Origin of the sequence: Flavobacterium sp. 2755 (genome assembly GCF_031455715.1) — a bacterium.
Classification (GTDB): domain Bacteria; phylum Bacteroidota; class Bacteroidia; order Flavobacteriales; family Flavobacteriaceae; genus Flavobacterium.
In genome coordinates, this window is record NZ_JAVDTG010000004.1 from 57,672 (window position 1) to 288,357 (window position 230,686).

General features: G+C 34.5%; 162 protein-coding genes (2 of these 162 only partly in view). 81 read left to right on the plus strand and 81 right to left on the minus strand.

Annotated features, from left to right (window positions below):
- The 3 genes from J2Y38_RS10700 to J2Y38_RS10710 form a co-directional block, all read right to left on the minus strand.
- Window positions 1–2,398: the 5' portion of a WG repeat-containing protein gene (locus J2Y38_RS10700; RefSeq protein ID WP_309842169.1), read on the minus strand. The gene continues 1,574 nt to the left of window position 1, outside the view; 2,398 of the gene's 3,972 nt are visible here — the first part of the coding sequence; its start codon is at window positions 2,396–2,398; its stop codon lies beyond the left edge, outside the window.
- 38 nt (window positions 2,399–2,436) lie between these two features.
- Entirely contained in the window at window positions 2,437–3,666 is a 1,230-nt protein-coding gene (locus tag J2Y38_RS10705) for a hypothetical protein (RefSeq protein WP_309842170.1), read from the minus strand.
- A gap of 264 nt (window positions 3,667–3,930) precedes the next feature.
- Entirely contained in the window at window positions 3,931–6,306 is a 2,376-nt protein-coding gene (locus J2Y38_RS10710) for an outer membrane beta-barrel protein (RefSeq protein ID WP_309842173.1), read from the minus strand.
- A gap of 58 nt (window positions 6,307–6,364) precedes the next feature.
- Here J2Y38_RS10710 and J2Y38_RS10715 point away from each other — a divergent pair, with 58 nt between their 5' ends.
- Complete coding sequence (locus J2Y38_RS10715) at window positions 6,365–8,080, plus strand: histidine kinase (RefSeq protein WP_309842175.1); 1,716 nt, start codon at window positions 6,365–6,367, stop codon at window positions 8,078–8,080.
- Window positions 8,077–8,772 carry a LytTR family DNA-binding domain-containing protein gene (locus J2Y38_RS10720; RefSeq protein WP_309842177.1) on the plus strand — a complete coding sequence of 232 codons (696 nt, stop codon included), beginning with the start codon at window positions 8,077–8,079 and terminating at the stop codon, window positions 8,770–8,772. The genes J2Y38_RS10715 and J2Y38_RS10720 overlap by 4 nt, the downstream gene beginning before the upstream one ends.
- A 40-nt stretch (window positions 8,773–8,812) precedes the next feature.
- Here J2Y38_RS10720 and J2Y38_RS10725 read toward each other — a convergent pair whose 3' ends face one another.
- The 4 genes from J2Y38_RS10725 to J2Y38_RS10740 all read right to left on the minus strand — a co-directional run bounded on the left by J2Y38_RS10725 (window position 8,813) and on the right by J2Y38_RS10740 (window position 10,921).
- Window positions 8,813–9,511, minus strand: coding sequence for a DUF1826 domain-containing protein (locus J2Y38_RS10725; protein WP_309842180.1), 699 nt, complete (start codon window positions 9,509–9,511; stop codon window positions 8,813–8,815).
- Between the two features lie 188 nt (window positions 9,512–9,699).
- Window positions 9,700–10,077: a DUF4440 domain-containing protein gene (locus tag J2Y38_RS10730; RefSeq protein WP_309842182.1), complete on the minus strand. Its 378-nt coding sequence runs from the start codon at window positions 10,075–10,077 to the stop codon at window positions 9,700–9,702.
- A gap of 53 nt (window positions 10,078–10,130) precedes the next feature.
- Window positions 10,131–10,643, minus strand: coding sequence for a PRC-barrel domain-containing protein (locus tag J2Y38_RS10735; protein ID WP_309842185.1), 513 nt, complete (start codon window positions 10,641–10,643; stop codon window positions 10,131–10,133).
- 122 nt (window positions 10,644–10,765) lie between these two features.
- Window positions 10,766–10,921 carry a hypothetical protein gene (locus tag J2Y38_RS10740; protein ID WP_309842187.1) on the minus strand — a complete coding sequence of 52 codons (156 nt, stop codon included), beginning with the start codon at window positions 10,919–10,921 and terminating at the stop codon, window positions 10,766–10,768.
- A 395-nt stretch (window positions 10,922–11,316) separates the two neighbouring features.
- Here J2Y38_RS10740 and J2Y38_RS10745 point away from each other — a divergent pair, with 395 nt between their 5' ends.
- From J2Y38_RS10745 to J2Y38_RS10760, 4 genes are all read left to right on the plus strand, one after another.
- Window positions 11,317–13,698: an arylsulfatase gene (locus J2Y38_RS10745; RefSeq protein WP_309842189.1), complete on the plus strand. Its 2,382-nt coding sequence runs from the start codon at window positions 11,317–11,319 to the stop codon at window positions 13,696–13,698.
- A 351-nt stretch (window positions 13,699–14,049) separates the two neighbouring features.
- A complete protein-coding gene (locus tag J2Y38_RS10750) occupies window positions 14,050–27,204 on the plus strand; it encodes a PKD domain-containing protein (protein ID WP_309842190.1) in 13,155 nt (4,384 codons plus the stop codon).
- A gap of 29 nt (window positions 27,205–27,233) precedes the next feature.
- Entirely contained in the window at window positions 27,234–28,157 is a 924-nt protein-coding gene (locus J2Y38_RS10755) for a type IX secretion system membrane protein PorP/SprF (RefSeq protein ID WP_309842193.1), read from the plus strand.
- A gap of 11 nt (window positions 28,158–28,168) precedes the next feature.
- Complete coding sequence (locus tag J2Y38_RS10760) at window positions 28,169–30,097, plus strand: OmpA family protein (RefSeq protein ID WP_309842196.1); 1,929 nt, start codon at window positions 28,169–28,171, stop codon at window positions 30,095–30,097.
- Window positions 30,098–30,201: 104 nt separating this feature from the next.
- On the opposite strand, the gene J2Y38_RS10765 is transcribed toward J2Y38_RS10760, so the two are convergent.
- From J2Y38_RS10765 to J2Y38_RS10775, 3 genes are all read right to left on the minus strand, one after another.
- A complete protein-coding gene (locus tag J2Y38_RS10765) occupies window positions 30,202–32,415 on the minus strand; it encodes a hypothetical protein (RefSeq protein WP_309842197.1) in 2,214 nt (737 codons plus the stop codon).
- A 20-nt stretch (window positions 32,416–32,435) separates the two neighbouring features.
- A complete protein-coding gene (locus tag J2Y38_RS10770; protein WP_309842199.1) occupies window positions 32,436–32,843 on the minus strand; it encodes an aegerolysin family protein in 408 nt (135 codons plus the stop codon).
- A gap of 377 nt (window positions 32,844–33,220) precedes the next feature.
- On the minus strand, window positions 33,221–34,162 hold the full coding sequence (locus J2Y38_RS10775; protein WP_309842201.1) for an aldo/keto reductase: 942 nt from the start codon (window positions 34,160–34,162) through the stop codon (window positions 33,221–33,223).
- A 173-nt stretch (window positions 34,163–34,335) separates the two neighbouring features.
- On the opposite strand from J2Y38_RS10775, the gene J2Y38_RS10780 reads away from it, so the two are divergent.
- Window positions 34,336–35,073, plus strand: a complete 738-nt coding sequence (locus J2Y38_RS10780) for a DUF3667 domain-containing protein (RefSeq protein WP_309842202.1) — start codon at window positions 34,336–34,338, stop codon at window positions 35,071–35,073.
- 192 nt (window positions 35,074–35,265) lie between these two features.
- On the opposite strand, the gene J2Y38_RS10785 is transcribed toward J2Y38_RS10780, so the two are convergent.
- Window positions 35,266–35,889, minus strand: a complete 624-nt coding sequence (locus tag J2Y38_RS10785; RefSeq protein ID WP_309842204.1) for a hypothetical protein — start codon at window positions 35,887–35,889, stop codon at window positions 35,266–35,268.
- Window positions 35,890–36,364: 475 nt separating this feature from the next.
- Between J2Y38_RS10785 and J2Y38_RS10790 the strand changes: the two genes are divergently transcribed.
- Window positions 36,365–37,090: a carbonic anhydrase family protein gene (locus J2Y38_RS10790; protein WP_309842206.1), complete on the plus strand. Its 726-nt coding sequence runs from the start codon at window positions 36,365–36,367 to the stop codon at window positions 37,088–37,090.
- Window positions 37,091–37,168: 78 nt separating this feature from the next.
- On the opposite strand, the gene J2Y38_RS10795 is transcribed toward J2Y38_RS10790, so the two are convergent.
- The 4 genes from J2Y38_RS10795 to J2Y38_RS10810 form a co-directional block, all read right to left on the minus strand.
- A complete protein-coding gene (locus J2Y38_RS10795) occupies window positions 37,169–38,191 on the minus strand; it encodes an LLM class flavin-dependent oxidoreductase (RefSeq protein WP_309842207.1) in 1,023 nt (340 codons plus the stop codon).
- 101 nt (window positions 38,192–38,292) lie between these two features.
- Window positions 38,293–38,907, minus strand: coding sequence for a pyridoxamine 5'-phosphate oxidase family protein (locus tag J2Y38_RS10800; protein ID WP_309842210.1), 615 nt, complete (start codon window positions 38,905–38,907; stop codon window positions 38,293–38,295).
- A gap of 312 nt (window positions 38,908–39,219) precedes the next feature.
- On the minus strand, window positions 39,220–39,786 hold the full coding sequence (locus tag J2Y38_RS10805; RefSeq protein ID WP_309842213.1) for a porin family protein: 567 nt from the start codon (window positions 39,784–39,786) through the stop codon (window positions 39,220–39,222).
- 41 nt (window positions 39,787–39,827) lie between these two features.
- Window positions 39,828–40,574 (minus strand): hypothetical protein, encoded by a 747-nt coding sequence (locus J2Y38_RS10810; protein ID WP_309842217.1) that lies wholly within the window; start codon window positions 40,572–40,574, stop codon window positions 39,828–39,830.
- A 279-nt stretch (window positions 40,575–40,853) separates the two neighbouring features.
- Here J2Y38_RS10810 and J2Y38_RS10815 point away from each other — a divergent pair, with 279 nt between their 5' ends.
- The 3 genes from J2Y38_RS10815 (at window position 40,854) to ilvN (ending at window position 43,619) form a co-directional block, all read left to right on the plus strand.
- On the plus strand, window positions 40,854–41,957 hold the full coding sequence (locus tag J2Y38_RS10815; RefSeq protein WP_309842220.1) for a histidine kinase: 1,104 nt from the start codon (window positions 40,854–40,856) through the stop codon (window positions 41,955–41,957).
- On the plus strand, window positions 41,954–42,721 hold the full coding sequence (locus J2Y38_RS10820; RefSeq protein ID WP_309842223.1) for a LytTR family DNA-binding domain-containing protein: 768 nt from the start codon (window positions 41,954–41,956) through the stop codon (window positions 42,719–42,721). The genes J2Y38_RS10815 and J2Y38_RS10820 overlap by 4 nt, the downstream gene beginning before the upstream one ends.
- Before the next feature lie 400 nt (window positions 42,722–43,121).
- Window positions 43,122–43,619, plus strand: a complete 498-nt coding sequence (ilvN, locus tag J2Y38_RS10825) for an acetolactate synthase small subunit (protein ID WP_309842226.1) — start codon at window positions 43,122–43,124, stop codon at window positions 43,617–43,619.
- Between the two features lie 18 nt (window positions 43,620–43,637).
- On the opposite strand, the gene J2Y38_RS10830 is transcribed toward ilvN, so the two are convergent.
- From J2Y38_RS10830 to J2Y38_RS10860, 7 genes are all read right to left on the minus strand, one after another.
- Window positions 43,638–44,477 (minus strand): DNA-binding domain-containing protein, encoded by an 840-nt coding sequence (locus J2Y38_RS10830; RefSeq protein WP_309842229.1) that lies wholly within the window; start codon window positions 44,475–44,477, stop codon window positions 43,638–43,640.
- Between the two features lie 9 nt (window positions 44,478–44,486).
- Window positions 44,487–45,401 (minus strand): DUF692 domain-containing protein, encoded by a 915-nt coding sequence (locus tag J2Y38_RS10835; protein ID WP_309842233.1) that lies wholly within the window; start codon window positions 45,399–45,401, stop codon window positions 44,487–44,489.
- On the minus strand, window positions 45,391–45,978 hold the full coding sequence (locus tag J2Y38_RS10840; protein WP_309842236.1) for a hypothetical protein: 588 nt from the start codon (window positions 45,976–45,978) through the stop codon (window positions 45,391–45,393). Before J2Y38_RS10840 ends, J2Y38_RS10835 begins: the two co-directional genes overlap by 11 nt.
- Window positions 45,979–45,994: 16 nt before the next feature.
- Window positions 45,995–47,509, minus strand: a complete 1,515-nt coding sequence (locus J2Y38_RS10845) for a ferritin-like domain-containing protein (protein ID WP_309842238.1) — start codon at window positions 47,507–47,509, stop codon at window positions 45,995–45,997.
- A 20-nt stretch (window positions 47,510–47,529) separates the two neighbouring features.
- Window positions 47,530–49,524: a hypothetical protein gene (locus J2Y38_RS10850; protein WP_309842241.1), complete on the minus strand. Its 1,995-nt coding sequence runs from the start codon at window positions 49,522–49,524 to the stop codon at window positions 47,530–47,532.
- Window positions 49,525–49,567: 43 nt separating this feature from the next.
- Window positions 49,568–51,286, minus strand: a complete 1,719-nt coding sequence (locus J2Y38_RS10855) for a thiamine pyrophosphate-binding protein (protein ID WP_309842244.1) — start codon at window positions 51,284–51,286, stop codon at window positions 49,568–49,570.
- A 375-nt stretch (window positions 51,287–51,661) separates the two neighbouring features.
- Entirely contained in the window at window positions 51,662–52,639 is a 978-nt protein-coding gene (locus tag J2Y38_RS10860) for a Gfo/Idh/MocA family oxidoreductase (protein WP_309842246.1), read from the minus strand.
- Window positions 52,640–52,781: 142 nt separating this feature from the next.
- Between J2Y38_RS10860 and J2Y38_RS10865 the strand changes: the two genes are divergently transcribed.
- Window positions 52,782–53,150, plus strand: coding sequence for a helix-turn-helix domain-containing protein (locus tag J2Y38_RS10865; protein WP_309842247.1), 369 nt, complete (start codon window positions 52,782–52,784; stop codon window positions 53,148–53,150).
- Window positions 53,151–53,179: 29 nt separating this feature from the next.
- Here the strand turns inward: J2Y38_RS10865 and J2Y38_RS10870 are convergent, their stop codons facing one another.
- From J2Y38_RS10870 to J2Y38_RS10920, 11 genes are all read right to left on the minus strand, one after another.
- Window positions 53,180–53,650 carry an energy transducer TonB gene (locus tag J2Y38_RS10870; RefSeq protein ID WP_309842248.1) on the minus strand — a complete coding sequence of 157 codons (471 nt, stop codon included), beginning with the start codon at window positions 53,648–53,650 and terminating at the stop codon, window positions 53,180–53,182.
- A 15-nt stretch (window positions 53,651–53,665) separates the two neighbouring features.
- Complete coding sequence (locus J2Y38_RS10875; protein WP_309842250.1) at window positions 53,666–54,346, minus strand: DUF1080 domain-containing protein; 681 nt, start codon at window positions 54,344–54,346, stop codon at window positions 53,666–53,668.
- 172 nt (window positions 54,347–54,518) lie between these two features.
- Window positions 54,519–57,764, minus strand: coding sequence for a TIM-barrel domain-containing protein (locus J2Y38_RS10880; RefSeq protein ID WP_309842251.1), 3,246 nt, complete (start codon window positions 57,762–57,764; stop codon window positions 54,519–54,521).
- Between the two features lie 100 nt (window positions 57,765–57,864).
- The gene (locus J2Y38_RS10885; protein WP_309842253.1) at window positions 57,865–59,955 is read right to left on the minus strand and encodes an RICIN domain-containing protein; all 2,091 of its coding nucleotides are present in this window, start codon (window positions 59,953–59,955) and stop codon (window positions 57,865–57,867) included.
- 216 nt (window positions 59,956–60,171) lie between these two features.
- Entirely contained in the window at window positions 60,172–61,335 is a 1,164-nt protein-coding gene (locus J2Y38_RS10890) for a SusF/SusE family outer membrane protein (protein WP_309842255.1), read from the minus strand.
- 16 nt (window positions 61,336–61,351) lie between these two features.
- A complete protein-coding gene (locus tag J2Y38_RS10895) occupies window positions 61,352–63,244 on the minus strand; it encodes a RagB/SusD family nutrient uptake outer membrane protein (RefSeq protein WP_309842257.1) in 1,893 nt (630 codons plus the stop codon).
- Between the two features lie 17 nt (window positions 63,245–63,261).
- The gene (locus J2Y38_RS10900; protein WP_309842259.1) at window positions 63,262–66,402 is read right to left on the minus strand and encodes a TonB-dependent receptor; all 3,141 of its coding nucleotides are present in this window, start codon (window positions 66,400–66,402) and stop codon (window positions 63,262–63,264) included.
- Between the two features lie 595 nt (window positions 66,403–66,997).
- A complete protein-coding gene (locus tag J2Y38_RS10905; RefSeq protein WP_309842261.1) occupies window positions 66,998–67,981 on the minus strand; it encodes a glycoside hydrolase family 43 protein in 984 nt (327 codons plus the stop codon).
- A gap of 51 nt (window positions 67,982–68,032) precedes the next feature.
- Complete coding sequence (locus tag J2Y38_RS10910; protein ID WP_309842264.1) at window positions 68,033–70,387, minus strand: GH92 family glycosyl hydrolase; 2,355 nt, start codon at window positions 70,385–70,387, stop codon at window positions 68,033–68,035.
- Between the two features lie 45 nt (window positions 70,388–70,432).
- Window positions 70,433–72,598: a TIM-barrel domain-containing protein gene (locus J2Y38_RS10915; RefSeq protein ID WP_309842266.1), complete on the minus strand. Its 2,166-nt coding sequence runs from the start codon at window positions 72,596–72,598 to the stop codon at window positions 70,433–70,435.
- A 187-nt stretch (window positions 72,599–72,785) separates the two neighbouring features.
- Window positions 72,786–73,835, minus strand: coding sequence for a glycoside hydrolase family 43 protein (locus J2Y38_RS10920; protein ID WP_309842268.1), 1,050 nt, complete (start codon window positions 73,833–73,835; stop codon window positions 72,786–72,788).
- Between the two features lie 408 nt (window positions 73,836–74,243).
- Here J2Y38_RS10920 and J2Y38_RS10925 point away from each other — a divergent pair, with 408 nt between their 5' ends.
- Window positions 74,244–78,194 (plus strand): two-component regulator propeller domain-containing protein, encoded by a 3,951-nt coding sequence (locus J2Y38_RS10925; protein WP_309842269.1) that lies wholly within the window; start codon window positions 74,244–74,246, stop codon window positions 78,192–78,194.
- Between the two features lie 70 nt (window positions 78,195–78,264).
- Here the strand turns inward: J2Y38_RS10925 and J2Y38_RS10930 are convergent, their stop codons facing one another.
- Window positions 78,265–79,581 carry a sugar porter family MFS transporter gene (locus J2Y38_RS10930; RefSeq protein ID WP_309842271.1) on the minus strand — a complete coding sequence of 439 codons (1,317 nt, stop codon included), beginning with the start codon at window positions 79,579–79,581 and terminating at the stop codon, window positions 78,265–78,267.
- Window positions 79,582–79,793: 212 nt separating this feature from the next.
- Here J2Y38_RS10930 and J2Y38_RS10935 point away from each other — a divergent pair, with 212 nt between their 5' ends.
- Window positions 79,794–82,280, plus strand: coding sequence for a glycoside hydrolase family 3 C-terminal domain-containing protein (locus J2Y38_RS10935; RefSeq protein ID WP_309842272.1), 2,487 nt, complete (start codon window positions 79,794–79,796; stop codon window positions 82,278–82,280).
- A 41-nt stretch (window positions 82,281–82,321) separates the two neighbouring features.
- Window positions 82,322–85,516 (plus strand): glycoside hydrolase family 2 TIM barrel-domain containing protein, encoded by a 3,195-nt coding sequence (locus J2Y38_RS10940; protein WP_309842275.1) that lies wholly within the window; start codon window positions 82,322–82,324, stop codon window positions 85,514–85,516.
- 83 nt (window positions 85,517–85,599) lie between these two features.
- On the opposite strand, the gene J2Y38_RS10945 is transcribed toward J2Y38_RS10940, so the two are convergent.
- The 12 genes from J2Y38_RS10945 to J2Y38_RS11000 form a co-directional block, all read right to left on the minus strand.
- Entirely contained in the window at window positions 85,600–88,299 is a 2,700-nt protein-coding gene (locus J2Y38_RS10945) for a family 78 glycoside hydrolase catalytic domain (protein WP_309842276.1), read from the minus strand.
- Window positions 88,300–88,308: 9 nt separating this feature from the next.
- Window positions 88,309–90,267, minus strand: a complete 1,959-nt coding sequence (locus J2Y38_RS10950) for a glycoside hydrolase family 97 protein (protein WP_309842278.1) — start codon at window positions 90,265–90,267, stop codon at window positions 88,309–88,311.
- A gap of 67 nt (window positions 90,268–90,334) precedes the next feature.
- Complete coding sequence (locus J2Y38_RS10955; protein ID WP_309842280.1) at window positions 90,335–92,515, minus strand: GH92 family glycosyl hydrolase; 2,181 nt, start codon at window positions 92,513–92,515, stop codon at window positions 90,335–90,337.
- Window positions 92,516–92,547: 32 nt separating this feature from the next.
- On the minus strand, window positions 92,548–93,978 hold the full coding sequence (locus J2Y38_RS10960) for a glycoside hydrolase family 125 protein (RefSeq protein WP_309842283.1): 1,431 nt from the start codon (window positions 93,976–93,978) through the stop codon (window positions 92,548–92,550).
- 40 nt (window positions 93,979–94,018) lie between these two features.
- Window positions 94,019–96,316, minus strand: a complete 2,298-nt coding sequence (locus J2Y38_RS10965) for a GH92 family glycosyl hydrolase (protein WP_409025142.1) — start codon at window positions 96,314–96,316, stop codon at window positions 94,019–94,021.
- 6 nt (window positions 96,317–96,322) lie between these two features.
- Window positions 96,323–98,131 carry a sugar-binding domain-containing protein gene (locus J2Y38_RS10970; RefSeq protein WP_309842289.1) on the minus strand — a complete coding sequence of 603 codons (1,809 nt, stop codon included), beginning with the start codon at window positions 98,129–98,131 and terminating at the stop codon, window positions 96,323–96,325.
- A 127-nt stretch (window positions 98,132–98,258) separates the two neighbouring features.
- Complete coding sequence (locus J2Y38_RS10975; protein ID WP_309842291.1) at window positions 98,259–99,443, minus strand: glycoside hydrolase family 76 protein; 1,185 nt, start codon at window positions 99,441–99,443, stop codon at window positions 98,259–98,261.
- A gap of 61 nt (window positions 99,444–99,504) precedes the next feature.
- Entirely contained in the window at window positions 99,505–100,626 is a 1,122-nt protein-coding gene (locus J2Y38_RS10980; protein WP_309842293.1) for a SusE domain-containing protein, read from the minus strand.
- Between the two features lie 29 nt (window positions 100,627–100,655).
- Window positions 100,656–102,281, minus strand: a complete 1,626-nt coding sequence (locus J2Y38_RS10985; RefSeq protein ID WP_309842295.1) for a RagB/SusD family nutrient uptake outer membrane protein — start codon at window positions 102,279–102,281, stop codon at window positions 100,656–100,658.
- Between the two features lie 11 nt (window positions 102,282–102,292).
- On the minus strand, window positions 102,293–105,361 hold the full coding sequence (locus J2Y38_RS10990) for a TonB-dependent receptor (protein WP_309842297.1): 3,069 nt from the start codon (window positions 105,359–105,361) through the stop codon (window positions 102,293–102,295).
- A 518-nt stretch (window positions 105,362–105,879) separates the two neighbouring features.
- On the minus strand, window positions 105,880–106,905 hold the full coding sequence (locus J2Y38_RS10995; protein WP_309842299.1) for a LacI family DNA-binding transcriptional regulator: 1,026 nt from the start codon (window positions 106,903–106,905) through the stop codon (window positions 105,880–105,882).
- 160 nt (window positions 106,906–107,065) lie between these two features.
- On the minus strand, window positions 107,066–108,010 hold the full coding sequence (locus tag J2Y38_RS11000) for an ROK family protein (protein ID WP_309842301.1): 945 nt from the start codon (window positions 108,008–108,010) through the stop codon (window positions 107,066–107,068).
- Window positions 108,011–108,641: 631 nt separating this feature from the next.
- Between J2Y38_RS11000 and J2Y38_RS11005 the strand changes: the two genes are divergently transcribed.
- Complete coding sequence (locus J2Y38_RS11005) at window positions 108,642–109,085, plus strand: DoxX family protein (protein ID WP_309842303.1); 444 nt, start codon at window positions 108,642–108,644, stop codon at window positions 109,083–109,085.
- A gap of 5 nt (window positions 109,086–109,090) precedes the next feature.
- Window positions 109,091–109,540: a carboxymuconolactone decarboxylase family protein gene (locus tag J2Y38_RS11010; protein WP_309842305.1), complete on the plus strand. Its 450-nt coding sequence runs from the start codon at window positions 109,091–109,093 to the stop codon at window positions 109,538–109,540.
- 91 nt (window positions 109,541–109,631) lie between these two features.
- Here J2Y38_RS11010 and J2Y38_RS11015 read toward each other — a convergent pair whose 3' ends face one another.
- A complete protein-coding gene (locus J2Y38_RS11015) occupies window positions 109,632–110,075 on the minus strand; it encodes a carboxymuconolactone decarboxylase family protein (protein WP_309842306.1) in 444 nt (147 codons plus the stop codon).
- Window positions 110,076–110,224: 149 nt separating this feature from the next.
- Between J2Y38_RS11015 and J2Y38_RS11020 the strand changes: the two genes are divergently transcribed.
- A complete protein-coding gene (locus J2Y38_RS11020; RefSeq protein ID WP_309842308.1) occupies window positions 110,225–110,806 on the plus strand; it encodes a Crp/Fnr family transcriptional regulator in 582 nt (193 codons plus the stop codon).
- Here the strand turns inward: J2Y38_RS11020 and J2Y38_RS11025 are convergent.
- The 3 genes from J2Y38_RS11025 to J2Y38_RS11035 all read right to left on the minus strand — a co-directional run bounded on the left by J2Y38_RS11025 (window position 110,801) and on the right by J2Y38_RS11035 (window position 113,560).
- Window positions 110,801–111,442 (minus strand): NAD(P)H-dependent oxidoreductase, encoded by a 642-nt coding sequence (locus tag J2Y38_RS11025; RefSeq protein WP_309842311.1) that lies wholly within the window; start codon window positions 111,440–111,442, stop codon window positions 110,801–110,803. The genes J2Y38_RS11020 and J2Y38_RS11025 overlap by 6 nt on opposite strands.
- A gap of 92 nt (window positions 111,443–111,534) precedes the next feature.
- Window positions 111,535–111,969, minus strand: coding sequence for a GNAT family N-acetyltransferase (locus J2Y38_RS11030; RefSeq protein WP_309842313.1), 435 nt, complete (start codon window positions 111,967–111,969; stop codon window positions 111,535–111,537).
- 118 nt (window positions 111,970–112,087) lie between these two features.
- On the minus strand, window positions 112,088–113,560 hold the full coding sequence (locus J2Y38_RS11035; RefSeq protein ID WP_309842316.1) for a PLP-dependent aminotransferase family protein: 1,473 nt from the start codon (window positions 113,558–113,560) through the stop codon (window positions 112,088–112,090).
- A 143-nt stretch (window positions 113,561–113,703) separates the two neighbouring features.
- On the opposite strand from J2Y38_RS11035, the gene J2Y38_RS11040 reads away from it, so the two are divergent.
- From J2Y38_RS11040 to J2Y38_RS11065, 6 genes are all read left to right on the plus strand, one after another.
- Window positions 113,704–114,144 (plus strand): carboxymuconolactone decarboxylase family protein, encoded by a 441-nt coding sequence (locus J2Y38_RS11040; RefSeq protein WP_309842320.1) that lies wholly within the window; start codon window positions 113,704–113,706, stop codon window positions 114,142–114,144.
- Window positions 114,145–114,178: 34 nt separating this feature from the next.
- The gene (locus J2Y38_RS11045; protein WP_309842323.1) at window positions 114,179–114,595 is read left to right on the plus strand and encodes a DUF4345 domain-containing protein; all 417 of its coding nucleotides are present in this window, start codon (window positions 114,179–114,181) and stop codon (window positions 114,593–114,595) included.
- 268 nt (window positions 114,596–114,863) lie between these two features.
- Window positions 114,864–115,694 carry a helix-turn-helix transcriptional regulator gene (locus tag J2Y38_RS11050; protein ID WP_309842325.1) on the plus strand — a complete coding sequence of 277 codons (831 nt, stop codon included), beginning with the start codon at window positions 114,864–114,866 and terminating at the stop codon, window positions 115,692–115,694.
- 80 nt (window positions 115,695–115,774) lie between these two features.
- The gene (locus J2Y38_RS11055; RefSeq protein ID WP_291143849.1) at window positions 115,775–116,335 is read left to right on the plus strand and encodes an ester cyclase; all 561 of its coding nucleotides are present in this window, start codon (window positions 115,775–115,777) and stop codon (window positions 116,333–116,335) included.
- 9 nt (window positions 116,336–116,344) lie between these two features.
- Window positions 116,345–117,235 carry a 4,5-DOPA dioxygenase extradiol gene (ygiD, locus tag J2Y38_RS11060; RefSeq protein ID WP_309842329.1) on the plus strand — a complete coding sequence of 297 codons (891 nt, stop codon included), beginning with the start codon at window positions 116,345–116,347 and terminating at the stop codon, window positions 117,233–117,235.
- A gap of 68 nt (window positions 117,236–117,303) precedes the next feature.
- Window positions 117,304–117,960 carry an alpha/beta fold hydrolase gene (locus tag J2Y38_RS11065; RefSeq protein ID WP_309842332.1) on the plus strand — a complete coding sequence of 219 codons (657 nt, stop codon included), beginning with the start codon at window positions 117,304–117,306 and terminating at the stop codon, window positions 117,958–117,960.
- A gap of 214 nt (window positions 117,961–118,174) precedes the next feature.
- Here J2Y38_RS11065 and J2Y38_RS11070 read toward each other — a convergent pair whose 3' ends face one another.
- Entirely contained in the window at window positions 118,175–119,365 is a 1,191-nt protein-coding gene (locus J2Y38_RS11070; protein WP_309842334.1) for a hypothetical protein, read from the minus strand.
- A gap of 177 nt (window positions 119,366–119,542) precedes the next feature.
- Window positions 119,543–122,056 (minus strand): T9SS type A sorting domain-containing protein, encoded by a 2,514-nt coding sequence (locus tag J2Y38_RS11075; protein ID WP_309842337.1) that lies wholly within the window; start codon window positions 122,054–122,056, stop codon window positions 119,543–119,545.
- 309 nt (window positions 122,057–122,365) lie between these two features.
- Between J2Y38_RS11075 and J2Y38_RS11080 the strand changes: the two genes are divergently transcribed.
- The gene (locus tag J2Y38_RS11080; protein ID WP_309842339.1) at window positions 122,366–122,803 is read left to right on the plus strand and encodes a GNAT family N-acetyltransferase; all 438 of its coding nucleotides are present in this window, start codon (window positions 122,366–122,368) and stop codon (window positions 122,801–122,803) included.
- A 29-nt stretch (window positions 122,804–122,832) separates the two neighbouring features.
- Complete coding sequence (locus J2Y38_RS11085) at window positions 122,833–123,123, plus strand: DUF1272 domain-containing protein (RefSeq protein ID WP_309842342.1); 291 nt, start codon at window positions 122,833–122,835, stop codon at window positions 123,121–123,123.
- A 70-nt stretch (window positions 123,124–123,193) separates the two neighbouring features.
- On the opposite strand, the gene J2Y38_RS11090 is transcribed toward J2Y38_RS11085, so the two are convergent.
- Complete coding sequence (locus J2Y38_RS11090) at window positions 123,194–123,505, minus strand: helix-turn-helix domain-containing protein (RefSeq protein WP_309842345.1); 312 nt, start codon at window positions 123,503–123,505, stop codon at window positions 123,194–123,196.
- Between the two features lie 138 nt (window positions 123,506–123,643).
- Between J2Y38_RS11090 and J2Y38_RS11095 the strand changes: the two genes are divergently transcribed.
- The 15 genes from J2Y38_RS11095 to J2Y38_RS11165 all read left to right on the plus strand — a co-directional run bounded on the left by J2Y38_RS11095 (window position 123,644) and on the right by J2Y38_RS11165 (window position 136,066).
- Window positions 123,644–123,817: a hypothetical protein gene (locus tag J2Y38_RS11095; RefSeq protein WP_309843013.1), complete on the plus strand. Its 174-nt coding sequence runs from the start codon at window positions 123,644–123,646 to the stop codon at window positions 123,815–123,817.
- Window positions 123,786–124,649 (plus strand): alkene reductase, encoded by an 864-nt coding sequence (locus J2Y38_RS11100; RefSeq protein WP_309843014.1) that lies wholly within the window; start codon window positions 123,786–123,788, stop codon window positions 124,647–124,649. The genes J2Y38_RS11095 and J2Y38_RS11100 overlap by 32 nt, the downstream gene beginning before the upstream one ends.
- A gap of 55 nt (window positions 124,650–124,704) precedes the next feature.
- A complete protein-coding gene (locus J2Y38_RS11105) occupies window positions 124,705–125,631 on the plus strand; it encodes a ClpXP adapter SpxH family protein (protein WP_309842347.1) in 927 nt (308 codons plus the stop codon).
- Window positions 125,632–125,758: 127 nt separating this feature from the next.
- Window positions 125,759–126,319 (plus strand): Crp/Fnr family transcriptional regulator, encoded by a 561-nt coding sequence (locus J2Y38_RS11110; RefSeq protein WP_309842351.1) that lies wholly within the window; start codon window positions 125,759–125,761, stop codon window positions 126,317–126,319.
- Window positions 126,320–126,402: 83 nt separating this feature from the next.
- Complete coding sequence (locus J2Y38_RS11115) at window positions 126,403–127,080, plus strand: hypothetical protein (RefSeq protein ID WP_053470448.1); 678 nt, start codon at window positions 126,403–126,405, stop codon at window positions 127,078–127,080.
- Window positions 127,080–127,403, plus strand: coding sequence for a hypothetical protein (locus J2Y38_RS11120; RefSeq protein WP_309842354.1), 324 nt, complete (start codon window positions 127,080–127,082; stop codon window positions 127,401–127,403). Before J2Y38_RS11115 ends, J2Y38_RS11120 begins: the two co-directional genes overlap by 1 nt.
- Window positions 127,404–127,411: 8 nt before the next feature.
- On the plus strand, window positions 127,412–128,215 hold the full coding sequence (locus J2Y38_RS11125) for a hypothetical protein (RefSeq protein WP_309842356.1): 804 nt from the start codon (window positions 127,412–127,414) through the stop codon (window positions 128,213–128,215).
- 15 nt (window positions 128,216–128,230) lie between these two features.
- Window positions 128,231–129,178 carry an NADP-dependent oxidoreductase gene (locus J2Y38_RS11130; protein WP_309842357.1) on the plus strand — a complete coding sequence of 316 codons (948 nt, stop codon included), beginning with the start codon at window positions 128,231–128,233 and terminating at the stop codon, window positions 129,176–129,178.
- A gap of 17 nt (window positions 129,179–129,195) precedes the next feature.
- Complete coding sequence (locus J2Y38_RS11135) at window positions 129,196–130,065, plus strand: PhzF family phenazine biosynthesis protein (RefSeq protein ID WP_309842360.1); 870 nt, start codon at window positions 129,196–129,198, stop codon at window positions 130,063–130,065.
- 54 nt (window positions 130,066–130,119) lie between these two features.
- Window positions 130,120–130,938 (plus strand): LytTR family DNA-binding domain-containing protein, encoded by an 819-nt coding sequence (locus J2Y38_RS11140; RefSeq protein ID WP_309842362.1) that lies wholly within the window; start codon window positions 130,120–130,122, stop codon window positions 130,936–130,938.
- Window positions 130,939–131,261: 323 nt separating this feature from the next.
- Window positions 131,262–133,646, plus strand: a complete 2,385-nt coding sequence (locus tag J2Y38_RS11145) for a TonB-dependent receptor (protein ID WP_309842365.1) — start codon at window positions 131,262–131,264, stop codon at window positions 133,644–133,646.
- 11 nt (window positions 133,647–133,657) lie between these two features.
- Window positions 133,658–134,476, plus strand: a complete 819-nt coding sequence (locus J2Y38_RS11150) for a DUF4249 family protein (RefSeq protein ID WP_309842368.1) — start codon at window positions 133,658–133,660, stop codon at window positions 134,474–134,476.
- Between the two features lie 62 nt (window positions 134,477–134,538).
- Entirely contained in the window at window positions 134,539–134,949 is a 411-nt protein-coding gene (locus J2Y38_RS11155) for a hypothetical protein (RefSeq protein WP_309842371.1), read from the plus strand.
- A gap of 15 nt (window positions 134,950–134,964) precedes the next feature.
- A complete protein-coding gene (locus J2Y38_RS11160) occupies window positions 134,965–135,375 on the plus strand; it encodes a DUF4345 family protein (protein ID WP_309842373.1) in 411 nt (136 codons plus the stop codon).
- A gap of 304 nt (window positions 135,376–135,679) precedes the next feature.
- The gene (locus J2Y38_RS11165; RefSeq protein WP_309842376.1) at window positions 135,680–136,066 is read left to right on the plus strand and encodes a secretion protein; all 387 of its coding nucleotides are present in this window, start codon (window positions 135,680–135,682) and stop codon (window positions 136,064–136,066) included.
- A 73-nt stretch (window positions 136,067–136,139) separates the two neighbouring features.
- Here J2Y38_RS11165 and J2Y38_RS11170 read toward each other — a convergent pair whose 3' ends face one another.
- From J2Y38_RS11170 to ppk1, 5 genes are all read right to left on the minus strand, one after another.
- Window positions 136,140–136,328 (minus strand): hypothetical protein, encoded by a 189-nt coding sequence (locus J2Y38_RS11170; RefSeq protein ID WP_309842377.1) that lies wholly within the window; start codon window positions 136,326–136,328, stop codon window positions 136,140–136,142.
- A gap of 429 nt (window positions 136,329–136,757) precedes the next feature.
- Complete coding sequence (locus J2Y38_RS11175) at window positions 136,758–136,943, minus strand: hypothetical protein (RefSeq protein ID WP_309842378.1); 186 nt, start codon at window positions 136,941–136,943, stop codon at window positions 136,758–136,760.
- A 100-nt stretch (window positions 136,944–137,043) separates the two neighbouring features.
- Window positions 137,044–138,591, minus strand: coding sequence for a vitamin K epoxide reductase family protein (locus J2Y38_RS11180; RefSeq protein WP_309842380.1), 1,548 nt, complete (start codon window positions 138,589–138,591; stop codon window positions 137,044–137,046).
- A 466-nt stretch (window positions 138,592–139,057) separates the two neighbouring features.
- The gene (locus J2Y38_RS11185; protein ID WP_309842382.1) at window positions 139,058–139,468 is read right to left on the minus strand and encodes a hypothetical protein; all 411 of its coding nucleotides are present in this window, start codon (window positions 139,466–139,468) and stop codon (window positions 139,058–139,060) included.
- A gap of 204 nt (window positions 139,469–139,672) precedes the next feature.
- On the minus strand, window positions 139,673–141,691 hold the full coding sequence (ppk1, locus tag J2Y38_RS11190) for a polyphosphate kinase 1 (RefSeq protein ID WP_309842385.1): 2,019 nt from the start codon (window positions 141,689–141,691) through the stop codon (window positions 139,673–139,675).
- A 455-nt stretch (window positions 141,692–142,146) separates the two neighbouring features.
- Here ppk1 and J2Y38_RS11195 point away from each other — a divergent pair, with 455 nt between their 5' ends.
- The 5 genes from J2Y38_RS11195 (at window position 142,147) to J2Y38_RS11215 (ending at window position 149,962) form a co-directional block, all read left to right on the plus strand.
- A complete protein-coding gene (locus J2Y38_RS11195) occupies window positions 142,147–143,448 on the plus strand; it encodes a hypothetical protein (RefSeq protein WP_309842387.1) in 1,302 nt (433 codons plus the stop codon).
- A 211-nt stretch (window positions 143,449–143,659) separates the two neighbouring features.
- Window positions 143,660–144,529: a formate dehydrogenase accessory sulfurtransferase FdhD gene (gene fdhD, locus J2Y38_RS11200; RefSeq protein ID WP_309842390.1), complete on the plus strand. Its 870-nt coding sequence runs from the start codon at window positions 143,660–143,662 to the stop codon at window positions 144,527–144,529.
- Between the two features lie 301 nt (window positions 144,530–144,830).
- Window positions 144,831–147,200, plus strand: a complete 2,370-nt coding sequence (locus J2Y38_RS11205; RefSeq protein ID WP_309842392.1) for an FdhF/YdeP family oxidoreductase — start codon at window positions 144,831–144,833, stop codon at window positions 147,198–147,200.
- Window positions 147,201–147,356: 156 nt separating this feature from the next.
- Window positions 147,357–149,249 (plus strand): M1 family metallopeptidase, encoded by a 1,893-nt coding sequence (locus tag J2Y38_RS11210; protein ID WP_309842393.1) that lies wholly within the window; start codon window positions 147,357–147,359, stop codon window positions 149,247–149,249.
- 92 nt (window positions 149,250–149,341) lie between these two features.
- Window positions 149,342–149,962, plus strand: coding sequence for a DUF4442 domain-containing protein (locus tag J2Y38_RS11215; protein WP_309842396.1), 621 nt, complete (start codon window positions 149,342–149,344; stop codon window positions 149,960–149,962).
- Here J2Y38_RS11215 and J2Y38_RS11220 read toward each other — a convergent pair.
- Window positions 149,879–151,003: a LytTR family transcriptional regulator DNA-binding domain-containing protein gene (locus J2Y38_RS11220; RefSeq protein ID WP_309842397.1), complete on the minus strand. Its 1,125-nt coding sequence runs from the start codon at window positions 151,001–151,003 to the stop codon at window positions 149,879–149,881. The two genes, J2Y38_RS11215 and J2Y38_RS11220, sit on opposite strands and share 84 nt — an antisense overlap.
- A gap of 190 nt (window positions 151,004–151,193) precedes the next feature.
- Between J2Y38_RS11220 and J2Y38_RS11225 the strand changes: the two genes are divergently transcribed.
- Together J2Y38_RS11225 and J2Y38_RS11230 are read left to right on the plus strand one after the other, a co-directional pair.
- Window positions 151,194–152,174 carry a cytochrome P460 family protein gene (locus tag J2Y38_RS11225; protein ID WP_309842400.1) on the plus strand — a complete coding sequence of 327 codons (981 nt, stop codon included), beginning with the start codon at window positions 151,194–151,196 and terminating at the stop codon, window positions 152,172–152,174.
- 2 nt (window positions 152,175–152,176) lie between these two features.
- Window positions 152,177–152,647, plus strand: coding sequence for a hypothetical protein (locus J2Y38_RS11230; RefSeq protein ID WP_309842403.1), 471 nt, complete (start codon window positions 152,177–152,179; stop codon window positions 152,645–152,647).
- A gap of 33 nt (window positions 152,648–152,680) precedes the next feature.
- Here J2Y38_RS11230 and J2Y38_RS11235 read toward each other — a convergent pair whose 3' ends face one another.
- Window positions 152,681–153,061 carry a helix-turn-helix domain-containing protein gene (locus J2Y38_RS11235; RefSeq protein ID WP_309842406.1) on the minus strand — a complete coding sequence of 127 codons (381 nt, stop codon included), beginning with the start codon at window positions 153,059–153,061 and terminating at the stop codon, window positions 152,681–152,683.
- A gap of 123 nt (window positions 153,062–153,184) precedes the next feature.
- On the opposite strand from J2Y38_RS11235, the gene J2Y38_RS11240 reads away from it, so the two are divergent.
- Window positions 153,185–153,979, plus strand: a complete 795-nt coding sequence (locus J2Y38_RS11240) for an SDR family oxidoreductase (protein ID WP_309842408.1) — start codon at window positions 153,185–153,187, stop codon at window positions 153,977–153,979.
- 39 nt (window positions 153,980–154,018) lie between these two features.
- Window positions 154,019–154,339 carry a nuclear transport factor 2 family protein gene (locus J2Y38_RS11245; RefSeq protein ID WP_309842409.1) on the plus strand — a complete coding sequence of 107 codons (321 nt, stop codon included), beginning with the start codon at window positions 154,019–154,021 and terminating at the stop codon, window positions 154,337–154,339.
- A gap of 219 nt (window positions 154,340–154,558) precedes the next feature.
- On the opposite strand, the gene J2Y38_RS11250 is transcribed toward J2Y38_RS11245, so the two are convergent.
- From J2Y38_RS11250 to J2Y38_RS11280, 7 genes are all read right to left on the minus strand, one after another.
- The gene (locus J2Y38_RS11250; RefSeq protein WP_309842410.1) at window positions 154,559–154,837 is read right to left on the minus strand and encodes a hypothetical protein; all 279 of its coding nucleotides are present in this window, start codon (window positions 154,835–154,837) and stop codon (window positions 154,559–154,561) included.
- The gene (locus J2Y38_RS11255; RefSeq protein WP_309842412.1) at window positions 154,830–166,583 is read right to left on the minus strand and encodes an RHS repeat-associated core domain-containing protein; all 11,754 of its coding nucleotides are present in this window, start codon (window positions 166,581–166,583) and stop codon (window positions 154,830–154,832) included. Before J2Y38_RS11255 ends, J2Y38_RS11250 begins: the two co-directional genes overlap by 8 nt.
- A gap of 104 nt (window positions 166,584–166,687) precedes the next feature.
- On the minus strand, window positions 166,688–167,917 hold the full coding sequence (locus tag J2Y38_RS11260; protein WP_309842414.1) for a hypothetical protein: 1,230 nt from the start codon (window positions 167,915–167,917) through the stop codon (window positions 166,688–166,690).
- 203 nt (window positions 167,918–168,120) lie between these two features.
- Window positions 168,121–174,246 (minus strand): hypothetical protein, encoded by a 6,126-nt coding sequence (locus tag J2Y38_RS11265; RefSeq protein ID WP_309842416.1) that lies wholly within the window; start codon window positions 174,244–174,246, stop codon window positions 168,121–168,123.
- Window positions 174,247–175,240: 994 nt separating this feature from the next.
- Window positions 175,241–175,909, minus strand: a complete 669-nt coding sequence (locus J2Y38_RS11270) for a DsbA family protein (protein WP_309842419.1) — start codon at window positions 175,907–175,909, stop codon at window positions 175,241–175,243.
- 191 nt (window positions 175,910–176,100) lie between these two features.
- Entirely contained in the window at window positions 176,101–176,982 is an 882-nt protein-coding gene (locus J2Y38_RS11275) for an AraC family transcriptional regulator (protein ID WP_309842421.1), read from the minus strand.
- Window positions 176,983–177,124: 142 nt separating this feature from the next.
- Complete coding sequence (locus J2Y38_RS11280) at window positions 177,125–178,213, minus strand: NADH:flavin oxidoreductase (RefSeq protein ID WP_309842423.1); 1,089 nt, start codon at window positions 178,211–178,213, stop codon at window positions 177,125–177,127.
- Window positions 178,214–178,439: 226 nt separating this feature from the next.
- On the opposite strand from J2Y38_RS11280, the gene J2Y38_RS11285 reads away from it, so the two are divergent.
- The 7 genes from J2Y38_RS11285 (at window position 178,440) to J2Y38_RS11315 (ending at window position 183,157) form a co-directional block, all read left to right on the plus strand.
- Window positions 178,440–178,805 (plus strand): DsrE family protein, encoded by a 366-nt coding sequence (locus tag J2Y38_RS11285; protein ID WP_053470424.1) that lies wholly within the window; start codon window positions 178,440–178,442, stop codon window positions 178,803–178,805.
- A gap of 147 nt (window positions 178,806–178,952) precedes the next feature.
- The gene (locus J2Y38_RS11290) at window positions 178,953–179,420 is read left to right on the plus strand and encodes a nucleoside deaminase (protein WP_309842428.1); all 468 of its coding nucleotides are present in this window, start codon (window positions 178,953–178,955) and stop codon (window positions 179,418–179,420) included.
- Between the two features lie 6 nt (window positions 179,421–179,426).
- The gene (locus J2Y38_RS11295) at window positions 179,427–180,305 is read left to right on the plus strand and encodes a helix-turn-helix transcriptional regulator (protein ID WP_309842429.1); all 879 of its coding nucleotides are present in this window, start codon (window positions 179,427–179,429) and stop codon (window positions 180,303–180,305) included.
- A 151-nt stretch (window positions 180,306–180,456) separates the two neighbouring features.
- The gene (msrA, locus tag J2Y38_RS11300) at window positions 180,457–180,948 is read left to right on the plus strand and encodes a peptide-methionine (S)-S-oxide reductase MsrA (protein ID WP_309842431.1); all 492 of its coding nucleotides are present in this window, start codon (window positions 180,457–180,459) and stop codon (window positions 180,946–180,948) included.
- Between the two features lie 89 nt (window positions 180,949–181,037).
- Window positions 181,038–181,895 carry a helix-turn-helix transcriptional regulator gene (locus tag J2Y38_RS11305; RefSeq protein ID WP_309842433.1) on the plus strand — a complete coding sequence of 286 codons (858 nt, stop codon included), beginning with the start codon at window positions 181,038–181,040 and terminating at the stop codon, window positions 181,893–181,895.
- A gap of 71 nt (window positions 181,896–181,966) precedes the next feature.
- A complete protein-coding gene (locus J2Y38_RS11310; protein ID WP_309842434.1) occupies window positions 181,967–182,548 on the plus strand; it encodes a DUF417 family protein in 582 nt (193 codons plus the stop codon).
- Between the two features lie 72 nt (window positions 182,549–182,620).
- Window positions 182,621–183,157: a carboxymuconolactone decarboxylase family protein gene (locus J2Y38_RS11315; RefSeq protein WP_309842435.1), complete on the plus strand. Its 537-nt coding sequence runs from the start codon at window positions 182,621–182,623 to the stop codon at window positions 183,155–183,157.
- 91 nt (window positions 183,158–183,248) lie between these two features.
- On the opposite strand, the gene J2Y38_RS11320 is transcribed toward J2Y38_RS11315, so the two are convergent.
- From J2Y38_RS11320 to J2Y38_RS11330, 3 genes are all read right to left on the minus strand, one after another.
- Complete coding sequence (locus tag J2Y38_RS11320; protein ID WP_309842436.1) at window positions 183,249–183,851, minus strand: murein L,D-transpeptidase catalytic domain-containing protein; 603 nt, start codon at window positions 183,849–183,851, stop codon at window positions 183,249–183,251.
- 385 nt (window positions 183,852–184,236) lie between these two features.
- Window positions 184,237–185,661 (minus strand): SusD/RagB family nutrient-binding outer membrane lipoprotein, encoded by a 1,425-nt coding sequence (locus J2Y38_RS11325; RefSeq protein ID WP_309842438.1) that lies wholly within the window; start codon window positions 185,659–185,661, stop codon window positions 184,237–184,239.
- 12 nt (window positions 185,662–185,673) lie between these two features.
- Window positions 185,674–188,856 carry a SusC/RagA family TonB-linked outer membrane protein gene (locus J2Y38_RS11330; RefSeq protein WP_309842441.1) on the minus strand — a complete coding sequence of 1,061 codons (3,183 nt, stop codon included), beginning with the start codon at window positions 188,854–188,856 and terminating at the stop codon, window positions 185,674–185,676.
- Between the two features lie 607 nt (window positions 188,857–189,463).
- Here J2Y38_RS11330 and J2Y38_RS11335 point away from each other — a divergent pair.
- The 5 genes from J2Y38_RS11335 (at window position 189,464) to J2Y38_RS11355 (ending at window position 197,715) form a co-directional block, all read left to right on the plus strand.
- Entirely contained in the window at window positions 189,464–190,147 is a 684-nt protein-coding gene (locus tag J2Y38_RS11335) for a response regulator transcription factor (protein WP_309842443.1), read from the plus strand.
- Between the two features lie 19 nt (window positions 190,148–190,166).
- Entirely contained in the window at window positions 190,167–190,769 is a 603-nt protein-coding gene (locus J2Y38_RS11340; protein WP_309842445.1) for a hypothetical protein, read from the plus strand.
- A gap of 208 nt (window positions 190,770–190,977) precedes the next feature.
- Window positions 190,978–192,246: a HAMP domain-containing sensor histidine kinase gene (locus J2Y38_RS11345; protein ID WP_309842447.1), complete on the plus strand. Its 1,269-nt coding sequence runs from the start codon at window positions 190,978–190,980 to the stop codon at window positions 192,244–192,246.
- 503 nt (window positions 192,247–192,749) lie between these two features.
- Window positions 192,750–195,965, plus strand: a complete 3,216-nt coding sequence (locus J2Y38_RS11350) for a TonB-dependent receptor domain-containing protein (protein ID WP_309842451.1) — start codon at window positions 192,750–192,752, stop codon at window positions 195,963–195,965.
- A 139-nt stretch (window positions 195,966–196,104) separates the two neighbouring features.
- Entirely contained in the window at window positions 196,105–197,715 is a 1,611-nt protein-coding gene (locus tag J2Y38_RS11355) for a class I SAM-dependent methyltransferase (RefSeq protein WP_309842454.1), read from the plus strand.
- 109 nt (window positions 197,716–197,824) lie between these two features.
- Here the strand turns inward: J2Y38_RS11355 and J2Y38_RS11360 are convergent, their stop codons facing one another.
- Window positions 197,825–199,210, minus strand: a complete 1,386-nt coding sequence (locus tag J2Y38_RS11360; RefSeq protein ID WP_309842456.1) for a leucine-rich repeat protein — start codon at window positions 199,208–199,210, stop codon at window positions 197,825–197,827.
- A gap of 152 nt (window positions 199,211–199,362) precedes the next feature.
- On the opposite strand from J2Y38_RS11360, the gene J2Y38_RS11365 reads away from it, so the two are divergent.
- The 6 genes from J2Y38_RS11365 to J2Y38_RS11390 all read left to right on the plus strand — a co-directional run bounded on the left by J2Y38_RS11365 (window position 199,363) and on the right by J2Y38_RS11390 (window position 207,508).
- Window positions 199,363–200,124, plus strand: a complete 762-nt coding sequence (locus J2Y38_RS11365) for a phosphatase PAP2 family protein (protein ID WP_309842458.1) — start codon at window positions 199,363–199,365, stop codon at window positions 200,122–200,124.
- A 55-nt stretch (window positions 200,125–200,179) separates the two neighbouring features.
- Window positions 200,180–200,857, plus strand: a complete 678-nt coding sequence (locus J2Y38_RS11370) for a response regulator transcription factor (protein WP_057119489.1) — start codon at window positions 200,180–200,182, stop codon at window positions 200,855–200,857.
- Window positions 200,850–202,115 (plus strand): HAMP domain-containing sensor histidine kinase, encoded by a 1,266-nt coding sequence (locus J2Y38_RS11375; RefSeq protein ID WP_309842463.1) that lies wholly within the window; start codon window positions 200,850–200,852, stop codon window positions 202,113–202,115. Before J2Y38_RS11370 ends, J2Y38_RS11375 begins: the two co-directional genes overlap by 8 nt.
- Window positions 202,116–202,178: 63 nt before the next feature.
- Window positions 202,179–204,590 (plus strand): TonB-dependent receptor domain-containing protein, encoded by a 2,412-nt coding sequence (locus J2Y38_RS11380; RefSeq protein ID WP_309842466.1) that lies wholly within the window; start codon window positions 202,179–202,181, stop codon window positions 204,588–204,590.
- A gap of 75 nt (window positions 204,591–204,665) precedes the next feature.
- Complete coding sequence (locus tag J2Y38_RS11385) at window positions 204,666–206,624, plus strand: sulfatase-like hydrolase/transferase (protein WP_309842468.1); 1,959 nt, start codon at window positions 204,666–204,668, stop codon at window positions 206,622–206,624.
- A complete protein-coding gene (locus J2Y38_RS11390; RefSeq protein WP_309842470.1) occupies window positions 206,624–207,508 on the plus strand; it encodes a diacylglycerol kinase family lipid kinase in 885 nt (294 codons plus the stop codon). The genes J2Y38_RS11385 and J2Y38_RS11390 overlap by 1 nt, the downstream gene beginning before the upstream one ends.
- A gap of 69 nt (window positions 207,509–207,577) precedes the next feature.
- Here J2Y38_RS11390 and J2Y38_RS11395 read toward each other — a convergent pair whose 3' ends face one another.
- Together J2Y38_RS11395 and J2Y38_RS11400 are read right to left on the minus strand one after the other, a co-directional pair.
- Window positions 207,578–208,336: a phosphatase PAP2 family protein gene (locus J2Y38_RS11395; RefSeq protein ID WP_309842473.1), complete on the minus strand. Its 759-nt coding sequence runs from the start codon at window positions 208,334–208,336 to the stop codon at window positions 207,578–207,580.
- 249 nt (window positions 208,337–208,585) lie between these two features.
- Window positions 208,586–211,525 carry an Ig-like domain-containing protein gene (locus tag J2Y38_RS11400; RefSeq protein WP_309842475.1) on the minus strand — a complete coding sequence of 980 codons (2,940 nt, stop codon included), beginning with the start codon at window positions 211,523–211,525 and terminating at the stop codon, window positions 208,586–208,588.
- A 399-nt stretch (window positions 211,526–211,924) separates the two neighbouring features.
- Between J2Y38_RS11400 and J2Y38_RS11405 the strand changes: the two genes are divergently transcribed.
- Together J2Y38_RS11405 and J2Y38_RS11410 are read left to right on the plus strand one after the other, a co-directional pair.
- A complete protein-coding gene (locus tag J2Y38_RS11405; protein WP_309842478.1) occupies window positions 211,925–212,482 on the plus strand; it encodes a GNAT family protein in 558 nt (185 codons plus the stop codon).
- Between the two features lie 71 nt (window positions 212,483–212,553).
- On the plus strand, window positions 212,554–213,774 hold the full coding sequence (locus tag J2Y38_RS11410; RefSeq protein WP_309842480.1) for a DUF763 domain-containing protein: 1,221 nt from the start codon (window positions 212,554–212,556) through the stop codon (window positions 213,772–213,774).
- Window positions 213,775–213,857: 83 nt separating this feature from the next.
- On the opposite strand, the gene J2Y38_RS11415 is transcribed toward J2Y38_RS11410, so the two are convergent.
- The 4 genes from J2Y38_RS11415 to J2Y38_RS11430 form a co-directional block, all read right to left on the minus strand.
- A complete protein-coding gene (locus J2Y38_RS11415; RefSeq protein ID WP_053470390.1) occupies window positions 213,858–214,310 on the minus strand; it encodes a hypothetical protein in 453 nt (150 codons plus the stop codon).
- A 107-nt stretch (window positions 214,311–214,417) separates the two neighbouring features.
- Complete coding sequence (locus tag J2Y38_RS11420) at window positions 214,418–215,128, minus strand: hypothetical protein (protein ID WP_309842484.1); 711 nt, start codon at window positions 215,126–215,128, stop codon at window positions 214,418–214,420.
- Between the two features lie 226 nt (window positions 215,129–215,354).
- The gene (locus tag J2Y38_RS11425; RefSeq protein ID WP_309842487.1) at window positions 215,355–215,549 is read right to left on the minus strand and encodes a hypothetical protein; all 195 of its coding nucleotides are present in this window, start codon (window positions 215,547–215,549) and stop codon (window positions 215,355–215,357) included.
- A 72-nt stretch (window positions 215,550–215,621) separates the two neighbouring features.
- A complete protein-coding gene (locus J2Y38_RS11430; RefSeq protein ID WP_309842488.1) occupies window positions 215,622–216,275 on the minus strand; it encodes a GNAT family N-acetyltransferase in 654 nt (217 codons plus the stop codon).
- A 315-nt stretch (window positions 216,276–216,590) separates the two neighbouring features.
- Here J2Y38_RS11430 and J2Y38_RS11435 point away from each other — a divergent pair, with 315 nt between their 5' ends.
- Entirely contained in the window at window positions 216,591–218,582 is a 1,992-nt protein-coding gene (locus J2Y38_RS11435) for an ATP-binding protein (protein WP_309842491.1), read from the plus strand.
- A 91-nt stretch (window positions 218,583–218,673) separates the two neighbouring features.
- Here the strand turns inward: J2Y38_RS11435 and J2Y38_RS11440 are convergent, their stop codons facing one another.
- The gene (locus J2Y38_RS11440; protein ID WP_309842493.1) at window positions 218,674–219,486 is read right to left on the minus strand and encodes an oxidoreductase; all 813 of its coding nucleotides are present in this window, start codon (window positions 219,484–219,486) and stop codon (window positions 218,674–218,676) included.
- A gap of 222 nt (window positions 219,487–219,708) precedes the next feature.
- Between J2Y38_RS11440 and J2Y38_RS11445 the strand changes: the two genes are divergently transcribed.
- The 7 genes from J2Y38_RS11445 to J2Y38_RS11475 all read left to right on the plus strand — a co-directional run bounded on the left by J2Y38_RS11445 (window position 219,709) and on the right by J2Y38_RS11475 (window position 224,198).
- Window positions 219,709–220,170 carry a VOC family protein gene (locus J2Y38_RS11445; protein WP_309842495.1) on the plus strand — a complete coding sequence of 154 codons (462 nt, stop codon included), beginning with the start codon at window positions 219,709–219,711 and terminating at the stop codon, window positions 220,168–220,170.
- A gap of 93 nt (window positions 220,171–220,263) precedes the next feature.
- A complete protein-coding gene (locus J2Y38_RS11450; RefSeq protein ID WP_309842497.1) occupies window positions 220,264–220,842 on the plus strand; it encodes a Crp/Fnr family transcriptional regulator in 579 nt (192 codons plus the stop codon).
- A gap of 130 nt (window positions 220,843–220,972) precedes the next feature.
- The gene (locus J2Y38_RS11455; RefSeq protein ID WP_309842498.1) at window positions 220,973–221,665 is read left to right on the plus strand and encodes an SDR family oxidoreductase; all 693 of its coding nucleotides are present in this window, start codon (window positions 220,973–220,975) and stop codon (window positions 221,663–221,665) included.
- Window positions 221,647–221,829: a hypothetical protein gene (locus tag J2Y38_RS11460; protein ID WP_309842500.1), complete on the plus strand. Its 183-nt coding sequence runs from the start codon at window positions 221,647–221,649 to the stop codon at window positions 221,827–221,829. Before J2Y38_RS11455 ends, J2Y38_RS11460 begins: the two co-directional genes overlap by 19 nt.
- Before the next feature lie 65 nt (window positions 221,830–221,894).
- Complete coding sequence (locus J2Y38_RS11465; RefSeq protein ID WP_309842502.1) at window positions 221,895–222,530, plus strand: nitroreductase family protein; 636 nt, start codon at window positions 221,895–221,897, stop codon at window positions 222,528–222,530.
- An 8-nt stretch (window positions 222,531–222,538) separates the two neighbouring features.
- Complete coding sequence (locus J2Y38_RS11470) at window positions 222,539–223,525, plus strand: VOC family protein (RefSeq protein WP_309842505.1); 987 nt, start codon at window positions 222,539–222,541, stop codon at window positions 223,523–223,525.
- Window positions 223,526–223,619: 94 nt separating this feature from the next.
- Window positions 223,620–224,198 (plus strand): Crp/Fnr family transcriptional regulator, encoded by a 579-nt coding sequence (locus J2Y38_RS11475; protein WP_309842508.1) that lies wholly within the window; start codon window positions 223,620–223,622, stop codon window positions 224,196–224,198.
- A 183-nt stretch (window positions 224,199–224,381) separates the two neighbouring features.
- Here the strand turns inward: J2Y38_RS11475 and J2Y38_RS11480 are convergent, their stop codons facing one another.
- The 3 genes from J2Y38_RS11480 to J2Y38_RS11490 form a co-directional block, all read right to left on the minus strand.
- Complete coding sequence (locus J2Y38_RS11480) at window positions 224,382–224,879, minus strand: DinB family protein (protein WP_309842510.1); 498 nt, start codon at window positions 224,877–224,879, stop codon at window positions 224,382–224,384.
- A gap of 196 nt (window positions 224,880–225,075) precedes the next feature.
- Window positions 225,076–225,654, minus strand: coding sequence for a Crp/Fnr family transcriptional regulator (locus tag J2Y38_RS11485; RefSeq protein ID WP_309842511.1), 579 nt, complete (start codon window positions 225,652–225,654; stop codon window positions 225,076–225,078).
- A 72-nt stretch (window positions 225,655–225,726) separates the two neighbouring features.
- Window positions 225,727–227,361 carry an NADP-dependent glyceraldehyde-3-phosphate dehydrogenase gene (locus J2Y38_RS11490; RefSeq protein ID WP_309842514.1) on the minus strand — a complete coding sequence of 545 codons (1,635 nt, stop codon included), beginning with the start codon at window positions 227,359–227,361 and terminating at the stop codon, window positions 225,727–225,729.
- 355 nt (window positions 227,362–227,716) lie between these two features.
- Here J2Y38_RS11490 and J2Y38_RS11495 point away from each other — a divergent pair, with 355 nt between their 5' ends.
- The 3 genes from J2Y38_RS11495 to J2Y38_RS11505 all read left to right on the plus strand — a co-directional run.
- Window positions 227,717–229,147, plus strand: a complete 1,431-nt coding sequence (locus J2Y38_RS11495; RefSeq protein ID WP_309842516.1) for an NAD(P)/FAD-dependent oxidoreductase — start codon at window positions 227,717–227,719, stop codon at window positions 229,145–229,147.
- 123 nt (window positions 229,148–229,270) lie between these two features.
- The gene (locus J2Y38_RS11500; protein ID WP_309842517.1) at window positions 229,271–230,050 is read left to right on the plus strand and encodes a hypothetical protein; all 780 of its coding nucleotides are present in this window, start codon (window positions 229,271–229,273) and stop codon (window positions 230,048–230,050) included.
- Between the two features lie 130 nt (window positions 230,051–230,180).
- Window positions 230,181–230,686 carry the 5' end (the start) of an acyltransferase gene (locus J2Y38_RS11505; protein ID WP_309842520.1) on the plus strand. Its footprint extends 589 nt past the window's final position, so the window shows 506 of its 1,095 coding nt (coding positions 1–506); the start codon lies at window positions 230,181–230,183; the stop codon falls past the right edge of the window.

Sequence of the window (230,686 nt, forward strand, 5' to 3'; positions counted from 1 at the left end):
TTGTGCTTAAATAATATTTAAACAACGTTTTGGGTTGTGGAACATAATTTAAAAACAAAACTTTTGGAAAAGCTGCTTTTGATTTTTCTCCCATTTTATTGATAATTCCCATTTTATTATTCTCCTCATACAACGAGTATCCGTTCCATTGAGCAACGACAGGAGTTGTTCTTTTGATTAAATCTTTTGAACTACAAATTTGATATTCAAAAAGTTCGTCTTTTTTTAATAAATAGCAATCTGATTCTTTTACATAAATACTTTCCTTGAATTGCTGATCTAAAAATTCACCTTTTGATAAATCATAAAAACGAATTGTATTATTTTCTTTCAATAATATTCTTTTGGAGTAACCTAAAAAGCAATTAGAAAGTATTTCTTTATCAAATACATCTGTAGCTTTTCCGTTGGTTACTCTAATTAACGAAGCAACTGAAAACTCTAAATCTTTAAATCTTGACACAACCAAAAAATCATTAGAAGATAATCTCCAATTACTCAGGCTATAAGGCTGTATTACGAATGGGTAAATTATTTTGTTTTCCTTGTTAAGAATACCATATAATTCCTGATCATTCATGACTAAAAACAGCTCATCATTAATGGCTTGTACATCCTTATATAAGGGAGGGATTATTTCTTTTTTGGCAACAATATCATATATGCCGGTTTTGAGCCCATCATAAACTTTGTACAAATTATTTCTCAAACGATTTGTTCCTCTATAGACAAACGGAATAAGTTCTTTTCCATCAAGATCCAGCAAACCTCCACATTCATCATTAGTTTGTATAAGGAATTTATCTCCATCCAGATAAATAACTTTATAAATTGGCGGAATAATTACTTTATTCTTTAAATCGGCAATACCATACAGATTGCCTTTTTTGATCATTTTTCTTTTAATTTCTCTATCATCATCACCGTCATAATCTAAATCTGAGTATTCAATAAAATTAGGATCCTTTCTTTTTCGATCTAATTCACGTTCTGCTTTGCGTTCAGGATCATCCTCTTCTTCTTTTTTAGGTTTGGTGATATAATATTTTTTCTTAGTATAATTATATTGATAGATATACTGTTTTCCGTCAAGAAAAACTTTGGCGTTATTACCATCTCCTTCAACATAATCAAATTTCGGCTTGATTAATTCATTGTCTCGGCCTAAGAAACCCCATTTTTTTCCTTTTCTAAAAATTAAAATTCTTGAAGAAAGATCAACTTCATCATATTCAGATTCTAATCGTTTATCACCATAAATGTTTTTTACGCCATACTTGCCATTTTTAGAAAATACAAAAAAGGCCAGATTATTTCTTAGCCCTTCAATATTATATGCTAAAGCTTTTGTTACAGGTTCGTTATAAATAAGATTTTTCCATTCATTTTCATTGAGACAATTCAATAAAGGTGAAATCGAATCGTAAACAGCCGTAAACAAAAATTTTCTTTGTTTCAGATTATAAATTCCTGTTTTATTATTCTTCTTTACAAAAAAATATTTTTCGTATTCTGATTCTTCTTTAATCCCATTTTTTAGATTAAGAATATAAGTGGCTAGTCGCAAATCTTCCGATTCAATATCTATTACAGTTTCAAAATCAGGATTTGGTTCAAGCACATTGGTTTTTACATTGAAAAAGAAACTCTGATTGTCCTTTCGAACCAAAACAAAATCAAAATCTTTGCTGTAATCAAACGGAACGCCCTTAATTTCAGAACAATTGTCTAAAACGATTTTATTTTTCTCTATATCATACAACTCAAACTGGTTTTTATTGTTTTTTATGATAATAAAAGGATTAATATAATCATAAATGATCTCAGCATTTTCAAGTAATAATTTCCCATTCAAATCATAAATAGCATATTGCGGTTCGTTAGACAACTCGCTGTTGTCAAATTGCTTAATATTAATGAGTCTGCTGTATGCTCGAAATAGTATAGTATGATTCCCCAACGGAATAATTAATTTTCCCTCAGCATTACATAATCCTGTTTTATTTGCTTTATGAACCAGAAAACCATTTTCATAACTATAGCCGTTCATAAAATAAATTTTATCATAAACTGGCGGGATTACAAATTGCTTTTCAGTGGCATTATAAACTCCATAATGTTCTAATAAACCTGTTTTTACGCTAACAATTCCAGAATTTTTATAGTTTTGGTTTGGTACAAACTTCAGGTTTTGAATGTCTAAAATATGCTCTTTCCATATATTTACATTAGTGTTTTCAAGTGTTTCTTTGTCTTGTATTTTTTCAAAACTTGCTAGTGATTCCTTAAGTTTTCCTTCATTGAAAAATTGTATAGCTTGTTCTCTCAATGCTTCGCTATTTTGAGAAAAACCAATTAAAGGCATTAAGACAAATATGGCTAGTAGTATTTTTTTCATGCTGTTTTAATAAAATAGTATTGTTTTTTTTGAAATTTTTACTTGGTATTTTGTTGTTCAATTTCATCCATGATTTGATCTATTTTTGTTTTAATCCATTCAATAGAAACATAATATCCATCTCCATTAATTACTTTTACACCTACTTTATTATTTTCCCAGTCCAAAATATAAAGTCCTGTTTTATCCATTCTTTTATTTTCAATTCCAATAAAAGCATTTTGAAAATCAATATATAACGGTACCGAATTTTGATAATAAACCGTTAAAGTAAAAACACCTATATGTTCAGTGTCTTTAGGATAATTTTCATATATAACTTTATAAATTTCATTTCCCTTTTTTGATACAGTTATGGTTTCTTTATCAGAGAGAGTTCTTCCTAACTTATTTTTCGGCTTGAAACTTTTAATTTGTAAAGATTTGTCAGTATCAATTTTCTCAATAAACTGATCTGTTTGCTGAATTTCAGCATCATTGTATAAACTAACCATTGGGTCGCCCCAAGTATCATATATTACATAACGAAATTTACCATCTACTTTTACCAATGCAATAGCCATTGTAGAATATCTGTCTCCTTTATCATAATACAGCAGTTCGTAATTTTTGATTTTGTTCTCGGCCATACAAAATGCAACGATTGGTGTTTCATCTGTATAATTTGTTCGTTTCCAATCAAACATAAAATGATTTAAACTGCCATGATTTTTATAAAACTTTTCAATTTCGGCTCTTTTGGCAATAATCAGGTCACGATAGATTACATTATTTTTATCTTGTGTTAAGTTACCGCTGCTTTTTAACAGGCAGAACATTTTATCTTTTTTATAATAATAGTATAACCCTAGATCTCTATTAGGTGTAGAACTTCCTGAACAATCGCCGCTTTTGGTAATTTTTTCGAGATAAAAACAAATGTAATTTTTGTCTATAATTTTGTATTTACCTTTACTATTAGTAAAACAATCATTTCCACATTCTGCACTATAAAAACTTGTAAAAGTTTGATCCGGATTTAATGTAATATGGTTTCCAATATTATACCCATCCGGGGCTTGAGGGAACAAAAAATATTCTTTTGTTTCATCACTTAATATTAATTCATTTGCATTCCAATTCCCTCTTAAATCTGTTATTGACGAATCATGTTTAACCTCATTAAAACCCTTATAAAAGGATTTATAACCTAAGCTTTCAGGAATATTTTGCTTTTGTGTACAGCTAATAATCAAACCTGTAAGAAGTAGTAACAGAATATTTTTCATGAAATTTATTTAATAATCATTTATAGTAAAAATGAGGTACTGAAGATTTGCCTTAGACAATTTAAAGTGTGAAAACCTTTTTATGTTATAAGAAGTAAAAAAACAATAATTATTCCATTCCATTAACAACGAAATAAAAATCTTTAAAGAAAATTTCTTCTTATAAATATATAGATGCACGAAATTGAAAAAAGGTTGGGAAGGATATAAAAATAATGTCTTTATCTGATTGTTCAAACTTTGCTCATGAATTAAATTAGTCTATTAATTACGATTAGCACTACTCGCCTGCCTGATTGCTTTTGGATCTGTTAAATTAAAACGATACACAAAACTAAGTCGGTAACGGGCTGCATTTGGAATACTGTTTTCGGTAATATAATAATCTGTACCAGTTGTTGTACTTTTATTTTGGCGTAAGTCAAAAGCATTTGTTACATCAAATACGATAGTGGCTTTATCCTTTAATAAAATTTTGCTTAAGCCAAAATCAAGCGATTGTAGTGCATCATTTCTTGTTTGCGCATTTTGCTGTGCGCCACGAAAATTATATCGCCCCTGAAAACTGAACTTTGACGGAAGTTTAACCTGAGTACTTAAACGTCCCGTAAAAGTTTTTCCGCTATAATCAAGGTTTTCTTCCTGATAACTTCCTTTTTGAGTGAAATGATAAAAATTCATTTCTAAATTTACCTGAAGCCATTTTAACGGATTATATAATGTCGAAAGTTCTATACCACTTCGTATTTCATGCTGAATATTAATAGGCGTTGTAAAAAATATATCATTTTCACGATAAGTAAAATCCTGAATGTAACCACTCTCCCATTGATAATAAACAGAAGGATTGAGCGTAAACTTTTTCCAAGCTTTAAGGAAACCCAATTCAAACACATCAGAATAAGAAGGATTTAAATCTGGATTACCAATATATTGCGCATTCAAATCGGTCAACTCATTAAATGGATACAAAGCATATAAGGACGGACGATTAATTCGCTTGCTGTAATTTAACTGCAAAGTAGAACCTTCAAACTTATAACTCAAATTAACGGTGGGAAATAATTTGTTGTATTTTTTATCATCATTATAGGTGTTTTTAATATCTGTAATAGAAATTTTAGTGAATTCTGTACGAAGCCCGAACATATAATTAAATCTCCTAAATTTGTTGCTGTATTGCGCATAAGCACTTGAAATCGTCTCGGTATAATTTAAGTCATTGTCAATATTTTGATAAATCGTCCAAATATTTCCCTCTTGCTGTTCTGCCAAAAACTGACTGGAAACTTTACGGATTTCTGTTTTAACACCCATTTCAAGTACAGAAACAGAATCAATTGGCTGAACAAAATCACCCTGCATAAGTAAATCTTTACTGCTTCCTATTGAATTGGTTCTAATGCCGGGATAAGCCAGCGTTTCTGGATAAATACGCTGTGTTGAAAGATCCCATTTTTTATCACTGTTCCACCAATCGTACTGAACATCGATAGTCCATTTTTTTGATGGTTTTTTAAAAGTCTGCGTATAATTAAACTCGAATTGATTGTAATCTCTTTTTTCTAATGATTTTCCTTCTCTTGTTAAAGTACTGTCTTGTGTATGATTTGCATTGCTGTAATCATATAACAAACGGGTTTTGTCATCATCTTTTGTAGCATTTTTTAAGAAAGCTGCGGTAATGGTGCGATGTTCATCAATATAATAATCAGCACCCAGATAAATCAATTTTCCATCGTCGTGGCGGTCTTCGTTCTGCACGTGATTAAGATAATTTGGATTACCGTTATTCATAGTCGACTGATTTGTAGTATATAATCCAACATAATCTGAAGAACGTATACCAAAATTGGAAAAAATATTGATTTTATCTGATTTAAAATTAATGCTTGGATTAAGGCGGCTGTCATTTGGTGATCCGGCAACCAATCGAACCTGACCGCTGAAACCGCTTTTTTTGTTTTTCTTTAATATAATATTGATAATTCCTGCCGAACCCGAAGCATCATATCGGGATGAAGGATTCGTTATTACCTCTACACGTTCAATTTGGTCGGCTGCAATTTGATCGAGTGAATTGCTTTGCGTTAAACCAGACTGACGTCCGTTAATTAATACCAATACACTGCTGTTGCCACGAAGGCTTATTCCTCCTGTTGGACTAACTGCTACCGAAGGAACTCCGTTTAAAACATCATGTGCAGATCCATTCTGCGAAAGCACATCTTTGCCCACTTCAAAAACTTTTTTATCCAGCTTTAAACTAATATTGGATTTTTGTCCTGTAACTTCTACTGCATTTAATTGTACAGCATCGGCATTTAAAAGAATCGTTCCTAATTCTGTTTTTGGTTTTCCCGAAATGATTTCGAATGTTTGGATATAATTTTGATATCCGATATAACTAAAAGAAATGGTCATTTTACCGTTTGGCAGTTCTTCGAGATTAAACATACCTTGGTCGTCTGTTACGCCAACTGCTACTGTTTTTGAGTTATTATCTTGTATGGATACGGTCACATACGGAATTGCTTCTTTAGTTGTATTATCCTGAACTTTACCGGAAACAGCTGCTTTCTGTGCAAAGCTAAACATCGGAATAAATAAAATTAAAATACTGGTTATAAAGGTTTTCATGTTTATTGTTTTGATGATACAAGATTACTTTATAAAATAAAATCTTACCTTTTAAAACATGCAAACGGCTCTAAGAGCTTTTGAAATGCATTTCGGTATTCGATATTTATTTTATCTTTATCTCATGTATCGATCGCCTTTTTTTATAGTTTTAGTACTGCTATTGTTTTCATCCTGTAAACAATATACCGAATACGTGAAATCTGATGTAACGTATTATGTTGATGATGAAAATCGTCCTCATGATTATTTAGGCAAATCCGACAACTCTGTTTTTAAAGTTCCAATAGATATCGAAATTCTTAAACGAGAAAATAAATCTACCCCGTTAGGTTTACAGGTAACTGCTTTTGGTTCTTTTGATGTTTATTGGGATAGCGTTTTTGTGGGAAGCAACGGTAAAATGGCAAAATCAGGTCAGCCTGAAATTCCGGGAACTGAACTGACTTATTATCAAATACCCGAAAAATTGGCAAATACTGGCAAACACATTGTCACGGTAATTGGAACACAATCTAAAATTCGGGATGCAAATCGCAGCATCGGCTTAAAATTGGAGAGCTTTTTAAGACTTCATCGTGCTCCGCTTGTTGTCATGTCTTTTATGAACCTTATGGCAGGGGCTTTTCTTATTGCCTTTATTTATTATTTTTTTCTCTACATAAACAGTACCCGTAAAGAAGCAACCGTTTTACTTTTTGGGATAATCTGTCTGCTCTTTTTCTGTCTGCTAATTATAGAATACGTGAAATTTTATATCGATATTCCGTATACCCACTTTTATACCCGATTACAAATTGTTGGTTTGCTCACATTTGTAATTTCGATATTGGTTCCGTGGTATTTTATGTTGCAGTTTAGCTTTAAAAGAAAGCGGTTATTTTTATTTCTTTTGGTTTTAACTCTTCTCACAATTTATATTGTCTACTATGGTCATTACGATTATACGGCTATCTATTTTAGTTATGCAATGTGTGCTCTCTCCTTAATTATTGCCATCGATGCAGCATTCCGAAAAATTAAAGGCGGCTTAATAGTCGTGATTGGTTTACTGGCAAGTGTAATTGTAAATAAATATATATTTTATGATTTTGGATTGTTTATAGCATTTACGATTATTGTCCTTTCAATGCTTTATCTGCATACTATTCGGGCAAAAGCTCTCGAAGAGGCTCATAATGCATCCTTATTACTTTCATCGAGATTGCAGTTAGAACTGGTTAAGAAAAATATTCAGCCGCATTTTCTTCGTAATACACTGACTTCGTTGATAGACTGGATAGAAGAATCTCCTCAGCAGGGCGTTGTATTTATTCGGGCGCTGGCAGATGAATTTGATATTATGAACTCTATTTCCGAAGACACGTTGATTCCTATTCAGCAGGAAATCGAATTATGCCGAAAACATTTAGAAGTAATGTCTTTTCGAAAAGAAGTTTGTTATAACTGGGAAGAAAAAAATATTGATGTCAATGAAAAAATTCCGCCTGCGGTTATTCATACTATTATAGAAAACGGAATCACACACAGTTTGCCTCCAAAACAAGGCTGCATTACTTTCCTTTTAAGTTTTACCAGAGAAAAAAAATACAAACAATATACCTTGTTAACTGTGGCAAAAAACCGAAACAGAAAAAAAGAAAACAGCAACGGAACAGGTTTTAAATACATTAAAGCCAGATTAAATGAAAGTTATGGCAGCAATTGGGAATTTGATTCTTTTGCTGTAGAAGAAGGATGGTGTACAACGATTAAAATTTTTGATAAAAAATGAAAATTCTAATTATTGAAGACGAAGCCCGAATTGCCAAACGAATCGAAAGAATGACTCGTGATTTTTTTGATAAAGAGGTTCAGATTTTACTTAGTGATTCTGTTGAAAACGGGCTAAACACAATTGAAAAGCAATCAATCGATTTACTGCTACTCGATTTAAATTTGAATGGCGAAGACGGATTTGAAGTGCTGCAGACTGTTGTTGCTAAATCTTTTCAAACCATTATTATTTCTGCTTATACAGATAAAGCGATTATGGCATTTCATTATGGTGTTTTAGATTTTGTTCCTAAACCATTTGATGCAAACAGATTGGCTCAAGCCTTTACACGTTTTACAACACCAGAAAAAACAAATGGTCAGGATATTCAGTTTTTAGCTGTAAAAAAAGCAAAAACTATCAAACTTATCACAATTAAAGATATAAGATACATAAAAGGTGCAGGAATTTATACTGAATTACATTTAGTAAACAGCCGTGTAGAACTGCATGATAAGTCTATGGAATCATTAGAAAAACTATTGCCTGCAGATTTCGAGCGAATTCATAAATCTTATATTCTTTGCTGGCAGGAAGCAGATAAACTGATTGTAGAAGCCGGAGGAAAATACAATATGCTGCTTAAAAATGGGGAATTATTGCCTGTCGGGCGTTCAAAATATAAGGAAATCAGGCATAAGTTGATTTAGTCAAAGCGATGTTTGAAAACTATTCTCGTTTACATTCCATCTAACAAATCAACAACAACCGATATTCCCCTTCATTTTCTATTGGTGCTCTATGAATACAAGGCAAAACTTGTTGTTTTGGATGATCTACAGCCAGTCGCCAAAGATGTCCTAAGCCTAAATTAATTGGTTTTGCATCTGCATGTACCTGATAATGCAAATCAAAATAATTTTCCTTCAAAAAGTTTTCGAATTCTTCCTCTGGTCCATCATGAAGTTCTTTAAGCTTTTCCCGAATTTCCGGAATCAGATTTTTTTGCTCTGCATCTGAATTAGAAACAATATCACTTGCCGCTCCGTGATAGGTACATAAAAAAGTATCTGTTGCAATAGGCGAACGATCAACATGAAACGAATAAACATCTGTCGATATGAAATCAAATTCATTATCTCGTTCATAACACTTCAGCAAATTAAGCGAAGGCGAAGCTCCAAAATCTGCTAATAATTGTAAATCACTTAAAATTATTTTCCTTGCTATATTTCCTTTTTCTGATAGTTTAAGGGCGTTCAAATCTTCAGGAGAAACTTCTGTTATATTTTCTTTTAAAGATAACTTGGTTACAATCTCATTAAAATCACCATCCAAATCCCTATACCAGCATAACGCATTCATTTCTCCTTTAAAATCGGTATTTAAAAGCTCAGAAAAAGTAGAAACCAATCCAATTTGGCGGCTGTCAGAAAATGAATTACTCATAGTATATTATTAAGAAGCTGGTTACTTCATACTTTGCAAAATTATGTAATAGCAGTCAGTTAAGAGATATTTATAGTTATAAACTTTTAAAGCTAATGTTTTTTTTGGCACAAAAAGCCAGAAGTTTGACAAATAAAAAAACTCTAAATCAATGATTTAGAGTTTTTTTATTCCCTTATGTTTAAAATCTAGTGCTGGGATAATTCTGCCTCTGTATGCAATGCACAAACCCAATTATTATTTTCTTTAATCCAGGTAGAAGTGCAGGCACATTTCGTTGGAGGTTTTTGTTTATCATCCGTAATTCCCAGTTCTATTATGTATCCTATAATCGCCGTATTTTCGGCAATTAACTTTGTTTCTACATTAGAAATATTTAATACTTTGATTTTGTCTCCATCTCCAGATTCAAACATCTTTTTAAATTGAGATTCATCAACACTTTGTACACCATTTTTACTGGCAATTATACAAGGAAACAGAGTTAGGTTTTTAACCGTTTCATACTCATGGTTTTCCATTCCATTCCAATATTTTTTTTCTAGTTCAATAATTTGCGTTTCCATAATCATTCATCATTTATTAATTCACAAGTTTATAGGAAGTCTGATGAACAGCATTATTTATTATCAAATTCCCTGCGGTTGTAAAAGCCATCATCATCACTATAATATACAGAGTCGGGGTCATTTTCAGGATAATAAGACTTCATTACTTTTCTTTCATATTCCCTGTCAAAATTGTTGACACTGTTATATCTGTTTGTATTTCTAAATGTATTGTACCCTATGCTGTTAGCCATGACAATTTTGGTGTCTTTATTTATACTTACAGATCCAATTGGTATAATAATATGGCTGTCTCCATCTTTATAAATAAGCTCTCTGTTATGGTCGCCGGCTATAACATCATGCACTTCATTTCGGCTGTCTTCTATGAGTTCTTTATCCACTTTAACATCAAGGTAAACAACGCGTTCCATGTCCTTATTTACCCAAAGATTATCAATTTTACCAATAGTGCGGTTGTCAGCATCTACTATTTTCCATCCTCTTACATCAGAATAATTAGATGCAATTTTATAATCGGATAATTCGTCGAGTCTATATAAATTTCTATGTTTATTTTCCATAATTTCTTTTTTAATTAAATGTATATTTTTCAGATTTCTGCCAAATTTAACCGCGTGACAATAAAGCTGGTAAATACCTGCTTATTCTGTGGAGTTAAATTTTCGAAAATTAATTAATTGTCTTACTGTGCACTTGTAGTATTTTCGATTTCTACGTTGTTTTCACTTTTAACCTGATGATCTACAAAATAGATGTAGTATATAATTGCACCGATTACTAATACTACTGCAATCCAAGGCCATACTCGTTTCTTTCTTTCTATTTTTATCTCTGCCATAACTTTTCTTTTTTTGATTTTATAATAGTTTTATTACACTATTAAAGGTACAAATGACAATAGACTAAGAAGTATTAAATTTCAACAGGATGTTACAGAATTTCCAGTAGAGTTATTTTTATTAAAGAAGTATTTCTGGGATTTTGCATTTCATATCAAATAATTAAAAATCTTCTTTTTACCATATTTTAATTAAAATTTGGTTGCAAATTATAACTTGCAACATGTTATAATATAAATATATGAGTAAAAATATTACAACTTATTACCTTTAAAGAAACATTTCTTTTTGATTTAGGCCGCTAAGCCCTTCTTTTTCAATTGCATTAAATTGTAAGAAAATAATAGTCAAGATTCCTACTAATAAAGTTTTTAAATTATTAAAAAATATAATTATGAAAAGTAAATTACTCTTTAGAATATGGTTATCTGGTGCAATACTATTACTCACACAAGAAAAAACAGCTGCACAAAACTGGCCGGACAGAACAGTTTTACCAATTGAAGCATATCAAAAAACGGGTAAAATTGAACCTAACATTAAAGATTCAGATCCTATTGAATGGCCTAAAGAAATTAGTGCTCCGGAAGGAGCTCCAAATGTATTACTTATCCTGATTGACGACGTAGGTTTTGGTGCTACATCTACTTTTGGAGGCCCAGTTCCTACTCCTAATTTCGATGCATTAGCAAAAAACGGACTGCAATACAATCGTTTTCATACTACAGCAGTTTGTTCTCCATCGAGAGCAGCACTTATTACGGGCAGAAATCACCATACTGCCGCAACCGGTATTATTATGGAATTCTCTACACCCTATCCCGGGTATAATAGTTTAGTTCCTAAAAGTGTAGCCACTATCGGAAAAATATTGACTGATAATGGTTACGGAACATCGTGGTTTGGTAAAAACCATAATGTACCCGACTGGCAGTCTACTCCTGCCGGGCCATTTTATTTATGGCCGACTGGTTTAGGTTTTGAATATTTCTACGGTTTTCTTGGTGCCGATGCGCATCAATTTAGACCTTCTTTAATTGAGGGTACAAAACCTATTGATCCGTATTTGGTTGATGGCAAAGTAGATCCAAATTATATTTTAGATAAAGATTTAGCAAATCATGCAATTAAATGGATTCAGACACAAAAAGCAGTTTCTCCTAATAAACCTTTTTTTGCTTATTATACACCTGGAACTGCACACGCACCTCATCAGGCACCTAAAGAGTGGATCGCAAAATTTAAAGGAAAATTTGATCAGGGTTTTGACAAACAGCGTATTGCAACCTATGAAAACCAAAAGAAATTAGGTATTATCCCTCCAGATGCAAAGCTGGCTCCAACTCCCCCTGATTATCAAAAATGGGATGCATTAAGCCCAAATATGAAAAAAATTGTAGCCCGAGAAATGGAAGTTTATGCAGCACAATTAGCTTTTTGTGATGATCAGATTGGAAGAGTGATTCAATCCATTAAAGATTTGGGAGAACTTGATAATACGCTCATCATTTATATTATGGGAGATAACGGAGCAAGTGCCGAAGACCCTACAGGACAAGGATTAACCAGCGAAATTGGTATTATGGTTAATGGTGAAAAAGATACTGAAGAATTCATGCTGAAAAACCTCGATGAATTTGGAGGCCCATGGACTCAGGAACATTACTCACACAGCTGGGCGCATGCCATGAATACACCTTATCAATGGGATAAAAAAATAGCTTCACATTTGGGAGGCACAAGAACCGGAATGGTTATTTCATGGCCTAAAAGAATAAAACAAACAGGACAAATAAGAAGTCAATATGCTCATATTACAGATATTGTTCCCACTATTTTAGAAGCTGCAAATATTCCAGCTCCTGTAAGTGTAGATGGTTTTAAACAAACACCAATAGCAGGAAAAAGTTTGGTGTACAGTTTTGATAACGCGACAGCTCCAGAAACACATACTACTCAATATTACGAAATCATTGCAAACAGAGGTATTTATAAAGATGGCTGGTTAGCTAATACTACGCCTCGTAACTTGCCTTGGCAAGGACATCCTATACCGTCACAAGATCCAATGAAAGATTATAAATGGGAATTATACGATCTCAAAAAAGATTTTAGTCAGACTGATAATGTTGCCGCGAAAAATCCGGAAAAATTAAAAGAACTTCAAAAAGCCTTTTTAGAGGAAGGAAGAAAATTCAATGTATTTCCGTTGGATGATCGTTATATTGACAGGGTAAATCCGGAAAATCGTCCGAACTTAAATAAAGGCAGAACAAGTTTTGTCTATCATGAAGGAAACTCCAGAATTACAGAAGGAATGGCGCCAAATATGAAAAATACCTCATTTAGCATTACGGCAGATATAGAAGTAAAAGCCGGAGATGAAGGAATGATTATTACGCAAGGCGGCTATTTTGCTGGTTTGGCATTAATGCTTCAAAAAGGAAAACCAACTTTTGCTTATGCTTTTTCTCATTATCCGCAATCAAAATGGACAATACAGTCTCCTACAGCTTTAACAGCTGGTAAACATAATGTGACTGTTAATTTTGATTATGCAGGCAGCGGCGTTGGTAAAGCTGCAAAAGTTACTTTATTAGTTGACGGAAAAGAAGCAGCAAAAGGTGATATTCCTAAAACGGTGCCAAGCAGATTCTCTGCAGATGAAACACTGGATGTTGGAGAAGATTTTGGAACTCCCGTAACGAGAGACTATGATGTTCCGTTTTTCTTTCAGGGAGAAATTGACAAAGTAACCGTTAATTTAAAACCATAAGTATTTAAAAAAGAACTATTGACTTATTCATTATTAGCAATAGTTTTTTTTATAAATACGTTCAAATTGCAACGACTGTTATTTATTTTTTTTAGAAAAAAATTAATTAAGCAATAACAGAAAAGATATTATTACTAAACACCTGCTTTTTCGAATCTTTCTGATTTAAAAAAGCAGGTCTGTAGTATACTCTCATAATTTTCCTGTTTAGCTTAAAATTTTAAATAAAAACATAGAGATATTAACTATATAACCCTATGAAAGCCCTGTTATTTATCTCTGCTTAGATATTATTTACTAATTAACGTGGTCCTATAAATTGTTCGTACCCACAAAGCAATCCCGCAGCCTATGGAACGATCTATACAAATTAAGAATTATTTCAAAAAATTATTTTGTACTGTATTTATAATATCTTTTTACTCTATAAATACATTTGGGCAAAATTGTACTGTAAATGCAGGTGTCCTAAATATTACGATATGCGAAACAGATCCCGTAGTTCTGGAAGGAAATACGCCATCTCCTATTATTGGGAATGTTTTGTGGACACAAATATCAGGCCCCGCAGTAGTTATTAATACTCCCAATAATCCTACTACTACCGTTTCTGGCTATACTGGGGGAAACACCTATATTTTTAGGTACAGCGCAACCTGTGGGGATGGAATTTTCACTTATCAGGATAAAGTGGTTAATGTTCAGCCTATTACTATTGCCAATGCGGGAGGTAATATTGCAAGCTGTCCAAATAACTCCGGAACCTTAACAATTTCTGCCAATACGCCGCAAAATACAGGAGAAACCGCTTACTGGGAAATAGTAGGCGCTAATAATGCCGGAGTAGTTATTAATTTTCCAAATCTGCCAACCTCAACCATAACACTGCCGGAAACAAGCTGCGGAACAACAACACTTCAATGGGTTATAGAAGGCCCTGAATATTCAGCAGGACAGCGATGCAGAACCACATCACAAATTACCGTTAACAATTATGGAGGAGTTAAACCGGTTTCTGCCGGAGCCGACCAAACTTTAAGTAATTGTTATACTACTACACAAAGCACAAATCTTAACGGAACTTATGGCGGCTGTGGTCTTAACGGGCAAAACGGACAATGGACATTTGTAAGCGGCCCTAATACACCGGTCATTGGCAGTCCAAATGCAAACAATACTCAAATTTCTAACCTTGTTCAGGGTACTTATACTTTTAGATGGACAGTTACAGGCCCATGCGCTTCTGGTAATGATCTTGTAACAATAACAGTTCCTGCAGCAACACAAGATGTAACAACGCTGCCGGGCGGAGATGAAAATATATTCTTTTGCGATACCACAATTAATCAGGTAACACTTGTAGCCCAAACTCCATTATATGCTGGTGAAACCGTACAATGGACACAAATTCAAGGAGACACTGGAGCCGTAATTGTTTCACCAACTAATCCTACTACTTTGGTAACGAATATATCTGATGCAGGAGATCCTTATAGATTTAGATATACACTTACCAACAGTAATACGGGTTGTGTTTTTACTAAAGATTATATTGTTCAGTTTAATAGTTCAACAAGAACCATTACAGCAAATAATGGAGATGATCTTATAGGAAGCTGTAATGCAACTGTATTTACAATTCCGCTTACGGTAACAGGAACGGGTTACAATCAATATAGAATTGTGAGCGGGCCGGCAAGCTCTCCTTTAGCCCCTTTTCCTACTCCATTAACAAATGTTGGAAATTCATTAACCTTAACCCTTACTACTTCCGGAGAATATATTGTTGAATTTATAAGAAGACAAGATGGATCTCTTCCTATTGGCTGTGATTATGGTTTCGATTCCTTGAATATTTTAGTTTCAGGCGAACCAACTCCGTCAAATGCTGGTTCTGACGTAAGTCTGCCTTGCGGAGATACCTCTACACTTTTATCGGGAGTTTCCACAGATGAAGGAATGCATTTTTGGAGTCAGCTCAGCGGGCCAAATGATGCTTCAATTGTTGATCCTTTTGCTGTAGATACTCAAGTAACCGGATTAATACCCGGAACTTATGTTTTTGAATACATAACTAAAGGAGGTGGAGCAAAATGTGGTTTTTCAGTCGCAACCGTAACCATAAATGTATCAGGAAGCACAATTGGTGCAGTTGATGCAGGTCCAAATCAAATAGTATGTTCCAATTCTCAAGTACCGCTTGCCGCAAGCCCTGCCCTAAATGGCGAGATTGGTACATGGAGTCAGGTTTCCGGCCCAGGTACAATTACATTTTCTAATGTAAATGATCCCAACGCAGTCGCAACAGGTTTTACAGCAGCTTCTTCTACATACGAATTACAATGGACAGTATCGTATCTTCATCCTGGCCCGTCGTGCAGCGCAGCCCTCTCTGATACAGTAACCATTTCCACCAATAATGCAACTGCTTCATCTAGTTCTGATGCAGGTCCGGATGCTTGTTATCCTTCCGGAACAAGCTCTTTTAACCTTAGCGGTAATACTCCCGGATTAACAGAAACTGGAATATGGACTGTGGTACCTTCTGCAGGAGTCATTATTGCTGATGAAAATGATCCAAATACAACGGTAACTGTTCCTGGAAATGGAACTTATGTGTTTACCTGGGCAATTGAAACCATAACCCGATTATGCGAACCTAACAGAAGCTCTGTTTCAATTACTATTGCCAATACGCCTCCCATAGCAAACGCAGGGCCAGATCAGGAAATATGCGGTAATACCATTACTATGGCAGCAACGCCAAGCAGCGGCGGAATTGGTACCTGGACAAGAATTTCAGGTGTTGGAGGTTATACAATAAGTGATGAACATGATCCAAATGCAGTTTTTACTTTTACCTACAGCGGTTTTTATATTTTTAGATGGACCATAAATGCCGAAGTTTGCGGTGTTGCTTTTGATGATATTAATTTAACTATAGGAATCCCGCCAATTACAGCCAATGCCGGTCCTGATCAAAATATTTGCAACAGCACCACTGTTACAATGGCCGGAAGTACCTATGATAGTTTTTTTGAAAGCGGACAATGGTCTGTTTTAACCGGAGCACCAAATCAGCCTAATATTGTGAATCCTTCAAGTTCAAATACAGTAATCAACGGACTTGTAGCCGGAACTTATACTTTTAGGTGGACAATTACGGCAAAAAGCATTTTTCTTTGTCAGGGAACTTTTGATGATGTAGTTGTTGTAGTTGCACCAGCTGCCAATGCTGGCACCGATCAAAACTATTGTGATGTTACCAGTATTCAGCTTAAGGGAAATGAAAATTCAACAGGAACATGGACACTTACCAGTACCACAGGAAATGTTAACGATGTTATTATTACCCAATCTCCGCCAAACAGTTATGTAGCAAATGCAACTGTTGTTCCCGGAAACAGCTATGTTTTTACTTACACAACCAGTCCGGTAAATTTTCCTGGCGGAGGTACTTGCTCAGGATCTTCAGATTCTGTAGATATTACTATTTATAGTGGTGCCAGTATTGATCCAAATGCGGGACCAGATCAAATTTTATGTATTTCTGATGTTGGAGGAACTGCTTCTTTGGCAGGAAATACACCACCGCCTGATGTCACTACAGCCGAATGGCGTTTTGTTTATCAGCCCGCAGGAAGTGTTGCCGTAATTACCACTCCTTCTGCTCCATTAACTACAGTTACAGGTTTAACAGTACCGGGACTTTATATTTTGGAATGGGTCTTTGAAAGCAATTCCTGCCGAGCATTATCAGATATCGTAAGAATTGAAATGAATGCTGCACCAAGTACAGCAGATGCAGGCCCAGATGATACAGCGGCGTGTCAAACAACATATCAAACCGCCGCAGTTCCGCCAGCAGTAGGGATTGGAACATGGACTTTTGCCAGTCCGGGAGATGATCCTTCTGGAGGTGCCGTTGTTATCAATAATCCTAACAGTCCTGTAACAACGCTATCGAATATTACAACTTTAGGAACCTATCGATTAACATGGACAGTTACAAACGGGCCTTTTACAAGTCCATCATTATGTCAGCCTTCTTCAGATATTGTTGAAATAACATTCAACGACGTTCCGCCATCCATTGCAAATGCGGGACCGGATCAGGAATTGTGTGATGTTGATACAGCCACGATGGCAGCTCAGGCAGTTACTTCTGGTTTAGGAACGTGGACTCAGACTTCAGGGCCAAATACAGCTAATATTGCTTCGCCAAATAATGAAAGTTCTTTAATGTTAGGTTTAGTTCCGGGAACTTACGAATTTCTTTGGACAGTTACTACTTTAAATCTAAACGGATGTATCTCACAGGATTCTGTAATTGTTACTATCAATGATTTACCATCAACCGCCAATGCGGGGCCAGATCAAACGATTCCACAGTTTTCACCTGTAAATTTAAATGCGGCTCCGCCAACTGTAGGAACCGGAGAATGGACTCAGGTTTCTGGGCCTAGTGTGGTAGGATTTACTGATGAAACTTCTCCAACAACAGCAGTTACAGGTACTATTTACGGAACGTATATTTTACGCTGGACTGTAAGTAACGGAAACTGTACTGTTTCTACAGATACTGTAACACTTACTATTTTATCTGTTGCTGATCTTGAACTAACCAAATCGATCACTCCCGTAACAGGAAGTGCGGGCGATATCGTAACATTTAATATTCAGATATTCAATAATAATTCTTTAGGAGGAACTGTTGATGCTACCGGAGTATCTGTTCGGGACTATATTCCGTCTGGTTACACGTTAGTTCCGGGATCAGCCAATTTTGCGGGACAATATAATCTTGGCGATAATACGATTACTTGGAACAATCTTACCGTTCCTGTTGGAAACAGAATAACTTTAACTTTTCAGGCTGTAATAAAAGCAACAGGATCCTATTTAAATATAGCCGAAATCATTGCATCAAATCAGTTTGATCCAGATAGTACGCCAAACAATAATATCTTAGCAGAAGATGATCAGGATGATGCCAATTTAATATTAGATACAGCAGATTTATCTCTTCAAAAATCGGTTTCGCCTACAAGTGTAAGCATCAATGATAATGTAATATTCACCATAACAGTAACCAACAGCGGACCAAATAATGCTTCGGGAATTACAGTCTCAGATAATCTTCCTACCGGATATACTTATGTAAGCGATAATGGAGCGGGTAAATATAACAATGCAACAGGTATTTGGAATGTTGGTAATCTAAACAATGGAAACTCCCTTACTTTACAAATTACAGCAAAAGTAAATGTTGCCACAATTGCCAATTATGTTAATACTGCCGAAATACAAACAGCAGATCAAGCCGATCCTGACAGTACACCCGGAAATAGTCTTCCTGAAGATGATATGGCAAGTGCCAATGTTACCCTAAAAGAAGCTGATTTAGAATTAACCAAATCCGTTACTCCAACTTCTGCAGCAGCAGGCCAACAAGTAGATTTTACTATTAATGTAGTAAACAATGGCCCCGGAAATGCCACAGGAGTAAATGTTCAGGATATTATTCCCGTGGGTTATACTTTAGTTCCGGGATCAGTATCTAATGGCGGATTGTATCAGGTAGCCAATGCCTCCATTAACTGGCAAAATTTAGTATTGGTCAGCGGGTCAAATATAAACTTAACTTTTAGTGCATTTGTAAATTCATTAGGAAGTTATGTAAATACAGCTCAGGTAACGGCAAGTGATTTACCGGATCCAGACAGTACACCAAATAATAATGTCACAACAGAAGACGATCAGGATACTGCCGAAATTACTTTTATAGGCCCATCTGCAGATTTATCTTTGGTGAAAAACGTAGTAGCCGGAAATACAAGTCCCGTAGTTGGAAGTCAAGTTTCATTTGAACTTGTCATTACTAATAGCGGACCAAATAATACAGCTGGAGTTCAGGTAACAGATTTACTTCCGTCAGGTTTTGAATTTGTCAACTACAGCTCATCAGCAGGAATTTATAATGATGCTACTGGTTTATGGAATGTTGGTACGGTTGATGTTGGAGTTTCTGAATCTCTTATCATAGATGCCAAAGTACTTCCAACAGGAATTTACACTAATATCGCTCAGGTTACAGCAAGTAACCTTCCTGATCCTGATTCGACTCCAAATAACGACGACGGTGATCAAAGCGAAGATGATGAAGATAATGCCATTATCACACCTATTCAGCCTTCTGCAGATTTATCTGTAACAAAATCAGTAAATAACCCGACACCTTTAGTCGGTTCACAAGTTACTTTTGAAATTATCGTAACCAATAATGGGCCTCAGGACAATACAGGAGTACAAGTAACCGATTTACTGCCTTCCGGATATACTTTTAATAGTTTTACTGTATCAACTGGAATATATAATCAGGGAACAGGCGTTTGGACAGTTGGGAATTTAGTAAATGGGAAATTTGAAACGCTTCAAATTACAGCAACTGTAAACGCAGCTGGAGATTATCTTAATAAAGCCGAAGTAACCGCAAGTGATCTTCCAGACCCTGATTCGACTCCTAATAACGGAATTACTACAGAAGATGATTACGCAGAAGTTCCAACGGTTCCAGTTCCAGTATCATCAGATTTATCAATTACAAAAACAGTAACCAATCCTACACCTTTAGTAGGTTCTCAGATAACTTTTGCAATTACAGTAACCAATAATGGCCCTCAGGAAAATACAGGAATTCAGGTAACAGATATACTGCCTTCCGGATATACTTATAATAGTTTTACCGTTTCAACTGGAGGCTTTGATTCAGCAACAGGAGTCTGGACTGTAGGGAATTTAGTAAATGGAAAAATTGAAACCCTGCAGGTTACTGCAACCGTAAATGGTTCTGGCAATTTTTTAAACAGTGCCGAAATTACTGCAGCCGATATCGCAGATCCAGATTCTACTCCAAACAATGGAATTACTACAGAAGATGATTATGCTGAAGTTAATACAACACCAATAACGTTATCTTCTGATTTATCACTAACTAAAACAGTCAATAATCCAACTCCTCTTGTAGGTTCTCAGGTTATTTTTGAAGTAGTTGTAACCAATAACGGACCTCAAAATAACACCGGAGTTCAGGTAACGGATATATTACCAAACGGTTATAGTTTTATTGGATTTACGGTTTCTACAGGAACATATAACACAACAACAGGAATTTGGACAGTTGGAAATTTAGCTAATGGAGATTCTGAAACACTGCAAATTGTTGCTGTTGTTAATAATACAGGAGTTTATACAAATACTGCGGAAGTTACAGCAAGTGCTCTTCCCGATCCTGATTCGACACCAAATAATGGTATAATTACAGAGGATGATTATGCAGAAGTTTCTACAGTTCCTGTTCCGCCGTCTGCAGATTTATCTTTAACAAAAACTGTAAATAACAGTACACCGTTAATTGGTTCTCAGGTAACTTTCAGTATTGAAATAAACAATGCAGGACCACAAGAAACAAATGGTATAACAGTAACCGATTTACTTCCTTCGGGATATACGTATGTTTCATACAATACCACCATCGGAACTTATAATTCAACAACTGGATTATGGAATGTGGGCACACTTCCGGTTACAGCATCACATACTTTACAAATAACAGCAACTGTAAATCAAATCGGAGATTATACAAATACTGCTGAAATTACAGCAAGTGCAGTTCTTGATCCGGATTCAACGCCTAATAATGGTGTTACGACAGAAGATGATTATGCAACAGCTACAACAAATCCCGTTTCTCAATTCGCTGATTTGGCTTTATTGAAAACGGTAAATAATCCGACTCCATTTATTGGATCTCAGGTAATATTTGAAGTTTTGATAGCAAATGACGGCCCTCAAAATACAACCGGTGTTATTGTAACCGACTTATTACCTTCGGGTTATACTTTTAATAGTTTTTCTTCCACAACAGGAACTTATATTGCAGCAGCAGGCTTATGGTATATTGGCAATTTAGCAGTTGGACAGGTAGAGTCAATGCAGATAACCGCAACAGTTAATAGTACGGGCGATTATTTAAATACTGCCGAAATTGCTTCCAGTAATGTTCCTGATCCTGACTCTACTCCAGGAAATGGAATAACCACGGAAGATGATTATGCAGAAATAGCTACTAATCCTGTACCAGTAGATGTTTCGGCAGATTTGGCAATAGCAAAAATCGTGGATAACCTCACTCCGCTAGTAGGTTCACAAGTTACTTTTACAATTGCCCTTAAAAACGATGGCCCAAACGAAGCTCGTGATGTAGTTGTTACTGATTTGCTTCCATCCGGATATAATTATATATGGTATAGTACAACTTCTGGACTGTATGATCCTTTTACCGGACAATGGTTGATTAGTTCAATACAGCCAAACGATCTGCTTTCTTTACAAATAACAGCAGTTGTAAATCCATCTGGTATTTATACTAATACCACAGAAATAATAGCAAGCAGTCAGCCTGATCCCGACTCTACTCCGGGGAATGGAATAACCACGGAAGACGATTATGCAGAAATAAATACTATTCCTGTATTACAATCTTCAGATTTATCTTTAACCAAAACAGTCAATAATTCAACACCGTTAGTAGGTTCACAAGTCACTTTCGAAGTTATAGTAACCAATAATGGGCCTCAAAATAATACCGGAATTCAGGTCACAGATTTACTTCCTTCAGGATATACATTTGTCTCATACAGTTCTACTGCCGGAAATTATGATACTGCAACAGGACTTTGGAATCTTGGAAATTTAGCTGTTTCCGCTTCTCATAATTTACAAATTACTGCCGTAGTAAATCCAACAGGAAATTATACTAATAGTGCCGAAGTAACAGCCAGTACACTTCCCGATCCAGATTCAACGCCAAATAATGGCGTTACAACAGAAGATGACTATGCTGAAGTTACAACAACTCCAATAACTCAATCTTCGGATTTATCTTTAACTAAAACAGTTAATAATTCAACTCCACTTGTGGGGTCTCAAGTCACTTTTGAAGTTATCCTAACCAATAATGGCCCACAAGATAACAGTGGCGTACAAGTTACCGATTTACTTCCTAACGGATATGTCTATAACAGCTTTACAGTTTCTACCGGAACTTATAATCCAACAACAGGATTATGGAATATTGGAAATTTAATTAATGGAAAATCAGAAACGTTGCAAATTACGGCAACTGTAAACCTTACCGGAAATTATTTAAATATAGCAGAGATTACATCGGCTTCTCTTCCCGATCCGGATTCATCTCCAAATAATGGCGTTACAACAGAAGATGATTATGCAGAAATAACTATTGTTCCTGTATTACAATCTTCTGATTTATCTCTAACCAAAACAGTAAATAATTTAACACCGCTTGTAGGTTCTCAGGTTATTTTTGAAATTGCAGTAACCAATAACGGGCCTCAAAATAATACTGGAGTTCAAGTAACAGATCTGCTCCCTTCAGGATATACATTTGTTTCATACAGTTCTACTGCCGGAAATTATGATGCTGCAACAGGACTTTGGAATCTTGGAAATTTAGCTGTTTCCGCTTCTCATAATTTACAAATTACTGCCGTAGTAAATCCAACAGGAAATTATACTAATAGTGCCGAAGTAACAGCCAGCACGCTTCCTGATCCAGATTCAACTCCAAATAATGGTGTTACAACAGAAGATGATTATGCTGAAGTTTCTACTGTTCCTGTATTACAATCTTCGGATTTATCCTTAACTAAAACAGTTAATAATTCGACACCTTTAGTAGGTTCACAAGTCACTTTTGAAGTAATAGTAACCAATAATGGCCCGCAAGATAATACAGGAGTTCAAATAACTGATTTACTTCCTAACGGTTATACTTACAGCAGCTTTACAGTTTCAACCGGAACTTATAATTCAACTACGGGAATATGGAATATTGGTAATTTAATCAACGGAAAATCTGAAACTTTACAACTAACAGCTATTGTAAATCCAATCGGAAATTATCTGAATATAGCTGAGATTACAGCGGCTTCTCTTCCAGATCCTGATTCAACGCCAAATAATAGCGTTACAACTGAAGATGACTATGCTGAAGTTACAACAACTCCAATAACTCAATCTTCGGATTTATCTTTAACTAAAACGGTCAATAATTCAACTCCGCTTGTGGGTTCCCAAGTTACTTTTGAAATTATCTTAACCAATAATGGCCCGCAAGATAACAGTGGCGTACAAGTTACCGATTTACTTCCTAACGGTTATGCCTATAACAGCTTTACAGTTTCTACAGGAACTTATAATCCAATAACAGGATTATGGAATGTTGGTAATTTAATTAATGGAAAATCAGAAACGCTGCAAATTACGACAACTGTAAACCTTACCGGAAGTTATTTAAATATAGCTGAGATTACAGCGGCATCTCTTCCTGATCCTGATTCAACTCCAAATAATGGTGTAACAGCAGAAGATGACTATGCTGAAGTTGCAACAACTCCAATAACTCAATCTTCGGATTTATCTTTAACTAAAACTGTAAATAATTCAACACCATTAGTGGGTTCTCAAGTTACTTTTGAAGTTATCCTAACCAATAATGGCCCACAAGATAATACAGGAGTTCAAATAACCGATTTACTTCCTAACGGTTATGCCTATAATGGCTTTACAGTTTCTACCGGAACTTATAATCCAATAACAGGATTATGGAATGTGGGTAATTTAATTAATGGAAAATCAGAAACGCTGCAAATTACGGCAACTGTAAACCTTACCGGAAATTATTTAAATATAGCTGAGATTACAGCGGCTTCTCTTCCCGATCCTGATTCATCTCCAAATAACAGTGCGACGAATGAAGACGATTATGCTTCTGTGGTTACAATTCCAATTAATCAGGCTGCGAATTTATCTTTAACTAAAACGGTAAATAATCCAACGCCGTTAGTGGGTTCTTTGGTTACTTTTGAAATTATAATAACAAACAGTGGCCCACAAAATGTTACAAATGCTGAAGTAACTGATTTACTTCCTTCAGGATATACTTATAACAGTTTTACGGCAACTAAAGGAACATTTAATAATATTACAGGTAAATGGAATATTGGTTCTCTGCTAAACGGTGATTCTCAAACATTGCAAATAACAGCAGCTGTAAATGCGACAGGGAATTATACTAATATTGCTGAGGTTACAGCAAGCAGTCTGCCAGATCCAAATTCAACACCAAATAACGGAATTCCAACCGAAGACGATTACGCAGAAGCAACTGTAACACCATCACAGGCTTTAGCCGATTTATCTCTTGTAAAAGCAGTAGTTGGAGGCAATTTAAGTCCAATATTTGGTGCAACCATAACCTTTGAAATAACAGTAAAAAACAGCGGTCCGCAAAATGCAACCGGAGTAAAAGTTACCGATTTACTGCCAAGTGGTTATGAATATATTGTTTACAGCTCTACAGCCGGACAATATTTTGATACAACCGGAATTTGGGATATTGGAACAATTCCAAACGGCGGGTCAGAATCACTTTTAATATCTACGAAAGTTAATACTTCTGGAAACTATCAAAATATAGCCGAAGTTTATGCTTCAAACGAATTAGATCCTGACAGTACACCAAATAACAATGTTTCTGGAGAAGATGATATTTCATCCGTATTACTTTCCCCTGTTCCCGCTGTTACAGATCTTTCGATAGAGAAAAATGTAATCAACAACAATCTCACGCCCGATGTTGGTTCGCAGATTTCATTTTCAATAACAGTAACAAATTCAGGACCGAGTATTTCAACCGGAGTAACTGTAAAAGATATTCTTCCATCTGGTTATGAATACATTTTTTACAACTCTACTTCGGGAAGTTACAATCAAAATACCGGAATATGGACACCAGGAACTATCTTACCGGGCAACAGCCATACTTTATTGATTAATGTTTTTGTAAAAAGCCCAACCGGAACCGCAGGTGAATATTTAAACACTGCCGAAATTATGACCGCTGACCAATTTGATCCTGACAGTACACCAGGAAATGGCATTACGACAGAAGACGATTACGACAGCATTTCGGTAACACCAGTAATTGTTACGGCCGATTTATCTATCAGCAAAACAGCATTAAACCAAGATGCCGTACACGATGTTGGTTCAACCGTTATTTTTACGGTTACGGTTACTAATAATGGTCCGGCAGATGCAAGCGGTGTAGTTGTTAAAGATTTACTGCCGACGGGATTCACGTATGTAACCAGCAGTCCTACAAGCGGTCTTTATAATTATATAACCGGAATTTGGAATACAGGAGCTATCGTAGCCGGAACAGATCAGTCTTTGGATATTTATACGACGGTAAATCCGCCGTCTGGAGCTGCAAATCAATACACCAACACGACCGAAGTTATTGCGAGTAATCTTTCGGATCCAGATTCAACACCAAATAACGGAGTGACAACAGAAGACGATTATGACAGTTTACAAATTAATGTGGCTGTTGCCGATTTAAGTTTAGATAAAACCGTCAGCAATAAAAATCCAAATGTAAACGAGGTCGTAACGTATACGCTGCAAATCAACAACGAAGGCCCAAGTACTGCGACAGGTGTTGCAGTTGAAGATCTGGTTCCTTTAGGATTATCTAATATTAACAATATAAATAACGGCGGAATATTCAGTAAAAACATTATAAAATGGATTGATTTAACCGTTCCTGTTGGCGGTATTACCTTAACCTATCAGGCGACCGTTACTAGTCCGCATGGATTGGATGCAAACGATTATTTAAATATCGCTCAAGTAACGGCAAGCAATCAATTTGATCCCGACAGTAAACCGAATAATGATAACGGCGATCAAAGTGAAGACGATGAAGACGTTGAATTTATAAATATACCTTCAACAGATATTGCCATAAATAAAGAAGTCGATCAAACCGATGTTCCTATGGGAAGTGAAGTAATCTTTACCATTACCGCTGAAAATCTTGGAAGCCTGACGGCTACAAATGTTGAGGTTCAGGACATTCTGCCAAAAGGATATTCGTTAAACAGTTTCACAGCATCATCTGGAACCTATAACAGCGCAACAGGTGTTTGGGCAATTCCGAGTGTAAATGCAGGAAACTCTCAAACCTTAACCATTAATGCCAAAGTACAAGATTTTAATGATTATGTAAATACAGCTCATCTTGTAAAAATGGATCAAATTGATACCAATTCATCCAACAATCAGGATAATGCAACTGTTTCTCCAAACTGTCTGAAAATTTACAATGAGTTTTCTCCAAATGACGACGGGCAAAATGATACTTTCTATATCGATTGTATTACTCAATATCCGGATAATCAATTAGAAATATTCAATCGTTGGGGTAATTTAGTCTATTATAAAAAAGGATATAACAATACTTGGGATGGAAAAGAAGACGGATCTGCTAAAACACTTCCTGAAGGTACATATTTCTATGTTCTCGATCTCGGAAACGGTTCGGCTAAAAAATCCGGATGGGTTTATTTAAAATAAAATTAGGATAACCAAAATAACAATTGGCTATGATTAAAAATATAAAAAAGATTTTCACAATCATTACGATGCTTTCTGTATTTGGTGTTGCCGCACAGCAAGATCCGCAATACACGCAGTATATGTATAATACGCTTAGTGTAAACTCTGCGTATGCCGGCTCTTTGGGACATTTAACCATAACCGGAATATACAGAACACAATGGGTTGGTCTGGAAGGCTCACCAAATACACAGTCCTTTACTTTAGATACTCCAATCGCAAAAAAGGTTGGATTGGGATTATCTGTAGTAAGTGAAGAAATAGGCCCGTCTGAAGAACAATATATCGATGCGAATTTATCTTATACCATACAATCCGGGCAGACTCATAAATTGTCTTTTGGGATTAAAGGCGGCGGAAGAGTCATCAATATCGACTGGACAAAAGGAAGCCACAGAGATCCTGACGTTGAGTTTCGTGAAAACATTACAAATAAATTCCTTCCGGTTGTGGGTGCAGGATTATACTGGCATGGAGAAAGAGATTATATCGGAATAGCAGTTCCAAATTTTATGACCCGCGAAAGATATAATTACGATGATATTGCTGATGATTTGGTAAACGAAAGAATGCACGTTTACCTTATTGGAGGAATTGTTTTTGACCTTTCGGCGCATACTAAATTTAAACCTGCCGCATTGGTTAAATATGTAGCTGGTGCTCCCCTGATTGCTGATTTTTCAGCCAATTTCATGTTCAATAATGCTTTTACGCTTGGTGCATCCTATCGCACAGGAGATTCTGTAAGTGCAATGGCTTCTTTGCAAATTACACCGCAATTTCTTGTGGGTTACGCATATGATTACACCACAACCGAACTGCAAACGTACAACAGCGGTACGCATGAAATAATGCTTCGATTTGAATTAGTGTCTCGTAAAAAGGGATTAAAATCTCCTAGATTCTTTTAAAACTATGATTTATGGAAAGAAGAATTACTATACTCCTACTCTTGGCAATGCAAATCCTGTATTCGCAGACCAAAAACAAATCGGCAGATGCTTTGTTTGATAAAATGTATTATATCGAAGCGGCAAAATCATATGAATTGTCTATAAAAGGCGGCGATGTTTCTAAAGAAATTCTGCAGCGTGTCGGAGATGCACATTATTTTAATACTCAAATGACCAGCGCCAGCAAATGGTACGGAAAACTGATTGCCGATTATCCAAACGAAGTTTCGCCAGAATATTATTTTAGATACGCACAATCTTTACAGGGAATTCAGAATCATGATCTGGCAAAAAAGATGATGAAAAGTTTTTCTGAAAAACAAAAAACAACAGATTCTAAAGCGCAGAATTTTTCACTTAAAACCGTAACACTCGAAGATATTAAAAAAATAAAACCGCAGTTTATACTCGAAAATCTTGAAATCAATTCGGCTTATTCCGATTTTGGACCAATGTTTTACAAAGGCGATTTGGTGTATTCTACAACGGTAGATTCATCATATCTAAAAACAGCAAAATACGGCTGGAACGATCAACCTTATTTAAACCTGCAATTAGGAAAAATAAGTCCAACGCAAACCAATGTTACTTTTAAAGAACGTTTTGGAAAAGAAATTACAACTCAATTTCATGAAGCCTGCGTCGCTTTTTCTCCAGATGAAAAAACAATTTATTTTACCCGAAATAATTACAACGGAAAACTAAAAAGAGACAGCAAAGGCATTAACAACCTCAAAATATATTCGGCGAAAGCCATAGAAAATAGCAATGGAACCGTACGATGGGAAAATGTAAAAGAACTTCCGTTTAACAGTGACAACTATTCTGTTGGACAGCCTTCTGTAAGCAAAGACGGAAAAAAATTATATTTCGTTTCAGACATGCCCGGAACAATTGGTGCTTCAGATATTTTTGTAGTAGATATTTTAGGCGAAGACCAATATTCAAACCCGAAGAATTTAGGCGAAAAAATAAATACCAGTGGACGCGAAATGTTTCCGTTTATAACCGATAAAGCGTTGTATTTTTCTTCGGATGGATTTTTAGGTCTTGGCGGTCTTGATGTTTTTGAAAGCCGATTAAACGACGGAATTTTCGATGCTCCAAACAACCTCGGCGATCCGCTAAATAGTAACCGAGACGATTTTGGATATATCGTAAACGAAGAAACCAACAAAGGTTTTGTATGTTCGAACAGAAAAACCGGAAAAGGCGACGACGATATTTATTCTTTTGAAAGAAGCTGTACACAAGCTATTGAAGGGTATGTTTTTGATGCGATATCCAATAATAAAATTGCCGGAGCTATTGTAACACTTAAAAACAATGAAAACCAAAAAGTCGGAGAAACTGTTTCTAAAATGGATGGAAAATTTGAATTCGACGAAAACATCAATTGCAACACACTTTATACAATTGAAGCCGTAAAAGATAATTTTAGTACAAATTCTAAAGCGATTGTTACTCCCGAAAATTCAGGAATAACCCAAGTTCCTATTGGTCTTGATCCTGCACTTATAGAACGAAAAGATGGTTTGCTGAAAATCAAAATCGGTATTATTTTCTTTGATTTGGATAAATCAGAGGTTCGTTATGACGCTGCAATTGAATTAAATAAAGTCGTTTTATTAATGAGCCAATATCCAAGTATAGTCATAAAAATTGAATCTCATACGGATTCCAGAGCCAACGATCAATACAATCTCGAACTTTCTGACCGACGAGCCAAAGCAACCCGCGATTATATCATTTCGCAGGGAATTGCTCCTGAAAGAATCGAAAGTGCCATTGGCTACGGAGAAACAAAGCTTATCAATAACTGCTCAAACGGAGTTCCCTGCACCGAAGCGCAACATCAAATAAACAGACGAAGCGAGTTTATTATTACTAAGATGTAATAACAATACAAAATAGTTATAGTTAATCATCACAAACTTAAAAGCCCATTTCTTACGAAACGGGCTTTTATCCTGTATTAGTTCTGTATTATTAATTCAAGTACTTACCTTCCAAAAACAGTACGTATTTCATCTACAAGTCCTATATATTGACTTTTAATAGATTTGATACTATAGCTTTCTGATGGTTTCCATTTTGGATACCAATTGCTGCTGCTAAAACTATAAACTTTTAAATCCTTCATAGCTTTTATAGTATTAGCAATATGGCTATCAATGTTTTTAATAGATGCAACATTAGTACTAATACTTTGCCCTTTCCATGACGAATCCAGAAGATTTTTAGCAGCTTCAAATGGAATAGGATAAAATACTATATCCCCACTTTTTAATACACGTTTGGCTTTATCGACTTCGAGTTTAAGAGCTGTTAATGAGTTTTTTGAAAATATGGCACCTTCATTATTAATTTGATTTAGGATCATTTGTGAAGGACCAAAAGCGTAAATGTCTCCTGCAGGTGTAACAAAAGGAACTACTTTTAAAAAGGAACTAAATGCACTATAATTTCTGGGTAAAAAAGAACATTTTCCCATCTTATACCAAACCTTTGTAAAACCATCGACATGGTCAATTTTATCAATTTTATCTGTAATTGAATCTTTACCTTTATACAATACTCCTAATCCTAACTCTGCGCTACGCAAAAATTTAATATCATTCCATTTTGTATAAATTTCCTGAGCTTCAAAACTCAAATCACCATATGCGGTTTGTATAATATTAGGTTCATCAAATCTATCTCTGATCTCTCCTGCCTGCTTACCAAATACAATTGCAAGTTGTTTGAAATCAGTTATTTGAAATTTTTCACTTGAAATACCGGATGCCTCGAGCATAAAATACGTTTTTGCTAAAGCCAGAAAATCTTGTATCATACACTGCTTTTTAATGATTTCCAATGTAGATTTTATATTATCTATTTGATTTAAATAACCGATAGCCATCCACGGAAATAAATCTGACCAGTTAGCAATCCAGACACCTAGCACGGTAAAATTACTATTTGCCGCTTCTGCTATTTCAACAGCGCTGGTTTCCAACTGTTCATTTTTTTCAACACTAGCCATAGGCTCAATATCAACTGCCAGCACATCTAAATCATTGATAGCAATTCCATCCTGAAGCGCCATAACATTTTCAGCATTTACATCATCTCTTGAACGTTTTAAGAAAGCATCTAATGTTAAGTTTGGCTCTGTTTCTTTTGCTTTTTCATAAGCAGCTGCCTTAGCAAATGCTTCTAAACCACTTAAATCTGTTATTTCATTTATTTTATCCGTAACCTTTGGGTCTTTTTTACGCGTTGCGAAATCTGGTACAGCCGGAGGTGGTTTAATGTCACCCAGCTTAGGTGCTTTTTCTAATAAATTGATTGAACTAATTGCACTAAAAGCTTTATCTTTTACTTGCTCACTCCATTTAGCAACTTGTGCCGCCACGCAGTCTCCTATATACCATGTATCCGTTTTTACACTAACATCTGATTCTCTGTTTGTATTGCTTCCATCATAGGCTGCTTCTATCGTTATGGCTTTAGTAAGTCCAGCGTATGTAAAATTACCTTTACTGCCATATTTCCAACTATTTTCTGTTGATTTATTATTCATCGTCAAAGAAACCGTTCCAATCCCGCCCCACGCTACACCTACTACAATTCCATCTCCATACTCGTTAAAAAAACGCTGAACAGAACTTATCCATTCTTTAACCAGCTTAACAATTTCAGAATCTGGTGCCGCATCTTTTAGAATAGTTAAAAGATCTGCTGTTCCTATTTTTGCCATTATTTTATTGTAATTTTCCAATGAATTCATTGCCCTATCCCTTGGTCCACTCTTCAAAGAATTAATTAAATCTTCTACTTTTAATTCGTCAAAATTGATGTGCTCAATACCAGATATCATTTGTACATTATAATTAATCTTTACTTCCTTGGTAAGCTGAGCAATTGAATTGCCTATATGTGCTGACAATCCAGAATTAATCCTTGCCAATCCTGAAAGCCCATATGAACCGGAAACTCCAGCAAAACCCTGATTTAAAGAATCGTTGTAAACATAAGAACTGGCTCCCTTCATACTTAGTTGTACATCTTTATCAGCAATCATCTTTGTAATACCTTTCTTTACCTTTTTTTCTATATGTTCCGCTATTACTGATGTTTGAAAAAGTCCTGTAGCACCTCTTATAACACTTCCAATCCTTACTGCGTAAAAAGGATTGTTTACACCATTATTACTTATAGTATTTTTCATAATATTAATTTGTATTACGTTTATTTATTGCTGACTAATATAAGGGTAACCTCTCTTATAGGTCCAAAACCTCTGTTACCACCTTTTAATCCTTTATGATAAATTTCATCACTAGCAACTAGCCGTAAATCAAAACTATTCCTTCTTATTCCCCATGGACAATTCCAATTAAATACAGCCACGAGAGTCTCTTCATGATATAAGTCAATACTTCCTTTTGTACCTGTAGGAGAATCTTGTCTGCCAGATGAATGAATCCAGCCAATCTCACCTGACTTTATTGTTATTCCATTTATTTCAGATGGTTTAATCTCTGCATCTTTATTACCTGCTCTGTGAAACTTACCTGGGTCTAATTTTGCATTTCTTACAGTTAAGGTCATGTTTTCTGATACAATTTTAATTGCGATCCATTGTGCATATGCCATGATAATTTGAATTTTAGTTTTCCTACTTCTTGGCCTTTCGGATATTGCCACGTTTTTTTAAGTGGGGTCTGCTCCACTGTATTAAATTATAATTATCAATACTTTATCTTAAAAAAGTAAAAATTTGATATTAAAAGTAATTAGTATTGAAAGAATCAATAATTAAATTGTTATAAACAGGATTTTTTCAGGTATGGCTAATCTATTTAGTGTCATAAGCACACCAATTCCTAAAATGAATATTATCATTCATTTTAATTAATAATTTAGAAATGAATAGTCGGTATATTTCAGATCAAAAAAAGGCAAAAAAAAGCCTCTAATTAAAGAGGCTTTTTTTATATAAGATCAAAGCAATATAGTTGTCATATCATGCTTTAGCTCCATTCAGGAAACTGGGTTTTATTTAAGTCCAGCTTTTCAATTGCACTTATATCTCCTTGATCGAGTTTGAAATCAAATATTCCCAGATTTTCTACAATGTGTGCTTTTTGAGAAGATCTTGGAATGGCAACAATACCACGCTGATAATGCCATCTCAAATTTACCTGAGCAACAGTTTTGTTATGCTTTTTGGCAATCTGAGTGAAGACTTCATTTGTAAAAAGTCCATTGCGTCCTTCTGCAAAAGGCGCCCACGCCTCCATCTCGATATTATGTTTCTTTAGCAAATTATAGGCATCTCCCTGCTGAAAATAAGCATGTGTTTCAATTTGGTTTATAACTGGTTTTACCTGAGCATAAGACAAAAGATCAGCTAATTGGTTTGAATCGAAGTTGCTTATTCCTATAGCCCTGATTTTTCCAGCCTTGTAAAGTTCTTCCATTGCTTTCCAGGATCCTTTTACATCACCTCTTGGGCGATGAATAAGATATAGATCCAAATAATCAAGTTGCAATTTTGCCAGTGTTTCTTCAAAGCCTTTTTTAGCATTTTCATATCCGGCATCATCAACCCATAGTTTTGAGGTAACAAAAAGTTCTTTTCTGTTAATTCCACTCTGTTTTATTCCTTTGCCTACTGCTTCTTCATTTCCATATACTTTTGCGGTGTCAATAAGTCGGTAGCCAACTGATAAAGCATCGGCTACAGATTGCTGGCATACTTCGCCTTTAAGTCCGTAGGTTCCAAATCCAAGCATCGGCATTTTTACACCGTTATTCAGCTTAACATTTGTAATTCCTGCTGCAGAATTATCCATTATTTCATTCGCAAATAAATTAGGCATTCCAAACAGACCCAGATAAATTCCTGCAGCTGTAGTGCTTTGCAAAAATCTGCGTCGGTTTATTTCATTTTTTTTGTTTTGGTTATTCATAATAGTTAGTGTATTAATCAATTTAAATCAGCTAATAAAAGTATATATTATATTTTAATTACGCTATTCATATTATTTGGAATTACCTAAATTTATTATACTGTTCACCAATATTTAATTTATTAAATGTTAAAAAATAATTACATTCGCGATCAAAATATTAGAACCAACCCATGACGAGTAATTGTTTAAATTGTAATCAAGAAATTACAGGAAAATTTTGCAGCAATTGCAGCCAGGCAGCAGCAACACATAGATTTTCCTTATCTCACGTTATTAAGCACGATTTTATTCACGGAATATTTCACTTTGACAAAGGATTTTTCTACACCATAAAAGAATTATTTACAAGACCCGGGCACAGTATTAGAGAATATGTACAAGGAAAAAGGGCAAAACATTATAATTATTTTGCAACCATAATCCTTTTGCTGGCAATAGGTTATTTTCTAAAAAAATGGACAAAAATTGAGGCATTAGATTTATATGGTAAAACAGAGGTTTCCGGGCTTTTTAAGGTTCTAAAACACTATTCAAAAATTACTATTTTTTTACACGTTCCCATTATTGCTTTTGCCAGTTATTTACTCTTCAAAAAAAGCAGACAAAACTATACTGAGAACTTAGTCCTTAATATGTATTTGTTATGCGGAGTCCTAACAATCAGCTTTATTTTACCAATTTTCATGATTTTTACTGAAAACAAAGAGTTTCTTCTTGCAGTAAATCAATTCCTTACGGTGTTGACCTTTTTGTATGTAATACTTTTCTATTATCAATATTTTTCTACTTTTGACTGGAAAAAGTATCAGCTAATCATTCTGGTTATTGTTATTGCGGTTTTGTATTTATTAACCAAACAAGTAACAAACAATCTTTTGAATATTATCGGGCTTAAATATTTAAAGTAATTATAAATAAAAGTTAAGGTTTATTACATGAAAAACTCTAAATCGTTGATCTAGAGTTTTTTTTATAGCTTATTTTCTTTGATTATCAATATTTTAACTAATAAACAGGGCATTTGAAGCCGTTAAAAGAAAGAAATTGATCAGGTAAAGTAATACGAAAGGTTTACAGCAAATAATTTTAAAGAACCGCTTTTAAATTAAAGACAAAAGATGTTCTAATTTAGTTTTTAATATATCCTCATGGATATGACCGAAATGATGTCCTAAGATATTATACTTATCATCGAAAATGATAAATGAAGGAGTCCCTTGCAGTTGATTAAGTGTAAAGGTTTCTGCTATTAAAGGGATTTGAGAGTAATATGACTTTATTTTCATCATTAAGATCTCTTTTTCTTTTTCTGAAAAATTTAAAAAATTTGGAATGGCATTACAAATCAATTCAATCTTATTGGAACTTATTAACTGCTCAGAAGGTATAATACTATCAAAAGCTGTTGGAAATTTTGGAATCTCAGAATACTGAGAAAGCCCATAATTTGCATTATAATACTTCTTGGTTTCTCCGACTAATGTACCATCATTTAATAACAGCTTTAAATTTGCTTCGTTATTGTATTCAAAGTCTTCAAAAGCAGTAGCAACTCCAATAAAGCCAACCTTATCACTAAATGATTTGTAAAGATTATTCATAATGGGAATGCCATATATAAAACAACCTGGACAGTTTACCTGAAATACAAAAGCTATATTTATTTTATTTATTATAAATTCCCCTTGAACTAATTCCTGAGTATTGAGATGAAATTTTGACATTGATGAAATAATTAATTTAATTTTTTCCCTTGAATTAACCCATTTATTTCCTAAGATTATTTAAAATCTTGATGGGTAATTTTGTAACGCTAAATTACAGTTCAAAAGTAGTTAGGATTACTAACTTATTAATAGTCCAGTTTTTACAATAATTCATGTTTTCTGGTTTTGAAAATTATCAAATAACGACCATAAAAAAAACTCTAAACCAATGATTTAGAGTTTTTTTTTATTTCTATCTATATAAATTCAAACACATCAATAAAAGGCTTTCATGACAAAAAAAAGCCGTTTTGAAACGTTTTTTCTTATCATTTTAAATGAGTTTTTAATTTTAAACCAGATTTCTCGAAACGCTATGCCAAATACAATCTAATTGAAAATATCCCCTCCATTGTAAAGCCTTTTTTAAAATTACAGTCATCTAACAGAAAAAACAATTCACCTAATTAATTTAACCTTAAACCTCAAAAAAATGAAAACAAAAATTCTTGCAATCTGCGGAACCGTAGTAATGTTAATACTTTTTTCCTGTAATGATAAAGGAAAAGACTGTCCGGAAACTCCGCCTTTAAGAGAACGAATTATAACTGCAGAAGAGCAGGCTGCTTTGACGCCAGATGCCGTTATTAAAAGCCTTAAAGAAGGCAACGCACTGTTTGTTGCTAACAATATTACAGCCAGAGATCATTCTGCAATGGTCAGAAATGCTGTTCAGGGTCAATTTCCAAAAGCGGTAATTCTTTCCTGTCTTGACAGCAGAATACCTGTAGAAGATGTTTTTAACAAAGGCATTGGTGATCTTTTTGTTGGACGTGTAGCAGGTAATTTTGCCAACACCGACTTATTGGGAAGCATGGAGTTTGGTTGTAAACTTATGGGCGCAAAAGTGGTTATTGTTTTAGGACACGAATCGTGTGGTGCCATAACATCTGCTATAAATAATAATGTAACATTAGGTAATCTTCCTGCAATGCTTGAAAACATAAGACCTGCGGTAACAAATTCACAAGACTTTTCTGGAGATAAAACTTCAGCAAATAAAGAATTCGTAGCCTATGTTTCAAAAAATAACGTACTCAATACTATAAAAGTTATTAGAGAAAAAAGTCCAACCTTAAAAGAAATGGAAGACAAAGGCCAAATTAAGATAGTTGGAGCCTATTATAATATGAGCACCGGAAAGGTAGATTTTTTATAAAGGCAAATCTTTATATTAAACGAAATAATATGATAAACAAAAGCTCCCTTTTTGAGGGAGCTTTTATATTTTCAAAAATTAACGCCAACCCAGTTCTGGGGCGATATATTTTAGGATAGAAGATAATATATGTGCATTATACTCAACGCCCAAAGTGTTGGGTATTGTTAGTAGTACTGTATCTGCTTCCTGAATCGCTTCATCCTGAGCAAGCTCTGCGATAAGCTTTTCCGGCTCGGCTGCATAACTTTTTCCGAAAATGGCACGTTTATCACTTTCTATATAACCAAAACTATCTGCAGCTTTACCTTGATTTCCAAAGTAAAGTTTATCCTGATCATTAACCAATGCAAAAATGGATCGGCTTACCGAAACTCTTGGTTCGCGATCATGTCCAGCTTTTTTCCAGGCTTCTTTATATATCCTGATTTGTTCTGCTTGCTGGATATGGAAAGGTTTTCCGTTTTCGTCAAATTTCAGCGTTGAACTTTGCAGATGCATTCCGTTTTCGGCTGCCCAAACAGCAGTAGCATTAGAGGCAGCGCCCCACCAAATTCGATCACGTAATCCTTCAGAATGCGGTTCCAGACGCAATAATCCGGGCGGATTTGGAAACATGGGATACGGATTTGGTTCAGCAAATCCTACACCGTCTAACCTCTCTAAAAATTCCAACGCTTTTTTGCGTCCCATATCAGCATCTGTTTCCCCTTCTAAAGGTTCATAACCAAAAGAGCGCCAGCCGTCAATAACTTGTTCCGGCGATCCTCTGCTGATTCCTAATTGTAAACGTCCTTCTGAAATTAAGTCTGCGGCACCGGCATCTTCAACCATATACAAAGGATTTTCATATCGCATATCGATAACGCCTGTCCCTATTTCTATTTTGCTTGTTTTAGCACCAATGGCCGAAAGCAAAGGAAAAGGAGACGCAAGCTGCTGCGCGAAATGATGTACTCTGAAATAAGCTCCGTCTATGCCTATTTCTTCTGCAGCAACAGCTAAATCAATAGATTGAAGAAGTGTATCGCTTGCTGTACGTGCTTTATATGATGGATGATTGGCCCAATGCCCAAACGATAAAAATCCTATTTTTTTCATAGATAGCATTGTTATTATTTATAATTCCAAATATACGCATCATTTATAATCTTTGCATTAGAAAGACTTTATCATTTACAGCAGTTTTTTATAGTGAAGCTTTATTTTTTGGATAATTCCAATTCAAGCTCTTTTACCCTATTTTCCAAATCAGAAATATATTTTTTCTGCGGCAATAAGGCCTGTTCAATTTCTTCAGTTGTGTAACGAGGAGTTATATGCTGCGGACAATTCCAATCGTAAGCCTGAATTTCAAAAACCATCATTCGCTCTGGACGGAACTTATAATCTTCTGGTTTTAAGAGATCATATAGATCTTTGTTCTCTTCTAAATTAACAATTTTCGCTTTTGCATAAAGTTTTAATCTCGCCCTTTGCGGATATGAAACCATAATTAAAGCTACTTTTTCATTTTTGGAAATATTACCAGTAGAAATATATTGTCGGTTACCCGAAAAGTCAACAATCCCAATTGTTTTATCATCAATTACTTTAATAAATCCGGCCGGTCCGCCGCGGTGCTGAATATATGGATATTCATTTTCTCCAAAACTGGCCATATAAAAACTATCTCTGTCGTTTATAAAGTTAATTTCGTTTTCTGTCAATCCGTCAACAACCGACATTTTTTCCATGCGATCATAAGCACTTCTGCTCCCCGCTTCTTCCTGCATTTTTTTAATAGTATCTGTAAAAGCTAATTGTCCGTAATTCATAATAGAAAATTTAAATTGTTCTTACTTTATTCTGTAATGAATTGTAAAGTTCAACTATTCGATGTTAATATGAAATGGACAATTTTTACATTATGATGGATAATTATTATAGATTCAGAAAAAAAGGTTCGCTATTGCTAGCGAACCAAATCATCTTTTTTAACACCTAAGCTGCTGTCTATTTTTTCGTTTAGTTCTATTCTGACTTTCAATATATAAGTGATCGCTGTACTAATTAGAAAAAATAAGGAAATAATCAGTATTACTAATGTAACCAGAAGTCCTTTTATTATTTTCCAGGAGTTCATCATCTTAAAACAAACGAACAGACAATCCTGCCTGAATTTGCTGGCTGTTTGCTTTTTCGCCAAAGTTACTCACATCAGAAAATCCCCAGATATATCTTCCATAAATAGTAATGGGTCTTATATTGATTTCGGCTCCTGCAACAACGGCAAAATCGGTTTTTTTGAAAAGTTTTTTACTATTATCTAAAAAACTTTGATTACCGCTGGCCAAAAAACTGAACTGAGGACCAGCCGTAAAAGTGATCAATCCTTCACTGTTTAAACGTAGTAATACCGGCACGCTTACATAATTAAGCGTTTTATCTTTTTTGAATGCATCTTTAAAAATGTCTTTATAACTATCTGTGATTTTGGTATTTGTTTGGTTGAATACTACTTCTCCCTGAATACCTACAAAATCAGTGAAATTGTAATATACAAAACCACCCAGCTGATAACCCAGCTCAAAATCACTGTCAAAATTTTTGCCATCTAATTTATTCATATTTACCCCGCCCTTAACACCAAGATGAACCTGACTGTAACTAAATACAGACATGAATAAAGCTGTGGCTGCAATAATTTTTTTCATTTCTTAATCTTTTAAATTTGAAATAATGATATTTCGTAATACTATTTTTTCGTGTAATTAGAGTATTCCGTAATGGTTTGTATGTTAGTTGCCTGCCCAATAAATTTAGCTTCCATAGTAAGGTTTTCATTTACAGGAACAAATTGTTTTGCCTGATCATTCCACTTGTATTTCAAGACAATATCAAATTTATCAGCAGTAAGAATGTTCACTTTTACCGGCTTTTCGTTAAGCGTTTGTACTTGTTCCAGTTTTTTAGTTTTAAGATTGATCGTCATATAAAATCGGCAGTCTTTTACGAAAGCATTTTCTTTGGTAAGAGAACTTGGATCGACTTTGTAACTAATCACCAATTGATCTGGCGTTTCCTTTTCAATTTTATACGTTGCATCATCTGTAGAAGTTGGTGCAGAAGCTTTTCTTTGATTTTTTCTAAAAGAATTTACCTCTGATTTTGATGGCGATTTTCCATCAATTGAAACAACATTCCATGGCTCTGTCCCTGAATTAGAAGGATCAAATTTGGCGATTGTTTCAGTTTCCTTCGCGCTTGTTATAATGGTTTGTTTAAAATCAAAAGCAAAGTTGTCAGGTTTTTTTATTTTTTCGGGATTAAGAATACTAGAGTCAATTCCGTATTTAAAAAAGGTATCCAATATTTTTGATTTTTGTGCCGAAACTGCAGAAGTAAACAGTACAAGAAAAAAAAGAATTAATGCATTTTGCAATTGGGAATTCGATTTTGTAGTATTGAAATCTTCCTTTGTCATTACCATTGTTTTTTTCATTTTTGTGATATTAATTGTTATAATTATGGCGCAAAAATATTGTTGGTAAATCTCTTTCTGGGAATTTTTAAAGTGAAACGGCAAATCTGTACGGTGAATCGTCAATTTGGGATATTGAACTGAAATGGGATTGTTTGTGTTTTTCGAAACCCTTTATATACAGTACATTTACAGATGATTAATAAATAAAAAGTACTGCTGTTTTATTTTAAAATCCTTTTATTTGCACTCTCAAAAAGGAATCTAACAGACATCTGATTCTCTTTAAAAACAAATTTTGTGAACCACTCCGACGAAATAACTGATCCTGTAAAAAAGAGCCACTTAAAAAGTCTGCTCTTAATTACTTTTCTATTTTTAGGCTCTTACTCTACCCTTTTTATCATATTTCCATTTGCTTACTGGAGGGAATATTTTAATCTGCCAGCTCATTTGATGCTGATAGATATAGCAACTAATGTCCTTTTTTGTATTACAATATTGGTTACTAGTCTTTTTATTGACAGGGTTTTAAATAAGAAAATCTCCTGGATGGTTCGCCCTATAACACGACTGATTATTCAAATTGTATGTCAAACCTTTGGAGCTTTGCTTGTAACTATTGTTTTAAGCACCATTTATTATATTTATGGAGAGTATTTAATTGTGATACAGCCAATTAATGTAGGCGTACGAGAAGCAGTGTATACCATAATTTCAATCGTATTATGGGCTTTAATGGTAAGTGCTCTAAATACGGGTGATTTTTTATTAAAAAATTGGAAGAATGCCACTTTAAAAGCGGCAGAATATAAAGTAAAAGCAGCCGAAAGCAAGCAAATCGCAGCCGAAATAGAATTGCAGGCACTTAAATTACAGCTCGATCCGCATTTTGTTTTTAATAACCTCAGTGTACTTTCGGAGTTAATTCTCAAAGATCAGCAGTTAGGATATGATTTCACCGAAAATTTTGCTAAAGTCTATCGTTATTTGCTTCTTAATTCTAAAAAGAAATTGATTCCGTTACAAGAAGAATTAGATTTTCTTGATGCTTATCTTTTTCTTATCCAGAATCGTATGGGTGATAGCTGTACTTTTCAAATTGACATTGACAAATCGAAATTAAGTATGCAGATTCCGCCTATTACGCTTCAGCTTTTTATTGAAAATGCTTTGAAACATAATCGTACCGAAGAAGAAAATCCATTGCTTGTTAAGATATATTCTAATGACAATGATGAATTAGTAATATCGAATACGATTTTACCGCTCATAAAAAAAGCTTATTCTACCGGAATTGGATTGAAAAATATTGTAAATCGTTATGCTTTATTAAGTGATAGAAAAGTTTCTATAGAAGAAAATACAGAAACTTTTACAATAAAAGTACCACTCATCAAATGAATACTATAAAAAAAATATTGATCCTTGAGGATGAAAAACTGAATTCGGAAAGAATTAAACGTTTGATAGTCAAAATAAAACCCGATGCAGAAATTGTGGGTGTTTTGTCGAGCGTTAAAAATACCGTTTCATGGCTGTCTGAAAACCAAACTCCAGATCTTATCCTTATGGATATTCAATTAGCAGACGGATTGAGTTTTGAAATTTTCAATCTCACCAATCTCACCTGCCCAATTATATTTACAACGGCTTATGATGAATATGCTATTAAAGCTTTTAAGTATAATAGTGTGGATTATCTTTTGAAACCAATTGAAAAAAACGAACTTGAAGCGGCTATACTAAAATTAGAAAATTCTTTACAACAGCCTGTCAATCCTAGTTCACAGATTGAAGAATTGCTTGCTTATATGCAGCCGAAAGAATACAGAAACCGCTTTCTTATTCCTTACAGGGATGGTTACAGAAAAATTGATGTGGAGGATATTGCTTGTTTTTATTCTAATCTGAATATTAATTATGCTTATTTGTTTAATGGTGAAGAAGTTGTTGTACCGCATACGCTGGAAACGCTGGAACAGGAATTAAACCCAAAAAGCTTTTTCAGGGCAAACAGGCAGTATATCATTCATATCAATTCAATTGAAAAAGTGAATAATTATTTTAACGGAAAATTACAGCTTAAAATAAAACACAGCAAAGACGAGGCTGTAATTGTGAGCAGAACAAAAGCTTCGTTATTAAAATTGTGGCTGGATTATTAAAACCTCATCTTTCTTTAAAGCAAATCGTTTCATTGCAAAAAAACTTTTTGTAATCTTATAAAAATCAATACATTTGTCGCTCATCCAGAACAGAAAATGAAAAACTTAATTAACATCACTATTATTAGCAGCATTATTATCATTCGATAATGATCAGGGATGTTATATAAATAAGTACACGATACAATTTAAAACCTCCCTTTTTGGGAGGTTTTTTTATTTAAAATATACATGAAAAATTCAGTACAAATTATTAGCGCAATTATCATTATTCGTCTACCGTGACGAGACAGGATTCTATTGCATAATAAAAGCCTTTCTCTGTCAAACGAGAAAGGCTTTTTTATTTCTAAAAAACACTAATCACAAATAATTCAAATCATTAATTACATCTTTCAAAATGAAACAAGAATATACTTTAACTGCCTATACAGAAGATCAAATGGGGTTACTGAATAAAATAACCGTTATACTTTCCCGACGAAAAATCAGTTTGGAAAGTCTCAATATCTCTACTTGTGAAATCGACAAAATGTACCGATGTACGCTCGTTATCAATGATACTTTTGAAGTAGTTAGAAACATAGCGCTTCAAATCGAAAAAATTATAGAGGTTTTTAAATGTTACTGCAGCACAAACGACGAAATCGTATGGAAACAAATGGGTTTATTTAAAGTAAAAACTTCGAGCATTATGAAAGAAGAAATGAATTTTTTACTTAGAAAATATAATACTCAATTTATAACTATCGAAAAAGATTTTACGGTTTTTGAAGCAACGGGACATGAAGACGAAATCAATAATCTCGCTGCTGAATTAAAGGAATTTGAATTAATCGAATTTATAAAAAGTGCCCGAATTGCTGTTACTTTAAATAGTGGCACTTTTGAGATATAGTATAATTTTTGAATTCCATTAAAACCTAAAAAAATTAGCACCAACCCAACGCTCCTTCCAACTGTTCCAAACTTCTTCAAACTGAACATCATTTTCTTTATAATCAATTTTAAACAATTCTTTTGCTAAAGCAATATCGTTATGCTCTTTCAAAAAACATAGAAAATCATATTGTTCTTTGTGCAGATCGTAAATTGCTAATTTGAATTTGTGTCGTAAAACCACGCAATAACTTTCGTTTTGAAGAGGCAAATCAGGATTCTTGTCATTTTTGAATTCAGAATAGTATTTCCGAACAGGAAACTGGAACTTAAATAAGGCACATACAGGTACCAATTTTAGTTCATTTTCGGGTGTATCGATTGTGGCTAATTGGTAATTTTCGTCTGCTTTTTCATCAAAAAGAACACCAATGGCGTATTCAAATTTAGCGAGTTCAATCATAAAATCAATCCAATCTTCTTTTACATCCTCATTGGCATCGGGTCTGTTATTTTCCAAATATTCTGCAAAATGAGCTCCCAAAAAAGATAAATTGTAATTATAAGAAGGTTTTAAAGCCAGATAATCATCGGCGAAAGCGCAAAAAATTGCTTCGCCTAAAGCATATTCTAAAGCACTAAACTGCTGCGACATGCAATTTCGCAGTCGTGCAATGTAACTCCTTTGGTAAATAGCTAAGTGTTCCTGAGCAGTAAGTTTTTCCGAATGACAAATTACGTCTTCAATTGAAGCTGCATTTTCTGCATTCGAAAGCAAATCATTAGGGTTTATTCCTGTTTGCTGATAAGGATCAAGCAAAAGCTGCTGCATCCATTGCTGAAAGTCTTTTAATGGTATTTTTACCGTTTTCTGCATCTTTGGAGTTTATAAAAATTTGTCTACAGCGAATAAATTCAATGGGTTTGAAACTTGCTCTTTATCCATAGAAAAAATTTCTTTTTCAACTCCAACAAATGCTGCATCCATATATTGCTTTGATTTCAGTAATTCAGAATGGTACACATCAAAAGCCGGAATGTTTCCATCCCATTCTAGTAAAATTGATGCCTGATCTGCCAATTGATAAGCTTGCTGAAACAACTTCCAGACCTGACTGTTTACTTCTCTATCGTGTGTATCAATAATATAATTGCCGCAATTTTGATGACCTGCCAAATGCATTTGAACTATTTTATCATGCGGAATTCCGTTGATGTATTCTACAGGATCAAAATCATTATTAAAAGAAGAAACATATACATTGTTTACATCCAAGAGTAATCCACAGCCTGTTTCTTCGGTCATGATTCGTAAAAACTCCCATTCCGGAAGTGTCGAATTATTGAAGGCTGCGTAGGTACTTGGATTTTCTACAATAAGCGGTCTTTCTAAATAATCCTGAACTTGTCTGATTCGGTTACAAACATGTTTTAATGAATCTTCATTTAGCGGAAGCGGCAATAAATCGTGCGAGTTGGTTGTTAAAACTCCTGTCCAGCACAAATGATCGCTAATCCAGGCTGGCTGTACCTCAGCTGCCAGTTGTTTTAAACTCTTGAGGTAATCAAAATTTAAGGGATCAGTGCTTCCTATAGAAAGCGATACCCCGTGCATTACCACGGGATATTTTTCTGCTATTTGTTGTAAAATATATCTCGGACGTCCATGTGAATCCATGAAATTTTCAGAAATTACCTCAAACCAATCTACGGCAGGGTTCTTTTCCAGAATATGTTCAAAATGCTGGCTTCTGAGTCCTAATCCCAATCCTAAATTGGGTAATCTAAGTCTAGTGTCCATTATTTTTGGGTTGACAATTTGAAAGACTATCCGGTAATTTTTTAGCGCTTTCTTCTTCCATTTTCAAAACTCTTTCTGCTGCTGCAATTTTTCTTTTAGCAGGATCGTTGATGTACGAACAAGATCTTGAACCGCTTTGTCCGCAAGAAGAATAATCTACACCCGAAGTACCGCGAATTGAGTTTACGTATTCATCGCTTGGTCCGTATTGCTGCGGAGCTTCGCCAAAGGATTTTCCACTTTCTTTTCTTTTTTCTTCAAAGCGTATTCTGGCCAATTGCCAAACACTAAGTCCTTTATTAGGACCTTGTGCCATAAAACGGGAAGATAAAATAGGTACACCGCAGCTGCCTTGATAACGACAATCATTTTCGCCCGGATGACAAAGTTCTTCTGTTGTACCAAAAATTCCGCAGCCTCCCTGCCCTTTACAAGCGTTTAAGGTATGGCAAGGATGACCAACTGCTGTTGAGCAATCGCCTTGGCCTGCACAATCATTATTTCCTGAATATCCCGCATTTTTGCATGAATTAAGCCCCATGCATACATGAAGTTCTTTTGTTACTAATTCTGACATGTTGTATATTTTTATATTAATGATTGTGTCTATAAGGTGTACCTGGTACTTTAGGAATATCGGCTTCAATGCTGTAATCCAATCCTACGTCTGGTAAAGACGGGAAATAGTTTTCGCTTTTTATAGCCCAACCCCAATTTACAGGATCGGCTTTCGCCAATTGATCCACCAAACTCATGATTTGTGCTTTTGGTCTTAAGAAACTTTGTTCAAATGAAAAAGGTTCAAATGTTAAAGCCCCTTTATAAGCCTGATTGCCTTTAGTATAAGTGTACTGATTAATTTGGTTACCAACTCCACTCAAAAGCCAGATCATTGATTTATGAATACCAAAAATGAATAAATCATATTGTGTACTTTCATCTTTATAATAACAAGCTTCAATCATTAAAAGAATATAAGCAAAAACTGCATTACCTAATTGTGAACATAATGCAAGTGCCTGATTGTTTGAAGCTATATAATCAGCTGTTTTAGGATTAGCATCGGTATCATATACAAAATAGCTGAAAAAATCATCTAGTCCCTGAATTTTACGGAACTTTTCCTGATAATGTCCTCCGAAAGTATAGACTTCTAGAAATTTGGCAAAATGAGCGGGTTCTTTTCCAGAATCATCATAATCACCTTCCCAAAAAACTACTTTGCCATCCACAATATCCATTGGAACCGGCATTTTATTTTCACCCCAAATTAAGGTATGCTGCTTGTATTTACTTTTTCCTTCTCCCTGATCAATGATACGCTCTATAGCTTCAATTGCCGAGTGAGCATCGTATACGCCAACAAGTCCTTCACTATCATCTGTATTGGCAAATTGAGGATTGTGCTCTCTGTCATAATGCACCGTATTCATTGAATTTTGAGAATAATACGGTCTCGGACGATCGGGGTTATCGGGAGGAAGCAATTGTGGCCTTTGATTATAAGGTCCCGGAAAATCCTCTTTTATACATTTGATAATCATTTCATACAAACGTCCTATGGTTTGATATTCAACCGTATTCAGCAATTGTTCATTTGCATAAGGATCTTTAAACGGCTCAGGGCTTTCAATTTGTAAAAATGTAGTCAATTGCTTCAATGACAATTTTGCTGCATTAATTTGAAATTCAGGAATATGTCCATCTAATTGTGTTGGAAATGTTAATACTTTTCCAATACCCATTAAATCAGGCGCCTTTTGACAAACTGCTTGTTTTACATTGCATGAAAGTGCCAGGTGCAGCATTTCTTCGATAACGACGCTCATAATTAAGGCAGCCGATTTATTCGAATAAACTAATATATCGAGTTTTAGTTCTTGTGCCAATTCGTCAATTTCGGCAGCAGTACGCACACCCGATTGTGAAAGCTGCGCATGAAGTTTAGCGTACAGTTTATCCTGATCCTGCGCTCTGTTTATAGAATAATAGGTCGATAAATACGTTGGAATAGTAGCAAGCTCCAACGCAATTGCCTGTTGCATTACTTCTTCGATATTATCTGGTGTTACCGAAGTAGAATAGGTAAATAGTTTTTTGTTTTTCATTTGTTTTTGGTTAAAATAGATTACTCCGGACTGATAAATGGATAGTATTTTTCGTCAATAATAGGTTCAATTCCAAAGAAATCATTCAGCACAGATTCGGCAGTACAAAATGCACCTTCTACCCAAGCCTGATCGTTTGAATATGTTTCTCCTACAATAAAAATTTCGCAGTCTGTATTTGGAACAAGTTGTGACGGTTTTCTAATTTTTCTTTGCACATCGCCTAAATTATAGTGCGATTTATAGGCATGATATCCTGCATTAAATGGAGGAAGCGACCAGTCCATATATTTCGTTTCTAAAGGTTCCGGCACATACGAATAATCAGCCTGTGGTCCAAAATGCAATGACGCTAATTGTGAACGAAGCATTTTTACCATTACCGGAGTGGCATCTCTTGGCCCTTCAAGCGGCTGTAAATCTCTTGATTCAGGAATTTCACGAGTTGCATCTGGTCCAAGTTCTAAAGCCTTCCAGAATGTTGCGTATAGAATATCATCATAACTGGCTAGAATACCGTATACTTTTTTCCCTTTTCCGTCTCTGGCATTATCTCCAAAATAAACTACTTGACGGATAGGCATATCTGTAATACTTGGGCCAATAGTATCTAATTCGGCCACAGTCGAAATTTGTTTTTCTTGTTTAAAAGTTAAACGTTCTTCGATTGCATTTTCTACAGCAGCTATAAAGCTTACTTTATCGTTAAACGAATTAACAATTATAGCCGGATTTTTAGCCGATTCTATTTTTTTAAGATAGTTAGAAGGAAAACCCTCTTTTCTTAATTTCTCAATTCCTTCTTGTGTCAGGAAATAACTTGTAAGTTTTGCAGGGTACGTTGGGCTTCCGGCCTCGGTAGTTCTCCACCAAGGTGTATCGAAAAACATCCCTATTTTGTATGAAGGTTCCATCAATACAGACTCTAAATACAACTGTACTTTTTCATGATTTAATACATCTGTTCCTTCATCATCACTGTATCTGCTTGCCTGCGCTACCAAGTCAATTGCTGCTCTTGGCATAGCCAGAAATGCGGCATCACATTTTTTTCTTTCTGCAAGTGCATCTGGATCTTTGCGTGTTGCAGTTGTAAAATTCACTCCAGATTTTGTGTGTATAATAGAACGCAGCCTCACATTTGGATAATAATTTAGTGTGATTCCTTTTTGCTTTGCCAATTTTTCAACTTCTTCAAATAAGCTGTCAAATAAACTCGAATATCCTTTTATTAAAGTTTTGTATTCTGTTCCCGGAAGAAACTCATCATTAACATTAAATGACTGAGCGCTATTACTGTTAACTACGTTTGAACTATAGCCATTACCATCAGATAAATAACCAAATCCTTCTTGTCCAAGCATATCATAACCTAAGTTCCAATATCCAATTTCCTTTAGTAAATCTCCTTTTTGGTAGATAGAACTATCAGGCATATCAACATTGATTCTTCCTTCTTCATAAAATTTGCACCATTCTCTACGGGTAGTTGGCCCTGATGTTTGCGTGATCGCTACAGATTGTATCGTTGTAAAACCATCATCTGGCGGAGCATCCTGAGCGTAATTGTTTGCGAAATATGGAGCTGGCTGATTAGAATTGATATCAGAGATATACATGTTTTTAGAACGCAAAGACATTAAAGGATCTGCTGATTCATTAAACGGAACTGAATCTTTCTTTAAATCCAATTCTTCTATGGTTTTAGTCACTAAACGATGTCCAGGACCTTTAGGAGTGCCATCCCAATATAAATATCTCATACCTCCTAATTCAAGGTACGAATTGTCTTTGTCATCTTTATAATGCCATGTACAAACACGTGCACCCGGTTCTCTCGTTCCTGGATTTTTTTTAGAAAAATCGTATTTTCCCCAGTCGTAAAGTTCTAATACATCGCCCTTAACGAGCATTTTTTCGTTTTTGTTGAGTTTAGATTTCCCATCAAGTAATCTCCACGCAGTATAGAGTCCTGCTGCACCTGCTCCAAAAATAGAGTATGTTTTTTTGCTCATGATAGTATGTTTTTAGATTTTTTAGTAGTTATAGATAGTGGTTTTATTCATTTCCCAATCTTGCCATTTGCTGTGCCAAATCTTTTTGAGGAATTACAATTTCTACCAGAGTTGGAAGATTTGTTTTTTTCTTAAGTTTCAGTAGTACTTCGTCTAATTCTGAAACAGTTTCAGCACGGTAGCTGTTTGCTCCAAATGCTTTGGCAAGTGCCTGATAATCCCATTTTGGAAGAATATCAAATTCGTCAAACTTATGATCCGGACCTGCTTTAAACGAGTCCATGTCAACATATACTTGCTCAATGGCATATACTCCATTGCTCATTACAAAAATTACGGAGTTGATGTTGTATTTTACAAGAGTTGAAAGTGATTGTGCAATCATCATAAAACCACCGTCACCCGCTACAGTCCAAGCCTGTTTGCCGCTTCCAAGCTGAGCTCCTGAAGCTGCACCGGTTTCGAAACCAATACACTGCCACGCAGCTGAAGAAATATAAGCGTTTTGAGATAATCCGTAAATATTGGTAGCCACGTACATGGACGAACTTACACCAAAAGTCATGACAATATCGTCCAGCATTTTTTCTTTTTTCAGAAAAGATGTTGCATGCTCAAAAAAGCGGTTAAAGGTTATTACTTGTGGAGTTAAATCGTATTTGGGATCAGAGTTAGATCGCCATGGTTCCGGGAATTTTGGCTGAGCCGGAGCGATTGCTTTTAAAGGATATCCTGAAGCTTTTTTAAAGCGTTCTGTTAAGGCTTCGATAAAGTCTTTTAAAGTTACTCCCGAATAGGTAAAATAACCAACTCTTGTTTCCTGAGTAGTTACCTGAATCATATCCGAAAATTTATTTTCTACCAGCCATAAATAATCATCGGTAATAATAGTTCCTAAAGACAAAATACAGTCAGAAGCTTCGACTACTTTTATAACTTCGGGTATTGAAGCCTGATCAGAATAAGTACCAATAAATTTATCGCCTTTTTCATCCAGAACCGTTTTTCCAAGTGAAGTTGTAGTATACAACATTCCGCTTGCTTTAATAAGTTCTTCTAATTGTTTGGTTAGTTTATGTCGCAAAAGCTCTACACCTGCAAAAATTATTGGTGTTTTGGCCTGACTAATTTGTGACCAAGCTTGAGAAACAGCATTTTCAAGTGCTGCTGGTTCGCTTTTTATGATTTCAGGTTCTAGTTTTTTATTAGACGGTTTAGGACAAGGTTCGCCCCAAACTTCTTTATAACATGCTATGTATACTGGTCTTTGGTGTGTAAGTGCTGCGATAAGTAATTTATCGATTTTTTCAGGCGCACCTGCAGAAGTGCTCAGGGTTTCAGCAGCAACAGTTACTCTTTCATAAACTTCCTGATCTGCATTAAGATTACCTGTAGAGTGATGATAAAGTACATTGTACATACTTCCTATTTGTCGGGCATCGGCTCCGGGTGTGGCACTAATTACAACAACAGGACTGCGTTCTACATAAGCTCCTGCAATAGCATTTAATGCGCTAAAAGTACTTACTCCATATTGTAGAGATACGGCGGCTAAACCTCTGGTACGTGCGTAAGCATCTGCCGCATAAGAAGCGTCTAATTCGTTTGAAGTTCCAATGGTTTCAATTCCATCAAAGTATTCCAGAGCTTGTGTAAAATGTTTTACATAGTCGCCCGGAATTTGAAAAACCTCGGTAACATTTAATTGTTTGAGGCGGGTAAGCAGATAATCTGCGACCGTAAATTCTTTTGTAGGTTTCATTTTGTTATGTGTTTTGGTTCTTTTCAGTTTAGTTATGTCTGGTTTAGAAAAGTGATTTTGAGGTACATTGGCGTGTGCATATTATCTCATTTCTGTAATAAAATTAATGTGTCGCCATAGTTCAAATTAAAAAAAAGGCACGAGTACGGGATTTTTATCCATGAGAGGTCGAAATAAAAGCATAAGATTATTTCGATGCATTTTGGGATATTACTTTTATTTAAACATGCTTTATTTAAGTAATAATTCAGCGCGGTAGTCAACAAGCAAAACAGAAATCTTTTTAAAATGATATAAAATATAAAACCCGCTATAGCAGCGGGTTTTTATGGAAAAGTTTAGTATTTATTTTTGATTCATGGATTAGAAAAATTATCACTTTTTAATAATCTTCAAAATATCCAAAATAGTTGATATGTTATCTACAGATTCATTCATCATTAAAATCTGTTCCTTTTTGTTATAGTTTTTAATGTGATCTGCAAAAGCTTCTGCTTCAAAACGAAAACCGCTTCCAAAATCAACTTCAATCTTTTCTAATTCATAATTCCAGTCTAAACCTTTTTTTATTTCTATAAAAGCTGTATTGGGTTTCGTAACATTGTTGTATCCGCAGGTAATTATACCTTTTGAACCTATCACACGGATATAACGATGTGGTGCAGCACTGAAATTACAGTTTAACTGTGCCGTTATTTTGCTTTTAAATCGCAGCATTGCCGAAACTGAAATATCAAGCTGTTGGTCATTTAACTTACCCAAAGCCATTATTTCAGTAGCTTTTTCGCCCGTAATAGCACGAATCATACTTACAGGATAAGCGCCTGCATCCCACATTACACCTCCGCCAAGCTCTGGTTTTAAGCGTATATTATTTTCAGCATCATCAACTGTAAATCCAAAATCGGCATAGATTTGTGATACTTCTCCAATCTCGCCTTCCTGAATCATTTTCAAAAGTAAAATAGTTTGAGGCTGAAATTTATACGGATACCCTTCCATCAGGAATACATTATTGAGCATTGCCGCTTCGTACATTTCCTTTACATCTTCGACAGTTAAGGCGATTGGTTTTTCACATAAAATATGTTTTTTTGCCTTTGCAGCTTTGATGACCCATTCTGCATGCATTGAATTTGGAAGCGGAATATAAACAGCATCTAAATCGGGATCATCTAAAAGATCCTGATAAGACGAATATGATTTTTCGATATCAAATTCTTTTGCAAATGCTGCAGCACTTTCTAAAGTTCGGCTGGCAATTGCAGTAACTTTAATTTCCGAAGAATCTTTTATGGCTTCTGTAAATGAGCGTGCAATATTAGCCGTACTCATGATTCCTATTTTTAGCATATTTTCTAAATTTTATCGGCTTTTTTAAAGAATTAAACCGGATTATTTAGACAAATGTAAGTGCTGATTTTCACCCAGAAAAGTACTAACCATTTGGTTAGCTATGAACATATTGGTTAGATTTGTAGAAAATTAGATCGTTATGGATGAAAAAAAATTAGAAAAAAATACAAGTCCGGAAAATTATACCGATGGTGACAGCTTTTTTTCCTGTCATGTTGAACTTGCGAACAAAAGTATTAGCGGTAAATGGAAAATACTTATTCTGTACCGATTGTCGTTACAGCCTATTAAACGTTATACTGAATTGAGAAAAGAATTGGGATCTATTTCAGAAAAAGTGCTTAGCAATCAGCTAAAAGATCTTGAAAATGATGGATTAGTCCACAGAACTGTATATCCTGTAGTACCACCAAAAGTGGAATACAGCCTCACCGAAAACGGTAAAGGCATTATTCCTGTTATTATTGCTTTGAGAAATTTTGGCTGTTTTTTAAAACACCGCAGTTAAATAGGCAATTTTGCTTATTAAAAATTTACCTACTGAACATAAAAGGGAAAATTGTACGAACACCTTACTCGTTTTCCTCCCTTTAATGCAGGCGTCCACTTAGGAGATAATTTCATAACCCTTAGCATCTCTTTGCCTGATCCATAGCCAAAATCACGAAGAACTTCTATATTAGATAATGTTCCATCTTTTTCAATTACAATAGTTGTAAAAACTGGTCCCATCGCTTCTTCTTCAACTGCTTTTTTCGGCATAACATAAGTCTTTGTCAGGAAAATATTAAACCTATCCATGCCTTCCGGATATTCAGGCCGAGAATCCACTGATGATGCATTATAAATTTCATTGTCATTTTCATCAATACCATATTCTAATACAGCTTTTTTTGGAGCTTCCTTTTTAACTTTTAAAGGAGGATTAACAATTGCAGGTTTACTGCTCTCTTTTTGACAGCTTATAATAAAAACTAAACTAAAAAGTAAAAAAACCTTTTTCATCATTTTGTTCATCTTTATTTATAATTGTTTTAGTTCAATATTGCGGTACCATACATTGTTTCCGTGATCCTGCAACGCTATTTTTCCTTTTTTGAATGTTCCAAATCCTGCCCAGTCGGCAAATTTACTTCCTGCTATTAATTTTTTAAAGTTCTCGTCCCAAAGTACCGTTTCTACTACAACAACGCCATTTAAAATAAGCGTTAGTTTTCCTTTATTACTGATAACTTCGGCTTTATTCCATTCCCCTACTGGTTTTACCGGTTCTGATTTACTTTCAATTAAATCGTATAAATTTCCCGCGCGGTGTTTCGTGATTTTTCCGTCAGGATGACCGTCGTTATCCAGAACCTGCGTTTCTAAACCTGTACTAAAGGTGTTTGGATATTTTTGAGGATCTTCATTTACATAAAAAATAATTCCGCTGTTTCCATTTGGAGATATTTTCCATTCTAATTTTAAATGGAAATTTTCAAATTCAGCATTGGTTACTAAATCTCCTCCCTGCCCGTCTTTTGCCGCATCCGGATTGAAATGCAATAATCCATCTTCTACATTCCATCCGGCAAGAGCCGAATCTTTACCGTAAGTATGCCAACCTTTTGTAGTTTTTCCATCAAAAAGAGGTTTAAAGCCCTTCTGTGCCTGAATTACTTGTGTAAAAGATAAAATCAAAACTGCTGCGATAAATTTTTTCATGTGGTTTATTTTTTTTGATAAACTGAATTTTATTTCAGCCTTTTCAGTTAGTAAATTCTTAAAGATTGGATTTTGGATTCCCAACCTTAGTAAAAATAGTAAAAAAGGATGAACATTTTTTGCTCATCCTTTTTTAATAGTATTATGTGTTTTTACTTCTAAAAAATTCTCTTTAAATAGAAGGAAAAAGGCTTGTTTTAGCGATTTTGTCTGATGAAAAGTCAACTGATAATCCTGCGCCATAACTTTCCTGAAAATATTCTAATCGAATTGGAACTAATCCTTTTTTTAAGATTATTTCCGATTTCTTTTCGTCAAAGCCATGAAGTCCATCATTATCAATAAGCAATTGATCGTTGATGTAGAATTTACTTCCGTCATCAGACGAAACATAAAAAGTATATTTTCCGTCTTCGGGAACGTTTATAAATCCATTATACACCAAGCCGTAATTATTATCGTCATGATTAATTTTGTTTAAATCAAAATCTGGTGCGAATCCTTTCTCAACCGGAGTAAGTTTACTGAAATCAGGTATTTTGCTCCATTTTCCTTTGTATAAATTATAATTTAAGCCTGTTTTTTTATTGTAAAATATCTTCGAAATAACAGAACTCGTTGAACCTTCAACTGGAACTGCAATTGCATTTACACGCGCTGGAACTGAAACTTCAAATGCTTTGGTATAAAGCTGCGAATTGCGTGTTGGAACAGAACCATCAGTCGTATAATATATTTTATCCGTTCCTTTTTGAATAAACTCCACTTTTGCTTTTGTATCCGATTCTAACTCTGTTTCGTTGCTTTTAAATTCTGGTCTTTCGGCAATTTTTCCGTAGATTTTTAATAATTCATAATAAGGTTTGTACACTTTATTGGTTTCACTGATAGACTGAATAGTCAACAAAGCACTATTCCAACGATTATTAAATCCATCAATTTCCTTTTTAATATCTGCAATATTATATTCGATATTTTGACCAAATTGTGAAAGTGACATTATTTCGAATGGACTGTATAATCCATCATTCCAATTGTTTAACAAACGAAATGTTTCGAAATTTTTCATGTATTTAATCTGCCCTTTTTTACCTGATAAAAGCTGCTGATCGTAATCTGGAAATTGTACCTCAACAGAAACTTTTGTATTCGTTGAAGATTCTGGTACATAAATACGGGTTTCAAAATCATCTCCAACATAAGACCAGGTTCCTGCTTTAGGTTCTTCGCTGTACGGAATATTTTGTCCGTTTACTGATACCACTGTTGGAGGAAATGAACATGGAAAACGAAGTTCATAACTTCTTGAAGTCAGCATTCCGGGAAATGAACCTTCTACAGGTGCGATCACAATATTGGTTTTATTTCCGGTTTGTCCCGAAGTTATTGGCGTATACGTAAAAGCATTTTTCTTGAAGTTGTTGTTATTGCCTTCGTCTTCATACAGTTTTAAATTTCCTTTTTTACCTGGATAAAAAGCAAGAATTAAAGGATTTAGAGGTTTTTCATCTGTTCTTTCGACTTTTGACTGCATCGGAATAATAGCCCCTTCTTTTACAAAAACCGGAATATCTCCTAAAGTAAAAGGCATCGCAACTTTTTTACCGCCTTTTATAATGTTTCCTGTACTCAATTCGTACCATTTACCTTCTGGAAGCCATGTTTCGTGCGTCAGGAAAACACTTCCTTTTTCGATAGGTTTTGTTATGGGATGTACGATCATATCACGCCCAAACATATACTCATTTGGAGTTGCATAAGCGGTTTCTTCTTTCGGATAATCGTAATACATTGGATGCACGGTAGAAACTCCTGTTTCGTATGTATTGCGTGCTTCGTTGTATAAATATGGAACAAGAGAATATCTCATTTGATAGGCTTGTCTCATAATAAGAAAATTATCAAGCGGATAAGCCCAAATACGTCTTTCGTGCTGTGGTGCAGCCGTTGCATGGGTTCTAAATATCGGACTAAAAACACCCCACTGAATCCATCTTGTATACAGTTCTGCAGTTCCCGCATCGCCTTGATGTCCGCCGATATCATGGCTCCAATATCCAAATCCTACGTTGGCAGCCGTAGCGGTAAAATAAGGCTGATAATTTAATGATTCCCAAGATACATGTGTATCGCCAGAGAATCCGATTTGATATCTGTGGTTTCCAAGTCCACCCCAGCGATGAAAAATAAGCGGACGCACTTTGTTCTGGCGTTCCATATCGCTGTAATGCACATAATTTAAATAGATTGTAGGATTTACTCCGGGAATATTGGTACTTCCCCATTGCTGCCAGTCTAGCCACCAAAAATCAACACCCGCTTTTTCAATTGGATGTAAAACCAAATTCATGTAATTGGTTGCAAATTTTTTATCGGTAATATCAAAAGGCACGTATTTTTTGGTAGAAGGATCAATTCCCATTGCTTTTGCCATTTCGGGATATACTTCTTCAAAAGGCTGAATTCCTGATGCGGGATGCAGATTTAAACAGGTTTTAAGATGTTGCTCATTTGTCCATTTTAAGAATTTTTCAGGAGACGGAAATAAATTTTTATTCCATGTAAAACCAGTCCAGCCTGAATCTTCTCCGGCCTGATCTCTTTGTCTTTGTCCGTTTTTAAAGAATTCAGGTAATGATTTTACATGCCAGTCCATATCGATTACAAATACATCAAGCGGAACGTCATGCATTTTGAATTCCCCAACTAAATCACGAAATTCAGTGTCAGAGTATTCTCTGTATCGTGACCACCACGCACCAAAAGCAAATCTTGGCGGCATGGCTATTTTTCCGGCAATATCAGTGAAGTCTTTTAAGGCCGCTTTATAATCAGAATCATAAGCAAAAAGGTATAAATCCTGTGGTTTATCTCCCGGACGCGCCATAACCCACGGCCACTCTGAATTATCAAAAAGCGGGCGTTCGCTGTCGTCTATTAAATACCATCCATCACGAGAAATTATACCTTTTTCCAGTTCCTTAGCCGGCCCGTCAACTCCATCCAGCGTGCGGGTTGTTCCTAACAGGTTTTTAGTATTGGCCAAACCTGGTTTCCATGAAACAGGTTTACCGTTTACTATAAAATCTACACTTAAATTTTTGTCGTTAAAATTGCCTGAACCTGTTTTGTATTTAAGTTTTACGACATCGGTTACAATTTGTAGTACACCATTACTTTCCTTTTTGGTAAACGACGGTACGGGAAGGTTTCGGTTTACAAAGGTCAGCGAAGCATTGTCTGTAAACTTTCCGTCTGAACTCCATTCCATACGAATTACTCGCGGCGAAAGTACTGTAAATCTGGCATTGCCTGAAACTACCATTGCTTTAGGATTGGCTTCGGGTTTGTATTCCTGAGCGGATAAAGCTGCGGAAGCAAGACAAATAATTGTAACTAAAAATTGTTTTGTTTTCATATTTTATTTTAAAATTAATCTTAAATAAATACTTCAAATCGTTTCGTTAAAATAATGATTTTAATGATCTTATTTGAAGTATTTACTTTTCATTCTCCGTTTATTTTTTAATAAATCGTTTTGTAACTTTTGTTCCGTCTTTTTCAAAAACAGCAAAATAAATTCCTGTCGCTAAACCCGAAACATCGATACTGTTTTCTTTTATTATTTGCTGCGAAACCTGACTTCCGGTTTCTGAATAAACCTGAACTTTTATTCCTGCCATTTCACCCGTAAAAAAGAGCGTATTTTTTACCGGATTTGGATATACATTTAAAGTTTCTGCAGCATTTGGTAAAGGCTTCGAAATTTTGGCAGTTCCTAAAGTTGGGGTGAATTTTAGTAATTGAAGTTTCCATCGTTGTGCATCGTTGTTGTTATCGGTCCACTGATGTACGTTTGTTCCCGGTTCTGCAAGGTTATTTACTACGTCCAGACACAAATTCGTGTTTTTATGGGTTAGTTTAAAATAACCGTCACTCATTAATTCTATTTTCCAACGCTGTGCATCGGTTCCCAAATCAGACCATTGCTGTACATTGGCTCCCGGCTGACTGCTGTTGTTATCTACATCTAAAACCTGATTTGTACCTCGATGCGTTAATTTATAAAAACCATCTGATTCTTTTGTAATTACCCAACGCTGCGCATCAGTTTCATTACTGGTGTATTGCTGCACATTTGCGCCTTGCTGTGTACTGCCATCGCTTACATCGAGACTTTGGTTTGTTCCTTTATGAATTAGTCTGTAAACGCCGCCGGAAACAATTGGCACTTCAATTAAATCTAATTTCCATCTTTGGGCATCATTATTCGCGTTCAGGTTATCTGTCCATTGTTGCACATTGGCACCGGACTGGCTGCTGTTGTTATCTACATCCAGACATTGATTTGTTCCTTTGTGGGTTAACTTTGCATAACCATCAGACATTATTTCAATTTTCCAACGCTGTGCATTATTGTTGCTGTCCAGCCATTGCTGTACGTTTGCGCCTTGTGCATTACTGTTATTATCAACATCCAGACACTGGTTTGTTCCTTTGTGGGTTAGTTTATAAAATCCGTCTGCTTCGAGTGTAACAATCCAGCGTTGTGCATCATTACCATTGTCTGTACTTTGCTGCACGTTTGCTCCCGACTGACTGCTGTTATTAACAACATCAAGACATTGATTAGTCCCTTTGTGGGTTAATTTATAAATTCCTCCCGAAACAATGCTTTGTGTTGGGCACGATTGATCTGGAATTCTTGGTGCTACACCGTAATTGGTCATGTTTACGGGTTCAATCAAATCATTAGAATTGAAATACATTCTGTCAATGGCAATTTTTCTGTCCCCCGATGTGCCATTTTCGTAACGATGGTAAACCATATAATATTCATCACAGTTTCCTATTTTGATTACACCATGATGACCCGGACCTTTATCTTCTACATTAGAACTTAATACTTTCCCTCTATAAGTCCAGGGTCCCATTGGTGTATTTGAAGTGGAATACTGCACATTGTAAGTATCATTAAACCAGGATCCATTGGAATACATCATATAATAAATTCCTTTTCGTTTTACCATATACGGGCCTTCGGTATAATTTTGTGGTGTTATATCGGTTGGACCTGTGGCTAATGAAACCATATCTGGATTTAATTTACGAACGACCATTCGGCTTTTGCCTGACCCTCCGTAATAAATATAAGCCTGACCATCATCATCAACAAAAACATTGGCATCGATAATATCATCGGTATATGGATCTGTTGCGATAAGCGGTGCGCCAATATCTGTAAAAGGCCCAATGGGTGTATTTCCTACTGCAAGACCAATTTTGGTTTCGGCAGTATAATAGAAATAATATTTGTTGTTGCGAAAAACTACTGCCGGAGCCCAGCCGTTGTATTGCGCCCACGGACTATCCGGAAAGAGATCGAAAATAAGACCTTCGTCATGCCAGTTGGTCAAATCAGTTGAGGAATAGGCATGAAATTGTGTGCCGTAAATGGCTGTTGTATAGATATAATATTTATTGTTGAAGTAATGAATTTCGGGATCGGCTCCTGTAAACAAGGGATTGCCGCTTGTTTGTGCCTGAACGGTATTGGCTAAACTTATAAACATTAAAAATAATGTAAAACGCAGTCTTAAAGAATTCATAAGACAGAAACTATTTATTTTAAATTGTATCATAACTTGTTTTTTTTATAAGAATTACTAATAACTTCTTCGTTTTCCGTTTAACGGAAATCTAAAAAGAATGCCTGATTTAGTTCTTGAAAAAAGTTAAAAAAAGAATCCAAAACTCTCCAGTCCAATATGGACTGAAAAGTCTTGTCTTCTCCAACTTAACTATCTAATTTTTATGCCATCGTATTATAGTTTTTTCAATAGAATAGTCATTTTCGCCGGATTAATGGTAAGTTCATATTGTCCTGCGGTTTCAATAATCCATTTATTATCCGGTGATCCGTTTGGCATCAACATTACTGTTGGATTATCAGATGGTTCTCCTTTTATAACAGTTCCATTTGCAGGAGGCATTAAAAATCTGCCGCCCCAGTTGCCCAAGTCTAAAGCAAGTTTAAATTCTCCGGCATCAAATTGTCCTTTATACGTAAATACTTCAGGATTTTGAGGATCCCAATTCATTGGTTTTGCTTTTCCAATATCCCAGCCTATACCGGTTATGGCGTTTCCAACCATATAAACATTTTCATAAGGTACATATCCAAAAGCATAAATTCCCTGATCAATATCGAGATAGAAAGAATGACGGCCCGCCTGAGTTACTTTAAAGACGTTATCATTGTTTCTTGGCTCGGTTTCGTTATACACAATTTTGTTTCCTGTGATAGGATCATAAGATGGTAATTCGCTGCCCGGTTTTTCAATCACTTTGAATGAACCTACTGAAAAATCTCCTATGAAATTGTAAATAGTTCTTTCTGTTTTTTCCGGTAAAATTTTCCCTGCACTGTAATCCCAGCCGCCGCTTATGGCATCTCCAACCATAAACAATGGTAATGGCCCCGGACTGTAACTGGTTACGGCAAAACTTGATGTAGAAACTTCTGGCAGCTGATATTGTGCTGAATTATCGACTCTCGCAATAATCTGCACTTCAAGATTGGTAATAACTCCACCCGGACGTTTAAAGTTTTTCAGCAATAAAGCATTTAATTGCCCTACGGTATACGATTTTGTAAAAACACCTGCCGGAATTTCTTCGGTAATTGTCGTGCTGATTCCGGGTGCTGCGCCTTCTCCAAAATTATTTCCTGCAATATCCATACGAAAAAAATACGTAAGGCTGGTTCCGACTCCTCTGTCATTTCCTTGTGTCCATGTAAATGTTATGGCGTTTGCCGCTTCATTATCTTTCGTTAATACGATTTCTTTACTCGAAAGTGTCATAGTCAAAGGATTGGCAAAATTAGGCTGCTTAAGCCAATCCTGATTTTCAAGTCCGCTGTCTTCACAGGAGACAAAAACCAAACTCATTATTATAAATGAGATAATATTTTTTATATTTTTCATTTGCTTTGATTTTTAGTTATTTGTCCCAGAAAGGAGCCTGAATTAAATTAGGGTTCTTTTCGATCTCTGCTAAGTATATCGGGAACCAATAGAAAGATTTTCTGTATACTCTTGTTTGATACGCCGTTCTTTTATAGAATTCATCAGCATTTTTACCATTGAAGTTCATTCCATAGAATTGCCCATTCAAAACTGTTTCTGCCAGTTTCCATCTTCTTAAATCATCATAGCGAATTCCTTCGGTACAAAGCTCTACTCTGCGTTCCATTCTGATAATTTTTCTAATACTTTCCTGATCGCTGTTTACATGAATATTGTCAACATCTGTTCCGCCTGTTGTATAGGTTCTTACTCCGGCTCTTGTTCTAATTTTATTTAGATAAAGAAGGATTTCAGGATTTCCGGGATCAGACTCGTTAAGAGCTTCTGCATAATTTAGATAAGCTTCGCCTAATCGGTATAAAATTCCGTGACGCGGGGCAAAATAACCAATAGTAGGATTTCTTGTTGGATCTGTTCTTTTTCTGGCTAAATATCCATTTTGTGGGGCATCATGCGTATTGTTGTTGTCTTTTTTACCGTTAAAAAATTCCAGTTTTCTTCCTTTATCTTTTCCGGCATTATCACCATCTGTATACCATGCACCATCAAAATTTACTGCCAGATAAAATCTTGGTTCACGATTGCAATACATATTGTAAGTACCTGCAAGCGTTACAAGTCCCGGGCTTTTTACTTCATTAAATTTGGTTACTCCGTTTGGCCAATATCCATCCTGAGAAGAAAAACCATTTTCAACATATCCCGAATTAGAATCTGTTATAGGCAATCCATTTGCGGTAAAGAAAGCATCTACTAATGATTGAGTTACGCCATAACCTCCGGCTCCACCTGCTCCGCCCGGAGCGGTATGTCTGTCATATTCTTTAGAATCAACATTTACACGGGCAAAAAGTACTTCTCCATTTCCTTTGCTTGCTTCTATAAGATGAAGGTTTTGACAAGATAAAAAGGGATCAATTTTTCCGGCTGAGTTAGTTTCTGTATATAACTTATGTCCAGCTGCTTCTGCACTTAAAATTAAATCTTTACTCGCATCTGCAGCAACTTTCCATTTGTTGGCATCATAAGTCGAATTAAATAATGCTTTTCCGTCTTTAGTAACATGATTTGCGTATTCTGAATTTCCATTAACAAGCGGACTTGCAGCAAAAAGCAGCATTCTGGCTCTTACGGCTTTACACATAATTGATGTAGCACGTCCAAATTTTCTTCCGTCTGAATAATTTGCAGGTAAAATTGTTTCAACCTCTTTTAATTCGTTATTAATCCAGGCTACAATATCATCATACGGGGTTTGTCCTACTTGTAAATCTGAAAGGTTATAATTTACAGGTGTAATTTCATCCGGGCTAAAAGGAATTGGGCCATACGTATTGATCAATAACGAATAATAATAGGCTTTTAAAAAACGACATTCAGCAATCATTAAACGAACTTCATCTTCATTTAGATTTTGTTCCGGTAATGGTTTAATGTTTTGTATAAGAATGTTACATTCTCTAATTCTTTGCGGAAGGTTGTTCCAATATCCCGGACTCCATTGTGAACCCACTGACCAGTCTCCTAAAATGAAAGGAATTACCTGCCAGTCGTATTGACGCCATCTTTCTGACGGGGTCATATCATCTCCTAAAATCTCCCATCCCAAACTGCGGGTATATCCCCACGTAGGGTCCGGAATTCTGGAATAACAGCCTGCAAGCCAATTCTCTGTTTTTGTTTTACTCTCAAAAACACCATCCAAAGTAAGTTCGGTATCGCTTTCTTTGTCCAGATAATCAGAACAGGATGACGATAATAATAATCCTAGAAAAAGGAAAATCGATCTAATGTATATATTTTTCATTTTAATTTCTTTTTAAATTATAGTCCGATTGATAATCCGAAAAGGACTGATTTTGTTGATGGATATTTCAAACCATTTCCTGTATCCAATTCGGGATCCCATAGTTTAAAATTGGAAGCGTACCATAAATTATTTCCGCTGATGTAAATTCTTAATCCCTGCAGATAGAATTTTTCAATTAGTTTTTTATCTAATGTATATCCAACTTCCATCGTTTTTAAACGGCCAAAACTCATGTCTTTTTTCCACCATGTTGAAGCAACTGAATTGTTTACGTTAGGGCCGTAACTTAATCTTGGCCAAAACACATCCTGACGTGGATTTTCTTCTGTCCAGCGATCGTTGTAATTAGAATAAATATTCCCTAAAGTTCCTGTTCCGCTTCCCGGAATAAAATTTGCTCCGCCAATGATTCGTTCTGATTTGGCTACACCCTGAAAGAAAAAACTAAAATCGAATTGTTTGTATTTTAAATTGTTTCCAAAACCATACACAATCTGAGGATCTGTTGTTCCGCCAATGAAACCTTCGTCTAAACCGCTGATAATTCCGTCACCGTTTCTGTCTTCATATTTAATATCTCCCGGACGTAACGCTGTACCAAAAGTTGGAATTGGCAGTCCCGGTGCTAAAACTCCCGGCGATGTAAAATCTTCATTGGTATATAATCCGGTTGCAGTATAACCGTATAAAGTATTGTTTTGAATTCCTGTTCCAGAACGGTAAGTTCCTTTTACGGCTTCGGCTTCATCTCTTTCTGTGACTTTGTTTTCCACAAAAGTGAAGTTCGCACGCCAGCTCATAAAGAAATCAGGAGTTACCTGCTTATTGATATTAAGTCCAACCTCAATTCCTTTATTTTCCATTTTTCCGAAATTGGCCCACGGCGCATTGATAAATCCTGCCTGAGTAGGAACCGTATTTCGTTCTACAAAAATGTCTTTTCTTTTCTCCTGAAATATATCTACTGTTAAGTCCATCATATTCAATATTCCTAACTCGATACCAATATCAGCTTTTGCCACTTTCTCCCAAGTCAAATCGTTAACTCCAATCTGACCTTCTTCAATTCCTTCAAATTTTACTCCTTGTCCTGTACCGAACCAGTAATCAGAATTGTTATTATCGCTGATTGTGGTTAAGTAAGCGAACCTTCTGTTGGCTCCAATGTTGTCATTTCCAACTAATCCATAAGAACCACGAAGTTTGATTTTATTAAAAATATCTTTCACAGGTTCCATAAATTTTTCTTCAGATGCAATCCATCCCAAGGCTACAGAAGGGAAAAATCCGTATCTGTTTCCTTTTGCGAAATTTTCTGATCCGTTGTAACCAAAGTTAAATTCCCCAATATATTTTCTATCAAATGTATACGAAGTTCTTCCCGCTAATCCCTGATGTTTAAAAGCTTGCGGCGCTGTTCCATCATTATAACTATCCTGATTGTATAATAAAAGTCCACTTAAATCATGTTTCCCAAAAGTGCGGTTGTACGTTGTATTAGCTTCCAGATAAACACGTCTGTTACCAAACTCAGCAGTTTTATCATATCCAAGATATTCTTGTCCATACGCCTGAACCGTTCCGTGAATCAAACTTCCGTCAAGATCTCTTTGAGTCGCTACGTTATAATAATCCGGTGATTTACCGCGTGTAATTCTGTTTTCTGAATAAGAGTCAAACGAATAGGTAAATTTTGCTTTTAAACCCGGCGTAATTGCTTTAAAATCTTGTTCTAATGAAACTAAACTTTCGATCTTGCTGCCGCCTTGTTTATAATATCCTTGCTGCGTACTCATAGCCCAAGGATTTTCGCGTGCAAAAACTCTCGGAATAGTTCCGTCTGAGTAAATCGCTGGATGAACAAACGGAGTTGTTTCAAATGCTGTATTGAATAAGGCATCGGTACTGCTATTTCCTTTTTGAAGATTTTGAAGGAAACCTCCAATATTAATTCTTAATAAAGTCGTCTTTGAAACATTAACATCGACATTCGTACGAACGTTTGCTCTGTTTAAGTTTGTTTCTGAATCGTAGGTTTGTTTAGGATCTGCGGCAAGTATTCCTTTTTCGCTGTAATAAGAAGCGGTTAAGGCATATCTTAAAATTTCTGATCCTCCGGCAACATTCAAATTTGATCTTGATGTAAAAGCGTAATCTTTAGTTATGGCATCAACCCAGTTTACATCTGGATATAAATCCGGATCGTATTTGTTTTCCGTTTTTGAAATACGGTCTTCTGTAAACAAAAGCGGTTTGCCCTGCTCTGCTGCCAGTTCATTTAAAAGTCTCATATAAGGACCTGCTTTAATGAACTCTGGTAATTTTGTAGGTTCCTGAATCGAATATTCTGTTCTTACCTGAATTCTTGGTGCTCCGACAAAACCTCTTTTGGTATTGATCAAAATAACTCCGTTTGCTCCTCTTACTCCGTATACAGCACTTGCCGCCGCATCTTTTAAAACAGAGAAAGATTCTATTTCTGATGGATCAAGATCGTTGAGGTTTCGCTCGATTCCGTCTACCAATACAAGCGGATTAGTTCCTCCTTTAAAAGTAGAGATTCCACGAATTTTAATATCGGACTGATCATAGCCCGGTTCTCCTGAACGCTGTACGGCCATAATTCCCGTAATCTGACCTGCAAGGTTGTTTCCTAATGTACGTGCCGTTCCTACTTGTAATAACGAAGGCTTTATAGTTCCAATCGCTCCTACAACTGATGCTTTTTTCTGAGTACCGTAACCTACCACAACAACGGCCTGAAGATCGCTGGTTTCGTCTACCATTGTTACGGTTATTGTTTTGGCATTATTTAAAGGTTTTTCGACCTCTTTCATTCCAATAAATCTAAATACAAGTATCGCTTGCGGAGATGATACTGTAATGGTAAAAGTTCCGTCAAAATCTGCCGTGACTGCATTCTTAGTACCTTTTTCAATCACGGTAGCGCTGGGTAATGATAATCCCTTTGAATCAATTACTTTTCCGGTAATTTTTACGGGGTTTTGAGAATTACCATTTTGTGCATAACTGGTCTCTGCAAAGAGCGCCAGGAACAATAAAAAAATCAATCCGGCACTGTTAAACTTTATTTTACTCTGGGTAATAAAGCTTAAAAGATTGGATGACATTTTCCAAGTCGTTTTAATTTCCATTTGGTTAATTTTTTGGTTGGTTAAAAGTTAGTTTTATCGAATTAAAAATTGATTCTAAAGATTTTTTTGAAGTACTCTTGAAAAAAAATAAGATTAATCTTGTAAATACAAATAATAGATTATACCCTCTTATTTTTTAATAGATGATAAAATATCACATACTTTTTTATTGATACTTCAAATTATCTCTTAAAAATTTCATTTTAATTTTTGACCAAATTAGCGCATTGGTAACATTATTTTAATCCCATTTCGTGTCATAATTGTGTTCAAATGATTCACGAGGCCTTGAAAACACTGAAATGTAAGTTTTGGAGTGGTAATTTTTAGTTATGAGTTTGGAGTTATGAATTATGAGTTGGAAATAGAGCTAAAAATGATGAATTGTGAATTAGAAATTATGAGTTGTGAGTTGTAAAATGTGAAATATGGAATGTGGAATGGATAATCTTTTTGAAAATACTAATTATCGATATTGAATAAATACAACCCAAACTCATAACCTATAACTCATAACCTATAACTCAAAACTCATAATTCAAAAAAAATAACGCATCACTGCGTTATTTTTACGTTCTACAACTATCACTAAAAATTATTTAATCACACTAGCTTTTACGCCTTCGTTGGTGATAACAACGGGTTTAATAAAACCATTTTCATCAAAATGCATTTCTTCAATGCAGGTTTCTCTGGAGTTTCCATCAGTTTCTGTGAGTGGTCTTCGGTGGTAAACTATAAAATACTGATCAGAATCAGGTTTTTTAATAACGGAATTATGTCCGGCGCCATTTGCAATTTTAAAATCTTGTTCCAAAATTTTTCCAATTCTTTTAAATGGACCCATTGGCGAATCAGCTATGGCGTAGGCTACGCAGTAATCAGGTCCTGTCCAGCCGCCTTCTGACCACATAAAGTAATATTTGTTATTTCTGATAAACATGAAAGGGCCTTCAACATAATTCTCAGGCGTAATTTCTTTAAAAACCGTTTTATCTTCAAAAGGAATAAAACCGGTAAAATCAGGTTTTAGTTTCGCAATATTACAATGTCTCCATCCGCCATAGATCAAATAATGCTGTCCGTCTTTATCCCTAAATACAAACTGATCAATAGGCTGAGCGCCATTGTAAAATTTATCAACGAGCGGTTTTCCTAAATAATCTTTAAAAGGACCTTCTGGTTTTGAAGAAACGGCAACACCAATTCCGCCAATTTCATTGTCGCTCTGGATATCATTTGCTCCAAAAAACAAAAAATATTTATTTTTATTTTTAATGATAGATGGCGCCCACATTGCTTTTTTTGCCCATTTTACTGCCGAAGTATCTATAATTCTGGGATGTTTTGTCCAATGCGTTAAATCTTTTGACGAAAAAGCATCCATAAAAACCTGATCTTCATAACGGGCAGAAAATGTGGGATAAACCCAATACGTTTTATCAAAAATAATTCCCTCAGGATCTGCATACCAGCCTTTAAATATGGGATTATTATTTTTTTTCTGATTTGAAACTGTTTCTTGTGCGATTGTTTTTGTGCACGAAATAAGCAGCAGAAAATATAATACTTGTTTCATAACATTTAGTTTGGTTTAAGGTTAGTTACAGCAATTTACGAAGTTTAACGATTAATTAGACCACGTATCTGCCGGATTTGCATCTACTTTCATATTTAAAGTTCCTCCTTTTTTAATGGATTCTAAGTCAATTGAAAGCTGCTTTAAATCAGTATTATTCAGTTTTACTTCTTGTAAATAAATATTCGTTTTAGAATTGTTTTTTACATCAATAACAAAATTAGTATTGCGTGTTTTTCCTAATTTCTTAATCGTAATTTTATCAAACAAAGGGCTTCCAATTTGAAATGACGGATTAATATTGGTTAATCCTTTCACATCAAATAAACCAATCGAAGACATAACATACCACGCTCCCAATTGTCCCTGATCTTCGTCCTGACCGTAGCCGTAACCATGAATTCCTTCGGTTCCGTAAAATTCATCACAGATAGCGTGAACCCATTTTTGTGTGAGATAAGGTTTTCCGGAGAAATTAAAAAGCCACGAAATATGCAGATTCGGTTGATTTCCATGATTGTAAAAACCAGATAATCCGGCAAATGCATCGATAGTCGTTCCGCCGCCAAAAACATTTTTTTGAGATTTTGTAAAAATAGTATTCAAACGTTCGTTGAAAGTATCTTTTCCTAAAACTGAAACCAATTCCGGAACATTATGCGGAACATAAAAAGTATACTGCCACGCATTTCCTTCCTGAAAACCTCTCCACGGCTGCGACGGATCAAAATCTTTTATAAATTCTCCGTTTGCATATTTAGGCCTGATAAATGTTGTTTCCTTATCGTAAATTAGTTTCCAGCCGTCGGCTAATTTTATAAGTTTTTCATAGTCTTGTGTTTTGCCCAAAGCTTTAGCAAATTGCGCTACGGCATAAGCACTATAAGAATATTCTAAAGTATGCGATGCTGAAAATCCTGAACCTTGGGTATTCGTTTGATAATCCATATTATCCAAATACGGCGAATAACCGAGTTCTACAAACTGTTTTACATCCATTTTTCCTGCGCCTTCAATTCTGTCTTTCCATTCTAATTCGTTTTTTAGAGCGGCTTCATATCCTTTTTCTACATCAAAATTTCGAATACCTGAATTATAGGCAGAAGCTATCGCAAGTCCGGTAAAATTTGTTCCTACGCCAGATACATATTTACTATTTGCAATACCGTCACCAAGCCAGCCTGCATCTTTGTATACGAGAATTTGTCCCTGAACCCAGTCTGCATAATATTCAGGATATGCAAGTGCCCATAATTGCGTTAAGTTCCAAAATCCTCCCCAAATGGCATCGGTATTGTAATAATTATGCTGCGGTTTTCCTTTTGCATCCAAAGGAATCTGACCTATTTTACCATTGTTCATCGGATACGCGCCGTTGACATCGCTGCCCAGTCCGCGTCCTAATAAAGCGTGGTATAACCCTGTGTAGAATTTAATTTTATCATTTTCATTTTTACCTTCTACGGCTATCCTTCCTAAATAATCATTCCAAGTTGCAAGGCTTTGTTTTTTCGCTGCTGCGAAATTTAAACTCTTAGCTTCAGTTTCAAGATTAAGTCTGGCATTGGCTACAGATGTATACGACAAACCTATTTTTACGGTAATCATTTCATTTTCTTTAGTGTCAAAAGTGAGATAAACTCCCGCGCCTTCTCCGGCAATTTCTTTTATATTGGCCTGAATTCCCTGTTTATTGAATGTGCCAAAACCAATTGGCTTTTTATCTAAAACTGCCGAGAAATACATCGACACCTCGGCTCCAGCCTGATATTTTTTCACATATTCTGGTATGGTAATTACATAACCTTCAATTCTTCCGTCTTCAGTAATCGTAACTTTTGATTCTTTAACGGCTCCGCTTTCGCCTTGTCTGTTTCCAATATCAAAAATTATATTCGATTGTGAAGATTTTGGAAAGGTATATCGCTGAAAACCTACCCGTTTTGTTGCTGTCAATTCGGCTTTAATTTTATAATCTTTCAACAAAACCGAATAATATCCTGATGTTGCATATTCATCTTTTCGGTCAAATCTAGATCTGTAACCTTCTTCGGGATTTTCAAGGCTTCCCGGTATTGTCTGAAGTTTACCAACAGACGGTGCAAGCACAATACCGCCAACCTGAAATTCGTGCAGGCAAGCAAAACCTTCGATAGAAGTATCTCTGTCATCATAACCTGTAGCTTCCCAACCTTGTACATTTCCAAGATGCCCATTTGTAGAAGGTCCCAGTTTTGCAAGTCCAAACGGCATTGCGCCAGGCGTATAAAAAAACCAGCGGCTGTGTGCGGTTCCTATATTTGGATTTACATAATCTGACCACTTTTTTGTTGACTGCCCAAAAGTGGTATTACTGACTAAAGAAAGAACAGTTATAATGCAGCATTTTATCAGAATGTTTTTCATATCTAAAATCTTATTATTCAATTTGCTTTTTTATTCTAATGAAATTTACTTTAAAGTAATTGTAATTCCATCTTTAAGAGTTCCTTTTCCTGTATACGTTTTACCGTCAAGCAGCACATTTACAATGATATCTTTTACATCCTTGCTGCTATTTCTTTTCCCAATTTGGTCAGAAACCTTAACCACAACAGAATTGTCCTTTCTTTGAGCACTAAAAGTTACTAAAGCGTAATCTTGTTTTTGAAACCCAAAACCATCTCCTTCATCCAGATACAAATCTCCATTTGCTTTTCCGTCTTTGTCAAGACATACAAAAAGACTCAATGGATCGAATGAATTTTCTCCTACGTTTTGAATAATTTTTCCGGCCGGAATAATACTTCCGCCTTTTATACTCAATTTAGCCTGATATTTATCCTGTTTGTCTCCATCAACCAGACTTAATTCTTCCCAAATTCCTGAAGGAAGTATCGGGTCTTTGGCGAAAGCCGGAACAACCAAAAGATTTTCTCCAAGTAAAAAAGCCTGTTCTTCGGCTCTCAAACGTGAATCCTGAGAATCTGCAAAAAATACCGGAGCCATTACAGGTAATCCCGTTTGTGAAGATTCATAAAAAAGCGTGTATAAATACGGTAATAAACGATAACGTCTTTCTAAAGCAATACGAGATGTTTTTTCGATTTCTATGCCATAAGCCCAAGGTTCTTTATTGTTTGTTCCTGCGCAGGCATGTCCGCGTGCAAAAGGCATAAAAGCACCAAAACCAAGCCAGTTCGCCCATAAATCGCCATCTGTATTTCCAAGAAAACCTCCAATATCCGGTCCGTTAAACGGCTGTCCTGATAAGCCCAAAGTAAGGGACATTGGAACCGATAATTTTAAATGATCCCAGCCCGCAAAGTTATCTCCTGTCCAGGTTGCAGCATAACGCTGCCCTCCCAATAAATTAGATCTTGTAAGCAGAAAAGGACGTTTCTCTGGATTTGTTTTTAAAATTCCGTTATAAGATGCTTCTACCATTAATCGCCCGTAAGCATTGTGATAAAGCAAATGCGAACCTTTCGGTAAATTTCCGCCTCCTTTATGCGGTGTGTCGTAGGGCATTGTTCCCAAACGTTTGTCTTCCGGAAAATCATTATCATTTACGGCAGGTTCGTTCATATCATTCCAAACACCGTCAATTCCTGTCGCTAAGAAATCTTTGTAAAGTCCACCCCACCAATTTCTTGTTTTCGGACTTGTAAAATCAGGAAAAGCACAATCTCCCGGCCATACTTTACCGTGATATTCTTCTCCGTTGTTTTGCTTCACCCAGACATCATTTTGAGTTCCGGTATTGTAAACAGCATAATCTTTGTCTACTTTCACTCCCGGATCAATCATATAAACAGCACGAAATCCTTTTTTATGCAAATTGTCGTTCAACACTTTCGGATTACGAAATCTAATGCTGTCAAAAGTAAAAACTCTGTAACCCTGCATATAATCAATATCCATCCAGATTACGTCGCACGGAATTTTCTTTTCTCTAAAAGTATCCGCGATTTCCATAACACGTTTTTCGCTGTCATAAGAAAATCGACATTGATGATATCCCAACGCCCAGCGAGGCGGTAATTTTATAGTTCCCGTTAATTCAGAAAGCCCTTTTATAACTTCCTGAGGTGATTTTCTATCAATGATATAAACTCTAAACAAAGCACCTTCAGAATTATAGATAATCTGATTTGAATTGGTAATTAATTCCGCTTTCCAGGTACTGTCAAAGATAATTCCGAAAGCAGAACCATCTGCACGAACTCCCATAACCCACGGATGTGTTTGATACAATCTTTTTCCGCCTTCAACGCTGTAAGCTCCGGTATCAGTATTCCATAATTTTATCGATTGTCCGTTACGCAATAACGGACCGGTAACTTCGCCTCCGCCGTAAAGGCTTATATCGCCTTTAAGATTAAGAACGGCACTTGCTTTTTCATTTTTGAAAGTAAATTCAGGAACCAGCGACCAGTCTGATGGCAGTTTTCCTTTTGCTTTTGGTTCAGAAGCAAGAATTAACGATGGCGTTTTGTTTTTATCAAATCCTTTAGGAATAAATTCTGCAATTCTGTTCCCGACTAATGAAGATTTTAATACTGAAATTTCCTGAGCAGTTGTTGTGGTTATTCCTGCTGCAATTAAAAAGGAAAATAAGATAGGTTTTAAATTCATGTTAGAAAGTTAAATATTATAAACGGTTATGAATCAACATATGCGAATATACTAAAACGTTTTAGTATATTTATAAAAATATTGACAAATTTTGTGTTTTTCAGTTATAAGCTATGAACTGCCTTTTGTCCCGTCAATAAAATGACAAGCCAAAAGACAGTTTTATTTTGTTTTAAAAATAGTACTCTTACATAGCAGGAATAGCCAATACAGCTTCTTCCGACATTGGATCTCCAATTACAGGATTTCCGCTTTTATCCCATTTAATGGGCTGCATTCTTGGCGATCTTTTTTCACCGCAGCCTTCTCCCGGATTAGAGTTGGCATGGTATAAAATCCAGTCTTCTTTGCCATTTGGCGATTTAAAAAACGAATTATGTCCCGGCGCATATACTTTATTTTTATCGGATTGACCTAGAATTGGCTTATCCGATTTTACCCATGCCGAAGCATCCAGTAAATTATCTTTTCCTGTAAAGGTTAAAAGTCCTAAACTATAATTGTCTGTCCAGCAGCCGCTTGCAGAGAAAACAATAAACACTTTATTTTTATGAGACAAAAATTGAGGGCCTTCGTTTACATTTACCTGCGGCGGATTTACATCGTCATGCAATGCACCAAATAATTCCCACGGATTCGAAGGGCTTGAAATTCGCACTCTGTCCCCGTCAATTTGCGTTGGAGATTTCATTTTAGCGATGTAAATATTCTGCTGTCCGTTGGCGTCTCCTTCCCATCCTGACCAAATCATGTACAATTGTTTTTTGTAGGTGAACACATTTCCGTCAATAGCCCATTTATCTGTTGCTGCGGCAACTTTTCCTTTAAAAACCCATTCTCCTTCCATCGGATTTTTTGAATCATTTTCTAAAACATACATCCGGTGTGTATTGTTAGAACCGTTGTCTGCAGCAAAATACACATACCATTTGTTGTTGATAAAATGAAATTCCGGTGCCCAGATTTCGGCAGAATAATCGGTGTTTTTAGGCGCAATCCAAATGGTTTTCTTTTCGGCATTTTTTAAATCTGCCAGATTTTTAGATTTTAAAAGCACCAAACGATCCTGCATGGTATGTGTGTAGTAATAATAGCCATCCTGATAAGTGCTGTAAGGGTCTGGCCCGTAATCTAAAATTGGATTTGAAAAGGTTTGCTGCGCCGATGCAATATGGCCGGCGATACCAAACAGCATTAACAACAGAGTTTGTTTTAATATGGATTTTTTTCTTTTCATAAATAACTTTTGGTGTTTTTTGATCCATTGCTGGTCGTTTTTGTTTTTGGTTTTTAGGTTAGATTATTCGATATGATTTTAAAAAATAACTTTTAAGAATTTCATTTGTTTTATTAAAAATATAAGTAATATTGCAATCGCTCTATTGCTGTTTATTTTGAGTCCTTTCAAAATATTTTGCTTATTTTTCAACAATTCCATAATTTATATATTAAAAAAATATCAATTTAATTTTTGACCAAAGTAGCACACAGCTCACTTTATTTTTATCTCATTTTGTTTCACAATTGTGTTCAAATGGTTCAAATGTCCTTTTAAAACAAGGCAAAAGCGAGATAAAAATCAAAATGAATGCTTGTGACACAAAAGGGGAAACTATTTTTATAAAAAATTAATAAAGACATTTACATGCAGCGCTTTTTAAAACTTGGGACATTAACTTACTTTTTCTTTTTGTCTACTACCATTTTTAGTCAGGAATATTATTTTAAACATTATAAGGTCGAAAACGGAATGTCTAACAATACCGTTTTGGCTTCTATTCAGGACAAAGACGGATTTTTATGGTTTGGTACCAAAGATGGTTTGAACCGTTTTGATGGTTATCATTTTAAAACATTCCGAAGCGGCGCCGATCCTAAAACTTCCTTAGGAATAAATTACATTCAGTCGCTGCATGAATTCAAAAATTATATCTGGGTAGGAACTGATAAAGGATTGTATTCTTATGATAAAAAACTGGAGAAATTTACTTTTATAAACGAAGCGATCAATAACCGTATTAATGATATTGATAATGATTTAAAAAATAATTTGTGGTTTATTTCTATTGGAACATTGATTAAATATAATGTTGATACCAAAGAAACCCGAATGTTCGACGGCAGAAATTCCTTTTATGCCACTTCTATAACCTGCGATAAAAATGGTGTGATCTGGGTTTCTTCTTACGATGATTTATACCGCTATTCTGAAGCTACTCAGAGTTTTGACAAGATTAAGGTGCAAATGCCCAACAGTACTTTTTCAATCTCTGTAATTTATGCTTTAGATGCCAATTCGATTTTAATAGGAACGCGTGATCACGGTATTTACAAATATGATGTGGCAACGGGAAAAACTGCACCTTTTATTAATGATGTCGAAAAACCGGTTTTTGTTCGTCAGTTTAAAAGAAATAAAAATGAATTGTGGATTGCCAGCGAATCTGGCGTTTATATTTATAATTTAAAAGATAAAACAACCCGAAATCTACGCAAAAGTCCGAGTGATCCTTATGCGATTTCAGACAATGCGGCGTATTGCATTACGATTGATAAAGAAAACGGTGTCTGGATTGGGACTTATTTTGGCGGCGTCAATTATCATCAAAAACAATACGATCAGTTTAAGAAATATTTCCCTCGAAAAAGTGAAAATGCAATTGTTGGAAGTGCCGTTCGGGAAATTCACAAAGACGATCAGGGCAATCTCTGGATTGGTACTGAAGATGCCGGAATCAACAAGTTTAATTTACAGACCAAGAAATTTGTAAATTTTAAACCCGACGGAACAAAATCGGGACTTTCGTTTTACAATATACACGGCGTTTTACCCAGAGGAAATAAAATCTGGATTGGAACTTTTGAGCACGGACTGGACGTTATGGATGCTGCAACCGGAAGGGTTATCAAACATTATGACCATACGACAAGCAGTTTTAAAAGTGATTTTATAGTTACGTTTTATGAAACTCCCGATAAGAAATTATACGTAGTAACGTCTGTTGGAATTTATTTGTATGATGAGAAAAATGACAGCTTTAAAATCTGTGATTATTTTTCAGAAAGCACACATTTTACCTGTATGTTCAATGACAAAGACGGGAATTTATGGGCAGGATCTTATCGCGACGGATTGTTTTATTATAATCCAAAAACGAAAGAAAAGGTGGTTTACAGACACGATTTTAAAGAGGATAAAAGTATCAGCAATGACTTTATTACTTCGATTTTTCAGGATAAACAAAATAACCTTTGGATTGCAACCGAAAATGGTTTGAATTTATTTGATTTTAAAACGAAAGTATTCAAAAAATTCACGACTAAAGATGGTTTTTCGAGCAATGTAATATATTCTATTTTACAAGATGAAAATCAGAATTTATGCATTACAACTTCAAAAGGTTTAGTCAAATTTATTTATAAAACAAAAGCGGTTAAAATTTTTACGACGGCAAACGGTTTACTGAGCGATCAGTTTAATTACAGTTCTGCTTTTAGGGATTCAAATGGCGATATGTATTTTGGGAATCTGAACGGGATGATTAGTTTTAATCCTAAAAATTTCAGCACTTACAAATACAATCCTCCTATTTTTATTACCGGACTTCAAATTAATAATCAGGATGTTATTGTAAATGATAAAGATTCTCCGCTTGATGAATCTGTTTCGTATATCAAGAAAATTACTTTAAAAAGTGATCAGTCCAATTTTAATATCGATTTTGCTTCGCTGAGTTATACAGCTCCCGAACTTACGCAATATTGGTATAAACTGGACGGAATCAGCGATGACTGGGTTTATCTGAATAAAAACAATAAAGTGTTTTTTACAGAACTTCCTTCCGGCAGTTATAAATTCAGGGTAAAATCGTTAAGCGCGGGCGGAATCTGGAGTAAAGAAGCTGTCGTAGAGATTACCATTTTACCGCCTTTTTGGGCAAGCGGTTATGCTTTTTTCTTGTATTTTTTAATTATTTCGGGATGTCTTTACTGGCTTTTACGTAGATATCATCATATGAATATCAAGGAAAATAACCAGAAAATTGCCAACCTGAATAACGAGAAAGAGAAAGAAATTTATCACGCTAAAATTGAATTCTTTACGAATGTAGCACATGAGATACGAACGCCTTTAACACTGATTAAAAGTCCGTTAGAAAGTTTATTAAAAAGAACTTACGAGTCTCCGGAAATTATCCCGAATTTATCCATAATGGAGAAAAATACTTCTCGTTTATTGAATTTGGTGAATGAACTTCTGGACTTTAGAAAGACCGAAATGGAAGGTTTGGGATTGACTTTTGTGGAAACAAATATTTCATTATTAGTCAAACAATTACATTCGCAGTTTACACCTTTAATTGAAGAAAGAAATATTCATTTAGAATTAGAACTGGGAGAAAAAAACATCTACGCTTTTGTTGATGAAGAAGCGATTCGAAAAATCCTGACCAATTTAATTAGCAATGCCATTAAGTATGCTAAAAAAGAAGTGATTATTACTTTGTTCAGAGATGAGGATTCACTGGAATTTATCGTTAAGAATGATGGTAATTTAATTCCGAAAAGTCTTAAAAGTAAAATTTTCGAACCTTTCTTTAGAATTTTAGGTTCTGAAACACAAACCGGAACCGGAATTGGATTATCTCTAGCTCACTCTTTAACAGAACTGCATAACGGAACTTTAAAACTGCAGTTTGTAGACGATTCCATGAATACGTTTGTTTTACGACTGCCGCTGCGTCAGCAAAGTGAATTTCATTTGTATAAAGATTCGGCTGATACGATAAAAGATAATGATGAAGAATTTGAAAATGAGATTACGGCAAAAAATGTAAAAACCCAAATCCTGATTGTGGAAGATAATCTGGAACTGCTCAATTTTATGAGTAAAGAATTGGGCAAAGAATATAAAATTTATAAAGCTGCAAACGGTGAAGAAGCTTTAAAGATTATTCACAATCAATCGATTCATATTGTAATCAGTGATATTACAATGCCTATAATGGACGGAATTGAATTGTGCAGCCGTATTAAATCTAATATTGAAACCAGTCATATTCCGGTTATTTTACTGACTGCCTTAAGTGCTATACAAACCCGTATTAAAGGTCTGGAATCCGGAGCGGATGCTTATATTCCGAAACCATTTTCAATGGATTTTATTCTGGCACAAATTGATAATTTATTATCTAACAGACGCCACGTTATGGAGTATTATGCCAGTTCTCCGTTGTCACATTTAAAATCTATTGCCCATAATACTATCGACGAGGAATTCATTAAAAAGCTGGACGATATTATCGATCAAAATATGGCAGATACCAACTTAAGCGTTGAATCTCTAGCCGATATTCTGCACATGAGCCGTTCGACTTTATACCGAAAAATTAAAGATATTTCCAACCTAAGTCCGAACGAACTGATTAATAACGCCCGTTTGAAAAAAGCCGCCGAATTACTGCTTTCCGGCAAATACAAAGTATATGAAATCGCCGAAATTGTAGGCTATAATTCACAGTCCAGCTTCAGCAGAAATTTCCAAAAAAGCTTCTCGATGTCGCCATCGGAGTTTATTAACGCCAATGAAAAATAATTATTAATGGTTAATTGTGAATGATTAATGGTTTCTCATAATTAACAATTAACCATTCACAATTAACCCTTTATTTTAGAATTGTTTCCTGAAGTTCTTCCAGCGTTTTTCCTTTGGTTTCCGGCATCATGAAAATGACAAAAAACAACTGAAATACCATCATAATGGCGAAAATCAAAAACACGGCGGCTGCTCCAATTGTAGAGAATAAAAACGGAATCATGGATGGAATAATGGCAGCCAAAACCCAGTGTGTAGAAGATCCAAATGCCTGACCGCTGGCTCTTAAATGATTTGGAAAAATTTCTGAAATAAAAACCCAAATCACCGCGCCTTGTCCTATTGCGTGTGAAGCTATAAACAGAAACAGAAAAATTGGAACCTGCAGACCTTCCCACTTAAAGAAAAATGCCGCTGCAACCAATCCTAAGGAAATTATATAGCCTATTGATCCTATGTACATCAATATTTTTCTTCCTAAAACATCAATTAAAAAAACACCGAAAAGTGTAAATATTAAATTGGTTATTCCGATGCCTACGCTGCTCATTAAAGCGGCACTTTCGCCCAATCCTGCTTCTGCAAAAATTCTTGGAGCATAATACAAAAAGGCATTAATCCCAGAAAATTGATTGAATACAGCAATCAGAAACGCTAATAACAGCGGAAATCGGTATTTCTTTAGAAATATGGTTTCGCCTTTTTTATCGTCACTGTCGTTTCCCAAATGCATTTCGTGCAGTAAATCTTCAATTTTGGCTGTAGGATCTATTTTTTCTAAAACTGCTTTTGCCTCGGTTATTTTTGATTTTGATAAAAGCCAACGTGGACTTTCGGGAATTGTAAATACTACAATCGTATAAAAAAATGCCGGAAAAGCCATTATTCCAATCATCCATCTCCAGGCATTTTCGCCCGCATCACGCAATAAATAATTAGATAAAAACGCCATTAAAATTCCCAAAACAATATTAAACTGATACAGCGAAACTAACCTTCCTCTGTCTTTTGCCGGAGCAATTTCAGAAACATAAGCCGGAGCCGCAATAGTTGATGCGCCAATTCCTAATCCGCCTAAAAATCTAAAGAAAGCAAAAGTCCACGGATCATTTGCCAATGAAGAACCTATCGCCGAAACCAAAAATAAAATACCAATCCAGATCAGTGTTTTTTTACGTCCTAATTTGTTCGTTGGAATTCCGCCAAATATTGCACCCACAACCGTTCCCCAAAGTGCCATTGCCATAACAACAGAACCATGAAAAACATCTGATGTATGCCATAATTCCTGCAGTTTCGTATCTGCACCAGAAATTACAACGGTATCAAAACCAAATAAAAACCCGGCCAATGCGGCCGTAACAGACCATAATAGTATTTTATTCATAATAAGTATTTGTTAGTATCATCCATATAAAAACTCACAAAAAACTATAGTAACTAAAAAAAATCACATAATTTTTTATCAAATGTAAAAAAAATATTTTCAAATACTAAAACGTTTTAGTATTTTTATTGAATTATTAAATGTTTAATTTTTCAAAAACAAAAAATTGCTATTCAACAAAACTTAAAAACTACTACCGCAAAATAAACCACATGAAAAAAACAATTATCCTAGGCTTGTTAACCACAACATTTGCCTTGAATGCACAAGTCTACAAAGACCCCAAAGCGCCTGTTGAAGAACGGGTCAAAGATTTACTGGGACGCATGACGCTGGAGGAAAAAGTAAATTACATAAACGGTACCAACTGGATGTATACCAAAGAAATCAAACGGTTAGGAATTTCACAATTTAAAATGAGTGACGGGCCTGTAGGAACCAAGTCGTACGGAAAAAGCACCGCCTACCCTGCCAGCGTAATGAATGCCGCCACATGGAATACCAGTTTAGTTTACGATCTGGGCGTTGCATTAGGAAGGGATTCACGTTCCAGAGGCATCAATTTTCTTTTAGGGCCGGGCGTAAATATTGCACGCGCGCCTATGACGGGACGTAACTTTGAATATTTGGGAGAAGATCCGTTTCTGTCAGCAGCGTTAGCCGTTAATTATATAAAAGGAGTTCAAAGTCAGCGCGTGGTGGCAACTGTAAAACATTTTGCCGCTAACAATCAGGAATACGATCGAAATTTTGTTTCTTCGGATATTGATGAACGAACCCTTCAGGAAATTTATCTGCCTGCTTTTAAAGCCGCGGTTCAAAAAGCAAAAGTCGGCGCGGTTATGAACAGTTATAACTTGTTAAACGGCGAACACACTTCGCAAAATGCCCATTTGAATTTAGATATTCTAAAAAAAGACTGGAAATTCGAAGGCATTTTAATGTCTGACTGGGGCGGCGTTCATAACGGAATTGCAGCATTTAAAAACGGAACAGACCTCGAAATGCCGGGCGATGAACATATGCTTCCAACATTACTTCTGCCTGCTTTAAAAAGTGGTGAACTTCAGGAAACAACTTTAAATGATAAGGTTTCACGAATTTTAAGAGTTTGTTTTAGCTATGGTTTTTTTGACCGAAAACAAACCGATGAAAGTATTCCGAAAGATGATCCTAAAAGTGCCAAAGCTGTCTTAAAAATAGCTCAGGAAGGAATTGTTCTTCTAAAAAATGAGAATAACATTCTTCCTATAAATCCCGAAAAAACTAAAAAAATTGCTTTTATCGGGCCAAATGCCAATTCATTTAATGCAGGCGGCGGAAGTTCTCAAACAGAACCTTTTCATTTTAGTACGTATTATGACGGATTTAAAACTGCTGCAAAAAACAGCACTGTAACGTATGCAATGGGAATTCCGAGTTTGAATGCCTTGTCTGAACAATCTGTTTTTTATTTAGAACCGGGTTCTCAAACTGTTGGTTTGAAAGCAGAATATTTCAACAACAAAGAGTTATCGGGAATTCCGTTGGAAGTTAGAAATGATAAAATTGTCGATTTCTCGTGGGTTCAGACTCCAAATGTTATCGGAATGGGTCAGGATAATTTTTCTGTAAGATGGACGGGTGTTATCAAACCAACAAAAACTGCTGTTTATAAATTTGCTGTTCGAGGCGATGATGGCTACAGACTGTTTATCAACGACAAAATTGTGCTGGATTACTGGAGCGATCACGGCCCTATTGAAAAAAATGCTGAACTTACTTTAAATGCTGATAAAGAATACAAAGTAAGACTTGAATATTATGAAAATAGCGGAGACGCTTCCATAACATTTGCCTGGTTTGAACCAAAAGAAGAAAATTTCAACGAAGCTATAAAACTAGCTTCCGAAGCCGATATTGCTATTCTTTGCGTAGGTTTTAATCAGCAGATTGAACATGAAGGAGATGAAAGACCTTTTGAACTTCCGGAAGCTCAGGAAGAATTGATAAAAGTGGTTACAAAAGCAAATCCCAATACTATTGTGGTTTTAAATGCCGGAGGAAATGTGTATATGCAAAACTGGCTTCCAAACATTAAAGGCCTTGTTCATACTTTTTATGCCGGACAGGAAGGCGGTACCGCATTGGCAGATATTCTACTGGGAAAAGTAAATCCGAGTGGAAAACTTCCGGTAAGTTTCGAAAAAAACTGGAAAGACAATGCCACTTACAACAATTATTATGATACCGATAATGATAAAAGAGTACAATACAAAGAAGGTTTGTTTGTAGGTTACAGGCATTATGATAAAAATAATATTGAACCGCAGTTTGCTTTTGGTTTTGGATTATCTTACACGAGTTTTCAATACAGCGACCTTAAAGTTTCCATACAGCAAAAGAATGGTAAAACAACTGCTAATGTTACTTTTAAGGTAAAAAATACAGGAAATACAGATGGCGCAGAAGCGGCACAATTATATGTTCGCGATATCGTTTCTCCAGTCGAAAGACCCGTGAAAGAATTAAAAGGATTTAGCAAAATGTTTCTGAAAAAAGGCGAAACCAAAGAATTCAAAATAACGCTGGACGAAAGTGCTTTTTCCTATTACAAAACAGCGCTAAAAGATTTTGGTTATGATGCAGGAGAGTTTGAAATTTTAATTGGTGCTTCATCAAAAGACATTCGATTAAAAGAAACCATTTCTTTAAATTAATAAACAGCATAATGATAACTAATGACCGAAATTTTAAATTTATGATGCCACCATTATTAAAAAATCAAGCTTCCAAAATTTTATTATTTTTAATTCTGATCCTGAACCAAAATTCAATTTTTGCCTTTCAAAAATTAGAACAAAACCTTACGGCTCAGGATACTGCCAAAGTTCCAAAAGAGATTGAAGATCCGGAAAACATTGGCATAAATAAAGAAGCTGCTCATGCAACCTTAATGCCTTATGCTTCACTTAAAGAAGCACTTACCGCTAACCGATACGCTTCTACTTATAGTAAAAGTTTAAAAGGAATGTGGAAATTCAACTGGGTCGACTGGCCGCAAAAACGTCCGGTAAACTTTTACAAAACAGATTATGATGTATCAAAATGGAAGGAAATAAAAGTCCCTTCTAACTGGCAGATTGAAGGTTACGGAACGCCTTATTACAGCAATTACAATTATATTTTCCAGAAAGACTTTCCAAAAGTAATGAGTACGCCGCCCGAAAAATTTACGGCGTTTCACGAAAGAAATCCTGTAGGAAGTTACCGCCGTGATTTTACCGTTCCCGAAAACTGGAAAGGAAGACGCATTTTAATCACTTTTGATGGTGTTGATGCCGGTTTCTTTATTTGGGTAAATGGTAAAAAAGTAGGTTATGGCGTAAACAGCCGAAATGCCGCAGAGTTTGATTTGACTAAATATCTTGTTGCCGGAAAAAACACGCTTGCTGTTGAAGTATATCGTTTTACAACCGGAAGTTATTTAGAAGATCAGGATATGTGGCGATTGAGCGGAATTTTTAGAAATGTAACGCTTTGGAGTACACCGCAGCAGCATATTAGAGATTATTTCATCAAAACAAATCTGGATAAAAATTATAAAGATGCCGAAATTATTGTTACTTCTAAAATTAAAAACTACGGAAATACAGCTACAAAACCCCGCTTAATTGAAGCTGTTCTTTATGATGGAGAAAACCCGGTGAATAAAGCTGTTGGAAAGAAAAATATTCCTGCTTTGAAACCGGGTCAGGAAATTACGGTTGATATAGCTTTTCATGTCAGCAATCCTAAAAAATGGACTGCCGAAACGCCTTCTCTTTACACAACCGTTATCAATTTAAAAGAAGGAAAAAATACAATCGAAACCTTATCATCAAAAACAGGTTTTAGAAAAATTGAAATTAAAGGCAGATTGTTTACTGTAAATGGCACTGCTATAAAACTAAAAGGTGTTAATCGCCATGAAAACTGGCCGGACGACGGTCACTCCGTTACAGAAGAACAAATGATAAAAGATATTCTTTTAATCAAACAGGCCAACTGTAACCATGTGAGAACGAGCCATTATTCTAATGATCCGCGATGGTATGAATTATGCGATCAATATGGTCTTTATTTAGTTGCCGAAGCCAATGTTGAATGTCACGGCGCAATGAATGAATTCAATGATGAACCGCGAATGAAAGCTGCAATTGCTGATCGAAATGTGGCGAACACGGAAAATTTTAAAAATCATCCTTCGGTATTAATTTGGTCTTTGGGGAATGAAAACGGAACGGGCGGCGTAAATTTTAGAACGGCTTTAAAAACAATTAAGGAAATTGATCCAACCAGACCAACTCATTATGAAGGTTTTGGTATTGCTTTGAATAATCCGGCGGATATTGACAGCCAAATGTATACAGATGTTTTTAATTTAGAAAAACATGCTAACGATGCCTCTTTAACCAAACCATTTTATTTATGTGAATATGCGCATGCGATGTTTAATTCGATGGGATCTGTAGATATCTACAATGATTTATTTGATAAATATCCGGCTTTGCTTGGCGGTGCGATCTGGGAATGGCAAGATCAGGGAATTTATAATAATCGTGATCCTAAACATCCTATAACGGCTTTTGGTGGTGGTTTTGGCGAATATCCAAACGATCAGTATTTTATTCATAAAGGTGTTGTGTTTTCTGACCGCTCTTTAAAACCACATTATCCGGAATTAAAACATGCTTATCAATGGATTTCAATTGCAGATAAAGACAGTAAAAATGGTCTTTTTACGATTAAAAACCGTTATGAAACCAAAAACTTAAACAGTCTTACTGCCAAATGGGAATTGACAGAAAACGGAACATCGATAGCCACAGGTGATATTGTTGCAGGTTCTGTTAATCCGGGAGAACAAAAAGATATTCAGATTCCTTTAAATATTTCCCGAAAACCGGGCGCCGAATATTTCCTGCGTATTTCATTTGCTCTTGCTGAAGATGAATTGTGGGCAAATAAAGGTTACGAAGTAGCTTCGCAGCAATTTGAACTTCCTATAACTATTCCTGTAATTTCAGAACATATTGCAGAAGCAGATTTATCTGTAAAAAACAGTAAAAACTTTATTCAGCTTATTGGTACTAATTTCAAAATTGAGTTTGATAAAAACAAAGGAACGTTTTCTAAAATTGAAAAAAACGGTAAAAATATTTTACAGGAAAACGGAGGGCCGCTTTTGCATTTATGGCGCGCACCGCACAGAAAAGATGATATGTGGGCTTATGAAAATTGGGACAAATATGGTTTACAAAACATTAAGTGGACAGCAAGTAATATAAAAACGCAAAAAATATCGAGCGGCAGTTTTGAAATTAAAGCAACTTTAACCGGAACGGGCAAAGAAAACTTTAAAGTAATACACAACGTTTTTTATACCATTAGTAGAAACGGTTCTATTAAAATCACGAATGATGTGAGTTTTAATGATCCCAATTTGATTTTAGGCCGAATTGGTGTTCGTTTATTTTTAGATAAAGATTTAAACCAATTTGATTATTTAGGACGCGGACCAATGGAAAATTATCCTGATCGAAAAAGCGGTTTTGATGTTGGTCATTATTCCAGTTCTGTAAACGAACAATTAACGCCTTATGAAAAACCTATGGAAGCCGGAAATCATGAAGATGTACGCTGGGCAAATGTAAAATCTCAAAACGGTTTAGGTTTAACGATCAAACAAGGCGATGATTTACTGCAGGTTGCTGCGCTGCCTTACAGCGATGAAGAAATGGAAAATGTTGAATACAAAATAGATTTACCTAAAAGCAAGGGAACTGTTTTGTGTATTTCGCATAAAACCTTAGGCGTTGGTTCGTGGGGATGCGGGCCAAAACCTTTAGAACAATATTTGGTGTATGCAAAAGCAACTTCTTTTAATTATGAAATTGATTTGAATTCGAAATAAGAATTTAATCCGTTAACCAGAAATAAAAAAAGCATTAGTAAATCGTTACTAATGCTTTTTTTATTTTAATAGAATCTAAAGTTTTATTCTTCGGTAATTTTAAAAGAATAAGAACCAGATTTAAGCTGAATCACTTTATATAATCCTTCATTTGTAACATTAATATCTTTTGAATTACAAGTAAAAATGCTGTTCTTATCTAAATAAAAACTCGCATTGGAGTTTGGCGGAACAATTACTTTATAAAGGATATTTTTATTTTCTCTTTTCCAGTTTGATACAATTTTGCCGTAAGGAGATATATGTTCTGATTCAAAAAAATCAAGTCCGCTGACGAAATTTGGCTTTAATAGAATGTGCTTAAAACCCGGTGTATTTTCATCTGGAAAAATTCCGCCCAATCCTTTGTACATCCACGCTCCTATTTCTCCAAACATAATATGATTTAAAGATGCGTCGTTTTTTTCAACATGCAGCGGCCAGTTTTCATACAAAGTTGTAGCTCCGTTTTTTATCCAATAACCCCACGAAGGAAAATCTTCCTGCGAAGCAATTTTATATGCAGCATCGGCATAACCGTTTTCGCTTAATGCATTTAGTAAAGACTTCGTTCCTAATAAACCAACATCCAGATGAAAGTTTGTTTCCTGTACTTTTTTATACAAATTATCGACTACTTTTTGTTTCAATTCATCAGGAACTAATCCCCAATAAAGCGGCCCGGATAATTCAGTTTGTGTTCCGCTGGCATACAAGTTTGTTGATGGATTAAAAAACTCCTGATTGAATGCCGTTTTAATTTTTTCTGCTAATTTAAAATAATGTTCAGCATCGCTTGCTTTCCCTAAGAGTTTAGCCGTTTTGGCTAAAATCAAAGCATCTGCATAATAATACATTGTCGAAGTCAGCGGTTTAGAACTTTGACTTTTAACAGGAACCCAATCGCCTAATCCCCAATCTGTAATACCTGTTGGATATTTTTTATCAATTAAATCTACATATTTTTTGATGTTGGGATACATCTTATTCAGCAAACTGGAATCTCCGTAAAACTCATATATTTTCCACGGAATAATCGCAATCGAACTCGTCCAGTCCGGACCTGTTGCAAATTCATATCCAAATGCTCCCGGATTTGGAACAATATTAGAAATTCCGCCATCAGGCTGCTGCTCGTCCTGATGATCAGCGAGCCATTTTTCGTAAATCGTAATACCGTCAAAATTATATAATCCGGTTTCTACATTGGTTTGTGCATCTCCTGTCCATCCGTTTTTTTCGCGCTGCGGACAATCGGTTGGATAACCAAATAAATTGGCCAGATAACTGCTGTTTGTGGCTTCCCAAATTTTATTAAACACTTCATTTGAAGTTTCTATTTTTCCGACAGAAGGAACGTCACTGTGCATTTCCAGAGCCAAAAGACAATCGTCATTTAATTTAAAAGGTTTACTTGATGTTACTTCTACAAATTGAAATCCTTTGTAATTAAATTTTGGAGAAAAGCTTTCATTAGAATTTCCTTTTGTAATAAAAATATCAGTTTGAAAAGGATCTGAATTGTCTGTAGGTCGATAATGCAAGTCGATATTAGAAAGATCAACCATTCCGTTTTGATACAAACGTTCAGCATGTTTTATCCTGAAAATAGTTCCAGAAGCTGCATTTTTTATCGAAAAACGAACGGTTCCTGCAATATTTCTCGGAAATGAAAATACTGTTAAAGTATCATTTACCCGATTAATTTTTGTTGGTTTTAACTGAGCGGTAACCCGAATAGGATGCAATTGCTGCGATACCAAGTTTGATGATGGTGCTTTTACAACTATTGCTTTATTCCAATTGCTATCGTCAAAATCAGGTTTGTTCCAATTGCTGATTTCTTTATTGGCATCATAATGTTCGCCTGTGTAAATGCTGTTAAAAATTACGGGGCTGTCTATTGTTTTCCATGTTTCATCGGTTACAATTGTTTCGGTTGTGTTATCAGAATAGGTAATTCTGATGTTTACCAAACAACGTGGACGATTTCTCCAAATTGTTTTGTCAAAATGCCAAACAGCGGTCGATTGATGGTTGTACCAGCCATTTCCTAACAAAATTCCAAAAGCGTTTTTTCCTTTTTGTAAATGTGATGTAATGTCTAAAGTGGCATATAAATTTCGGCTGTCAAATTTTGTAAACATTGGGTCGAGCATTCGGTTTCCCACTTTTTTTCCGTTTACATAAAATTCATATAATCCTCCGGCTGTAACATAAACACGAGCTGTTTTTATAATTTTTGCTGTAGAAATTTCTTTTCTGAAATATGGCGCGGGCTTGTAATTTATATCATGTAAATCTGAAATCCAGCTTCCTTTCCAATCGCTGGATTGCATCATGGCGGTTTCAAAACGTTGAATTTTTGAAATTTGCGTTTTGTCATTCTGATCCCAAACTTTTACTCTCCAGAAATAGGTTGTAAAAGATTTTAGAGATTCTCCTTTATAAGAAATTAAAATATCTGATGAAATTACTTTTCCGGTATTCCAAACTGTTGCTTTTCCTTTGCTTAAAGCGATTGAATCTGTTGCGATTTCTATTTGATATGCGGTTTGATGTACATTATTCTTGTTACCGCTTAATTGCCAGGAAAGTCTTGGTTCCTGAACATCAATTCCTAATGGATTTACCAAATGTTCACACTTGAGATTTACAGGCATTTGTGAATGGCCTGCAAAACTCATTAACAGAAAAAGGAAAAACAGATATATTGTTTTGTTATTTTTTTGATTCAGTATCATTTTTAGTTTTTAAATTTCTTCTAAAACTGCAGCCCAGCCTCCATTTCTAACCATTTTGATTTTCAGGATATCATTTTTGCTGACTTCGGTACTTTTTTTCCTGTAATCCATTGCTTGATATCCGGCATTAATTCCATCTTCAAATGAGGTTATTTTGTATTTTTTTGACGTTAGAAAATCTAATTTTATTTCAAAAGAACGCTCTTTTTCGGGGCTGTTTGTGATTCCGCCAATGAACCATTTTGTTCCTTTTCTTTTGGCTACAATGGCGTACTGTCCGGCATTAGCTTCTAATGCTTTGGTTTCATCCCAGGTTGTTGGGACAGAAGTGATAAAATCGGTACATTCTTTTTCGCGATAATAAAGAGTTGGATTATCTGCCAGCATTTGCAAACCACTTTCAAACACTACAAATAAAGCCAGCTGATACGCTCTTGTTCCAATACTAGCAGAATTTGGTCTTTCAGATCGGTATACTTCCGGCTGCATGCTGATCATTGCACCCGGCGTATAATCCATTGGACCGACAGCATTTCGCATAAAAGGAAAATACAAACTGTTGTCTGGTTTACAGCCGTCCATTTGTTCCATTCCTCTTACGCCTTCGTAGGAAATTAAATTTGGGTATTTGTATTCTAAACCAGATGGTTTAAACGCGCCGTGAAAGTCTACAAATATTTGATATTTAGCGGCTTCTTTTACTACTTTTTCATAATAATTTACCATTACCTGATCACTTCGATCCATAAAATCAATTTTTACGCCCGCAATTCCCCATTCTTTAAAAGTTTTAAAAAGCTCCATGTTTTTTTCAACTGTAAGCCACGTAAGCCATAATACGATACCTACTTTCTTTTCTTTTCCGTAGCGAATAAGTTCCTGAACATTTACATTTGGATTTGGCGAATAGGGATCTTCTGTGCTATTTGCCCAGCCTTCATCCATAATGATATATTTTATGCCAAATTTTGATGCAAAATCAATGTAATATTTATACGTATCTAAATTATATCCTGAAACAAAATTCACGTCCGGGCCATACGGAGTTGCGCCGTTCCACCATTCCCAGCTCGCTTGTCCGGGTTTTATCCATGACACATCTTTTAATTCGCTTTTTGGAGCTAATTTCAAGGTCATAGTATTTTCTATCAGCTGTTTGTCATTTTTTGTAATGACAAAATAACGCCATGGAAAATTTCTTGTTCCTGAAGTTTTTGCAATATAATTGGCTTCTTTAAGGATTTTAAGGCTTCGGTCACCGTCTGGGCCAAATTCTAAAGGTGTTTTTGGGAAAGTCGATACAACACCATTTCCTGTTCCTTTTAAAAACATTCCTGCGTAATCAGAAAGGTCAGATTCGCTTATTAGGATTTTGTATTGTTTTTTAGAATCAACTAAAATTGGAAGCGTTGACATTTTATCTGAAGGTTTCCAATCTTTGACCGTCGTTTGTGAATAGGTTTCTTCATAAGAAGTTTTAAAATTTCCTGTCTGCTGTAAATGCAGTACATAATCGTCTGGGAAATTAACTGCAAAATCCTCGTTTACTACTTCAATTTCTCCTTTTTTTGCGGTTATAAACCGATACGCAATTCCTTCATCAAAAGCCCTGAATTCTACTGAATAGTTTCCTTTAAAATTCAGCAATAAGTAATTATAATTATTAGAAACAGATGAAAATTTCAGCGGAACTACGGGTTTAATTTCTTCTTTTATTTTTCCTGTTTTGCTTCCGCTTAATTTTGGATTTATGCCTAAAGTTTCATCTTTGAGGATTAAAGCCAAATGATTTTTTGTGGTTAAAACTTCGTTTCCTGCTGCAATTGAATAATAAATTTTATCACTCAAATTAATCGAAACTTTTAGTTCGCCATTTGGCGACGCAACTTCAAAATTAGTTTGCTGCGAATGCACATTTGAAATTCCCAAAAGCAATAATAAGCACGTAAATAATTTTATATTTTTCATAAAAAACGTTTTTATATGAATAACGTCCCACAAAAATGGGACGTTATCTCTTATTTATAAAATGCTGTTATTTTGTTATAAGTTGTATTTCACCACCATTTTTAAACAAATCGTGAGAGATAAAATAACCGTCGATTTTAGAACTGTTTACTTTAATCGTTTCCAGATTTCTTTTTCCATTCGGATTTTTAATGGTTACTTTTTTGCCTGCCGGCGTTGTCCACGAAACTTCTTTAAAAATAGGAACGGTTACAATATATTCAGGATCGGCGGGAGATAACGGGTAAAGTCCCAGTGCTCCAAACACATACCACGAAGACATTTCGCCCGCATCATCCATACCGCTCATCGCTAGTTTTTCAGGACCAATTCCGTACATCGTTTCTAATATTTCGTCTATTCTTTGCTGTGATTTTTCTGGCTTGTTTACAAAATAATACGAAAACGGAGCTTCGTGGTCCGGCTGATTTCCGTGACAATACTGCCCAATAAAACCAGAAATGTTCCAAGCGATATAATTTGGATTCCAAGGTTTTGTAAACAATTCGTCGAGTTTTGCTTCAAAAGGTTTTGCGCCTCCGTAAAGCTTTACTAATCCCGGCATATCATGTGGCGTAAAAAAGGAAACCTGCCATGCATTTGCTTCTCTGTACATGTATTCATAATATGGAAACTCCGGATTAAATGGCGTAACCCAAGAACCATCTGCCAGTTTTCCTCTCATAAAAGTGGTCGACTTGTCAAAAACGTTTGCATAATTTTTAGAACGTTTTACCAAATCATTGTAATGTTCTGTATCGTTTAGTTCTTTGGCTAATAAGGAAAGCGCGTGATCGTCATAAGCATATTCTAACGTTTTTGTAACGCCGGCATTTGCTACGGTTTCTATCTTTGGATCTTTAATATCTTGTTCCGGCACATAACCTTTTGCAATATATTCTGCAATATGAGGTCTTGTTCCGCCTTCTTTATAAGCGTTATTCAGCAATAATTCGTATGCTTTTTTAACATCGTAATTTCTGATTCCTCTCATGTATGAACCTGCAATAAAGGATGCTGCGTGATCTCCGTGAAAGAATGTTGGAATAAATCCTTTAATTTCTCCTTCGTTGATAATTGAACTGATTACATCGCTGGTAACTTCCGGAGAAAAAATACTTAATAAAACGAGTTTATTTCTGTAATCATCCCATAAAGAAGGAAGTGTGTAATAATGGTAGTTTTCTTTTCTTACTTTTCCGGCTTCATCTGTAAATTGTCCGTTTACGTCGCTGCGTAAGGCAGGCCATAAAAAGGACCTGTACAACATACTGTAAAACATTACATTTTGCTGTTCTGTTCCGCCTTTTACCTGAATTTTAGAAAGCAGGTTTTCCCATTGTATACTTCCTTCTTCAAATACTTTAGTCAGGGTTTTATCTCCTACTTCGGCTTTTAAATTTTCTTTTGCATTTTCTACACTCACAAATGATAAAGCGATTTTAACCGTTACGGGTTTTGTATCTCCGTCTTTAATATTTACCAATGCATAACCGTTGCTTTTAGCGATATCTTTGATATCTACTTTGTCAATTGGACTGCTTAAAGCGGCGTAGAAATATATTTTTTCGCCTCCGGTTCTTTGAAAACCGCTTACTGCATTTGAACCTTCCTGCTTAATATGCCAGTCGTCTACGTGATTATTGGCTCTCCCTAAATCAAAAAGTACTTTTCGCCCTTTGTTATTTTTAAAAGCGTATTCGTGAATACCACAACGCAATGTCGAAGTTAATTTTACCTGTACATTATAATCTTTTAAATAGACTTCATAATACGCCGGACTTCCTTTTTCCTGATCGTGACTAAACGATGATTTATACGGAAATGACGCTCCTTCTGAAACAGGTAAAAGCGGAATATGGCATAAATTCCAATGTCCTTTATTGGTATGTGTAAATCCTAAAATTTCGGTGTCTTCGTATTCATATCCTGCACCAGATCTGTATTTTGTCATTGGACTTAACTGAACCATTGCATTGGGAACAGAAGAACCCGGGAAAACTAATCCTGCCCATACACGCATGTCTGCGGGAGGTGTATACCCAATTATTTTGGTATCTAATAAAGGTGCAGTACCAATAAACGGATTTACCAAAGCTGTATATTTTCCTTTTGCAAGTCCGCCGCCCGGTTTTTGTGCCGCCGCATTATAGCCAAAAAATGACATGGAAAGGGCTGCAAGAACGATATTCTTGTTGAATTTTATCATTTTATATAAAATTAAAACGTTTTACAAATAAGTTATAGCTCCAGTAATTTTGGATTTTTTTGATACGTGTCCCATAATAATTCACCAAATAAGGTATTTGTCCAGGCAAACCATGATCTGGTGAAATTTTTAGCGTCGTCTTTATGAAAAGATTCGTGCATAAATCCGGTATCGCCATGTGATGCTTTCAACATTTTGATACATTCTTTGATTTCATTTTGGTCTGATGTTGTATAAGCTCTCATAACCAATGACATTGGCCAGATCATATCCATACCTACGTGTGGGCCTCCAATTCCTTCGGCTACTTTTCCTTTAAAGAAAAACGGATTATCTTCTGAAAGGACAAATTTTCTGGTGTTTTGATAAATTGGATCATTCACATCAATGGCATCTAAGTACGGAAGGCTTAATAAACTTGGCACATTGGAGTCATCCATCAATAAATGACCGCCAAAACCGTCTACTTCAAAAGCAAAAATATCACCGTATTTTGGGTGTTTTACTATTCCATATTCTTTAATAGCTTTGTCTACTTCTTGTGCTAAGGCTCTTAATTCCTGTGCAGAAGCGGTATCTTTTTTAATGGATTCCAACATTTCTGCAGCTTGTTTCATACTTGCTACAATAAAGAAATTGGAAGGAATCAGGAAAGAAAAAACAGTTGCATCATCACTTGGTCTAAAGGCAGAACAAACTAAACCAACTGGTTTCACCGGATATCCGTATCCTTTTAAAGGTCTTGTATCGGTAGCAAATTGTGTTGTTCTTTGAAACGTGTATGGATTTTTACCGTTTTTTTGCTGTTGTTCTTTAAATACTTTTAATGTTGTTTTAATGGCTTTTACCCAATTTTCATCAAATGGAGAGGTGTCTCCGGTATTTTTCCAATAATTATAAGCCAATCTAATTGGGTAGCAAAGTGAATCAATTTCGTATTTTCTTTCGTGAACGCCCGGTTTCATATCGGTGTGATCTGTTGTCCACTCCCCTTTTTTGTTTGGATCGTTGTAAAATGCGTTTGCATACGGATCTTTCAGGATATATTCTGTTTGTCTGTTTATGACACCTGCAATCAGGTTTTTTAGTTTTATATCTTTTCCTGCAAAAGCCATATATGGCCAAACTTGCGCAGAGCTGTCTCTAAGCCACATTGCATCGATATCTCCGGTAATTACATAGGTATCTGGTCTTCCGTTTTTTTGCGAAAAGGTTACTGTCGTGTCAAGTGTATTTGGAAAACAGTTATTAAATAACCATCCCAGTTCTTTGTCTTTTACATTCTTTTGAAATTCTGCGATTGTTTTTTCTATAAAATCACTTTCAAAATTCCTTTTTCCTTTTGCAACCCTCACAATAGGGAAATCTTTGACCATTTTAGTTCCTGCAATAATTTCCATTGGATCAATAAGGGCTAAACTGCCAAATAATGCAGCGTTTTGGATAAATTTTCTTCTTTGCATTTGTTGTATATTTTAAAATTATAAAGGCTTAGACCTTTTATTATTCGTTTGTTAATGAGTAGGGAACGTCTTCTTTACTTGTTCCTCTGTTTAAATTTGGCGATGTGGACATATCAAAATCTAGTGTTGCTCCATTCATCAATTCAGAATGGCTCAACCAGTTTTTTGTGTATGATTTTCCATTGAATTTCATCTCCTTGATATACCTGTTTTGATCGTTGTTTTCCGGTGCATTGATTTCTACCTTCTTTCCGTTCTCCAATTCGATTGTTACTTTTTTGAACAATGGAGCTCCTACAACATATTGATCTGAAGCCGGAGTAACAGGATAAAAACCTAATGCAGAAAATACATACCAAGCCGAAGTTTGTCCGTTATCTTCGTCTCCGCAATACCCATCTGGCGCTGCATGGTACATTCTGTTCATTGTTTCTCTTACCCAATATTGTGCTTTCCACGGTTCTGCTGCATAATTGTAAAGATAAATCATATGTTGAATTGGCTGATTTCCATGTGCATATTGTCCCATATTTACAATCTGCATTTCTCGCATTTCATGAATTACTCCGCCAGTGAAGTTTGATGTTGCAAAAACAGGCGGCGACGAAAATACTTTGTCTAATTGTGAAACAAATACCTGATTTCCGCCCATTAAATTAATTAAACCTTGTACGTCGTGAAAAACAGACCATGAATAATGCCAGCTGTTTCCTTCGGTAAATCCGTTAAACCATTGAAAAGGATCAAAAGGTTCCATGAATTTTCCGTCGCTGTTTTTTGGGTGCATTAAATTGTATTTCGTATCAAAAAGGTTTTTATAATTTAAACTTCTCTTTTTATATAAATCAATTTCTGACTGCGGTTTGTTTAGGGCTTTCGCCAATTGGTAAATCGCAAAATCATCGTATGCATATTCTAATGTTCTGGCAGCGCTTTCGTTTACAACATCCTGCGGTACATAACCTAAAGTATTGTACGCATCTACTCCTGCACGCCCAACTGCTTTTAGCGGCCCGGCATTATTAGCGCCATGAATTACGGCTTTGTATAAATTTTCGATGTCGTATTTATTTCCTTTTCCACTTTTCAAATAAGCTTCGGATACGATTGATGCGGAGTTATTTCCCACCATAATATCACGTAATCCGGGACTTGACCATTCTGGCAGCCATCCGCTTTCGTTGTATGCGTTTGAAAGTCCTTCCTGCATTTGGGCATTCAATTCCGGATACATTAAATTTAAGAAAGGATATAAGGCTCTAAAAGTATCCCAGAAACCAGTATCGACAAACATATAACCGGGCAAAACTTTTCCGTTGTAAGGGCTGTAATGCACTGGTTTTTTGTTTTTATCAAATTCGAAAAACTTTCTCGGAAACAAAAGTGATCTGTACAAGCAGGAATAAAAAGTTCCCATTTGGTCTTGTGTTCCACCTTCGACTTTTATTCGGCTTAATTCTTTATTCCAGGTTTGTTTTCCTTTTTCTTTAAGCTCGTCAAAATCGTCTTTTCCAATTTCTTTCAGGTTTCGTTCTGCTTGTTCATAACTTATAAATGATGAAGCGACCTGCGCGTTTACTTTTTCTCCGGCTTTTGTTTTAAAACCAATTACGGCTCCGGCGTGATCGGCCTGCATTTCTAAAGCGCTTCCTAAAATATCTCCGTTAAAGGTAGAATGTACTTCAAAATCTTTATCAAAAATAATGACAAAGTAGTTTTTGAAATTTAACGGAACTCCACCGCTATTTTTAGTGGTAAAACCGATAATTTTTCTTTCTGACGGAATTATTTTTACATACGATCCTTTATCAAAAGCATCAACAACAACATACGATTTATCTGTTTCGGGAAATGTAAACCTAAATCTGGCTGCTCTTTCTGTTGGCGTGATTTCGGTTGTTACATTATGATCTGCCAGATAAACGCTGTAATAATAAGGCGTTACGATTTCTGCTTTATGCGAAAACCAGCTTTGTCTTTCTTCTTCCTTAAATTTTAGGGTTCCGGTTACTGGCATTATCGAAAACTGACCGTAATCATTCATCCACGGCGAAGGCTGGTGCGTTTGTTTGAAACCTTTTATTCTGCTTGATTTATAGGTATACGCCCATCCATCGCCCATTCCGGCAGTTTGTGGTGTCCAGAAATTCATTCCCCACGGCATTGCAATGGCAGGATAAGTATTTCCGTTTGAAACTCCGTAATCAGAATCTGTTCCTATTAATGGATTTACCCAATCTACAGGAGGTTTAGATTCGTATACTGTTACATTTTGTGCCTTTATCTGGGCAAAGGCAAATAATGCTAGTAAGCTAAAAAGTTTATGCTTATTTTGTATCAAAACTTAATTATTAATAGCGTTAATGACTTCTTTGTTTATTTTGCTTACTTCAGAAAAATTCATTTTATCGACTTTACGATCGTAGGTCATAAAACCGTTTACTTCGCCTTCAACATCTGTTGTCTGCGTGTAAACTGCTGCCGAAAAACCAACTTTTGCTAATGTTTTTAATTGTTCTGCGTATTCTCTGTATTTGGCTGTTGTTTCGTCATTATTCTTGAACTGAGTGTAGCCCCAATTTTTATCTGTCTGCCATAAATGTCCGGTAACCGGAAGTCCAATTCCGCCGTATTCGCCTAAAACTGTGATTCTGCGTGCGTCATACAATTTTAAGTTTGGTTCTGGATAATGGTGAATGTCTAACATATCTCCGGTTTGAAAATGGTTTCCGCCGCTTGATGAATTTACTAATCTGCTTGGATCATGATTTTTTGTCCATTCTGTAATTTCAACGGTTTTAAATTGTCCCCACGCTTCGTTAAACGGAACCCAGACTACAATACTTGGATAGGAATAAAGATGATCCATTATTTCTTTCCATTCTTTTTTGTATGTTTCTTCAGATTGTGCAGTTCTTTTTAATTCTGTGCCTTCAAAGTATTTGTGCATTTGCCAAATTGGACCGTCATCCCCGTTTGGCATATCCTGCCATACTAAAAATCCCATTCTGTCGCAATGTGTATACCATCTTGCCGGTTCTACTTTTACGTGTTTACGAATCATATTAAAACCTAATTCTTTAGTTCTGACAAGATCGTATTTTAAAGCTTCGTCTGTTGGTGCGGTATATAATCCGTCAGGCCACCATCCCTGATCAAGAGGGCCAAATTGAAAACAGTCTTTGTTATTTAACTGAATTCTCACGATACCTTTATCATCTCTTTTTGAAGAAATTTTACGCATTGCAAAATAGCTTTTCACTTCGTCGGTTATTTTGCTTCCGCTGATTAGTTTTACTTTAATATCGTATAAAAATGGTGAATCCGGTGACCATAATTTTGGATTATTTACTACAATATCTAAAGGCTGTCCTGCAACTACTTTTTCTACTGCAATTGTTTTTGTTCCGTCGAATACGGTAATTTCAACAATATCCCCTGCTGAAGTTCCTTCTACTTCTGCATTAATATTGATGGTATTGCGTTCAATATCTGGTGTTGTTCTTAAATTGATAATGTGTTTTTTGCTAACTGGTTCCAACCAAACGGTCTGCCAAATTCCGGTTACAGGCGTGTACCAGATACTTTCGGGATTTTTAACTTGTTTTCCTCTTGGCTGTGTTCCGTCGCTTGTTGGGTCCCAAACTTTTACAACCAGTTTTTGAGATTTTCCATTTAAGAAAGGTGTGATATTAAAACTAAAAGGAACATATCCGCCGGTATGGCTTCCAATTTTTACATCGTTAATCCAAACTTCTGTTTTCCAGTCTACAGCTCCAAAATGCAGTAAAATGTCTTTACTTTTCCAGTTGCTGTCTATTGTAAAATTGTTTTCATACCATAATTCGTTTTCTGAACCTACTTTTTTCATTACGCCCGAAAGGCTTGATTCAACAGCAAAAGGAACGAGTATTTTTCCTTCGTAGCCTTTTGGCGCTGTTTGTCCTGCGGGTTGTATGGCGTAGTTCCATAAACCATTAAGATTTTTCCATTGGTTCCTTTCCATTATAGGACGGGGATATTCAGGAAGCGGATTGTTTGGGTCTACCTGCTCTGCCCATTTTGTTTTGATTTTATCTCCTTGTGGTTTCCATTGTGCAAAGGATGCGAGGCTTACCAAAAGAAAACATATAATTGTGATTTTATTCTTCATTATAATATTTTATTTTTTTGAAATTGCAGAACTGCTTTTCTGTTGAATGGTTAAATAGTATAAAACCTGAAGGCTGTTTATTTCCTTCAGGTGTTACAAAAATTACTAACAAATACTAACTTACTAATTAATCAAAAAAGCCATCTTTATCCAGCTTGGCAGCTGCTTCTATTAACATTACACCGCTCAACTGAGTCGTTAAATCAACGCTTCCTCCTGCTGCCGGAGCTACTTTCCAGTTGTTTCCTGAAAGCATTGTAGGTCTTAAGATTCCTTTTTTATAGAATGTCTCTGCATTAAATTTCAGAAATGAGGCAAATTTTTCTGTATCTGTAGAGTTGATGGTTGGCTGTTCTATAAGTTCTGTAAAATAGCGTACTAAAATACCTTTAAACAATCCACCGTCGCCTTGTCCTTCGTCTCTCAAAAGTCCTTCCGAAAGTAATTTTGGATTGGTTAAAACATTTCTTCCTGATTTTACGGCATCGTCAAGATAAGTCTGTTCATTTGTAGCTTTGTACAATCTTAAACCAGCACCAATCCATGTTCCCATATTATAGGTAAAAACCCAGTCTTTGTTGGTTACAACTGCTCCGTTTACTTCTGAAATATTATCCCAAACGGCTCCCGAAACCGGATCAACTAAATTGCTTTTCTGCCATGCGTAAATTTTCTTTGCCCAAACTAAATCATCCGGATCATTATCTATTTCATATAATCTTAGGGCAAGAATTACGGCCGGACCATTTGATACGGCATTCTTTTGTTTTGGTGTATCTTGTTTCCAGGTAATTCCTCCTCCAAAAACATCACTCCAGCTTAGTTTTATTCTTTCCCATAAAAAGTCTGCTACGTCTTTGTATTCCTGATCGTTTGTTGCATTGTAAGCGCGAACGCAAGCATTAGCAAGCCAAAGCATATCATCATTAAAAACATTGTTGTAGGTATTATTTCCGTTTTTAATTTTGATTCCTTGTACCAAAGCTTTCATTTTGGTTTTATAATTGTCATTCCCGGTTCTTAAATAACCGTCTACCAAAACATCCAAAACGTGTGCATTTGGCCAATAATTAAATGTACTATTTCCGGCATTGTTTTGTACAAATGTTCCGTTTGATCCCAGGTAATTATTGTAAGTTGAAAGCTGTAAAGAGTCGGCTGTCTGAGCCCATGTATATTTAAATTCAGGGCCTGTTTGTCCGTTTGGGTCACGCAGCGGAATTGCTTCATCATCACAAGAGACAGACAATAACCCAAATCCTACTACGCAAAGCAATAAGACCGTATAACGTGTTGAAAATAATTTTTTCATGATATATTTCATTTAATAAAAACGTCTCTTAAAAAACATCTTTAAGAGACGTTTGGGTTATTTATAGAATTGTGAAACTGTGTGTGTAAGCTGGTGAAGCTGCACTGAAATTAATTTCTGCATTTACATTAGCATTGTCTACTGCTGTAGCAAATTTGAAACAGTTATTCCAGAAATCACTTGTTACCGGAACCATGTACCAGAATGATGCTGCTGTATTTGCATCTGGTCTGTTGTTGTCCCCGTTTATACTTCCGTACCATTCTTCGGTTGTAGCAGCACCGTTTACCACTGTAAATTTGAATTTGTAACGCTCGTCTCTACCCCAAGATTCTTGTTTGAAAGAAATGTGTTTGTTAGCTGCTTTCCAGATTCCGCCGCCTGCGTAAGTATATTCAAAAAGATATTGGCTAAGTGGAGGGAACCATAATTCGATTTTCTTAATTTCTGTCATAGTTGTTACTCCCGTACTAAAGTCAAGTACAATTTTATACACTTTTGCATCTCCAGTAACAGTGGTTTCACCATTTTCTTTTAATTTTCCGTTATCAACATAGTAAACTACCGGAGTACCATTTTTTGTTGTAATGAATTTATAAGTACCTGCACTTAACTTCGTGTAAATTTCAAATTTGGTTGTTCCTACTTTTTTGAAAGCCTGAGCATTAGCAACTGTTGTTCCGTTTTCAGAACTTGTTCCTGTAATAAACAACTGATCTGGAGTTGGGAATCCGCTTGCTGTAAGTACTTCAAAAATACCAGATGCTGCTGATTTTTGAACATTAATTCCTTTAGACGAATGAACTGTCCATTTTAATTTCCCGACAGCTTCAGTTGGAATACCTGCTAATCCTGCAATTTTATTCAAATCTGAAAAAGAAAGTGTCAGTGTTTTTTGAAATCCGTTACCATCAGATGGCATTGTGTAAACTGGTTTAGAAAAATCCCCGTTTTCTTTGTCAAAAACTACATCATAAAGTACCACTCCGTTATCTTCTGCTTTAGCTGCTTCCCATTCAAAAACCGCAGAACTCTGTGCGTTAAGATCAAAGAACTTATTATTTGCTGGTGAATAAAGAGTATTCACTGCGCTTACATTGGTATGACTCATTTCGTCACTATCGCAGCTTACAAGAAATACTGTACACAGTATTAATACTAATTTTGAATATATATTTTTCATGTTTTTTATTTTAGGTTGTTAGTTAGTTTTTACCAGTTTGGGTTTTGAGATAAATTGGTGTTAATCAAACGTTCGTCTCTTGGTATTGGCCATAAATAATGTTTTCCGGGATCAAAAGTTCTTAAGTTCACTCTTAAGTAACCATTGTCTACAGACGATACTCCAAATTTGGCTCCGTGTGCATATCCGTTTAAAACATTTTCAGCAATTTTCCATCTTCTGATATCAAAGATTCTTAAGCCTTCCATTCCAAATTCGGTACGACGCTCGTTTCTTATTACTTCTTTAAGTCCGGCTTGTCCTAATGCACCATTATAATTTAAAGCTGCTGCATCTGTAAAACCTGCACGAGATCGAATTGGTTTAATAGTCTGATCCCAAACTGTGCTCGTCATTTGGCTTAACTCATTTTTAGCTTCTGCATACATCAATAATACGTCTGCATATCTAAACAACATTAAGTTGATTCCTGATTTTAAATCAGTTCCGTGTTGTACATCGTAATATTTACGTGTAAAATAACCCGTTGGTGTTGAAGATGAACCTTGCGCAAATTCATCCGGATGTTCATTAGTTGGAGAAGATCCCGGTTTAATGTAAATAACATGCGAACTTCCATCAGCTTCTTTCCAGTTGTATTGATCATAAACTACTGTATAAGTAAGTCTTGGATCTCTGTTTACATAAGGATCACTTTCATTGTATCCTGAACCTGTTTCGTTGATTTTTTTTCCGTTAAGCATTAAATAACTGTCTACTAATTCCTGTGTTGGAGCAAGGGCATTTAATCTTGAACCTGCAGAAATTGGCGCCATATCAAAAAACTCACCCCACGTTCTGTCTATTGGTACATATTGTAAGCTCAAAATATCTTCGCTGTTGTACTCATTTTGCTGTTGAAAAAGACCTTCATAAGAAGGGAACAAACTGTACGTTCCGTAAGTATTTGTTAAAAATGGTTCTAATGTCTGAACTACTTCCTGCCATTTTCCTTCGTATAAAAGTACTCTTGCTTTTAAGGCTACAGCAGCTCCCATTGTGATTTTTCCTCTGTCTGCAGTGGCTAGCTGTGTGTTTTTTGGCAATGCCGGAATGACAGCATTCAATTCATCTAATACAAACTGAATCACTTCTGCATGCGACGTTCTCGAAATTGTAGTTGCTTCAGAAAGAGATGGATCTTTTTGTAAAAGAGGAATATCCCCAAACCAAGTTGTTAATTGAAAATGCTGAAACGCTCTTATGAAACGAGCTTCTGCTTTCATTCTTGTAATTACTCCCGGATCTGCATTTGGAACTCTGTCAATATTTTCTAATAAAAGATTGCAGGATTTAATTCCGCCGTATCTGTCGTTCCATTCTTCTTTTATTCTTCCTAAAGAAGGATCGTAAAGTCCTGCTCCAATAGATGCTGCACCTGCATTATCGCCTCTTCCGTTGTAGGCATTATCAGAAAGTGCTTCGTTATAAAAGAAATACTGGCTTTTTTGCATTTGCGAATAAGCTGTATTCAACATCAATTGTGCTTTTTCTACGCTTGTCCAGTAATTAGAATCTGTAAATCGATCTTCTGGTGCAAGATCAAGATCTTCGCAGCTTACCAGTAGTAAGAATACTAATGGTATGAATTTTATGTGTTTAAATATATTTTTCATTTTGATTTTTTTTAAAAACTGATATCAATACCCATTCCGTAATACACCTGCGTTGGATAAGCTCTTCCGCTGTTAGCTCCTGAAGTCGACATGCTGTTGTTGAATTCTGAAAGTTCAGGATCAACAAATTTTACTTTAGATAAGGTAAGCAGGTTTTGTCCTGAAACGTACACACGGAATGCACTCATTCCTAAACTGCTTGCAACATCATTTGATAATGAATATCCTATCTGTACATTTTTCAGCCTTGCATATGCACCGTCATACAAATACATATCAGAACCTCTTCTGAAATTGTTTGTATTAGACTGCGTACCGTTGTTTGCCAGTCTTGGATATCTTGCATCCGGGTTTTGCGGAGTCCAGTAATCTAATTGGTGTGTGTACATTGTCATACCATAATTGTAGTGAAATGGCTCTACAAGCTCACCTCTAATCATCATAGTTCTTTTTCCAACACCTTGTATAAAAATGCTTAAATCAAAATTCTTGTAATCTATATTATATGTAGCTCCATATGTGTATCTTGGAAAAGGATTACCAAAGATAAATTTATCATTGTCATCGATTTTTCCATCTTTATTTAAATCTACATAACGGTTGTCTCCTGGCTGTACCGTAATTCCGGCCGGAACTGCTGCTCCCTGAATTTCTTCAACATTTTGGAAATAGCCGTCTCTTTTTAAACCAACGTATGAATTGAAAGGAAGTCCTTCACGAAGAATAACCTGAAGTTCCTCAACCCCTGTTAGTTTTTCTTGTCCGTTATTATAATCCAGTACTTTATTTTTCGAGTCTCCAATATTTACAGTCAAACTTTGATTTACTTGTTTTCCTTTATGTCTGTAAGTAGCGCTGAATTCCCATCCTCTGTTTCCTACTTTGGCAGCATTAAAGTCTGGAAGCGATGTTCCGTAAACTCCTGGTACCTGCGGCGGAACAAGAATATCTGATGTTACTTTATCAAAGAAATCGAATGAAACAGATAAAGCTCCTTTAAAGAAATCTGCATCAAGTCCGGCATTGAAAGTTGCCGCTTTTTCCCATTGAAGATCAGCGTTTGCAAAGTTAAATCCTGCACCGCTTACAGGTTTGTTATCAAATCCATAACCGTTTTGGAAAGAAAAATACGTTGTTTGATATTGGTAATTGTTTACGTTTTGATTTCCTACAAGTCCATAAGAAGATCTCAATTTAATATTACCAACTTTATTGCTGTAGTTTTCCATGAAACCTTCTTTAGTTAAAGCATAACCAATTGTGGCAGATGGAAAGAATCCCCAGCGAATTTCTTTTCTAAATTTTGATGAACCATCATATCTAAAACTGAATTCAGCAAAATATTTATCGTTGTAATCATAAGAAGCACGTCCGAAAAGAGAATTAAGGCTGTTTTTAGGAGAAGCCGGATTCTTGTTTGGGTCACTACCGTTTGAGTTATAAGAATCCTGTCCAATAACAGTTTCACTCGTTGGCGTTCCTAAATCAGGATCTGTAAATTTCTTGTAAATACCAATTCGTCTTTCTGAATGATTTTCGTTAGAAACCCCAACTAAAGCACCTACATTATGATTTCCAAATGCTTTGTTGTACTCTACCATAAACTGCGTATTCAGGTCAAGCGCTTTTGTAGTTTCATCTCTGGTATCGCGATCTGCACCATAAACTCCCTGCGGAGAAAACTGCACTTTTTTCACTCGGCTGAACATACTTCCGTTCCATAAACGTCCTCCGAAAACTCCTTTAATTTTGAACGATTTTGTTAACTTAAGTTCAGCATTTAAAGCTCCGAAAAGATCATCATTATCGTATTTTCTAAAACCTCCCTGCTCTAAAATACCTAATGAATTAAACTGTTGTAAAACGTCGTTTGTTAAGTAATTTCCATTCGCATCTTTTTGAGTATAATATAAAGGAACCCTGAAGGCATCAACCATTAAGGTACTTGTGTTTGATGAATGGTCATTAATTAATTGTTTCGAATACGCTAAAGTAGATGTTAACTTAAATTTGCCATACTCATTAGTAAGGTTCATTCTAAAATTATAACGTTCCATACCTTTCGTAGGCCCAACAAAGTTGCTTCCCTGATTTAAATATCCTAAGGAAACTAAATAAGTTGAGTTTTCACTTCCGCCTGAGATCGAAAGACTTTGGTTTAACTGCGCTGCCGGTTTTACAATTTCTTCTGCAAACCATTCTGTGTCGCCTTTTGCTTTTAAATCTGCAATTTGGGCAGCAGTAAATACGGCAGTTGTTTCACCAGAGTTAAATGCGGCTTCGTTTCTAAGCATTGCATTTTCATATCCGTGAACCGGTTTAGTAAAGAATTTTGGTGTATTAAATCCGGTTAAACTGTTGTACTGAATTGACATTGGTTTGCTTTTACTTCCTTTTTTGGTCGTAATTAAAACAACACCATTACTTGCTCTTGATCCGTAGATAGCCGCGCTACCCGCATCTTTTAACACTGATACACTTTCGATATCGGCAGGATTCAGCGAATTAATATCGCCTCCTACTATACCGTCAATAACAATCAGCGGACTATTGTTTCCTAATGTACTAATACCACGAATGTTTAGGTTTATACCCGCACCCGGTTCAGAATTAGTCTGCTGAATAGTTAAACTAGGCGCTTTACCCTGTAAGGCCAGTGTTGCATTTACATTTGGTCGCCCATTAAATGCATCTTTATTTACCTGATCGATGGCGCTGACCACTTTTCTCTTTTTCTGCGTTCCGTAACCTACTACTACAACTTCATCTAAAGCTGATACATCTAAGTCCATCTCTACATTTATAACACTTCTGTTATTTACTTTTACTTCTACTGGTTTGTAACCAATCATTGTAAAGCGCAAAGAACCAGTTCCGTTTTTTAATGATATACTATAGTGTCCGTCAAAATCTGCATTAACAGCATTTCTTGGATCACTTACATCACTAATTGAAACTCCCGGAAGAGACAAGTGATCTGAAAGAGAAGTAACAACTCCCGTAACTTGAGTTTTTTGGGTCTGGGCAGCAAGATTATTAAGGCCCCCACAAATGAGAATAATTGTGAGAAAAAAATGCATACAGAGCATCTTTTTCTTTCTGCAATTTGATTGTTTCATCATGTAAAAAATTTGGTTAGTTAGTTTTTATCGAATTAATCCCGAAGTTTAAAAAGGCTTCTCTCACCAGCCTGATTATTTAAAAAAATCAACGTAGAAAATTCTTTGCGCATCGATTAAAAGTCCGGTAATTTTTAATCGTTAAATTTTATCTAGTTAGATTAACATATTAATTCTTTAACAAACATACTAAAACGTTTTAGTATAAAAAAATATTTTTTGTTAAATATAATTTTAATGTTAATTTTATAAGATATGTGTTTATTTCAGGTTATTCATTGAGTATTATTCAATAAAAATCTACGAAAACGTTATAAATGAATAGTAAAAAGAAGAATCTTAAAATTTTCAAAAAATGGATATTTGCAGAAAATTAAAATTTAAGTAAGAAATGACATAAAAAAAATCTGACTATCAACAGAAGTATTGATAATCAGATTTATTAGGTAAAATTTTCAGGAAGATGTTTAGTTATTAAACTACTTCTGCAATGATGATTCCCGAATTATTAATTCTGTTTTTAAAATCACTTTATGGCTTGTTTCGGTTACATCTTTTTTCTTTAAAAGAGGCAGCATCACTTCCATTAATTTTGTACTTATTTCCAGTAAAGGCTGGGAAACTGATGTAATGGCAGGATCGTAAATCTTAAACATATCATTATCATCAAAAGCAATAATCCCTAAATCCTTAATTAATCTTGGATTGTTTTCTTTTAAAACCTCAAGTCCGCTTTGTGCAAGGTAATTGGTGGCAAAAAACATAGCGTCTAAATCAGCATGCTGGTCTATGAACTCCTTAATATACTGCTTCCCTTTTCCTTTGATAATCTCATTAAACGGAATTTGAAGTGTATTGGGTTTTAAACCATTTTCTTCTGCCGCTCTTTCATATCCAACTAAGCGTCCGTGCATCTGGCTTTGATCTGAAGCTGTAGTAACAAATCCGATATTTTTAAATTTATTCTGAATCAAATGCTGAGTTGCATCAAAAGAAGCCTGCTCATTATCAATAACAACACTATTACAATCTAATCCTTCAAAAAATCTATCCAGTAAAATAACCGGAATATTATCCTTTATTAAATTTTCGATTGTGTCTTTTATTCCCGGAGACGGTACAATAATGAATCCGTCAACCTGACGAAAATTAAATAATGTAATTAGTTCATTTGATTTTTCATCATCGTTCTCGTTACTGCAAAAAATAACTTTATATCCTTTTTCGTAAGCGATGTCTTCAAAAATTCGGGCCAGTTTTGAGAAGAAGTTATTCGAAATATCTTCAACCATAAAAACAAGCAGTTTCGACTTTCCTGTTCTAAGGCTTTGTGCAATTTGGTTAGGTCTGTAATTTATAAGTTTTGCATAATCTAAAACCTTTTTTGTAAGCTCCTTAGAGATGTGCTTTTCTTTTGCTTTTCCATTTAGGACAAATGATACAGTGGTAACAGATATTTTCAGCTCTTCTGCGATATTCCTAATAGAAACAGGTTTTTTTTTCATGTGTGAATTATTTTTACTTTAAAACCTATAATTTTTCGTCAAATATAGTAAAGTTTATTGTTTCCTAAATAGCAGGAACTTAAATTAGTGTGATGCAAACGCTTTCAAAAACAGAACCTTCAAAATACATTTTCTAACTTCTCAATTGCTTACTGCCAGATTAAAAAAGCGGCAGTTCTTCTTTTATCTTTTCCCAAAACGACTCATTAAAAAGATAACTCGAACCCAGAATACTGGTCTGCTCCGTATTATCAACAATGCTGACCGCTAATTTTATGTTTCTATTTTTTAGGCTTTCTTCAAAAGGAGCTAAAAACAAGCGATGTGATTTTGCTATATTTCCTCCAATAACCAGTAATCCGGCATTAAAGTCAATAACATAAGGCGCTAAAAATTCGGCCAGGTTAAAAGCAAAATTTTTGAAGATTTTTACTGCGTGCTCATTTTCAATATCTGCTATTTCCTTCACGCCGTCCGTTAGCTTTTCACCAGTACTTTGTTCATATTGATTTAAAAACCATCTGGTTGAGAAACAATTATCTGCAAGATCCCCATTGTATTTTTTATCCCAAAGACAGCCATTATCCGGCACATTATCGCCTTGTGTTATAGGCAGTTTATTATCTAAAAAAGCGGCTCCGAAACCTGTTCCTAAAGTTATGGCAATAACCTTTTTATTTTCAGGTTCCTGTTCTTGTTTCAAAACTCCTCCAACTCCAAAACAGCTGGCATCATTGAGAAATCTAAAACTTACATTTTGCGTTTTTAAATATTTTAAAAGTTCATCCGGCACAGAAACATTATATAATGATTCGTATTTATCATTTCCTTCAAACATCGCAATTCCGCTTTGATACTGAAAAGGGCCAGGCATAGAAAAAGCTATTCCTATTTTTTCATCAGCATCAAATTCCGGGATATTGTGAACTACATCGATGGTATGGTTAATTATTTCTGCCCATTTTTCTAAAATAACTTCTTTGGAAGCTTTGCTGTTTACTGCTCCGCTGAAATACGTTCCGTCAATTATTGTAAAAACATTGCTTTGTATTGCTGCACTGCTTATATGACTTCCTCCAATATCTACTCCTATTATTATCGACATCTATTCATTATTTTTAGTAGTTATTTTTAATACTAATTAGACTTTGTTAACTAAAGTTTTTTTGTAATGGTGTAAGGTTCAAACCTAAAAGGAAAGAATTACAAAATCCAATACTTTATTATCAAAAAGCAATACTATTTACCTCGTACATCGGAATTTTATCTCACAGCTATTCCGATATTATATACTTTGGGTTAAAACATTAAAAAGTGATTATACGCATTTTGTCACCGGACAGAAAAAACAACATACTCCACTCCCATTACACTAAAGCAGTAATATTTTAACTATAAAAACTAGTTATCATTAAACAAATAACATTATAACTAGTTTCTAAATAAATAAGTTAACAATTGGGACAAATATACTAAAACGTTTTAGTATACAAAACAATTCTTCTTTTATTTTAGATTTTGATGCAAATCATTAAAAAATATCTTCTGTCCTATATACAAAAGCCTGCAAATTGACAGCTATTTGAAGTTCTTCTCAAAAAACAGCACAAAAAAGTTTAGCACTGGACTACTTAACAAACCAAAACTGGTCTAAAATGCTCCCTTTGTGCCTTCTTAATTTTGGTCTGCCAAATAAAAAAAGCATAAAATTTCCTAACTATTTTAAAAATCAATAAATGAAAAATTCAAACGGAATACCACAATTGTTTCTTCGTATCGCATTAGGACTGGGTTTTATTTTACCGGTCATGGACAGAATTGGATTAATGGGACTACCCGGCTCAGGAAAAGTAGCCTGGGGCGACTGGGAACATTTTATAGATTATACTAACACTCTTATTCCATTTGCCAGCAGATCTGCTGCCAATATATTTGGACTTACGGCTACCATTGCAGAGGTTATTATAGGAATCTGCCTGATCGCAGGACTTAAGATAAAACTAGCCGCTCTTGGCGCAGCCCTTATAACAGCAACTTTTGCAGTATTTATGATTTTCGCATCAGGAATTGGTGCTCCTTTTCAATATCCGGTATTTGTTTTTACAGGAGGCGCATTATTGCTTTCAACAATAGATAATTTTAAATGGAGTCTTGATACTTATATAAATAAACCAAATTAATTAATATGAAAAAAAGATTGCTATTTCACGATTACCTGCCTGAGGCATATAAACTAATGAAGGAAATTGATGCTGTTGCAAAAGAAGGCATTGAACCCTTATATATCGAAATAATAAAAATCCGCACCTCGCAGCTTAATGGATGTGCGTATTGCCTGAATATGCATACTACTGATGCCATAAAACTTGGAGAAGATCCTCAGCGTCTTAATGTCCTTTCGGCATGGAGAGAAGCTTTGAACTGGTTTACAGAAGAAGAACAAATTATTCTACAGCTAACCGAAGAAGTTACCCTGATTGGACAACACGGAATAAGCGATAAAGTTTATGACCGCGCAGTTGAACTTTTTGGAGAAGAAAAACTGGCCCGTTTAATTCTTGCTGCCATAAACATAAACAGCTGGACAAGAATTGGTGTAAGCCAGCATCTTCATCCTGTTAAGTATAAAGTTTAAGTCGCGGTTTTCAGTTTTTAGTTTTCAGTCGCAGTTTTCAGTCACAGTAAATACTGAAAACTGCGACTGAGACTGAGAACTAATAAAAAAACTATTCATCCAGATCAGGCTGCTGATGCGTTGTGATAGCGATTCTGTTCCAGGCATTTATGGTAATTATCGCCATAATGGTTTGAGAAAGCGTAACCTCATCCATAAGTCTGGCAATATTATTATAAGTCTGTTCAGAAACACCTTTGTTGATAAAAGTCATTTCTTCGGCAAGTGCTAAAACTGCTTTCTCGGTTTCACTAAAAAAAGAAGTTTCTCTCCATGCATTTAAAGCATAAATTCTCTGTTCTGTCTCTCCTCCTTTTCTGGCGTCTTTTGTATGCATATTGATACAAAAAGCACAACCGTTAATTTGCGATACCCTAATTTTAATCAGCTCTTTTAGTGACGCATCCAGATTGGATTTTTCAAGATATTTTTCAAACCCAAACATTACTTCATAAGCCTGAGGCTGGACTTCACTAATAACTACTCTTTTACTCATTGCTTTATATATTTAAATTATTAATGATGCAAAATTGGGTATAGTACAGTTCTAAAAAATTAAAGTACTTTAAGAAATAAGAATTGGACAAAAAATACCTTTGACCGAAGAAATACTTTAAACCAAATCATTCAATAACATCTAGCATTATGAATCCACACGAACTATTATTCAGCCATATTAAAAGATTTACAATCTTAAATGAAGATCAGGAACAGTTGCTGCTTTCGAAATTAAAATACCGTAAAGTGAGCCGTAAAGATTTTTTGCTTAAAGAATATGAAGTATGTTCCAATTACTATTTTGTAACCAAAGGATGTCTTCGGTTTTATAGAAATACAGAAAATGGATTTGAGCAGGTATTGCAATTTGCAATTCCGGGATGGTGGCTAAGCGATTTCCAGAGTTTTGAAACCCAAAAACCATCAGAATATTTTATACAAGCCGTTCAAAATACAGAAATGCTGATTCTGCATCGATCAGATTATCAGGAACTATTTACCGAAGTTCCTGCATTAAATACTTATTTCAGATTGATGATGCAGAAAGCATATACTGCGTCGCTAAAGAAAATGGAACTAATTCTTTGTGAATCTGCAGAAGAAAGATATTTACAGTTTATAAATTCCTTTCCTGATTTTGTACAGATTGTTCCGCAATATATGCTTGCATCATTTTTAGGTTTTACACCGCAGTTTATGAGTATGCTGCGTGCAAAAAAGGAATTATGACAAATATCTTTTGATAAGCGTTTTTATTCTTGCATTTGAATTATTTTTTGCCAATTCAAATGCTTCTGTACCAAATGCTTCCCCATCAACACTTACTTCCTGAATATCGGTTATTCCAATAATATTGAAAACCGTTCTCAAATAATCAGACTGGAAGTTCATGTGTTCGTTATAACCTCCTTTTTCATATCCCTGCGCGCCTCTTGAAAGCAGCAGAAACAAAGATTTATTTTTTAATAATCCGATGTACGGATTACGCTGATCTTCATGATTGACTTCCCAGGTTTCATTTACTCTCAAAACCTGATCTATATAGGCTTTTAATGAACTTGGAACAGACCAGTTGTACATTGGCGAACCCAAAACAATGACATCAGCATCTTTCAATTCCTTTATAAGTTCAGCACTGAATTTTAATGTTTCAATTTCTTCAGGAGTTCTGGCAGATTCGTGTTTGAATGCACCGGCGATCCATTTTTCGTTTACATGCGGAATATTACTTTTGCCTAAATCCCTGAATTGTATGATCGATTCCGGCTTATGTTCTTTGTAATATTCAACAAAAATATCCGTAAGCCTTCTGCTGTGTGATCTTTCCTCACGCGGGCTTGCGTTAATTACTAGTATTTTTTTCATATGATAATTTTAATGCAAATCTAGCCTCCTGGCTTATTTTAAAAGTTAATCTAGTTGAAGAAGCAATCGAAATTCCTTCGATTTTAATTCAATTATTCTTTCATCATTTTGGCAAAGTGGTGGCATGCCAAAAAGTATCCTTTGCTTAAATAAAGTCTGTGAGCAGGATGCAGCGCGAAACCGCTGTCTAAGTGTACAGATTTTATACCTCTCTGCACAGCAAGCTGATCTACATAATCTAAAAGTTTTCCCGCATAGCCGCGTCCGCGATATTCAGAAAACGTAAAAAGATCATCAATATAAATCATCTTTCCGGTTCGTAGCATATTTATAACTCTAAAGCCTACAAAGGCTGCGGCTTTAGTTCCGTCGTCTGATGGAATGCAGGCCAATTCAAAACCTCCGCTGGTAATCATTTCAAGAACTTGTTCAACCACATTTTCCGGTTCTAAATTGGTTCTGAATTCTAAAATTGCCTCTTTAGCTAATTCTATTTCTGCTGTTGTCTGAACATTTAGTATATCCATAATTTCATTTTATTTATTAATGACACAAAATTAGACGCCATAGAAACGCTGTGCAGAGACCAGATTATAATAATAAGCTAGTCCAAGACGAAAATAAAACAGAAGTATAAATTTAGAATTACAGGTTTTGAGCAACCGTTTTGATAATATGGACTGCTTCTGTGAGTTCCTGTTCATTTAAGGAAGCAAAACCAAACCTGAAAGCATTAAAATGCGCATCTTTTCCAATACAATAGGTACTGCCTTTTATGGTAAGACCTTTAAGATCGGCCTTTTTAATAATTTTTGATAAATCATATTGGGGTTTTACTCTCAGCCATAAAGCCATTCCGCCAGTAGGTTTTGTAAAATCAATCATATCGCCCATTTCTGAACTTACCAAATCAGATAGAAAATCACATCTTTGAGAATATAATTTATTTGTTTTTTGAATATGACGGGCCAGATCGCCATTAGCAATCATTCCAGAAATGGTTTCTTCCATTATAAAATCCCCTCTCAAATCAATAAGAGTTCTTAGTCTTGCAGCCGCCTGCAAGAAATCAGAAGTTGCAATCATATAACCCAGACGAAAAGGCGAACCCAAAACTTTGGTAAGCGAACCTATATAAATTATTCTGCCGCCATGATCACCGCTGGCCAAAGGCAGATAAGGATCATATTTAAACTGAAAGTCATAATCATAATCATCTTCGATAACCGCAAAATTATACGCTGTAATAAGTTTCATGAGATGATTTCTTCTTTCCACACTCATTGTAACTGTTGTTGGGTGATGGTGATGCGGAATGATGTAAAGCATTTTTATGACATTTTTTTTCAGAATATCTTCTAGCTTTTCTGTACACATTCCGTCGCCGTCCATTGGTACACGGATAAGTTCGGCGCCCAGTTTCTCAAAAAGCGCCTCCGCTATAAAATAAGTCGGTTCGCTCACTACAACCTTGTCACCGGGCTTTATAATAAGCGATGCTGCGATATAAATAGCCATTTGAGCCCCGCGTGTTGTAAATAAGTTCTCTTCTCCCATATCAATTCCGCGTGTCTGATTAAGAAATGAACGCAGCGAAGTCTTGAAATTTGAAGAACCGCCGTCTAAATTTACTCCAGAGCGTCTGCTCGATGCAGAAACTTCCAAAGCTTTCTTAAACTGCCTTGATATCGCCTGAACAGGAAGCAGCGAAATATCCGGAAAACCGTCATTAATCTCTAAACGGTTGTTATTTAGAGAGCGAGATAAAGGCATTACAAGTTCAAAATGATCAAAATCAAAAGTTCCCGCTTCTGCAAATGGGCTGACTCTTTTACTGTTATAAGATCTCGGCCTAACCATTGGCAGATCTGGTGATACTGTGTAGCTTTTACGGGGTAAATTATCAATCCAGTTTTCAGACACAAGGGTTTCGTAAGCCGCCACAATCGTTTTTCTGTGAAGCTGCAAATCAAAAGCAAGTGTTCTGGTACTTGGAAGTACAGCGCCTGGAGGAAGTTTTCCTTCCTGAATTAATGAAATAAGCTGTAATGAAATCTGTCTGTAAACTGGCAGACTGTCTTTTTTATCAATAATTATAAGGTTTTTATAAGGAAGCATAGGAAAGTTTTGAAATCTGTTTATTACTTGATTACAACCATTCAAATATAACAAAACTGGACTACTAATGAAACATTTTCTGGTCTATGATTCCAATTTTTATCTATAATAATTTTGCATGACCAAAAGCAAAATAAGATATTATGGAAAGTACACTAGATTTCAAAAGTTTTATTCTGGATTTCTATCAAATTTTAAGTCAGCTCGACGTATTAATTTCCAACTCAGGATTAAACAAACTGCAGCAAGGACTTATAAAAATCAGAACCTCACAGATTAACAGCTGTGATTTCTGTGAACAGCTTCATACTTATGATGCCTTGCAACATAGTGAAGATCCTAAAAGAATTTCTATGCTGAGTTCGTGGCGGGAAGCCAAAAAATGGTTTAGCAGAGAGGAACAGCTTATTTTGGCTTTATTAGAAGAAGTAACCACGGTATCTGGTGGATTAAGCAGCGAAATCTACAATTCGGCACTGGATACTTTTGGAAAAGAAAAAACCTCTAAACTGATTATGGCTGTAGCCAATATAAACGGATGGAACAGAATAAGTGTTTTACTAAACACAAATCCTTTTGCATAATATTTCACTTTAACTAATTTAAAAAAGCTGGCTTATGAAATCTTTTATTCTAACAGTAAGAATCTTGTCCATCGCGTTCATTGGAGTATCATTACTGCATTTATTTATGGGAATGTATGCTGATGCTACTCTTGGCGCACCAGTCACAGCCCAAATGGCATCTGATCCGTCATTTGATAGTCAAAATCGTTTTTATGGTATTACATTTTCTTTACTTGGAGTTGTATTATTAATTTCCTGTAACGATTTACGCCGATATTATCCTATAATGAATGCGGCTTTTGCGGTATTATTTGCAGCAGGAATTGCCCGTGTCGCGGCATGGATAATCAATGGTGCGCCTTCTCCAATCATCATAGGAATTCTTTGTGCCGATTTACTGCTTCCTCCGGTTCTTTATTTTTGGTTAAAGCACAATCTTAAATCTTTAGACAGTTATCCAAATACTTAAAAAGAACTTTATTATAAATATTTAACCCGTTAGGTGTAATGCATAAAAAATAATAATTAAACACATAGAAACATAGATTTTATGTGTTTTGAAAAAAGTAAATCAAAAAGAAACTTGTTTCTCACACATAGTGCTATGTGTGTTTATGCAAGTGAAACGCCTTTCTTGAGTTCATCCCGACGCTTAGGGACTATGTTTCTATGTGTTAAAAATAATTACACCCAAAGAATTAAATACTTACTTTTAACTTATCTTTCAAAAAACCGCTATGACAGAAATCTTTAAAATATTTCGTATTACAGCTGCTGAATCTTTTAAGATTCAGCTCTCTGTAAACGAGCCTCATGCACATGATTTTGAAGAACTTATTATAGGCGGACAAGGTCAGCTGGAACATTTTATAGATTTTAAATCCCGTTTAATCGATGCGCCTTTTATCAGCTTTGTTACCCAAGGAAAAATCCATCGTGTAAAACCTATTATTAAAGACGGTTTGTGTGATATGTGGGTTTTAAGATTTAAAAGTGAATTTATTGCAGAAACTATTTTTAGTCTTTATGCTTCTTTTCATGACAAGGCTAACATCAGTATGCAGAGTAATGCCTGTTTTGAAAGACTAGATATACTCTGTAAAATGATTCATGATGAATACAATCAGGAAGCGTCTGATCTGGCTGTTATTAGACAATTGTTAAGCACGATTTTTACTATCATAGAATCTGAACGTCGCAAATTAAACCTAAACGACGATGAGTCTAAGAAAATACAAAGCACCACTTTTAAAAATTTCCTAAGACTTTTAGAAGAGTATTACAAAGAGTCTAAAGATGTGAATTTTTATGCCGAAAAACTTTTCATGACCACGCGGAATCTCAATTTAATCTGCCAGAATGTATTGCAGCAAAGTGTTTCGGAAATTATAGAAACCCGCAAACTTACCGAAGCCAAAAACTTATTGATGACTACGGATAAAAATATTGCTGAAATAGGTTATGAACTCGGATTTAATGAAAAAACCTATTTCACTCATGCCTTTAAACGCAAAGCAGGCCTTACTCCTACTGAGTTTCGGGAAGAAATGCTGAAAATGCTTTCCTAAAAACACAACCATTCTTCCGAAAAGCGTTACCGTTCCCTTATCATTTAGATGCAGCTTTGTATCAACAAATAAATGATATTATGAAAAATTCAATTTTAATACAAGCTGCCGCTTTGGCTCTTGTTTTTACTGTAAGCACTACAGTAACCGCTCAGAAAAAAGATGATAAGGCTGATTTGGTAAAACAAATTAAAGAACTCGCAGCAGCAAATGCACAAATAGCCAAAAATCTGGAAACTTTTGACACTTTAGATTTTACGGTTTTCAGTAACCGCGATTGGTCACGTCTTCATGAAAGCCATGCAAAAAACATCAAAGTACATTTTCCTGATGGTCATACCGAAGTTGGTTTAGAGCAGCATATAAAAACGCTGGACGCTATGTTTGTATATGCTCCAGATACCAGAATTAAAGAACATCCCATTAAAATTGGTTCGGGCAATATTACCGCTGTAATGGGCTACATGGAAGGAACTTTTACAAAACCAATGCCTACGGGTGACGGAAACTTTATACAGCCTACAGGTAAAAAATTCAGACTGCCAATGGCAACTATAGGAATTTGGGAAAACGGAACGATGCAGGAAGAATATCTTTTTTGGGATAATAAAGCCTACATGGAGCAAATACTAGGTAAATAAATTGAAGAAATGGACAGAAAAGATTTTCTAAAAACTATGGCCATTTTACCATTGGGAGCTGCAGCAATGCAGCTCAGCTCCCTAAAAACAGCAACAGCTGCTTTTGGCGCAACAGAACGTATGCCGGTTCTTTTTCTTGGACACGGGAATCCGATGAATGCTCTTGCAGATAATAATTTTACTCAGGGTTTTGAGCAAATTGCCAAAACATTACCCAAACCACGCGCTATACTTTGTATTTCTGCACATTGGGAAACTAAAGGTACTTTTGTTACCGCAATGCAAAAACCGGAAACCATTCATGATTTCGGCGGTTTTCCAAAGGCCCTTTTTGACCTGCAATATCCTGCGCCCGGAAGTCCCGAATTAGCATTAGAAACACAAAACCTTATCACTTCTACTCCGGTTGGACTTAGCAATGATTGGGGGCTTGATCACGGATGCTGGTCTGTAATAAAGTTTCTTTATCCAAATGCTGATATTCCTATTGTAGAAATGAGTATTGATTATACAAAACCTGCTTCTTATCATTATGAATTAGGTAAAGAATTGGCAGCGTTAAGACGCAAAGGTGTGCTTATTGTGGGAAGCGGAAACTCGGTACATAATTTACAGCTTGCGGCATGGGATAAAATGATGGTTCCCGGATATGCCTATGAATGGGCGCATATTGCAAATGAAAAAATGAAAAAAATGATTTTGGAAGATGATCATCAATCGCTTATTAATTTTGATAAACAAGGACGTGAGTTCGAACTCGCTGTTCCAACTCCGGAACATTATATTCCAATGTTATACATATTGGCACTTAAAGAAAAAGACGAAAAAGCTACTGTATTTAATGATGCTTTAGTAGCCGGTTCACTCAACATGATGTCGATCAAAATTGACAAGGCATGATTCTAAAAAAGCATTTTTGGATCTCCTTTGGCATCCTTATTTTAATCTCAATTTTTAGTTTTACTATTATGAATTCAAGCAGAGAAAATACCAAATTACATTATTTGGTAAGACAACCTAAAATCAAAACTACAAATCCGCCTTTAATTATATTATTGCACGGCGTAGGCGGAAATGAGCAGAACCTATTTTCTTTTGCCAATGATTTGCCCGATAACTTTTTGGTAGTCTCTGCACGCGGACCGCTTACCTTTGGTCCCGAAAGTTTTGCGTGGTTTCAGGTAAACTTCGTTGACGGAAAACCGCAAATCAACGAACAGCAGGCTGAAGCGGCGAGAGTAACTATTTTAGATTTTATAGAAGATTTAAAACACGAACTTACTTTTGATGAAAAACAAGTTTATTTAATAGGCTTTAGCCAGGGAGGAATTATGAGTTACAGCGCGGCTCTTACAGCCCCTGAAAAAATAGAAGGAATTGCCGTTATAAGCGGAAGGCTTCTTCCTGAAGTTAAACCTCTTATAGCTGATAATAAACGTCTTGAAAAACTTAAAGTTCTTGTTTTGCACGGAAGACAAGATCCGGTTCTTCATCTGCCTTATGCGCTTGAAGCTGTAACTTATCTAAAATCAAAAGAAATGACTCCGGAATTTAAGTCTTATGAAGGAGGTCATTCTATAAATAAACAAATGATTGATGATATAAATATTTGGCTCGGAAAATAATATTAATTCCATAGGAATGTTTCGTTGGTAGAAAAAAATAAAGATCAGTCCCATTTACGTTCCGTAGGAACGTTTGATAGGTCAGATTATTAAAAAAAATGTCTAAATCAAACGTTCCTACGGAACGTAATCCCATTATAATAATAAAATTTTCTACCAATGAAATGTTCCTACGGAACAACTCAGGTCAAAAAAAATTCCTGATAAAACTAGCTTATTCCGTTTTAGGAAATTTTGCAGCCGTAACTTTTGGGATAACCACTACAAAATCAAATCCATTTATTATTCTTGACAGCGTAACATCATTTACCACTATTTCTTTATTCTCTAATGCATTTCTTAAAGGATGCATATCAACACAATACCATTGATTACCTTCAACAGCACTAAATATTGGTTTTAAAACTTTTGAATTATTACTGTTTTCATTTATAGGTTGCTCCGGAAATCCTTTAAATGGCGAACCCAGCGCTCCTGATTTCCCAACAATTAAAATGTGCAGCGAATTCTTAAATTGGCTATCAGCAATATTACTAACTAAACTACCTATATCATAAATTTTCAAATAGCTTTCGCCTTTTGGTAAATGTCCGGCGCCGTATTTAAAAAGATTTTTTTTGTTTGCCCATTTATCATATACATTCAGCAAATTGTTCTTCAGCAATTGAACTCGCAAATGATGGTTTTGCTCTTTATAAATTTTCGCTGTTAGTTTTAACGCTTCAATTTGTTCTTTTTCCTTTTGGCTTATATTAAGTTGGAGCAATTCGGAAATTTGCTTTTCAAAATCATCAGTCATTAAATACATTGGCTTACTTGGATTTTTTAAAAAATCAGCAAAATAGGTTTTTGATTTTAGTTCAATATCTTCATAAATCTTTCTTGCTTTTTCATTCTTTGTTTTAAGTTTAAGTTCACTGCAAATCAATCGGTCTGCATTCATTAAAACCTGATCAATTCCGTAAACAGAAGTATTGGCTTTTACTAGTTTTTTCAGCAGCTTAAATTCCGGTTCCATTGCAAAAAAAGAAAAGACATTTCCAAAATCGTCGACATACTTTTCTAATTGTGTATTAGATAATGTTTTGATTTTTGAAGTAATTATTTCGGCCGAATACGGATCAACTTCACAAAAGAAATTATCAAACTTAACTTTATCCATTACTGCCGATGTAAAAAATGGGATTTCATTTGTAAAATGATCTTCGGCAAGTAATACATAATCTGATTTTTGTATTTCATTAATCAAATTATCCCAGCCATTTCCGGTAAAAGCGGCATCATTTACGACAAAAGTATTGGCATTTTTCTTCACATAATTAGTTACCAAAGAATCTTGAGAAAAAGACAGTAAAGGTGTTGCCACTATTGCTGACAACAAAATAAGTAAGTGAAATGGTTTCATGATTTTATGAATTAAATTAATCTGATTTTTGAATGATGCAAAGTTACTATCATTACACATTTCGTTGATTCACAATTGTTAAGATATAATTCTAAATAAAAAGAGCTCAATATAAAATTGAGCTCTTTGACCTAATTAATCATTACTTGGGGCAAAATGTTTGAATCAGGCTGTACTTTATTGTTTTATTAATTTCTTTGTAAACGATCCCTTATCTGTTTTAGCAACCACTAAATAAATTCCCGTTGATAAATCAGAAACCGAAAAACTATTTGAAGGATATTCTTTTATAAGCGAACCCAGTAAATTGTAAATTTTTACATTTCGAATTTCATCGCTGCTGTCTATCGTTACAATATTTGAAGTTGGATTTGGATGAAGTACCAAATACGCATTTTCAAAAACTTCATCTTTAGTGCCAAGATTTGAAAGATTCCCAACCTTCATACCGTTTCCAAAACTCGTTACCCAAAGTTCATTGGCATTATATGGATTAAAGAAAACACGTTCCGGCTGTTGAAACGGATAAGAATCCACCATAGAAAAAGTAGGCGTTGCTGAATTAATATTAGAAGAAATCCATAAACCCTGTCCTTCTGTAGTCAAGTAAATTTGATTTGCATTCGTTGGATTAAATGTAATCGAAGTTACCCTGTCAATCGTTGATCCGGATAATTTAGTCCAGCTTGTACCGCGATTCGTTGTTCTGTATAAACCGCCTAAACCATTTGGCGCACCGCCCCAGCCGCTAAACACACACGCATACCAAGTATTTTGTGCCGCATCATTAGGGTCAATTACAATATCTTTTGTCCAATATTGCATTCCTGCATGCGAAACATCTGTCCACGAATTGTTCGCCGGAGTGTAAACAAACACACCAGAACTCGGCTGAAAACCAACATCTTCAACACGACGCCCGGAATACGAACAAACTACTTTTCCGTCATTCAAAACATTAATACAAGCCGGATGTTTTTGTGTTCTCGGCGGATTCGGTAAAAGTGTCCAGGTTGAAGAAGCTAAAAGATTCAGATTTGTTGTTTTATAAATTCCGCCAACACCATTTCCGTTAGCATAATGAATTACACTCGCATAAGCCGTATTTGGGTTATTTGGGTCAATCGCAATCCAAAAAACAGGATGATTAAAAACATGCAGATTCTGCCATGTCTGCCCTTGATTTGTGGAATAAACAATTTTTCCGTTAGCATCATCTGCGTCAAGCGTTTCATCAAACAATCTCGTACTTTGGTACATATCATGAATGTCTGACGTTGCCATAAACAAAGTTCCATTTGTTGGATGCGCTGCTATACGATAACTCGTATTTGCATTGTGTCCCGTATAATTAAAGGACCAAGATGAACCCGCATCGTCACTCTTAATTCCTTTAATATCAGAGAAACAAGACCATACTTTATTTGCATTAATCCAATGCATTTGCCAGCTCGTTGTATTCTCTAATCCGTTGCTTTGGTACGAACGAAATTGTGGTGTTGCAGCATTTGCAGCATTTTGCGAAGAAGTCGCCACATAAGCCTGCTGCCAGGAAGTTCCTCCATTTGATGTTTTATGTACAAAACCATAATCTCCAAAAATAACTTTGCTTGAATTGTTTGGAGAAACAGCCATCCCAAAAGGACATTCACCGTAAGACCAGCCGCGATCGCCGCCTTGCCCGCTCCATCCAGTCGTTATATTTTGATTATTTGTAGTTATAAAAGTATTGTTCCAGTTCGTTCCGGCATTTGTAGTTTTAAGTACTATAGGTCTTGCACTTGAATTACTTCCGCATAAATAAACCGTATTAATATCGTTTTTAGCCATTCCCACAAACATAGGAAAATCAACACCCGGCGTAATTCCCGTCATTTTTGAAACCCAGTTTCCTGAACCATAATCTACTGAATAGATTCCTTTTGGAAATCCCCAATAATCAGAACCCGGCATTCCTGCATAAATACTATTATTTAAAGCTGTAATACAAAAAAAGCGTGTTACACCTCCCACTTTCGCACCAGCAAAAGACCAAATTCTATCGGTAGCAGGAATTCCAACTAATGGCGCAGTTGTCCATGTTGTTCCGCCATTGGCAGAAACCAAAACACCATTATTAGTCCCAATATAAATATTGTTTCCATCAAAGAAAACACCTCCTACAACTATCCCATTTCCGGTTGCAGCGGTATGAATGCTGGTAAAACTTGTTCCGCCATTATTGGAAAAATAAATACGGTTGTATTGCGAAATTATAATTCGGTTTGGATTATCGTAATCAGCGTTTATGCTGTATAATTCTTCAGAATTATTTGGGTTTCCTGTTAACGGCGTCCAGGTAATTCCGTTATCTGTACTTTTCATTGGGCGCTGCATATCATTAGCATAACTAATCGTGTACAACAATCCCGGTGTCGAAGTATAACACACTTTTGAATTGTGTCCGCCCCAAATTTGTCGGTGGTCAACCTGCGAATAATTCAGTCCGAAATCAGTCGTATGAAACAATTCTCCCATATCACAAGAAGCATAATACTCATTGTCGTTATTAGGATTAAATGCCATAGAAAACATGGCGCCGCCTCCGCCAATTCCCCGCGAAACAAATGTTGATGGCTGAGCAAACAGCGATTGAAAAGATAAAAATGCGCAAAAAATTAAAATAGTGGTTTTTAAGGTTCGATGCCTCATAGTGTAAAGATTTGGTTAAGTTTGTTTTTGTTAGATTCGGTAAAAAAACCGCTCAAAAGCCGGGGGTTAGCTTTTGTACAATTAAAAATTGCGATTTTTACATAGGTCAAATTTACATGGTTATTTCACAAAATTAACAGCATATTAAAAGTAATTTATTCACATTTGTTAATAAATTATGTTTTTTATTTCATTATGTGATGTTTTCTTTTAAACTAATATTTGGTGCGATTGCCTGATATTCTTAACAAATGTGAACGAAAAGCATGTATTGCACTTCTAATTTTGTATCTAATTAAAATTAAAAACATGAGCAAATTATTATATCGAAAAGCATTAGAAACAGATATTGAGTATCTGCTCCAGCTTCGCAAAGAAACAATGAGCGAACATTTAATCAATTCCGGGATTATTTCTAATGATGAAGATCAGTTATTGCGAATTAATTATCTTTTTGACCAAGCCAAAATTGTAATGCTGAACAATCAAAATGTTGGTCTTTTAAAACTAGATGAAAAAGAAAACAGAATTGAAATTGTACAAATTCAAATTGATCCCAAATTCCAGAAAAAAGGGCTTGGACAGCAAATTATCGAAGAAGTTATCAAAAATGCTTTAGCCGAAAAGAAGGAATTAGTTTTAAGCGTATTAAAAGCAAATCCGGCCAAAGAATTATATGAAAGACTGGGATTTAAAATAATCGGCGAAGATGAATTTTCGTTTATGATGTTGTTTAATTTACATTAAAGAAGACTATAACTTTAAAATCAAACATTATGTTAGAAATAAGAACCAATTGCGAGCATTGTAACAAAGCTTTGCCAAACGATAGTTCAGAAGCAATGATATGCAGTTTTGAGTGTACGTTTTGCAGCGACTGCGTAACAAATGTATTAGAAAATGTCTGCCCGAATTGCGGCGGTGGTTTTGAAAAAAGGCCGACACGTCCGGCGCTTTCTCTCATAAAAAATCCTGTAAAAACAGAAATAATCCTAAAACCTGTTGATTTGGAAATGTTTGAAGCTTTAAAGCAAAAAAATAAAAATATTGATCCAAGAAAACGTTAGATCATAATTGGTAGTAAATCGGGACATTAGTTTTGTTCCGATTTTTTTATTTTTAGAAAAAATTCTATTGTTATAAAAAACGCTCTAATTGATAGAAAACTGCGGTAAGTTCTTTTCCCTTTTCTGTCAATTCATATTCTACATGAAGCGGTTTCAGCTTAATTACTTTTCTTTCGAGTAAACCATCATGTTCCATTTCTTTTAATGAAGAAGCGATTGATTGTTTATTTGAACCTTCAATTTCTCGCAAAAGACTACTAAATCGAACCGTATTATCGACCACCAAGCGAAAAATTTGCGGTTTCCACTTTCCTGTAAAAAGCTTTAAAACCTCTTCGGCTGGGCAGTTATCGATTTTATCTTCAATTTTTTTAGTAGTCATAAATTTTTGACTTATTGTGTAATATAAATTGTTGCTGGAACTTTGCGTAAAATTATTTAAAATAAATGAATTATGAATACTGAAAAACTTTTTAGTGCTTTAGATTTTAACGGTCTAAAACTAAACAATAGAATTGTAATGGCTCCTATGACACGATCAAGAGCGATTAATAATGTTCCGAATGATTTAATGGCTTTGTATTATGAACTAAAGAGCAACAGCCGGATTATTAATTACCGAAGGCACTGCAACATCGGCAAATGCTTTAGGATATGCAAGAATTCCCGGAATCTACAATCAGGAACAAATTGAAGGCTGGAAAAAAACAACAAACGCGGTACACAAAAAAGGCGGAAAGATTTTTACACAGCTTATGCATGTGGGAAGAATTGCTCATAAAGATAATCTTCCTGCCAACGGAATAATTGTAGCGCCGTCTGCAATTTCTGCAGAAACCGATATGTGGACAGATGCTAACGGAATGCAAAAAACAGAAACGCCAAAAAAACTATCTCATGATGAGATTCAAAACCTGATTCAGGAATTTGTTCAGGCGGCTCAAAATGCAATTGAAGCAGGATTTGACGGCGTAGAAATTCACAGCGCAAACGGTTATTTATTAGAGCAGTTTTTAAATCCAAATTCAAATGTAAGAACGGATGAATATGGCGGAAGTGTTGAAAACAGAAGCCGTTTCATTTTAGAAATTACAAAAGCTGTTGTAGCAAGTATTGGTAAAAACAAAGTGGGAATCAGACTTTCGCCATACGGAACTTTTAACACGATGCCGGTTTATGATGAAATCTTTAAAACATATGATTATTTGTCTGCCGAACTAAACAAATTAGATATCGCTTATTTACATCTAATTGATTATGCGGCAAGAGCATCTGAAGAAGGTTTGAACTTAATTCAAAAAATAAGAACCAATTTCAGCAACGCCTTGATTTTAAATGGCGGTTATACAAAAGAAAGAGCTCAGTTTGGTTTAGAAAATGATAAAGCCGATTTAATTTCTTTTGGTTCGAGCTTTATTTCAAACCCGAATTTACCTTATAAATTAGAAAATAATCTGGAATTGACTCCGGCAGATCCAAGCACTTTTTATATGCCAGATGAAAAAGGATATACGGATTATGTATAAGTTAATCTTAATCGCATCATTCCTATTTATTAATTGTAACAGTCAAAATTCAAAAATGAAACAAGAAAACAACAATCCGCTTTTATGCGATCCTGAAAGCGGAATCTGCGAAATGCCTTCGTACCAGAAAAATCAAGAAGACGAAATAAAAACTGAAACTGAAAAACCTATCAAAATAGTTTATTTTACTGATCCTATTTGTTCTTCGTGCTGGGGAATTGAACCTCAATTGCGAAAACTGAAATTAGAATATGGGACTAATTTTGAAATCGAATACCGCATGGGCGGACTTTTAAAAGACTGGTCGTACAACAGCGGCGGAATAAGTAAACCAAGCGATGTTGCGCATCATTGGGACGAAGTAAGTTTGTATTATGAAATGCCAATTGACGGCGATGTTTGGCTTGAAGATCCGTTAGCGTCTTCCTACCCTGCTTCTATCGCTTTTAAAGCCGCTCAAATACAAAACAAAGAAAAGGCAATTCAGTATTTAAGAAGAATCAGAGAAATGGTTTTTCTGGAGAAGAAGAACATTGCGAAGTTTGAAATACTTCAACAAGCCGCTTTAGAAGTTGGTTTAGATACCGAAAAATTCAAAACCGATTATGAAGGAACGGCAAAGGAATTATTTAATGAGGATTTAGAAGTGACCAAGAAATATGGCGTACGAGGGTTTCCAACTTTATTTTTAAGCAATCAAAAAGATAATCAACTTGTAATTAATGGTTTTCAGCCTTATCAAAATTTTGAAAATGCCATTTTACAATTATATCCAAATGCTGAAAAAACAGGCATCAATAATGGTTACAGCTATTTGTTTGGAAAATATGCAACATTGACAACTAAAGAATATGCTGTTTTAAGCAATCAATCAACTCGTGAGGCCGAAAAATTTTTAGGCGAATTGGCACATCAGAATAAATTAAAAAAGATCCCTTCAAAAAATGGAAACTTATGGCAGTTAAAAAATTCTGATAATTAAACCGAATTTCTATCAACCCTAATGAAACAGCCGCATCGCTGCAGCATGCCGGCTTAACATTGGGAAATTAAATGCTGTTTTATTTTCTGTATTAGTTTTTTTACCTTTGAAATATAAATCCACTAACATGTACGACCAACTGATAAAAAAGATAAAAACCATTCATTCTTTTACAGATAAGGAGATTGATTTTTTTATCAGCAAACTTAAGGAACGCTTTATTCCAAAAGGAGAACATTTCCTGATGGAAGGTCAAGTCAGCAGACATTTAGGTTTTATTGTTTCGGGAATTGGAATGCATTACAGGAATTATGAAGGCGTAGAAATTCCGACTGATTTTACTGTTGAAAATGAATGGCTGGGTTATTTAAACAGCTTTACAAACAAAACAGTTTCTGATATGAATATCAAAGTATTAGAAGATACACAGCTGCTTCTTTTGTCAGCAGAAGATTTTGAAACCGTCTATATGTTTCAACCCAAATTTATGATCTTAAAAGATTATTATACCGAACTTTCTTTTATCAGTAATACGCGCCACACAGCCGATCTTGCGATGCTTGACGCCAAACAGCGCTATTATAAATTCATGAAAGAAAAAGCAGATCTTGCCAATCGTGTTCCCCAATATTATATTGCTGCCTATTTAGGAATTAAACCTCAATCACTCAGCAGAATACGAAAATAAACCTACTGTTTTTTATTAACAAATGTGAACGAAACTGTTCGCTGTAGCTGCCAATTTTGCATCATAATTTTTATACTAAATTAATGATGGAAAATTTTAAAAAACAACTACTAAAAACAATAGTCGTAATAACGGCTGTAGTAAGTCACACCAATGCACAAACACAAGACTGGAAAACCGAGAAAAGAGTTAATCTTCTTTTTGGAGTAGCCCAAACGGCGATAGCAAAAGGAATAAATGTTGAAGGAAACTATATTCACAATCGTTTTATTTTTGATTATTCCCATGGCGCTTCTCTTGAGTTTACAGGCAACCTGCTGCCTGACGATTTAAAAAACCAACATCTTGCCGTTCACGAACCCTGGACAACCGGATTTGGTATTGGTTACAGAATTAAGGAATGGATCAACATTCGCGTTGAACCAAAATGGCACAAATTTGAGTTTTATTACGAAGGCGATCCGCAGACTAAAAGCAACGAAATTACTTCTTACAACACATTCAGCCTCGGATTAGGAGTTTATGGCAGTTATCTTCCGTTTAAAAAGAAAGACAATTTCCTAAAAGGATTTATCATTTCACCAAGCGTTAGATTCTGGCCAACTGTAAGTTCAAGTTTAAAAGGCGGCGAATTTATTTATCAGAATAGAGAAACGGGTAAAGTTGAAGAAATAAAAACGCTTGATCCCGGAACAAAATTTACACCGCTTGTAGTGAATGTCAGCATTGGATATTCTTTTCAACTAAACAAAAAAAGATAATGGCACCTGAAATTAAAGCCATTGTTTTCAAAACACCGCTGCTTAAGGCAACAAAGCTCTTTTTTGAAAATATTGGCTTTCAAATCAAAGAAACTTCTTTGATGCATTTTGTAATTTATTCTAAAAACTTACGACTGGTTTTTCTTAAATCAGAAAGGGATTTTGAAATAGAATTATACACCAATGAAAAAGAAAGTTCTGAAAAATGTTTAAGCGAAAAGTGTGATGAACATTCTTTTGAAACATCAGAAGACCCAAACGGAATAAAAATGGTAAGGATTTTTAATCATCAGAAAAAGAAAATAACACAAAGTAAAAATTGAAATTAATCATGAAAACATATGCCATAATTTCAGTATTGCTGTTTCTGTCGGGGTTTGCGAAAACCGAACCCAAATGGAAGACTGTTGAACAGCAAAATTATACCGTTTATTATACTCCACTGGACGAATCAAATCATTTAGAATATGTAAATCTATTTGAAAAAGGCGTACAATCTGTAGAACATTTTTGGGAGAACCCGTTTAAAAATCATTTTGATATTTATGTTCATCCCAACAGACAATCTATTGACAGTACTTGGCAAAAGGATTGGAAAATGCCTGATTTTAAATCAGAATGCTGGATGGCAGCCAGCGGAGATGCTGTAAAACTGAATATTATTTCTCCTAAATTATGGGACAAAGAAACCTGCGAACATTCTTATTCTAACTCAATTAAAACGCAGCAGCTTATTACACATGAACTTTTTCATGTATTTCACGGACAATTAAATGCAAGTCCTGATTTTAGTAACGTTGAAGGAATTGATTGGTTTGTAGAAGGTTTGGCAACTTATGCTTCTGGACAATGTGATGCAGCACGAATAGCTGAAATAAAAAAACTTATTGCTGAAAACAAAACGCCTAATAATCTGGATAGTTTTTGGACAGGAAAAATGAAATACGGTTTATCCGGATCGATGGTTATGTATATCGATACTAAGTACGGAAGAAAAAAACTGAAAGCACTTTTAGTTTTCAGCAAAAAATCTGAAATACTTCAATCTCTTAAAATTACAGAAAGTGATTTGCTGCATAACTGGTCAAAATACATGACCAATTATGACATTCAGCAACAACCATTTATAAAATAAATAAAAAAATAAAACATGAAAGCAATAGTATTAGACGGTTTTGGAGAAGTTGAGAATTTTAAAATTAAAGAAACTCCCCGTCCTCAAATCCGCGAAAAAGAAGTATTACTAAAAGTTAAAGCATTCAGCATAAATCCTGTTGATATTAAAACACGAAAAGGCGCTTCACTTGCGAGTGAATTAGCTAAAAATCAACCTGTTATATTAGGATGGGACGTTTCAGGAATTGTGGAAGAAGTGGGTTCTGAAGTGACCAATTTTAAAGTTGGTGACGAAGTATTTGGAATGATCAATTTTCCGGGAGTTGGAAATGCTTACGCCGAATATGTTACCGCTCCTGCCGGACATTTAGCGATAAAACCCGCAAACATAAGTCATGAAGAAGCCGCAGCCAGTACTTTGGCCGCATTAACGGCGTGGCAGGCTTTTACCTTTTTTGGAAAATTAAAAAAGGATGATAAAGTTTTAATTCATGCGGCGGCTGGCGGTGTGGGACATTATGCGGTTCAAATTGCCAAACATTTTGGTGCGTATGTTATTGGAACTTCTTCTGAAAAAAATAAAGATTTTGTTTTAAAATTAGGAGCTGATGAACATATCGATTATAAAAACACTAGGTTTGAAGATGTAGTTTCTGATGTTGATTTCGTTTTGGAAACTATTGGTTATGATAACTTTGGACGTTCTGTTGATATTGTAAAACCAACTGGAACTATTATTAATTTGCCATCGGGATTATCTGAAGAAGTAAAAGAAAAAGCCTTAAAAAAAGGTATAAATGTCAATTTTATGATGCTTGTTTTTTCTGATCCTGAAGACATGAAAAGTATCGCATCGCTTTTAGAAAAAGGAATTGTAAAAGCACACGTTTCAAAAATATTCGATTTCGAAGACATTCAGTCCGCACATACGCAGGTTGAAAGCGGAACGACTGCAGGGAAAATTGTTGTTAGAGTATCTTAATTTAAAAAATACATAAAATGAAATATCATCACGTTGACGTTTTTTCAGATAAACCATTTTCGGGAAATGGACTGACAATTTTTATCAATGAAAATCCTCTGGAGAAATCTTTTATGCAGATTATTACGCAGGAAATGAGACAATTTGAAAGTATCTTTTTAAACCAAATAAACTCCGATACTTTTCGCGCTCATATTTTTACAATGGAAGAAGAATTGGATTTTGCGGGACATCCCATAATTGGAGCAGCCGCAATTGTTCATGATTTATATTCTAAAGATGCGTCAGAAAGCAAAGTCAATTTTCAGCTGAATGAAAAGTTAGTTACGGTAAAAACGGTAAAGCATAAAAATCATTATTCCGCGCAAATGAATCAGGGAAAACCGGAATTCAGAAATATTCTAAGTAAAGAAGAGGAAGAAACTTTTTTAAGTTATTTTAATCTTTTACCAGAAGATAAATACGCGCATCAGCCTTTGCAGGTAATATCGACAGGACTTCCCTATTTGATAATTCCTGTACAATCAAAATCTTTAGCCAAAGTAAAAGTCACAATAACGGATTTAGAAGAAAAACTGCAAGAAGTAAATGCGAAGTTTTTCTATGTTTTAGATACTGAAAATCTGGAAGGAAGAACCTGGGACAATTTTGGTTTGGTCGAAGATATTGCCACAGGAAGTGCGGCGGGACCAGCGGGCGCCTATTTAGTGGAGAATAAATTGATAAATATTGATACGGAAATTATACTAAATCAGGGAAGTTTTTTAGGAAGACCCAGTGAAATGAAAGTAATAGTAAAGGGAAATAATGTGAAAGAAAGTGAAATTTATGTGGAAGGTAATGTTTACAAAATAGCCATTGGAGAGTTGTTTCAATCAGATATATAATTGAAAAATAAGATGTTTCGTCAATTTTAGTACTTTTACATCAAATCTAAGTTTATGAGCATTTGGAAAGATAAATACATCCCGATATTTCTTGTATTGATCCCAATATGCAAGCTGATAAATTTCTTTATCACTTTTTCTGAAGTAACGTATAACTCTGCTTTGGCTGTGGCTTTTGTAATTGACATCATACAAGGATATTTGTGCTGGATGGTCATTCACATAATCATCAAAAAGATGGAAAAGAAACAAAGTTCAGTTCACTTTTCTATAGCTCAATTTTTAAAACAGCTTTTGTTTACTTCGCTTGGAGCAGTTATAACCGCAGTTATTGTTCCCGATGGAAGTATTTTGATTACAGGTAAAAGATACACGAATTCTGATGGAAGTTTTTTAATTCATGACTTAATCACATTTCTGATTTGGATATTACTGATCAATTTCATTTATGTCTTTTTAAGATATTATGATGTCTGGAAAAAAGTAGAAGAAAACCTATTGTTAGAAAAAACCTTAAAAACTGAAGGTCTTACCATTAAAATTGGCGACAAGAATATTAAAGTTGCTTTAACGGATATTCATGGTTTTTATGTAGAAAACGGTTTTACGTTTCTTATTAATTCTAGTTTTAAAACTTTTATTGTCGAAAGTTCTCTGGATAAACTGGAAGAAAGACTGCCCGAACGTTACTTTTTTAGGGTAAACAGAAAATTTATTCTGCACAGAAATGCTATTGTTTCTTTCAAAAGAATAGAAGATAATAAATTATTGATTACAACTTTGTCGGAAAAACCCCTTCCGATAGAACTTTCTATGAGCCGTTTGAAAGCGCCTGCTTTTAAAAAATGGTTCGAGCTCGATACTGCGCTTTAATTAGCTGACATTTCAACCCCAATATTGCTACACTTCAACTTTTGTTCGAGGTGAAATTCACTACACTTCAACTTTAAACCCTTGTTATCGCTAGGATTGCGGTTTCTTGTGCCAATATCTTTGCCAAAAATATTTAACCATTAAAAATCAAAATAATTTAACGCAGGAAATCATGGTATAACAAATTAGGAGTTTCAATCATCAATCAATCACGTATTCAAAACAAGCTTTTAGTCTTTTTTAATCAATCATAAAAAGCTTGTTGCAAATATAATTTCAAATGCAGCTTGTGGATGCTGCAGAATCAAATAAATCAATATCTAATGAAAATTACAAAACAATTATTTTTCAAATTACTATTTCTGATGGCGTTTGCATGGAATGCGTCGGCACAGGAAAAGGTTACATTAAGCGGAACTATTTCCGACGACGCAAATAATGAAACACTCATTGGCGTAAACATTTACATTAAAGAACTTAAAACAGGAATCGTTACTAACGAATATGGATTTTATTCTATTTCGGTTCCAAAAGGAAAGTATGAACTTCAAGTAAGTTATATCGGTTATAAAACGATAATTCAAAACATTGCTTTAAATGCTTCCATTAAAAAGAATATAGCCCTGGAAAGTGACAGCGAACAATTGCAGGAAGTCGTAATTAACAGCAATGATAAAAGTACGATTACCAACATCAGAAAACCTGAAATGAGTACCAATAAACTTACGATTCAGGAAATTAAAAAAATGCCTGCCGTTTTAGGCGAAGTCGATGTTTTGAAATCGGTATTACAATTGCCGGGCGTTACCAATTCTGGAGAAGGATCAAACGGATTTAACGTTCGCGGCGGTTCAACAGATCAGAATTTAATTTTACTGGACGAAGCAACGGTTTACAATTCATCTCACGTTTTTGGTTTCTTTTCTGTTTTCAATTCAGATGCCATTAAAGATATCAAATTGTACAAAGGCGGAATTCCTGCAAAATACGGCGGACGCGTTTCTTCTGTTCTTGATATTTATCAAAAAGACGGAAACAGCAACGAGTTTCATATGAATGGCGGTATCGGTTTAATTTCAAGCAGGTTAATGGCCGAAGGTCCAATTACAAAAGGCAGAGGATCATTTTTAGTTGCCGGTAGAGGTTCATACGCTCATTTATTCATGAAATTATCTGACAACAAAAACTCGGCTTATTTTTATGATTTAAATGCAAAATTAAGCTACAAACTGAGCGATAACAATACTTTATTTGCGTCTGGATATTTTGGAAGAGATACTTTTAAAATCAGCGAAGATTTTAGTAATACTTACGGAAACTCGATTTTTAATTTGAGATGGAACCATTTATTTTCAGATAAGTTATTTTCTAATTTATCGGTAATCTACAGCGATTATGATTATGGTTTGGATTTACCTTCGGAAGGGCTTACGTGGAAATCAGGAATTAAAAATTATAATTTTAAATATGATTTTAAACATTACGCATCAGATAAATTAAAATTGACTTATGGTGTAAACGCAATGTTTTATGCCTTTAATCCCGGAACTGTCAGTCCTTTTGGTTCATCTTCCGGAATTAATTTCAAGCAATTGGATAAAAAATATGCTGCAGAACCTTCGATTTATATTCAGGCAGAACAGGAACTTACAGATAGATTATCGGTAAACTACGGACTGCGTTATAATATGTTTTACAGAATTGCCGAAACAGAAAATATTTATGCCAATGATCAGGCCGTAGTTTTTAATGATGCGATGCAAATTTATCAAAGTGCAACTCCAATAAGTGTAAAAAATCACGATGGCGGAGAAGTTATTGCAAGTTTTGACAATCTGGAACCGCGTGTTGCTGTGGCGTATCAATTATCTGAAAACGAATCGTTTAAAGCGAGTTACAACAGAATGAGCCAATATCTGCATTTGATTTCAAATACGACATCGGCAACACCGCTTGATGTTTGGGCTCCGAGTGATAAATTCATCAAACCGGAAATATTAGATCAGGTTGCTTTTGGATATTTCAAAAACTTAAAAGATGGCGCGTATTCTCTTGAAGCAGAGACTTTTTACAAACGAAGCAAAAACCGTATCGATTATATTGACGGCGGTGATTTAATTGCCAACAATGCTATTGAACAAGTGGTACTTACAGGAAAATCAAGATCGTATGGTTTAGAACTTTTGGTTCGAAAAAACACAGGTAAATTAACTGGTTTTGCTTCTTATACGCTTTCAAGATCAGAACAGCAGACGCCGGGAAGAACAGAAAATGAAACCGGAATTAATAATGGTGAATGGTACCGTTCAAGCTATGATAAACTGCATAATCTTTCGGTTACGGGTGCGTATCAGTTTACACAGAAATGGTCTTTCGGAGGAATTTTCGCCCTGCAGTCAGGAAGAGCGGCGACTTTCCCTAACGGACAATATTCTTATGGAGGAATGGTAGTTCCTACTTTCGAAGGAAGAAATAAAAGCAATTTTGCGGCTTACCATCATTTGGACCTTTCGGCAACTTATATTCCTAAACCGGATAAAACAAAAGGATGGCAGAGCGAATGGGTGTTTAGTGTTTACAATATCTATAACAGAGCAAATGCGGCTTCGATGTCTTTCCGTCAAAACGAAACTTCGGGAGCAAATGAAGCAGTTAAAATGTCCATTTTCGGAATCATTCCGAGTGTTACGTACAACTTTAAATTCTAAAAATAAACAAAATGAAAAAACTAAAATATATAGCAATTTTACTGGTAACTCTAATCGCTGCCAGCTGCGAGGATGTTGTTGATGTAAAATTAGATACAGCTCCGCCAAAATTAGTCATCGACGCTTCTATCAATTGGTTTAAAGGCACTAATGGAAGTGTTCAGAAAATCAAATTATCGACCACAACCGGTTTTTATGATACTGAAATTCCAACAGTTTCGGGAGCAGTTGTTCAGATAAAAAATAGTGCGAATACTATTTTCAGCTTTGTTGAAACGCCTAATACGGGAGAATATATCTGCAGCAATTTTACACCGGTAATTGGTGAAACGTATGAACTGACGGTTGTAACTAATGGTGAAACGTATACGGCTGTTGAAAAAATGAAGGGAGTTCCTAACATTGATCGTATCGAACAAAAAGATGATGCCGGATTCTCTGGAGATGAAATTGAAGTGAAATTTTACTTTAAGGACAATGCCAATGAAGCTAATAATTACATGACAACTTTTGAAACTGATATTGTCGTTTATCCTTATTACTCGGTTTTTGATGATGAATTTTTTCAGGGAAATGAAAGTTATGGTTCTTATACGCATCAGGATTTAGCACCCGGAAATGAGATGAAAATGGCGCTTTACGGAATTTCTAAAGATTACCTTAATTACATGAACATTTTGTTGAGTGCCTCTCAGGATCAATACGGTCCGTGGTCGACAACGCCAACCAATGTGAGAGGAAATTTTATCAATCATACTGATTCTAAAAACTTTGCTTTAGGTTATTTCCGCCTTTCTGAAGTGGATAAAAGAGATTATACTATTCAGTAAATTATTTAATACAGGAATCCTTCAGTATTTAAAGAAGGATTCCTGTATAAATAGCTGCAAACATGGAAACTATTCGTAAAAACCTGCTGAGAATTCACGGCGTATTATTAATCTTAATTGGAATATCTGTCGCCATAAATACAACGGTTGGTGTTCATTTTAATCGAGGCCCTTATCATTTTCTTTACACCAACAAACTTGCTTTTATTGGCTTATTTCAGGCTTATTTATTAGTCGTTTTAATTGGTATTGTTTTATGGTTAGGCTCTCAAAAGAAAAACAGGAAAAAGTGGAATCGCATTGGCTGTCTTTTCCATTTTTTTATCCTGATTTTATATGTTCAATATTGGGATTTCTTTATCTCTTTATATGAAGAAGAAAAAACAACACTTATTAATTTCACCTTTCATCTTACTTTTTTTTCACTAGAACTCTGGGCGGGTTTCGCCAAATCAAAAAAAATACAGAATTAAACAATTTTACAACAAATGAAAAAAGCAGTTAAATTATTTCTAATCACAAACGGAATAATCTTAATTCTTCAATCTATGCTGCTTTTAATAAAACCATCAGCATTTAGAATAACAGAATGCATAATACCTGAAAGTCCAAATCTGGTCGAAATAATGACGCTGTACGGCGGACTAAAACTGGGCTTGGGTTTTTTTTCTTTTTGGAGTGCGTTTAATACTAAAAGGTATAAAATGGCACTTTCAATATTTACTTTTATTTATTTTATCACGGAAATCACCAAACTTATTGGCATAATTCAATACGGAGACAAGGATCTAAACAAATTAATAGCAATGGCTGCTAAAGTTGTTTGTGCATTTTCTGCATTCTACATTAATAAGGTTATTTTTTATTCGAAAAGAAAAATTGAGTCTCCTAATTTTTGATAGAAAAGAATATAAATAACTGATAATAAATCTTTTAAAACAGCTCATAAAATAAAACACAGGATATTTTCTTATTTATTGCATTTTTAAAAAATATTAATAATCTGACAATCAGCCGATTTTTTTTTAAGATGTACAAAAAGAACATTGAAGGATTGCATTTTTAACACATATTTTAGCAAAAACACTAAAACATCTGTAATTCAGTAATTTACATAATAAAAAATAAGTTTTTTTTGAATAAAACTGAATTTCTTTTCTAATTTTGCGCCACAATAATCTTTGACAATCAAGCCATTAAAAAATGACAAAATTTAGTAAAACAGTTTTAACTGATACCTTATTACTATCATCACTTTACACTTATGCTGATGAAGAAAAAGGAGACTACATTTTGATGATCGATACCGGAAACGGAAAAGTGGAAAGCTTTACTCTAGATGGTGCTGAAAACGCATCTTTTACTATATGTGATGAAAATCACAATTTAATTTACTCCGGAGAACCTGAAATAAACAAATTTGAAATATCAAAAACAATTAGTTTACAAGGTTATCCATCTGGAATTTATTTCTTAGAGATAATAGAAAATGGAAAAGTTGCAAAACACCAGATTAAAGTTACAGCTAAAAAAGAGAAAACACTACAATTAGACGAAAGTCTAAATCAAATCCCTTCTTTTAGTTTATAATCCCCTTTTTTGTCCCAACAAAATCTTCTAAACAGCTTCCTGAGCTGTTTTTTTGTTTTTGTCCAATTCGTAATCATTCATCTTCGGCTTTACTGATCATTTCTAAAACAATATCAATAACTAAAAGGGCTTTTAATCTGGTTCCGCAGCTCAAATAAATCCAGGTTCCCAAAGATTCATCTGCTGTAAACATGCAGGTAATTTGAGAAATATTAACGGTGTACTGTGTTAAATCATCGGTTCTGAATTGGATTGTTTTCATTTGTAGGGAATGTTTAGAAACATTAAAGTTATCTGATGTTATTCGTTTAACTTCAAAATTTTAATTATAATATTATTATAATTGTTTCAACGAATTATTAATAACTACGAGGAAAAAACTTATTATAATAGCTCATTAACACACTAATTATGAAGGAAATGTAAATTTATTTCTACTTGTAAGATTTAGATTCTTTTTATCGATTTAAAATAGTATTAAATGAAAAAGCAACCCTAAGGCTGCTTTATTTTAGGCTGTGATAATACTGTCAATAGTTGATTTTCTGGGGATGTAATAATGTAAAATAAGTCACTAACATATCAGATAGTTTATCGATTTGATGGGGACATACTTAATGCCAACAGGTTTTTTTGCATAAATATTTTCATAACCAAATATCATTCACTCGTTAACAGGAATTTTAAATTTCTATCCTGGACAGCTTAAGCCATTTTGTCTGCAAAGCTGTTCTCCAGTATCAGGATCAGGAGGACAACAAAAGTTACCCGGTTTTGGGCATACTCCAAGTACGCAAGCTAAACCACCTTTAATACTTCTTTTTTCATTTTTGGTTAATTCTACTGTACCGCTTAGGTCTAAAATTTTTCTTAACATAATACAAAGTTTTAAAAAATTAGTTAATACCTCAATCCGTTTAAAGACACTTGAAGTTTATGTCTATTCCTGCGCAAGAATTTTTTATATATTTTTATAATTAAATTACTTTTCTTAGACTTATTTCTTCTGATAAATCACTTAAAAAGTATTTCAATTCATTGATATCGTATTCACTAGGAAAGATTTTATCGTTCACAATTTTTACTGGTGTATAATTAAATTCATTTTCATGACACCAATCATACTGCATCTGGATTTGTAGATTTACTTTCATACTAATACGTTCCACATTCCATTTTTTAAGCCATTTATCTAATCCTATTTTTTCTATGTGCCAGTCTGAGATTGCGTTTAAAACCAAATCTTGATTTGTATTATTAATTTCTAATAATCGCTCTACAACAACTTTATATGGATTGTCGTTATTTTCGGGATTGATATTGAATAAAACGTGTAGAAATATTTTTTCAGGATAGCTGTTCAATAATTGTAAAGCCTCTTCAAAAGCTTTATGACAATATCCGCAGCTTGGACTTAAAATAATTAAAAGCCTGACATCTGCATCTTCATTTCCAAATTGTAAACCTTCTAGTTTATCTAAACCGTCTAAAACTGGAACTTCCTTTGATAAGTAGTTTAAAACATTATAATTTCTTTTGAATTTTTTCAAATTACTTGCTTCTTTTTCTGATTTCATTTTGCCCATTAAAACAGGTCTTATGCTTAACCAGAAAGTAGTTATTAGTATTATTGAAAATAAGTATGAAAAAAGACTGGATGAACTGTAAATAAAAGTCTGTTTCATAAAAATCCAAACAGTGCTTTGAAGAATTATTAGAAAAGAAATAGCCAAACATAATAAGCACCATTTTTTAAGCTGCCATTTTTGTATCCAAATAGAATATGCTATTACCGGAAGAGATACTAAACTTAAAAACCCAATTATACCACTTGAGCTGTTAGTATTGAATAACGATAGTAAATTGATCCCAAAAAACAGTATCGGAAGATCTGAAAAATTAACCCATTTATTAATGTTTCCTTTATCTGAACTAATTACAGAATCACAGGATGCATTAGGATTCAGGTTACAGAATTTAGATACCATTTCGTTTTTTACACCCAGTTTTTCCTGAACTATAAAAACGCTGAAAATTAAGCCTGTAATTGAGGTTAGCAGCAGCATAATTTCGCCCCAGCCAAAATTTTTATAAAATGAAGAAACTATTATTAAAGCAAGAACTGAAATACCATAATACAGCCAATTTAGATTTGTTTTTAAGTTTATCTTACCAGAAGTTTCATTAGGTTCTACAACTACTACAATTCCATCCCAGTCCTGAGCAAATTCATCAAATGAAAGACTTTTTTTTCCTTCATTTTCTGAATCGATTTGTACTATATTTTCATTTTTGGCAGCCAACACAACATTCTGTTTATATACCGCCAAAAAAGTATCGGGTAATTCAATAAACTGCTCTTTTTGAATTTTAACTGCAACATTTTCTATAGATAATAAATCTAAAGTATCGGTAATTGCAAATAGACTTGGGAAATCTGGATGAGATTGAAATAGATCTTCAAACTCGTGTTTTTTATCTGTAAAATTATTTATACTTAAATACTTTTGGACTAATCTTACCATATTTTATTGTGATATTATTTTCGTAAATGTAAATTAAATCTTTCAAATAAAATTTTATTTTAACAAAATAATTATTACTTTTTGGCATATTTTTTGATAATTTCACCAAATAAAATCAATAAAACCGATATTTTAATACCAAAAACAGCGTTTTGTTAACATAAATAAATTGTTGTTTTTACATTTAATTTTGGGAATTAATCTTCAAAATAGAAATTAAAAACATAATATTTCTGTTAAAAAAATTGCTTTGAATCTTTTTCTAAAGCTGGAAAGACTTAAAATATTTAAGTGATTTTTTTTAACAGAATACTTCAAAGTTTTAAAACATAAAAAAACCTCGCTGATCGCGAGGTTTTTTTATATACTTTGTGTTCACGAGCAAGATGCTCGCGCCAGCAGGGGATTTTCTGGGAATTTAATAATATAGAATCAGTTGTTGACAAATTTCTAAATATGCTTTTTTTTAGGGCAAGAAAGGGAACTCTTCGGAGAGCGGGGCATTATTTAATGGCGGAGTTTGTATGAAAACTTTCCATAACAATAGTATTTCTTTAAAATCAGTTAAGGGAATTTCTTTAATTAAAACCCCGTCTTTATTTTCAAATTTTGCTGTAGTATCAGTATACATTACCCTCATATTATCCATAAAAATATCTCTACAATAACCATCATCATAATACCCATCTGTAATTATGAAATTAATATCTTCTATTATATCTTCTACATCATCTTTATCAGTAAAGAAATAAAGAAAATAATTAAAAAGAGGGATCGATGCATTTTTATCATCTGCCTCTTTCGAATATTTTTGCCCAGTTGGGGTATTTATAATCGCATTTTCAAAAACTATATTATATTTTTCTAAAACTGTCATTTTTTTAATTTATAGTTGGATAAGAACCTTTGCAAAGTGTTCTTTATTATGCAACATGCTCCGCAAATGTCTCTGACTTTACGGTACTAAAAACAAATATATTTAAAAAACGTAAACGTTTCAAAAGTCTCTAACTTCAAAAACAAAAAGCCCAACTTTTCAGTCAGGCTTTTTCTCTATAAAAACAATATCTTCACTTAAACACTATTCCATATTACACTCCGCAAGCCAATCATAAATTTCCGTTTGCGCGCGTCTTGGTTCATCCGTAGTCAGAACCTCCAATTCATTATTTCCCTCACTATTTATGGTTCTTTTTTTTGTATTATCTTCCAGCTGCAATTGAATGATTGTATTAATTTCTTCAATGTGTTTTTCATCATACAATGGAAAAGCAACTTCAATCCTTCTGTTTAAATTTCGGCTTAACATATCTGCAGATGACAAATAGATTTTTTCCTCGCCATTATTTGCAAACTTGTAGATTCTGGAATGTTCTAGAAACATATCTACAATTCTGTAGATTTTTATATTCTCGCTTACATATTTTATTCCCGGCAATAAAGTGCAGATTCCGCGGACAATCAATGTTACTTCAACACCTGCCCTGCTTGCTTCAATAAGTTTGTCGATAATATCTTTTTCATCAACTCCGTTTACTTTTAAAAATACAGCAGCTTCTCCTCCGTCTTTTTTATTTTTTATTTCAGTATCTATTAATTCTAGTAATTTCTCTTTCATGTTAAAACCTGCGGCCAAAATATGTTTTGGTGCGCCAGTTTTTTTCTTGGTTTTTAAAAATGCAAAGACCTTTTTTAGATCATCTGTATATTTTTTTTCTGAGGTGAAAAATCCAAAATCAGAATAAATATTGGCGGTACTTTCATTGAAATTTCCCGTCGATAAATAATTATAGTATTTTTTATTGCCATATTTGTCTTTCATGGTCACCATTGCCACTTTTGCATGAACCTTTAAATTCGGCATGCTTTGAATGATTTTTATTCCGGCATTTTTCATTTCGCGGGACCAGAATAAATTATTGTATTCATCAAAACGTGCTTTGACTTCTACAAAAACAGTTACTTTTTTTCCGTTTTTAGCCGCACTTATCAAAGCATTTGCAATTAACGACTGCGATGAAATTCGGTATAAAGTGATTTTTATCTCCAGAACATTTCTGTTAATTGCCGCCTGATTAAAAAACTGAAGTACATAATAATACGATTGATACGGAAAGTGCAATAATTGATTTTTTTTATCAATAACTTCAAAAATAGATTTCTTGCTTTCAAATGGCAGATGTTTGAGACCCGGATAATTTTCTCCCTGAAGATTGGGTTTTACAGGATTTGGAAACTTGAATAAATCATACAAATTATGATGGCTTCCTCCTTTTATCATTTCATCTTTTTTAAGACGAAAAGTCTTTTTACATACCGAAAGTGTTTCAGCATCCATATTAGAATCATACAGAAATCTTGTCGACGAACCTCGTTTTCGCTCTTCAATTTTCGCTTCAATTTTCGCTATTAAATCTCCTGAATTTTCATCTTCTATCAAATAATTCTCATCCCGATTTAATTTTATAGCATTACAGGAAACCACTTTTCCCGAAGGAAATATAAGCGATAAACAATTCTTTATAATCGTATCAATCGAAATAATATAATGTGTATCTCCCTGACTTTGTAATTGTTTAAATCGGTCCAGTTTATCCGAAGGAATATTCAAATAAGCATAATTAAAGTTACCCGAAGTATCTTTTAATTTTACCAAAAAGTATAAACTGCGATTGTTTAAAAAATAAGTTTTAGGCTGATTTATTGAAATATAAATAACCTGAATATAAGAGAGAATAATGCTTTTAAAATAATACTCAATCTCCTCAAGATGCTCTTCAAGAAGCTCTTGATTTTCATAGTAAACAATATTATTAGCGGCTAATTCTGGCAGTATTGATTTCTTCCAAATTGCCCCGAATCTGTTTTGCTGGAGATTTACTTCGGCTAAAATTTTATTGAGTAATTCTGTGTTCTTTTTTGAATTTTTAGTAAGCAGTTTTCTGATTTTAACCCTGAAAAATTCATCTAAATTAGACGAATGAATGGCTAAAAACTTAATTCTTTCATATAACGAATTATTGGAATCATCGGCTTCATCCAAAATACAATTATTAAAAGAGAGCCACGAAATTTCTGAAGGTATAAGATGGTTTTGCACGTAAAAAATTGGTTTATACTTTTATTGATACTTGTAAATTTCAGCATTAATTATTTTAAAATATAAATGCAGATAGGCTGTTAACCATAATTTAATTTATTGGTAACATATCTTAATCTGCACAATTTCATAATAATAACTTATTCTGATATAGTGTTTTAGTTCCATTATATACCGCTTGAACCTAATCATTTTTACTGAGTTCAACAATTATAAATTCCTCCTTTTCCTATTAACTTTTTGTTAACCGTATTATAATACTGCTCCGATAGTACGATTTCTCTTTTAAGGTACTTACAAGTAGTAAGAATTATAATTCAAAACAATCCGTTCTATCGACAAAATTTTCAGAAAACAAAGCTGATTATTTTTTATTTCTCAGTTGGTTATTGCTATCAAATAATTTATAAAAATCATTGAATTTAAATATGTTATAAACCATTAAAACTAGAATTATGAAAAAACATAATCCAAAAAAGGTATTAAGTAAAGCCTTAATTATTATGCTGTCGGCCATTACATTCTCATGTCAGGATACGACATTAGAAGAAACCGAAAATTCTGCTGTTGCAAAAGAACAGCAAAATTTCAAAAAAATGAGTGTCTCAACAAGTTCTAATTTGGCAAGAAGATGGGCTCCAATTCATTACAAAGATGTAGACGCTACAGGGACTTATGCCGAAGGAGGAAAATCAGATTATCTTACTGCAATTAACTACGACAACGACTGGAATGCCGAAAACAACTGGAACAACCTTCCTGCTTATGCTAATTCTTTAGCGGCACATTGTTACTATTCAGTGGTAGAATCAAATACACATTGGTTTATTACTTATGCTTTTTTCTCTCCACGCGATTGGACAGATAATCCGTTTTTATACAATTTAGATCAGCATGAAAATGATTTAGAAGGTGTATTAATGATTGTAGAAAAAGATGGTTCAACTTATGGTTCTTTAAAAGGAGCGGTTACAGTTAGTCATTCAGATTTTTTCTCTTATGTACCATCTGGAAGTTCTTTTGTAAGCGGACTGGAAAGTGTTGATGGAACATTACAAATGAGAGATTATAACGGAGAATTGCATCCTATTACAGCACAAGATTCTAAAGGACACAGCCTTAAAGCATGGCCGCAGCACGATATAGATGGAGATGGAATTATCTACTATCCTTCGGCAAGTGGAACTGCACAAATACCATCTGATAATTATGACACTTACGTGGAATACAAACTTGTTGATATTTTTGAAACTGGAGGATTATGGGATCAACGATTCAATACTGAATTATTTTCTAGCCCGGGAGGAGGATTTAAAGGAAATGATTTTAAAACTGGCGGTGCTAATGCTCCGTGGGCGTGGAATGACGGAAATGATGCTATTGTACAAGGCGGAGAATTTGCAACAGATCCTGCAAAATTAGCCGATAATTATTTTGATGGCGTAGGCAATTTGTCACATATCTATACTGATAATAAATATAATAGTTCTGCCGGAGGCGTTGTTACAGTTTACCAAAATTGCAGCTATACAGGTTATGCAATTGCTTTGCCTGCGGGCGATTACACATTGGCTCAGCTAAAATCGTATGGTATTGCAAATGATGATTTATCTTCTGTTCGTTTAGAAAATGGATACAAAATTACATTCTACCAAAACGATAATTTTGGAGGAGAATCTGTTGTTGTAACAGGAAATAATAGCTGTTTAGGAAATTTTAATGATAAAGCTAGTTCTATAAAAATCAGCGCTATATAAACTGACTTTTTAGTTTAAATATGCAGACAAGAAGCTTAATTATTTTCTTGTCTGCATATCTTTTTTTGTTTTTATCCAAATCTCCAATTTCAATTAAAATGGCATAAATTATAGTAATTTAATTCCTTAAAAACGGTTTAATTACAAGCAGAAAAATCTTCTTATAAATCATTTTTTACTAATTTTACGTATCAACATTTAATGAATTTACATGGAAATGAATGATTTGGAATTAGTTTCCATTAAAGAGGTTTGTATTACAAAAGTGAACGGTTTTGAAAGTTCATCTTTATTAGACATTCTTTCTGTAGAAGAACCGCTTGAAATAAGAATTTCTTACGGCTCCGAAGCCGAAAAAATACACAAAAATATCTCGGTAACAATGCGTACGCCAGGCAATGATTTTGATCTTGCCATTGGATTTTTATTTACCGAAGGCATTATAACATCTTATCAGGATGTTAAAAAAGTTTATCACACCAATACAGATTGTTCCTTTCAAAAGAAAAATATTGTTCAGGTAGATTTAGTTGAAGATTTCATTCCGCATTTGATGTCGTCAGATCGGAATTTTTATACCACGTCCAGCTGCGGCGTTTGCGGAAAAAGTTCTATACAATCCATCAAAACAGTCAGTACTTTTAATCCATTAGACAATCCAAAACTAAATATCGCTGCACAAGTACTTTATCAATTATCAAACAAATTAAAAGCAGCTCAAAGTAGTTTTGCCGTTACTGGCGGTATTCATGCGTCGGGACTTTTTACTATTGAAGGCGATTTAGTTTTTTTACAGGAAGATGTTGGACGACATAATGCGCTGGACAAGCTAATTGGTAGTGCTTTAGCAAATAATTTACTTCCATTAAATAAGCATATTTTACTCCTTAGCGGAAGGGCTAGTTTTGAGTTAATTCAAAAAGCGGCAATGGCAGGTATATCCGTTGTTGTTGCCATTGGTGCGCCTTCGAGTCTTGCTGTAGAGTTGGCTAGAGAATTTAATATTACCCTTTTGGGTTTTCTTAAAGAAGATAGATTCAATATCTATAATTCCAATGATCAGGTTGTAATCAACTTCTAATAAAAATTAAAACAACAGTTAACCCGTTGGGTGTAATGCATAAAAAATAATAATTAAACACATAGAGACATAGATTTTATGTTTTTGAAAAAAGTAAATCAAAAAGAAACTAGTTTCTCACACATAGAGCTATGTCTATGTGTGTTAATGCAAGTGAAACGCCTTTCTTGAGTTCAATAATTCTATGTCTCTATGTGTTAAAAACAATTACACCCAACGGATATAAAAATTATTTCTATAACTGATATTAAAATCATAATTATTCCAGTTTCTGCGAATAAGCCAATTAAATGCAAAAGTCATGAAAGAAGATAAATCTCCAAAAGACATCAACGATAAAATTACAAAAGAACCAAATGCCGAAAATCCATATAAACTTTTAGATCTTAAGCTTACAAAAACAGGAAAATGGGCTGCCGGAGTTCCTGCTGTTATCTCAGCTTTTAGTGATCTTATTGAAGAAAAAACACTTGTTCGCGGGACAAAAGCTTTATTCAAGATGAATCAAAAAGGAGGTTTTGACTGTCCGAGCTGTGCATGGCCTGATCCCGATGATGAACGTTCGCCTTTGGGAGAATACTGCGAAAACGGAGTTAAAGCTTTAGCGGAAGAAGCAACTACCAAAAAAATCACAGCTGATTTTTTCAAACAAAATTCTGTCTACGATCTTGCCCAATTAGACGATTACCAAATTGGAAAAATGGGAAGATTAACCGAACCTATGTATCTTCCTAAAAATGGAATGCACTATGAACCTATAAGCTGGGATAATGCATTCACAAAAATAGCAGAACATCTCAACGCATTAGAATCGCCAGACGAAGCTGCTTTTTATACCTCAGGAAGAACGAGCAATGAAACATCATTTCTTTATCAGCTTTTTGCAAAAGAATTCGGAACCAATAATATGCCCGATTGTTCTAATATGTGTCATGAAACGTCAGGATCGGCTTTAAGAACTACAATCGGAATTGGAAAAGGAACTGTAACATTGGATGATTTTTATGATACAGATGTAATTGTAATTATTGGTCAAAATCCCGGAACAAACGCGCCAAGAATGCTGACTGCATTAGCAAAAGGTAAAAAAAACGGAGCAAAAATTATTGCCGTAAATCCGTTGCCGGAAGCGGGTTTAATGGGATTTCATAATCCGCAGGAAATTAACGGAATTATTGGAAACGGTGTCAAACTAGCCGATCTTTTTCTTCCGGTAAAAATAAATGGAGATATGGCGCTTTTAAAAGCCCTTGAAATCATATTATTGGAACTGGAAAATAAAAATCCCGGAAAAGTCTTTGATTATGATTTCATCAAAGAAAAAACTACCGGATATGAAGCTTTTCTAAAACAGTTTGATCATTATAATTTAGATGAACTTGTACAACTTTCAGGCGTTTCTAAAGAAGCACTTTATGAAGCTGCAGAAATCATCGCTTTCAAAAAACGAATCATTGTTTGCTGGGGAATGGGACTTACGCAGCAGCCAAACGGCGTAGAGATGATTAGAGAAATTCTTAATATTTTACTGCTTAAAGGAAGTATTGGCAAACCCGGCGCAGGCGTCTGCCCCGTTCGTGGTCATAGTAATGTTCAGGGAAACAGAACCATGATGATTGATGAAAAACCTACTAATGAGCAACTGGATCGTCTTCAGGCTTATTTTGGTTTTAATCCGCCTCGCAAACACGGATATGATGTTGTGAGAGCGATTAAAGCCATGAAAGAAGAAAAAGTAAAATTACTATTTTGCATGGGCGGAAATTTTCTATCGGCAACACCAGATACAACTTATACCGCAAGTGCTTTAAGAAAACTAAATTTAACTGTAAATGTATCTACAAAACTGAATCGCAGTCATTTGATTCATGGGCAAGAAGCTATTATATTACCTACTTTATCCCGAAGCGATATTGATGTTGTCAATGGTGAAGCACAATTTATAACCACCGAAAATTCAATGGGAGTTGTGCAATCGTCAAAAGGGATGCTCAAACCGGTATCTGATAATCTTATTAATGAAACTCAAATTGTATGTAAATTGGCTATGGCAACACTTGGAAATAAATCGGTTGTTGACTGGAAGCGTTATCATGACAGCTATGATGATGTGAGAGATGCTATTGAAAAATGTATTCCCGGTTTTGAGAATTATAATGAAAAAGTACGCCAAAAAGGAGGCTTTCATTTGCCTAATGCAGCACGCGATGGTAAATTTATTACTAAAGATTTTGGAGAACGTGCACCATTTACATTAACGGAAATTCCAAGAAACGAACTTGCTCCAGATGAATATATGATGGCAAGCACCCGAACACACGACCAGTTTAATACCACAATTTATGGTCTTGATGATCGTTACCGCGGTGTAAAAAATGAGCGCAGGGTAATATTTATGAACGAAAAAGATATTGCGCAGGCAGGATTTAAAGCTGGAGATAAGGTTGATTTATTTAATTATGATGATGATATCGAAAGAATTGCGCCTTTGTTTGTTATTGTTTCGTATCAAATTCCGGAGAAAAACACGGTTACTTATTTTCCAGAAACAAACGTTTTGGTTTCCGTTAATAATGTGGTTAAGGATAGTAATATGCCAGCCTCAAAATATGTAAAAATTAAAGTTAGAAAACACGATCCTAAAATTTATGAGAGAATAAATCGTTTGTAAAAATATAGGTGGCATGAGGCAGATTATCAATAGAGATTCTTGCTTTGAAAAGCGTTAAATCTATCTAAATAAACAAAAATAAAAGGTATTTTTTTTATTCATTTATACGATAAAACACGCCAGCTAAGATTTTTCTTAATTAACTCATTTTTACCTATGTATAATTTACTGCCTTTGCTTCAAAAGAAAATACAATTGTCACTATTTGTCATTTTAGGTCTTTTGAATATTAACCTATATGCACAAGATATTCCAGTATTGCGAAATGTCACAAAAGCAAATAAAAATAATACCAGAAATGCAATAGGAACACCGGGAAAAAAATACTGGCAAAATCGGGGTGATTATACTATTTCTGTAGATTTTAATCCTTCGACATTAAAGGTTCAGGGCAAAGCCGCTATTATATACACAAACAATAGTCCTGACACTCTTAAAACACTTGTATTTAAGCTGTTTCCTAACTTTTACAAAAATAATTCCATGCGTAATATGATAATTGCTCCCAAAGATTTGGGCACTGGAATTAACATCAATACGATTACTCTTGATGGAACTTTATATAATGAATCTAAGAAGAAAATTAGAGGAACTACAATGTATTTGCCAAGCGTAACAATTTTACCGGGAAAAAAAATAAATATCGAAATTGAATACGACTATACATTAAACAAAGGATCTTTTGTAAGAACGGGACAGATCGATCCTGATAGCTTTTTTATTGCTTACTTTTTTCCTCGAGTTGCTGTATATGATGACGTTGATGGCTGGGATGAATATCCTTATTTAGGCAAAGAAGAGTTCTATAATGACTATGGTAATTTTAATGTTTCGATCACAGTTCCCGGAAATTTTCAGGTATGGGGTACGGGTGATCTTAAAAATCCCGATGCTGTCTATAATCCTCATATAATTGAAAGGATTGCTATGGCTGAAAAAGGAGATAAAATCGTCAATATTATTACACCTTTGGATATAAAAAACCAAGACATTACGATAAAAAACAAAACAAATACCTGGAAATTTGAAGCTTTAAATGTAACCGATTTTGCTTTTGGATTGAGCAATAATTATGTTTGGCAGTCAAAAAGTGTTGAAGTAGATTCGAATACTAAGCGTCGTACAAGAATAGATGCAGTTTTTAATCCAGAGCATACGAGTTATAATAAAGTGGCTGATTATACGGCAAAAACTGTAGAATTAATTAGTAACCATTTTCCAAAAATTCCTTTTCCTTATTCACATCAAACTGTTTTTGACGGACTTGACGCTATGGAATATCCTATGATGGTGAATATGCTGCCGTTTGACAATCATAATGAATTGCTTGAATTAACCACTCATGAGGTTTTTCACAGTATATTTCCTTTTTATGTGGGAACAAATGAAACAAAGTATTCTTTTATGGATGAAGGCTGGGCAACATTTACCGAATTCTATTTTTCGCCCATGATTGATTCTTCTGAACCATTAAATTATGATATCAGTTCTGTAAATAACAGCGCCGGAATTGCCGAAGATATGCCTATTATAACTCCTACTCCGCAGCTTTATGGTAAAGCTCGTTTTTCTAACAAAGATTTGAAACCTGCATTAGCAAATTTTTATCTTATGGAATTACTCGGAAATCAATTGTTTTTAAAATCTGTTCAGGGTTATATTAAAAACTGGGCCGGAAAACATCCCACGCCTTATGACTTTTTTAATAGTATCGAAAGTGAAAGTAAAACAGATTTAAAGTGGTTTTGGAAAAATTGGTATTTCGAAAAAAATGTTCCCGATCTTGCAATTTCAAAAGTTGAAAAAGCAAAAAAGAATTACACAATTACAATTTCAAGTCCCGGAACATTGATGATGCCTATTCATTTGATTATCACGTATTCTGATGGCAGTAAAGAAACCATTTCTAAAAAAATAGATTCTTGGAAAAATGGCAATAAAGATGTTATTATTTCTTTACCTGCTCAAAAAACAATTACACAAATAAACCTTGGCGATTCTTATGATGTTGATATAAATCCTGCTGACAACGTGTGGAAGGCTAAATAGTAATTATAGTAATCTTTGTAAATCAAATTTTCGTAATTTGTAAATGTTTTAAAATCAATTCTTAAAAAGAATAACACCTAAATCAATTTTGAATGTCGGTATATCAAAAAATAGCAGCAGTAGGTTCGAAGTATATTGGGAAACCAAAACTTTTTAAATACGGATTTAATCTGTCTCCAATGTACCGAAGAAGTACGGCCAGAGTTGTAAATGTATCGCAGGATTTGTTGCAAATTCAAATAAAACTTCCTATAAGTTATAAAAACAAAAATTATGTAAACTCAATTTTTGGAGGAAGCATGTTTGCGGCAGTAGATCCAATTCCAATGGTACAATTGATTAATCTTTTAGATGAAAATTTTGTAGTTTGGGATAAAGCAGCCGAAATTTATTTTAAGAGACCTGCAAAAGAAAATTTATATGCCGATTTTATTTTTACTCCTGAAGAACTGGACGAAATTAAAAACAAAATTAGTCAGCAAAATGAATTAGAAATTGTAAAAACTACATTGCTTACAAATAAAGATAAATCGATCACGTACTGTGAGGTTCGCAAAACAATTTACATTGCTGATAAAAGCTATTTTAAAAAGAAAAGAGAAAATAAAGCTATAAAATTTAGCTTTTTTTTACTGATCAAGCCAATTCTTAAATTCTGCTACTTTATTTTTACTGATAAGAATATCTATTTTGGGATCGGGTTTTATAATTAGTTTCAACTGGTTTTTTCCATAAAGCAAAATACTGCTAATAGAATTTATGTTAATTATAAACTGCCTGTTTGCCCTGTAAAAAATAGTTGGATCAAGCCATTTCATAACCTCATCAAGGCTGTTATTGCTGTTATATTGTCGATTGTCAAAAGTATAAATATACGTAATTCCGGTATCCAGTAAAATATAGGAAATCTCCTGAATATCTAATTTTATCAGTTCATCTTTATGATACGTAAGGATTCGTTTCTTTGGAATTTCAGACTCTTTTGATGTATCATTTTGAATCGTGTTATATGCCAGATTTTGTAATTTCTGCTGATTTGAATTCAACTGTAAATTCAGGATCTGAAGCTCATTTACCCTATAATTTAAATCCTCTTTTTCAAGATCAAAAACCCTTTCATATTTTCGATAAATAAGCCGTATCATTAAGTAGCAGCAAACACTTATGAAAACTGTACTTAAAAACAGACTCACCACAAACTGCAGATACAAATCTGATAATTCTTCTTCTAAAACAGCCAAGTTAGCATGCGAAGCAACCATCCAGTCTGTTCCTGCAACGGGATTTATATTGATTATTTCCGATTTTCTTTTTGGGTCATTAGGAAATGTTCGCATTCCTCCTATTTTTTCTCCCTGTTCTAAAACGGTACTTAAAGGTTTAAACTCTTTATTGCCTATTCCATTCACCTGAGAATTATTCTCTTGAATTTTAAGCCCAATTAACGCCGGATTAGGATGGCAGAGTTCAATTCCTTTTTGGTTGTACATGCAGATAAAATCACTTTTTATATCTGTATTTTCAATACTTATTTGAAGATTATGAATTACCTGGTCTTTAGATAATCCGCTGCGAAGCTGCTGTTCCAAAAGACGGGAAATTTCCCGAACTTCCCTCTCGCCCGATTCTAATTTACTATTGCACAACTTTTCTTTGGCAGACAAATAAAGATAACTGGAAGAAATCAAACTAATAATTAGAACAACAATACTAATGCCTGTAAGTGTCAAAGTATAAAGGCGTGCTTTTTTCATGTAAATTTATAGTCCTTAAAATGAAATCCGTTTAGAAAATTTTACTTAGGCTAAAATAAGCAATTTATTTAGCTTTTGATATTTCGGCTTCAAGGTCAAAAAATCCCCTTTGAGCCAATTAAATCTTTTAAACACAGGGATTAGGCCTAATTTTGAATTGATTATTTATTTCATCTAAAAAATAAAACAAATGAAAAAAGGACTTAAAATCTTCGCAATTTTACTGGTTGCATTTATTGCTTTACAATTTTGGAAACCTGAAGAAATTGAATATAGTACACCAACAAAGGACTTAACCAACGTTCCTGCAGAAGTAAATACTATTTTAAGAAATTCTTGTTTTGACTGTCATTCTAATACTGTAAATCTTGCGTGGTTTGACAAAATAACACCTGCCAATTTTATAGTCGCTTCTCATATTACGGATGGCCGAAAAGCACTGAATTTTTCTGATTGGGATAAATTAGAAAAGCCAAAACAAAATGCTACACTTTTTTATGCTTTCAATAAAATACTATCGGGCGAAATGCCGCTTAAAAGTTATACAGCCCTTCATCCGTCTGCCAAATTAGATGATCGTTCTATCTCTGTTTTAAAAAATTATTTAGCAACAATAGCAGTCCGAAAACCAAATCAGGGAATATTGCCTGTTGCTGCTCCGAAAGATGCAGAAAAAGTACTTCCGAATAAAAAAATAACAGATTACTCTAAAGTCAAACCGACACTAAATAATATTTCATATATCCCCGATTTTAGAAACTGGAAAGCTGTCAGCACATCAGATCGCTTTGACAACGGCAGTATGCGTATCATTTATGGAAACGAAATCGCCGTAAAAGCTATAGCAGAACATCAAACTAATCCGTGGCCCGATGGTGCGATTTTTGCCAAAACAGCCTGGAAACAAAAAACAGAAGCCGATGGAACCATATCTGCCGGAGCATTTATTCAGGTTGAATTTATGATAAAAGATGCAAAAAAATATGAAGCTACAAAAGGTTGGGGATGGGCAAGATGGAAAGGAAATGATTTAAAACCGTACGGCGATACTGCCAACTTTGATCAGGAATGTATTTCATGTCATAATCCAGTCAAAAACAATGATTACGTTTTTACTACTCCGCTGCATCTTGATATCAATAAATTTAATATTTACAATAAAACCAAATAAATATGAAACCACTTCATTCTATCATAATCGCGTTTATTATTTTACTTTCCGGATGTAACGGAAATAATAAAGATAATCTTAATGAAAAAGCTTCTGTATCAGCATTAGATGCGCTGCCGGAAAATCCTTTATTATTATCTCCTATTACATTTTCTATTAATCCAAATAAAGCTGTTATGTCTACTTTATACGGAAATAAAATTGCTTTTCAGCACGCAAAAATTAAAGCAGACAGTTCTTATCCTAATGGAGCTGTTTTATATGAAGTTAACTGGAAACAAAAAGCAGATTCACTATGGTATGGCGCTAATATTCCCGATCAGATTATTAGTGTCGAAAAAGTACAATTTACCGGAAACGCTGTTCCGAGATATGAATTGTATGCCGGACATCCGTTAAAAAAAGTTTCTTCTAATGATGAAAACAAAAGAATAGCTTTAATACTATCTAAACGTCTGGCAGAAACGCCTTAAAAATAAAGTCCGTTTATATTTTTAGAAAAAATCTTATTGTTCTTCGGGATCAGTTAGGCTAGAAATTTTTTTAATAATTAACTTCCTTAACCGTTCCTGATTTTCATCTCCCCAGCCTCCTAAAGCGCCTATTACAGGAATCAGGGTTTTTCCAAATTCAGTAAGGCTGTATTCTACTTTTGGCGGTACTACAGGATATATTTTCCTCACAACAAGTTCGTGTTCTTCCAATTCATTCAACTGGATATTCAAAACCCTGCGTGAAGCATCTGGTATTTTACGCTGTAATTCGCTTGGTCTTTTATGGCCTTCATTAATAAACCAAAGCAAACGTATTTTCCATTTGCCATACAACACTTCACCAATCAGGTCGAGTCCACAGTTTAAATTCGGAATTGTTTTTCTTTCATACATATTACAAAAGTAAACCTATGTTCTGATTTGTACAATAGGGGAAAAATTTATCCCTATCTGAATCGTAATTCCGTACTTGTGAGAAAGTTACATACTTCTGAAATTTGTACAAAAGAAATCACTATGAAACAACAATTCGATTATCAGAACGAACTATCAGGCAAAATTGCACTGGTAACAGGAGGAACAAAAGGAGCTGGAAAAGCCATTGCAGAAAGATTGCTTCAAGCCGGTGCAACGGTTATCATAACTGCAAGAAACGCACCCGAAAAAGAAAATAGCAAGCTGCATTTTATTGCTTCAGATTTAAGTAAGGCAGAAGGAACACAAAAAGTAATTAGCGAAGTGCTGTCGGCTTACGGAAGACTGGATATTCTTGTGAACAACCTTGGATCTTCTTCAACACCCGCTGGAGGTTACAGCGTATTAAGTGATGAAGACTGGGAATCAACCCTGCAGGCAAATTTGCTGGCTCCCATCAGATTAGACAGAGGATTTTTACCGCAGATGATAGATCAAAAAAGTGGTGTTATTATTCATATCGCTTCTATTCAGGGTAAACTGCCCCTTTATGATTCTACTTTACCATATGCTGCTGCAAAAGCCGGATTGATAAATTACAGTAAAAGTTTATCAAATGAAGTTACCCCAAAAGGTGTCCGCGTGCTGACTGTTTCGCCGGGATGGATAAATACATCTGCATCGACAGCCTGGCTGGGTGAGATTGCAAGAAACTCAAATATTACTGTAGAACAAGCTCAAAAAGGTGTTATGGATGCACTTGGGGGAATACCTTACGGCAGACCTGCCGAACCGGAAGAAGTAGCTGAATTAGTTGGTTTTCTTGTTTCACCAAGAGCCAATTATTTAACAGGAACTGAATTTGTTATCGATGGAGGTACAGTCCCAACAATTTAATTTTTCAAAAAGAATTATAAACAATAAAACAGATACATTATGAACTTACCAGAAGTAATAAAAGACTTAGTTAACGCTCAAAACAATTTTGACAGCACGGCTTATGCTAATTGTTTTTCAGAAACTGCAATTGCATTTGATGAAGGAAAAACCCATACAGGTAAAACAGAAATAAAAAGCTGGATAGAAGAAGCTAACAAGGAATATAATGCAAAAATGACACCTCTCAGTTTTGACGGTGATGCTGAAAAGGGTTACTTAAAAGCAGAGGTTTCCGGAATTTTTCCAGGAAGTCCTTTGGTTCTTACTTATAATTTTGAGTTTGATGGAGGGTATATTGGGGCTTTGAAAATTAGCTGATTTTAAAATATCTTCTGAAAATCTAAGATAAGTAGGATTCAAATATCTTTACGTATCTGAAAGTTGTATACTAGGACATCTTCATAAATTAATTAAATAAAAAACCTAATACCAGAATGATATCTAGTATTAGGTTTTATTATTTTAATCGGTGTATTTATGACTCATCATAACAAGTAGTTAAAAAAACAGAACAATCTAATTGGACAAATGAATGAATTATATATCATGCCAAATATGTCCACAAATTGCACTTTTCGCTTTTGGAGTTCTTGCTAATTCTCCACAAACAGGGCAATAGTTCATGTAGATAATTTCATTATATGTTGATAAAAGTCGCGAAATTATCTTTTCTTCAAATTTTATATCGAATTCTGTTAAAGTAAAATCATTAGTCTTTTTTTGGGATTTTATTTTTGAAATAATATACTCCTGTTCTAGAACTTCAAGTAAATTCCAATAATTCTTTATCAAATAATCAAATATTTTACTACTCATTTAAATTAAAATTTAAATTAACTTCTTTACCTTTCTTTGCTGAACTACTCCAATCTGCCCTCTTTCCTTCATATTTAATTTGCTCATGTCCACTAGCTTTAAATACTTTGTTTATTTCTTTAAATACTTTTAGTATTGTTTTAGCGCCAAATTCATTAACAGGATAATTGCCACCACCTTCAGAATTTCCTTCTACGGAAAGATTTTTTATGATTACGTTTTTCCCATCTGAAACTATTTTTCCTTCTATAAGTATATCTCCTTTTCCTTCAATCTTTACTCTCGCTGTTAAATAATCAGATGTCGTTTTAATATCTGTTTTTGCAATTTTTATCGAATTATCTACAATCGGAACCTTTATATTTGTTTTTTGATTTTCTTGCTTATTTAATTTATTGATTGATTTAAACACTTTATGCAAAATAATCATTGAAGCAATGTCAATAACAGTTCGTCTATTTATCTCAGAATTGGTCCAATATTCACCACTTGCAAGTGCTTTTATTGGATCTTGTGCAAAATCTCTATCAAAATCTTCAATATAATTTCCAATTCCTGAACCCGGTGTATAACCTTTACGCTCGTCACCCCAAATTGAAAAAGTATATGTAGCTACTCCATTCTTTGGTAAACCAACAACTTTAACTACTACTTTATCTTGCCAAAACCAACAATCTTCTTCTCTGATTAATTTTAATTTTGGTTGTTCATCCTGTAAATTAATTGTATAGTGACGCTGTTCTAAACCTTCTAATTCAATTCCGTCAATAACTCTGTTTTCACTAAAAGCATAAGGAGAATTGTAGGCATATTGTTTTTCTAGTGGATCAGTTGCAAAAAATCTACCAATCCTAGAATCGTGCATCCTAAAGGCATAATTCAAAGAATTCCCCTCACCTTTAACTTCATCATCCATCTCTTGTCCTTGGAAACCATATCTGTAATCATTACTGTTTCCGTGCCTGCCAGGAACTAGCTGTCCAAAAGGATAATAATCAGAATAACTAAGAACTTCTGGATTGAAATACGTTAAAGAACCTGCAGACAATGATGGTATTTTTTTGTCTGAAATTACAGAAAGTACATTGCCTAAATGATTCGATAGTTCGTATCGTTTATCCCCAATCAAAGATATAAAATTATTTACCGAGATAGGTAAAGTGACAGGATAAAGCCCGTTGGTTGGGTCTAAATAATTAGGTATTCCATCGGTTGGGTTATCTGTATTTAATGTATACGGTATGCCTGTTGTTGCTGCATTAAATACTCCCGGACCTCCTTCATAAGATTCCCAAGTAGCATAACCATCGCCATCGTCATCAACATCCAGATAATTTGGTATGCTGTTGATTGTCGCTTTCGGGTTTTGTGCTGATGCTAGTGCATTAGTATTTAAAGTAGATCCTGTGTGAGGATTTTTATCACCATCAGGGTTTGCTCCTTCATTTATTGTGTAAATACCATCTCCATCATCATCTTTATCATCTTGATTGGCTATACCGTCACCATCTGTATCTATAAAACTAAGATCGTCGTTAACTTCGTACAAATCAAATACACCGTCTCCATCTGTATCTAGCAGACAAGGTCCAAGAGTTCTGGTCACATTGCTGTTCATAGCAATTCCCTGACTTGATACTGGAGGATTATTGGTTATGGTACGACTTGCTGCATCATCAAAACTAAAGTTATTTTGAATGTTATTTACTCCGTAATTAAAGTAACACATATCAAATCCTAAAGCTCTTGCATTACCCGCACCTCCAAGTTCGTTATTACCTACAACAGGAATCGCAGCCGGATTAATGTTAACAGGTACACTCCATAATTTTTCATCTTTATACAGGGTACTTCCGTTTACAGCCAGTACTGTACCTTCTCCAAATTTAGTATTCAAATTTAATGCAATACCATTGGCAATTTGAGCATTTGTTAAAGCTCTGTTGGCTGGCAAAGCTATCTCATAGTTTCTGGTTGTAGCAGTTGCAGGTGTAGCTGAAGTTATTTTTGTATACTGATTGACGGTTACTTTTGGTCTTACACCTGTTGTTTCTTTTACCAAAGTGATTTGTACCTGATTGGTAATTTCTTTGGTAATTTTTTTCTGTACCTTCTTCGTAACTTTTAGATCTGTAATTCTGCCTGCTGACGAACTAATTTCAATACTGGCCGTTGCTATAGCACGATTTGGAACCGTTATTTTTAATACGGAACCTCCGTTTCTAAAAAATTCAATGTAAGTGCTCGAACCATCTGGATGCAAAGTCTTTTCAACTCTTAATGTTTGAGCTGGGTTGGTCAACGATAATCTGCCAATTGAACTAAGGGTTGTTCCATCGGAAAGTAATAAACTTCCAGTCAAACCTAAATTATTAGCCCATGTCGTTCTAAAGCCATAAAACCTATTGTTTAGTTTAAACCCAACGGCAATGTTGTTACTGGTTAGTAAAGATGAAGTTTTATATTCTAACGCTCCTTCTTCATTTGGTTCAAGAAGTTTAACTTCATTTCCTATGGTACAAGAATTAGAATTTCTTCTTGTTACAGTATATGTTCCAGAGGCTGCTGCTAATTTCAAACAATTATTTTCAATACCTGTTAAAACAACATCTTCAATTGTATTAATTGTTTCTTCTTTTTCGCCTTTGTATTGTAACTGTCCTAAGAAATAAGTTCCATTTAAAAGGTTAAAGTTTGATAGTTTTATGTTCGTATCTAAATTCAAACTAACTAACTCTGGATCTATTGCCGGTGAACTACCTGCCTGCATAGCCCAAGCAACAGTTGGTGTAGTAGCATCAAAATGCAAAGCATAATCTCTAAAAACAGGTGTTCCTGTTAATATGGATGATTTAGCTAGTGCACTGCTGTTTTTAGCAAGCAAATTTTGAGATGCTCTATTAGCTGTCGAATTATTCATGTATTTGTAAACAAGCAAATCTGTTTCTTCAACGCCAAGTCTGCTGCTTCCAAAAAGATGATGTTCTTTTAGACGGTATAAAGATTCATTACTACTTCCTTGAACTTTATAATTCTCTTCATAAACTCCTAAAACATTCCCTTGTGCATCACGAGCATAATGTGTACGGACTACATCTGCACCACGCTGTACACGTTTAGCTATTCTATTACCAAGTCCATCGTATTCAAATACAATAGTAAGTCCAGACTTGCTATTTGTAACTTTTTCTACTTTACCATCAACACGCCAATCTATAGTTAAACCTTCGTTTTTATCTTCTATCAATTGACCTATAGCATCATAAATGTAGTTATAAGTATTTCTATTCGTTACATTATACGCTGCTTTTTCGGTTAAATTCTGCTTAATATCGATACCCGTTTCGGTAAAAATATCATTTGCTACATCAAAAACATTAGTCAGCTGATTGGTTCCCGGAAAGTATTTATACGTAAAGTTATCCATTTCCGGATTTTCCAAAGTTGGTGTTTGAGACTTTGGATAGACTCCAGGTGCAGTATTTATTAAGGTTTTTAAATTTCCGTTTTTATCATAAGAATAACTTGATTCGTAACTTTTAGCGGCCTTCATTGTGAAAGCATCAAAAGCTTGAGAAGTCATTGTTTTGATACGATTAAGCTGATCGTAAGTATAATTATTTTTTTGTATGGCCAGCAATTGATCACCTTCTTTACGAATAGCGGTTGTCATTTGCTTAATATTACCGTTGTATAAATTTTTAAGATTCTCTCCTACTGCATTGCGGCTTACCATCAAAGGCTTGAATGAATCAGTACCTGTGTCTCCAGATATTGCTTTATAATCATTATCATAATAACTTAAAGAAAACCCGAAAGCATCTTTGGTTTTGGTTGTTCCAGACAATGATCCGTCTTGACCTAAATCATTTGCACTATTCGCTAAATTTTCACCATTTACTGTTTTAAGCCATCCTTGTAAAGTATAAGCGTAGTCGATACCCTGAACTTTTTTATCCCCCAGTTCTACTCTGGCCAGCGGTCCATGTGCATAATATTGATAACTGGCATCTTTTTCCCACAAAGTACCATTCGCAGATGTTTCTACATTAACAATACGATTATCAGCATCATAATTGTAACGATGTGTAAACTGGTCAGGTTTGTTAGGTTGAAATTTAACTGTATTTACATTACCGCTTATTAGATCATAATCATAAACAATTCTTTTTAAATGTGCTTCACAGTCATTTGTTTGTCCTGTTGTCGTATTTATAACCGTTTGAGTACAATTCGGATTTTTTAATGCAGTATAATAATTGACTATTTCTTTGACATTTCCATGAACATCGTAATTGTATAAAATAGCATTATCAAAAACCTTTGGACTGCTGTATTTATTATGATAGAATACTCCTGTTACACGATTACGGTTGTTATATGCTGGATTATAACCCGATGCAAGATTCGTAATAAATAATGATGAAGCTTTTACACTAGTCTCTATTTCCGGATCTTCGTCATAAATAGTAGTTGTAACTTGAGTTTTAGGTAAAGTACTATCAAAACTATCTACTATTCCGGTTGTCGCTCCACTAGTGCATACAAGCCTTCCTTCATTAGATATGCTATAAATTACAGATGCTGATGGGTTGACAGTATTTAGCACAAAACTATCAATTTCACCAGCTTGATTTATTCTGCCTAAGCTATCATAATTGGTGTAACTCATTTTGGCTATAACTGCTGTTTGCTGCTTCTTATTTTGCGAAGCTATAATTCTGCCCAATTTATCATAAGCAAAACTTGTTGCACCGCCATCTGGGGTGCTTTGCCAAACTAGCTGATTTAATGAATTATAACGGTATTCTGTTTTAAATTGATGATTTGGCGACAAACTTCCAACATCTCCTGTAAAAGGGAGAAGCGGATTATCAGCTGCCTTGTAGGCTTCAATAAGCGAGTTCTTAGCTTTTATATCTGCCGGTGAAAAACGTTTCACACCTTCCGGAGCTACAGTTTGTGTAAGATTTCCAGCCTGATCATAATAGTAAAGCGTATATTGATATTCCTGATCATAATAAGTCATATCTAAAGTTTCTACTACTTCAGACATTGCCTTTTTAATGTATGAGGCAATAAATTCTTTGCGTTTCGCTTGTAATAAATTGTTATAATTATCTGCTGAGAAAGCTTCCGCAATATTAGTAACCAGCTTTTCACATGGAGAAACTGTTTCCTCAGGCAATTCAGGAGAAACAACATTATTTAATGCTGCCGGAGGGCAGATTTTCCCCTTATTAGCTGCTTTAAATACCGTTTCAACCCAATCATTCCAATTAAGTGTCTCTGGATTTGCTTCGTTATTTACTACATTTTCCTCATAATATTTTTTGTATTGGTCTATAACAGCATTGATACCATTAAAACCATAATGTAAATAAGTGTCTCCAAATTCAGCCAAAGTTCTAAAACGAACATCATATAATTTGGTAACATTTAATTCTTTTAAATATCTAACATAACTATCTGAAATGTATTGATAGCCATTTTCACAAAAGTTATCAAGTGTGGCATCTGGCACTTCATAATCCTCTATTCTGTTATTCATTTCTCTTATAAAAGCCTCTCTCTTTTCATCGCAGGCTACTGGAGCTACTGTTTGAGGAATACAAGTTAAGCAAGATTCTACCGCTGATAAACTCATACGGCTTACGGCTTTTCTTGCTGTGAAATTAGTATTTTGATTTTGTGAATAGTTTTGACTAATGAACTGACAGTTGCTATAAGAATCACTTCGATCAATACCCATATTAGAACTGATGTAATGAATCAATTTTACGGTACGTTTTTTCTCTATGTCATTAACATCAACATAACTGATTAGAACGTCGTTTCCTGATAAAATATCAATGTTCGTAAACTCTTTTATATTATCTATTTCACCAGCATTAAATCCTTCCAATGTGATATATCCAATATATAATAAAGTTTCACTATAGAGTAAAGTTCCTATTCTACCATTTTCTATATCTTTAAGATAATCACTTCTTTCTAGTGGTCTTGCAAAAAAACCATAATCTTGAGGAAATGTTTCATTACAATAACTCTGTAATGATATATATTTATCTGCTAGTTTTGTATCGTTAAAAAATTTAGAAAAAGGGTTACTATTATAAATATTCTGGTATGTATATTGTGGTTTCGTGATTATATCATTAAAAAAAGTTTTTAAACTCTCTTCATAATTTGTTTCATCCTGATTACTAAGGAAACATGCATTTTGGTTTTCACCAGTATCCTGTAAAGGAGACAAGAAATCACAAAAATCATATGTTAGTGAATAACAAGATAAATCATTAATTACAATATAATCTGTTACTTCAACATCAACACATTTTATACTTTTTGAATTATAATTTGTATTGACAGAATTATAGCCAAGGATATCAATTTTATTAAAATAATTAGATGGTTCATATACTCCATCGTCTGTAACCAGATAATGAACTCTTATTCTAAAACCTCCTTGCTGCACATCATTTTCATCGTAAAAATACAATGAAATTGAATCATCAACATCTTTACCTAATCTAAATTGAGATAGTTTTATATCGCCTTTATCAATACACTTTGAAGATTGATCCCTGTCTTTTAAAGCTTGAAAATGTTCTCTTAAATGTGAATTGGCTATAAAATCAGCCATAGAAGGAAAAGTACTACATACTCTCAATGGTGTTTCTAAATATCCATATTCTGGATTATAAGAAGACGGATCTGATAAAATTTGATTAATAACATTTTTAAGTCCTGTTTCAAATGCAATTTCATCAACAGTATTCTGGCATGAATCAACATTAGGACTTGGGTTACAACCCGGTTTTTCCTGACATGCATCTCCTATACCATCTTTAGGATTTATATCCAATTGATCTGTATTGGGTGTATTTGGACAATTATCTAAATCATCCGGAACACCATCATGATCATTGTCAATAATAGCAACAAAAGGACAGCAGTCAAAATTTGTATTAAAAAGCTTTAAAGTTCCATTTAAAATAGCTGTACCAGTAACAAAATTAGTATTGCCGGAAGTAACTAATTTAAATGAGCTTGATGCATCATTATCAGGTGTATTAAATAATACAGATTCGAATTTTTTAAAGGTATAAGAATCTATAAAAACTGGTGTAGTATGGTTTCCGCTATTTGTATCAGCATTTGATGCAAGAACTAAATTTGCAATAATATTTGTTCCTTGCTTTAAATATAGATTTTCTGCATTTCTTTGCCATGTTATACCCGTATTAACTCCAAAAAATTCTGCTAAATAAGAGTTTCTATAAGCTGCATAATTGCTTATATCAATAGGTGTACTGCTATTGAATGTTCCTTTTGTTTTTAACTCATTTAAAAGAGGAATCAAAGCTTTTTCAAACTTAGATTTCTTGTTACAGCCTACTCCCTGATCATTTGTAGCCTGATTAGGATCAAGAACTTCACCAATAGCATTTGGCGATATACCGCATTCTCCTATAGGCGCACAAGTTTCTCCAGTAAGAACAATTTCACCAGAGTTAGTAACGCTTCCAAAAATAATTCCTATTTGAGCTACAACTGAGAATTTGAATTTACCTTCTGAAGGTTTTGAATTCCCTAAATCATAATATAACTGTTTTAGATTTTTTATATTCCATGACGAACCATAATTTGACCAATTGTAAGTACCCGTTGAAGGTAGTTGTATTGTAATTGGACAGGTAGTAAAACCTCCTCCAGTTTTTGGGTTAAAATTGATACTTAATATTTTTCCCGAAACCTGAGTTGTAATTGTCAAAGGTTCTAATCCTGCCTGAAATAATCCATCAACAGTTTGATTAACTGTCGGGATCATTAATTTCTGAATTAATTCTTTGGTAATATACTGTTTATTAAAAGACGCATTTGTTAAAGATAGCGGTGATGTAAAACCCTGATCCTTGAAAAATCCATTCAAAAGCATATCAAAATCAAACAAAAGCGGACAATTACCAGTTTGAGCATAATATTCAAAATGATTTCCCTTGATTAAATTAGCAACAGCATCTGCAGGATTTAAACCAGAATTATATCCAAAATCTGCCGGAAGATAATTTTTTTGTTTCGCTTGGTACAATATATTACTAGTACTTTCACATAAAGAACCCGCTGTAGAAATGTTTTGAATGTAAGTCGCTAATGTTTTTTTCTGAGGAAAATTATCACTTAATACATCTGTAATAACACTTGAACCTCCTGTACCTATACAACCATTATAAGATTTACGTTGTATAGCATATGTATTGATAAATATGTGTTTAATTTTATTCTTTAATCCGATATACAAAGCTTTATAAACATTCCAAACTTCATCTTTTTCAGAATTGCTTAAAGTAATATTGCTCAAATTACATTTAGAAAAAGAGTTACAAAGCACACTTTGTAAAGCGACTTGGTACATGCTCAAATTGGTTCCATTTTGCCCAATATAACTACTATTTAAAGCTTGGTACATAATACTTCCTGTACCAGTTCTCATATTATAAAGAGTAGAATCTTCAAATGGTGATGATGATTGTACTTGTTTAAAATAAGGATCATTATCATAAATTTTTAATTTTCCTGAATTTCCAGCACTGTCAAAATCAATAAATCCTTTAGAATTTGCGTCTGCATAAGTTGTGGTATTCATTAAATAAGAATCATAACCATCAGAAGATAATGGTGTAGCAACAATTGATGTTACATTTCCTGTATTTTTAGCAATATTAAAGTTTGTAGTTCTTTTGCATATTTCGCGGCTGTATTCTAGATATTTATATTCCGGGTGGTAAACTAACAAAGATTGAGCCCAGCCGTCATCCCAATTTGCTATGAAATCACTTACGTTAAATAACTGTTCAGGTCTTACAGTCCAAATATCGCTGCCATCCGGAGCTTTTACAGCACTAAGAACCGGAATAGCGGCTGGATCAACTTCAGGCGAATATTTTTTTGGATTGGATGTATTGTCTACTATTTTTACCTCAATTACTGATGGTATTCCATAAGTATCTTTATAAATATCCTCCTGATCCTGAGTAGGACTTACTGCTTTACGAGGATGTTTCCAGTTATTTCCCGCAGTTGCACCATTATAAAAAAGACCTCCATTTGAATTAAAAACACTTAATTTATCAAAATTTAAATTTAGCTGTCTATTGCCGTTAGCATCAATAATATATTCATCTGTAGCTCCATATTGTCCATTAGGTCTCAAATCTGACACTAATAGATTTTCATTCATCTGGCAAGCAGTTTCAAACTCTATTAATGTAGGATTACAAACTGTTTGACATTCTTTATTCAATAAATCCCATTCTCTATTGAAACGTACATTTAAGGCATTTACATCAGATAATACGATTAGATTGTTTTGAGCATCTGTAGCTCCGGAGTTTAATGAAATGGTTGTTGTATTTCCTGATTCGGATACATTCAAAACTACTTTTCCAAATAATTTATCAAAAGCATTTTGAACATAATATCCTCTAGTTCCTATACTTGCTATACAGCTTTCACATGTTACGTTACAGGAATCAAAAATAAGCTGAGCATTAGGTGCTAACCCAAATTTTGGATCTGCTGGATCAATATAACATTGAGAACCTGGCGTAGTCAATTTCTTTAAATAATCATTAGCGTAGTCATTAAGTACTTTTTCATTTACTTTTATTTCTTTTATCAAACTATAGCTGCCTGTATTTAAGGTTGCTTTTGGTTTAACCGCTGCTAAAGAAGCTGGAATATTAGTACCTGAAAGACTAAATGTTCCTACTGTTTTAAAAATAGGCGTATCTAATTTTTCGATGCCGCAATTGTCTTTTAAACTCAATTTAACATCATATACAAATGGATATAGACCTGTAGGACAATAAAAAGGAGAAAATGAATTAGCTTGATTTAAACTATATTCAAACTCATACCCATCTCCATCGTTTGTTACTTCTATTGATTTTGAAAGAGTGAGAACATCATTGCTTTGAGGAAATATTCCGGTAGATTGTAAAATGTTGTTATCTTTAGGAGTATCAGCAGCAGCCGGAGTAAGCTTGTTAAGTAAGTCTGCAGTAGTAATACCATGACCATTTGCATCTGCATTTACCTTGTTATCTGCATTTTCTTCTGGTAAACCAGTAAGGTTAGCTGGTGATTTTCCAGCCAATGCAGTAGCGATAACACGTCCTTGGGGGTCAAGATAACTTACAGAGACTTGCTTATTAGGATCAATTACAATATTTTTTTTATAATGAGATGATTCTCCCACGCTATAACCAAACAATCTGTGTAATTCTGTTGCATCGGGAGTTGTATAAAAGTATTTCATTTCATGACTTGAACCTAATTGATGCTCTGCACCAACTCCTCCTTTTCTTGATACTCTGCCTGTATTGTCAGGTGTGTATTCTATTTGCGAAAAAGGATATTGTTTTGCATCAGGTACATAGGCCTGATTTGTTCTTAAAGAAAAATCAGCATAACCAGACAGCGAATAATATCTGCTCGATCCAGAACTGTCTGACATTCCGGAAATATTACTAATACAGCTTCCACCATCTAGATCAAAATCTTTGAAAGAGTATGATTTGTTCTGGTTATTTAGGTTAAAGTTTTTAAAATAATGAATGCTATTATCTATCGTTGGCGTTGGTAATACTTCAACAGCTGCTCTTCCCTGAGCATCATAAATAACTTCACCTACAATGGTTGTGTTATCAGTATTTACTTTGGTTACTGTCTGACGATTTCTCAAAGAACCATCAAAGTAGCTTACGATTTCTTTTTTCTTTCCATCTTCGGCGTAACTTGCCTGAAATTGCCAGTTTTTGCCTGTTTCATGTTCCGAAATAATGCTTTGATGAGGCCAGTCGGCTACTGTATTTTTTGCGCTTGTTCCAGAACTCCAATTGCCATAATATTTAACGAATTCGGTATTTCTGCTGATACCTCGCACTCTATATACTAAATAACCTTTTCCATAAATTAATGGTATTTCAAAACTATTTTTAGAAGTTATGATTCTTGTATTATTAAGTTCAAAATCCCTTTCTGTTAATGGTATTTGATTTCCGGTTAAATTGGCGGTTATACTTTCGTTACTATAATTATCAATCCAAGTCCATTCTAATTCATATTCTAAAGCACCAGCCAAACTTTCCCAGTTAATAGTAATTGAGCTTGCTGCAGCATTAGTCGAGCCTATCGGATTTAGTAATTGCTCAGATACTGCGTAATATCTCTTACTCTTAAAACCCATATTGACAAAAGCATTGCTTGGCACAACATTTCCGTTACTTGTATTTACAGCTTTATAGGAAACCAGTTGTACTCTAATACCAAATCTGTTTTGTATTTTCAAGTAACTTAAATCACTAAAATTAGCTCCTCCACTATTAGCTTGATTAGGGTTGTAGTTTACTATGAGTTCCTTATTAAACGGAGTATCATTACTGCCATCTTGTTTTAAAGGCGTGATTCTAAAAGTAGCCTTTAACTCATACGCTACATATGGTGCGAGATTATTATCAATATTTAATGATAAATAGCAATATGAAGCCAAGTTATTTTGATTTGGAAGATTAGCTTCTGAATCAAAAATAGAAATGGGCGTATTTCCAAAACTGGTAATCGCTGTTGGTTTAAAATTACTATATTCTTTTTCTTGTACCTGCGCACTAAGTATTATTGTGAATAACAATAATCCAATTAAGCTTAATTTTTTACTTAGCACATTCAATGATATATTCATATTATAATTATAACGTGATTTACTTATATGTTTTTAATCCTTTTGGGGGATTATTATTGTTCATCTTGAGATAAAATAGCTGATCGCCATTCGTCAAGTTACTCCTAGTTCTTTGAACTATTACTACGTGTCTCTTGTATGGTATAAACTCCTTTTTCTGTTTCCTTTTTTACTCTTACGAGCCCACCTTCTAAATCATACTCATAAAATGTAGCATAGTTATTCTCGTCTAACTCTGCCATGAGTTTTTGGGTGTCTTCATCATAAACAAAACTTTTTAAATTTCCGTTATAAGGGAAAAATCGGATATCATCAAAATAGCAATCTGCTGTAGTACTGGTACAATTTAAGGTTATATCAAGCTTTGGATTATTTAACGGGTCAGTTACAGGAATTTCTATAATTCCCAAAATACGCTGCCAGCCATCAATGATCATTCCTGACGGTTTGAAGGTTTCTGAATAAAAAGGCGCACCATTTCCATTGGCAATAGAAATTGTTATGTTACTATTAGAATAAGTAATTTGCTGCTGAGCCGTATTTTCTTTAACCCAGCCCGAAACAATATATTTACCTTTTTCTGGTATAAACGAGCTGATAGATAATTCATCAAGAGCTGTTTGTGTTTCTTGTGAATACTTTTTTACAATATAGGTAACTACGTTTGAGATTACATTACACGCTTTTTGTCTGATTGAAATGGATTTGTCTATGTAGTTATTGGCATTATTCCCTAAAATTGCTGCAGCATTGGTATTTAATTCTGATAATCCATTAAACTGTGGCATGTCAATCCAATTTACAGAATCTGTTGAGTATTGCCAGCGATAAGAATCAGTCATAAAACCTGACTGACTAGTTATTTTGATATTATCATTTATCGTTAAGATCGTATTAGAATTTGGAATAATCTTAAGATCCGGTCCTACTGTATACTTAAAAGTTACAGGTGTCATTCTTGGTGAATAATCTCCAGAAAATGTTCCACTTATACAGTTACCAGATTCTACATTCTTAAAAACAGAAGAATCTGCGTCTGTTCCAGTTCTAAAATTTACAAAAGCAAAGCATTCAATTCGTACAGGCCTAAAATTTCGAACATTAGAAAACACAAGTAAATTGGTTTCTCTATCACCATTGTTATTGATATTTCTTTTATAAATATCTTCAGTAGTACCATTTTCATAGTACAATGTAATTCTTATATTAGAAGTTGTGCTGTTTTTAACACCAGCCCTTATTTCGTAATTTAAATCATATACTTTGATAGCATAGGACTGGGCAAATGATATTGTAGAAAATATAAAAAAGACAAACAGTATTATTTTTTTCATTTTTTAATTTTTAAATATGAAAAGATTATTTAATTCTAAATTTCAAATATTGAAACGTTTAAAACCTTATTACAGCCATAAATTTCAATCTCATTGTAATTCATTCTTATAATTTGAAATCTGTTACGACGTATAACTATCTCATATAGGATTCTTTTTTTTATATCATATATGAAAATAATTTACTTACAGGGAGATTAATTTTAAAAACATGTCATACTGCCTTCCTTCGAAAAATCTCTTAAACAAGTATGCGTCCATGTTCCATCATTATTAAATGTAATTTTTACGTAAACATCCCGATCTGCAGGAATTGAAGGTGAAAGTTGTGGAAAATGTATTGTCAAATACATAATTTGGTTACTAGCAGGAGTAAGATTGATTCTATCTTTTGCTACTAATTTTGCACTTCCACCGTTATTTGGATATTTAAGGCAATAATTAATACTTGAATAAGTTATACTACTACTACCGGGAGTTCCAAACCCTAATCCTAGATCTATACAAATAGGAGTGTAAAGACTATTAATTTGATCAGGTGTAGGAAATATAGCTGTAGAAGGGCAAGTTGGACATCCTATTTCCCCACACATAAAACACTCTACAGGAATAGAAGGACATTTTGCTTCTTCTGTAGTTTTGATTGTAGGATACAAATTTCTAGTCATTGTACTAGAGGTTCCTTTAGCTACTTTTAAACTGTTTTTCCCTGTATGAGATTGATTAGAATCAATGTTCAGTTTGTCAATAGCAAAACCAAAATGCTTTTTCACTGTTACTGTTTTCTTTTCCTCAAATCCGTCATACCCTATTTGCTTGTATTTAGCATTTGAAGCCACTGCCATAGGCAGTTTATACATATAACCATATTGAGCAGAACTGTAACGTTCAAGAGCATCTTTGTTTTCGAGTTCTGCACCATAAGGACTGTACTGACTCACGCTACTCGCATATGTCCAATTACTTTCATCAATTTTCCAAACAGGAACAGCAGCACTGCGATCCAGTTTATAAAATGAATTAAAACTAGTAAAGAAACCTTCATTTCTAGGATTATTAGTGTTTCCTCTTTTACTATTTCTTCCTGTTAAATACGCATACGATTTTTCTGCTCTCCAATTTCCTTTAATATTCCATACATAAGGATTTACTTTAACATCATTAGGATATTTCACGTCCCCTGAAGGACTAATCGGGTTTAAGTCTATATCAATTATAATATTCCCTGTAATTGGGTCTCTGTGAGAAGCAACGCTGTTTGAATTATAATTTGGATAATAAGGAAGAATAGACTCTAACTGCGTATTCCAATAATCATTATAAACAACTGCACTAGCATTCACAATTCTAGGATTGAAACTAGAACTAGCATTGAATTGAAACGAGTCCTGATCTAGTTTTCCATTTTTGATAGGATTAATCATAGAAGTAATCGATGCCATAGAAGCATTACTCATATTACGGTATCCTGAACGTACGATTTTAAAATTAAAATTACCTAAATCTTCACATTTGTTGAGATAATTACCATTTCTATCCATTAATAACACACCTGTCTTATCACTATTAAAACCTACTATCCATAATTTAAATACGGGTGGTAAAGGCTGACCAAAAAGACCAGGTGACTGGATTATTCCACTATCTACAGCAAGTTCATCTCCTACATGAAAGATTTTAGAAATATCACCACTATAATTATCCAGTTTAAAATATGGATTACCTGCCTGACCTGTAACGGTAGTACCACTTGAAGTTGTGGCATTAGCAATCAATTTTCCTTCAATACCAATATTTTGAGAGGCTGCTCCCATACCGTCATACATCCAATAAGCCGGGAAGTTGAAAGAATAATAGTGGTCACTGTACTCATTAACAGTTTCAGTTAATAGAACTTCACCTGAACTGGCATCCCATCCAAGGTTTTTAGTAGAAACGACAGCACCTAAATCTTTTGCAATTTTTTCAACTAATATGGCCGTTTTATGAACATGTTTAGTAGTCACTGCCGTACGAAGTTCATTAATATTTGTAGAGGATTCCGGAAATACAGTAGGTATAAATATAGGTATTGGGAATATCCCGACAGGAATCAAAAAGCCTGCAACATTTGCTTTAAAACCGGAGGTTTCTGTTTTAGCAAAACTTCGGTTAAAATCATTTATTAAATCGTAGTCAACACCAATTATTCTTTTAGCTACATTACCTTTTTCATCTATAGTTGTAATATTATTATCGAGATTTCCTTGTTCATCGATATTATATTTATATTCTACCGAAGAAATTACCTCATTGGCTTCATTATATACTTCCTGCATTCTTATTTTACCATTCATATCATTGGTCTCAATAGAATAACCTTGTGTCATTGTCAACAGATTTCTAACGTCGATATTCCCGCCTCTTATGATATTCTTCAACATATCCTTAACAATGTTCGTTGGCGTAATTCCGTTGATCATCTTTAAATCAGTGTAAGATACTTTTGTTGGAAAATCATAGCTGGTATAATGACTTGTTACTACGCTTCCAGTAGCATGCTTTTTAACTATAATTGTTCCCGCACTATCTTTCTTATCTAAATTTTTCACCGTAACCCTGGCATAAGTAACTCTTGGTGCAGGAAAAAAATTAGCCCCAAAAGGTTTTTCTACATAATTGCTTTCCATAGGAGCCGCTACCGTCTCTGCATAATTTCCTTTTGCATTATAAAAAGGCTCTACAAAAGGGTTTTCTGCACACATATTAGGTTCAAAGGTTGCTACTCCGCTAGAATTTCCTTTTTCATCATTATAAGAGTAAGTTTGACCGTACTCCATGTCATTCAGTTTTGTTCCTGAAGTTCCTTCCAGCATTTTAGTCCAATTGTCACTTAATTTTATAGATTTTACGCGAAGTCCGCCGCCTAATTTATGACCATCAGAATTTTCTAGTCTAACCCAGGATTTTTCAGGCTTAAAAATTCTTGCACGGCCTTTTCCTTGTAAATAACCATCAGGACCATCAAATATTTCTTTAATAATACTTAAACTGCCTCTTAGGTTTTTTACAATAGAAGAAAAATCTGTATCTGAAGGATTGTCATTTATACCACATGTTAATCTATTTAGGAAAGTACGACCAAAACCCCATCCCGCTTTGGCAATTGGATTTACCATATTACCATTTCCTTTATCTTTTGATAGGAATTCTACAGGAATAGAAGCTATAGTCCCTCCTAATTCTGAACTATATTTAACATCAATTTCATTAGCATTTCCTATTTTAAAATAACCAGAAACATATTCGAATTGTTCTTTATTATCAGACATGTTAAGCATAAATTTAAACTGAATAACTTTATTTAGATTTTCACTTAGGTATCCATCCAAAAATTTCTGCTTTGTCAGGCCATCACTAGCTGCCACAAGATTATTATCACTTAATTTTACATACAAAAACTTTTTATGAGAGCTGCCATTATATAATATGTCTTTGTTTTTTATATCATCAGATGTAGGAACTATATTATGACCTACTCCAACAACTTTATACATCTGCATTGCTTTTTTATTCTGCACATACTGATAATCATCACTCTCTGTTTCAATTGTAATTTCCCCTCCTGAAGGCAGTCTAACAGATTTTAAATTCCATGAAGCAGTGTTAATATCTGCCTGGTTTTTAGTTTTCTCAATATTTACTTTGGATTTATTTTGATCAACAAAAGGAAATTCAGTATTTGATAACGGAGTATTTATATAACCGCTATTTATTGGATTTTCTTTATAGTTACCCCAAATATCAAATCCTTTCATATCGTAATTAGGATTATCAGTTGTATCATCAGATCCATAATTAAAAACATACGGAGTGTATTTTCCCATGTTTGAACCTCGATAAGTAAAATAAACTTTCTCAAGAGTTAACTTTCCTCCTTTATTACTTAACTCATTAGGTGTAAGAGCAGCACTTTTATCATTATTAGGCATTCCTTTGCATATATTGTAGCTATATACAAAATGTGCTGTTTTTATTGGTTTTACATTACTTCCTGTAATTTTCGTCGGATCAAAAATAGCACCTGATGCATCGGTAACTTCAGGTCTTGAATACAGTCGTATTGCATGAAGCTTTTTCATTCTTTCGGTTCCGGCACCGCCATTCTCGCCAGCGACACCAATAGCATCTTTTCTGTCTTCAAGATCAAAAAATGCCACATGGCTTTTCGTTACTATTTTATCCAGGTATTTAAGTTCTTTTTCTCCATATAAATAATTCCCCTTTTGATCGTCTTTTTTTGAAATAAGACCTTCGTTATAGGTAGCCTTATTTGCTTCAAAAGGTACTCTCCATTTATAAATAGCCGGTACTGTTGTGTATTCAAACTTGGTAAAAGCCCCTAAATCATTTACGGTTGGTCCATTATCATCAATATCCTGATAATCGGAAGACAAAACAGTCGATAATAAATAAGTGTGAGCATACGCAGGAGTTATAACTCTATTTACAAACTGATCACTTGTATTATTTCCGTTTCCATAAAGAGACCCATTGTATCCAACCAGTCCTTTAGTATTGTCACCGGTTTGTCCTGAAACATCAAAAGTTGCTTCTGCTTTTTTTGTATTGTAAGCAGTTTCTCCATACACATAAGTAGTACCATCAGTCTGTAAAACTTTTATTCCTGCTGTATGATGTGATTTAGCATTACTGTTTTTTATAATAAACTTATCTCTGGCAGCTTCTGCACTTGTAACTTTTTGAATAACCTGACTACGTAAAAAACGTTTAGTCCTCTTTATTTCTTTATCTCCATATTTACCTCCGGCAAATGTATATGCACTGGTGAAAGTATTTTTTTTATTTCCGTCAATATCGATTCTTAATGGTGTTGCCTCGTATATTTTATCTTTATAAATAGTTTCCGGATCCACTATCGTAGCTCCAACCATTTTAAAAGTAATTGGTTCGTAAGTTGCTTCTTTTTTATCTGTATTTTTTTCGTTAAAATGTGCCAGCACATTATTATTTTGAATCCATCCACCTGTAGTACTCTCAGAAGGGGCCTTTTTAAAATCTCCACTGGCATGAAATAAATTCCCTAAACCTACTTCAACTCCAAAATTCTGGCTTTTACCAAGATCTACAACTTCATCATTATATACACTGCTGACTTTTGATCTATAAGGTCTAAACATACCAGCTGCACCTTGTCCATCAATATTATAAGTATCATAAGTATAATTGGTTACTGGGAGAGCCAAGGTATTTTCAGTAACGACTCTTTCGTTTTCTCTGTTAAAATCTAAGACTCCGGATTCATTTGTTTTTTTATATTCAGTATTTTCATATCCATAACCTTTTTCTTTTCTGTTACGGTATTCATCTGCAATAGTTTGATAAGAGCCATAACCTGTAACCTGAACCTGTCCTTCTACTCCAAAAACCTCTCCTCCAAGAGCTCCGTTAAAAGAAAAGTTTTCATTTCTAAATCCAATTCGTTTAGTAGGCGTATAACTTAGATTATTGAAAGAAATACTTCCGCCAGTACTTGTTCCGCCTTTAGATTTCACTATTTCGGACATTTGTTTTTCCTGATTATCTTTTATGCCTTTTCCCATTTGGCTTACGCTTGCCGAAACATTAAGATTTTCGACACCTTTACGACTGTTAAAACCAAGGGATATTGAGCTTCCCAATGAAGTCGTAGTACCGTAAGTATCATTTATCTTAGTAGAGATACCAATTCTAGGAGTTACAGAAGCTCCCCCATCCAATGAACTCGAAAAATCCATCCCAACAGATACATTCCCGTTAAAATTAAATCCGATACCATAAGAAGGTTTAAATGATATTCCTTCATAATTATTAGATTCTACTCCTAGTCCAACACCCAATTGCAAAGCATCAAAACCTGTATAAGCAGCATTTACACCTACATTAATACCAACTGTTCTATTTTGCTTTAAATAGTTTTCATAAATCATTTCATCGCCTCTAAAATCATCTGGTAAACCTCTAACCTGCCTTTCTATCTGACCAACATTCAGGTTCCATCCAAGCCCTACCCAAGAAGCTTCCTGATCCATTGTTATTCCAGAATTGTAAGCAAGATTTAATGGATATCCGCCCACATCCATTATTGGAATGTTATAATTAAAATCACCGCTTGTTAAATCCACCATATCGGAAGTGTCGATTGGTGTAAATGAACTAAATTCAGGCTGTTTAGGTCCGCTGGTCAAAGCATACATCTGCATTGGTTGGAAAGTTTCCAGAAGAATCATCATTGCTAAATAAAGTGCAACAACTTTTTTAAATTTGCTTATTTTTTTTGGCTTGATCATAAGGTAATAAATGGTAAAAGAATCTTTGGATTTAAATTTTAATGTTCCTTTTCTAAAAGGCAGTCATTGTAAATTAATTGTATTTTATTAGGAGTTATTCCTGAGAAGAATAAAAAGTACTTTTCTTTTGAATGGTGCTTTTTGTAATTGCACAAAGTATTCACAGCGGAACAGACGTCAAGAATCTGTAATTATATTTTTTGAACTAAATTCCTTCATTTTTAAGAATTTTAATTCACTGTGAACATACTTGATTTGAGAATCAGTATTCATAAAATTTCCAATGATAGATGATAATAAGATTATTGCTATGATACTTTTAATCATTAGAATTGCTTGAGTATATTTTTTCACAGAGTAATAACAAGTATGAATTATGGTTCTATTTAAAAAAAAAGAATTTTTAGATTATATCTTAAAAAACTTTTATAGTAGTATTTTAAGAAAATACCTACTATTTATATAAGTTTTTAAACATTAAATTATGTTATTTATTTGTTAAAAGGCTCAAAAGTATATTATTTATCTTAATAATTAATGAGGTTTTCCACATTTGGAGTATTTTTTTTACATCAGCTATCTGATTAAAACTTTATCTAATTAACATTCAAATAGTTAATCATTAATTTAAATTGCATTTTTTTCTTAATTTCATCTTGTTTCTTTACCAATTAACATAATATTTAAGAAAAAACCGCAATTACATCTAGTTTCCATTTAAAACTATACTGCTTTTTAAACAATTTTTACTGTATACGATGTTAGATATTTTATATAGAAATTAGATAAATTCTATAACATCTTTAAAATTTAAAACTTAATAGAAAAGTTATCTTAAAAACAAAAATGCCTCTTAAAATTTAAGAGGCATTTTTTATAAATAAAACATATGCTTAGCCATTCTAAATGAAAGCTATAATTAAGTTTTTTAGAACAAACTCATTATAATAAAGAGGCTAAATCTTCAAATTAAAAATATAGCCTCTTCGTCTTTTTAGCTTTGACAAGAACTGCCTTTGCAAGATTGCCCGCTATTCTGAGAAACAGTTGTACATTTTAGCCAATTATCAACAGCAGTTTTTAGGTTATCATAATCCTGATACCCGTGCGAAATGATTTTAGCGACTCCATTTTCTAAGCTAAGCAGCGTTGGGAATCCCTCTACACCTAATTTTCTACTGCATTGAAATCCCTTAAGTGTTTTTAGCTTCATTTCTTCCGAATTAAAATTGTCTAAAAAGATATTGCTTTTAATTCCAATCTCTTCGGCCAATTCAGCTAATACATTTTCGTTTGTAATATCCTTACCTTCTACATAAAATGATTTTTGCATAAGGTTCAAAAATTCAAAATCCTTTTCTGGAATTAGGTTGTCAATTACTGTTAAGGCACGACTTGAAGGTTCTGTATCATAACGGAACGTATCACTAACAAACTTCATCGAATGGTCAAAATACTGACCACTGCGTAAGTTTACATTTCTCCAGTGTTTTTCAAGGAATTCTTTATATTCATCCGTAACAGGCTGTTTACTTCCCGGCGAAAATCCTCCTGATATGATTTCCAAATCAATATCTGGATAATTTTCTTTTAACTTTTTAATGACAGGACTAAAACCGTAACACCATGAACACATAGCATCTGTGAAATAAATCATTTTCATAATTCTAAATTTTAAAAATTTATAAATATTTTGTTTAGAATGTAAGTATCAATTTGAACACGTTTCTTTTGATTATCAAATCAATACTATTACAATCCCATTTTTTAATAAGACAAAATTAGTCCCGTTCATAAGGGGATCGTTTCATTAAAAGTTCAAAAAATATCCTATAAAGTTCAGAGTTATAAAAGCTAAAGTTTTTGCTGCAATTGCTTAGGTGTATGGTTGTATTTTTGTTTGAAAGAAGCTATAAAATGGGCAGGAGTTTCAAAACCAACTTCATAAGCGATTTCTGTAATGTTCATTTCAGATCGCAGCAAATTATAGGCTTCTTCCAGTCTTCTTTCCATAATCCATTTTCCGGGATTCATTTTAAAGGTTTGGCTGAATTTACGTTTAAAGGTTGACAAACTGCAATTAGCCAGAAATGCATATTGTTCCATAGAAATATTTTCCTTGTAATGGCTTTGCATTAACTTCACCAAATCGGGATTTAAATGTGTGTCAAGGCTTCGCAATTGTGCTTCAAAATGATGCCCTTCGGGTGCCGAAATCAAAATTTGAAACAATTCACGAATTTTTAGAGGCAAAATAGATTCTAAACGTTTAGGATCTGTGTTTAATGTTAAACAGGTTTTAAGCTGTGTTATTAGAGCACACATCAATTCATCTGCCGGAAGAAGTGCCATATCGCTTCTGCATGGAGAAAATTTTCCTGAAAGAGCTTCATTTACATTTCCTAATACATTATCAACTTGAGAACGCAGCCATTCGTCTGAGAAAAAAATGATAATGGATTCATAACCTTTTTCGGGATCATCAACTTTATCTGTAACTAAATAAGAGCCTCTTTTCATAAAATAACCAGAACCGGCAGGAACAATAATTTTACTGCCATGATCCAGAATTTCTTTTGTTCCCTCTAATACAACACTAACGAGATTCATATGCACACACATATTGGCTCTTTTTATTTCTTCTTTCTGTTTGTAATGAAAAAGATGAATGTCTTCGTTCCAGGATAAAACATCTGGGCTTTCTTTTATAATGGTATTGCAGTTAAGGTCTTTCATATTGTCTTATTTAGAAAACAGTCTGCAAACATACCATCATAGAAATTGATAAAGAATGGATAAATTTTACTTTATGATGGATAAAATTAAAAAAATAAACCGCTCAATTGGCGGCTTACTTTTTGAGGTATTGAAAATCTTTTTACAAAGAGCCTGCTTTTACAAAAGTCTGCCATCCACGCATGGTTTCAATAAAACGTTCGCTCAATCCTCCTTGTCGCAAATAATCGGCCATTACAGGCAGCTGCGGACTATCGTACATTGGATTTGCTTTTACTTGAAGCGGAAAATCACGCTGCAAAATTGCGGCACGTGCAATCAATACAAAATCACAGCCTTCATCGAGAAGTTCTCCTGCACGCTGTGCACTCATAATTTTTCCTGCAGCTCCTAAACGCACTCCTTTACGCGGAAGTTCCGTAAAAACACTCAACATGGTTTTTCCTTTAAAAGTTCCTTCACGAACGATTTGAGCAGAATCCCACAACGCTAAATCTAAATAATCAATTAATTCACGATCAAAAATATCGGCGGTAACTTCTCTTAATTCTTCCAAAAGCAATCCGTAGCGTTCAATCGATAATCGCCATCCAATTTGGAAATTAGGGCCGCAGGCTTTTCGAATTCCTTCGATAACTTCAATAGTAAAGCGTGCACGATTTTCCAGACTTCCTCCATATTTATCTGTTCTGTCGTTCAAATTTGGCGACATAAACTCGGAAAGAATCCAGCCAAAAGCTCCGTGAACTGAGATTCCATCAAATCCTGCCAATTGCGCTCTTTTTGCTGCAGCGATGAAACTGTCACGAATTCGATCTACTTCTTCGGTTGTAATTGCTTTTATTCCTTCTACTGTTTTTCCTGAAGCCGGAGCAGGGATTCCTCCTATTGAAGGTTTGGCACGATGTCCCGCATGATGCAGCTGTACAGCAGACAACGCACCACCATCTCGAATCGCTGAAGCCATTTTAGTCAATCCGGACAAATGATTATCGCTGTGAATTCCTAATTGGCGTTCAAAAGCTATACCTCCTGCTTCAACTGTCGAAGCACTGGTTTGGATCAATCCGTAACCGCTTTGAGCCAATTGCTCCATCCAATATTGATCAAATTCAGATGCTGTGCCATCAAATTCACTTTGCTGACTTGTTAATGGTGCAAGCATGAAACGGTTTCTCATTGCCGGACCATGCAGCAACGTAAGGGGTTTAAATAAATCAGAAACAGACATATTGTTTATTTTTTAAAGTTCTACTTATGTGAGTTATTATCGATGCAAAGTTGTCGAGATAATCAATGGATAAAAATGGATGATTTTTACTTTATAATGGATGTTTTAAACCTGAACTTTTAAAGAATTTACAGGAGAAAAAATTCTCCATTATAAAGTAAATTTTCTCCATTCTTTAGCAGGCATTGTCGTCAGATCTTTGCCTTGTTAATAAAATTTAATCAAAATGAAAAAAACAGCAATTATTATTCTATCTGATCCCAAAGCTGGTTCAGAAGAAGCTCTAGGACGTGTATTCAATGCTTTAGCATCAGCATATGAATTCAAACATGCAAATGAAGATGTAAAAATTATTTTTCAGGGTGCAGGTATAAGATGGCCTGAACAACTTGAAAAAGAAGATCATCCGGTTTATGGACTTTATAAAGAAGTAAAAGATCATGTTCATGGCCTTTCTAAAGGTTGTGTGGCAGTATTTGGTACAGAAATATCTGGCTATGATCTTTTAAACGACAATGAAGTTCCTGGAACTCCTGGTCTGCCAAGTTTCCTTAACCTTAGAAACGAAGGCTACGATCTTTTGATTTTCTAAAATACCTTATAAACTGCCCTCTTATTTTGATAGAGGGCAGTTTTAATTTTTTACAAATACAAAACGTTATCAAACAATGCTTGCTTTTAAGTAATTTAGCATTGCTGGAAATACATCTATAAAATCAAAAATTTAAGTTATAAAATTATGCAAGAGGATTTTAAATATTATATGCATCAATGTTTACATCTTGCTAAAACTGCTTTAGCAGAAGGAAATCCGCCGGTTGGTGCTGTTATTGTATTAGATGGAGAAATAATTGGTACCGGAATTGAATCTGGAAAATCGACTGGAGATATTACCAATCATGCAGAAATAATGGCAATCAGATCTGCTATAAAAAATGGTTATTCAAATAAACTCCAACTAACATCAATGTACACGACGCACGAACCTTGCATTATGTGTTCCTATATGATTCGCCATCATAAAATTGCTGAAATTGTATACGGAACAGCAGTTCCTTATATTGGTGGATTAACTTCTCAATTTAGTATACTTTCTACTGAAGATATTCCAAAATGGGGAAATAAACCAAAAGTTATAGGAGATGTTTGTATTGAAGAATGTAATGCCCTTAATGCTCAATTTTTAGAATTATTAAGCAAAAAATAAAATACCATGCTTTCACAGTCTGTATATACGCTTGTTAACCAGCAAAATGGAAATCTATCATTCAAGGTGTTTGAATTTGATAACAGCAGTTATTTTGATCATATTCAGCGAAATAATTATTTTACAATCATAATTATTACTTCTGGAGAAGGAGTAGCAAAAGTTGATCTTTGCGAATATGCTTTTCAAGAAAATACTTTGTTTGCTTTTTATCCTTATCAGCCTTTTATGCTGGCCTCTGAAGGAACTTTAACTGGTATTTCTATTCAGTTTCATCATGATTTTTTTTGTATTTACAGGCATCATAAAGAGATTGCGGCAAACGGAATCTTATTCAACAATATTTATCAGCAGCCTTTTATTCTTCTGGATCAAAATAACAAACAAACATTGATGAATATCGTGAGAGAAATTGTCAATGAATTAAAAGTTGATGCTTTGAGAAAAGACGAGGTTTTGGTTTCTTATTTGAAAATATTTTTAGTGTTGGCAACGAGAATAAAACTTGAACAACAATCTATTGAGAATGTAAATGGCAATGAAAAACAAACACTCATTATTCAGAACTTGAGAAACGCGATTGAAGATAATTTTAGAACAAAACATTCTGCAAGCGATTACGCTGATATGTTGCATGTAACTCCAACTGTTTTGGCGCGAACTGCAAAAAATCATTTTAACATGACGCTCTCCGATTTGATTACGGAACGAATCATTGTTGAAGCAAAAAGGGAATTATATCTCACAAACAAAACCGTTAAAGAAATTGCCTACGAATTGGGTTACGATGATGAATATTATTTCAGCAGGGTTTTTAAAGGTAAAACCGATATCTCTCCTCAAATTTACAGAGATACGATAGGTTTTAATCGAGGGGCTTCTTAATCCAATATAACAAATACTTTTTAGCTTTTTGATTTCCGATTTTAGTATTAATATTTATTAACTTTATCTGCATTTACTGTTTTATCTTTAGCTTTCTTTAAAAAGATAAATAAGTGCACACATTAATAATATCTTGATTTAATATATAAATATGGAAAATTTAAAAAAAGCCTACATCGCAGGTGGATGTTTTTGGGGAATGGAAGATTTGTTTCGAGTGCGTCCCGGCATTAAAGATACTCAGGTTGGCTATTTGGGAGGAAGTAATGACAATCCAACATACGCTAATCATCCCGGACACGCAGAAGGTTTGGAAATTGTATACGATCCAGCCGAGACATCATACAGTGAACTTTTAGATTATTTTTACAGAGTGCATGATCCCAGAACTATGAATCGTCAGGGAAATGACATTGGAGAAAGTTACAGATCTGCTATATTTATTCAGGACAAAGAGGAAGAAGAAACTGCGAAAGATATCATTAAAATAGTGGAGGATTCAGGAAGATGGCAGGGAAAAGTCGTTACTACACTTGAACATTTTACAAAATTCTGGCCTGCAGAAGAGTATCACCAGGATTATTTAGTAAAGAATCCTAATGGCTACACTTGTCATTTTGAAAGGTTTGGTACTTTTTTGTAAAGAACTATTCGTATTGATCTAAAAAGAAATCTAATCTGTAACATATCGTTTTGTTTTAACTGTTTTCAGAAAAAACAATAGACATTTTTATGACACAATTAAAATCGCAGTCAGGTGCCAACTTAATAAGTCTTCAAAAAGTACAGCAAAACATTTTAAGCACGCCTGTACAGTTTAGTGAATATACTATCATTATCATAAAAGAAGACGAAGGAATCTTTTATTCCGATTTTGGAACATTTCCGTTTAAAGGACCAATGATGCTTTTTGCCACTCCTTTACAGCTGATTTACATTAAAGAAATTGATACAATTCAATATGATATATTACAATTTCACGGTGACTTTTACTGCATAGAATATCACCGTGAAGAAGTAGCCTGCAATGGTTTGCTTTTTAATAATGTATATATCGAACCTTCACTTAAATTAGAACTTATTGATCAGGCTGTATTTGATAATCTCAAAGATCAGATTACAGAGGAACTCTCTAACCCTGCTCCTTCAGATATTGTTTTAAAATCATTACTGCAGCTTTTTTTAGCAAAATCAAGTCAGATAAAAACTCGTGAACTGGAGAAAAATACGGATTCTCAAATTCGGGATGATGAAATGGAACGTTTCAAAAATTTATTGGACACTAATTTCCTAACGCTTCACAAACCGTCTGATTATGCAGATCTTTTGAGAATGTCAACCAATAACCTGACGAAGCGCTGCACTAAATACTTTAAAAAAACACCTTCGCAGCTTATTACCGAAAGAATAATGCTGGAAGCAAAAAAGCAATTGCACTTAACAAGAAAGAGTATTAAAGAAATTGCTTTTGCTCTTAATTTTAAAGATGAATTTTATTTTAGCCGTGTCTTTAAAAAATTCACCAATGAATCTCCGCAATCTTTCAGAGATAAAACAGGAATTTCTATCGTAGCAGATTTGTACAGGTAATATCCTTTTTTATCCATGTTTCGGCTTCTATGCCAGATGTAACTTTGTCTCAACAAAAAACAAATTACATCATGAAACATTCAATCATTCAGCAGTTTGCACAATTAGAAAATTTAGCCAAAACGATAACACGTTTTGGTATTGTAGTAGTCTTTATCTGGATAGGGACGCTAAAATTCTTCACGTATGAAGCAGACGGTATTGTGCCTTTTGTAGCCAATAGTCCGTTTATGAGCTTCTTTTACAATACTCCAAATGAGTATAAAACACACCAAAATAAGGAAGGTGAATTAATCGCTGCCAACTACAAATGGCATGTTCAAAACAATACTTACGGATTTTCGCAAGGTTTAGGGGCTTTTTTAATTGTTCTTGGTATTCTTTTAGCACTTTATAAAGTTGTGCCTTTATGGAGTATGGCAGGAAGTATTCTGGTTGTTATTATGTCTTTAGGAACACTTTCTTTTTTGATAACAACGCCCGAAAGCTGGGTTCCCAACCTTGGCGATTCTGATTATGGTTTTCCTTTTTTATCCGGCCGCGGAAGGCTTGTTCTTAAAGATATCGTAATTCTGGGCGGAGCTTTAATAACCTTGAGTCAAACGGCACAATTCTACTTAAAGAATAATAACAACAATCATCCAAAACTTTAATTATACAATTTTAACGATCGTGACTTTGTCATATCCAATCAATATATCTATAAATACTTAAAATATTACATCATGAAAACAATTAATGTACCATCAAAAGATCAGGTAAGCGAACAATCTCAACAAATATTTGATGCTATTACGGCAAAAATGGGTAAAGTACCTAACCTTTATGCTACAATAGGATATTCAGCAAATGCCCTTAAAGGAATTTTAGCATTTGATGAAGCCTTTGCCCATACCGCTTTTACGGCAAAAGAACGTGAAGGTATAAATCTTCTGGTTTCTCAAATTAATAAATGTGATTACTGTCTTGCCGCTCATACTATGCTTGCGGGTCTTAAAGGAATTAGCAGCGATGAAATTATAGAATTAAGAAAAGGGATTTCCAGCAACAGTAAATTTCAAACTGCATTACAGCTTGCAAAATCAATTGCCGAAAATAAAGGCGCTACCGACGCAGCTTTAAAAGATGCTTTTTTTGATGCAGGTTATACCGAAGCTGCTTTGATTGATCTTGCTGGTATTATCACTGTACGTACATTTACGAATTACGTTTATGCTTTAACAGAAATTCCAATTGATTTTCCGGCTGCACCCGCGCTTTAATTTACAGTTAGATATAAAAACAAAAAAAGAGCTTAAAAGCTCTTTTTTTTATATCATAACGCTTTGCAGCTAAATGATTTTATTTTTTCAATTAATAATAAACAGAAAGCATGATTTTAGAATCAGAGCTGTCTATTATTTTTTCAAGTCTTTTAAAGAAAACTTCGCTTACCATTGGGCAGCCGTGACTGTTTATGATGTAATATTCTTTTTCATCATCTGGAACTTCTTTGTAGCAGTGCAATACAATAGCTCTTTTTAGCGCATTACTGTTAGTCTCATCTAAACCGGCAAGTCTGAACGCTTTTCCAAAAACACCTTTATAAGACTTCTCTATAGAATAACGCCCAAGTGAAGTGCAGTTTGAATTTGGCATATTACTAAATTGAAGTATATCGCCTTTAATTCCGGTTTCTGAACCAGAACCGTGTGCAACAAGCCCCTGATCAATGATTCTTTCATTTTCAAGATCGTAAACAAAAAAACGATTTTTTCCGGATTTGATTTTCATGTCAACAAGAAAAGCTATTTTCCTGCTGTAGCCATGGTTTGAAGCTGTAAAAGATTTTACTTCGTTTACATGCTCATTAAGCCTTACCAATTCAATCTCGCTTAAAATGTCTTTCTTGTCCGTTACATTGTAGGTAGTAAAGGAACTTAAAGAAAGAAGAAGTGCTACAAAAAATATTCTCATAAATAGCAATAAAGTTAGTTTAACAGCAAATTTGGGATTTGAGTTGCCAAAAATTATATTCTTCCTTTTGATCTTTGACTTTGCAAAATTATGTACAAATTTTATATAATTCCCATGTTTCGAATGTTAAATATATTATAAATACTTGAAATAATGACACTTATCATAAAATATTTGAGATTTTTTTTTCTTTAAAGCACCGTTTTAATAAAACCTTCTTTTTCCAAACCTCCCGTTTTTACTGCTTTTCTTTACATTTTTATTGTTTTACATCGTTATTAAAAAATTAAAAACGGTTGTAAAGAAAATTTTTACAACCGTTCTATTTTTTTCAATTTTTATTGAAAATTATTTTTAAGGAATCACTTTTCGTAATTCATTCAGCTTATTTTACGTCAAACCAAAGTTTCGTAGTCAATAAATCTTTTCCTTGTACAGCAATTGCCGCTTGGTAACTAGTACCATTTAATGACTGCTCTGTTCCTGGATAGAAGAAACGAGAAGGAATTTTTCCGTCTAAAACCGTAGCAGGACCAGCAGTTAATACTGGGAAATCCAATCTTCTCCACTCTGTAAAAGCGTCAAGACCTTGTCCGTAGAACGCAATCCATTTTTGAGTTCCTATTGATTTTGCATAATTTGATGCATCGTATTTTACAACCGCCTGATTAAGGTAAGTAGAAATAGTCGCTGCATTTGTAATACCAAACTGATTGAACGAAGCCGTTATAGCATCATTATAAAGCTGTTCTGCATTTCCAGAAATATATCCGCGAGCTACAGCTTCTGCAAGATTGAATAATGTTTCAGAATAAGAAGCAATTACTGCCGGCGATGAAGATGTCAGGAAGTAAGTTCCCGGTTTTGATGTTTTAGCAAAACCCTGACTGTTCGCATCACTGTTTGATAATCCGTTAGCACCTCCAACATATTTACCTACAGTTGCATCTGATGGCAATTGAGCATAAACCGGCAAACGCGGATCTGCTAATTCATTTAATTTATCAACTAATGTTTTTGAAATACGGTAATCATCACGAGTTTCAAACCAAGCCGAAGCCGGATTTTGCTGTGGCGAACTTGTATAAGTAAACTTAAAAGTATCGCTGTTACTGCTTAAAACTCCTGCAGCATCACTTGTTGCTTCAATTGCAGTTTGTTTTGCCAAAGCAGGTTCTCTGTCTGAAATTCTCAAGGCGATACGCAAACGAAGTGAATTTACCAGTTTTTTCCATTTTGTAATGTCACCTTTGTAAACCAAATCTCCCGTTACAGTTCCGTTTGCTGTATTTAGCAAAGTCTGTGCTTGTTTTAAATCTGCTAGTAATCCTGTATAAACCTCTTTTTGAGTATCATATGCCGGAGTTACTTTTTGACCTGCTTCTTTATAAGGAATACTTCCGTAAGCATCTGTCAACAATAAAAAGGTCCATGAACGTAAAGTCAAAGCAATTCCTTTATAATTTGAATTGGCCTGATCTGCCGGGAAATTCAAAATAGTGTTCAAATCTGTAATTAAAGTTGCATATCCTGTGTTCCACAAAGAAGTGAAAGAAGCATTAGACACATCATATCTGTCTGGTTCTGTATATTGGATTTTAGCCCAATGCTGTACATATAACAAAGACGAATCAAAGTTATTTGTTGATCCCCAGTATAAGTCAGCTCCTTGTTTTAATGTTCCCGTTAATAAGTAAGGTGCTAATGGAGTTTCTGTTGCATTTGGATTTTTGTTAATCTCATCCAAATCATCACTGCATGAGGTCAGTGTCAATGCAAATAGAGTTATATAAGCTATTCTTTTTAGCATGATTTCGTGTTTTTAAAATTTAAGATTTAAATTAAGGCTGAAATTTCTGGTTGTTGGCAGCGCTAAACTCTCCAATCCCTGAGCATTTCCTGTATTGAAAGCTGTTTCAGGATCAATATTTGGTGCATCTTTGTAAATAAAGAACAAGTTACGACCTGCAGCAGTAATGCTTGCCCCATCAAATCCAATTTTTCTAGCCAGTTTCTTATCAACATTGTAAGTCAGTTTTACTTCTCTCAGTTTTACAAAAGTTGAGCTGTAAATGTATGCTTCGCTGATATTGTATGATGCTTTGTAATATTCCTGTGCACTAAGCACTTGAGTGTTTGGAGTTCCATCAGCATATACACCGTTAAAAATCATACCATCATCGTATACCGTAGCTCCACCTGGGGCACTTGCACCTGCTGGTAATAAAGTTTTTGTAGTACCTGCCAAATAGTAGTTTAATCCGCCATTCTCTGCACCACGACCTGGAAGCGTTTGAGCTAATACTCCTGTATAGTTACCTGTTCTGTTAGTTCCTGAGAAAAGCTCTCCTCCTACACTTGCATCAACTAAGAAAGATAGTTCAAGGTTTTTATACGTTATTGTATTGGTAATACCTCCAATCCAGTCTGGAGTATAATGTCCTAATACTCTCTTTTGCGGATCAGCTTTTGGTAATCCGTTTGCACCAACTACAATATTTCCGTTTGCGTCACGTAAATAAGCAGTTCCGTAAAGTGCTCCGTAAGCTTGTCCAACAGATGCTAATACATCAACACCTCCTGAAGTACCAATTGTGTAGTTTTGAATTTGTCTGTCGTAATCCAAAATCTTTACTTCACTTTTATTCTTAGAATAATTTAAAGCCACATTCCATTTGAAATTTTCAGTTTGAATTGGATTTCCATCTAATTGAAGTTCAATACCACGGTTGTTTATTTTCCCTGCATTGATTAATTGTGAATTATAACCGCTTGAAGCTGTTGTTTTGATTTCTAAAATCTGGTCAAAACTGTTTGTGTTATAATAAGCCGCATCAAAATGAAGTCTGTTTTTCCAGAAAGAAGCTTCTAAACCAACCTCTGTTGAACGAGTAGTTTCTGGTTTCAGGTTCTCATTCAATTTTTTCTGTGAAGAAGTTTGAATAGGATTTCCGTCAAATGCAGTTTGGAAATTGTAAACTGTAGACAATTGGTATGGATCTGCATCGTTACCCACTTCAGACCAACCTCCACGTACTTTTAAGAAATCAAGCGTATTGCTTTTTAAATTTAAAGCCTCAGATAAAATTAAACTTCCATTAACAGAAGGATAAAAATAAGAACGGTTACTGCTTGGTAATGTAGACGACCAGTCATTACGAGCTGTAAGGTTTAAATAAGCATAGTTTTTATAACCAAACTGAGCCGATGCATAAGCACTATATACTTTCAATCTTGAATAAGAGTTTGATGCAGTCAACGGATCTCTTGAATTTGTTATAGTATATAAATCCGGTACGGCTAAACGTGGTGCTTTTTGATAATTGTTTGCATCACTGTGTGTACGAACGTTGAATCCTCCAAGAGCGTCTACAGTAAAGTCATCACCTAGTTTTTTAGTATAAGTAAAAATACCTTCTGTATTTTGTTCGCTTACCGTGTAAGCATCTTCAGCATACGATCCAAAAGGAGTTCCGTTTGTACCATATTTAATCTTGTATTTTCTACGATCGTTATAGTAATCAATTCCGGTACGGAATCTAAAATTAAGTCCTTCTGCAAGTTTTGCATCTAAATGGATATCTCCAATTATACGGTTACGCTGCTGACTTGTAGTATTATAATAAGCATTCCAGTATGGGTTGCTGTAGTAACTGTTATTCCAGTTTACGTTTCTGTTATTTTGAAGCTGATTGATATCAACCTGACGTCCGAACCAGATAAACTGCAGCATTACACCCGCAGCACGGTTACCAGACGGACCTCCCGGTAAAGCCGGAGCATCTGTAACAATATAATTACCCGTTACTCCTACCTTTATACCTTTAGAAATTTGATAATTAGAATTAATACTAACGTTTGTTTTATTTACTTCACTATTAGGTACTGTTCCTAATTGTTTTTGGTTGTTTACCCCTAAACGGAAATCTGATTTTTCATCTGATTTAGCAACCGAAACACTGTTGTCATAAGTAACACCTGTATTAAAGAAATCTTTAACGTTATCAGGATGAGCTACAAAAGGCACTGCTTCTCCATTTGAATAAAATTGAGGAATAAGACGTCCGTCTAGTCTTGGTCCCCAGCTTTCATCAACACCATCATTGATTCCGCCTCCTTTACCGTCTACAAAGCTGAATCTTCCATTTGAACCTTGTCCAAATGAATTTTGAAAACGAGGTAAAGTAGTAACCTGAGAAATTGTGATACCAGTACTAAAGCTGATACCAAGTCCTTTTTGGTTTTTACCAGATTTTGTCGTGATAAGTACAACACCATGCGCCGCACGCGATCCGTAAAGTGCCGCAGCATTTGGACCTTTTAGTACTGTTAATGATTCAATATCCTGCGGATTTAAATCGGCAATTGCATTTTTAAAATCACGCGTAGCTCCACCAACACTTCCTAGCTGAGAGTTATCTACCGGAACTCCATCAACCACAAATAATGGCTGGTTATTTCCTGCTATAGAAGTTTCTCCACGAATAATAATACGTGAAGATCCCATATCTCCTTGTGAATTGGTGATACGCACACCTGCCAGTTTACCTGTAAGGTTATTTAAAAAGTTGGTTTCTTTAGTATCTACAATTTCCTTGTTTTTAAGGGATTGTGTAGTATATCCTAAAGATTTCTTTTCTTTAGAAATACCTAAAGCGGTAACTACAACTTCAGATAATTGATTTTGTTCCTGTTCAAGACCAATCACAACTGCGTTTTGAGTAACTACAGTTTCTGCTTTTTTATATCCAAGGAAACTTACTACTAACGTATAAGGAAATTTTTGTCCGGTTTGGAAGAAAAACTTCCCATCAAAATCTGTCAAAACACCGTGGGTAGTACCTTTAATGTTTACCGAAGCCCCAATAACAGGCTCCTTTGTAACAGCATCTATTACTGTTCCTTCAAGTTTTGACTGGATTAAAGGTTTCGTTTCCTGAGCCTTAATCCCTATGGAAATCAACAAAATACATATCCATGTATATCTATTTAATTTTTTTTTCATTACTTTGTTTTGGTTTAAAAAATAAGGTTAGCCGAAAACAGATTTATTCTATTCTCGCTTCCTTATAGAGATGTACAATTTCTTTAAGCTTCACCATTTCTGCTGCAACAGAGATGGTTTTTTTTTATCTGCAACGCATTCGTTTTTTCATTTTTATTTTTTTTTGATTATTATTATTTTAATTGGCCTGTATCGTATTTTGGTTCAACCTTTTAGGTTTCATCTTATAGAAAATTTATGCTGATTTGAGATAAAAATATTTGAAACATCAACAAACACAATAAACTCTACTAATTCGATAGAACAAAAGTAAATTAAAAATTTTAAATCAAAAATTTTAACTGTTCTTTTTGCAAAAAAAATGTTAATTAAATTTTTACATATTTTTAAATACCTAAAAACAAGACAGTTAATAGTTATCCGTATTTTTTTTCCGTGTAAGATTTTTTCTAAATTAATGTGAACTTTATTTACATTATGGCGTTTTTTAATTCTGAAATACCTAAAACGTTTTACCAAAAAGTCAAATAGTAATAAAAACCCAATGCTATTTTGCGTGATTCATTATTTTATTACTTTTATGACATAGGTAAGCACATCAATTTATATGAATAAAATATTATTAGTGGAAGACGATCCAAGAGTTGCATCTTTCATTACAAGAGGACTTGAGGAGCATCTTTATGAAATTAAAACCATTACAAAAGGTTTTGATGCCATAAAAGAAGTGATGGAGAATGAATATAATATTATTATTCTCGACATTATGCTTCCGGACATTACAGGTTTTGAAGTTTGTGAAGTTCTAAGAAGCCGAAAAATAATAGTCCCAATTCTTATTTTGAGTGCGCTCGATACACCACAGGAAAAAGTAAAAGGTTTACAAGCCGGAGCCGACGATTATCTTGCAAAACCATTTTTGTTTGAAGAATTACTTGCCAGAATAAATGCGCAGCTGCGTCGTACAGAATTCAGTTCTGGAATTCTGGATTTTCAATCGTATGCCGGAGTCGAAATTAATATGAAAGAACAAAGCGCAACAAGAGACGGAAAAGAATTGAATTTATCTTCAAGAGAATTAAAGCTTTTGATCTTTTTTATGAAAAACAGAGAAAGAGCTTTATCCCGAATTGCTATTGCACAAGCCGTTTGGAATATTGATTTTGATACTACCTCAAATACCGTAGATGTTTATATTAATTATCTCCGAAATAAATTAGATAAGAACTTCCCTACTCCATTGATTCATACTGTAAAAGGAACTGGTTATATGCTCAAACAAAAGAGTTAGGGAACAATAAATATTTAAAATGAATATTGAAAAAGAGAATCTTTTTAATGCAATAAAAATTGCAGATCAAATAATCATGGAATCAAAGAATATTGATTCTTCAACCAAAGAAGCAATGTTAAATTTGTCCAAAGATATTATTAATCGCATAAATAAAAAATGTGAAAATGGAAAAGCAAATTTGACACTAATTAACTTTTATAAAAAAGAGTTTTTAACTTATTGGAGTGAAAGTACTTCATTAGAAACTGAAAAATTTTGGAAAAATCTAAAAATTAGAAATATTGGATATGAAAGAAAAGATCCGTTATTTTTTGCTTTAAATAAAAATCGCTTTATAAATGTTCATCAAGGAATAGATGCTAGAAAAAATTGGAAAGATATTCTTGAATTTGGATATATAAACGAACGCTACACAAAAGACCAAATACAAAAAATAAATGATGTAATAGAAAAAGATGAAAATGATAGATTGGATTTTATAAAAAAATGCCTAAAAAACGAGCGAATCCCTTTAAAAGGCATGAGATTTAATGATTCTATTGCATATTTTCGTCATTGTAATTTACTTTCAAAATATTTTGATGAAGAAACAATTAAAAAATTATACACTTTAACCTAAAAATGCTTGAAAATCGATAAACTAAATTGTCTTTTGAGCAGGTCAAATTAAATTTTTAAACAAGAGCTTATTTTCCTAAAACTCCTATCCTTTACAAGCACAAGAATTCATGAATCTTAAAAATAAATTAGCCGTTAATTCTACTCTGCTTTTTGCTTTTATAGTCGGACTTCTTATGGCTGGCTCATTTCTTTTGTTTAAAAGCCACATGAAAGATCTTTACATTGATAATCTTGAAGATCATGCCATGACATCGGCTTTATTTTATTTTGAAAAAGACGAAATCAATGCAATTAACAGCGAACGCTATCGCCAAATTGAAATTCAATACAACAGGATTAACAATGAATCGATACGGGTTTATAATGCTAAAACCAAAAAGCTTTTTATACAAGATAATATTGATATTAATTTAAGTGATCAATATTTAAATACAATCAAAAAAAATAAGATCGAACATTTTACCATAAACAACAGACAGTTTGTTGGTTTATTTTATAAAGACAATCAGGGAGATTTTATCATTGTAGTTTCTGGAATCGATCGCGCCGGAAATCACCAATTAGAAATTCTGGGTTTAATGTTTATTCTATTTTATTTGATTGGAATTCCGTTAAATTATCTTTTAGGAACATTTTTAGCCAAGCAGACTTTCCGCCCGTTTTCAGATGTTATTGCCAAAGTAAATACGATAACAACCGAAAATCTTCATTCGAGATTAGAAGTTCCGCAGACTAAAAGTAAAGATGAGATTAAGGAATTGGTTACTACTTTTAATTATCTTTTGGAAAGATTAGAAAGTGGTATCATGATTCAGAATAATTTTCTAAAAAATGCTTCCCACGAATTAAAAACACCGCTTACTATTATTATTGGAGATATTGATGTTTCGCTGCAACAACCAAGAACAAACGAACAATACGAAGAAATCTTAAAATCACTGCGAAAAGATACATTACATCTTAAAGCTACTCTCGAAGGACTTTTGGTATTATCAGGATTAGAACTTTCTGAACCGCAGCAAATGGAAACGGTTAGAATTGATGAAATTCTGTGGAATGTTCTCGAAAAGAAAGCCATTGAATATCCGGAATCTAAAATTGCGGTAAATCTGGACGAAATTGCAGATCAAGAAGATTTGCTTTCGGTTTACGCCAATAAACATATGCTTTTTATTGCGCTATACAATATTTTAGATAATGCGGTTAAATTTTCGTTTCCGGCACAAGTGGATGTTTTTGCGCTTTCAAAAAATAATAAATTGGTAATCAAAATTACAGATCGAGGTCCTGGAATTTCAGATGCTGATAAAGATTCTATTTTTGATCTCTTTTTTAGAAGTGACAATACACGTCATATTCAAGGACAAGGATTAGGGCTTTTTATTACCATGCAAATTCTCAAACTTCATAATATTGAATTGATAGTAGATTCTGAGCTTGAAAAAGGCACTTCGTTTTCTTTGGTATTTCCTTAAGTAATAACGGTACTATAAACAAACTGCTTATTTTAATTGCCTCCAGCTTTAGCTGGAGGTCAAGAATTAAATTGAAAAAGGCTTTAGCCAAACTTTTACTTCTTTGGCTAAAGCCCTTGTCTAAGACTTTATTTTTACATCCAACTAAAGTTGGACGCAATTGAATCATATAATAATTTGAAATTTATTATAGCCATGATAGATATAAAATTTCATCTTTTATCTTAAAAAACTAATCTCTTAATTATGCCGATTTTCCTAATCCGTAACAATGGCTTAACACTCTAATCTTTTTCTAATCTACTTTAAATCTTCTTCTAATCCGCTATTTTAAAGCATTTTACACAAACAATTGATTTTAAAGGCTTAAATCATTTTTAAGAAAATAACATCTTCATAATTGTCCCTTAACAATGAATTGTTTTATGATTTTAAGTTAACAAAAGCGTTAAATCTGATCGAAACAAACCGAGTTACTTTGTCAAATAAAAACTAAAAACAACATGACAAAACTCAAACTCTTTTTTTCGGCATTTATGCTTCTTGTTATGGGAAACATTTTTGCTCAAATTACAACCTCTTCATTATCTGCCAAAGTTAATGATGGTACAAGCCCGGTTACAAACGCAGAAGTTACCTTAACGCATTTACCAACAAATGCTGTTTACAGAGCTGTAACAGATAAACAAGGTCGGTTTAGTTTCGAAAATCTAAATGCAGGCGGGCCTTATGAACTCGAAATTAAAAGTGCAGACACTAAAGATTATTCAAACGCACAAATACATCTAGCACTTGGCGACAATGATTTACCTACAATTGTAGTTGGAAAAGCAGATAATACGGTATTAGAAGAAGTAGTAATTACAAGTTCTAAACCTTCTTCTAAAAACAACGGAACTAATATTAACGAGAAACAAGTAAATGGACTTCCGTTAATCAACAGAGGAATTCAGGATGTTACAAAACTAGTTCCGCAGAGTTCTAACAACTCTTTTGCAGGAACCAATTTTCGATACAACAACGTAACAATTGATGGTTCTATAAATAATGATGCCATTGGTTTCAGTCCATCTTTAGGAGGACAATCCGGAACTTCAGGAATGCCGGGAAGCAGCACGCGATCTAATTCTATCAGTTTAGATGCGATACAGGATATTCAGGTTTATATTGCTCCCTACGATATTAAATTAGGAAACTTTTTAGGAGGAAGCGTAAATGCTGTAACTCGCAGCGGTACAAATACAGTAAGCGGATCTATTTACAGCTACGGAAGAAGTGCTGCTATAACAGGTCCAAATAATGCCGGCGACGGTTCAAAAATGCCAAGTTCTTTTGGTGATTATCAAGTAGGTTTCAGATTGGGATTACCAATTGTAAAAGACAAATTATTCTTTTTTACCAATATGGAATATGCGGAACGAACTGATCCTTTATTTTACAATGCAGGAGAAACTAATTCTGCCGGAAAATTAACTTCATTAGTGGATAATGCTACAGCAGAACAAATTTCGAATTTCGTAAAAACCAACTACGGATTTGATCCGGGAAGCTACGGTTCGTATAATAACTTTTCAAAAAGCCAGAAATTCTTCAATAAATTAGATTGGAAAATTAATGACAAACATTCTCTTTCGTTAAGAAACAACACTGTTATTTCTCAAGCTTCAAATTTGGAACGCGATGCTGCAAATTTCAGGTTTTCAAGTATGGATTTTACGCAGAAAAACCAATCTATTAGTACTGTTTTAGAATTAAAAAGTCATTTTAACAGCCAGTGGTCTAACTCATTTATTGCCAGTTATTCAGCCATTAAAGACTATCGTGATCCAAAATCGAGCAATGTTATGTTTCCCCAAACAGAAATTGGTTATAATGGAGGAACAATTTTCTTAGGAAATGATCGTGAAGCAACTGTTTTTAATATGAAACAGAATACAGCCGAAATTACAGACAACCTTACCTACAAAACAGGAAATCATACTTTATTGTTTGGTACACACAACGAATTCTACGACATTAATTATGGTTTTGTAAATGCTCTTAACGGAAGAGTTGCGTATAAATCTCTTGCTGATTTCTACAACAAACTTCCTACTCGTGTTCGTGGAACGTATCCTTTTGACGGTTCTACAAGAGATGAAATTTTTAATAATCCGTATGCACAATTCAAAGTAAACCTTTACAGCGTTTATGCACAGGACGAAATCAGAATTGGAAGCAAATTGAAAGTTACTCCAGGTGTGAGAGTTGATTATACTGATTTGCCTACGAAACCAAACTTAAGCCCGCAAGTTCAAAATTCTCCAGCAGATCCAAACTATGGTACAACGTATTCTTATACGCCTTTAAACCAAATCAAAAACAACTTTTTCAGTACAGCTTTAGTTTCTCCAAGAATAGGATTTACGTATAATGTAGACGAAGATAAAACGTTAGTTTTAAGAGGTGGATCTGGAGTATTTACAGGTAGAATTCCATTTGCATGGTTAGGATATGCCTACTACAATGATGGTGTAGGTTACGGAAGTTATGATAAAAACAACTTAACTCCGGCGCAGGTTGCAGCGGCAGGCGATCCTTTGGCAAACAACGGATTAAACGGATATCATGATGCAACTCCAAAAGTTCAGGCAGATTTAGTAGATAATAAATTTAAAATGCCGGCTGTTTTAAGAAACTCATTGGCTATTGATAAAATCATCGACGGATATAAATTTACGACAGAAGGTATTTATACAAAAGTAATTCGTGATTTGGAGTTTCAACAAGTAAATAAGACAGATAACCCAACTTATTTCTCTTACGATACAAACCATCAAATGCCAATTTACGCGGCTAACATTAATGCAGCGTTTTCAAATGCTTATTTATTATCAAATACAAATAAAGGATACAGATACAGCATAACAGAAATGATTTCAAAAACATACGATTTTGGTTTCAACTTTATGGTAGCTTATACTTACGGAGATTCAAAAGATGTTACAAACGGAATTCGTAACTCTATGGAAAGTAACTTCCAAATGAACCAATCATTGACACCAAATGATCCTCAATTGGCAACTTCTAACTTTAATATCAAACACAGAATTGTTTCTAATGTAGGATATGCAGTAAAATTGGCTGAAAACAATACTTTCTCTGCAAACGTGTATTTCAATGCACAATCAGGAAATCCATTTTCTTGGGGATTTGTAAACTCAACAATTGCAGGAACAGGACAAGCGGCAGGTTTAGCTTATATCTTTAAAGATGCTGCAGAAGCAGCTAAATATATCGGAGTAAATGCAGCAGGAGTTCCATCTGCAACAGCAGCACAGCAAGTAGCGGATTACGAATCTTTCATCAACGGAAATTCTTATTTGAAAAGCAGAAGAGGAAACTTCACAGAAAGAAACGGCGATACTACGCCTTGGAACATTCAGGCTGATTTAAAATTAATGGATGAAATTAATGTGGCACACGTTGGTACATTCCAGGTTTCTTTCAGCATGGCTAATATCGGAAACCTTATCAATAAAGATTGGGGAAGAAGTTATTTTGTTCCAAATACATACAATTCAACAGCAAATTTAGGTTTAACAAAATCAGGAAACTTAGGCGGAGTTGCTACTGGCGACCCTACTTACACTTTCCAAAAACCTACAACTGCACCTTATACTATAGATCAATTAGCTTCAAGATTCCAAGGGCAACTTGGCGTAAGGTATTCGTTCTAAAGATTGTGTTTTATTTTTTTTACTATCCCCCAGTTTCGAGGAATTTGAAACTGGGGGATTTTTATTTTCTTTCCTAATATAACGATGCGTAAACAGTTAAAAAAAATCACTATTTTTAATACACATTTACTCTCGTACTATGATCGATAAAGCACAACTTCGAAGCTCAATTTTCAGACATCTCGACGGATTAGCGACTGCTCCGGTGGCAATAGCATTAAAAAATCATGCAGTTTTAGAATTTATCTTAAACAAAAAACAAGTTCAATTATCAGAATTAGTAACTGTTTTTAAAGCAAATGAAGGTTATTTGAATGTTGGTCTGAGAATTTTGGCTTCTCAGGGATTTTTGGATTATGAAGTCGATAATAAAACGCAGGAAATTACAATCGCTGTAAATGAAAAAACCGAAACAGCCTTTTCGTTGTTTTATCTCTATGAAGATGTTGTCGATCTGCTTCAGTTTTCAATTCAGTTTCATCCACGTCTTTTTGAAGATGTTCCGTTTGAAAAACTCAATCTTATTTTTGAAAAATATAAAAAGAATTACGGAATCGAATCTTCTGATAATCCGTTGAAAAATACTATTCAGGAACAAATTTTAAAACATGTTGAAGGCTATTTAATTGGACCAACAATTGTGCGTTTGGCGATGAACGGAATGTTTCATAAATACTTTATGGAGACTTCTTTCAGGCCCGAAGAGTTTCATAAATCTCCTGAAAATTTCAAAAAAATATTAGACTTTTTTGTACATCTTGGATGGTTTCTGGAAAAAAACGGCAATTATCAATTTACCGAAACAGGTTTGTTTTTTGCAAAAAGAGCCAGCGCTTACGGCGTTACGGTTTCTTACCTTCCGACATTTGCCAAAATTGAAGAATTAATTTTTGGCGATCCAGCCGTTTTAAGAATGATTGCCGATGGAGAAAACGAAATTCATGTGGATCGTGAAATGAATGTTTGGGGAAGCGGCGGCGCTCACGATACCTATTTTAAAGTTGTTGATGAAATTATCATTAAACTTTTTAACCTGCCAATTGAACAGCAGCCAAAAGGAATTCTCGATATGGGCTGTGGAAATGGTGCTTTCTTAGAGCATATTTTTGAAGTAATCGACAGACAAACTTTAAGAGGTGAAATGCTCGACGAATATCCCCTATTTCTCGTTGGTGCCGATTATAATCAGGCTGCGCTGAAAGTGACAAGAGCTAATCTTATAAAAGCAGATATTTGGGCAAAAGTAATTTGGGGAGATATTGGACGTCCGGATGTTCTTTCGGATGATTTGAGAGAGAATTACAATATCGATTTGAAAGATTTACTAAACGTAAGAACTTTTTTAGATCACAACCGAATTTGGAAAGATCCACAGCACATTGACGAAAATAGAGTTAGTAAATCTACCGGAGCATTTGCTTACAGAGGAAAAAGAATCAGCAACAATTTAGTCGAAGATAATCTCCTGGAACATTTACAAAAGTGGTCACCTTATGTACGCAAATTTGGTTTGCTTTTGATAGAATTACATACCATAAATCCAAAACTTGCAGCCCAAAATTTAGGAAAAACGCCCGCAACAGCTTACGACGCCACTCATGGTTTTTCGGATCAATATATTATTGAAATTGATGTTTTTAATGATGTCGCTTCAGAAGCCGGATTATTTCCCGATAAAGCTATTTTTAAAAGATTTCCGGAAGCTGATATTGCTACGGTTAGTATTAATTTACTAAAAGGAGGTTTTTAATTGTTAATTATAAATTGTTAGTTGTTAGTTCTTAATTCACAATTTATAATTAACAATTAATAATTCATGTATGATTTCACAATCAGGCTTAATTTACACCAAGAAAAAATTATTGAGCCACTAAAATATCTTTATAAATAGACCACTCTACACTTGCTTTATAAACTTCTAAAGAAGCATTTGGCACTTTTATTTCTTTAAGATTTTTACAATTAAGAAAAGGCCTGTCAGTATTTGGCGGAGTAGTTGAATTGATTGTTACACTTGTTAAATTCGTATTATAGCTAAAAGCAAAGAAAGAGATTTGAACAACATTTTTTGGGATTGTAAGGGTTTTTAAAGCGGTACAGTAAGCAAATGCATTTTGCTGAATTGTTGTAAGACTTTCAGGAATCGTAATTTCTGTTAGTTTTGCAGCATATGCAAAAGCTGCTATTTCTATCATTGTAACGCCTTCGGGTATTGCATAGGCATCGGATGATTTAGCACTAGGAAAATTTCGCAATGCCGTAACTTCTTTATTAAATAATACCCCATCAATTACACTAAAATAAGAATTGGATTTTAAAGTAAAATCAACAAGAGGACAATTTAAAAAAACGACATCTCCTAAAGAATTCAAATTGTTAGGTATTGCAAAACTTGTTAAGTTAATACAATCCATAAAAGCACCGTTACCAATCTCTTCAACTGTATCTGGAACATTTATATTGGTTAAACCCGGACAGCTTTTAAATGCATATTGCTTGATACTGGTAACGCTGTTTGGTATTGAAACAGCTGTTAAGTTATCGCAAAACACAAAAGCGTATTCCCCAATAGTTGTAACTCCATTAGAAATTGTTATACTACTAATTTCTGTTTGACTTTCAAATGCGTGACCACCAATTTTTGTAACCGGATATCCTTCTATCTTGGATGGTATGGTCAAATCATATTTTGACGAAATTGTCAAGTCTTTCCAAAGCTGAGACAATCCTGTAATTACCACTTCCGGCTTTGCTCCCTGCACTATTTCATAGGTAAATAAAAGATCATCTGTAAGAGGTTTTACATTTACTGCCGTTGTCACTTCATTATTAGTGATTATTAAATCCTTCTCCTCTCCAGAAATTACTGTTTTTGTATTGTATTCGCCTGATGCATTGATTTTTACATGGATTGACAATGTTGCAGTTGAACCGTTACTAAACTTGCCTAGAGACCAAATACCAGTTTCTTCATTATAAGTTCCGTCAGACAATTGTGCGCTGATAAATGTATATCCAGAAGGAATTTTGCTTAATACTTCAACATTTGTGGCGTCTAATGGGCCTGCATTTGAAGCTATTAAATTAAATGTCAAATCGGTATTTGCAATTGGGTTATTTAAATTGGCCGTAACCGCAACTGATAAATCTGCTGCATTTTTAGTATCAATTTCTTCATCTTTAGAACATGATAATAATAGCGAAGTCAGTATCAAAAATATAAATGCTTTTAAATAGAATCTCATAATGTTTCTTTTAGTTCTTAAATATTGCAGCATTAAAGCCGGGGCAAAGTTAATTTTTGACTAAATCAAAAAAATCACTATAAATGAGTATATTTCAGTTAAATTCCCTTTATAATAAAAACCCTAATTTTATAATTCTAAATAAATCATTTATGAGGAAAATTATTCTTTTAGTTCTATTACCGTTTTTGACTTGTTCTGTCTTTGGGCAAAATACTGCGCCAAAGGATTCTATAATAACTGATACCATAAAAAACATTCGTTTCAATTACAAACAGCTTATTATTCCCGGAATTTTAATTGGATATGGTTTTTGGGGAAATGAAAGCGGACAGATCAAAAGCTTCAATAATCAAATACGCGATGAATTTACAGAGGATATTGATCGTAAGGTTTCGATAGATGATTTTTCCAGATATGTTCCTGCTGTTTCTGTTTACGCACTCAACGCATTTGGGGTTGAAGGAAAAAATAATATGCGCGACCGTTCTGTAATTTTAATCACTTCAACAATAATAAATGTGGGAACTGTTTTTGCTTTAAAATCACTCAGTAATGTAGAACGTCCGGATGGAACCTCAAACAATTCATTTCCTTCAGGTCATACCGCCATCGCTTTTGCAGGAGCAGAATTTTTATATCAGGAATATAAAGACAAATCAATATGGTACGGCGTTGCCGGTTATGCCATTGCCACAGGAACCGGAATATTTCGTATGTACAATAACAGACATTGGCTTACAGATGTTGCCGCTGGTGCCGGAATTGGGATTTTGAGTACCAAAATTGCGTATTGGATTAATCCCTATATTACAAGAAAATTATGGCATGGAGAACGAAAAAAATCAATGTCATTTATAACTCCATCTTATGATGGCAGAAATTTGACAATCTGCTATTTCAAAACATTTTAAGCTTACGCGATATTAATATTCAGATTTTCTTCAAAATTCATTTGTAAATTGCGGCATGAAAATTCTTATTATTGAAGATGAGCAAGAAATTGCACAAAGCATCAAAGAGTACTTTAAAACGAATGGCGTTCAATGCGAAACAGCCGAAAATTACGATTTGGCACTCAGCAAAATCGACAGCTACGATTATGACTGTATTTTGCTGGATTTAATGCTGCCCGATGGTGACGGATTTGATATATTAAAAGAACTAAAAGCGAAGAATAAAACAGAAGGTGTTATTATCATTTCGGCAAAAGAAAACCTTGAAACACGTTTGGAAGGATTTAATCTCGGTGCAGATGATTATCTTACCAAGCCTTTTCATCTTGCTGAACTTTTGGTTCGAATGCAGGCGCTTATTCGCCGCAAGAATTTTAAGGGAAGCAACAGCATTACATTCAATGAAATTGTCATCGAAATTTTCTCAAAGACAGTTTTTGTAAATGATATAAAACTGGATATTACCAAAAAAGAACTGGATTTACTCCTCTTTTTAATTGGCAACGAAAATAAAGTATTATCTAAATCGTCGATTGCAGAACATCTTTCTGGCGATATGGCAGATATGCTTGACAATCATGATTTTATATATGCTCATATTAAAAATCTAAAAAAGAAACTCACACAGGCCGGAAGTGGCGATTATATCAAAACAGTGTACGGTTTAGGTTATAAATGGGAAAATGAATAACAAAAAACTACTTCGTAAAACAACAAACAGCTTTCTTTTATATGCCGTTATCATACTATTGATAGCAGCGCCGGTATTTTATTATATCTGTCAATGGCTGTATGTTTATGAAACCGATGAAGTACTGCTTTTTCATAAAGGGGCTTTTGTAAACGAAAGCCACAATAATTACACTGCTAATGATATTGCCGCCTGGAACAAATACAATCCTAATATATCTATTGTTAAAGATATGGGTGTAACAAAAGATTCTATTGTGGGTAAAATGATTTTTGAAGCTTTAGCCAATGAAAAAGAACCGTTTAGAATATTGTATGCTCCGGTTGATATCAACGGAAAAAGATATACTTATATAGAAAAGCGAAATCTGGTTGAAATGGAAGGAATGGTTTTTAGCGTAGCCGTTATGTTTCTGTTTATCATCATTATTTTACTTACCGGAATAATCTGGATTTCAAAAAGATCAGCAAAAATAATCTGGAAACCTTTTTACAATACATTAAGCCAGATAGAAGATTTTGAAATTGATAAAAATAATCCGCCTCATTTTATTCCAACCGATATTGACGAATTTGCGCGATTAAATAAAAGTCTCGAAAGTTTAATTGAAAAAAATACGGCCATTTATAAAAGCCAGCGCGAATTTGTAGAAAATGCAGCGCACGAACTTCAAACGCCTTTAGCATTATTTCAAACCAAAATTGACATTCTCCAGCAATTAGAATTAAACGAAGAACAATCGACTTTAGTGGGTTCTTTAAATAAAGATGTATCAAGACTCAACAGACTGAATAAGAATCTTTTATTACTTTCTAAAATTGATAATGAAAGTTATCTCGAAAAAAATACCATTAGCTTAAATGAGTATTTTGAGAAACATCTGGACTTTTTTACAGAACAGGCGAAAGCTAAAAACCTGACCATTCAAACTGATTTTAAAGATACTTTAAGTGTTCAGGGAAATGCGGCATTGGCAGAAGTGTTATTAAATAATTTATTCCTAAATGCCATTCGTCATAATAAAAAGAATGGCAGAATAGAAATTCAAATAGAAAAAAATACGGTTCGATTTACCAACACAGGTCAGGAAACAGCCTTAGCAGCAGAAAATATTTTCAATCGTTTTTCAAAAGTAAATCCTTCTTCACAAGGAAATGGACTCGGATTGGCGATCATTAAAAAAATATGCGAAATCAATCACTGGGAAATTCATTATTTTTTTAATGATAATCTGCATATTTTCGAGGTGAAATTTTAAAAATTCAAACTTCCTACAGAATCGGTTATGAGCTTTGTACTATTCTTTTTTTAAATAGTACAAATGAAATCAAAAACAATACTGCTGTTATCTTTTCTATTGATAATAGTACTGCAGTTATCCGCCCAAAAAAAATCGGTAACCATTTCCGGAATTGTAAAAGACAGTAATTCTAAAAGGGCAATATCTTACGCTAATGTGGTTTTAAAATCTTCCAAAGATTCTAAAATTTTCTTTGGCACCGTAAGCGGCGAAGACGGACGTTTTACCATTGCAGCGGTAAATTCCGGAAACTACATTTTAGAAGTAAGCGTTGTTGGTTTTAAAACCAAATCGCAAACTTTATTTGTGGGCAGTCTTTCAGATTATTTAGATCTCGGAAACATCGAAATTCAGGAAGATATCAATACTCTATCAGAAGTCGTTGTTAGTTCAAAAACACAGCAAAATCCGGTAACATTAGATAAAAAAGTTTTTGCTGTTGCTGATAATATTACGCAAAGCGGAGGTTCTGTTTTACAATCGATGCAGAATTTACCCGGAGTTACCGTTCAAAACGGAAAAGTACAATTGAGAGGAAATGATAAAGTCACCATTTTAATCGACGGTAAACAAACCGCTTTAACAGGATTTGGAAATCAGTCCGGACTGGATAACATTCCGGCTTCTGCTATCGAAAAAATTGAAATTATTAACAATCCATCTTCTAAATATGATGCCAACGGAAATGCCGGAATCATCAATATTATCTACAAAAAAAACAAACAAGACGGCTTAAACGGAAAAATAGGAATTAGTTCTGGATACGGAGCTTTATGGGAGCGTCAGGCGAATTTGCCAACGATAAGACCGCAATATAAAGTGACGCCAAAAATTAATCCGAGTCTTTCGCTAAACTACAGAAAAGATAAAATAAACGCCTATTTGCAAGCAGATTATCTCTACACAGAAACGCTCAACAAAAATGAATTTGTTACCAGAACTTATGATGACGGCAGCATAATTAATCAGCAGACAAAGCGAAATCGGGATACGCATTTTACTACGCTTAAAACCGGAATTGACTGGAATTATAACGACCGAAATACTTTTTCTTTTTCTGGTCTTTATGGCCGTGAAAAAATTATCGATCACGGAGACGAACCCTTTTTTAATCAGGATAATACGGAGCGTTTGCGTTTGTGGCAGTTTTTAGAAGACGAGCTTAAAACAACCGTTATGGTAAGCGGTTCTTATCAGCATAAATTCAAACAGGCTGGGCGTAAATTAAATGCCGGAATTAATTATACGTATCATCAGGAAGATGAAAAATATTTCTTTGATAATATTTTGCCGGCATCCAGAGGACAAGATGCTTTTAAACTGCTTTCAGATGAAAAAGTAATCGATCTTAATTTAGATTATGTACAGCCATTAAAATACGGTCGTTTTGAAACCGGAATTAAATTTAGAAACAGAGAAATTCCTACCAATATGCAGTTTTTTCCGGGAGAAAATTCTCCAATAGATGCAAATGCCGGAGGCTGGGCGACTTATAAAGAAATCATTCCGGCTGTTTATGGCAGTTACATTTATGAAAGTGAAAGAATTGAAGCAGAATTGGGACTTCGTTATGAATATGTTGATCTTAAGTACGATGTAAATCCTAATCATCCTACTTATAAAAGCAACGGATACAATTATACAGAACCTTTCCCAAGTGTTAAACTGGCTTATAAAATCGATGATAAAAACAAATTTACCGCTTTTTATAACCGCCGCGTTGACCGACCAAATGAAGTCGATATTCGAATTTTCCCAAAATACGATGATGCCGAAATTATTAAAGTAGGGAATCCTGCCCTGCGTCCTCAATATACAAGTGCGTTTGAAGTGGGTTATAAAACCGATTTTAATAAAGGGTATTTTTTAACCTCTTTGTATTACCGCGTTATCAATGGAACTATTACCCGAATCGCGACTACAGTTTCCGGCAGTTCACTGATTTATAATGTATTTCAAAATGCTCTGGAAAGTTCTTCTTTTGGTGCCGAAATTGTGTACGCAAAAGAAATCAATTCGTGGTATTCTTTCAACATCAATGGAAACATATATAAAAATACAATCGACGCCTTTACGGTCACCAATTTATATCCAATTCCATCAACTTATACTAGTAATCTTCAGGAAATAACTTCAGGAAATGTAAAATGGAACAATACTTTTTTATTCAATAAAACACTTTCCGGGCAGGTTTCTATGGTATATCTCGCACCAGACATAATTCCGCAGGGAAAAATGGATTCACGCTTTTCTACAGATTTGGGTATCAAAAAGATAGTGCAGAAAGGAAAAGGCGAAATATTTTTAAATGCCACAGATATTTTCAATACGCTGGTAATCAAAAAAGAAATTCAAGGCGAAGGGTTCCGCTATACGAGCAAGGATTATTATGAAACACAAGTCGTTCGTTTTGAGTACAGTTACAAGTTTTAACGGTATCCAAAATGAAATTCAAAATTAATTCAGAATTGCAATATAAAATTTGCAGACGAATGTTAAATAATAATTATGAATAAATTATCTTCAAAGTACGGCAGATATTCACTGTTGATGCATTTTATTTTTTGGTTTTTAATACTATCTCAATTTTTAAGAATTTCCTTTTTCCTTTGGCAGTATAGTGAAGTTTCGTGGAATATTATCGATCTTTTAAGAACCTTGCTAACAGGCCTTTTCTTTGATTTTGGTACTGTTGCTTTCATCTCTATTTGCAGTGTATTATATTATACTGTAATGCCAAATAAATGGGTTGGTTCTTTTTTAGATAAAATCTTAATTTACTTTTTTACATCCTTAACCGTTTTTATTCTTGTTTTTACCTTTTTTGCCGAATTGACATTTTGGGATGAATTTAAAACAAGATTCAATTTCATAGCCGTTGATTATCTTATTTATACGCATGAAGTTGTAGCTAACATTCAACAGTCGTATCCCCTGCCCGTTTTAATTGGCGGCGTGTTACTGCTTACTTTTGTATTTCTGTTTATTTTTTATAAAAGAGGTGCTTTTACAACTACGTTTACGTCTAAAGCGAGTTTAAAAACGAGGCTTTCGGTTTTATTTTCTACTATTTGTATTACTTTATTTTTTGGCTTTTTTATAACCAATAATCATGCAGAATGGTCTCAAAACAGATACAATTCAGAAATATCAAAATCCGGTATTTATTCTTTTTTTGCAGCTTTTAGAAACAACCAAATGAAATATGTTGATTTCTATACTTCCATTCCTAATGATAAAGCTTTTGGACTTATTAAAAAGAAATTAGCCGATCCTAATTCTATTTATACGAGAAAAGATTATTCTATTCACAGAAAAATTACAGACAGCATTCCGTCTCTTGAAAACAAAAATGTTGTCTTTGTTTTAGTAGAAAGTCTTAGCGGAAGCTTTTTAAAGGAATTTGGAAATAAAGAAAACATCACTCCTTTTCTGGACAGTCTTGCTCAAAAAAGCATATTCTTTGAAAATTTATATGCCACAGGAACCAGAACCGTTAGAGGAATGGAAGCCGTTACTTTGTGTATTCCTCCTACGCCGGGTCAAAGTATTGTAAAAAGACCTGATAATCAAAATTTGTATACCATTTGCAGTGTTTTTAAATCGAGAAAATACGATTGTAATTTTTTCTACGGCGGCGACGGATATTTTGATAATATGAATGCTTATTTTGGAGGAAACGGTTTTAATATTTACGATCGCGGACGCGGAAGTGTATTGAGCGATGAGATCAAAACGGTTCGTAATAATATCAACGACAATGAAGTAACTTTTGAAAATGCATGGGGAATTTGCGACGAAGACATTTTTAATAAAATGCTAAAAGTGGCCGATTCACAATATAAAACCGGAAAGCCGTTTTTCAATTTTGTAATGACAACATCTAATCACAGACCATTTACTTATCCTCCGGGAAAAATCGATATTCCTTCTGGAACAAGTCGTGAAGGTGCTGTAAAATATACGGATTTTGCACTGAAAGAATTATTCAGAAAAGCCCAGACAAAACCTTGGTTTAAAAATACCGTTTTTGTAATAATTGCAGATCATTGTGCGAGCAGTGCCGGAAAAGATGAAATTGATGTAGCAAACTATCATATCCCTGCTTTCATTGTTAATTTTCCCGAAAATCAAAATCAGAAAATAGCGCAGCAATGTTCTCAAATTGATTTATGGCCTACGCTTTTTTCGCTGTTTCATTGGGATTATGAATCTGATTTTTTTGGAAAAAATGTTTTGGATTCTCAATTTGAACAGCGCGCTTTAATGGGAACTTATCGAAAATTGGTTCTGATGAAAAAAGATAAAGTAATGATTTTATCTGATCAGAAAAAGCAGGCGTTTTATTCCTGGAATAAAGAAGATAATAGTTTGAAATCACTTCAGATAGATCAGTCTTTTTTAGAAGAAACCATTTCGTGGTACCAAACCGCCGATTTCCTTTTTACAAATAAACTTTTGCAATAATGATCTACATTCATTTTATAATCAACCCAATTTCCGGAAGCGGCAAACACAATTTGTCGGCTTCTTATATCTTAAGCCAGTTTCCTAAAGACAAATATAAAATTGAGGTTGATTATACAAACCAAAAAAAGCACGCAATTGAACTTACAAAAGCTGCCATTGCACAAAATCCGGATTACATAATTGCATGCGGCGGTGACGGAACTATAAATGAAGTAGCTTCTTCACTTATAGGAACTTCCATAAAATTAGGAATTGTTCCTGTAGGTTCAGGAAACGGACTGGCGTCTAATTTGAATATTCCAAGAGATTTTGATAAAGCAATTGCTATCATTAAAAAAGGTCATGCAACAGCAATGGACGTAGGACGAGTAAATGACAAATACTTTTTTAGTAATATGGGCATTGGCATTGATGCACTTATTATCAAAAAATACGAACGAGCAGGAAAAAGAACACTTCCGGCTTATATCAAAGCAGCAATGTCTTCGAGTTTAGAATTTAAGACTCAAAAAACGATTGTGCATTTTGACAATCAAACTCTAGAAATAAATCCGCTTATGTTGTTTATATCCAATTCTAACGAAATGGGTTACAATATGAGTCTTACTCCAAAAGCAAGTCTTCAGGACGGATTATTAGACATGATTGTAATTCCGAAATTGTCTTTTTTAGAAAAAATTATTCTGGGTTTTAACGTTCTTCGAAATTCAATCGAAAAATTCAAAAAAGCACAGCACTTTTTAGTAAAAGAAGTTCAAATTGAAATGCCGTCAAAAATCTTTATCGATTCTCAAATTGACGGAGAACAGCATAATTTAAAAACAAATAAATTAAACATAAAAATACTGCCCGGAGCGCTCAACGTTTTAATAGATTTATAAAATAGAATTTCCATAGAAAGATTTTTTTTAATTCTCTCTATGGAATATTTTTTTGTTTTAAAGTCAGATTTAAAATTGTCTCACAAAGCTGCAGCCCAATTCTTTTCCGTTATAAAAAGGCATAATCATCGATGTAGTTTTGTTTTCTTTTGAAGATTTAAAAACTTTATTCTGCAAATACGGATACATCCAATACGCGGCTTTCGTACTTAAAATTCCAATTCCTGCACCTGCAACAACATCTGTAAGCCAGTGTCTGTCATTGTACATTCTAAAAAGTCCCGTTCCTGTCGCGACCGCATATCCTGCAATACCATACCAAATCGATTGGTCTTTATATTCCTGATACATAAATTCTGCTCCGGCAAAAGCGGTGGCAGTATGTCCTGAAGGAAAAGAATTGTTAGAAGATCCGTCAGGTCTTTCTACTTTAGTAATATTTTTTAAAGCAAAAACCGAAGCACTCATCATTAAATAAGAACTCGCTAAAATAATAGAACGGTCTTTCAGATTATTTTTTCCTTTTACACCCAAAGCATTTAAGCCGTATACAGAAACCGCAGGCGCCCATTGCGAGAAATCATCAATAGAAACTTTGTGATCAATATCTTCATTTACTTCTTCCTTAATTTGTGCATTATAAGTTTTAAGCTGGTCACTTTCTAAACCAATAAAACCATAACCAAGAAGAACGCTGGGAATGATTAATTGTTTGTAGTTAAATTTTAAATTGTGTACAGTGTCTTGTACTGCAATTGTATCACTTACTGTGTTTTGGGCACAAATAGAAGTCATACCAAAAATAAATAAGAGGAACGTTTTTCGCATTTTAAATGAAAATTAGAAATTAATAATTACGCTTGGTGATTAAAATAAACGTAGTTTTTCCTCATAGAAAACAATTAAATTATTAGGCAAAGTTGAACACCAATTTTGAAGAAATTCTGTATTTTGAAAGTAATAGAGAAAATATTTAGAAAAACAAAAAACGACCAGATATAAAACATATCTGATCGTTTTTAAAGAGGAATAATTTGAACTGTAAAAGTTTAAACCTTTACATAAAATTCTAATTTATTACTTAATAATCAACTTTTTAGAAACATTAAAAGCATTAGAATTTATTGTAACCACATAAATTCCAGAAGCTAAATGATGATTGATTTTTGCAGAAGAATTGATTTTGTTTACCAAAACTTTTCTTCCGTTAATATCTGTAACCGTTACAGTTGCCGAATCACCCGATTCTAATTCCGGTAAAACAACATTAAATTCATTGTTAACCGACGGGTTTGGATAAATATTAACTACAGCATTTTCAACTTTTACTTCTGCTTCAACATTAGCTTTTTTTAATGTCGAAGTAGATTGAAACTGCCATTGCGCACTTTCCCAATTGTTTTGACCTCCGTTATATTGAGCAGAACCGTTTAAGTTTTCAATGTGAATCATAGCTCCTGTCTGCCATCTGTTTTTGATTCTTACATAAGTTCCGTCTACATTTTCGCTTGACCATTGTGCACTCCACCAGCCAGTTGATCCTGCCGTACATTGCACCGCTCCAGTTAAGTTTTCAATATTCATTATATCTCCCGTACCCACATTTTTCAGGATATAAAAAGTGGCATCAACCGCAACTTTTTCCCATTTGTAATTGTTGTTCGCAACCGTTGCTCCGTATCCAACATTTGCTCCGGCATCATATAAATAATTACCAGTCCATCTGTTTTTAATTGTAAAATAATTTCCTGTTGCAGCATTAACCGTAATCGCTGCTGTACTTGTTTTATTTCCATCTACAGTGGTTACTGTAATAGTAGCGGTTCCTGCAGCAACTGCTGTTACTAAACCAGATGAATTAACTGTTGCAACGCCTGTATTATTAGAACTATACGTTACGTTTTTATTTGTTGCATTTGATGGTAAAACTGTTGGCGTTAATTGCTGTGTTCCGCCTACAGATAATGTTGCCGATGTTGGGCTCAAACTCACACTTGTAACCGCAACATTTGATGAATTCACAGTAATTACAGATGTAGCCGTTTTATTTCCATCCTGCGTTGTTACCGTAATCGTTGCCGTTCCCGAAGCAACTGCCGTAACTAAACCTGAACTATTAACCGTTGCTACGCCCGTATTATTAGAACTATACGTTACGTTTTTGTTTGTAGCATTTGCCGGAGCAACAGTTGGTGTTAATTGCTGTGTTGCACCAACGCCTAAAGTTGCCGTTGTTGGAGAAATGGTAACACCCGTAACCGGAACATTTACAGTAGAACAGTTGCTGCTTTGTGTCCATGAAAATGAACCAATGGCACTAATTTCTTCATTTGCTGCAGCATTTCCGCCTCTGTTAGAATAATTCATATTGCAATAAGTACCGTTTCCGCTAGGCGAACCTGCAATAAGTACGAAGTAACCTCTTCCCCAGTTTCTGTTCAATGCATTATTGTTTGGATATTCTTTACCAGTTCCGTTAACCGTTATGTCTTTAAATGAAAGATTGTAAATCCCATCTCCCGATCTTTTGCTGATAGAAATCGCATCATTTCTTGAATCATTAATATCGATATTATAAAGCTGTACATTTTTAACCTGAGATCCGGCATTTGTAGCACTAAAAATATCTACTGCAGCTACAGGATTATTGTATGTGTCATTAAAAGTTCCGCAAGTTGATACCGTAATATCGTGAATTTCGTGCATTCCGTCATTGTTGAATGGCGCTCCCGGAAAATTATTACTCACTCTGATACCCGCTTCTAAATTGTCTTTGATAATCAAATTGTATCCTTTGTTGTTTTTTCCGCCGTAAATAGCAAGGCCGCAAGCACGCCAGCAGTTTTCGGAAGTATTGTATCGAAACGTATTATTGATACATTCCAATCCGTCAGCAGACCAAATTGCCTGATCGTCATCACCATTGTTTCTGAAATTACAATGCTCTACAACAGAGTTTGCAGTTCCTTTACAAAGATTAATTCCATCCGCATAATTGTTTCTAAAACGGCAATGTGATAATGTAAATCCATCTGCAATTGCAGGTCCTCCGGTATTGTATTGTGCAATCCAGGCGCCGCATTCAAAATGCTCTGCCCAAATATTTTTTACGATTGAACCGCTTGTGAAAACTCCATTTATACCTTTATAAGAATTACTTCTCGAAGCCGAGTTTGTCGTTAAATAAAGATCGGTAAATGAAATATTACTGGCATTGGCACGCAATCCTCCGTTTAAACTGCTCGTATTGGTAAAATTAATTTGAGTATACCACATTCCGGCACCAATTAAGGAAGTGTTTGCCGAACCAAAATACAATTCTCGGTTTACGTTATAAACTCCAGTTGGAACAAAGATTTTTTTACCACCGTTTGCATCGATAAAAGTTTGAAGATCACTTCCATTTCCGCTATACGTTACCGCACCTGACGGAGCTGTTACCGCTGTTGGAATTGGTTCCATTTCTGCAAAATCCAAATGAATGTTACCAGATTCTCTCACAATTTTTAAAGTTCCCGAAACCGCGATTTTAGCAGGAAGTTTGTAACGAACTTCATCAAAACGCATTCTTGGGTTTTGATTCGTGATTCCGTTATTATTCGGATTTCCGTTGCTCCATAAATACTCCCAAGACCATGTTGAAGTCAAAGTAAGCGTTGTAAGCTTTGTGTTTCCGTTATACACGCCAACAGTTCCCGATTGTCCGTCAGGAACACTGTAACGAATTACAAGTCCGTCGGCAGCTTCTGTAAGTGTCCATTGAACTGTGGCATTTGTAGCAGAGAGATTCACACATTGCTGATCTGAAGCTTCTGATTGAAGATCAGACTGTACATATGATTTTGAAGTAGTTGTTGCGCCATTAGACAATTGACCTAAATTGGCTTCGTATCTTTTGTACGGCGCATCATAATAACCGCGCTGCGCATAAGAACTTGAAGTTAAGAGAACGAAAAAAATCCATAGTAAAATATGGCAGTCTCTTTTAAAAAAAATAGCATGTAATTTGTTTCTCATAAGTTTTGGTTTTTAAATAGTTAGTGCCTTAAAAAGGGCATAACGAAACTATACTTAAAAAAGAAATTAAAGAAAAGGTTGACAAAAAATCAAGACTTATATAACGATTTCGTTTACATAAAAACCTAACAATCAATTATATATAATTTTTAAGAAAATAAAAAATCAAGAATAAATATAGATGCAAACTTGATAATTTAAGCCTCTGAAAATGAGAATATAAAAAAATTCACCCTTGTTTATAATGATATTCGCTTTTTAGATAAAATAAATTTTTACTTACATAAAACTCATAAAGTGACTAAGCCAAAAAACTTGTTTTTTTCTTATTTGTAAATTCAATGAAATTGGTCTACTTTCATTGAACCAAAATTCATTTTTAAAATTTTAGATAACTAAATGATTGAAAAACCTTTACATATAGAAACTGCACAACTTATTATTCGACATTTAACATTATCTGACTTATCAGATTTCATTATTTATCGCTCCAATCCAGAAGTCACAAAATATCAGGGTTTTGATGTTATGACAATGGAACAGGCAGAATATTTTATTAAAGATAATTCCAGTAAGTATTTTGGTAAAGCCGGAGAATGGGTACAATATGGAATTGAAAATCGAACAACTGGAAAACTTATTGGTGACTGCGCCATTAAACTTGACGAATATGATCCAAGAATTGCCGAAATAGGAATCACGATTTCGCATCTGGAACAAAAAAAGGGTTATGCTAAAGAAGTTCTTTTGGGGATTTTATCATTTTTGTTTGATGAAATAAAAATACACCGCGTAGTCGAAATCGTTGATGCAGAAAATATTGCTTCGATTAATCTGCTAAAAAGCATTGGTTTTAGACAAGAAGGGCATTTCATTGAAAATATATTTTTTAAAGGAAAATGGGGAAGCGAATTTCAATATGCCATGCTCAAAAGAGAATGGGACGATAAAAAGTAGTTCTTTAATAGCTTGAATGGCAAATTATTAATAACGTCTTTTTTCGTATTTTTGTAAAAACTCAATATTCCATGAAACGTTCCGGTACAGCAGATCTTCCATTACATTATGGACAAGTTCCTTTATGGCTATCTGAACGTATGGCTAAACTTGGCTTTGCCATTGTAGAAACGATTGCCATGGAATTTTCTACTTCTGAAGTTATAAGTAAACTCAGCAATCCTTTTTGGTTTCAGAGTTTTGGTGCTGTTATGGGAATGGACTGGCACTCGTCAGGAATTACAACTTCTGTACTTGGCGCATTAAAAAAATCGGTAAACCCGCATTCAAAAGAACTCGGAATTTATATTTGCGGCGGCAAAGGAAAACATTCACTTTTAACACCACAGGAACTTTTATTTGTGGGTGAAAAAACAGGTCTTGATGGCAGCAATCTTGCCAACTGCAGTAAACTTACTGCTAAAGTAGACAACACGGCTATTCAGGACGGATTTCAATTGTACCAGCATAATTTTATTGTGGATAATAAAGGGCAATGGGCTGTTATTCAGCAGGGAATGAATCCCGATTCTAAAACGGCCAGAAGATACCATTGGCATTCGCAGGATTTAAAATCTTTTATAAATGAGCCTCATACTTTTATTTATGGCGAAAATCAAGGTACTATTTTAAATCTTACAGCTCAGGCGGCAGAAAAATCAAGAGAAGGTATTTTAGAATTATCGAAAGAATCTCCAACAAAAATCATGAAGGAAATGCAGTATCTTTCTATGCCTGCGCATCATGATGTTAGAATGGAAGATGTGAATATGAAAAGACTTGGGGCAATGTTGTGGACAACGCACGAAAACAGGCCTGAAGATTTTGAGGAATTATTGCTTTTAAAAGGTATGGGACCAAGAGCTTTGCAGTCATTAGCCTTGGTTAGCGAAATCATTTACGGTACTCCTACCCGATTTGAAGATCCTGCGCGTTTTTCATTTGCCCACGGCGGAAAAGACGGACATCCGTTTCCTGTTCCTGTAAAGATATACGATGAAACTATCGATACTTTGCAAAGAGCTATAAACCGCGCTAAAATTGGAAACAGCGATAAAATAGACGCGATTAAAAAACTATCTGAAATCTCCAGAAAAGCCGAAGAAAGTTTTACGCCCAATGATAATTTTGATGCTTTGATTCAAAAAGAACGTGATGAATCCTATAAATATGGCGGAAGAACTATTTTTGGCGATGCTAAACCGCCAAAAAACAAACCTTCGAATCCCAATAATCAATTGGAATTGTTTTAAAATCTCATTCAAAAACAGCATAAAAAAAACTCCAAAATCAAATGACTTTGGAGTTTTTAAGTTTTTTCAAACTTGTATGTTTATTACATTTCGTTCAAGTCGTTGAATTCGTGTAAAGATTTTAATGTGTTTTCGTAGAATAAAATTGCTGCGATAAGGTTTCCTTTATCAGAGTAAGGCATCATTTTTCTTTGAAATTCTACTGTAGTATCTAAGAAAGTAGAAGTACCAATTGCTTGGTTATCTAAGATTTTTTTGTGGTCTCCATCGTCTGGAATACCTAAATCTGCCATAGTAACTCCTGGTTTTGTAACCAAAGCGATGTAAGGAAGAGTTTTCACTAAAACTTTAATACGCTCGATGTACAATTCTAAAAGTTCACCTTTTTGCATACCGCTCAATTCTTTTTGATCGTGGTATTTACGAATTAAGGCTGTTGTACTGATGATACTTCTTGGGGCATTTTTTGCTTGTGCCATGATAGCGCCAGTCGTCAAGAAGAAAAGGGCACATAATAGTATAATTTTGCTCTTCATTTGTAGATGTAAATTAGTTGTTGGTTGTGACAAAAATATATAAATTAACTTAAATCACAACTTATTTCATTTCTTTTTTTTAGAAAACTTTAACAATGAGTGTTATATCATTCAATTTCGTCATCGTAACTGAGCGTATCTTTAGGAATTTCGGCAATTTGATGGCTGTTTCTTATATCGTCCGGCGACTTAATAATTCTAAATCTTCCCGGATATTTGATCCAAATACTCTTTTTGTTGCCGTAATAATCCATAAATTCTTCGCAAACAAACACGGCATGTGCGTTTGACCAAGCCACAACTCCGCAAAATTCATTTCCGGATTGTCGCTTTAATTTTTGAATTTGTTTGCCTTTTTCAAAACCCAGATATTTATAAATAGTTGGTGTATAAACTTCACCATCTTCTAAATCTTCTAATGCTTTATCAAAAGTGGCATCTTTATCAATTATCTGTTTGTATTTTGCCATTACTGCGTATGCTAGTATGGCATAGTCTGTTATGGCTTCAGCCTCACAATTATCTTTAATAAGAACAAACCCGGCAGAAAATCTGGCCTTATCGAGTTCAGCACTTTTTAGATTAAAGGAAGCATTATTTTTTAGCGTAATTTTTTGCTCGTTTTCGTTTATTTTTTGAGTTACAAAAAGATTGTCTACCCCGTAAATATTTAAAGCGGCTTTGATTAAAGCAATCGATGAGCAGTTGGTACGTTCTCCTTGTTTAAAGCTTTCCCATATTTGATCTGAGCTCAATTGAGAGTAACAATTTGAATAACCGAATATTAAAAATAAAAATATTGAGGTAACGGATTTCATTGTCTTTGGCTTTTATAATTGTTTCCAAAAAACTAATTTTTGGAAATTATAGATTTGCAAATCTATAAAAATCAAACCATAGTTTTTTTTACTTCGCAAAATTTATTAACAATTATAAACTCCTCTCTAGTTGAATACTTAGCAAAGTATTGTCATTATTGTTTTCAACAACTATAATTAATTCAAAATAAAAACGTCTCAAACAGGAATTTGAGACGTTTTAAAATTATTTTTTTTCTTCGTTATTCAACTTATCGTCAAAATCAGGTTCTTTACCTTTAAATTTATGAGTATCAACATCATATTTTCCGTCGTTTGTTAAAACTTCATCATGATCTTTATATTGATGCTTTCTCATGTCACTTCGATTATCAGAACCACTCTTTGGAGTGTTATTCGGATTTGGATTTTTTGTGTTCATAACTCTAAATTTTAAATTTTATTAAAATTACTTAAACTCAAAATCAAACACTTATATAATCATTTTTAAAAGTTACAGGATATTATGTTTCTTCGAATCATACAACATTGCCGTACACAAACAGTTTTTTCTTTCCTTATTTAGTAATATTGGGCAATTGACGCAGGATTTACAGTTTTCCCAAAAAACCTCATCAGTCGTTAATTCGGAATAAGTAACAGGTTCAAAACCAAGTTCGTGGTTCATTTTCATTACCGCCAAACCTGTGGTAAGGCTAAAAATACTGGCATTGGGATATTTTTGACGGCTTAATTCAAAGATTTTTCTTTTGATGTTTTTCGCAAGTCCGGTATGTCTGAATTCCGGAGCCACTATTAATCCGGAATTTGAAACAAACCGGCTATTATCCCACGAAGAAATAAAAGAAAAACCTGCCCATCTTCCATCTAATGCAAAAGCAATAACGGCTTCACCTTTTTCTATTTTTTCTTTAAGAAGTTCCGGCGACCGCCCGGAAATACCTGTTCCCCGCGCTAAAGCAGAGGATAATGTCATGTCACAAATTTCCTGTACCCAAAAAATATGATCAGAATTTGCAGTTTCAACCCAAAATTCAATTGGATCTTCAGGGTTTTGATCGTTGCAAAATAAGTTGGTTTTATCTAAAATGGGTTCAGACAGAATATCTTTGTCTGAAAAATCTACGGGCGGTTCTTGGGTTTTCATATTTGATTTATCGCATTTTAATTTAGTAATAAAGCGTAATTCTATAATTCAAACACCTCTTCCAAATTAGATACCAATTATAGTATTACAATCCAGAATCAAACATTATCATCTGTTTATAAACATCTTACATTAAAAACACAAAATAGTGATGTTTATAAAATACTTCTCAAAATGATACGTTTTTATCATTTTGATTGAATAGTATCCATAAACATCATAATTTAATTTTCTTCCTGATACAGATAGATTTACAAACAAGCAGGCAAATTTTATTTAATATTATTCTATTTTTGCATTTTACTTTTCTTTAGAATGAGCAAGCCCCAACAACCTCTACCACACAACGAAACAGAACGTTTAGCTGCATTAAAACGTTATAATATATTAGATTCACTTCCTGAACATATCTTTGACGATGCTACTAAATTGGTTTCTTATATATGTGCCGTGCCTATTGCGCACATATCTTTTATAGATGAAAGCAGACAATGGTTTAAATCTGAAATTGGAATTGGAGTATCTGAAGTGCCGCGTGAAATTAGTTTTTGCCGTTATACCATTTTGGATTCAGAAATGGTTGAAATTGGCGATACCCTTTTAAACGAAAGATTTAAAAACGATCCTAATGTAGTCGATGGTTTTAAAGTTAGATTCTATGCCGGAATTCCGCTTACAACTCCCGATGGTTATAACATTGGAACTATTTGTGCAATCGATCATATTTCGAAAGAACTGAATGAAAATCAAAAAAATGCGCTTTCGATTGTGGCAAAGCACATTATCAATCAACTGGAATTAAGAACAAAAAATACAGAACTGGCAGCACAGAAAAAAATTGCACAGCGTGCCGTTCTTGCAAAAGATAGTTTTCTGGCGAATATGAGCCACGAAATCAGAACGCCATTAAATGCTATTATTGGATTTACTGATCTTCTTGCTGAGACAAGACTTGATACTATTCAGCGTGATTATATCAATAGCGTACAAATTGCAGAAGAAAACCTGCTTTTAATCGTGAATGATATTCTGGATTTATCTAAAATAGAATCTGGAAATCTGACTATCGATGCGCATCCATTCAACTTAAAAAATACCCTTAAACATATCTATGATTTATTAAAGGTAAAAGTTCCTGCCAATGTCGAATTTAATCTTTTCCTGGATGCCGATATGCCGGAAATGGTAATTGGCGATCAGGGAAGACTGAACCAAATACTGGTGAATCTTGCCGGAAATTCTCTAAAATTTACTGAAGAAGGCGAAGTTACCGTTTCTGTAAAAAAGACTGCAGAAACAGCTGATAATTATTCGCTTAGATTCTCTGTTAAAGATACCGGAATTGGAATACCGGAGAAAAAGCTTAAAACTATTTTTGAGCGTTTTACACAAGCAGAAGAAAGTACAACACGAAAATTTGGCGGTACAGGACTTGGACTTAATATTGTAAAGCAATTAATTGAATTACAGCATTCTGAAATTCAGGTAAAAAGTAAATTGGGTCATGGCTCAGAATTTTTCTTTACGCTTACTTATAAGAAAGCTGATGATATTGAAGAAATAAAAACAGCTTTACCAGTACATAATCCGGATAAATATAAAATACTACTTTGTGAGGATAATGTTTTAAACCAAAAATTGGTGAAAAGCGTTATTTACAACTTTGGTTATGAAGTAGATATTGCCGAAAATGGTGAAGCAGGAATTCAGTTATTATCAAAAAACAACTATGATTTAGTTCTAATGGATCTTCAGATGCCTGTTAAAGACGGGTATCAAACTACGCAGTACATTAGAAATGAAATGAAGCTGAACATTCCTATTATAGCCATGACAGCGCACTCTTTGGTTGGAGAACAAGAACGCTGTTATAAGGAAGGAATGAATGGTTATGTACCAAAACCGTTTAAACAGGCCGTACTTTTAGAAGCGATAAAAACCGTAATGAATAAAGATATTCCGCTTACTCAAAAGCGAAATATCGATTTGTCTTTTATAGATGAAGTTTCCTGCGGAGATCCTGACTTTAGAAAAGATATGATCAGTTTGTTTTTAGAAAAAATCCCGAATGAAGTAGCACAATTGGAAGAAGCGCTTCATAAAAATGATGTTGATACTGCCAAAAAACTTTCGCATACTATGAAATCCAGTTTGGATATTTTTATGCTGAAGGATCTTAGCAATTATGTATCTATTATTGAGAAAGAAGCCAATCTGGGAGAATTTAGCCCCGAAACTATTGGCAAAATAAATACCTTACGCAGTGAAATTACTGAAATCATTGCGATCTTAAAGGATATTAAATAGAGCAAAAAATTAAAGTTTAAAAGCTGTCATTCATTAGATTAAAATGAGTGACAGCTTTTTTATTTATAAATTAATATTGATTCTGTATTGCTTATTTAATAGCGCTCATGGTTACTTTATCAAACATTTTATCTGACAATATTTTTCGCATAAAAAGTGCAGGTCCTGCTAAATAACCGCCATGATAACGTGTTTTTGGTTTATTTGCTTTTAATGCTTTCAAAATCAATTCTGCAATAATAATAGGCCCTGGATTCTTCTTTTCAATATTAGCAAAAGTCTTCATCAATTTATTGACTGTTGTTCCGTAAGCACCGTGACCAGAGGTTTTAACCATACTGTCAAATGCAATTCCTGACCATTCAGATTTTATCCCGCCCGGTTCAATTACAACAACATCAATACCGAATGGTTTAACTTCATTTCGTAAACTGTCGCTTAAACCTTCTATTGCAAATTTACTCGCATGATACCAGCCGCCAAAAGGACTCGCAATCTTGCCGCCAATCGACGATATATTCACAATTTTTCCCCACTTATTTTCTCTCATATACGGAAGACATAATTGAATTAATCTTGCAGCACCAAATACATTTACTTCAAGCTGGTATTTTGCGGTTTCCATTGAAACATCTTCAATTGCACCATAAGATCCAAAACCGGCGTTATTGATCAAAACATCAATTCTTCCTTCATTCGTAGTAATGGTATTGATGCCGTTTAGCATCGATGCGTCATTTGTAACGTCCATTTCTATACATTTTATACCAAGCTGAGCCAGATCTTTCATTTTATCTACTCGCCTTGCTGCACCATAAACGATATAATTATTTGCTGCTAAATGTTTTGCCGTTTCTTTACCAATACCTGCAGATGCACCTGTAACTAATACTACTCTTTGCATAATTCTTTTTATTAAGTGGTTGATTTATAAAGGCAAAATTAGGCCGAATTACAATTAGCCACTTTAGTCAAAAGCTCAGTTTACTTTGTTTAAAAGATCAAACGTTCTTGATCTACATCAATACATTTCCTATCAAATGTCAATGTTTTAAAATAAGATTTGTTTGAAATTTGTATCATAAAATACATTACTGAAAACACAAATTTTTAAAATCCTCTAAACATGGAAAATACAACTGCAAATAAAACAGGACTTGCCTCCTTCTCTCTTTATAACATTGCATTTACGGTTTCAAATATCGATCAGTCCATTAAATGGTATTCAGACATTTTTGATTTTAAATTAGTCAGCCGTACTACATTTGCCATTCCGTCCGGATCTGCAGAAGCTGCTATTCTGGAAGCTGGCGGAATGCGCATCGAACTTTTGAATATTCCGAATCCTGAAAGAATCGAAGCTTTATTTGCCGATGCCCCGCTCCACTTAATTCCGCTTGGCAATAAATCAATTGTTTTACAGGTTGAAGATCTGGCTGTAGCTACAAAACAACTCGAAGAAAAAGGCGTTAATTTTGTTTGGAAAGAACAATATCTCGCTGGTGATAAAATGTTATGTACCATGATTACAGATGTTGACGGAAATAAAATAAACATTTTCCAGACCAATACTATTATCGGAAACTAAACCTGATAACATCTAATAAAAGGCCGGAATTAATCTCTAATTCCGGCTTTTTTATTTCATTTAAGCCGTTTATAAATAGTATATCTTTGTGATATGTTTAGTGTATTTAAAAAATATATCGAAAGTAAAGCTGTTCTGTCTGATGACGAATGGGCGTTTATAGAATCTGTCAGCAACGTTAAAAAATTCCGTAAACATCAGCTGGTTTTAAAAGAAGGCGATGTTTGGAATTTTCACGCTTTTATTTGCGACGGATGTGTCAGACGTTATTCTGTAGACGCTGATAACGTCGAGCATACCATTCAGTTTTCAATCGAAAATTGGTGGGCAGGCGATCGCGAAAGTTTATTAAACGAAACACCTTCCAAACTAAATATCGAAGCCATCGAAAACACAACAGTTCTTTTAATACATAAAGACGATTTCGATAAAATCTGCGAAAAAATCCCAACCTTCAGTTCTATTATAAGCAGCATACTTCAAAAGAGTATGAATACCACTCAAAAAAGAATTCAGGCCGATATTAGTTATACTGCCGAAGAAAAATACCTTCATTTTCTTGAGTTTTATCCACAGCTCGCCAATCGTGTTCCGAGGCATATGTTAGCCTCTTATTTAGGCGTTACACCTGAAACTCTAAGCAGAATAAGGAAATTAGCTTATAAAAAATAAAACAATACATCCCGTTCTTCCATTCTCTTGATAAATGTCAAGATTTTTTGTAATAAACATCAATGGCTTCACTAGTGTTCCTGGCGCAACTTTGTACTATAAATATTTCACTAATTAAAATAGATACGAAATGTCAAAAACAATCTTTATTACAGGAACAAGTACAGGATTTGGAAAATTAACTGCAATCACACTTTCAAATGCTGGTCATACCGTTATTGCAGGTATGCGCGGAACAAACGGTAAAAACGAAGCCGTTGCAAAAGAATTGGCAGCATTGCCAAATGTTGAAGTCGTTGATATTGATGTTACAAACGATGAGTCTGTAACAAAAGCATTCGAACAAACTTTAGCCAAACATGGTACAATCGACGTACTTATAAACAATGCCGGAGTTGCCGGATATGGTGTTTGGGAATCTTGGACTTTAGACCAGATTAGAAACATGTTCGAAGTTAACTTCTACGGAGTTATTCGTACGTATCAAGCCGTTTTACCAAGCATGCGTAAAGCTAAAAACGGTTTAATTATCAACCTTACTTCTGGCGCAAGCGGTCACACTTTACCTTTTATGGGACCTTATTTAGCTTCTAAATTTGGTGTAGAAAGTATTACTGAAGGAATTCAGGATGAATTAAGCGAATTCGGAATTGAAAACGTAAGTATTCAGCCGGGCGTTTATCCAACAGAAATGAATAACGGTCAAAAATCAGGTCTTCAAGCTGATAAAGCTGATATTATTGCCGAATACGGTGAAGAAGCTGCTGCTAAATTCAACGCTCTTGGCGGCGCTTTATTTGGAAAATGGCACAATACGATATGAATCCTCAAACCATTGCCGACGGTATTTTGTCTCTTGTAAACATGGAAAAAGGTACACGCCCTTTACGTTTGCCACTTGACGCTATCGCTCAGGGAACAGATCAGGAATTTATTACTGCAAGAGCTGAGATTAAAGCGAAATGGCTTTCTGCTTACAGCAACTAATTCAACTTAAAATAAGGCTTTACAAAAACTCGTAAAGCCTTATTCACTCTTCAAAATATACTACTATGAAATCTATTATAGAAGCACTAAACTGGCGTTATGCGACCAAGAAAATGACAGACCAGAAAGTTCCTGACGAAATTGTGGAACGTATTATTAAAGCCGCTCATCTTGCGCCTTCGGGAATTGGTTTACAGCCTTATGAAATTATCGCGATCAGCAATCAAGAGCTTAAACAGCAAATTCTGCCTATCGCCATGAATCAGCCGCAAGCCGTTGAATCTTCACATTTATTGGTATTTGCAGCCTGGGATAATTATACGCCGGAAAGAATTAATGGTGTTTTTAAACATCTTAACGAACAAAGAAATCAGGAAGAAACTGTAACGGAACGACAAAAGAATTTCGCCATCAGTTACTTTGGAAATTTCACTAAAGAAGAAAATTTCCATCACGCCGCAAAACAGGCACATATTGCACTTGGACTTTCTGTAGCTGCAGCCGCACTCGAAAAAATTGATGCAACGCCAATGGAAGGATTTAATCCAAAACAACTTGATGAGTTATTAGGATTACCGGAAAAAGGATTGAGAAGTTCCATGCTTTTAGCTTTAGGCTACAGAGACGAAACCAACGATTATAATTTAAAAGCAAAAAAAGTTAGAAAACCAATTTCAGAGTTTCTAACAGAAATAAAATGATAAAACAAATGAAAAAAATTTATAAAACAATCTATATGTTAACGCTAACAACAATATTTTCGCAAAATACATCTGCTCAAACTCCTGTAGTTAAAGGTATTGAACACATTGGAATTACAGTTCCTGACATGAAAACGGCTTTGCCATTTTTTAAAGATATTTTGGGATTTACGCCTGTAACAGAAATTGGCCCTTTTGAACTTGATGATGCCTGGAGAGAAAAATATAAAATTCACTCTGGCGCTCAGGTTGAAAAAATCGTATCGTTAAGAGCCGGTGACGGAGCAAATATTGAATTATTTGAATACAAATCGCCAAAAGGAAATAAAGAAGTGCCTTACGGAGATGATCTTGGCTGGAACCATACAGCTTTTTATACCGATGATATTACTAACAGCGTAAAATATCTTAAATCAAAAGGGATAACCGTTTTGAGTGATCCTAATGTAAGTACTGCGGGACCAACTGCAGGCGAATCATGGGTTTATTTTTTAGCACCTTGGGGAGCGCAGTTTGAACTGGTTTCGTATCCTAACGGAAAAGCGTATGAAAAAGAAAATCCGCAGACTAAATTATGGTCGCCAAAATTGGCCGGAGAATCTTTTGCAATTACCAGCGCAACAAAAGTGATGGCGACAAATGAAGTAGAAAAATTACTTCAATTGCATTTGGCAACCTGGGGCGAAAAAAATGTCGAGAAAAGAACCAAAAACTTCAAACTGATTTATACCAAAGATGTGAATATTGTAGATCCGTTTTTTATTTTAAACGGAACTGCGAACTTGAATCCGTTTATTGATGATCTTCAGAAAAAACATCCGGGATTTAAATTCTCTTTGGCAAAACCAATTGAAACTCATAATAATATTGCACGCCTTTTTTGGCAGTTTGGTCCAGAAAGCAAACCCGATACGATTACTGGTCAGGATGTTTTCGCGATAGAAAACAACAAAATTAAATCGCTTTACATTTTTATCGACGGATTGAAAAAATAAATCCCCAAGTTCTTTTAACTTCAAAATCCCGCTTTATGGCGGGATTTTTTTATTATATAAATCAAAATCGATAATTTTACCCAAACTCATTATTATGTCTCAGGATTTTCTCCATTATTTAAAAACGAAACTTCAAATTTCTGAATCCGAATTTGAATTAATACAGGAAACTCTTATTCATAAAAATATTAAAAGAAGAAAATTTCTGCTGCAGGAAGGTGAAATTTGGCGTTATTATGCTTTTGTTTTAAAAGGGCTTTTACGCACGTATAGTGTAGACGATCGCGGTGTTGAACATATTATTGATTTTTCTTTGGAGAATTCCTGGACGGGCGATATGGAAAGTTATTCTTCTGAAATACCTTCAAATCTAAATATTGATGCTCTCGAAGATTCTGAAGTGATATTAATTTCGAAAGTAAATTTTGAAAAGCTTTTAACTGAAATTCCTGATTTTGCAAAATTCATGAAAAAGCTGTTTGAGATTAGTTTTATCGAATCTCAAAATCGGGTTTTGTCGAATATCAGTTTGACATCAGAACAAAAATATACCAATTTCCTCCATAAATTTCAGGATGTACATTCCAGATTTCCGCAGCATATGATTGCTTCTTATCTTGGAATTTCTGCAGAAACATTAAGTCGAATTAGAAATCAAACTGCCAAAAAATAATTATTTTAACACATAGGAACATAGTTTTTCTGTGGGTTAAAAAGGCGTTTCACTTGCATTAATTCACATAGTTCTATGTGTTAAAATCTAGATTTTTTCAAACATCTTCAATACATCATTTTAAACCTATGTTTCTATGTGTTTAATAAAAATTTTATACCTAAAATGAAATTGATATAAATATTATAATAACAAAACCAATTGTCCCAAATGATAATTTTGATGATTTGTTCGGCTGATTAAAACATTAAGTTTATTTCTAGTTGGATCTTTCTTAAAATCATCTTCGCTTACAGAAGCATGTTTTTCAAGCCATTGTTCCGGTGACATATTTTCGATATGTTCTAACATAACAGCATTTATCTTTTCCCAGTTTTGTTTTAAAACTTCAAAATCAGGAAAAATTTTGCCCGATTTATCCGGAGCAGAAACAAAAATAGGATCCAGTTCAGGATATCTTTTTTTATCAAAACCCAATAACTCAATCATGGTATCGGTTGTAGAAATAAGATGCCCCAAAAGATAAATCCCACGGTTTCTTTCGGGAGAAATTTCTTTGTAGATTTCTTCTTCAGAAAGTTTGATAATTAAATTGTGTAATCTTCTGTTAGATAAAAGCCACGCTTCTATGTAAAGTTTAGTAGTTAACAAGAGCGCTTCATCGCTTTTAAAATTTGACATAATACAATAGTTTAATTATTATAAATGTTACAAAGTTCTTGTTTCTAACTTTGGAAAACATTGATATATAATATCAAACAAATTGACTTTAATCAAGATTTTTATTTAAAATAAAAAAGGGCAGAAAACACCAGTTTTCTACCCTTTTCAATATTCAGTATTAACAATTAATAATTAACCATTAACAATTATAAACTCATTTCTTCAAAGTCTGCTTTCGAATCCTGCTTAAAGTTTCAGGCGTAATTCCCAAATAAGAAGCCACCATATGCTGCGGAACTCTTAAGGCAATATGAGCTTGTTTCTCCATAAAGTTTTTATACTTTTCTTCGGCAGAATGGCTGATACTGCTGTTAATTCGGTTTTGACTTGCTACAAAACTTCTTTCAATAATCAGGTTTACCAAATCCTGAAATTGAGGAATACTTTTAGTAAGCATTGCAAAATTATCCTTGCTTATTAATAATACTTCGCTGTCTTCAATGGCATCGATATTAAAACGTGAAGGCGTTCCGTTCAAAAGACTTTCTCGGTCTCCTATCCACCAATTTTCAATGGCAAAATTAATAATGTGTTCGTTCGATTTATCATTTACACTATACGTTCGCAGACAGCCTCTTGTAATAAAAGCATTAAAACGCCAAATATCGCCTTCCTGCAGCAGATATTGATTTTTTCTCAATTTACGTACAACGGTAACTTCCCGAATCATTTCTAATTCTTTATCACTCAATTGTATCTGATTCAGTAAATATTTGGCAAAAACTTCAAACATATCTTGGGTATAAAAACTTTAAAAAGCTAGTTTTTCCAGCTTAACAAAGATAATACAATTGCTCACTTTCTATTAAAATATATAATCCGTACTCAAGAAATTAGAATCGTGATCCCTTACAATTGAGTTAAACAATTTCTTATTAGCATCTGTCGCTTTAGTCGCAACCAGCGAACGAATTGAAAACGAACGCAATGCATCAGATATGGATAAAGTTCCTTCTGCGCTGTCTTTTCTTCCTGTAAACGGGAAAACGTCTGGCCCGCGCTGTGACTGGCAGTTGATATTGACACGGCTTACCAAATTCACAAACGGGTCAATTAAACTTGCTACTTCTCTCGGATCTTCACTAAAAATACTTACCTGCATTCCGTGCGAGGCATTGATTTGATAATCAATTGGTTCATCGATAGAATCAAAAGGAACAACCGGAATAATTGGACCAAATTGCTCTTCGTGATACAATTTCATTTTATCGTTTACCGGATAAACTACAGACGGGAAAACAAATGAATTATTGGTATATCCTCCGTTCTCATTTATAATTTTTGCTCCGTTTGCCAACGCATCATCTAAACAATTTTTAAGATATACTGGTTTATCAACTTCCGGAAGCGGCGTAATTTTCACATCTTTATCCCAAGGAAGTCCCGGTTTTAAGGCTGCGACAGCTTCACTCAATTTTTGAACAAATTCATCGGCAACATCTTTTTGCACAAAAATTAATTTTAATGCTGTACAACGTTGTCCGTTAAAAGATAATGCGCCCAGTAAACATTCATTTACAGCCACATTTATGTCGGCATGTTTCGTTACAATCGCAGCATTTTTAGCATCAAGACTTAAAATAGAGCGCAGTCTGTTGGCTTTTGGATGCAGTTTCTTTAATCCATTTGCGACATTACTTGACCCAATAAAAGCCAGTACATTTACTTTTCCACTTTCCATTAAAGGAGAAATAATTTCTGCTCCTCGTCCGTAAAGTGTATTTACAGTTCCCGGGGGAAATGCTTCTTTAAAGGCATTCAATAAAGGATAATGTGCTAAAACGCCATGTTTAGGCAGTTTAAATAAAATGGTATTTCCCATTATTAAGGCCGGAATAAGCGTGGTAAAAATTTCATTTAAAGGATAATTAAATGGTCCCATACTCAAAACAACACCCAAAGAAGATCGTCTCACTTGTGCCAAAACGCCTTCTGCTTCTTCAAATCTTGAAGATTGTCTGTCTAAATCTTTTAAGGCATCAATGGTGGCATTGATATATTCTACGGTTCTGTCAAATTCTTTGGTTGAATCCGGAAGGCTTTTTCCAATTTCCCACATCAAAAGTTTGATAACCAATTCACGCTGCTGAATCATTAAATACACAAATTTCTGCATGCATTTAATCCTGTCTTCCACGCTCATGGTTGGCCAGACTCCTTGTCCGTCGTCATAAGCTGCTACCGCTGCGTCCAGCGATTCTAATGCTTCTTTTGCAGAAGTATGCGGAATTGTTCCAACAAGTTTGCGTTTAAGTCCGTCTGCTCCATTCACAAAAACGGGAGAAAAAACTTCTGTAACGTCTCCGTTCCATGGAACTAATTTACCGTTTAAGAGATATTCTCTTTGATGAATTTCTGAAATCTGATATTCTTGGGGGATTAGATTTTCTTCTGTAAAAAGGCCGTCAATAGCCGTTAAGGATGCTTTTAAATTTTCCATATACAAATGTTTAATTGGTAATTAAAATTCTAATTAAATTCGTTTTTGATTTTAACTTATTTCCCTAACAAATTAAGGAATGTTAAGCAGAACTATGTTAAAATTCTGTTATCAGTTTCAATTGATAAGCAATGAACATACCTTTCTTGTAAAACCAAAGAATACAACACATTACAGCAATAGAAAAAATCTTATTTATTTTATTTCGCTAATTTGATATTGAAAATTATTGATATTTAAAAAATAGAACAACGATTAGCCTTCAGTAAAAAATTGAATTTGTGTATATACTAATTTCGCTCTAAATTTGCCCATTCTAAATTTGGTACAAAAATTTAGTTTTAAACAAACGAATATGTGGACTACTTGCCCGGAATGCCAAGGTCGTGGTAAAAAAAGTCGAAGGCTTAGCAAAAAAGTACGGCTTAATTACCAAATGGCATTCGAAGAATTTGAAAAAACACAAGGCAATGGAACTCCTCCTGTTCGTCCTAAGGCTAACTTATATAAATGTTTGAACTGCAACGGATCTGGATTAATTGAATCTAACTTTTTTCCCGAACCAGATACAGAAAATTACCCTCACGTTGCTATTATTGGTGCCGGAATTGGCGGAACTGCGCTTGCTGTTGCCTGTTTGCACCGCGGAATTCCTTTTACTATTTATGAGCGCGATGACAACTTCTCTGCCCGATCTCAGGGTTACGGACTTACTTTGCAGCAAGCCAGTAAAGCGATCGAAGGTTTAGGCATTTTTTCTTTAAAAGACGGCGTAGTTTCTACACGACATTTGGTTCATACTCCCGAAGGAAAAGTGGTTGGCGAATGGGGAATTAGAAAATGGCTGCAGACTGATGCTAAAGTAGCTGCAAAACGTTCTAATGTTCATATCGCAAGACAATCACTTCGCTTAGAACTTCTCGAACAACTTGGCGGACATGATGTTATAAAATGGGGACATCAATTAGTTGATTTTAAAGAATGTGAGGATGAAAGTCTAGACATAAACTTTCTGGTAAATGGTGAAATAAAAAGCACCAAAGCTGATCTTATTGTGGGTGCCGATGGTATTCGAAGTTCGGTGCGAAAGCTTTTAATCGGCGATGATATTACGCCTTTACGTTATTTGGATTGTATTGTAATATTGGGCATTTGTCCGTTAAGTGCACTTGAAGGTGTTGATAGTTCTTTGCTGGATTCTGCAACTGTATTTCAAACCGCAAATGGCAATGAACGAATTTATATCATGCCTTATACTTCAGATTCTGTGATGTGGCAGTTGAGTTTTCCAATGTCTGAAGACGAAGCAAAATCTTTAAGTGCTCTTGGGCCTTTAGCTTTAAAAAAAGAAGCCTGCCGCAGAACACAATGGCACGATCCAATTCCGCAGATTTTAGAGGCAACTTTAGCCGCTCAGATTTCGGGTTATCCTGTTTATGATCGTCAATTACTTGAATCTGAATTATTAGATAAAGGAGGCTCGTCAACATTGATTGGAGACGCTGCGCACCCAATGAGTCCGTTTAAAGGACAAGGTGCCAATCAAGCGCTTCTGGATGCATTGTCGCTCGCAAGGGCAATTGCAAAAGGATGTAAACCTTTATCGCAATGGAGAAAATCCGGAATCAGGAAAAGCGTATTAACAGAGTTTGAAGCCGAAATGTTAGAACGCAGCGCAGCCAAAGTAAAAGATTCTGCAGATGCTGCACAATTTTTACATTCTGATATTGTCCTTCATGAAGGTGATGAGCCCAGGGGCCGATGTTTGAAGAAAAAAGAAGCCTGACAAACTAACTGCAAATTACAACTTGCTGCTTCATAGTTAATTCCTACATTTTTTTTATTTATATTTGAGAGTCTTTTTCTGTTAATTCAGTCGTTTCATTATTTCTAAAAAACAGCTAATCGTATGGATACAGGTATTCTCTATCAAACTGACGCGTGGGTAATTGCGCTATTGCTTTTTGTATTAATGCTTATTTCAAGTTTTATTGGAAAAGTAGCCGGAAATCATATTCGGAAGAAAAACCCTGAAGATGAAAAAACAACAGAAACATCTTCTCTTATTGCTTTACTTTTTTTCTTACTGGCATTTACATTTAGCATGAGTGGTGATCGTTACGATTCCCGAAGAAAAATTGTTGTTGATGAATCCAATATCATTGGTACCGCTATATTAAGAAGTGATTTATATCCGGATTCGACCCGAGCATTGTTCCGCAAAGATTTTAAGGATTATGTCGAAACAAGAATTTCATACTACAAAGTAGGTCCCGACACAAAAGGAATCTTAAAGGCTGATAGTTTATCACAGGTTATTTCTGCGAAATTATGGAAACGTGCGACCACTCTTTCAAAAGATCCGGCTAATCTTGCTGCGACACAGCAAATGATTCCTGCACTTAATGACCTGATTGATGTTACTACTTCCCGCCTATCCGGAGAAAAAGCAAAAGTTCCCGAAAGCATTTTAGTTATGCTGTTTTTTCTGTCTATGATAATTGCATTCTACAGTGGCTATTCTGAAGGTCTTAAAGGCAAAATTGACTGGTTAGTTCAAATTGGTTTTTGTCTTTTGGTATCGTTAGTAATTTTATTTACACTTGATTTAGACAGACCCCGCAGAGGTTTTGTAAATCTTGATGTTCCAAATCAAACTATAATTGGTTTGAGGAAAAATTTTGAATAATTATTCTAACAATACCATAATTTTTTGTCTTTTTCTGGTTACTTGGCAAGATAATTTTATATATCTTGCCATGAAAGTACGCATGTGCTTATCGACGCCTTTAGTTTAATATGACCGGATATACATTAAAATGAATACGAATACAATTACTGCATCAAACCTACAAACGAAACAACATTTTGAAATTCTCGACGGACTAAGAGGCATTGCTGCGATTGCGGTTGTGGTTTTTCATTTTATGGAATGGGTTTTTACAGATCCAACTCAAAATTTTATTGGACATGGATTTTTAGCAGTCGATTTTTTCTTCTGCCTTTCCGGATTTGTAATCGGTTATGCTTATGATGATCGTATAGCAAAAATGGGACTTGGTAAGTTTTTTATATCCAGAATTATTAGGCTTCATCCGCTTGTTATTATAGGTTCTGTGTTAGGTTTATTGGCGTTTTTGTTTGATCCTTTTGGCGGTCATCCAGAATTGTATAGTACGGGTAAAATCGTTCTAACTTTTATTTGTTCTTTATTTCTTATTCCGCTGCCTGTAATTGCTGATCGTGGTTTTAATTTGTTCAGTTTTAATGCTCCGGCCTGGTCACTTTTTTGGGAATATATTGCCAATATTGTATATGCTTTTGT

Coding starts and splice junctions, on each gene's coding strand:
- J2Y38_RS10705 (WP_309842170.1), bottom strand. CDS start 3,666: ATGAAAAATATTCTGTTACTACTTCTTACAGGTTTGATTATTAGCTGT.
- J2Y38_RS10710 (WP_309842173.1), bottom strand. CDS start 6,306: ATGAAAACCTTTATAACCAGTATTTTAATTTTATTTATTCCGATGTTT.
- J2Y38_RS10715 (WP_309842175.1), top strand. CDS start 6,365: ATGCAAACGGCTCTAAGAGCTTTTGAAATGCATTTCGGTATTCGATAT.
- J2Y38_RS10720 (WP_309842177.1), top strand. CDS start 8,077: ATGAAAATTCTAATTATTGAAGACGAAGCCCGAATTGCCAAACGAATC.
- J2Y38_RS10725 (WP_309842180.1), bottom strand. CDS start 9,511: ATGAGTAATTCATTTTCTGACAGCCGCCAAATTGGATTGGTTTCTACT.
- J2Y38_RS10730 (WP_309842182.1), bottom strand. CDS start 10,077: ATGGAAACGCAAATTATTGAACTAGAAAAAAAATATTGGAATGGAATG.
- J2Y38_RS10735 (WP_309842185.1), bottom strand. CDS start 10,643: ATGGAAAATAAACATAGAAATTTATATAGACTCGACGAATTATCCGAT.
- J2Y38_RS10740 (WP_309842187.1), bottom strand. CDS start 10,921: ATGGCAGAGATAAAAATAGAAAGAAAGAAACGAGTATGGCCTTGGATT.
- J2Y38_RS10745 (WP_309842189.1), top strand. CDS start 11,317: ATGAAAAGTAAATTACTCTTTAGAATATGGTTATCTGGTGCAATACTA.
- J2Y38_RS10750 (WP_309842190.1), top strand. CDS start 14,050: ATGGAACGATCTATACAAATTAAGAATTATTTCAAAAAATTATTTTGT.
- J2Y38_RS10755 (WP_309842193.1), top strand. CDS start 27,234: ATGATTAAAAATATAAAAAAGATTTTCACAATCATTACGATGCTTTCT.
- J2Y38_RS10760 (WP_309842196.1), top strand. CDS start 28,169: ATGGAAAGAAGAATTACTATACTCCTACTCTTGGCAATGCAAATCCTG.
- J2Y38_RS10765 (WP_309842197.1), bottom strand. CDS start 32,415: ATGAAAAATACTATAAGTAATAATGGTGTAAACAATCCTTTTTACGCA.
- J2Y38_RS10770 (WP_309842199.1), bottom strand. CDS start 32,843: ATGGCATATGCACAATGGATCGCAATTAAAATTGTATCAGAAAACATG.
- J2Y38_RS10775 (WP_309842201.1), bottom strand. CDS start 34,162: ATGAATAACCAAAACAAAAAAAATGAAATAAACCGACGCAGATTTTTG.
- J2Y38_RS10780 (WP_309842202.1), top strand. CDS start 34,336: ATGACGAGTAATTGTTTAAATTGTAATCAAGAAATTACAGGAAAATTT.
- J2Y38_RS10785 (WP_309842204.1), bottom strand. CDS start 35,889: ATGTCAAAATTTCATCTCAATACTCAGGAATTAGTTCAAGGGGAATTT.
- J2Y38_RS10790 (WP_309842206.1), top strand. CDS start 36,365: ATGAAAACAAAAATTCTTGCAATCTGCGGAACCGTAGTAATGTTAATA.
- J2Y38_RS10795 (WP_309842207.1), bottom strand. CDS start 38,191: ATGAAAAAAATAGGATTTTTATCGTTTGGGCATTGGGCCAATCATCCA.
- J2Y38_RS10800 (WP_309842210.1), bottom strand. CDS start 38,907: ATGAATTACGGACAATTAGCTTTTACAGATACTATTAAAAAAATGCAG.
- J2Y38_RS10805 (WP_309842213.1), bottom strand. CDS start 39,786: ATGAAAAAAATTATTGCAGCCACAGCTTTATTCATGTCTGTATTTAGT.
- J2Y38_RS10810 (WP_309842217.1), bottom strand. CDS start 40,574: ATGAAAAAAACAATGGTAATGACAAAGGAAGATTTCAATACTACAAAA.
- J2Y38_RS10820 (WP_309842223.1), top strand. CDS start 41,954: ATGAATACTATAAAAAAAATATTGATCCTTGAGGATGAAAAACTGAAT.
- ilvN (WP_309842226.1), top strand. CDS start 43,122: ATGAAACAAGAATATACTTTAACTGCCTATACAGAAGATCAAATGGGG.
- J2Y38_RS10830 (WP_309842229.1), bottom strand. CDS start 44,477: ATGCAGAAAACGGTAAAAATACCATTAAAAGACTTTCAGCAATGGATG.
- J2Y38_RS10835 (WP_309842233.1), bottom strand. CDS start 45,401: ATGGACACTAGACTTAGATTACCCAATTTAGGATTGGGATTAGGACTC.
- J2Y38_RS10840 (WP_309842236.1), bottom strand. CDS start 45,978: ATGTCAGAATTAGTAACAAAAGAACTTCATGTATGCATGGGGCTTAAT.
- J2Y38_RS10845 (WP_309842238.1), bottom strand. CDS start 47,509: ATGAAAAACAAAAAACTATTTACCTATTCTACTTCGGTAACACCAGAT.
- J2Y38_RS10850 (WP_309842241.1), bottom strand. CDS start 49,524: ATGAGCAAAAAAACATACTCTATTTTTGGAGCAGGTGCAGCAGGACTC.
- J2Y38_RS10855 (WP_309842244.1), bottom strand. CDS start 51,286: ATGAAACCTACAAAAGAATTTACGGTCGCAGATTATCTGCTTACCCGC.
- J2Y38_RS10860 (WP_309842246.1), bottom strand. CDS start 52,639: ATGCTAAAAATAGGAATCATGAGTACGGCTAATATTGCACGCTCATTT.
- J2Y38_RS10865 (WP_309842247.1), top strand. CDS start 52,782: ATGGATGAAAAAAAATTAGAAAAAAATACAAGTCCGGAAAATTATACC.
- J2Y38_RS10870 (WP_309842248.1), bottom strand. CDS start 53,650: ATGATGAAAAAGGTTTTTTTACTTTTTAGTTTAGTTTTTATTATAAGC.
- J2Y38_RS10875 (WP_309842250.1), bottom strand. CDS start 54,346: ATGAAAAAATTTATCGCAGCAGTTTTGATTTTATCTTTTACACAAGTA.
- J2Y38_RS10880 (WP_309842251.1), bottom strand. CDS start 57,764: ATGAAAACAAAACAATTTTTAGTTACAATTATTTGTCTTGCTTCCGCA.
- J2Y38_RS10885 (WP_309842253.1), bottom strand. CDS start 59,955: ATGAATTCTTTAAGACTGCGTTTTACATTATTTTTAATGTTTATAAGT.
- J2Y38_RS10890 (WP_309842255.1), bottom strand. CDS start 61,335: ATGAAAAATATAAAAAATATTATCTCATTTATAATAATGAGTTTGGTT.
- J2Y38_RS10895 (WP_309842257.1), bottom strand. CDS start 63,244: ATGAAAAATATATACATTAGATCGATTTTCCTTTTTCTAGGATTATTA.
- J2Y38_RS10900 (WP_309842259.1), bottom strand. CDS start 66,402: ATGGAAATTAAAACGACTTGGAAAATGTCATCCAATCTTTTAAGCTTT.
- J2Y38_RS10905 (WP_309842261.1), bottom strand. CDS start 67,981: ATGAAACAAGTATTATATTTTCTGCTGCTTATTTCGTGCACAAAAACA.
- J2Y38_RS10910 (WP_309842264.1), bottom strand. CDS start 70,387: ATGAAAAACATTCTGATAAAATGCTGCATTATAACTGTTCTTTCTTTA.
- J2Y38_RS10915 (WP_309842266.1), bottom strand. CDS start 72,598: ATGAATTTAAAACCTATCTTATTTTCCTTTTTAATTGCAGCAGGAATA.
- J2Y38_RS10920 (WP_309842268.1), bottom strand. CDS start 73,835: ATGAAAAGAAAAAAATCCATATTAAAACAAACTCTGTTGTTAATGCTG.
- J2Y38_RS10925 (WP_309842269.1), top strand. CDS start 74,244: ATGCAGCGCTTTTTAAAACTTGGGACATTAACTTACTTTTTCTTTTTG.
- J2Y38_RS10930 (WP_309842271.1), bottom strand. CDS start 79,581: ATGAATAAAATACTATTATGGTCTGTTACGGCCGCATTGGCCGGGTTT.
- J2Y38_RS10935 (WP_309842272.1), top strand. CDS start 79,794: ATGAAAAAAACAATTATCCTAGGCTTGTTAACCACAACATTTGCCTTG.
- J2Y38_RS10940 (WP_309842275.1), top strand. CDS start 82,322: ATGATGCCACCATTATTAAAAAATCAAGCTTCCAAAATTTTATTATTT.
- J2Y38_RS10945 (WP_309842276.1), bottom strand. CDS start 88,299: ATGATACTGAATCAAAAAAATAACAAAACAATATATCTGTTTTTCCTT.
- J2Y38_RS10950 (WP_309842278.1), bottom strand. CDS start 90,267: ATGAAAAATATAAAATTATTTACGTGCTTATTATTGCTTTTGGGAATT.
- J2Y38_RS10955 (WP_309842280.1), bottom strand. CDS start 92,515: ATGATAAAATTCAACAAGAATATCGTTCTTGCAGCCCTTTCCATGTCA.
- J2Y38_RS10960 (WP_309842283.1), bottom strand. CDS start 93,978: ATGCAAAGAAGAAAATTTATCCAAAACGCTGCATTATTTGGCAGTTTA.
- J2Y38_RS10970 (WP_309842289.1), bottom strand. CDS start 98,131: ATGAAGAATAAAATCACAATTATATGTTTTCTTTTGGTAAGCCTCGCA.
- J2Y38_RS10975 (WP_309842291.1), bottom strand. CDS start 99,443: ATGAAAAAATTATTTTCAACACGTTATACGGTCTTATTGCTTTGCGTA.
- J2Y38_RS10980 (WP_309842293.1), bottom strand. CDS start 100,626: ATGAAAAATATATATTCAAAATTAGTATTAATACTGTGTACAGTATTT.
- J2Y38_RS10985 (WP_309842295.1), bottom strand. CDS start 102,281: ATGAAAAATATATTTAAACACATAAAATTCATACCATTAGTATTCTTA.
- J2Y38_RS10990 (WP_309842297.1), bottom strand. CDS start 105,361: ATGCATTTTTTTCTCACAATTATTCTCATTTGTGGGGGCCTTAATAAT.
- J2Y38_RS10995 (WP_309842299.1), bottom strand. CDS start 106,905: ATGAAAAAAAAACCTGTTTCTATTAGGAATATCGCAGAAGAGCTGAAA.
- J2Y38_RS11000 (WP_309842301.1), bottom strand. CDS start 108,010: ATGTCGATAATAATAGGAGTAGATATTGGAGGAAGTCATATAAGCAGT.
- J2Y38_RS11005 (WP_309842303.1), top strand. CDS start 108,642: ATGAAAAATTCAAACGGAATACCACAATTGTTTCTTCGTATCGCATTA.
- J2Y38_RS11010 (WP_309842305.1), top strand. CDS start 109,091: ATGAAAAAAAGATTGCTATTTCACGATTACCTGCCTGAGGCATATAAA.
- J2Y38_RS11015 (WP_309842306.1), bottom strand. CDS start 110,075: ATGAGTAAAAGAGTAGTTATTAGTGAAGTCCAGCCTCAGGCTTATGAA.
- J2Y38_RS11020 (WP_309842308.1), top strand. CDS start 110,225: ATGAATCCACACGAACTATTATTCAGCCATATTAAAAGATTTACAATC.
- J2Y38_RS11025 (WP_309842311.1), bottom strand. CDS start 111,442: ATGAAAAAAATACTAGTAATTAACGCAAGCCCGCGTGAGGAAAGATCA.
- J2Y38_RS11030 (WP_309842313.1), bottom strand. CDS start 111,969: ATGGATATACTAAATGTTCAGACAACAGCAGAAATAGAATTAGCTAAA.
- J2Y38_RS11035 (WP_309842316.1), bottom strand. CDS start 113,560: ATGCTTCCTTATAAAAACCTTATAATTATTGATAAAAAAGACAGTCTG.
- J2Y38_RS11040 (WP_309842320.1), top strand. CDS start 113,704: ATGGAAAGTACACTAGATTTCAAAAGTTTTATTCTGGATTTCTATCAA.
- J2Y38_RS11045 (WP_309842323.1), top strand. CDS start 114,179: ATGAAATCTTTTATTCTAACAGTAAGAATCTTGTCCATCGCGTTCATT.
- J2Y38_RS11050 (WP_309842325.1), top strand. CDS start 114,864: ATGACAGAAATCTTTAAAATATTTCGTATTACAGCTGCTGAATCTTTT.
- J2Y38_RS11055 (WP_291143849.1), top strand. CDS start 115,775: ATGAAAAATTCAATTTTAATACAAGCTGCCGCTTTGGCTCTTGTTTTT.
- ygiD (WP_309842329.1), top strand. CDS start 116,345: ATGGACAGAAAAGATTTTCTAAAAACTATGGCCATTTTACCATTGGGA.
- J2Y38_RS11065 (WP_309842332.1), top strand. CDS start 117,304: ATGAATTCAAGCAGAGAAAATACCAAATTACATTATTTGGTAAGACAA.
- J2Y38_RS11070 (WP_309842334.1), bottom strand. CDS start 119,365: ATGAAACCATTTCACTTACTTATTTTGTTGTCAGCAATAGTGGCAACA.
- J2Y38_RS11075 (WP_309842337.1), bottom strand. CDS start 122,056: ATGAGGCATCGAACCTTAAAAACCACTATTTTAATTTTTTGCGCATTT.
- J2Y38_RS11080 (WP_309842339.1), top strand. CDS start 122,366: ATGAGCAAATTATTATATCGAAAAGCATTAGAAACAGATATTGAGTAT.
- J2Y38_RS11085 (WP_309842342.1), top strand. CDS start 122,833: ATGTTAGAAATAAGAACCAATTGCGAGCATTGTAACAAAGCTTTGCCA.
- J2Y38_RS11090 (WP_309842345.1), bottom strand. CDS start 123,505: ATGACTACTAAAAAAATTGAAGATAAAATCGATAACTGCCCAGCCGAA.
- J2Y38_RS11095 (WP_309843013.1), top strand. CDS start 123,644: ATGGCTCCTATGACACGATCAAGAGCGATTAATAATGTTCCGAATGAT.
- J2Y38_RS11105 (WP_309842347.1), top strand. CDS start 124,705: ATGAAACAAGAAAACAACAATCCGCTTTTATGCGATCCTGAAAGCGGA.
- J2Y38_RS11110 (WP_309842351.1), top strand. CDS start 125,759: ATGTACGACCAACTGATAAAAAAGATAAAAACCATTCATTCTTTTACA.
- J2Y38_RS11115 (WP_053470448.1), top strand. CDS start 126,403: ATGATGGAAAATTTTAAAAAACAACTACTAAAAACAATAGTCGTAATA.
- J2Y38_RS11120 (WP_309842354.1), top strand. CDS start 127,080: ATGGCACCTGAAATTAAAGCCATTGTTTTCAAAACACCGCTGCTTAAG.
- J2Y38_RS11125 (WP_309842356.1), top strand. CDS start 127,412: ATGAAAACATATGCCATAATTTCAGTATTGCTGTTTCTGTCGGGGTTT.
- J2Y38_RS11130 (WP_309842357.1), top strand. CDS start 128,231: ATGAAAGCAATAGTATTAGACGGTTTTGGAGAAGTTGAGAATTTTAAA.
- J2Y38_RS11135 (WP_309842360.1), top strand. CDS start 129,196: ATGAAATATCATCACGTTGACGTTTTTTCAGATAAACCATTTTCGGGA.
- J2Y38_RS11140 (WP_309842362.1), top strand. CDS start 130,120: ATGAGCATTTGGAAAGATAAATACATCCCGATATTTCTTGTATTGATC.
- J2Y38_RS11145 (WP_309842365.1), top strand. CDS start 131,262: ATGAAAATTACAAAACAATTATTTTTCAAATTACTATTTCTGATGGCG.
- J2Y38_RS11150 (WP_309842368.1), top strand. CDS start 133,658: ATGAAAAAACTAAAATATATAGCAATTTTACTGGTAACTCTAATCGCT.
- J2Y38_RS11155 (WP_309842371.1), top strand. CDS start 134,539: ATGGAAACTATTCGTAAAAACCTGCTGAGAATTCACGGCGTATTATTA.
- J2Y38_RS11160 (WP_309842373.1), top strand. CDS start 134,965: ATGAAAAAAGCAGTTAAATTATTTCTAATCACAAACGGAATAATCTTA.
- J2Y38_RS11165 (WP_309842376.1), top strand. CDS start 135,680: ATGACAAAATTTAGTAAAACAGTTTTAACTGATACCTTATTACTATCA.
- J2Y38_RS11170 (WP_309842377.1), bottom strand. CDS start 136,328: ATGAAAACAATCCAATTCAGAACCGATGATTTAACACAGTACACCGTT.
- J2Y38_RS11175 (WP_309842378.1), bottom strand. CDS start 136,943: ATGTTAAGAAAAATTTTAGACCTAAGCGGTACAGTAGAATTAACCAAA.
- J2Y38_RS11180 (WP_309842380.1), bottom strand. CDS start 138,591: ATGGTAAGATTAGTCCAAAAGTATTTAAGTATAAATAATTTTACAGAT.
- J2Y38_RS11185 (WP_309842382.1), bottom strand. CDS start 139,468: ATGACAGTTTTAGAAAAATATAATATAGTTTTTGAAAATGCGATTATA.
- J2Y38_RS11195 (WP_309842387.1), top strand. CDS start 142,147: ATGAAAAAACATAATCCAAAAAAGGTATTAAGTAAAGCCTTAATTATT.
- fdhD (WP_309842390.1), top strand. CDS start 143,660: ATGGAAATGAATGATTTGGAATTAGTTTCCATTAAAGAGGTTTGTATT.
- J2Y38_RS11205 (WP_309842392.1), top strand. CDS start 144,831: ATGAAAGAAGATAAATCTCCAAAAGACATCAACGATAAAATTACAAAA.
- J2Y38_RS11210 (WP_309842393.1), top strand. CDS start 147,357: ATGTATAATTTACTGCCTTTGCTTCAAAAGAAAATACAATTGTCACTA.
- J2Y38_RS11215 (WP_309842396.1), top strand. CDS start 149,342: ATGTCGGTATATCAAAAAATAGCAGCAGTAGGTTCGAAGTATATTGGG.
- J2Y38_RS11220 (WP_309842397.1), bottom strand. CDS start 151,003: ATGAAAAAAGCACGCCTTTATACTTTGACACTTACAGGCATTAGTATT.
- J2Y38_RS11225 (WP_309842400.1), top strand. CDS start 151,194: ATGAAAAAAGGACTTAAAATCTTCGCAATTTTACTGGTTGCATTTATT.
- J2Y38_RS11230 (WP_309842403.1), top strand. CDS start 152,177: ATGAAACCACTTCATTCTATCATAATCGCGTTTATTATTTTACTTTCC.
- J2Y38_RS11235 (WP_309842406.1), bottom strand. CDS start 153,061: ATGTATGAAAGAAAAACAATTCCGAATTTAAACTGTGGACTCGACCTG.
- J2Y38_RS11240 (WP_309842408.1), top strand. CDS start 153,185: ATGAAACAACAATTCGATTATCAGAACGAACTATCAGGCAAAATTGCA.
- J2Y38_RS11245 (WP_309842409.1), top strand. CDS start 154,019: ATGAACTTACCAGAAGTAATAAAAGACTTAGTTAACGCTCAAAACAAT.
- J2Y38_RS11250 (WP_309842410.1), bottom strand. CDS start 154,837: ATGAGTAGTAAAATATTTGATTATTTGATAAAGAATTATTGGAATTTA.
- J2Y38_RS11255 (WP_309842412.1), bottom strand. CDS start 166,583: ATGAATATATCATTGAATGTGCTAAGTAAAAAATTAAGCTTAATTGGA.
- J2Y38_RS11260 (WP_309842414.1), bottom strand. CDS start 167,917: ATGAAAAAAATAATACTGTTTGTCTTTTTTATATTTTCTACAATATCA.
- J2Y38_RS11265 (WP_309842416.1), bottom strand. CDS start 174,246: ATGATCAAGCCAAAAAAAATAAGCAAATTTAAAAAAGTTGTTGCACTT.
- J2Y38_RS11270 (WP_309842419.1), bottom strand. CDS start 175,909: ATGAAAATGATTTATTTCACAGATGCTATGTGTTCATGGTGTTACGGT.
- J2Y38_RS11275 (WP_309842421.1), bottom strand. CDS start 176,982: ATGAAAGACCTTAACTGCAATACCATTATAAAAGAAAGCCCAGATGTT.
- J2Y38_RS11280 (WP_309842423.1), bottom strand. CDS start 178,213: ATGTCTGTTTCTGATTTATTTAAACCCCTTACGTTGCTGCATGGTCCG.
- J2Y38_RS11285 (WP_053470424.1), top strand. CDS start 178,440: ATGAAAAAAACAGCAATTATTATTCTATCTGATCCCAAAGCTGGTTCA.
- J2Y38_RS11290 (WP_309842428.1), top strand. CDS start 178,953: ATGCAAGAGGATTTTAAATATTATATGCATCAATGTTTACATCTTGCT.
- J2Y38_RS11295 (WP_309842429.1), top strand. CDS start 179,427: ATGCTTTCACAGTCTGTATATACGCTTGTTAACCAGCAAAATGGAAAT.
- msrA (WP_309842431.1), top strand. CDS start 180,457: ATGGAAAATTTAAAAAAAGCCTACATCGCAGGTGGATGTTTTTGGGGA.
- J2Y38_RS11305 (WP_309842433.1), top strand. CDS start 181,038: ATGACACAATTAAAATCGCAGTCAGGTGCCAACTTAATAAGTCTTCAA.
- J2Y38_RS11310 (WP_309842434.1), top strand. CDS start 181,967: ATGAAACATTCAATCATTCAGCAGTTTGCACAATTAGAAAATTTAGCC.
- J2Y38_RS11315 (WP_309842435.1), top strand. CDS start 182,621: ATGAAAACAATTAATGTACCATCAAAAGATCAGGTAAGCGAACAATCT.
- J2Y38_RS11320 (WP_309842436.1), bottom strand. CDS start 183,851: ATGAGAATATTTTTTGTAGCACTTCTTCTTTCTTTAAGTTCCTTTACT.
- J2Y38_RS11325 (WP_309842438.1), bottom strand. CDS start 185,661: ATGCTAAAAAGAATAGCTTATATAACTCTATTTGCATTGACACTGACC.
- J2Y38_RS11330 (WP_309842441.1), bottom strand. CDS start 188,856: ATGAAAAAAAAATTAAATAGATATACATGGATATGTATTTTGTTGATT.
- J2Y38_RS11335 (WP_309842443.1), top strand. CDS start 189,464: ATGAATAAAATATTATTAGTGGAAGACGATCCAAGAGTTGCATCTTTC.
- J2Y38_RS11340 (WP_309842445.1), top strand. CDS start 190,167: ATGAATATTGAAAAAGAGAATCTTTTTAATGCAATAAAAATTGCAGAT.
- J2Y38_RS11345 (WP_309842447.1), top strand. CDS start 190,978: ATGAAAGATCTTTACATTGATAATCTTGAAGATCATGCCATGACATCG.
- J2Y38_RS11350 (WP_309842451.1), top strand. CDS start 192,750: ATGACAAAACTCAAACTCTTTTTTTCGGCATTTATGCTTCTTGTTATG.
- J2Y38_RS11355 (WP_309842454.1), top strand. CDS start 196,105: ATGATCGATAAAGCACAACTTCGAAGCTCAATTTTCAGACATCTCGAC.
- J2Y38_RS11360 (WP_309842456.1), bottom strand. CDS start 199,210: ATGAGATTCTATTTAAAAGCATTTATATTTTTGATACTGACTTCGCTA.
- J2Y38_RS11365 (WP_309842458.1), top strand. CDS start 199,363: ATGAGGAAAATTATTCTTTTAGTTCTATTACCGTTTTTGACTTGTTCT.
- J2Y38_RS11370 (WP_057119489.1), top strand. CDS start 200,180: ATGAAAATTCTTATTATTGAAGATGAGCAAGAAATTGCACAAAGCATC.
- J2Y38_RS11375 (WP_309842463.1), top strand. CDS start 200,850: ATGAATAACAAAAAACTACTTCGTAAAACAACAAACAGCTTTCTTTTA.
- J2Y38_RS11380 (WP_309842466.1), top strand. CDS start 202,179: ATGAAATCAAAAACAATACTGCTGTTATCTTTTCTATTGATAATAGTA.
- J2Y38_RS11385 (WP_309842468.1), top strand. CDS start 204,666: ATGAATAAATTATCTTCAAAGTACGGCAGATATTCACTGTTGATGCAT.
- J2Y38_RS11390 (WP_309842470.1), top strand. CDS start 206,624: ATGATCTACATTCATTTTATAATCAACCCAATTTCCGGAAGCGGCAAA.
- J2Y38_RS11395 (WP_309842473.1), bottom strand. CDS start 208,336: ATGCGAAAAACGTTCCTCTTATTTATTTTTGGTATGACTTCTATTTGT.
- J2Y38_RS11400 (WP_309842475.1), bottom strand. CDS start 211,525: ATGAGAAACAAATTACATGCTATTTTTTTTAAAAGAGACTGCCATATT.
- J2Y38_RS11405 (WP_309842478.1), top strand. CDS start 211,925: ATGATTGAAAAACCTTTACATATAGAAACTGCACAACTTATTATTCGA.
- J2Y38_RS11410 (WP_309842480.1), top strand. CDS start 212,554: ATGAAACGTTCCGGTACAGCAGATCTTCCATTACATTATGGACAAGTT.
- J2Y38_RS11415 (WP_053470390.1), bottom strand. CDS start 214,310: ATGAAGAGCAAAATTATACTATTATGTGCCCTTTTCTTCTTGACGACT.
- J2Y38_RS11420 (WP_309842484.1), bottom strand. CDS start 215,128: ATGAAATCCGTTACCTCAATATTTTTATTTTTAATATTCGGTTATTCA.
- J2Y38_RS11425 (WP_309842487.1), bottom strand. CDS start 215,549: ATGAACACAAAAAATCCAAATCCGAATAACACTCCAAAGAGTGGTTCT.
- J2Y38_RS11430 (WP_309842488.1), bottom strand. CDS start 216,275: ATGAAAACCCAAGAACCGCCCGTAGATTTTTCAGACAAAGATATTCTG.
- J2Y38_RS11435 (WP_309842491.1), top strand. CDS start 216,591: ATGAGCAAGCCCCAACAACCTCTACCACACAACGAAACAGAACGTTTA.
- J2Y38_RS11440 (WP_309842493.1), bottom strand. CDS start 219,486: ATGCAAAGAGTAGTATTAGTTACAGGTGCATCTGCAGGTATTGGTAAA.
- J2Y38_RS11445 (WP_309842495.1), top strand. CDS start 219,709: ATGGAAAATACAACTGCAAATAAAACAGGACTTGCCTCCTTCTCTCTT.
- J2Y38_RS11450 (WP_309842497.1), top strand. CDS start 220,264: ATGTTTAGTGTATTTAAAAAATATATCGAAAGTAAAGCTGTTCTGTCT.
- J2Y38_RS11455 (WP_309842498.1), top strand. CDS start 220,973: ATGTCAAAAACAATCTTTATTACAGGAACAAGTACAGGATTTGGAAAA.
- J2Y38_RS11460 (WP_309842500.1), top strand. CDS start 221,647: ATGGCACAATACGATATGAATCCTCAAACCATTGCCGACGGTATTTTG.
- J2Y38_RS11465 (WP_309842502.1), top strand. CDS start 221,895: ATGAAATCTATTATAGAAGCACTAAACTGGCGTTATGCGACCAAGAAA.
- J2Y38_RS11470 (WP_309842505.1), top strand. CDS start 222,539: ATGAAAAAAATTTATAAAACAATCTATATGTTAACGCTAACAACAATA.
- J2Y38_RS11475 (WP_309842508.1), top strand. CDS start 223,620: ATGTCTCAGGATTTTCTCCATTATTTAAAAACGAAACTTCAAATTTCT.
- J2Y38_RS11480 (WP_309842510.1), bottom strand. CDS start 224,879: ATGTCAAATTTTAAAAGCGATGAAGCGCTCTTGTTAACTACTAAACTT.
- J2Y38_RS11485 (WP_309842511.1), bottom strand. CDS start 225,654: ATGTTTGAAGTTTTTGCCAAATATTTACTGAATCAGATACAATTGAGT.
- J2Y38_RS11490 (WP_309842514.1), bottom strand. CDS start 227,361: ATGGAAAATTTAAAAGCATCCTTAACGGCTATTGACGGCCTTTTTACA.
- J2Y38_RS11495 (WP_309842516.1), top strand. CDS start 227,717: ATGTGGACTACTTGCCCGGAATGCCAAGGTCGTGGTAAAAAAAGTCGA.
- J2Y38_RS11500 (WP_309842517.1), top strand. CDS start 229,271: ATGGATACAGGTATTCTCTATCAAACTGACGCGTGGGTAATTGCGCTA.